201 protein-coding genes, 4 tRNA genes and 1 pseudogene (2 of these 206 running past the window's edge) are annotated in these 225,594 nt (G+C 66.7%); 143 read left to right on the forward strand and 63 right to left on the reverse strand.

All coding sequences use genetic code 11. From position 1 onward, the window contains the following. From ACVJ6E_RS08255 to ACVJ6E_RS08395, 29 genes are all read left to right on the forward strand, one after another. Positions 1-179: the 3' portion of a twin-arginine translocase TatA/TatE family subunit gene (locus ACVJ6E_RS08255; protein WP_120267838.1), read on the forward strand. Its footprint begins 61 nt before the window's first position; 179 of the gene's 240 nt are visible here — the last part of the coding sequence; the start codon falls outside the window, past its left edge; it ends in the stop codon at positions 177-179. A gap of 95 nt (positions 180-274) precedes the next feature. Next, positions 275-799 carry a Sec-independent protein translocase protein TatB gene (gene tatB, locus ACVJ6E_RS08260; RefSeq protein WP_120267839.1) on the forward strand — a complete coding sequence of 175 codons (525 nt, stop codon included), beginning with the start codon at positions 275-277 and terminating at the stop codon, positions 797-799. Further along, positions 796-1,578 (forward strand): twin-arginine translocase subunit TatC, encoded by a 783-nt coding sequence (gene tatC / locus ACVJ6E_RS08265; protein ID WP_120267840.1) that lies wholly within the window; start codon positions 796-798, stop codon positions 1,576-1,578. Before tatB ends, tatC begins: the two co-directional genes overlap by 4 nt. A gap of 60 nt (positions 1,579-1,638) precedes the next feature. Beyond that, a complete protein-coding gene (serS, locus tag ACVJ6E_RS08270) occupies positions 1,639-2,919 on the forward strand; it encodes a serine--tRNA ligase (protein WP_120267841.1) in 1,281 nt (426 codons plus the stop codon). Continuing rightward, on the forward strand, positions 2,919-3,680 hold the full coding sequence (gene surE, locus ACVJ6E_RS08275; protein ID WP_120267842.1) for a 5'/3'-nucleotidase SurE: 762 nt from the start codon (positions 2,919-2,921) through the stop codon (positions 3,678-3,680). Before serS ends, surE begins: the two co-directional genes overlap by 1 nt. 46 nt (positions 3,681-3,726) lie before the next feature. Continuing rightward, positions 3,727-4,449 (forward strand): protein-L-isoaspartate(D-aspartate) O-methyltransferase, encoded by a 723-nt coding sequence (locus ACVJ6E_RS08280; protein WP_371811385.1) that lies wholly within the window; start codon positions 3,727-3,729, stop codon positions 4,447-4,449. A gap of 213 nt (positions 4,450-4,662) precedes the next feature. Further along, positions 4,663-5,907: a murein hydrolase activator EnvC family protein gene (locus ACVJ6E_RS08285; protein WP_491676423.1), complete on the forward strand. Its 1,245-nt coding sequence runs from the start codon at positions 4,663-4,665 to the stop codon at positions 5,905-5,907. Between the two features lie 215 nt (positions 5,908-6,122). Continuing rightward, positions 6,123-6,199 (forward strand) — tRNA-Asp (locus ACVJ6E_RS08290). 43 nt (positions 6,200-6,242) lie between these two features. After that, a tRNA-Asp gene (locus ACVJ6E_RS08295) sits at positions 6,243-6,319 on the forward strand. Positions 6,320-6,542: 223 nt separating this feature from the next. Then, positions 6,543-7,409, forward strand: coding sequence for a penicillin-binding transpeptidase domain-containing protein (locus tag ACVJ6E_RS08300; RefSeq protein WP_158592634.1), 867 nt, complete (start codon positions 6,543-6,545; stop codon positions 7,407-7,409). 234 nt (positions 7,410-7,643) lie between these two features. Beyond that, positions 7,644-8,009, forward strand: a complete 366-nt coding sequence (locus ACVJ6E_RS08305) for an NADH-quinone oxidoreductase subunit A (protein WP_067215349.1) — start codon at positions 7,644-7,646, stop codon at positions 8,007-8,009. After that, the gene (locus ACVJ6E_RS08310) at positions 8,000-8,578 is read left to right on the forward strand and encodes a NuoB/complex I 20 kDa subunit family protein (protein ID WP_120267845.1); all 579 of its coding nucleotides are present in this window, start codon (positions 8,000-8,002) and stop codon (positions 8,576-8,578) included. Before ACVJ6E_RS08305 ends, ACVJ6E_RS08310 begins: the two co-directional genes overlap by 10 nt. 65 nt (positions 8,579-8,643) lie before the next feature. Then, positions 8,644-9,249, forward strand: a complete 606-nt coding sequence (locus ACVJ6E_RS08315; protein ID WP_120267846.1) for an NADH-quinone oxidoreductase subunit C — start codon at positions 8,644-8,646, stop codon at positions 9,247-9,249. A gap of 8 nt (positions 9,250-9,257) precedes the next feature. Continuing rightward, on the forward strand, positions 9,258-10,442 hold the full coding sequence (locus ACVJ6E_RS08320) for an NADH-quinone oxidoreductase subunit D (RefSeq protein WP_120267847.1): 1,185 nt from the start codon (positions 9,258-9,260) through the stop codon (positions 10,440-10,442). Beyond that, a complete protein-coding gene (locus tag ACVJ6E_RS08325) occupies positions 10,442-11,677 on the forward strand; it encodes an NADH-quinone oxidoreductase subunit E (RefSeq protein ID WP_120267848.1) in 1,236 nt (411 codons plus the stop codon). Before ACVJ6E_RS08320 ends, ACVJ6E_RS08325 begins: the two co-directional genes overlap by 1 nt. 15 nt (positions 11,678-11,692) lie before the next feature. After that, positions 11,693-12,997: an NADH-quinone oxidoreductase subunit NuoF gene (nuoF, locus tag ACVJ6E_RS08330; protein ID WP_067215338.1), complete on the forward strand. Its 1,305-nt coding sequence runs from the start codon at positions 11,693-11,695 to the stop codon at positions 12,995-12,997. An 87-nt stretch (positions 12,998-13,084) separates the two neighbouring features. Next, positions 13,085-15,184 (forward strand): NADH-quinone oxidoreductase subunit NuoG, encoded by a 2,100-nt coding sequence (nuoG, locus tag ACVJ6E_RS08335; protein ID WP_120267849.1) that lies wholly within the window; start codon positions 13,085-13,087, stop codon positions 15,182-15,184. A 12-nt stretch (positions 15,185-15,196) separates the two neighbouring features. Next, positions 15,197-16,255, forward strand: a complete 1,059-nt coding sequence (gene nuoH / locus ACVJ6E_RS08340) for an NADH-quinone oxidoreductase subunit NuoH (protein WP_185925221.1) — start codon at positions 15,197-15,199, stop codon at positions 16,253-16,255. A gap of 42 nt (positions 16,256-16,297) precedes the next feature. Continuing rightward, a complete protein-coding gene (locus ACVJ6E_RS08345) occupies positions 16,298-16,534 on the forward strand; it encodes an NADH dehydrogenase (protein WP_067215332.1) in 237 nt (78 codons plus the stop codon). 145 nt (positions 16,535-16,679) lie between these two features. Then, positions 16,680-17,168 carry an NADH-quinone oxidoreductase subunit NuoI gene (gene nuoI, locus ACVJ6E_RS08350; protein ID WP_067215330.1) on the forward strand — a complete coding sequence of 163 codons (489 nt, stop codon included), beginning with the start codon at positions 16,680-16,682 and terminating at the stop codon, positions 17,166-17,168. Between the two features lie 128 nt (positions 17,169-17,296). Next, complete coding sequence (locus ACVJ6E_RS08355) at positions 17,297-17,911, forward strand: NADH-quinone oxidoreductase subunit J (protein ID WP_067215328.1); 615 nt, start codon at positions 17,297-17,299, stop codon at positions 17,909-17,911. An 85-nt stretch (positions 17,912-17,996) separates the two neighbouring features. Continuing rightward, on the forward strand, positions 17,997-18,305 hold the full coding sequence (gene nuoK, locus ACVJ6E_RS08360) for an NADH-quinone oxidoreductase subunit NuoK (protein WP_067215325.1): 309 nt from the start codon (positions 17,997-17,999) through the stop codon (positions 18,303-18,305). A 7-nt stretch (positions 18,306-18,312) separates the two neighbouring features. Then, on the forward strand, positions 18,313-20,274 hold the full coding sequence (nuoL, locus tag ACVJ6E_RS08365) for an NADH-quinone oxidoreductase subunit L (RefSeq protein ID WP_120267851.1): 1,962 nt from the start codon (positions 18,313-18,315) through the stop codon (positions 20,272-20,274). Continuing rightward, a complete protein-coding gene (locus ACVJ6E_RS08370; RefSeq protein WP_120267852.1) occupies positions 20,274-21,785 on the forward strand; it encodes an NADH-quinone oxidoreductase subunit M in 1,512 nt (503 codons plus the stop codon). The genes nuoL and ACVJ6E_RS08370 overlap by 1 nt, the downstream gene beginning before the upstream one ends. A 22-nt stretch (positions 21,786-21,807) precedes the next feature. Next, positions 21,808-23,262, forward strand: a complete 1,455-nt coding sequence (gene nuoN / locus ACVJ6E_RS08375; RefSeq protein ID WP_120267853.1) for an NADH-quinone oxidoreductase subunit NuoN — start codon at positions 21,808-21,810, stop codon at positions 23,260-23,262. Then, the gene (locus ACVJ6E_RS08380) at positions 23,259-24,071 is read left to right on the forward strand and encodes a biotin--[acetyl-CoA-carboxylase] ligase (RefSeq protein WP_120267854.1); all 813 of its coding nucleotides are present in this window, start codon (positions 23,259-23,261) and stop codon (positions 24,069-24,071) included. Before nuoN ends, ACVJ6E_RS08380 begins: the two co-directional genes overlap by 4 nt. Before the next feature lie 168 nt (positions 24,072-24,239). Beyond that, entirely contained in the window at positions 24,240-25,937 is a 1,698-nt protein-coding gene (locus ACVJ6E_RS08385) for a ribonuclease J (protein WP_120267855.1), read from the forward strand. A gap of 106 nt (positions 25,938-26,043) precedes the next feature. After that, positions 26,044-26,448: a methylmalonyl-CoA epimerase gene (mce, locus tag ACVJ6E_RS08390; protein ID WP_120267856.1), complete on the forward strand. Its 405-nt coding sequence runs from the start codon at positions 26,044-26,046 to the stop codon at positions 26,446-26,448. A 38-nt stretch (positions 26,449-26,486) separates the two neighbouring features. Then, complete coding sequence (locus ACVJ6E_RS08395; RefSeq protein WP_120267857.1) at positions 26,487-26,756, forward strand: DUF1467 family protein; 270 nt, start codon at positions 26,487-26,489, stop codon at positions 26,754-26,756. On the opposite strand, the gene ACVJ6E_RS08400 is transcribed toward ACVJ6E_RS08395, so the two are convergent. Further along, positions 26,702-27,046: a hypothetical protein gene (locus ACVJ6E_RS08400; protein ID WP_120267858.1), complete on the reverse strand. Its 345-nt coding sequence runs from the start codon at positions 27,044-27,046 to the stop codon at positions 26,702-26,704. The two genes, ACVJ6E_RS08395 and ACVJ6E_RS08400, sit on opposite strands and share 55 nt — an antisense overlap. 313 nt (positions 27,047-27,359) lie before the next feature. Here ACVJ6E_RS08400 and ACVJ6E_RS08405 point away from each other — a divergent pair, with 313 nt between their 5' ends. The 5 genes from ACVJ6E_RS08405 to ACVJ6E_RS08425 all read left to right on the forward strand — a co-directional run bounded on the left by ACVJ6E_RS08405 (position 27,360) and on the right by ACVJ6E_RS08425 (position 34,315). Further along, positions 27,360-28,022 (forward strand): protein-L-isoaspartate O-methyltransferase family protein, encoded by a 663-nt coding sequence (locus ACVJ6E_RS08405; RefSeq protein WP_120267859.1) that lies wholly within the window; start codon positions 27,360-27,362, stop codon positions 28,020-28,022. A 399-nt stretch (positions 28,023-28,421) separates the two neighbouring features. After that, on the forward strand, positions 28,422-29,804 hold the full coding sequence (locus ACVJ6E_RS08410; RefSeq protein ID WP_371811384.1) for a TolC family outer membrane protein: 1,383 nt from the start codon (positions 28,422-28,424) through the stop codon (positions 29,802-29,804). 314 nt (positions 29,805-30,118) lie between these two features. Next, complete coding sequence (locus ACVJ6E_RS08415; protein ID WP_305792121.1) at positions 30,119-30,766, forward strand: DUF2497 domain-containing protein; 648 nt, start codon at positions 30,119-30,121, stop codon at positions 30,764-30,766. Between the two features lie 143 nt (positions 30,767-30,909). Further along, complete coding sequence (locus ACVJ6E_RS08420; RefSeq protein WP_120267862.1) at positions 30,910-33,753, forward strand: valine--tRNA ligase; 2,844 nt, start codon at positions 30,910-30,912, stop codon at positions 33,751-33,753. A 28-nt stretch (positions 33,754-33,781) separates the two neighbouring features. Beyond that, on the forward strand, positions 33,782-34,315 hold the full coding sequence (locus tag ACVJ6E_RS08425; protein WP_067215300.1) for a DUF2155 domain-containing protein: 534 nt from the start codon (positions 33,782-33,784) through the stop codon (positions 34,313-34,315). A gap of 31 nt (positions 34,316-34,346) precedes the next feature. Here the strand turns inward: ACVJ6E_RS08425 and ACVJ6E_RS08430 are convergent, their stop codons facing one another. Beyond that, entirely contained in the window at positions 34,347-35,381 is a 1,035-nt protein-coding gene (locus ACVJ6E_RS08430; RefSeq protein ID WP_208996672.1) for an alpha/beta fold hydrolase, read from the reverse strand. 132 nt (positions 35,382-35,513) lie between these two features. Beyond that, entirely contained in the window at positions 35,514-36,410 is an 897-nt protein-coding gene (locus ACVJ6E_RS08435; RefSeq protein WP_120267864.1) for an ATP-binding protein, read from the reverse strand. 254 nt (positions 36,411-36,664) lie between these two features. Between ACVJ6E_RS08435 and yajC the strand changes: the two genes are divergently transcribed. The 6 genes from yajC (at position 36,665) to ACVJ6E_RS08465 (ending at position 43,137) form a co-directional block, all read left to right on the forward strand. Continuing rightward, the gene (gene yajC, locus ACVJ6E_RS08440; RefSeq protein ID WP_120268354.1) at positions 36,665-37,000 is read left to right on the forward strand and encodes a preprotein translocase subunit YajC; all 336 of its coding nucleotides are present in this window, start codon (positions 36,665-36,667) and stop codon (positions 36,998-37,000) included. 77 nt (positions 37,001-37,077) lie between these two features. Further along, positions 37,078-38,688, forward strand: a complete 1,611-nt coding sequence (gene secD, locus ACVJ6E_RS08445; protein ID WP_120267865.1) for a protein translocase subunit SecD — start codon at positions 37,078-37,080, stop codon at positions 38,686-38,688. An 18-nt stretch (positions 38,689-38,706) separates the two neighbouring features. Then, entirely contained in the window at positions 38,707-39,678 is a 972-nt protein-coding gene (secF, locus tag ACVJ6E_RS08450) for a protein translocase subunit SecF (protein ID WP_120267866.1), read from the forward strand. 23 nt (positions 39,679-39,701) lie between these two features. After that, positions 39,702-40,100 carry an Mth938-like domain-containing protein gene (locus ACVJ6E_RS08455; RefSeq protein ID WP_120267867.1) on the forward strand — a complete coding sequence of 133 codons (399 nt, stop codon included), beginning with the start codon at positions 39,702-39,704 and terminating at the stop codon, positions 40,098-40,100. Positions 40,101-40,182: 82 nt separating this feature from the next. After that, positions 40,183-41,061 (forward strand): phytoene/squalene synthase family protein, encoded by an 879-nt coding sequence (locus ACVJ6E_RS08460; protein ID WP_120267868.1) that lies wholly within the window; start codon positions 40,183-40,185, stop codon positions 41,059-41,061. Positions 41,062-41,250: 189 nt separating this feature from the next. Next, positions 41,251-43,137, forward strand: a complete 1,887-nt coding sequence (locus ACVJ6E_RS08465; protein ID WP_147421825.1) for a mechanosensitive ion channel family protein — start codon at positions 41,251-41,253, stop codon at positions 43,135-43,137. Between the two features lie 102 nt (positions 43,138-43,239). Here ACVJ6E_RS08465 and trmFO read toward each other — a convergent pair. Further along, positions 43,240-44,653: pseudogene (gene trmFO, locus ACVJ6E_RS08470) on the reverse strand (methylenetetrahydrofolate--tRNA-(uracil(54)-C(5))-methyltransferase (FADH(2)-oxidizing) TrmFO). 141 nt (positions 44,654-44,794) lie between these two features. Here trmFO and ACVJ6E_RS08475 point away from each other — a divergent pair. From ACVJ6E_RS08475 to lpxB, 19 genes are all read left to right on the forward strand, one after another. Continuing rightward, positions 44,795-45,442 (forward strand): hypothetical protein, encoded by a 648-nt coding sequence (locus ACVJ6E_RS08475; protein ID WP_491676424.1) that lies wholly within the window; start codon positions 44,795-44,797, stop codon positions 45,440-45,442. Positions 45,443-46,046: 604 nt separating this feature from the next. Next, complete coding sequence (gene proS, locus ACVJ6E_RS08480; protein ID WP_120267870.1) at positions 46,047-47,375, forward strand: proline--tRNA ligase; 1,329 nt, start codon at positions 46,047-46,049, stop codon at positions 47,373-47,375. Positions 47,376-47,485: 110 nt separating this feature from the next. Continuing rightward, positions 47,486-48,784 carry a lipoprotein-releasing ABC transporter permease subunit gene (locus tag ACVJ6E_RS08485; protein ID WP_208996634.1) on the forward strand — a complete coding sequence of 433 codons (1,299 nt, stop codon included), beginning with the start codon at positions 47,486-47,488 and terminating at the stop codon, positions 48,782-48,784. Beyond that, positions 48,781-49,503, forward strand: a complete 723-nt coding sequence (locus tag ACVJ6E_RS08490; RefSeq protein ID WP_371811383.1) for an ABC transporter ATP-binding protein — start codon at positions 48,781-48,783, stop codon at positions 49,501-49,503. The genes ACVJ6E_RS08485 and ACVJ6E_RS08490 overlap by 4 nt, the downstream gene beginning before the upstream one ends. A gap of 1,319 nt (positions 49,504-50,822) precedes the next feature. After that, on the forward strand, positions 50,823-54,263 hold the full coding sequence (gene dnaE, locus ACVJ6E_RS08495; protein WP_120267872.1) for a DNA polymerase III subunit alpha: 3,441 nt from the start codon (positions 50,823-50,825) through the stop codon (positions 54,261-54,263). Positions 54,264-54,984: 721 nt separating this feature from the next. Further along, a complete protein-coding gene (rpsB, locus tag ACVJ6E_RS08500; protein ID WP_120267873.1) occupies positions 54,985-55,779 on the forward strand; it encodes a 30S ribosomal protein S2 in 795 nt (264 codons plus the stop codon). Positions 55,780-55,904: 125 nt separating this feature from the next. Beyond that, positions 55,905-56,828, forward strand: a complete 924-nt coding sequence (tsf, locus tag ACVJ6E_RS08505) for a translation elongation factor Ts (RefSeq protein WP_120267874.1) — start codon at positions 55,905-55,907, stop codon at positions 56,826-56,828. A 121-nt stretch (positions 56,829-56,949) separates the two neighbouring features. Continuing rightward, positions 56,950-57,669, forward strand: a complete 720-nt coding sequence (gene pyrH / locus ACVJ6E_RS08510; RefSeq protein ID WP_067215266.1) for a UMP kinase — start codon at positions 56,950-56,952, stop codon at positions 57,667-57,669. A gap of 194 nt (positions 57,670-57,863) precedes the next feature. Then, on the forward strand, positions 57,864-58,427 hold the full coding sequence (frr, locus tag ACVJ6E_RS08515) for a ribosome recycling factor (protein WP_067215265.1): 564 nt from the start codon (positions 57,864-57,866) through the stop codon (positions 58,425-58,427). A gap of 40 nt (positions 58,428-58,467) precedes the next feature. Then, complete coding sequence (locus ACVJ6E_RS08520) at positions 58,468-59,238, forward strand: isoprenyl transferase (protein WP_120267875.1); 771 nt, start codon at positions 58,468-58,470, stop codon at positions 59,236-59,238. Next, entirely contained in the window at positions 59,235-60,098 is an 864-nt protein-coding gene (locus tag ACVJ6E_RS08525) for a phosphatidate cytidylyltransferase (RefSeq protein WP_120267876.1), read from the forward strand. Before ACVJ6E_RS08520 ends, ACVJ6E_RS08525 begins: the two co-directional genes overlap by 4 nt. Positions 60,099-60,123: 25 nt before the next feature. Continuing rightward, positions 60,124-61,344, forward strand: coding sequence for a 1-deoxy-D-xylulose-5-phosphate reductoisomerase (dxr, locus tag ACVJ6E_RS08530; protein ID WP_120267877.1), 1,221 nt, complete (start codon positions 60,124-60,126; stop codon positions 61,342-61,344). Positions 61,345-61,404: 60 nt separating this feature from the next. Beyond that, on the forward strand, positions 61,405-62,541 hold the full coding sequence (rseP, locus tag ACVJ6E_RS08535; protein WP_120267878.1) for an RIP metalloprotease RseP: 1,137 nt from the start codon (positions 61,405-61,407) through the stop codon (positions 62,539-62,541). A 190-nt stretch (positions 62,542-62,731) separates the two neighbouring features. Continuing rightward, the gene (gene bamA / locus ACVJ6E_RS08540; protein WP_120267879.1) at positions 62,732-65,092 is read left to right on the forward strand and encodes an outer membrane protein assembly factor BamA; all 2,361 of its coding nucleotides are present in this window, start codon (positions 62,732-62,734) and stop codon (positions 65,090-65,092) included. Between the two features lie 70 nt (positions 65,093-65,162). After that, entirely contained in the window at positions 65,163-66,221 is a 1,059-nt protein-coding gene (gene lpxD / locus ACVJ6E_RS08545; protein WP_120267880.1) for a UDP-3-O-(3-hydroxymyristoyl)glucosamine N-acyltransferase, read from the forward strand. Between the two features lie 42 nt (positions 66,222-66,263). Further along, positions 66,264-66,728 (forward strand): 3-hydroxyacyl-ACP dehydratase FabZ, encoded by a 465-nt coding sequence (gene fabZ, locus ACVJ6E_RS08550; RefSeq protein WP_067215250.1) that lies wholly within the window; start codon positions 66,264-66,266, stop codon positions 66,726-66,728. Positions 66,729-66,735: 7 nt separating this feature from the next. Then, entirely contained in the window at positions 66,736-67,545 is an 810-nt protein-coding gene (gene lpxA, locus ACVJ6E_RS08555; RefSeq protein WP_120267881.1) for an acyl-ACP--UDP-N-acetylglucosamine O-acyltransferase, read from the forward strand. Positions 67,546-67,577: 32 nt separating this feature from the next. Further along, a complete protein-coding gene (locus ACVJ6E_RS08560) occupies positions 67,578-68,477 on the forward strand; it encodes a UDP-2,3-diacylglucosamine diphosphatase LpxI domain-containing protein (protein ID WP_120268357.1) in 900 nt (299 codons plus the stop codon). Beyond that, complete coding sequence (lpxB, locus tag ACVJ6E_RS08565) at positions 68,474-69,670, forward strand: lipid-A-disaccharide synthase (RefSeq protein WP_120267882.1); 1,197 nt, start codon at positions 68,474-68,476, stop codon at positions 69,668-69,670. The genes ACVJ6E_RS08560 and lpxB overlap by 4 nt, the downstream gene beginning before the upstream one ends. A gap of 689 nt (positions 69,671-70,359) precedes the next feature. On the opposite strand, the gene gltA is transcribed toward lpxB, so the two are convergent. After that, positions 70,360-71,652 carry a citrate synthase gene (gene gltA, locus ACVJ6E_RS08570; protein ID WP_120267883.1) on the reverse strand — a complete coding sequence of 431 codons (1,293 nt, stop codon included), beginning with the start codon at positions 71,650-71,652 and terminating at the stop codon, positions 70,360-70,362. Between the two features lie 253 nt (positions 71,653-71,905). Continuing rightward, positions 71,906-73,336, reverse strand: a complete 1,431-nt coding sequence (gene gltX, locus ACVJ6E_RS08575) for a glutamate--tRNA ligase (protein ID WP_120267884.1) — start codon at positions 73,334-73,336, stop codon at positions 71,906-71,908. Positions 73,337-73,548: 212 nt separating this feature from the next. Between gltX and ACVJ6E_RS08580 the strand changes: the two genes are divergently transcribed. Next, entirely contained in the window at positions 73,549-76,029 is a 2,481-nt protein-coding gene (locus ACVJ6E_RS08580) for a ComEC/Rec2 family competence protein (RefSeq protein ID WP_120267885.1), read from the forward strand. A 38-nt stretch (positions 76,030-76,067) separates the two neighbouring features. Here the strand turns inward: ACVJ6E_RS08580 and lexA are convergent, their stop codons facing one another. The 6 genes from lexA to ACVJ6E_RS08610 all read right to left on the reverse strand — a co-directional run bounded on the left by lexA (position 76,068) and on the right by ACVJ6E_RS08610 (position 82,485). Continuing rightward, complete coding sequence (gene lexA / locus ACVJ6E_RS08585) at positions 76,068-76,784, reverse strand: transcriptional repressor LexA (protein ID WP_120267886.1); 717 nt, start codon at positions 76,782-76,784, stop codon at positions 76,068-76,070. 174 nt (positions 76,785-76,958) lie between these two features. Beyond that, entirely contained in the window at positions 76,959-78,173 is a 1,215-nt protein-coding gene (locus tag ACVJ6E_RS08590; protein WP_120267887.1) for a molybdopterin molybdotransferase MoeA, read from the reverse strand. 32 nt (positions 78,174-78,205) lie between these two features. Further along, positions 78,206-78,727, reverse strand: a complete 522-nt coding sequence (moaC, locus tag ACVJ6E_RS08595; protein WP_120267888.1) for a cyclic pyranopterin monophosphate synthase MoaC — start codon at positions 78,725-78,727, stop codon at positions 78,206-78,208. 3 nt (positions 78,728-78,730) lie between these two features. Continuing rightward, on the reverse strand, positions 78,731-79,540 hold the full coding sequence (gene trpC / locus ACVJ6E_RS08600; protein ID WP_120267889.1) for an indole-3-glycerol phosphate synthase TrpC: 810 nt from the start codon (positions 79,538-79,540) through the stop codon (positions 78,731-78,733). Further along, positions 79,533-80,561 (reverse strand): anthranilate phosphoribosyltransferase, encoded by a 1,029-nt coding sequence (trpD, locus tag ACVJ6E_RS08605; RefSeq protein WP_120267890.1) that lies wholly within the window; start codon positions 80,559-80,561, stop codon positions 79,533-79,535. Before trpD ends, trpC begins: the two co-directional genes overlap by 8 nt. A gap of 34 nt (positions 80,562-80,595) precedes the next feature. After that, positions 80,596-82,485 (reverse strand): peptidylprolyl isomerase, encoded by a 1,890-nt coding sequence (locus ACVJ6E_RS08610; protein WP_120267891.1) that lies wholly within the window; start codon positions 82,483-82,485, stop codon positions 80,596-80,598. 248 nt (positions 82,486-82,733) lie between these two features. Between ACVJ6E_RS08610 and tpiA the strand changes: the two genes are divergently transcribed. The 11 genes from tpiA (at position 82,734) to ACVJ6E_RS08665 (ending at position 96,701) form a co-directional block, all read left to right on the forward strand. After that, entirely contained in the window at positions 82,734-83,492 is a 759-nt protein-coding gene (gene tpiA, locus ACVJ6E_RS08615) for a triose-phosphate isomerase (RefSeq protein ID WP_120267892.1), read from the forward strand. Positions 83,493-83,625: 133 nt separating this feature from the next. Continuing rightward, a complete protein-coding gene (gene secG / locus ACVJ6E_RS08620; protein WP_067215219.1) occupies positions 83,626-83,994 on the forward strand; it encodes a preprotein translocase subunit SecG in 369 nt (122 codons plus the stop codon). 120 nt (positions 83,995-84,114) lie between these two features. After that, a complete protein-coding gene (gene pyrG / locus ACVJ6E_RS08625; RefSeq protein WP_067215216.1) occupies positions 84,115-85,743 on the forward strand; it encodes a CTP synthase in 1,629 nt (542 codons plus the stop codon). A 63-nt stretch (positions 85,744-85,806) separates the two neighbouring features. Then, positions 85,807-86,673: a VOC family protein gene (locus ACVJ6E_RS08630; RefSeq protein WP_120267893.1), complete on the forward strand. Its 867-nt coding sequence runs from the start codon at positions 85,807-85,809 to the stop codon at positions 86,671-86,673. Positions 86,674-86,797: 124 nt separating this feature from the next. Further along, positions 86,798-87,943, forward strand: coding sequence for an efflux RND transporter periplasmic adaptor subunit (locus ACVJ6E_RS08635; protein ID WP_067215211.1), 1,146 nt, complete (start codon positions 86,798-86,800; stop codon positions 87,941-87,943). A gap of 5 nt (positions 87,944-87,948) precedes the next feature. Continuing rightward, complete coding sequence (locus ACVJ6E_RS08640; RefSeq protein WP_120267894.1) at positions 87,949-91,098, forward strand: multidrug efflux RND transporter permease subunit; 3,150 nt, start codon at positions 87,949-87,951, stop codon at positions 91,096-91,098. Positions 91,099-91,181: 83 nt separating this feature from the next. Continuing rightward, positions 91,182-91,257, forward strand: a tRNA-Lys gene (locus ACVJ6E_RS08645). Between the two features lie 153 nt (positions 91,258-91,410). Next, a complete protein-coding gene (locus tag ACVJ6E_RS08650; RefSeq protein ID WP_208996635.1) occupies positions 91,411-91,923 on the forward strand; it encodes a hypothetical protein in 513 nt (170 codons plus the stop codon). A gap of 426 nt (positions 91,924-92,349) precedes the next feature. Beyond that, positions 92,350-93,318, forward strand: a complete 969-nt coding sequence (locus tag ACVJ6E_RS08655) for a TAXI family TRAP transporter solute-binding subunit (RefSeq protein WP_120267896.1) — start codon at positions 92,350-92,352, stop codon at positions 93,316-93,318. Between the two features lie 111 nt (positions 93,319-93,429). Continuing rightward, positions 93,430-96,267 carry a TRAP transporter permease gene (locus ACVJ6E_RS08660; protein WP_120267897.1) on the forward strand — a complete coding sequence of 946 codons (2,838 nt, stop codon included), beginning with the start codon at positions 93,430-93,432 and terminating at the stop codon, positions 96,265-96,267. Then, positions 96,264-96,701: a universal stress protein gene (locus tag ACVJ6E_RS08665; RefSeq protein ID WP_120267898.1), complete on the forward strand. Its 438-nt coding sequence runs from the start codon at positions 96,264-96,266 to the stop codon at positions 96,699-96,701. The genes ACVJ6E_RS08660 and ACVJ6E_RS08665 overlap by 4 nt, the downstream gene beginning before the upstream one ends. Positions 96,702-96,781: 80 nt before the next feature. On the opposite strand, the gene ACVJ6E_RS08670 is transcribed toward ACVJ6E_RS08665, so the two are convergent. From ACVJ6E_RS08670 to ACVJ6E_RS08680, 3 genes are all read right to left on the reverse strand, one after another. Then, complete coding sequence (locus ACVJ6E_RS08670; protein ID WP_120267899.1) at positions 96,782-97,870, reverse strand: YeeE/YedE family protein; 1,089 nt, start codon at positions 97,868-97,870, stop codon at positions 96,782-96,784. A gap of 88 nt (positions 97,871-97,958) precedes the next feature. After that, on the reverse strand, positions 97,959-98,291 hold the full coding sequence (locus ACVJ6E_RS08675) for an ArsR/SmtB family transcription factor (protein ID WP_120267900.1): 333 nt from the start codon (positions 98,289-98,291) through the stop codon (positions 97,959-97,961). Between the two features lie 101 nt (positions 98,292-98,392). Further along, positions 98,393-98,794, reverse strand: coding sequence for a hypothetical protein (locus tag ACVJ6E_RS08680; RefSeq protein ID WP_491676425.1), 402 nt, complete (start codon positions 98,792-98,794; stop codon positions 98,393-98,395). A gap of 208 nt (positions 98,795-99,002) precedes the next feature. On the opposite strand from ACVJ6E_RS08680, the gene ACVJ6E_RS08685 reads away from it, so the two are divergent. From ACVJ6E_RS08685 to ACVJ6E_RS08730, 10 genes are all read left to right on the forward strand, one after another. After that, positions 99,003-99,743 (forward strand): cytochrome c biogenesis CcdA family protein, encoded by a 741-nt coding sequence (locus ACVJ6E_RS08685; RefSeq protein WP_120267901.1) that lies wholly within the window; start codon positions 99,003-99,005, stop codon positions 99,741-99,743. A 64-nt stretch (positions 99,744-99,807) separates the two neighbouring features. Further along, a complete protein-coding gene (gene soxX / locus ACVJ6E_RS08690; RefSeq protein WP_491676426.1) occupies positions 99,808-100,386 on the forward strand; it encodes a sulfur oxidation c-type cytochrome SoxX in 579 nt (192 codons plus the stop codon). A 56-nt stretch (positions 100,387-100,442) separates the two neighbouring features. Beyond that, positions 100,443-100,895, forward strand: coding sequence for a thiosulfate oxidation carrier protein SoxY (soxY, locus tag ACVJ6E_RS08695; protein WP_120268359.1), 453 nt, complete (start codon positions 100,443-100,445; stop codon positions 100,893-100,895). A gap of 52 nt (positions 100,896-100,947) precedes the next feature. Then, entirely contained in the window at positions 100,948-101,274 is a 327-nt protein-coding gene (gene soxZ / locus ACVJ6E_RS08700; RefSeq protein WP_120267903.1) for a thiosulfate oxidation carrier complex protein SoxZ, read from the forward strand. Between the two features lie 86 nt (positions 101,275-101,360). Continuing rightward, positions 101,361-102,215, forward strand: coding sequence for a sulfur oxidation c-type cytochrome SoxA (soxA, locus tag ACVJ6E_RS08705; protein ID WP_120267904.1), 855 nt, complete (start codon positions 101,361-101,363; stop codon positions 102,213-102,215). A gap of 144 nt (positions 102,216-102,359) precedes the next feature. Further along, entirely contained in the window at positions 102,360-104,054 is a 1,695-nt protein-coding gene (gene soxB / locus ACVJ6E_RS08710; protein WP_120267905.1) for a thiosulfohydrolase SoxB, read from the forward strand. 84 nt (positions 104,055-104,138) lie between these two features. Next, complete coding sequence (gene soxC / locus ACVJ6E_RS08715) at positions 104,139-105,428, forward strand: sulfite dehydrogenase (RefSeq protein WP_120267906.1); 1,290 nt, start codon at positions 104,139-104,141, stop codon at positions 105,426-105,428. Then, entirely contained in the window at positions 105,412-106,074 is a 663-nt protein-coding gene (locus tag ACVJ6E_RS08720) for a c-type cytochrome (RefSeq protein WP_120267907.1), read from the forward strand. The genes soxC and ACVJ6E_RS08720 overlap by 17 nt, the downstream gene beginning before the upstream one ends. Positions 106,075-106,142: 68 nt before the next feature. Next, the gene (locus ACVJ6E_RS08725) at positions 106,143-106,868 is read left to right on the forward strand and encodes a c-type cytochrome (protein ID WP_120267908.1); all 726 of its coding nucleotides are present in this window, start codon (positions 106,143-106,145) and stop codon (positions 106,866-106,868) included. Positions 106,869-106,942: 74 nt separating this feature from the next. After that, the gene (locus ACVJ6E_RS08730; RefSeq protein ID WP_120267909.1) at positions 106,943-108,220 is read left to right on the forward strand and encodes an NAD(P)/FAD-dependent oxidoreductase; all 1,278 of its coding nucleotides are present in this window, start codon (positions 106,943-106,945) and stop codon (positions 108,218-108,220) included. A gap of 78 nt (positions 108,221-108,298) precedes the next feature. Here the strand turns inward: ACVJ6E_RS08730 and ACVJ6E_RS08735 are convergent, their stop codons facing one another. Both ACVJ6E_RS08735 and ACVJ6E_RS08740 read right to left on the reverse strand, forming a co-directional pair. Then, the gene (locus tag ACVJ6E_RS08735; protein WP_208996636.1) at positions 108,299-109,279 is read right to left on the reverse strand and encodes a DMT family transporter; all 981 of its coding nucleotides are present in this window, start codon (positions 109,277-109,279) and stop codon (positions 108,299-108,301) included. A gap of 54 nt (positions 109,280-109,333) precedes the next feature. Then, the gene (locus tag ACVJ6E_RS08740) at positions 109,334-110,365 is read right to left on the reverse strand and encodes an SPOR domain-containing protein (RefSeq protein WP_120267910.1); all 1,032 of its coding nucleotides are present in this window, start codon (positions 110,363-110,365) and stop codon (positions 109,334-109,336) included. 270 nt (positions 110,366-110,635) lie between these two features. Here ACVJ6E_RS08740 and glmS point away from each other — a divergent pair, with 270 nt between their 5' ends. Then, entirely contained in the window at positions 110,636-112,462 is a 1,827-nt protein-coding gene (gene glmS / locus ACVJ6E_RS08745) for a glutamine--fructose-6-phosphate transaminase (isomerizing) (RefSeq protein ID WP_120267911.1), read from the forward strand. 89 nt (positions 112,463-112,551) lie between these two features. Here glmS and ACVJ6E_RS08750 read toward each other — a convergent pair whose 3' ends face one another. Together ACVJ6E_RS08750 and ACVJ6E_RS08755 are read right to left on the reverse strand one after the other, a co-directional pair. Next, on the reverse strand, positions 112,552-114,009 hold the full coding sequence (locus tag ACVJ6E_RS08750) for a peptidoglycan-binding domain-containing protein (protein WP_120267912.1): 1,458 nt from the start codon (positions 114,007-114,009) through the stop codon (positions 112,552-112,554). Between the two features lie 173 nt (positions 114,010-114,182). Continuing rightward, complete coding sequence (locus ACVJ6E_RS08755; protein ID WP_120267913.1) at positions 114,183-114,590, reverse strand: YbaN family protein; 408 nt, start codon at positions 114,588-114,590, stop codon at positions 114,183-114,185. A gap of 234 nt (positions 114,591-114,824) precedes the next feature. Here ACVJ6E_RS08755 and ACVJ6E_RS08760 point away from each other — a divergent pair, with 234 nt between their 5' ends. Next, positions 114,825-115,496 carry a DUF502 domain-containing protein gene (locus tag ACVJ6E_RS08760; protein ID WP_208996673.1) on the forward strand — a complete coding sequence of 224 codons (672 nt, stop codon included), beginning with the start codon at positions 114,825-114,827 and terminating at the stop codon, positions 115,494-115,496. A gap of 27 nt (positions 115,497-115,523) precedes the next feature. Here the strand turns inward: ACVJ6E_RS08760 and recG are convergent, their stop codons facing one another. Beyond that, positions 115,524-117,632 carry an ATP-dependent DNA helicase RecG gene (gene recG / locus ACVJ6E_RS08765; protein ID WP_120267915.1) on the reverse strand — a complete coding sequence of 703 codons (2,109 nt, stop codon included), beginning with the start codon at positions 117,630-117,632 and terminating at the stop codon, positions 115,524-115,526. 198 nt (positions 117,633-117,830) lie between these two features. Between recG and ACVJ6E_RS08770 the strand changes: the two genes are divergently transcribed. The 12 genes from ACVJ6E_RS08770 (at position 117,831) to ACVJ6E_RS08825 (ending at position 130,304) form a co-directional block, all read left to right on the forward strand. After that, on the forward strand, positions 117,831-118,127 hold the full coding sequence (locus ACVJ6E_RS08770) for an FAD assembly factor SdhE (protein WP_120267916.1): 297 nt from the start codon (positions 117,831-117,833) through the stop codon (positions 118,125-118,127). A 49-nt stretch (positions 118,128-118,176) separates the two neighbouring features. After that, positions 118,177-121,677, forward strand: coding sequence for a transcription-repair coupling factor (mfd, locus tag ACVJ6E_RS08775; RefSeq protein ID WP_491676427.1), 3,501 nt, complete (start codon positions 118,177-118,179; stop codon positions 121,675-121,677). An 87-nt stretch (positions 121,678-121,764) separates the two neighbouring features. Continuing rightward, positions 121,765-122,103 carry an FtsB family cell division protein gene (locus tag ACVJ6E_RS08780; RefSeq protein WP_208996637.1) on the forward strand — a complete coding sequence of 113 codons (339 nt, stop codon included), beginning with the start codon at positions 121,765-121,767 and terminating at the stop codon, positions 122,101-122,103. 195 nt (positions 122,104-122,298) lie between these two features. Beyond that, entirely contained in the window at positions 122,299-123,351 is a 1,053-nt protein-coding gene (gene pdhA, locus ACVJ6E_RS08785; RefSeq protein WP_120267918.1) for a pyruvate dehydrogenase (acetyl-transferring) E1 component subunit alpha, read from the forward strand. Between the two features lie 15 nt (positions 123,352-123,366). Then, the gene (locus ACVJ6E_RS08790) at positions 123,367-124,758 is read left to right on the forward strand and encodes a pyruvate dehydrogenase complex E1 component subunit beta (RefSeq protein WP_120267919.1); all 1,392 of its coding nucleotides are present in this window, start codon (positions 123,367-123,369) and stop codon (positions 124,756-124,758) included. Between the two features lie 15 nt (positions 124,759-124,773). Continuing rightward, a complete protein-coding gene (locus ACVJ6E_RS08795; RefSeq protein ID WP_120267920.1) occupies positions 124,774-126,147 on the forward strand; it encodes a pyruvate dehydrogenase complex dihydrolipoamide acetyltransferase in 1,374 nt (457 codons plus the stop codon). Positions 126,148-126,253: 106 nt separating this feature from the next. Further along, positions 126,254-127,702: a dihydrolipoyl dehydrogenase gene (gene lpdA, locus ACVJ6E_RS08800; protein ID WP_067333514.1), complete on the forward strand. Its 1,449-nt coding sequence runs from the start codon at positions 126,254-126,256 to the stop codon at positions 127,700-127,702. Positions 127,703-127,795: 93 nt separating this feature from the next. Further along, positions 127,796-128,044 carry a GlsB/YeaQ/YmgE family stress response membrane protein gene (locus ACVJ6E_RS08805; protein WP_120267921.1) on the forward strand — a complete coding sequence of 83 codons (249 nt, stop codon included), beginning with the start codon at positions 127,796-127,798 and terminating at the stop codon, positions 128,042-128,044. 31 nt (positions 128,045-128,075) lie between these two features. After that, positions 128,076-128,315: a GlsB/YeaQ/YmgE family stress response membrane protein gene (locus ACVJ6E_RS08810; protein ID WP_120267922.1), complete on the forward strand. Its 240-nt coding sequence runs from the start codon at positions 128,076-128,078 to the stop codon at positions 128,313-128,315. Beyond that, the gene (locus ACVJ6E_RS08815) at positions 128,312-128,746 is read left to right on the forward strand and encodes an acyl-CoA thioesterase (protein ID WP_120267923.1); all 435 of its coding nucleotides are present in this window, start codon (positions 128,312-128,314) and stop codon (positions 128,744-128,746) included. Before ACVJ6E_RS08810 ends, ACVJ6E_RS08815 begins: the two co-directional genes overlap by 4 nt. Before the next feature lie 54 nt (positions 128,747-128,800). Continuing rightward, the gene (gene lipA / locus ACVJ6E_RS08820; protein ID WP_120267924.1) at positions 128,801-129,784 is read left to right on the forward strand and encodes a lipoyl synthase; all 984 of its coding nucleotides are present in this window, start codon (positions 128,801-128,803) and stop codon (positions 129,782-129,784) included. Positions 129,785-129,845: 61 nt separating this feature from the next. After that, positions 129,846-130,304, forward strand: coding sequence for a type II toxin-antitoxin system RatA family toxin (locus ACVJ6E_RS08825; RefSeq protein ID WP_120267925.1), 459 nt, complete (start codon positions 129,846-129,848; stop codon positions 130,302-130,304). Positions 130,305-130,316: 12 nt separating this feature from the next. Here the strand turns inward: ACVJ6E_RS08825 and ACVJ6E_RS08830 are convergent, their stop codons facing one another. The 3 genes from ACVJ6E_RS08830 to ACVJ6E_RS08840 form a co-directional block, all read right to left on the reverse strand. Next, positions 130,317-130,769 carry a hypothetical protein gene (locus tag ACVJ6E_RS08830; protein ID WP_147421826.1) on the reverse strand — a complete coding sequence of 151 codons (453 nt, stop codon included), beginning with the start codon at positions 130,767-130,769 and terminating at the stop codon, positions 130,317-130,319. A gap of 82 nt (positions 130,770-130,851) precedes the next feature. Then, on the reverse strand, positions 130,852-131,376 hold the full coding sequence (locus ACVJ6E_RS08835) for a CinA family protein (RefSeq protein WP_199681019.1): 525 nt from the start codon (positions 131,374-131,376) through the stop codon (positions 130,852-130,854). After that, a complete protein-coding gene (locus tag ACVJ6E_RS08840) occupies positions 131,373-132,635 on the reverse strand; it encodes a bifunctional 2-C-methyl-D-erythritol 4-phosphate cytidylyltransferase/2-C-methyl-D-erythritol 2,4-cyclodiphosphate synthase (protein ID WP_120267927.1) in 1,263 nt (420 codons plus the stop codon). Before ACVJ6E_RS08840 ends, ACVJ6E_RS08835 begins: the two co-directional genes overlap by 4 nt. Positions 132,636-132,780: 145 nt before the next feature. Between ACVJ6E_RS08840 and dusB the strand changes: the two genes are divergently transcribed. The 9 genes from dusB (at position 132,781) to hflX (ending at position 144,342) form a co-directional block, all read left to right on the forward strand. Further along, the gene (gene dusB / locus ACVJ6E_RS08845; RefSeq protein WP_199681021.1) at positions 132,781-133,815 is read left to right on the forward strand and encodes a tRNA dihydrouridine synthase DusB; all 1,035 of its coding nucleotides are present in this window, start codon (positions 132,781-132,783) and stop codon (positions 133,813-133,815) included. After that, on the forward strand, positions 133,812-134,927 hold the full coding sequence (locus ACVJ6E_RS08850) for a two-component system sensor histidine kinase NtrB (protein ID WP_120267928.1): 1,116 nt from the start codon (positions 133,812-133,814) through the stop codon (positions 134,925-134,927). Before dusB ends, ACVJ6E_RS08850 begins: the two co-directional genes overlap by 4 nt. Before the next feature lie 17 nt (positions 134,928-134,944). After that, positions 134,945-136,381, forward strand: a complete 1,437-nt coding sequence (ntrC, locus tag ACVJ6E_RS08855) for a nitrogen regulation protein NR(I) (RefSeq protein ID WP_120267929.1) — start codon at positions 134,945-134,947, stop codon at positions 136,379-136,381. 170 nt (positions 136,382-136,551) lie between these two features. Beyond that, the gene (locus ACVJ6E_RS08860) at positions 136,552-138,777 is read left to right on the forward strand and encodes a sensor histidine kinase NtrY-like (RefSeq protein ID WP_491676428.1); all 2,226 of its coding nucleotides are present in this window, start codon (positions 136,552-136,554) and stop codon (positions 138,775-138,777) included. Then, entirely contained in the window at positions 138,767-140,134 is a 1,368-nt protein-coding gene (gene ntrX, locus ACVJ6E_RS08865) for a nitrogen assimilation response regulator NtrX (RefSeq protein WP_120267930.1), read from the forward strand. Before ACVJ6E_RS08860 ends, ntrX begins: the two co-directional genes overlap by 11 nt. A 57-nt stretch (positions 140,135-140,191) precedes the next feature. Next, entirely contained in the window at positions 140,192-141,568 is a 1,377-nt protein-coding gene (gene trkA / locus ACVJ6E_RS08870; RefSeq protein ID WP_120267931.1) for a Trk system potassium transporter TrkA, read from the forward strand. Between the two features lie 43 nt (positions 141,569-141,611). Further along, entirely contained in the window at positions 141,612-142,475 is an 864-nt protein-coding gene (gene dat / locus ACVJ6E_RS08875) for a D-amino-acid transaminase (RefSeq protein WP_120267932.1), read from the forward strand. A 208-nt stretch (positions 142,476-142,683) separates the two neighbouring features. Further along, positions 142,684-142,938, forward strand: coding sequence for an RNA chaperone Hfq (hfq, locus tag ACVJ6E_RS08880; RefSeq protein ID WP_067215116.1), 255 nt, complete (start codon positions 142,684-142,686; stop codon positions 142,936-142,938). After that, on the forward strand, positions 142,939-144,342 hold the full coding sequence (gene hflX / locus ACVJ6E_RS08885) for a GTPase HflX (RefSeq protein ID WP_120267933.1): 1,404 nt from the start codon (positions 142,939-142,941) through the stop codon (positions 144,340-144,342). It abuts the gene before it with no gap. A gap of 17 nt (positions 144,343-144,359) precedes the next feature. Here hflX and mazG read toward each other — a convergent pair whose 3' ends face one another. Next, on the reverse strand, positions 144,360-145,196 hold the full coding sequence (gene mazG / locus ACVJ6E_RS08890) for a nucleoside triphosphate pyrophosphohydrolase (protein ID WP_120268365.1): 837 nt from the start codon (positions 145,194-145,196) through the stop codon (positions 144,360-144,362). Between the two features lie 120 nt (positions 145,197-145,316). On the opposite strand from mazG, the gene arfB reads away from it, so the two are divergent. After that, positions 145,317-145,736, forward strand: coding sequence for an alternative ribosome rescue aminoacyl-tRNA hydrolase ArfB (arfB, locus tag ACVJ6E_RS08895; RefSeq protein WP_120267934.1), 420 nt, complete (start codon positions 145,317-145,319; stop codon positions 145,734-145,736). On the opposite strand, the gene ACVJ6E_RS08900 is transcribed toward arfB, so the two are convergent. After that, positions 145,737-146,567 carry a helix-turn-helix transcriptional regulator gene (locus tag ACVJ6E_RS08900; protein ID WP_120267935.1) on the reverse strand — a complete coding sequence of 277 codons (831 nt, stop codon included), beginning with the start codon at positions 146,565-146,567 and terminating at the stop codon, positions 145,737-145,739. Between the two features lie 131 nt (positions 146,568-146,698). Between ACVJ6E_RS08900 and ACVJ6E_RS08905 the strand changes: the two genes are divergently transcribed. The 3 genes from ACVJ6E_RS08905 to xylA all read left to right on the forward strand — a co-directional run bounded on the left by ACVJ6E_RS08905 (position 146,699) and on the right by xylA (position 150,016). Then, entirely contained in the window at positions 146,699-147,106 is a 408-nt protein-coding gene (locus ACVJ6E_RS08905; protein ID WP_120267936.1) for a hypothetical protein, read from the forward strand. Positions 147,107-147,248: 142 nt separating this feature from the next. After that, positions 147,249-148,712, forward strand: coding sequence for a xylulokinase (gene xylB, locus ACVJ6E_RS08910; RefSeq protein ID WP_120267937.1), 1,464 nt, complete (start codon positions 147,249-147,251; stop codon positions 148,710-148,712). Then, on the forward strand, positions 148,709-150,016 hold the full coding sequence (gene xylA, locus ACVJ6E_RS08915) for a xylose isomerase (RefSeq protein ID WP_120267938.1): 1,308 nt from the start codon (positions 148,709-148,711) through the stop codon (positions 150,014-150,016). The genes xylB and xylA overlap by 4 nt, the downstream gene beginning before the upstream one ends. Before the next feature lie 113 nt (positions 150,017-150,129). On the opposite strand, the gene ACVJ6E_RS08920 is transcribed toward xylA, so the two are convergent. After that, a complete protein-coding gene (locus ACVJ6E_RS08920) occupies positions 150,130-150,333 on the reverse strand; it encodes a hypothetical protein (protein WP_120267939.1) in 204 nt (67 codons plus the stop codon). Positions 150,334-150,508: 175 nt separating this feature from the next. Here ACVJ6E_RS08920 and ACVJ6E_RS08925 point away from each other — a divergent pair, with 175 nt between their 5' ends. Continuing rightward, entirely contained in the window at positions 150,509-151,405 is an 897-nt protein-coding gene (locus ACVJ6E_RS08925) for a LysR family transcriptional regulator (protein ID WP_120267940.1), read from the forward strand. 17 nt (positions 151,406-151,422) lie between these two features. Here ACVJ6E_RS08925 and ACVJ6E_RS08930 read toward each other — a convergent pair whose 3' ends face one another. After that, a complete protein-coding gene (locus tag ACVJ6E_RS08930; protein ID WP_120267941.1) occupies positions 151,423-153,858 on the reverse strand; it encodes an FAD-dependent oxidoreductase in 2,436 nt (811 codons plus the stop codon). A gap of 62 nt (positions 153,859-153,920) precedes the next feature. Next, on the reverse strand, positions 153,921-155,510 hold the full coding sequence (locus tag ACVJ6E_RS08935) for a trimethylamine methyltransferase family protein (RefSeq protein WP_120267942.1): 1,590 nt from the start codon (positions 155,508-155,510) through the stop codon (positions 153,921-153,923). Positions 155,511-156,045: 535 nt separating this feature from the next. Between ACVJ6E_RS08935 and ACVJ6E_RS08940 the strand changes: the two genes are divergently transcribed. The 5 genes from ACVJ6E_RS08940 to ACVJ6E_RS08960 all read left to right on the forward strand — a co-directional run bounded on the left by ACVJ6E_RS08940 (position 156,046) and on the right by ACVJ6E_RS08960 (position 163,487). After that, the gene (locus ACVJ6E_RS08940) at positions 156,046-157,737 is read left to right on the forward strand and encodes an ABC transporter substrate-binding protein (RefSeq protein WP_199681023.1); all 1,692 of its coding nucleotides are present in this window, start codon (positions 156,046-156,048) and stop codon (positions 157,735-157,737) included. A 121-nt stretch (positions 157,738-157,858) separates the two neighbouring features. Beyond that, complete coding sequence (locus ACVJ6E_RS08945) at positions 157,859-158,809, forward strand: ABC transporter permease (protein WP_120267943.1); 951 nt, start codon at positions 157,859-157,861, stop codon at positions 158,807-158,809. 18 nt (positions 158,810-158,827) lie between these two features. Next, positions 158,828-159,847, forward strand: a complete 1,020-nt coding sequence (locus ACVJ6E_RS08950) for an ABC transporter permease (protein ID WP_199681024.1) — start codon at positions 158,828-158,830, stop codon at positions 159,845-159,847. Between the two features lie 13 nt (positions 159,848-159,860). Then, positions 159,861-161,951 carry an ABC transporter ATP-binding protein gene (locus ACVJ6E_RS08955; RefSeq protein ID WP_120267944.1) on the forward strand — a complete coding sequence of 697 codons (2,091 nt, stop codon included), beginning with the start codon at positions 159,861-159,863 and terminating at the stop codon, positions 161,949-161,951. 264 nt (positions 161,952-162,215) lie between these two features. Next, positions 162,216-163,487: an adenylate/guanylate cyclase domain-containing protein gene (locus tag ACVJ6E_RS08960; RefSeq protein ID WP_120267945.1), complete on the forward strand. Its 1,272-nt coding sequence runs from the start codon at positions 162,216-162,218 to the stop codon at positions 163,485-163,487. Positions 163,488-164,265: 778 nt separating this feature from the next. Here ACVJ6E_RS08960 and gyrA read toward each other — a convergent pair. Next, a complete protein-coding gene (gyrA, locus tag ACVJ6E_RS08965; RefSeq protein ID WP_491676443.1) occupies positions 164,266-167,025 on the reverse strand; it encodes a DNA gyrase subunit A in 2,760 nt (919 codons plus the stop codon). 295 nt (positions 167,026-167,320) lie between these two features. Here gyrA and ACVJ6E_RS08970 point away from each other — a divergent pair, with 295 nt between their 5' ends. Then, positions 167,321-167,965: a MarC family protein gene (locus ACVJ6E_RS08970; RefSeq protein ID WP_120267947.1), complete on the forward strand. Its 645-nt coding sequence runs from the start codon at positions 167,321-167,323 to the stop codon at positions 167,963-167,965. 31 nt (positions 167,966-167,996) lie between these two features. Here ACVJ6E_RS08970 and ACVJ6E_RS08975 read toward each other — a convergent pair whose 3' ends face one another. From ACVJ6E_RS08975 to ACVJ6E_RS09010, 8 genes are all read right to left on the reverse strand, one after another. Then, positions 167,997-168,551, reverse strand: a complete 555-nt coding sequence (locus tag ACVJ6E_RS08975; protein ID WP_120267948.1) for a disulfide bond formation protein B — start codon at positions 168,549-168,551, stop codon at positions 167,997-167,999. Positions 168,552-168,562: 11 nt separating this feature from the next. Further along, the gene (locus tag ACVJ6E_RS08980; protein ID WP_158592635.1) at positions 168,563-168,721 is read right to left on the reverse strand and encodes a DUF5993 family protein; all 159 of its coding nucleotides are present in this window, start codon (positions 168,719-168,721) and stop codon (positions 168,563-168,565) included. 205 nt (positions 168,722-168,926) lie between these two features. Further along, entirely contained in the window at positions 168,927-169,277 is a 351-nt protein-coding gene (locus ACVJ6E_RS08985) for a hypothetical protein (RefSeq protein WP_120267949.1), read from the reverse strand. A gap of 79 nt (positions 169,278-169,356) precedes the next feature. Further along, a complete protein-coding gene (locus ACVJ6E_RS08990) occupies positions 169,357-169,710 on the reverse strand; it encodes a hypothetical protein (RefSeq protein ID WP_120267950.1) in 354 nt (117 codons plus the stop codon). Positions 169,711-170,106: 396 nt separating this feature from the next. Beyond that, on the reverse strand, positions 170,107-171,453 hold the full coding sequence (locus ACVJ6E_RS08995) for an FAD-dependent oxidoreductase (protein WP_120267951.1): 1,347 nt from the start codon (positions 171,451-171,453) through the stop codon (positions 170,107-170,109). A 260-nt stretch (positions 171,454-171,713) separates the two neighbouring features. Further along, positions 171,714-172,004, reverse strand: a complete 291-nt coding sequence (locus ACVJ6E_RS09000) for a hypothetical protein (protein ID WP_147421827.1) — start codon at positions 172,002-172,004, stop codon at positions 171,714-171,716. A gap of 221 nt (positions 172,005-172,225) precedes the next feature. After that, a complete protein-coding gene (locus ACVJ6E_RS09005) occupies positions 172,226-172,498 on the reverse strand; it encodes a hypothetical protein (RefSeq protein ID WP_147421828.1) in 273 nt (90 codons plus the stop codon). A gap of 125 nt (positions 172,499-172,623) precedes the next feature. Continuing rightward, complete coding sequence (locus ACVJ6E_RS09010; protein ID WP_199681026.1) at positions 172,624-173,133, reverse strand: GNAT family N-acetyltransferase; 510 nt, start codon at positions 173,131-173,133, stop codon at positions 172,624-172,626. A 293-nt stretch (positions 173,134-173,426) separates the two neighbouring features. Here ACVJ6E_RS09010 and ACVJ6E_RS09015 point away from each other — a divergent pair, with 293 nt between their 5' ends. The 6 genes from ACVJ6E_RS09015 (at position 173,427) to ACVJ6E_RS09040 (ending at position 177,014) form a co-directional block, all read left to right on the forward strand. After that, positions 173,427-173,975 (forward strand): bleomycin resistance protein, encoded by a 549-nt coding sequence (locus ACVJ6E_RS09015; RefSeq protein WP_120267954.1) that lies wholly within the window; start codon positions 173,427-173,429, stop codon positions 173,973-173,975. A 159-nt stretch (positions 173,976-174,134) separates the two neighbouring features. Further along, positions 174,135-174,644, forward strand: a complete 510-nt coding sequence (locus ACVJ6E_RS09020; RefSeq protein WP_491676429.1) for a PadR family transcriptional regulator — start codon at positions 174,135-174,137, stop codon at positions 174,642-174,644. Then, complete coding sequence (locus tag ACVJ6E_RS09025) at positions 174,638-175,267, forward strand: GyrI-like domain-containing protein (RefSeq protein WP_120267956.1); 630 nt, start codon at positions 174,638-174,640, stop codon at positions 175,265-175,267. The genes ACVJ6E_RS09020 and ACVJ6E_RS09025 overlap by 7 nt, the downstream gene beginning before the upstream one ends. 138 nt (positions 175,268-175,405) lie before the next feature. Then, on the forward strand, positions 175,406-175,912 hold the full coding sequence (coaD, locus tag ACVJ6E_RS09030) for a pantetheine-phosphate adenylyltransferase (RefSeq protein WP_120267957.1): 507 nt from the start codon (positions 175,406-175,408) through the stop codon (positions 175,910-175,912). A gap of 35 nt (positions 175,913-175,947) precedes the next feature. Beyond that, positions 175,948-176,490 carry a peptidylprolyl isomerase gene (locus ACVJ6E_RS09035; RefSeq protein WP_120267958.1) on the forward strand — a complete coding sequence of 181 codons (543 nt, stop codon included), beginning with the start codon at positions 175,948-175,950 and terminating at the stop codon, positions 176,488-176,490. An 86-nt stretch (positions 176,491-176,576) separates the two neighbouring features. Next, the gene (locus tag ACVJ6E_RS09040) at positions 176,577-177,014 is read left to right on the forward strand and encodes a peptidylprolyl isomerase (protein ID WP_120268369.1); all 438 of its coding nucleotides are present in this window, start codon (positions 176,577-176,579) and stop codon (positions 177,012-177,014) included. A 97-nt stretch (positions 177,015-177,111) separates the two neighbouring features. Here the strand turns inward: ACVJ6E_RS09040 and ACVJ6E_RS09045 are convergent, their stop codons facing one another. Beyond that, positions 177,112-177,684 (reverse strand): dihydrofolate reductase family protein, encoded by a 573-nt coding sequence (locus ACVJ6E_RS09045; protein WP_158592636.1) that lies wholly within the window; start codon positions 177,682-177,684, stop codon positions 177,112-177,114. Between the two features lie 191 nt (positions 177,685-177,875). On the opposite strand from ACVJ6E_RS09045, the gene ACVJ6E_RS09050 reads away from it, so the two are divergent. Continuing rightward, positions 177,876-178,487: a pyridoxamine 5'-phosphate oxidase family protein gene (locus ACVJ6E_RS09050; RefSeq protein WP_120267960.1), complete on the forward strand. Its 612-nt coding sequence runs from the start codon at positions 177,876-177,878 to the stop codon at positions 178,485-178,487. A 27-nt stretch (positions 178,488-178,514) separates the two neighbouring features. On the opposite strand, the gene ACVJ6E_RS09055 is transcribed toward ACVJ6E_RS09050, so the two are convergent. Beyond that, positions 178,515-179,513, reverse strand: coding sequence for an SLAC1 anion channel family protein (locus ACVJ6E_RS09055; RefSeq protein WP_208996639.1), 999 nt, complete (start codon positions 179,511-179,513; stop codon positions 178,515-178,517). Between the two features lie 185 nt (positions 179,514-179,698). Between ACVJ6E_RS09055 and glmU the strand changes: the two genes are divergently transcribed. Then, complete coding sequence (glmU, locus tag ACVJ6E_RS09060) at positions 179,699-181,060, forward strand: bifunctional UDP-N-acetylglucosamine diphosphorylase/glucosamine-1-phosphate N-acetyltransferase GlmU (protein ID WP_120267961.1); 1,362 nt, start codon at positions 179,699-179,701, stop codon at positions 181,058-181,060. Positions 181,061-182,148: 1,088 nt separating this feature from the next. Here glmU and ACVJ6E_RS09065 read toward each other — a convergent pair. The 3 genes from ACVJ6E_RS09065 to ACVJ6E_RS09075 form a co-directional block, all read right to left on the reverse strand. Beyond that, the gene (locus ACVJ6E_RS09065; RefSeq protein WP_067215056.1) at positions 182,149-182,298 is read right to left on the reverse strand and encodes a DUF1127 domain-containing protein; all 150 of its coding nucleotides are present in this window, start codon (positions 182,296-182,298) and stop codon (positions 182,149-182,151) included. Positions 182,299-182,601: 303 nt separating this feature from the next. Continuing rightward, positions 182,602-182,754 (reverse strand): DUF1127 domain-containing protein, encoded by a 153-nt coding sequence (locus tag ACVJ6E_RS09070; RefSeq protein ID WP_067333458.1) that lies wholly within the window; start codon positions 182,752-182,754, stop codon positions 182,602-182,604. A 317-nt stretch (positions 182,755-183,071) separates the two neighbouring features. Beyond that, positions 183,072-183,221 (reverse strand): DUF1127 domain-containing protein, encoded by a 150-nt coding sequence (locus ACVJ6E_RS09075; RefSeq protein WP_067215052.1) that lies wholly within the window; start codon positions 183,219-183,221, stop codon positions 183,072-183,074. 376 nt (positions 183,222-183,597) lie between these two features. On the opposite strand from ACVJ6E_RS09075, the gene queA reads away from it, so the two are divergent. Together queA and tgt are read left to right on the forward strand one after the other, a co-directional pair. Then, positions 183,598-184,695: a tRNA preQ1(34) S-adenosylmethionine ribosyltransferase-isomerase QueA gene (gene queA, locus ACVJ6E_RS09080; RefSeq protein ID WP_120267963.1), complete on the forward strand. Its 1,098-nt coding sequence runs from the start codon at positions 183,598-183,600 to the stop codon at positions 184,693-184,695. After that, on the forward strand, positions 184,692-185,837 hold the full coding sequence (gene tgt, locus ACVJ6E_RS09085; protein WP_067333455.1) for a tRNA guanosine(34) transglycosylase Tgt: 1,146 nt from the start codon (positions 184,692-184,694) through the stop codon (positions 185,835-185,837). The genes queA and tgt overlap by 4 nt, the downstream gene beginning before the upstream one ends. A gap of 49 nt (positions 185,838-185,886) precedes the next feature. On the opposite strand, the gene ACVJ6E_RS09090 is transcribed toward tgt, so the two are convergent. Then, positions 185,887-186,345: a DUF4864 domain-containing protein gene (locus tag ACVJ6E_RS09090; protein WP_120267964.1), complete on the reverse strand. Its 459-nt coding sequence runs from the start codon at positions 186,343-186,345 to the stop codon at positions 185,887-185,889. A gap of 243 nt (positions 186,346-186,588) precedes the next feature. On the opposite strand from ACVJ6E_RS09090, the gene ACVJ6E_RS09095 reads away from it, so the two are divergent. Then, on the forward strand, positions 186,589-186,897 hold the full coding sequence (locus ACVJ6E_RS09095; RefSeq protein WP_120267965.1) for a PilZ domain-containing protein: 309 nt from the start codon (positions 186,589-186,591) through the stop codon (positions 186,895-186,897). Here ACVJ6E_RS09095 and ACVJ6E_RS09100 read toward each other — a convergent pair. The 3 genes from ACVJ6E_RS09100 to ACVJ6E_RS09110 form a co-directional block, all read right to left on the reverse strand. Then, positions 186,894-188,090 (reverse strand): lytic murein transglycosylase, encoded by a 1,197-nt coding sequence (locus ACVJ6E_RS09100; RefSeq protein ID WP_120267966.1) that lies wholly within the window; start codon positions 188,088-188,090, stop codon positions 186,894-186,896. The two genes, ACVJ6E_RS09095 and ACVJ6E_RS09100, sit on opposite strands and share 4 nt — an antisense overlap. A gap of 87 nt (positions 188,091-188,177) precedes the next feature. After that, positions 188,178-190,337: a putative bifunctional diguanylate cyclase/phosphodiesterase gene (locus ACVJ6E_RS09105; protein WP_120267967.1), complete on the reverse strand. Its 2,160-nt coding sequence runs from the start codon at positions 190,335-190,337 to the stop codon at positions 188,178-188,180. Continuing rightward, positions 190,321-190,908, reverse strand: coding sequence for a hypothetical protein (locus ACVJ6E_RS09110; protein WP_120267968.1), 588 nt, complete (start codon positions 190,906-190,908; stop codon positions 190,321-190,323). The genes ACVJ6E_RS09105 and ACVJ6E_RS09110 overlap by 17 nt, the downstream gene beginning before the upstream one ends. 231 nt (positions 190,909-191,139) lie before the next feature. On the opposite strand from ACVJ6E_RS09110, the gene ACVJ6E_RS09115 reads away from it, so the two are divergent. Then, complete coding sequence (locus ACVJ6E_RS09115; protein WP_158592637.1) at positions 191,140-192,249, forward strand: fatty acid desaturase; 1,110 nt, start codon at positions 191,140-191,142, stop codon at positions 192,247-192,249. A gap of 13 nt (positions 192,250-192,262) precedes the next feature. On the opposite strand, the gene ACVJ6E_RS09120 is transcribed toward ACVJ6E_RS09115, so the two are convergent. After that, positions 192,263-193,045, reverse strand: coding sequence for a porin family protein (locus tag ACVJ6E_RS09120; protein ID WP_120267970.1), 783 nt, complete (start codon positions 193,043-193,045; stop codon positions 192,263-192,265). A gap of 295 nt (positions 193,046-193,340) precedes the next feature. Here ACVJ6E_RS09120 and ACVJ6E_RS09125 point away from each other — a divergent pair, with 295 nt between their 5' ends. The 7 genes from ACVJ6E_RS09125 to ACVJ6E_RS09155 all read left to right on the forward strand — a co-directional run bounded on the left by ACVJ6E_RS09125 (position 193,341) and on the right by ACVJ6E_RS09155 (position 198,919). Further along, positions 193,341-196,085: an HAD-IC family P-type ATPase gene (locus ACVJ6E_RS09125; RefSeq protein WP_120267971.1), complete on the forward strand. Its 2,745-nt coding sequence runs from the start codon at positions 193,341-193,343 to the stop codon at positions 196,083-196,085. Positions 196,086-196,166: 81 nt separating this feature from the next. After that, on the forward strand, positions 196,167-196,502 hold the full coding sequence (locus ACVJ6E_RS09130; protein WP_120267972.1) for a metalloregulator ArsR/SmtB family transcription factor: 336 nt from the start codon (positions 196,167-196,169) through the stop codon (positions 196,500-196,502). Then, the gene (locus tag ACVJ6E_RS09135; protein WP_120267973.1) at positions 196,499-196,909 is read left to right on the forward strand and encodes an SRPBCC family protein; all 411 of its coding nucleotides are present in this window, start codon (positions 196,499-196,501) and stop codon (positions 196,907-196,909) included. The genes ACVJ6E_RS09130 and ACVJ6E_RS09135 overlap by 4 nt, the downstream gene beginning before the upstream one ends. 50 nt (positions 196,910-196,959) lie before the next feature. After that, the gene (locus tag ACVJ6E_RS09140; protein ID WP_120267974.1) at positions 196,960-197,193 is read left to right on the forward strand and encodes a hypothetical protein; all 234 of its coding nucleotides are present in this window, start codon (positions 196,960-196,962) and stop codon (positions 197,191-197,193) included. Beyond that, positions 197,193-197,624 (forward strand): DUF1801 domain-containing protein, encoded by a 432-nt coding sequence (locus ACVJ6E_RS09145; RefSeq protein WP_120267975.1) that lies wholly within the window; start codon positions 197,193-197,195, stop codon positions 197,622-197,624. Before ACVJ6E_RS09140 ends, ACVJ6E_RS09145 begins: the two co-directional genes overlap by 1 nt. A gap of 16 nt (positions 197,625-197,640) precedes the next feature. Further along, positions 197,641-198,045 (forward strand): DUF1801 domain-containing protein, encoded by a 405-nt coding sequence (locus ACVJ6E_RS09150; protein ID WP_120267976.1) that lies wholly within the window; start codon positions 197,641-197,643, stop codon positions 198,043-198,045. A gap of 112 nt (positions 198,046-198,157) precedes the next feature. Beyond that, positions 198,158-198,919, forward strand: a complete 762-nt coding sequence (locus tag ACVJ6E_RS09155) for a glutaredoxin family protein (RefSeq protein ID WP_208996640.1) — start codon at positions 198,158-198,160, stop codon at positions 198,917-198,919. Positions 198,920-198,949: 30 nt separating this feature from the next. On the opposite strand, the gene ACVJ6E_RS09160 is transcribed toward ACVJ6E_RS09155, so the two are convergent. Next, positions 198,950-199,663, reverse strand: a complete 714-nt coding sequence (locus ACVJ6E_RS09160; RefSeq protein ID WP_199681031.1) for an alanyl-tRNA editing protein — start codon at positions 199,661-199,663, stop codon at positions 198,950-198,952. A 230-nt stretch (positions 199,664-199,893) separates the two neighbouring features. Continuing rightward, a tRNA-Ser gene (locus tag ACVJ6E_RS09165) sits at positions 199,894-199,983 on the reverse strand. A gap of 534 nt (positions 199,984-200,517) precedes the next feature. On the opposite strand from ACVJ6E_RS09165, the gene ACVJ6E_RS09170 reads away from it, so the two are divergent. From ACVJ6E_RS09170 to ACVJ6E_RS09210, 9 genes are all read left to right on the forward strand, one after another. Further along, positions 200,518-200,916, forward strand: coding sequence for a hypothetical protein (locus tag ACVJ6E_RS09170; protein ID WP_120267979.1), 399 nt, complete (start codon positions 200,518-200,520; stop codon positions 200,914-200,916). A gap of 446 nt (positions 200,917-201,362) precedes the next feature. Further along, entirely contained in the window at positions 201,363-202,550 is a 1,188-nt protein-coding gene (locus ACVJ6E_RS09175; protein ID WP_120267980.1) for a septal ring lytic transglycosylase RlpA family protein, read from the forward strand. A gap of 109 nt (positions 202,551-202,659) precedes the next feature. Further along, positions 202,660-203,868, forward strand: a complete 1,209-nt coding sequence (locus ACVJ6E_RS09180) for a D-alanyl-D-alanine carboxypeptidase family protein (protein ID WP_158592638.1) — start codon at positions 202,660-202,662, stop codon at positions 203,866-203,868. Then, positions 203,861-204,532: a dTMP kinase gene (gene tmk, locus ACVJ6E_RS09185; RefSeq protein WP_199681033.1), complete on the forward strand. Its 672-nt coding sequence runs from the start codon at positions 203,861-203,863 to the stop codon at positions 204,530-204,532. The genes ACVJ6E_RS09180 and tmk overlap by 8 nt, the downstream gene beginning before the upstream one ends. Beyond that, on the forward strand, positions 204,529-205,602 hold the full coding sequence (locus tag ACVJ6E_RS09190; RefSeq protein ID WP_120267983.1) for a DNA polymerase III subunit delta': 1,074 nt from the start codon (positions 204,529-204,531) through the stop codon (positions 205,600-205,602). The genes tmk and ACVJ6E_RS09190 overlap by 4 nt, the downstream gene beginning before the upstream one ends. A 75-nt stretch (positions 205,603-205,677) precedes the next feature. Continuing rightward, the gene (gene metG, locus ACVJ6E_RS09195; protein WP_120267984.1) at positions 205,678-207,243 is read left to right on the forward strand and encodes a methionine--tRNA ligase; all 1,566 of its coding nucleotides are present in this window, start codon (positions 205,678-205,680) and stop codon (positions 207,241-207,243) included. Continuing rightward, a complete protein-coding gene (locus tag ACVJ6E_RS09200) occupies positions 207,243-208,043 on the forward strand; it encodes a TatD family hydrolase (RefSeq protein ID WP_120267985.1) in 801 nt (266 codons plus the stop codon). Before metG ends, ACVJ6E_RS09200 begins: the two co-directional genes overlap by 1 nt. 5 nt (positions 208,044-208,048) lie before the next feature. After that, on the forward strand, positions 208,049-208,873 hold the full coding sequence (locus ACVJ6E_RS09205; RefSeq protein WP_120267986.1) for an MBL fold metallo-hydrolase: 825 nt from the start codon (positions 208,049-208,051) through the stop codon (positions 208,871-208,873). Beyond that, entirely contained in the window at positions 208,870-209,400 is a 531-nt protein-coding gene (locus tag ACVJ6E_RS09210; RefSeq protein WP_120267987.1) for a regulatory protein RecX, read from the forward strand. Before ACVJ6E_RS09205 ends, ACVJ6E_RS09210 begins: the two co-directional genes overlap by 4 nt. A 40-nt stretch (positions 209,401-209,440) precedes the next feature. Here ACVJ6E_RS09210 and ACVJ6E_RS09215 read toward each other — a convergent pair whose 3' ends face one another. The 14 genes from ACVJ6E_RS09215 to ACVJ6E_RS09280 form a co-directional block, all read right to left on the reverse strand. After that, positions 209,441-210,346, reverse strand: a complete 906-nt coding sequence (locus ACVJ6E_RS09215; protein WP_147421829.1) for a hypothetical protein — start codon at positions 210,344-210,346, stop codon at positions 209,441-209,443. Between the two features lie 84 nt (positions 210,347-210,430). Continuing rightward, entirely contained in the window at positions 210,431-212,392 is a 1,962-nt protein-coding gene (locus ACVJ6E_RS09220; RefSeq protein WP_158592639.1) for a diguanylate cyclase domain-containing protein, read from the reverse strand. Between the two features lie 387 nt (positions 212,393-212,779). Continuing rightward, a complete protein-coding gene (locus ACVJ6E_RS09225) occupies positions 212,780-213,322 on the reverse strand; it encodes a GNAT family N-acetyltransferase (RefSeq protein ID WP_120267990.1) in 543 nt (180 codons plus the stop codon). Positions 213,323-213,332: 10 nt separating this feature from the next. Beyond that, complete coding sequence (locus tag ACVJ6E_RS09230) at positions 213,333-213,890, reverse strand: helix-turn-helix domain-containing protein (protein ID WP_067214977.1); 558 nt, start codon at positions 213,888-213,890, stop codon at positions 213,333-213,335. 232 nt (positions 213,891-214,122) lie between these two features. Next, on the reverse strand, positions 214,123-215,190 hold the full coding sequence (locus ACVJ6E_RS09235) for a BMP family ABC transporter substrate-binding protein (RefSeq protein WP_120267991.1): 1,068 nt from the start codon (positions 215,188-215,190) through the stop codon (positions 214,123-214,125). A 108-nt stretch (positions 215,191-215,298) separates the two neighbouring features. Further along, complete coding sequence (locus ACVJ6E_RS09240) at positions 215,299-216,219, reverse strand: ABC transporter permease (protein ID WP_120267992.1); 921 nt, start codon at positions 216,217-216,219, stop codon at positions 215,299-215,301. Between the two features lies 1 nt (position 216,220). Beyond that, complete coding sequence (locus ACVJ6E_RS09245) at positions 216,221-217,300, reverse strand: ABC transporter permease (RefSeq protein ID WP_120267993.1); 1,080 nt, start codon at positions 217,298-217,300, stop codon at positions 216,221-216,223. After that, positions 217,290-218,870 (reverse strand): ABC transporter ATP-binding protein, encoded by a 1,581-nt coding sequence (locus tag ACVJ6E_RS09250; protein WP_120267994.1) that lies wholly within the window; start codon positions 218,868-218,870, stop codon positions 217,290-217,292. Before ACVJ6E_RS09250 ends, ACVJ6E_RS09245 begins: the two co-directional genes overlap by 11 nt. 19 nt (positions 218,871-218,889) lie before the next feature. Beyond that, positions 218,890-219,909 (reverse strand): xanthine dehydrogenase accessory protein XdhC, encoded by a 1,020-nt coding sequence (gene xdhC, locus ACVJ6E_RS09255; protein ID WP_120267995.1) that lies wholly within the window; start codon positions 219,907-219,909, stop codon positions 218,890-218,892. Next, a complete protein-coding gene (gene xdhB / locus ACVJ6E_RS09260; RefSeq protein ID WP_120267996.1) occupies positions 219,909-222,248 on the reverse strand; it encodes a xanthine dehydrogenase molybdopterin binding subunit in 2,340 nt (779 codons plus the stop codon). Before xdhB ends, xdhC begins: the two co-directional genes overlap by 1 nt. Next, positions 222,238-223,725 (reverse strand): xanthine dehydrogenase small subunit, encoded by a 1,488-nt coding sequence (gene xdhA, locus ACVJ6E_RS09265; protein WP_120267997.1) that lies wholly within the window; start codon positions 223,723-223,725, stop codon positions 222,238-222,240. The genes xdhB and xdhA overlap by 11 nt, the downstream gene beginning before the upstream one ends. Positions 223,726-223,728: 3 nt before the next feature. After that, complete coding sequence (uraH, locus tag ACVJ6E_RS09270; protein WP_120267998.1) at positions 223,729-224,082, reverse strand: hydroxyisourate hydrolase; 354 nt, start codon at positions 224,080-224,082, stop codon at positions 223,729-223,731. 120 nt (positions 224,083-224,202) lie between these two features. Continuing rightward, positions 224,203-225,144: a LysR family transcriptional regulator gene (locus ACVJ6E_RS09275; RefSeq protein ID WP_120267999.1), complete on the reverse strand. Its 942-nt coding sequence runs from the start codon at positions 225,142-225,144 to the stop codon at positions 224,203-224,205. Between the two features lie 9 nt (positions 225,145-225,153). Beyond that, positions 225,154-225,594, reverse strand: the end of a protein-coding gene (locus ACVJ6E_RS09280; RefSeq protein ID WP_120268000.1) for a quinone oxidoreductase family protein. It continues 537 nt past the right edge of the window; only the last 441 of its 978 coding nucleotides appear in the window; the start codon falls outside the window, past its right edge; its stop codon occupies positions 225,154-225,156.

Below are 225,594 nucleotides of genomic sequence, written 5' to 3' on the forward strand. Positions count from 1 at the left end.
GCGGCAAGATCTCCGAGCTCATGGGCGATGTCGCCAAGGGCATCAAGAGCTTCAAGAAGGGGCTCAACGAGGACGACGAGAGCGAGACGGACACCTCCGCCAGCCGCAAGACGATCGATCACAAGGCCGACGAGACCGTGGTCACCAGCAAGTCCGAGGACAAGTCCCAGGCGGGCTGAGCGCCGGACGAGCCGGACGCCTGCGCCATGCCGCCCCTTCGCGGGCGGCGTGCGGATGCGGACACTGACCCTTCGAACGCGGAAGACGGATCGACATGTTCGATATCGGCTGGACGGAACTGCTTGTTGTCGCGGTCGTCATGATCCTTGTCGTCGGGCCGAAGGACCTGCCGCGGATGCTGCGCACCTTCGGCCAGACGATCGGCAAGGTGCGGCGGATGGCGGGCGAGTTCCAGTCGACCTTCAACGAGGCGCTGCGCGAGGCCGAACAGCAGGCCGACATCGCCGACATGAAGAAGCAGGTCGAGAAGGCGGCGAATTTCGATCCGCTCGGCGACCTCAAGAAATCCATCGAGACGGACCGCAAACCGCCGAAGCCGGCCGAGGCCAAGCCCGCCGACACGGCGGCGGCCAAGCCGGCGGATGAGGCGGGCGGAAAAGGCACGACGCCGGCGGGAGCATCCGAGACGGGCACAGGGCCGGCCGCGCAGGCGACCCAGGCTGCGCCGGCGGGAGCTCCTGCGACGGGAACTCCGGCATCGAAGACCCCGGCGACGCCGGGTTCCGCAACGCCGGGCGAGAGCGGCACGGCCAACACGGCGAGTGACAGGACGGCATGAGCCAGGAAGACATCGACGCCTCGAAGGCGCCGCTCATCGAACACTTGATCGAACTGCGCAGCCGATTGCTGAAATCGGTGGTGGCGACGCTCCTTGCGTTCATCGTGTGCTTCTACTTCGCGCAGGACATCTACAACATCCTCGTCATCCCTTACGAGAATGCCGCCGGACACCCGGTGGAGATGATCTACACCGCGCCGCAGGAGCTGTTCTTCACCCAGCTGAAGCTCGCCTTTTTCGGCGCGCTGTTCATCGCCTTCCCGGTGATCGCCGGACAGCTCTACATGTTCGTGGCGCCGGGGCTCTACAAGCATGAGCGCGGGGCGTTCCTGCCGTTCCTGTTCGCGACGCCGGTGCTGTTCGCCCTCGGCGCCTCGCTGGTCTTCTTCCTGGTGATGCCGCTGGCCATGGGCTTCTTCCTGTCGATGGAACAGGACGGGACGGGCGGGACGGCCAAGATCCAGCTGATGGCGCGGGTGAGCGAGTATCTCGGCCTCATCATGACGCTGATCTTCGCCTTCGGCCTGGTGTTCCAGCTGCCGGTGCTTTTGACGCTGCTCGGCCGGGTCGGGCTGGTCACGGCCGAGGGGCTGCGGACGAAGCGCAAATACGCCATCGTCATCGCCTTCATCGCGGCGGCGGTGCTGACGCCGCCGGACCCGATCAGCCAGATCGGCCTTGCACTTCCCACACTGCTTCTCTACGAAGTGTCGATCATCTGCGTCAGGCTGGTCGAGAAGAAGCGGGCCGAGCGGGAGGCCGCCGAGGCGGAGACCTGATCCGGGCCGCGACCGACGATCCGCCATTCCGGCGCGCCGGCAGCAATCCCGGGGTTTCTCATGTTCGACATCAAGTGGATCCGCGACAATGCCGCGGCTTTCGACCGCGCCATGGACCGGCGCGGACTGGAGCCGCAGGCGGCGCGGCTGATCGCCATCGACGACCGGCGGCGGGCGCTCGTCGCCGAGCTGCAGCAGGCGCAGGAGCGCCGCAACGCCGCCTCGCGCGAGATCGGGAAGGCCAAGGCCTCGGGTGACGAGCAGGCCGCGCAGGCGGTGATCGACGAGGTCGCGAGCCTCAAGTCCCGTATCCAGCAGGGCGAGGAGCAGGAGCGGCAGATCGATGCCGAGCTGCAGGCCGCCCTGTCGGTGCTGCCCAACATGCCGCATGACGACGTGCCGGACGGCAAGGACGAGAGCGACAATGTCGAAGTGCGCCGCGTCGGCACGCCGCGCAGCCTCGACTTCACCCCGAAAGAGCATTTCGAGATCGCCGGCGCGCTGCCGGGCCTTGCCTTCGAGCGGGCCGCGCGCATTGCCGGCGCGCGCTTCGTCATGCTGCAGGGGCGTCTGGCCCGGCTGGAGCGGGCGCTCGGCCAGTTCATGATGGACCTGCAGACCGGCGAGCACGGCTACATGGAAGTGTCGCCGCCGCTCATGGTGCGCGACGAGGCGCTCTACGGCACCTCGCAGCTGCCGAAATTCGCCGAAGACCTGTTCAAGACCACCGACGGACGCTGGCTGATCCCGACCGCCGAGGTGCCGCTGACCAACATGGTGGCCGGCGAGACGCTGGACGAGGCGGAGCTGCCCTTGCGCGTGACGGCGCTGACCCCGTGCTTCCGCTCGGAAGCGGGGTCTGCCGGACGCGACGTGCGCGGCATGCTGCGCCAGCACCAGTTCTGGAAATGCGAGCTGGTGTCGGTGACGCATCCGGACGCATCGCTCGACGAGCTGGAGCGGATGACCGGCTGCGCCGAGGAAGTGCTGAAGCGGCTCGCCCTGCCGTACCGGGTGATGGCGCTGTCGACCGGCGACATGGGCTTCGGTGCGCGCAAGACCTACGACATCGAGGTCTGGCTGCCGGGGCAGAACGCCTATCGCGAGATTTCCAGCTGCTCCGTCTGCGGCGACTTCCAGGCGCGGCGCATGAACGCGCGCTTCCGCCCGCAGGGCGAGAAGGGCCTGAAGTTCGTCCACACGCTGAACGGCTCGGGCATTGCGGTCGGCCGCGCGCTGATTGCGGTCCTTGAAAACTACCAGAACGCGGACGGCAGCATCACGGTGCCCGAGGCGCTGAGGCCCTATATGGGCGGCATCGAGACGATCGAGGGGCTTTGATGCGCATCCTGCTGACGAATGACGACGGTATCCACGCAGCCGGCTTTGCCGCGCTGGAGCAGATCGCCCGGGAACTGAGCGACGATGTGTGGGTGGTGGCGCCCGAGACCGACCAGAGCGGCGTGGCCCACTCGCTGACCCTGCACGACCCGCTGCGCCTGCGCGACATGGGCGAGCGCCGCTACTCCGTGCGCGGCACGCCGACCGACTGCGTCATCATGGGCGTGCGCGAGATCCTGACCGACAAGCGGCCGGACCTGATCCTGTCGGGCGTCAACCGGGGCCAGAACGCGGCCGACGACGTGACCTATTCCGGCACCATCGCCGGCGCGATGGAAGGCACGCTGATGGGCATCCGCTCCATCGCGTTGTCCCAGGGCGTTGCCTGGTCGAAAGGTGCGCGGGCCGACTATTCCTGCGCGATCACCCATGCGCCGAAGCTGATCCAGCGCCTGCTGGATTTCAGCTTCCCGCCGGACACGCTGCTCAACCTCAACTTCCCTCCTTGCGCGCCGGACGAGGTCGAGGGCATCGAGGTGACGCGCCAGGGCAAGCGCAAGGTGAGCGAGCTGGGCGTCGATGCGCGCACCGACGGGCGCGGCGTGCCCTATTACTGGCTCGGCTTCCGCAATGCGGACGAGGATCCGCCGCGCGACACCGACCTGTCGGCGCTGGTGCACAACCGCATTTCGGTGACGCCGCTGAAGCTGGACTTGACGGCGCACGACCTGCTCGGCGAACTGAAAGACCTGCTGGGCTGACGATGCATTTTGCGTCTTCGGCCAGCGATGGCCGGGGGAGGGGCTGGTGAGCGAGAACGGCAAGGGCCGAGACGATAGCTGGCCGGCCGACGGCGAGGACATGCGCAGTGCCGCCGAACGGCAGGCCGAGGCCGACCGCGAGGCGACGGCTGCGCTGATCCTTCGGCTGCGCTCGCAAGGCATTCGCAACACACGGCTGCTCTCGGCGATCGAGCGGGTGCCGCGGCGCATGTTCCTGTCCGCCGCGCTGCAGAGGCATGCGGGCGAGGACACGGCGCTGCCCATCGAGTGCGGCCAGACCATCTCCCAGCCGAGCCTCGTCGTCAGGATGACCGACGCGCTGGACATCGGCCCCAAGCACAAGGTGCTGGAAGTGGGCACCGGCTCCGGGTTCCAGGCGGCCATCCTCGGCCTGACGGCGGGGGAGGTGCACAGCATCGAGCGTTACCGTACCCTTGTGGATCTGGCGCGCGAGCGGCTGGCGTCGCTGCGCATCACGAGCGTGCGCGTGCATCACGGCGACGGCCTGGAAGGCTTTGCCGAAAGCGCCCCCTACGACCGCATCATCGTCACCGCCGCCGCACCCGAGGTGCCCAAGGACCTGCTCGACCAACTGGCGGATGGCGGCAAGCTGATCATGCCGCGCGGGCCCAAAGGCAGCCTCCAGCAGCTGGTGCTGATGGAAAAGCAGGGCGGGCGCTTTTCGGAGAAGGTGCTGGCGGAGGTGCGATTCGTGCCGCTGGTCGAGGGAACGGCGAGCCGGTTGTAGCCTTGCGCCCGGCGCAAGGGGCAGATGCAGACCGGCCGGAGATTTTCGGCACGAAAACGCAAATTGGTTTACGGGCGGGCCGCGACTTTAAGTCTTTATCAACGTTACCGGCATTTAATCGACATCATGATTTCAGGTGTCTTCAGTCCGAGTAGCGCCATGACAATGCAGGTTCTTCGCCCTTCCTCCCGACTGCTTACGCAGACTGCCGTCGTGATCGTGCTCGCCGCGCTCGCAGGAGCCTGCAGCGGCGGCGTCGAGCGGTTCGAGGACCCCATCTTCACCGGCAATACTGACAATCAGCGTGCGATGCTTGGCGGGAAGTCCCAGCCGAGCTTCGACAGTGTCGCGGCCGGGCCGCGCCAGACGACGGGTGCCGTGCAGCGCTCGACGCTGCCGCCGCCGACCGCCGCCAACAGGCCCGTGTCGACCGGTTCCATCGGCAATGCGCGGACCAGCACGCCGCCTGCCTCCGGCACCTATGCCGGCGTGCCGGCAGCGGCGAGCGCTTCGGCGGCAGCTTCCGGCCAGGTGCGCACGGTGCGCGGATGGACCACGGCCGGGGCGACCCAGATCACCGCACGCCAGGGCGACACCGTCGCCGGCCTGTCGCGGCGCTACGGCATCCCGCAGCATGTGCTCGGCGAGATCAACGGCACCGACGCCAATGGCAGCTTCACGGCCGGCCAGCGCGTGACGATCCCGACCTATTCGCATGGCGCCCCCAACATCGCGTCCGCCGCGCCGTCGCAGCCGACGACGCGCCTGCCGGATGCTGGCGGCTCGCCGAGCGTGACCGGTTCGATCCCGGCCGGAGCCGGACTTGCCAGCGCGCCGCGGCCGCAGGCAAAGCCGGGTGCCCAGACGCGACTCGCTTCCCTGACCACGCCGCAGCCGGGCAGGGGTGTCGTCACCTCGCCCAAGAGCAAGCCCGCGGCCCTGTCCAGCCGCCCGAGCCAGCCCGCGACCCCGGTCGCGACGAGCCCGGCACGGCCCGCGATCGCCCGCGGCGAGACGGCGCCGACCGCACCGATCGCCGTGTCCCGCGACACCACTCCGGAGCCTGCGGCAACCGGAGACCGGCGCTTCCGCTGGCCGGCGCGCGGACGGATCATCTCCGAGTTCGGCCCCAAGCCGGGCGGCGCGCACAACGATGGAATCAACCTGGCCCTGCCGGAAGGCACCGAGATCAAGGCGGTCGAGGACGGCACGGTGATCTACTCGGGCAACGAGCTGAAGGGCTTCGGCAACCTGGTCCTGGTGCGCCACGACGACGGCTGGGTGTCCGCCTATGCCCATAACAGCTCGCTGCTGGTGAAGCGCGGCGATGCGGTGCAGCGTGGCCAGACCATCGCCAAGGCCGGCTCCAGCGGCTCGGTGAGCCAGCCGCAGCTTCATTTCGAGCTGCGCCGCGGCAACAAGCCGGTCGACCCGATGAAGTATCTCGCGAGCCTGTAAGGGGTTTCGCCTTCCGCGCGCCTTTCGGGCGGGCAGGAACCTTGCAGCGGACGCGCCCACCCGGCGCGTCCGTTTTCGTTTTCCACAAGCAACGGCGGCGGCAGGCAAAGTCTCTTTGCACAATCGTCACATGAGCGGCCGCTTGCGCTTGACTTGACGCGCGGCTCGCCGTACATCACCGCCACTCCCGGCGGCCAAGCGTCGCCATGAGGTGAGCGGGTGTAGCTCAGTTGGTTAGAGTGCCGGCCTGTCACGCCGGAGGTCGCGGGTTCGAGCCCCGTCACTCGCGCCACTCACCTTTACGGGAGCCTTTCGCAGCAATGCGAAGCGGGCGAGCGGGTGTAGCTCAGTTGGTTAGAGTGCCGGCCTGTCACGCCGGAGGTCGCGGGTTCGAGCCCCGTCACTCGCGCCACTCGCCCAAACTTCTTTCTCCTCGAGTTCAGACTTTCCAGACCGGACGCCGAGGCGACGGACGGGCCTTCGGGCCTCGTCTTCCGTTCGCCGCCGGCCGCGCCGTGCGTCTCCTGTGCAAAAGCCCTGCACCGACACATTGTCGCACCAATTGCATGGCGGGTTCTTCGCCTGCGTGCGGTTGCATGACCGGTCGGCGCGTTTCATCCGGGGAGGGGACATCGATGGCACGGATCACGGGCGGGGCGCTGGCGATTCTGGTTCTGGGGACATTGGCCCCAGGGGGCGCAGCGCCGGCGCAGGCGGGCGTGATGTGCACGATGGTGATCGAATCGGCGAGCCGCTCGGTACTCCTGGAGGAAGGCGACTGCACGCGCCGCGTGACACCGGCCTCCACCTTCAAGGTGCCGCTCGCGGCCATCGGCTATGAGGAAGGCGTGCTGAGCGGCCCGCATTCCCCGGTCTGGACCTGGGCCAAGGGCGAGGTCGACTGGGGCGGCGATCCCTGGCGCGGCGACGTCGACCCCATGCACTGGATGAAACATTCCGTCGTCTGGTATTCGCAGCGCATGGCCAGGAAGCTCGGCCGTCCGCTGCTGGAGCAGCGAACGAGCGCGCTCGGCTTCGGCAATGCCGACTTTTCCGGCGACCCGGGCGAGGACAACGGACTGGAGCGCGCCTGGATCGCGTCCTCCATGACGGTCTCTGCCCGCGAGCAGGCGCTGTTTCTGACAGGATTGCTCAATCGCACGCTGCCGCTGTCGGAAAGCGCGCAGGCGCAGGCCGAGGCCCTGCTGCCGGCGCTCGAGGCGGGCGAGGGCTGGACGCTGAGCGGAAAGACGGGCGGAGCGTATCCGCGCCTTGCGGACGGCAGTTTCGACCGCTCGCGCGGCTTCGGCTGGTTCGTCGGCTGGGCCGAGGCGAAAGGGAGCCGCGAGGGCCAGCGGCTCGTCTTCGTGCGGCTGGTGCAGGACGAGACGCGCCAGCGCGGCTCGCCGGGGCGGCGCGCCCGGGCGGCCTTCCTGGAGGAATGGCCCGCCATCGCAAAGCGCCTGCCCGCCGACGGTCCGCCGCTTTCGGGCAAAAACTGACGCAGGGGCCTTTCGCGCCTGCAAAAAACCGCTTTCGATTACACCGTCGTCGGACTTGCGTTGCGTTTGTGCGTGGGCTAAGCGTGCCCCATGGGCACTGGCGGGAGCGTGCCTCCACGCGCATCCGCCGCAATCGCCGGGAAAGAGGGACCGGCTGCGCTTTGCGCGGCCGGACGCGTTGCATGGGGCACAGGGCTCCGCAGCGGAAATGGCCCGGCGGAAGGACATTAGGACATGGAAGAGCTCCTGAGAGATTACGTTCCGATCCTCGTCTTCATCGGGGTATCGCTCGTCATCGGCCTCGCGCTTTTGATTTCGCCGTTCCTGCTCGCCTACAAGAATCCCGATTCGGAAAAGCTGTCGGCCTATGAGTGCGGCTTCAACGCCTTCGACGATGCGCGCATGAAGTTCGACATCCGCTTCTATCTGGTCGCGCTGCTGTTCATCATCTTCGATCTCGAAGTGGCCTTCCTGTTCCCCTGGGCGGTCGCGTTCGGCGACCTCGGCTGGTACGGCTTCTGGTCGATGATGGCCTTCCTCGGCGTTCTGACCGTCGGCTTCATCTACGAATGGAAGAAGGGGGCCCTGGAATGGGACTGACGTCGCAGCAGCCGCTCATCGCCCAGGCTCCGAAGGGCATCCTGGATCCGGCCACCGGCAAGCCGGTCGGCGCCAATGATCCGTTCTTCATGGAAATCAACGACGAGCTGGCCGACAAGGGCTTCGTCGTCACCGCGACCGACAATCTGATCCAGTGGGCGCGCACCGGTTCGCTCATGTGGATGACCTTCGGTCTCGCCTGCTGCGCGGTCGAGATGATGCAGATGTCGATGCCGCGTTACGACGCCGAGCGCTTCGGCTTCGCGCCGCGCGCCTCACCGCGCCAGTCGGACGTGATGATCGTCGCCGGCACGCTGACCAACAAGATGGCTCCGGCCCTGCGCAAGGTCTACGACCAGATGCCGGAGCCGCGCTACGTCATCTCCATGGGCTCTTGCGCCAATGGCGGCGGCTACTACCACTACTCCTATTCGGTGGTGCGCGGCTGCGACCGGGTCGTTCCGGTCGATATCTACGTTCCCGGCTGTCCCCCGACGGCCGAGGCGCTGCTTTACGGCGTTCTTCTGCTTCAGAAGAAGATCCGCCGCACCGGAACGATCGAACGCTGAACGCCGCCCGCGGCGTGCCGGCCCGGCCGGCACGCCTCACGCAAGCGACTAGACGGGTCAGGATCATGGACGAGACGCTCGCCGAGCTTGGCGAACACATTCAGGCGCATCTGGGCGATGCCCTCGACGGCTACAAGGTCGAGTACGGGGAGCTGACGCTTCTCGCGCGGGCCTCGGAAATCGTCCAGGTGGTGCGGTTCCTGCGCGACGACTCCAGCTGCCAGTTCGTCAACCTGACGGATCTGTGCGGCGTCGACTGGCCGAAGCGGGACAACCGCTTCGACGTGGTCTACCACTTCCTGTCGCCGAAGCAGAACCTGCGCATCCGCGTGAAGGTGGCCACCGACGAGGAAACGCCGGTTCCCTCCATCATCGACGTGTTCGCCGGTGCGGAGTGGTTCGAGCGCGAGACCTACGACATGTACGGCGTGCTGTTCTCCGGTCATCCGGACCTGCGCCGCATCCTGACCGACTACGGCTTCGACGGCTATCCGCTGCGCAAGGACTTCCCGCTGACGGGATATGTCGAGGTTCGCTACGACGACGAGAAGAAGCGGGTGGTCTATGAGCCGGTCCGGCTCAACCAGGAATTCCGTGACTTCGACTTCATGTCGCCTTGGGAGGGTGCGGAATACATCCTGCCCGGCGACGAAAAAGCCAAGACCAATTGAGGCAGCCGATGGCAGAGGCTCAGGTCCGCAACTTCAACATCAATTTCGGCCCGCAGCATCCGGCGGCGCACGGCGTGCTGCGCCTGGTGCTGGAGCTGGACGGCGAGGTGGTGACGCGTGTCGATCCGCATATCGGCCTGCTGCATCGCGGCACCGAAAAGCTGATCGAGCACAAGACCTACCTGCAGGCGGTGCCCTATTTCGACCGGCTCGACTATGTCGCGCCGATGAATCAGGAGCATGCCTTCGCGCTGGCGGTCGAGAAGATGCTCGGCATCACCGTGCCCAAGCGCGGCCAGCTGATCCGCGTGCTCTACTCGGAGATCGGCCGGATCCTGTCGCACCTGCTGAACGTGACGACGCAGGCGATGGACGTCGGCGCGCTGACCCCGCCGCTGTGGGGCTTCGAGCCGCGCGAAGAGCTGATGGTCTTCTACGAGCGGGCCTGCGGCGCGCGCATGCATGCCGCCTATGTGCGGCCGGGCGGCGTGCACCAGGACCTGCCGAAGGAACTGCTCGACGACATCTGGGACTTCTGCGATCCGTTCCTGCAGACGCTGGACGACATCGAGGGTCTCTTGACCGACAACCGCATCTTCAAGCAGCGCAACGTCGATATCGGCGTGGTGTCGCTGGAAGACGCCTGGGCGCGGGGCTTCTCCGGCGTCATGGTGCGCGGCTCGGGCGCTGCCTGGGACCTGCGCAAGTCGCAGCCCTATGAGTGCTATGCCGAACTCGATTTCGACATCCCGATCGGCAAGAACGGCGACTGCTACGACCGCTATCTCATCCGCATGGAAGAGATGCGCCAGTCGGTGCGCCTGATGAAGCAGTGCCTGGAGAAGCTGACGGTGGAGACGGGCCCGGTCTCGTCGATGGACGGCAAGGTGGTTCCGCCCAAGCGCGGCGAGATGAAGCGCTCGATGGAAGCGCTCATCCACCACTTCAAGCTCTACACCGAAGGTTATCGCGTGCCGGAAGGCGAGGTCTATGCGGCCGTCGAGGCGCCGAAGGGCGAATTCGGCGTCTATCTCGTCGCCGATGGCAGCAACAAGCCCTATCGCTGCAAGATCAAGGCCCCCGGCTTTGCCCATCTGCAGGCGATGGATTTCATGTGCCGTGGACATCAGCTGGCCGACGTGTCGGCGGTTCTCGGCTCCCTCGATATCGTGTTCGGAGAGGTGGACCGGTAATGGCCGTTCGTCGCCTTCACCCTGAGCAGCCCGAAAGCTTCGCCTTCACGGCGGCCAATCTGGACTGGGCAAACAAGGTCATCTCGCGCTACCCGGAAGGCCGCCAGGCCTCCGCGGTGATCCCGCTTCTGTGGCGGGCGCAGGAACAGCACGAGGGCTGGCTGCCCGAGCCGGCGATCCGCTATGTCGCCGAAATGCTCGGCATGCCGGATATCCGCGTGCTGGAGGTCGCGACCTTCTACACGATGTTCCAGCTGGCTCCGGTCGGCAAGAAGGCGCATATCCAGGTCTGCGGCACCACGCCCTGCCAGCTGCGCGGCTCGGAAGACCTGATCCGGGTCTGCAAGTCGAAGATCGCGGCCCATGCGCATGAGCTGTCGGCCGATGGCGACTTTTCGTGGGAAGAGGTCGAGTGCCTTGGCGCCTGCGTCAACGCGCCGATGGTGCAGATCTTCAAGGACACCTACGAGGACCTGACGCCGGAGAGCCTGGAAAAGCTCATCGACGACATTTCCGCCGGGCGCGAAGTGACCCCGGGCCCGCAGAACGGCCGTCGCTTCGGCGCGCCGGAAGGCGGTCCGACCACGCTGACCGGCCTGTCCGACAAGACCCGCGGCGGCGATCCGCTTCCCACAGTGGTCAACGGTGCGGAAGCGGCCTCGCATGCCTTTGCCGGCGCCTCGATCAATGCCGGTGGCAACGACTACAACGGCGTTCCGGGCGCGGCTGCGGCCGGTGCCGCCAAGACGGCGGCCCCCAAGGCCGAGGCCAAGCCGAAGGCCGCGAGCGCAGCTCCCGCTGCTGCCGCCAAGGCCGCTGCCGCCAAGGACGAGGCCGGCCCGGCGCCGACCGAGGCTGCAAAGCCGGCCGCTCCCAAGCGGACCAAGGAAAGCGCCCAGGCGAGCCTTGATCTTGCCGCGGCCGATACTTCGGCCGAGGAGAGCGAGCCCGAGCTGCTGACCGGCGCGCGCGGCGGCAAGGCGGACGACCTCAAGCGGATCAAGGGCGTCGGCCCGAAGCTCGAGGGCATCCTCAACGAGCTCGGCGTCTACCATTTCGACCAGATCGCCTCCTGGACCGACGAGAACAAGGCCTGGGTCGACACCCGGCTGAAGTTCAAGGGGCGTATCGATCGCGAAGACTGGATCGCACAGGCCAAGGTGCTGGCGTCCGGCGGCGAAACCGATTTCTCCAGGCGCGTCGACGGTGGCGACGTGCCCACGAGCAAGTCCTAAGGGAAGGGGATCGCGATGCTGCAGGATCAGGACCGGATCTTCACCAATATCTACGGCCTGCACGACTGGGGCCTGGATGGCGCGCGTCAGCGCGGCCATTGGGACGGCACCAAGGGCCTCATCGACAAGGGCCGCGACTGGATCATCAACGAGATGAAGACGTCGGGCCTGCGCGGGCGCGGCGGTGCGGGCTTCCCGACCGGCCTCAAGTGGTCGTTCATGCCGAAGGAGTCGGACGGTCGTCCGGCCTATCTCGTCGTGAATGCGGACGAGTCCGAGCCGGGCACCTGCAAGGACCGCGAGATACTGCGCCATGACCCGCACACGCTGGTCGAGGGCTGCCTGATCGCCGGTTACGCGATGGGCGCGATCGCTGCCTACATCTATGTGCGCGGCGAATTCATCCGCGAGCGCGAGCGCCTGCAGGCGGCCATCGACCAGGCCTATGAGGCCGGGCTGATCGGCAAGAACAACAAGAACGGCTACGACTTCGACATCTATGTCCACCACGGCGCCGGCGCCTATATCTGCGGCGAGGAAACCGCGCTGCTGGAGAGCCTGGAAGGCAAGAAGGGCCAGCCGCGGCTGAAGCCGCCGTTCCCGGCGAATGTCGGCCTCTACGGTTGCCCGACGACGGTGAACAACGTGGAGTCCATCGCTGTTGCCCCGACCATCCTGCGCCGGGGCGCTGCGTGGTTCTCGGGCCTCGGCAAGCCGAACAATGCGGGCACCAAGCTGTTCTGCGTTTCCGGCCACGTGAACCGTCCCTGCACGGTCGAGGAAGAGATGGGCATTCCCTTCCGCGAGCTGATCGACCGCCATTGCGGCGGCATCCGCGGCGGCTGGGACAACCTGCTCGCCGTGATCCCGGGCGGCTCGTCCGTGCCGTGCGTGACGGCGGAGAACATCATCGACTGTCCGATGGACTTCGACAGCCTGCGCGGGCTGGGCTCGGGCCTCGGCACGGCGGCGGTGATCGTGATGGATCGCTCCACCGATATCATCAAGGCCATTGCCCGCCTGTCGTACTTCTACAAGCACGAGAGCTGCGGACAGTGCACGCCGTGCCGCGAGGGCACGGGCTGGATGTGGCGCGTGATGGAGCGCATGGTGGCGGGCAACGCCTCCAAGGAAGAGATCGACATGCTCTTCGACGTCACCAAGCAGGTGGAAGGCCACACGATCTGCGCCCTCGGCGACGCGGCCGCATGGCCGATCCAGGGCCTGATCCGCAACTTCCGGCCGGTGATCGAGGAACGCATCGACCAGTACGTGGCCAAGAGCCGCAAGCCGGCGCAGTCGCTGGCAGCGGCACAGTAAGGCGGCCGCAGAGATGGTCGCAGGAAACAGGACGACACGTTCGCGCGCGAAAAGGGCGCTGCGGGCAAGCCGCGAGGGCAGCAAGGCATGAACAAGACGATCTTTGTCGACGGCAAGGAGATCGAGGTTCCGCAGGACTACACGCTGCTGCAGGCTTGCGAGGCGGCGGGGGCCGAGGTGCCGCGCTTCTGTTTCCACGACCGGCTGTCGATTGCCGGCAACTGCCGCATGTGCCTCGTCGAGGTGAAGGGCGGACCGCCGAAGCCGGTGGCCTCCTGCGCCATGAACGTGCGCGACCTGCGCCCGGGCCCGAACGGCGAGCCGCCGGAGGTCTTCACCAAGACCCCGATGGTCAAGAAGGCCCGCGAGGGCGTGATGGAGTTCCTGCTGATCAACCATCCGCTCGACTGCCCGATCTGCGATCAGGGCGGCGAGTGCGATCTGCAGGACCAGGCCATGGCCTATGGCGTCGACGCGTCCCGCTATGCGGAGAACAAGCGCGCCGTCGAGGACAAGTATATCGGCCCGCTGGTGAAGACGATCATGACGCGCTGCATCCACTGCACGCGCTGCGTCCGCTTCACCACGGAAGTCTGCGGCGTCGCCGACCTCGGCCTGATCGGCCGTGGCGAGGATGCCGAGATCACCTCCTATCTGGAGAACGCGCTGTCCTCCGAGATGCAGGGCAACGTCGTTGACCTGTGCCCGGTCGGTGCGCTGACCCACAAGCCCTATGCCTTCCAGGCCCGTCCGTGGGAGCTGAAGAAGACCGAGACCATCGACGTGATGGACGCGGTCGGCTCGGCGATCCGCGTCGACACCCGCGGCCGCGAGGTCATGCGCGTGCTGCCGCGTCTCAACGAGGCGGTCAACGAGGAGTGGATCTCCGACAAGACCCGCTACATCTGGGACGGCCTGAAGACCCAGCGCCTCGACCGCCCCTATGTGCGCGTCGATGGCAAGCTGCGCCCGGCCAGCTGGGGCGAGGCGTTCGCCGCCATCGCCTCCAAGGTCAAGGCGTCGAGCCCGGAGAAGCTGGCGGCGATCGCCGGCGATCTGGCGAGCGTTGAGGAAATGTTCGCGCTGAAGAGCCTGATGACGGCCCTCGGCTCGGCGAACATCGACTGCCGCCAGGACGGGGCCGCGCTCGATCCGGCGCTCGGCCGCTCCTCCTATCTGTTCAACGCGACCATCGAGGGGATCGAGGACGCGGATGCGGTGCTGATCATCGGCTCCAACCCGCGTCTCGAGGCTCCGGTGCTGAACGCGCGCATCCGCAAGCGCATGCGCATGGGCCCGCTTCCCGTTGGCGTCATCGGCCAGCAGGCCGACCTGACCTACCCGGCGACGTATCTGGGCGCTGGCGCCGAGACGCTGGCGGATCTTGCCGCCGGCAAGCACGGCTTCGCCGACGTTCTGAAGAACGCCGAGCGCCCGTTGATCATCGTCGGCCAGGGCGCGCTGTCGCGCGCCGATGGCGCGGCCGTCCTGTCGGCTGCTGCTGCGCTGGCCCGTTCGGTCGGTGCGGTCGGTTCCGACTGGAACGGCTTCTCGGTGCTGCACACTGCGGCCTCGCGCGTCGGCGGCCTCGACATCGGCTTCGTGCCGGGCGAGGGCGGCAAGGGCACGGCCGAGATCCAGCAGGCGGCAGGCGAGGGCGCGATGGACGTCGTGTTCCTGCTCGGCGCCGACGAGATGGACATGGGCGCCTTCGGCTCGGCCTTCGTGGTCTATGTCGGCACCCATGGCGACCGCGGCGCACACCGCGCCGACGTGATCCTGCCGGGTGCTGCCTATACCGAGAAGTCGGGCACCTGGGTCAACACCGAGGGCCGCGTGCAGCTCGGCGACCGGGCCGCATTCCCTCCGGGCGAGGCCCGCGAGGACTGGGCGATCCTGCGTGCGCTCTCCGCGCAGCTGGGATCGGCGCTGGCGTTCGACTCGCTTGAGGACCTGCGCAAGGCGCTCTATGCGGCGCATCCGCTGATGGCGCGCATCGATGCCATTGAGAACGACGGCGGCGAGGGCACCGCGAAGGCGGCCGACCTCGGCGGCAAGATGGCCGGCGAGGCGTTCCAGCCGGCGATCACCGACTTCTACCTGACCAATCCGATCGCGCGGGCCTCCGCGACGATGGCCGAGTGTTCGGCCCTCGCCAAGGCACGCGCGGCAGAGGCCGCGGAGTAAACGGGGGCAATGATGGCGGACTTCTGGGCGGATTATCTCTTCCCGCTGATCATCATGGTGGCACAGAGCGTGCTGCTGCTGGTCGCACTGCTGCTGATCGTGGCCTACATCCTGTACGCGGACCGCAAGGTCTGGGCGGCGGTGCAGATCCGTCGCGGCCCGAACGTCGTCGGGCCCTGGGGCCTGCTGCAGTCCTTTGCCGACCTTCTGAAATTCGTGCTGAAGGAGCCGGTGATCCCGGCCGGCGCCAACAAGGGCCTGTTCCTACTGGCGCCGCTGGTCACCGTGACGCTGGCGCTGACCGCCTGGGCGGTGGTTCCGGTCGCCGACGGGTGGGTGATCGCCGACATCAATGTCGGCATCCTGTTCATCCTCGCGATCTCCTCGCTCGGCGTCTACGGCATCATCATCGGCGGTTGGGCCTCGAACTCGAAGTATCCGTTCCTGTCTGCGCTGCGCTCGGCGGCGCAGATGGTCTCCTACGAGGTGTCCATCGGCTTCGTCATCGTGACGGTGCTCTTGTGCGTCGGCTCGCTGAACCTCACGGACATCGTCCTGGCGCAGAAGACCGGCCTTGCCAGCGCGCTTGGGCTTCCGTGGCTGGCCTTCCTGAACTGGTACTGGCTGCCGCTGTTCCCGATGTTCGTGATCTTCTTCATCTCGGCGCTGGCGGAGACCAACCGTCCTCCGTTCGATCTGGCCGAGGCCGAGTCCGAGCTGGTCGCCGGTTTCATGGTCGAGTACGGCTCCACGCCCTACATGATGTTCATGCTCGGCGAGTATGTGTCGATCGCGCTGATGTGTGCGCTGACGACCATCCTGTTCATGGGTGGCTGGCTGCCGCCGCTGGACGTCGCACCCTTCACCTGGGTCCCGGGCTTCGTCTGGTTCCTGCTGAAGTCGCTGCTGGTGTTCTTCATGTTCGCGATGGTCAAGGCGATGGTCCCGCGCTACCGGTACGACCAGCTGATGCGCCTCGGCTGGAAGGTGTTCCTGCCGCTGTCGCTGGCCATGGTGTTCGTCGTGGCGGCCGTGCTGATGGCCATGGGCTGGGCGCCGACCGGCGCGTAAGGGCCGGGCGGGCGAGAGCCGGGCACATAAGGAGAGGGCGGCATGTCGGTCTCGATTGCAGGACTGATCGGTGCCGCCATCGGCCTCTATGTGGGCTGGATCGACTACAAGATCGTCGTCGGCGTCCTGAGGGCGGCGGCGGAACGGCAAAAGAAGCAGAGCGGGCGTGAAAGCCTGCTCGGGCGATACATGGGCCAGCTCCAGATCCTGGTGATGGCCTTCTCGCTGGTCGGGTTTCCGGTGGTCGGGTACCTGGCAGGCAGTTCGCTCGCCGGTTAGGCGGGCGGGGAATTCCGGGTCGGCGGCCGACGGGCGGCATGCCGGTACAGTTCAAGGATTTGGCCGCTCGCGGTCCGCGCTCTTGTCGGGGCTTGCGGGACCGGCGGGCGGGCCAGAGGAAAACGTAACCACGGGGCTAGACGCCATGGCACTGCAACAGGCGGCAAAATCGCTTCTGCTGAAGGAGTTCGTCTCCGCCTTCTTCCTGGCGATGCGCTACTTCTTCAAGCCGAAGCCGACCATCAACTACCCCTTCGAGAAGGGGCCGGTGAGCCCGCGCTTCCGCGGCGAGCACGCGCTGCGCCGTTATCCGAACGGCGAGGAGCGCTGCATCGCGTGCAAGCTGTGCGAGGCGATCTGTCCGGCTCAGGCGATCACCATCGAGGCCGGCCCGCGCCGCAACGACGGCACGCGGCGCACGACCCGTTACGACATCGACATGGTCAAGTGCATCTACTGCGGCTTCTGCCAGGAGGCGTGCCCGGTGGACGCGATCGTCGAGGGCCCGAACTTCGAGTTCGCCACCGAGACGCGCGAGGAGCTGTACTACGACAAGGAAAAGCTGCTGGCGAACGGCGACCGTTGGGAGCGGGAGATCGCCAGCAACATCGCCATGGACGCGCCTTATCGCTGAGGCGGCGGGAGTGGACGGCGCGCGGCCCGTGGTCTAAGACGAGGCCGCTGCGCGCCGGAAGCGCCCAATTCATCTGGAGCCGCGACGCGGCTGCGACTTAAACGGGGACGACGGGGGCACACCGCGACATGGTCCTGCAAGCCATCTTCTTCTATCTCTTCGCCGCTGTTGCGGTCGCGTCGGCCTTCATGGTCATCGCGTCCCGCAATCCGGTGCACTCCGTCCTGTTCCTGATTCTCGCCTTCTTCAACGCCGCGGGCCTGTTCATCCTGCTTGGGGCGGAGTTCCTGGCGATGCTGCTCGTCGTCGTCTATGTCGGCGCGGTGATGGTGCTGTTCCTGTTCGTGGTGATGATGCTCGACGTCGACTTCGTCGAGATGCGCCAGGGCTTCCTGCAGTACATGCCGGTGGGCGGCCTGATCGGCCTGATCCTCCTGGTCGAGCTGCTGTTCGTGCTCGGCGCCTGGGTGATATCGCCAGAGATCGCCGGAACGACGGCCGCGCCCGCACCGCTGCCTGCGGACATGTCGAACATCCGCGCGCTCGGCGAGCTCGTCTACACCCGCTACATCCTGTTCTTTCAGACGGCCGGCCTCGTCCTGCTGGTGGCGATGATCGGCGCCATCGTGCTGACGCTGCGCCACAAGGAAGGCGTGCGGCGGCAGAACATCTCTGAGCAGGTCGGCCGCACGCGCGAAGCGTCGGTCGAGGTGCGCAAGGTCGAAACCGGCAAGGGTATCTGAGGATCCCGCCATTCACATGACAGGTGCGCGCCCGCCCGGGCCGCGCGCCGCAAGGTCTCACTCGGGGGAGCATCACGAGGCGCCCATGGAAATCGGTCTGTCACACTATCTGGCGGTCGCCGCGATTCTGTTCACCATCGGAATCTTCGGCATCTTCCTGAACCGCAAGAACGTGATCGTCATCCTGATGTCGGTGGAGCTCTTGCTGCTCTCCGTCAACATCAACCTGGTCGCCTTCTCGGCGTTCCTCGGCGATCTGGTCGGGCAGGTCTTCGCGCTTCTGGTGCTGACCGTCGCGGCTGCCGAGGCGGCCATCGGCCTTGCGATCCTGGTGGTGTTCTACCGCAACCGCGGCTCGATCGCGGTTGAAGACGTCAACATGATGAAGGGGTAAGGGCAGGATGTACCAGCTTATCGTCTTTCTGCCCCTGATCGGCTTCCTGATCGCCGGCCTCTTCGGCCGGGTGATCGGCGCCAAGGCGAGCGAATACGTCACCTCCGGCCTGCTGATCGTGGCGGCCATCCTGTCGTGGATCGGGTTCTTCTCCATCGGCTTCGGCGACACTGCCGTGGTCAAGGAGCCGGTGATGCGCTGGATCACGTCCGGCACGTTCGATGTCGAGTGGACGATCCGTGTCGACACGCTGACCGCCGTCATGCTGGTGGTGGTCAACTCCGTGTCCGCGCTCGTGCATGTCTACTCCATCGGCTACATGCACCACGATCCGCACCGGCCGCGCTTCTTTGCCTATCTGTCGCTGTTCACCTTCGCCATGCTGACGCTGGTGACCTCCGACAACCTGCTGCAGATGTTCTTCGGCTGGGAGGGCGTCGGTCTCGCCTCGTATCTGCTGATCGGCTTCTGGTACCAGAAGCCCTCGGCGAACGCCGCGGCGATGAAGGCCTTCGTGGTCAACCGCGTCGGCGACTTCGGCTTCATCCTCGGCATCTTCGGCATCTTCGTGCTGTTCGGCTCGGCCGACTACGACGCGATCTTCGCCAATGCCCAGGCCTTCGCGGAAGGCGAGCCGAAGGTCGTGCTCGACTTCCTCGGCTACCAGCTGACTCAGGACGCGGCGCTGACCGTGACCTGCCTGCTGCTTTTCATGGGCGCCATGGGCAAGTCGGCGCAGTTTCTGCTGCACACCTGGCTGCCGGACGCGATGGAAGGCCCGACGCCGGTCTCCGCGCTGATCCACGCCGCCACCATGGTGACCGCGGGCGTGTTCATGGTCGCGCGTCTGTCGCCGGTCTTCGAGCTGTCGCACACCGCGCTGACCGTGGTGACGTTCTTCGGCGCGACGACGGCGTTCTTTGCCGCGACCGTCGGCCTCGTCCAGAACGACATCAAGCGCGTCATCGCCTACTCGACCTGCTCGCAGCTCGGCTACATGTTCGTCGCGCTCGGCGTCGGCGGCTACTCAATCGCGATCTTCCACCTGTTCACGCACGCCTTCTTCAAGGCGCTCTTGTTCCTCGGCGCCGGCTCGGTGATCCATGCCGTGTCGAACGAGCAGGACATGCGCAAGATGGGCGGGCTGCGCAAGCATATCCCGCTGACCTACTGGATGATGGTGATCGGCACGCTGGCTCTGACCGGCTTCCCGCTGACCGCCGGCTTCTTCTCCAAGGACGGTGTGATCGAGGCGGCCTATGTCGGCCACAACGCCTTCGCCATGTACGGCTTCTGGCTGACCGTGGCGGCTGCCGGCCTGACCTCGTTCTACTCCTGGCGCCTTGCCTTCATGACCTTCCACGGCAAGCCGCGTGCCTCCGTCGACGTGATGAAGCATGTGCACGAGAGCCCGCTGGTGATGACCGTGCCCCTGATGATCCTGTCGGTCGGCGCGCTGTTCGCGGGTCTCGCTTTTGCCGGCGTGTTCATGGGCGAGGGCTACGAGGGCTTCTGGAAGGGGGCGCTGTTCACCTCCGAGGAGAACCATATCCTGCACGACATCCACGAGGTGCCGCTGTGGGTGAAGGCATCGCCCTTCGTGATGATGGTGCTCGGCTTCGCGTTCGCCTGGCTGTTCTACATCCGCTCGCCCGAGATCCCGCGCCGCCTGGCGGAGCGTCACGACGGCCTGTACCGCTTCCTGTTGAACAAGTGGTACTTCGACGAGCTGTATGACGCGATCTTCGTCCGGCCCGCCATGTGGCTCGGCCGCCAACTCTGGAAGAAGGGCGACGGGGCGACCATCGACCGGCTCGGACCGGACGGCATCGCCGCCCGCGTCCAGGACGTCAGCTCCTGGGCCGTGCGTCTGCAGACCGGATATCTCTATCACTACGCATTCGCCATGCTGATCGGCGTCGCCGCGCTGATCACCTGGTCCATGTTCTCCGTCGGGGGCGCTCACTGATGAGCAACTGGCCGCTTCTTTCGATCACGACCTTCCTTCCGCTGGTCGGCGTCTTCTTCATCCTGCTGGTCCGCGGCGAGGACGAGGGGGCGAAGGAGAACATGCGCCGCGTGGCGCTGATCACCACGGTGTTCACCTTCATCGTGTCGCTCTTCATCTGGGGCGGCTTCGATGCGGCAAATCCCGGCTTCCAGTTCCAGGAAAGCGGGGAGTGGCTGGGTGCGAACATGGGCTACCGGATGGGCGTCGACGGCATCTCCATGCTGTTCGTCATCCTGACCACGTTCCTGATGCCCTTCTGCATCCTCGCCAGCTGGCAGAGCGTGCAGCTGCGGGTGAAGGAATACATGATCGCCTTCCTGGTGCTGGAAACGCTGATGATCGGCGTGTTCTGCGCGCTGGACCTGGTCATGTTCTACGTGTTCTTCGAGGCCAGCCTGATCCCGATGTTCCTGATCATCGGCGTGTGGGGCGGCAAGCGGCGCGTCTATGCCAGCTACAAGTTCTTCCTCTACACGCTGCTCGGCTCGCTCCTGATGCTGATCGCGCTGATGGCGATGTACTGGAACGCGGGCACCACCGACATCCCGACACTGATGTCGCACGGCTTCCCTGAGAACATGCAGACCTGGCTGTGGCTGGCCTTCTTCGCCTCCTTCGCGGTGAAGATGCCGATGTGGCCGGTGCATACCTGGCTGCCGGATGCGCACGTCGAGGCGCCGACGGCCGGCTCGGTCATCCTGGCGGCGATCCTGCTGAAGATGGGCGGCTACGGCTTCCTGCGCTTCTCGCTGCCGATGTTCCCGCTGGCGAGCGAGATGTTCGCGCCGCTGATCTTCACCCTCTCGGTGGTGGCCATCGTCTACACCTCGCTGGTGGCGCTCGCCCAGGAAGACATCAAGAAGCTGATCGCCTACTCCTCGGTGGCGCACATGGGCTACGTGACCATGGGCATCTTCACCATGACGGAGCAGGGCGTGCAGGGTGCGCTGTTCCAGATGCTTTCGCACGGCATCGTCTCCGGCGCGCTGTTCCTGTGCGTCGGCGTGATCTATGACCGCATGCACACCCGCGACATCGCCGCCTATGGCGGTCTGGTGAACCGGATGCCGTTCTATGCGGTGGCCTTCCTGATCTTCACCATGGCCAATGTCGGCCTTCCGGGCACCAGCGGCTTCGTCGGCGAGTTCCTGACGCTGATGGGCGCGTTCCAGGTGAACACCTGGGTGGCCCTGATCGCGACCTCGGGCGTCATCCTGTCGGCCGCCTATGCGCTCTTCCTCTACCGGCGCGTCGTGTTCGGCGTGCTCGACAAGGAGAGCCTTAAGTCGATCACCGACCTGACGCTCCGCGAGAAGGTGATCCTGGTTCCGATGATCATCCTGACCATCCTGTTCGGCTTCTATCCGGCGCCGATCCTGGATGCCACAGCCGCCTCCGTGGGCGCGCTGGTCACGCAATACCAGGCCGCGATCGAGGCGGCCCAGTCGACCGCCATGCTGGCGCAGTAAGGTCCCGAGGACGAAAGACGCCATGAACGCCTATTCCCAACTCCCGGATCTCTCGCCCGCGCTGCCGGAGCTGTTTCTCGCCATCGGCGCGCTGGCGCTGCTGATGATCGGCGTGTTCGGCGGCCGCAAGATCACGCCCTACGTGACCGCGCTGTCGGTCGCGCTGCTGGCGGTGGCGGCGCTGCCGCTGCTGCTGCCCGCGCAGTTCGGTATCACCGAAACGCTGAGCTTCCACGGCGCCTTCGTGCTCGACGGCTTTGCCCGCTATCTCAAGCTGCTGACGCTGATCGGCTCTGGCTTCGCCATCGCCATGTCGGTCGCCTTCGCCCGCAACGAGAATTTCGAGCGGTTCGAGTATCCGGTGCTGATCGTGCTGTCGACGCTCGGCATGCTCCTGATGCTGTCGGCCAACGATCTGATCACGCTCTATCTCGGCCTCGAGCTGTCCTCTCTGGCGCTCTACGTCATCGCGGCGTTCAACCGCGACAGCGTGCGCTCCACCGAGGCGGGCCTGAAATATTTCGTCCTCGGCTCGGTGTCCTCCGGCATGCTGCTCTACGGCATGTCGCTGGTCTACGGCTTCACCGGCCAGACCGGCTTTGCGGCCATCGCCGCGGCGGTCACCGCGCAGGGCGGGTCTTCGCTCGGCCTGATCTTCGGCCTCGTGTTCATCCTCGCCGGCCTTGCCTTCAAGATCTCGGCCGTGCCGTTCCACATGTGGACGCCGGACGTCTATGAGGGCGCGCCGACCCCGGTGACGGCCTTCTTCGCCGCCGCGCCGAAGATCGCGGCCATGGGTCTGATGACCCGTGTCGTCATCGAGGCGTTCGAGCCGGTGACCCACGACTGGCAGCAGATCGTCGTGTTCATCTCCATCGCCTCGATGGCGCTTGGCGCCTTCGCCGCGATCGGACAGAAGAACATCAAGCGCCTGATGGCCTATTCGTCCATCGGCCACATGGGCTTTGCGCTGGTCGGCCTTGCCGCCGGCTCGAAGGCCGGTGTCGAAGGCGTCATGATCTACATGACCGCCTATCTGGCGATGACGCTGGGTGCCTTCGCCTGCATCCTGTCGATGCGCCGCAAGGACGGCATGGTCGAGGAGATCTCGGATCTCGCCGGTCTGTCGCGCACCAACCTGCCGATGGCGGTGCTGCTCGGCATCCTGATGTTCTCGCTGGCCGGCATTCCGCCCTTCGTCGGCTTCTTCGCCAAGTTCTACGTGTTCCTGGCGGCGGTCGAGGCGGGTCTCTATCCGCTGGCGGTGATCGGCATGCTGGCCTCGGTGGTCGGTGCCTACTATTACCTGCGCATCTGCAAGGTGATGTTCTTCGACGAGCCGGCACGCCAGTTCCTGCCGATGCCGGTGGAGCTGAAGTTCACCCTCGGCCTGTCCTCGGCCTTCGTGGTGTTCTTCGTGGTCTTCGCCGGGTCCATCGTCGAGATGGCCGGCACGGCAGCGGGGACGCTGTTCTGAGCACCTTCGCCTTCGACGGCCGGGTCCGCAAGGTTCCCGGCGTCGCTGGATACCGCGTTGCCGCCCACGCGGAACTGGGGTCGACCAACAGCGCCGCCCTTGCCGCGGCTGCCGAGGGAGATCCCGGCAATCTATGGATCGTCGCCGGCCGCCAGACCTCTGGGCGCGGTCGGCGCGCCCGCCCTTGGGTTTCCGAGCCGGGCAACCTATATACATCCTTGTTGACCATCGATCCGGTGCCGCCCGCCCGGATCGGACAGTTCCCGCTGATCGCCGCGCTTGCCCTTGCCGATGCCGTCGACACGATGACCGGCTCCTACGGACTTGTCCGGCTCAAGTGGCCGAACGACCTCCTGGTGGATGGCGCCAAGATTTCCGGCATCCTGCTGGAGGCCACCATGCTTGCCGATGGACGGCGGGCGGTGGTATGCGGCTTCGGGCTCAATCTTTCGCATCATCCGGAACTGCCGGATTACAAGGCGGCCGACCTTGCCGGGCTCGGCTATCAGATCAGCCCGGAGCAGGCCTTCACGGCGCTTGCCGCCAGCCTTGCGCGGCACATGCAGCGCTGGCGCGAGGCGCCGTTCTCGAGCTGTCTCGACGACTGGCGCAGCCGCGCCGTCGGCATCGGTGCGCCGATCCGGGTGCGGCTGGAGAACCGCGAACTGAACGGGATTTTCGCCGGGCTCGACCCGGAGGGACGGCTGGTGCTGGAGACCGGCGACACGAGGCAGACCATCGCCGCGGGCGATGTCTTCTTCGATGGCGCGGCCCTGGGGACACCTGCTGCCGGCCATACGGCCGGCTGACGACGAGATTGCAGGCGGGCATGTCGCGGATGCCCTGCCGGTGACCACAAACGCGACGCGAGGCTGTCCGCATGCGGCGGACGGCCCATATTGGCATTCGAGACGACCGGCCCGGGACGGGATCCGCAAGGATCGCTGCCGCCTGGTCGGTCCATACAGGAGCATTCAATGGCCACCAGAAAAAGAGCCGGCGGCAAGGGCACGGGCGAGAACGAGCTCGTGTTCGTCGCGCTCGGCGGCCTCGGCGAGATCGGCATGAACATGGCGCTCTACGGCTACGGCCCGGAGCATGATCGCCGCTGGCTGATGGTCGATTGCGGCGTGACCTTCGCCGGGCCGGACCTTCCCGGCGTCGACATCGTCGTTCCCGACATCCGTTTCATCGAGGAAGAGCTAGACCGGCTCGACGGCATCGTCATCACCCACGCGCACGAGGACCATTACGGCGCCATCGTGCATCTGTGGCCGCGGCTCAAGGCGCCGCTCTACATGACGCCGTTCACGGCGGCGCTGCTGGAGGCCAAGGCCGCCGGCGAGCCGGGCGTCGGCAAGATCCCGGTCACCGTGGTGGAGCAGGGCGCCCGCGTCGAGATCGGCCCGTTCGAGGTCGAGTTCGTCGCCATGTCGCATTCGATCCCCGAGCCGTGTGCGCTGGCGATCCGCAGCCCGGCCGGCACGGTGCTGCATTCGGGCGACTGGAAGATCGACCCGACGCCGGGCATCGGCAAGCCGATCGACACCCAGCGTCTGGCCGAGATCGGCGACGAGGGCGTCCTCGCCCTGATCTGCGACAGCACCAATGCCCCGCGCGAGGGCTCCAGCCCCAGCGAGGCGGACGTTTCCACCGGGCTCGCCAAGGTCATCCGCAAGGCCAAGCGCCGCGTCGCGGTGACCACCTTCGCCTCCAACGTGGCACGTATCCGCTCGGTCGCTCTGGCCGCGCAGGAGGCCGAGCGCGATGTGGTGGTGATGGGCCGTTCCATGCAGCGGACCATCGAGGTCGCCCGCGAGCTCGGCTATCTCGACGACCTTCCCGCGTTCCTGTCCGAGGATGCCTATGGCTACCTGCCGCCGGAGCGCGTGGTGCTGCTGCTGACCGGCAGCCAGGGCGAGGAGAGGGCGGCGCTGGCGCGCATCGCGTCCGGCGACCACCGGAATGTCGCGCTGTCGAAGGGCGACATGGTGATCTTTTCCTCCCGCACGATCCCCGGCAACGAGAAGGCGGTCGGCAGCATCATCAACAAGCTGGCCGAGTCCGAAGTCGAGATCGTCACTGACCGCGACGCACTCGTGCATGTGTCGGGCCACCCGCGCCAGGACGAGCTGGTGCAGCTTTACGAGCTGGTGAAGCCGAAGGCGCTGATTCCCGCCCATGGCGAGGCGATGCACCTGAAGGCGCATCGCGACCTTGCGGTGCGCCACGGCATCAAGGACACGCTGATCGCCCGCAATGGCGACGTTGTGCGGCTGGGGACGGGCAAGTTGACGGTGGTCGACGAGGTGCCGACCGGCATCACCGTCAAGGACGGGCTGCTCTACGGCGATCTGGAGGAGATGGGCGTCAACGAGCGGCGCAAGCTCTCCTTCGCCGGCGCGGTGACCGTGTGCGTCGTCATCGACGCCAAGGGAGCGCTGATCGGAGAGCCGATGGCGTCGCTGTTCGGCCTGCCGGAAACCGACCGCGAGGGCGACGACCTGGAGGACATCGTCATCGACGAGGTGATCTCCGCGCTGGAAAGCATTCCCAAGAACCGGCGCAAGGACGACGACGTCGTCGCCGAGGCGGCCCGCCGCGCGGCGCGTGCGGCCGTGCGCGATTGCTGGGGCAAGAAGCCTCTGACCGAGGCGCTGGTCCAGCGCGTGTGACCAATTGACGGGTGGCGGGCGCGCCCGCCATGCGTCATGACTGTTGCGTCATGACGGGCGGGCCGGGCGCTGCGGCCCGGCCGTCGTCTCTTGTGGAGGGAAGCTGATGATCGGACGCCTGAACCATGTGGCCATCGCCGTGCCGGACCTTGAGGCCGCGACGGCGACCTATCGCGATACGCTGGGGGCGCGGGTTTCGCAGCCGCAGCCCGAGCCGGACCATGGCGTCACCGTCGTCTTCATCGAACTGCCCAACACCAAGATCGAGCTGCTGGAAGCGCTCGGCGAGAATTCGCCGATCAATGCCTTCCTGGAGCGCAATCCCTCCGGCGGCATCCATCATGTCTGTTACGAGGTGGAGGATATTCTCGCCGCCCGCGACCGGCTGGTGGAAAAGGGGGCGAGGGTGCTGGGAACGGGCGAGCCGAAGATCGGCGCGCACGGCAAGCCGGTGCTGTTCCTGCACCCGAAGGATTTCAACGGCACCCTGGTGGAGCTGGAGCAGGTCTGACGACCTGCGTGCAACGTTCTCGTTAAAAAGGCAAAGCGGTGTCTCTGGTCTCCTCGCTCGCGATCTATTTCGTCATCTGGTGGATCATCCTCTTCGCGATCCTGCCGATCGGCGTGGTAACGCAGGAAGAAGGCGGGGAGGTGGTTCCGGGCACCGAATCCAGCGCGCCCCAGCGGCCGCAGCTGCTGAAGAAGGCCTTGATCACCACCGTGGTGGCGGCGGTGGTCTTTGCCGGGGTCTATTGGCTGAAGGTCTATTCCGGGCTGACCCTCGACGACCTGCCCCTGAAGCCGCCCAGCAGCCGCTGACGGCGGCGGGGACGCAGGCGCGACAGGCGCTTGCCCGTCCGCCCCTCCTTCGCAGATCCGTCCAGGGCGATGGCGATCGCCAGCTCCTGCTCGCAGTCGGAGATGAATTGCGCCTTCTGCTCTCCGGTGAGGAGAGACAGGTCGTCGCAACCGAACCGGCGCCCGGCAAGTCCGCGCGCCAGCGGCATCTGGTCGTAGCGTCCCAGCTTCATCAGGAGCTGGTCGAAGCGCCAGTCGACAGACCAGCCCGACTGGGCGGGCGTCTTGTCATTCGGATCGCCAAACAGCATTACGCACTCCCTCGGCGGGCTGGTGCCGCAACGACGCGTCGCCGGTGACGTTGTTTCACCGGGATCTTGCGTGGTTGCATCGGAAACAGCCTGCCATACTGTCCACCCCCGTTGCCATCCTCGAATGCACGCCGTGATTGCATCGTTATCTCGCAGTGCGGGCCTTGCAAGCTCTTGCGCGTGCGTGCGGCTTGTCAGGCGGGCCGGACCCCGGTAAGGAACCGGATGAGGGTTTGCAGGTCCGCTCCGGCGGGCCGGCGCGAGGCCGGGCCGGATGCTGCCGGACCGGCGCAAGAATGCAAAGAGGCGTGCAATGGGCGATTACGAGCAGGTCCGCACCCACATGGTGGACAACCAGCTGCGGACCAACGACGTCACGGACCTGAGGGTGCTGGACGCGATGGAAAGCGTGCCGCGCGAGCGGTTCGTGCCGACCTCCAAGCGCTGCATCGCCTATAGCGACCAGGACATCCTTGTGGCCGGCGGCGAGACCAGCCGCTACCTGATGAAGCCGCATGTCTTCGGCAAGCTGGTGCAGCTGGCCTCCGTCAAGCCGGGCGAGGTGGTTCTGTGCGTGGGCTGCGGCACCGGCTACAGCGTGGCGGTGTTCGCGCGGCTGGCCGGATCGGTCGTCGGCATCGAGTCGGATGCGCAGATCGCTGCGGCCGCTTCCGAACTGCTGGTGGAACTCGGCATCGAGAACGCGGCCGTGATCGAGGGCGATCTCGCCAAGGGCGGGGCGTCGGAAGGTCCCTATGACGTGATCTTCGTCGATGGCGCCGTCGAGGAGCTGCCGTCGACGCTGACCGCGCAGCTCAAGGACGGCGGCCGGCTGGTCGTCGTACGCGGCCTTGGCGGGGCAGGTCAGGCCGAGCTCTACGTGCGCTCGGGCGATGCGGTTTCCGGGCGCTTCGCGTTCAACGCGGCGGCGCATCTGCTGCCAGGCTTCGAGCGCCCGAAGGAATTCGTCTTCTGACGGTTTTCCAAGGTTTTTTGCAAGGTTCAGGGCCGCGCCGGACGAGTGTCTGCGCGGCCCTTTTCATGTTCCGCGACGTGACTTTCGGACACAGGTGTTGCCGAGAGGTCGCAGCCCCTCCCGAATGCGAGCGCCGTTACCTTTGAAAGGTTGTGTCGCGACCGGTGGGGGATAACAGTACGCATGCCGTGGACTGTCCGACGGAGGGCGGGCAACCGGCATGGCGCAGCGGCCAAGACTGCAGCGCTTTCCGAGGATCAAAAAGCGGCGGGCGCCCCTGGGGCGGACCGGAAAACCGCAGATCCGCACAGGAAGGATCATGGGTCACAGGGACCCGCGTCAAACAGAAGTCGGCCGCCGGTGATTCTGCCGTCGCGGCTGCTCCGGAGTTGTACAGGGGTGTTCAAGGTGAAGCGGACGGGTTCATGGCTCTTTGCGACCGCGCTTGCGGTGGCGGTCGCTGGCGTGCCCGCGACGGGACGCGCGCAGTCTATCGACCAGGCGCTGGCGCAGGCCTATTCCGACAATCCCACGCTGAACGCGGCCCGCGCGGCGCTGCGCTCGGTGAATGAGTCGGTGCCGCAGGCTCTGTCGGGCTGGCGCCCGCAGATCTTCGGCCGCATCGATGTGGGCTCGCAATATTCCAGGACCGATCCGGGTCGTTCGAACTACGGCAACACGGCCTCGGTCGGCCTGTCGCTGTCGCAGGCGCTCTTCCGCGGCTTCCGCACGGTGAACTCGGTTCGCCAGGCCGAGGCCGTGGTTCGGGCCGAGCGCGAGAGCCTGCGGGCGACCGAGCAGTCGGTGATGCTGGATGCCGCGACCGCCTATATGGACGTGATCAGCACCACGGCCATCGTCTCGCTGCGGCGCAGCAGCCTCGCCTTCCTTTCGGAGCAGGTGCGCGCCGCGCAGGACCGCTTCGAGGTGGGCGAGGGCACGCGGACCGACGTCTCGCAGGCACGGGCGCGCTACTCGGAGGCCCAGTCGGACCTCAACCTGGCGATGGCCAACGTGAACACCGCGCGGGCCATCTATCGCCAGGTGGTGGGGGCGGATCCGAAGTCCCTGTCCGCACGCACCTCGATCTATGGCCGCATGCCGCGCTCGCTGGATGAGGCGCTGAACCTCAGCGCGGCCAACCATCCGTCGATTCTTGCCGCACAGCATCTCGTCGATGCCGGCACGTTCGGCGTCAAGACCATCGAGGGCGAACTGCTGCCGACCGTCACCGTCGAGGCCGACCTGCAGCGCCAGTGGCGCCCGCCGTCCTCGCGGAACACCGACACGGTGGACAGCGCCAGCATCTTCGGCCGCGTGTCGATCCCGCTCTATCAGGGCGGCGCGGTGTCGTCCCGCGTGCGTCAGGCGAAGGAAGAACTCGGCCAGACCCAGATCCAGCTCGACGTGGCGCGCGACCAGATCCGCGCCAATGTCGTCTCCGCCTGGGGCCAGTACCAGGCGGCGCTGGCCTCGATCCAGGCTGGCGAGGATGCCGTTTCCGCCAACCAGCTGGCGCTGGAAGGCGTCATCGAGGAACAGCGCGTTGGCCAGCGCACCACGCTGGACGTGCTCAACGCCCAGTTCGACCTGGTCAACAGCCGCGTCAGCCTGATCAGCGCGCAGCGCAACCGCACGGTTGCCGCCTACACCCTGATTTCGGCAATCGGACGCCTGACCTCCGACCAGATCGGACTTGCCGTGGCCCGCTACGACGAGACCGCGCATTACAAGAAGGTGCGCAACAGCTGGTACGGTCTGAAGACGCCGGACGGCCGCTGAGCGCAGGCAGACGGGCGCTGTCCGTTCGGCCTCGACTGCAACTTGAAAGGCCGCTCCTGAGGGTTCAGGGGCGGTTTTTCGTGCAAAACAGCCCGAATCGGGGAATTGTTGGCCCGTTCGGGTCGGCTTGGGTCATGGCGGCGCGGTGGTGCGTTTCCCCCAGCGGCTTAACACGTTATAGTTTTCCGTGATCGACTCGGTAGTTCCGCCAAGGGCTGCAGACGGTCAGAAGCTTTCCGGCCTCGACGCCGGACGCAGAGTTTTCGAGTGCGGGGATCGGTATGGCTAACGCCAGTCAAGCTCAAGAACCTTCAATGGAAGAAATCCTGGCGTCCATCCGCCGGATCATCTCCGATGAAGATACGCCCGCAGGCGGAAAGGCGGCAGCCGAGCCGGAGGAGGCGATGCCTGCTGCCGGCGAGGAGATGTCCCAGGACGATCTCGACAAGCTGTTCGATTCCGCCGGCGACGACGACATCGAGGTCGAGATCGAGGAGCCTGTGTCCGCGAAGGTCGAGATGGAGGCCGAGGCCGACATCGACGTCGATACCGACGACGTGCTGGAGCTGACCGAGGACCAGGCCGTCGAGGCCGATGACGAGATCGACGCCTTCGACATGGTCGAGGGACTGGGAACCGATGAAGACGAAGCGGGCGACGTCGCCTTCGTCGATCAGGAGCCCGATCCGGCACCGGCGCCCAAGGCCGCCCCGCGCGCGGCCCCCCGTGCTTCGGCTGCGCCGGAGGGCGACGACCTGTTGTCGCCGGATGCCAACCAGGCGGTTCAGGCGGCCTTCCACAATCTTGCCGGAACCATCCTGTCCAACAACGCGCGCACGCTGGAGGATCTCGTCAAGGAGATGCTTCGGCCGATGCTGAAGGGCTGGCTCGACGAGAACCTGCCTCCGCTGGTCGAGCGGCTCGTACGCCAGGAGATCGAGCGGGTATCGCGCGGGCGTTGACGCCGCGTCCCTGACCGCTCGAAACGCCGCCCACCGGGCGGCGTTTTCGTTTCCGGTGGCGCACCTGCCGCCGCGCGATGGTTGACTTGGCGCCGCGCCAGCGAGTAACCACGCGATCAGTTCTCAAATCCCCGGGAAAACCGATGCTCGACAAGACCTACGACGCTGCCACAGTCGAACCCAGGATCGCCAAGACCTGGGACGAGGCGGATGCCTTCAAGGCGGGAGCCGGCGCCGAGCCGGGCGCAGCGTCCTATTCGATCGTCATCCCGCCGCCCAACGTGACGGGCTCCCTGCACATGGGCCACGCGCTCAACAACACGCTGCAGGACATTCTCATCCGCTTCGAGCGCATGCGCGGGCGCGACGTGCTGTGGCAGCCGGGCATGGACCATGCCGGCATCGCCACGCAGATGGTCGTCGAGCGCCAGCTGGCCGAGCGCCAGGAGCCGGGCCGCCGCGACATGGGCCGCGAGGCCTTCGTCGAGCGCGTGTGGGACTGGAAGGCCGAATCCGGCGGCATGATCATCAACCAGCTCAAGCGACTGGGGGCCTCGTGCGACTGGTCGCGCGAGCGTTTCACCATGGACGAGGGCCTGTCCCGCGCCGTGCTGGAGGTTTTCGTCGGTCTCTACAGCGAGGGGCTGATCTACAAGGACAAGCGGCTGGTCAACTGGGACCCGAAGCTGCTGACCGCGATCTCGGACCTCGAGGTCGAGCAGATCGAGATCAAGGGCAATCTCTGGCACTTCCGTTATCCGCTGGAAGGCGGCGAGACGTTCCAGGCGCCGGTCGCCTGGGACGAGGATGGCAACCCGACCGAGTTCGAGACGCGCGACTACATCACTGTTGCCACGACCCGGCCCGAGACCATGCTCGGCGACACGGCGGTTGCCGTGAACCCGGAGGACCCGCGCTACAAGGGCCTGATCGGCAAGCATGTGGTGCTGCCGCTGGTCGGCCGCCGCATTCCCATCGTCGCCGACGACTATGCCGATCCGGATGCCGGCTCGGGTGCGGTCAAGATTACCCCGGCGCATGATTTCAACGACTTCGAGGTCGGCCGTCGCCACGACCTGCCGATGATCTCCGTCCTGGATCGCGAGGCGAAGGTCCGCCTTGCCGAGAACCCGGAGTTCCTGGAGGGCGTCGCGCAAAGCGCCGAGCTGTCCGAGACGATCTCGGCCTACGAGGGCTGCGACCGCTTCGACGTGCGCAAGCGTCTGGTTGCGCGGATGGAGGAGCTTGGCCTGCTCGACCAGATCGAGCCGCACACGCACATGGTCCCGCATGGCGACCGCGGCGGCGTGCCGATCGAGCCGCTCCTGACCGACCAGTGGTATGTCGATGCCAAGACGCTGGCCCAGCCGGCGATCGCCAGCGTGCGCGAGGGGCGGACCAACTTCGTCCCGCGCAACTGGGACAAGACCTATTACGAGTGGATGGAGAACATCCAGCCCTGGTGCATCTCGCGCCAGCTGTGGTGGGGGCACCGCATCCCGGCCTGGTACGGCCCGGACGGCAAGATCTTCGTCGAGCGCAGCGAGGACGAGGCGATGGCGGCCGCGCGCAGCCATTACGCCCGCGATGTCGAGGTGATCGACATGGAAGCGGCGCTTGCCCGCTGGGATGCCGGCGGGGAGGGCGCGGTTGCGCTCTACCGCGACGAGGACGTGCTCGACACCTGGTTCTCCTCGGCGCTGTGGCCGTTCTCCACGCTCGGCTGGCCGGACAAGACCCCGGAACTGGCCAACTACTACCCGACGAGCGTGCTGATCACCGGCTTCGACATCATCTTCTTCTGGGTCGCCCGGATGATGATGCTCGGCGATCACTACATGAAGACCGAGCCCTTCCACACGGTCTACATCCATGCCCTGGTCCGCGACGAGAAGGGCCAGAAGATGTCTAAGTCGAAGGGCAACGTCATCGACCCGCTCGCCCTGATCGACGAGTACGGTGCCGATGCGCTGCGCTTCACGCTGGCAGCGATGGCAGCCCAGGGCCGCGACATCAAGCTGGCGACGGGCCGCGTTGCCGGCTACCGCAACTTCGTCACCAAGCTGTGGAACGCTGCCCGCTTCGTGGAGATGAACGGCGGCAAGCGTCCCGCCGGCTTCGATCCGGTCGCGGTGCGCGAGACGGTCAACCGCTGGATCGTCACCGAAACCGGGCGCTGCATCGCCGAGGTGACCGAGGCGCTCGAGGGCTTCCGCTTCAACGAGGCGGCGGGCGCGGCCTATCGCTTCGTCTGGAACACCTATTGCGACTGGTATCTGGAACTGGCCAAGCCGATCTTCGGCGAGGGCAGCGAGGAGGCCCGCGAGGAAACCCGCGCCACGGCCGCCTGGGTTCTCGACGAGGTCCTCAAGGTCCTGCACCCGTTCATGCCGTTCATGACCGAGGAGCTGTGGGCGCGTGCCGTCGAGGGCGACGCTGAGGCTACCCGCGAGCGGCTGCTCGTCCACACCCGCTGGCCGGTTTCCGCCGGCGGCGACCAGTCCTCGGCCTCCGAGATCAACTGGCTGGTGGATCTGATCACCTCGATCCGCTCGGTGCGGGCGGAGATGAACGTGCCGGCCGGCGCCCGCGTGCCGCTGGTCGTTACCGGTGCCAACGAGGTCACCCGCCAGCGGCTTGCCACCCACGAGGCGGCGATCCTGCGGCTGGCGCGGGCCGAGAGCGTTTCGCTTGCCGATGCCCCGCCGCGCGGTTCGGTGCAGATTGTCAGTGGAGAGGCGGTTTTCTGCCTTCCTCTTGCCGATTTCATCGATCTTGGTGCCGAGGCGGCCCGGCTTGCCAAGGAAGAAGCCAGGCTGGACGGCGAGATCGCCCGGATCGACAAGAAGCTCGGCAATCCGGCTTTCGTCGCCAAGGCGCCGGAAGAGATCGTTGTCGCGGAACAGGAAAAGCGGGCGGAACTCGTCGAGTTGCGCGACAAGGTGGTCGATGCGCGCAAGCGTCTTGCCGATCTGTCGCATGCGTGATCCGGCAAGCTGAGCGAGGGAAGTGCGGATGAAGCTGGCTGCGGAGTTGCGAAGCTTCCTGCCCGGTGTGGCGGGCGCGGCGATGGTGCTGATGACGGGCCTGTCGCCGGCCCTTGCCGAAAAGATCGAGAACCCGGTCGCCGTGTTCTCGGGCCTCGACAAGATCACCGGCCGCATCATCAGCTTCGATGTCTATATCGGCGAGACGGTGCAGTTCGGCGCGCTGCAGGTGACCCCGCGCGAGTGCAACACCCGGCCCGAGACCGAGGCGCCGCAGACGACGGCCTTCGTCGAGGTGGACGAGATCACGCTGAACAACGAGGTTCGGCGGATCTTTACCGGGTGGATGTTTGCGGCGAGCCCGGGCCTGCATGCGGTCGAGCACGCCGTCTATGACGTGTGGCTGACCGACTGCAAGCAGTCCTCCACCGTTGCCCCGCCGCCCAACTACAGCGGCCCGCCGATCTCGGCGGAGGCGGCGGCCGGCGAGGATCCGTTGGCCGGCACCAAGCCGGAGCTTGGCCCCGAACAGGTGCTTCCGCGGCTCAAGCCACCGATGTGAGGGAAGGGCGCTGACGAAGGCCTCAGGGGCTTCAGCTTGCGCCTTTCACCGTCTTTTCGATCCAGTCACCGATGAGGGGAATGGCGCCGTCAGCATAGGCTTTTCGGCCGAGCAGAAGGAAGGCGCCCTTGGTGTACCAGGGCATCTGGTCGGCAAGCTGGTAGCCGAAAAGGCTTGCCTTAAGCAGCCCGTGCGTCGCGCCGGGCAGCACCTCCACGCGGTGGTGCGGCGAGGGGGGAAGCAGCCGCCTGTAGTCGCCCGCATTCGCCTGCGGGTCGACATTGAGGTCCTCATTTCCCCACACGGCCAGGAACGGTGCATCCACTTGCGCGATGGCGTCGCTCGCGTCCGCATGGCGGTTGCGCCGGATGAAGGCGATGCGCTCCACCGTCATGCCCATCGCCCTTGCGGCCTCGGCCTCGGGTAGTGTGCCGGCGGTGAGGGCGGAGAACATCTCTTCCTCCCTGCGTTCGGTCTCGATCAGCTGCCCGGCGATCTGCTCCGGCGTCCGCCCTTCGGCCTCCAGCCGGCGCGCGGTGAAATAGTCGCCCTGCCGCTGCCAGCTGACCGCCCCGCCCACCAGCACGAAGAATGCCGGTTTGGGGCCTTCTTGCGCGGCCAAGGCCGGCAGCACCCATCCTGCCTGCGAGAAGCCGAGAAAGCCGATGCGCCCGCGCGCCTGTGGCAGCGTCTGCGCAACCGCCGCCCACGCGGCGCGCGCTTCCTCGCTGCGGTCCTGCATCGACTGGCCCAGCCAGTCGCCTGTGCTGGCGCCGATGCCCGGCTTGTCCCAGGTGTAGACGGCGATGCCACGATCGAGCAGCGCGTTGATCAGGGGGAGATAGCCGCCGTTCGACCAGCGGTCCTGCGGCCCGTCGCCATGCACCAGCAGGGCCACCGCCTGCGGGCGCTCTCCCGCGCCGTCCGGCAGGACCAGGGTGCCGGACAGCGTTGCGCCGGCACTCGTGAACGTCAGCTCCCGCTGGCTGCGCCCGTCCAGATCGAAGTCCGAAAGGCCCGAAACGAGGGCGAGGCCAGCGGCAACGAGGGCGAGAAGGGCGAGCATCGCGACCACGATGCGCCTGCGGTTCGTTCTTGCCGGCTTTTGCATCCCGTCCCCATTGGTTCCGCCGTCCGTGTCGGGCAGGTGGGGACGGGATGACTTCTGTTCAACCTGCGGTTTTGCGCAAGGCTGCCGTCAGGCGAGGCTGCGGCCCAGCCGGCCGGCCAGGTCCTGGATGAACTGGAAGGCGACGCGGCCCGAGCGGCTGCCGCGGGTGGTCGACCATTCCAGCGCCTCGGCGCGCAAGGTCGCCGGGTCGTAGTCGAGGCCGTAATGCGTCACGTAGCCGTCGATCATCGCCAGGAACTCGTCCTGGCTGCACTTGTGGAAGCCGAGCCACAGGCCGAAACGGTCGGAGAGGGAGACCTTTTCCTCCACCGCCTCGCCCGGATTGATCGCTGTCGAGCGCTCGTTCTCGATCATGTCGCGCGGCAACAGGTGGCGGCGGTTGGAGGTGGCGTAGAACAGCACCGCGTCGGGCCGGCCCTCGATGCCGCCGTCGAGCGCTGCCTTCAGCGACTTGTAGGAGGCATCGCCGCTGTCGAAGCTGAGATCGTCGCAATAGACGATGGTGCGGTGGCCGCCAGCCTTCACCAGCTTCATCAGGGCCGGCAGGCTCTCGATGTCCTCGCGGTGGATCTCGATCAGTTTCAGCCGCTCGGGCACGCCGCGGCGCGCCAGCTCGGCGTTGACATGGGCGTGGGTCGCCTTGACCAGCGACGACTTGCCCATGCCGCGCGCGCCCCACAGCAGGACGTTGTTGGCGGCAAAGCCGCTGGCGAAGCGCATCGTGTTGTCGACGAGCTGGTCGCGCGCCCGGTCGACGCCCTGCAGCAGGCCGATATCCACCCGGTTCACCTTCTCCACCGGCTCGAGCGAGCCCGTGTCGGCCTGCCAGACGAAGGCGTCTGCGGCGGTGAAGTCCGGGGCGGGGCGGGCCGGCGGCACCGCGCGGGAGATCAGCTCGATCAACGTGTCGAGGCGGCTGGCCAGTTGGTCGACCTGGGTCTTGTACTGCTGTGCGGGATCCATATCTGTGCCGTGGGTCTTTTGTGATGGGGGCCGCCGGGTCAAGATGACCGGCAGCAGAAGTGCGGGAGGATTTCCTAGCACGGTCGAAGGCCGCGCCAAAGCCGGGAAAACACCGGCGGAAGCTGGCCGCGAACCGCTCGGTTCGTCTTGCAAAGACCGGCGCGACTTGTATAGTCCGCGCGACTTTCATTCAGGAGCCGGCCTCGTGGAGTAATCGCGAAAACGCGATACACGGGCGGCTAAGGGAGATGTACATGCTGATTTCGCCCGCCTATGCGCAGGGAGCCGGCGGCGCCGGCTCGACCGATATTCTGATGTCGCTGCTGCCGTTCGTTCTGATCTTCGTGATCATGTATTTCCTGATCATCCGTCCGCAGCGCCAGCGCATGAAGCAGCACCAGGAGATGGTCTCGAACCTGCGCCGCGGCGACACGGTCGTGACTGCCGGCGGGCTGATCGGCAAGGTCTCCAAGGTGGTGGACGACGGCGAAGTGCAGCTGGAACTCGCCGAAGGGCTCAAGGTGCGCGCCGTGCGCAGCATGATCACGGAAGTCCGGTCCAAGTCCGAGCCCGTCAAGGACAACGGCTGACCTTTCGGGTCTAACCTTTTCCCAGTTCGGCGGGGCGTCATCGGGCGGCCCGCCGTAACACCAGAAACGGCAACGTCATGCTCTATTTCGCACGCTGGAAGGTCACGCTGATCGTCCTCGTCATTCTCGCCGGGGCGCTCACAACCCTGCCGAACTTCCTGTCGCCTGCGGCCTTGCGCGCGTTGCCGGACTGGTTGCCCTCCCGCCAGATCGTCCTGGGTCTGGACCTTCAGGGCGGCGCCTATCTCCTCTACGAGGTGGACCGCGCCGATTATGTCCAGAAGCGGCTGAAGACGCTGGAAGGGGACATCCGCCAGAAGCTGCGCGACGAGCCGCGCATCGGCTATACGGGCCTCGGCGTGCAGGGCAACGGCGTGCAGGTGCGCATCCGCGACACCGCTCGGCTGGCCGATGCCCGCACCCGGCTGAGCGAGCTGACCAACCCGCTGGTGACCAACCTGTTCGGCGGCCAGACCGTCAACGAGTTCGCCATCGACGTGGCCGACGACGGCCTGGTGCGCTTCACCTATACCGAGGACGGGCTGACGCAGCGCATCAGCACCATCGTGCAGCAGTCGATCGAGGTGATTCGACTGCGCCTCGACGAGTTCGGAACGACGGAGCCGAGCATCCAGCGCCAGGGCGAGGACCGCATCCTCGTGGAAGCGCCGGGCGAGGGCGATCCCCAGCGCCTGAAGGAGCTGATCGGCCAGACCGCGCAGCTGACCTTCCACATGGTCGACCAGTCGATGTCGCCGGAGCAGGCGCTGCAGAGCCGCCCGCCGGTCGGGACCGTCGTCATGTACTCGATGGACGATCCGCCGTTCCCGTATCTCCTCGAGGAAGCCCCGCTTCTGTCGGGCGAGGACCTGGTGGACGCGCAGGTGACCTTCGATTCGCGCAACAACGAGCCGGTGGTCAATTTCCGCTTCAACACCTCTGGCGCGCGCACCTTCTCGGTCGCCACGCAGCGCAATGTCGGCCGGCCCTTCGCCATCGTGCTCGACAACGAGGTGATCTCGGCGCCGGTCATCCGCGAGCCGATCACCGGCGGTTCGGGCCAGATTTCCGGCAACTTCACCGTCGAGAGCGCCAACGACCTCGCCGTCCTGCTGCGGGCCGGCGCGCTGCCGGCCAAGCTGTCGGTGGTGGAGGAACGCTCCATCGGTCCGGGCCTCGGCCAGGATTCGGTCGATGCCGGCCGCATCGCCGCGCTCATCGGCGGCGCGCTGGTGATCGTCTTCATGATCCTCGCCTATGGCCGGTTCGGCGTCATCGCCGACATCGCGCTGGTGACGAACATCGTGATGATCTTCGGCGCCCTGACCACGCTGCAGGCGACGCTGACGCTGCCCGGCATCGCCGGCATCGTGCTGACCATCGGCATGGCGGTCGACGCCAACGTGCTCATCTTCGAGCGTATCCGTGAGGAATTGCGGGCCGGCCGGTCCGCCATCAGCGCCATCGACGCGGGCTATTCGCGGGCGCTGGGGACCATCCTCGACGCCAACATCACGACGCTCATTGCGGCGCTCATCCTCTTCCAGCTCGGCTCCGGCCCGATCCGCGGCTTCGCCGTGACGCTGGCCATCGGCATCTTCACGACGGTCTTCTCGGCCTTCACGGTGTCGCGCCTGCTCGTGTCCTTGTGGGTGCGCTGGAAGCGCCCGAGCAAACTGACGCTCTGAGCGCCGGGAGAAAAGACCATGCTCTTGAAGATTGTCCCGGAAAACACCCACATCGCCTTCATGCGGTTCAGGACGGTGTCCTATCCGCTGTCGGCGGTCATGTTCCTCGCCTCGATCGCGCTGTTCTTCTCGGTCGGCCTGAACTTCGGCATCGACTTCCGCGGCGGCACCGTTTTCGAGATGAAGACGATGGAATCGCCCGCCGACATCGCCTCGATCCGCACCCAGCTCGGCACGCTCAACCTCGGCGACGTCCAGGTGCAGCAGTTCGGCGGCCCGGATGAGGTCCTGGTGCGCGTACAGCAGCCGGAAGGCGGCGAGATGGCGCAGCAGGCGGTCGTGTCGCTGGTGCGCGAGAGCTTCGCCGAGAGCGTCGAGTTCCGCCGAGTCGAGGTCGTCGGCCCGCGCGTGTCCGGCGAACTCGCCCAGGCCGGCCTGATCGCCGTCGTCGCCTCGCTGCTCGTCATCCTGTTCTACATCTGGTTCCGCTTCGAGTGGCATTTCGCCGTCGGCGCGATCCTGACGACGATCAACGACATCGTCGTCACGATAGGATTGTTCGTGGTGCTGCAGCTCGACTTCTCGCTGTCGAGCATCGCGGCCATCCTGACGATCATCGGCTATTCGCTGAACGACACGGTCGTCGTCTACGACCGGGTGCGCGAGAACCTGCGCAAGTACAAGAAGCAGCCGCTGCCCGAGCTCCTCGACCGCTCGATCAACGAGATGCTGTCGCGTACCGTGATGACCTCGCTGACCACGCTGCTGGCGCTCGCTGCGCTGTACTTCTTCGGCGGCGAGGTGATCCGCTCGTTCACGCTGGCGATGATCTTCGGCGTCGTGATCGGCACCTATTCGTCGGTCTTCCTGGCCGCGCCGTTCCTGATCCTGCTGAACCTGCGTCCGACGAGCGTCGCGGGCGAGGGCGGGGATACGCCGGACGGCGGCGAGGGCAAGGCCTCGGCGGGCGGCTCCGCCGCCTCCGCCTGACCGCAGGCGAGGGAGTTCCGCACATGGCCGGCCGTGGACAGGGCATCGTCATTCGCGACGCGCATTTTCCCGGCCGGGCTCCCATCGAGGCCTATGGCAATGGCGGCTTCCGCTTTGCCGGCATGTCGCATCGCGGCTCGATCCTGTGCGTTCCCAGCGGCATATACGGCTTTGCCGACCTGCCGCCGAAGCAGCTCGACCGGCAGGCGCTGGAGCGCGTCTTCCAGGAGGTCGCGGATATCGAGGTGCTGCTGGTCGGCACCGGGGCGGATCTCGTGCCGCTGACCGCCGACCTGCGCGCGGCCGTGCGGGAAGCCGGCATCATGGCCGATCCGATGTCCACCGGCGCGGCAGTCAGGACCTACAATGTGCTTCTTTCCGAGGACCGGGCGGTCGCCGCGGTCCTGCTTGCGGTCGACTGACCGGCTCCGGCCGGCTGCCGTTCTGCTCTCTTCTGCCGGTTCCGGCCTCCCCATTTCCCGTTCGCGCGCTAGGTGTCCCTGAATGTGGGCCAAGGATGGCACGGGGGACGGCCATTGCCTCTCTCTCGTGCGCAAGTTCGACTTCGACCGTTACCTGTCGCTGCTCTACACCGGTGGAGCGTCGCGGGACGGGCTTGCCGCGCTCTATGCGTTCAACATGGAGATCGCGCGGGCGCGTGAGATCGTCTCCGATCCCATGCCCGGCGAGATCCGCTTCCAGTGGTGGCGGGACACGCTGGAGGCGCCGGCGGGCGCCGATGTCGACCAGCATCCGGTCGCGGGCGCCATCCGGCAGACCATTGCCGCCAATTCCCTGCCGCTCGCACCCTTCATCAACCTGATCGATGCGCGGGTCTTCGATCTCTACGACGATCCGATGCCGACGCTCGGCGATCTGGAAGGCTATGCGGGGGAAACCTCGTCGGTGCTGATCCAGCTGGCCGCGATGATCCTGTGCCAGGGGCGCGATCCGGGCACGGCGGAGGCGGCCGGCCATGCGGGCGTCGCCTATGCCATCACCGGCCTTTTGCGCGCGCTGCCCTGGCATGCCCGCCGCCGCCAGCTCTACCTGCCGGGGGACCTGCTCGACGCGCATGGCGTCGACCGCGAGCGCGTGTTCGCGGGCGAGGCGACACCGGAGCTCAAGGCGGCCGTCGCCGATCTGGTCGCCATCGCCCGCCAGCATCTCGGCGCCCTGCGCGAGCGCATTGCCGAGCTGCCGCGCGAGGCGATCCCCGCCTTCCTGCCGGTGTGTCTGGCCGAGCCGCTGCTGTCGCGTATCGAGCGGCGCGGCGAGGATCCGCTCAACTCGGTGGTCGATCTGTCGCCGCTGGCCAAGCACTGGATCCTGTGGCGCTCGTGGCGCCGCGCGTGCAAGGGCAGTCGCACCTCCATCGGCTAGGGCTGGTCGGCGCCCGGCGCCCTTAACATCGACTTCAGCTTTCTCCTCCAGGCTCTCCGCCGGGTTCGGAAATCGGCGGCAGCCGGCTTGGGCGGGGACAATATTTTGCGAAGCGGTACAGACGGATGTCGGTCGGCATGCGGACGCCGGTTTGCCTGGCTTGGCGCCCTGGCGCTTCTGCTGGTCGTCGTGGGGCCGCTTGCCGGTCCTGCAGGGGCACAGGATGCCGGGCTTCAAGCCCCGGCCCAGCAGGCCCCGCTGCAGCAGCAGGGCGCTCCGAGCGAGGCCGGCGAGAGCTCCTCCCTGGAGGTGGAGAGCGAGATCAGGAGCCGCATTCCCGATCTTCAGCGCCTGTTCCGCGACTATCCCATCGCCCCGCCGGACACATCCAGCCCGCGCGCTGCGCTGGAGAGTTTCCTCCTGCTCATGCACGAGGCCAGCCGGCTCTGGATCGAAGTGCGCGACGATTTCCAGGGCAGCGGCAACTTCTTCCTCTCCGAACAGCAGCACCGGCAGCTCGCCGTCGTGCGGATGTTCATCGACAAGGCGGGCGAGGTCTTCGACCTTTCGGATATCCCGCAGACGGCGCGTGCGAGCACCGCCGTGGAAATCACGCTCCAGTTCCAGGAGATCCTGGACCGCATCTATCTGCCCGATCTCGACAACGTTCCGGGAGAGGCGGCGGGCACTTTCCTGGATGCACAGGAGGCCGCCAACCTGCCGGCCCGCTGGACGCTGCCCGGCACGGATCTCGTCATCGCCCAGGTGGGGACCGAGAAGGGCGAGGTCCGCTACCTTGTCTCCCGCCAGACGGTTGCCCGGATCCCCGAGGACTACGAGGCGGTCAAGCTGTTTCCCTCGCGCTCGGATTCCGGCGAGGACCTTTATGCCTATTACATTTACACGCCCGGCACTCTCGTAGCGCCGCGCTGGTACGATCTCATTCTTGCCGGGCCGGACTGGCTTCGCGGCCAGTTCGGCAACCAGGCTGTCTGGCAGTGGATCGCGCTGGCGCTGCTTGTTGCCGTAGCCGTTTCCGTTCCGCTCGGGCTGCAGCGCTGGAACCGCTGGCGGGCGGTGCCTCTCTCCGACGTGCGCCGCCGCCTGCGGCGGATGCAGCATCCGCTCTGCCTGTTCCTGACGGCGCTCGCCTTCCGGTATCTGGCCGAGGTCCAGGTGAACATCACCGGTGATCCGATGATCGTCGTCGGCGCCGTCTGCGAGGCGTTGCAGTGGGCGAGCGTTGCCTGGTTCGCCTATCAGTCCGTCGATCTGCTGGCGAGCTGGGTGATGAAGAACCCGGCCGTGCCGGCCGCAAGCCTCGATTCCAGCCTGCTGCTCTCGGCCTTCCGGCTGGTCGGCTTCGCGCTCGCCGTCGTACTGCTCGGCTATGGCGCCACCCGGATCGGCATTCCGGTCTACGGCGTTATCGCCGGCCTCGGCGTTGGCGGCCTGGCCGTTGCGCTTGCCGCCCAGCCGACGCTGGAAAACCTCATCGGCGGCGTCATCCTCTACGCCGACCGGATGGTGCGGGTGGGGGAATATTGCGAGTTCGAGGGGCTTGCCGGCACCGTCGAGGCCATCGGCATCCGCTCCACGCGCATTCGCGCGCTCGACCGCACGCTGATCACGGTCTCGAACTCCGATCTCGCCAGGCGCAAGATCGTCAACTTCAGCCGGCGGGACCGTCTGCTGTTCCGCCACACGCTCGGCCTGCGCTACGAGACCGAATCCACGGCGATGCTTGCCGTGATCGATGCGATCCGCAGCTACCTGATGGGGCATCCGAGGGTCATGGACCAGGTGGCGCTGCGGGTCTCGTTCGTGGGCTTCGGCGCCTATTCGCTCGATATCGAGCTGTTCACCTACATCTCGACGGCCGACCGGGTCGAGTTCCTCACGATCCAGGAAGAGCTTCTGGTTGAGATCGGCACCATCGTGCGGGCGCACGGCTCCGATTTCGCATTCCCCTCGACGACGACCTATTTCGGCCGCGACGGCGGGCTGCCCAAGGCCGAGGCGCGTTCGGGCGATCCGGCGGCGCAGGACAGCATGCAGGCCGCCCCGGCGGCCTGAGCGGTCGCCGGTCTGGTACTACATGCGTCGTCTTTTGCGCGCCGCTTCCGCTTACTCGGCGGCGTCGCGCGGCATGCCTTGTTTGTGCGCGGCCGCTTTCGCCTACTCGGCGGCGTCGCGCACGGGTACGGTGCCGGCAATCCAGCGGCCGAAGTCCTCGCGCGCGCGGCGGGTCATCGCCAGCTTCTTCGCCTTGGTCTTGTCCTTGCCCTTCAGCCGGCGGCCGTCCTCGTCGGTCTTCGGCGCCTCGATGGGCGGGAACAGGCCGAAATTCACGTTCATCGGCTGGAACGAGCGCGGGCCCGGCTCCTCGCGCAGGATGTGGCCGCCGGTGATGTGGTCGATCAGGGCGCCCATCGCCGTGGTCGCCGGCGGCGGGGTGCAGGCCTCGCCGAGCCGTTCGGCGGCTGCAAACAGGCCCGCCATGCAGCCGACGCTCGCCGATTCCACATAGCCCTCGCAGCCCGTCACCTGGCCGGCAAAGCGCAGCGCCGGCCGCGCCTTCAGCCGCAGCGTGCCGTCCAGCAGCTTCGGCGAGTTGAGGAACGTGTTGCGGTGCAGGCCGCCGAGCCGCGCGAAGACGGCGTTTTCCAGCCCCGGAATCATCCGGAACACCTCGAGCTGGGCCCCGTGCTTCAGCTTGGTCTGGAAACCGACCATGTTGTAGAGCGTGCCGAGCGCGTTGTCCTGGCGCAGCTGGACGACCGCGTAGGGCTTTTGATCCGGCTTGTGGGCCATTGGTCAGGCCCATCGGCTTCATCGGCCCGTGGCGCAGGGTCTCGCGGCCGCGCTCGGCCATCACCTCGATGGGCAGGCAGCCGTCGAAATAGGGCGTGTTCTCCTCCCACTCCTTGAACTCCGCCTTGGGGGCGGCGATCAGGGCGTCGATGAAGGCCTCGTACTGCGCCTTGTCCATCGGGCAGTTGATGTAGTCCTTGCCCGATCCGCCGGGGCCGGGCTTGTCGTAGCGCGACTGGAACCAGCAGGTGTCGAGGTCGACGCTGTCGAAATGCAGGATCGGTGCGATGGCGTCGAAGAAGGCGAGGGCGTCCTCGCCGGTCGCCTCCAGGATCGCCTGCGACAGGGCAGGCGAGGTCAGCGGTCCGGTGGCGATGATGACGCTGTCCCAGTCCGCGGGCGGCAGGCCGGCGATCTCCTCGCGCTGGATGGTGATCAGGGGATGGGCCTCCAGCGCGGCGGTGACGGCGGCGGCAAAGCCGTCGCGGTCGACCGCGAGCGCCCCGCCCGCCGGCACCTGATGCGCATCGGCGCTGGCCATGATCAGCGAGCCGGCGGCGCGCAGCTCGGCATGCAGCAGGCCGACGGCGTTGTAGTCCGCATCGTCCGAGCGGAACGAGTTGGAACAGACCAGCTCGGCAAGGTCCTGCGTCTTGTGCGCATCGGTGCCGCGCACCGGGCGCATCTCGTGCAGCACCACCGGCACGCCGCGCCGGGCAAGCTGCCAGGCTGCCTCCGAACCGGCAAGGCCACCGCCGATGACATGAACTGGCTGCATCACGCTTCACTCTCCGCGCTGTCGTTTCCCGCCGCAAATGCCGGCCGGGCGTGTCCGTTTCAAGGCGCTGACTTAGCGCGTCCCCTTCCATCAGGCAAACGCAGGAAGGATAACAGAGGGGACAACGGTCAGGGGAGCGCAATGATTCGGGATGCGGACGCGAAACGGCGGGGCATGGCGCCGCGCGGCAAGGTGCTGCTGGCGCTCGCCGGCCTGCTGCTGGCCGGCTGTGCCGGACAGGCCTCCGGCAATATCGGCGGCTGGTACTCGGCACGCGGGGCCGTCGCCCCGTCGGGCACCCGCATCTATGTCTGCCATGCCTTCGGCTGCGCGCGGAAGACGCCGTTCGATTTCTCGCCCGCCCATATGCGCCGGTTCAAGGCGATCCTGGCCAAGGGGCGCAAGTCGCCCGCGGCCGAGCGCGCCGCCATTGCCGAGGCCATCGCCTGGTCGGAACGGACCATCGGCCCGGTCGTCGGCTCGGACAAGGATGTCGGCGGCTACGATCTGCACAATGCCGGCGTGCCGGGGCAGATGGACTGCATCGACGAGGCGACCAACACGACCAGCGTGCTGAGCGTGTTGGCCCGCGCCGGCTATCTCGCTCACCATCAGGTGGCGAGTCCGGTGGCGCGCGGCTTCTTCCTCGACGGCCGTTATCCGCATGCAACCGCGGTGGTGCGCGAGACCAGGGGCGGTGCGGCCTTCGCGGTCGATTCCTGGCCGGAGGCAAACGGCATCAAGCCGGTGGTCATGCCGCTCGATGCCTGGTTCGCCGAGCGCAGCTGACGCCGCCCTCCCGATTTTCCGCAGGGCACCGGGACCAGTTTCCGCAAAGGGACCTTGCAAGATCTGCAGGCAGTCGCTTTCGCTTTTTTCCAGGCGAAAGCGACCTCCAGCTTGCGTGTCGTGAGTAAGGCGCAAGCATGTTTTGAGGTCAAACAGGTTCGGAAAAGAAAAAAAGCAAGGCACTAGGCCTTGCTTTTCAGGTTTCGCGTATCGCACCTTCGTTCGCCAAAGGCAAAAAAGATCTGTTTCGGCGGGCAGCAGTCAGTTACGACGCGCCAGAAGGCTCTTCCTCCCAAGACTCAGACCGCGATGTCTGTTTTTTGGCAAAGTAAGCCTTACGGCTTCTTGCCTTCTTATGAGGACGGACCATAACGCATCGTTATCCTCTTGTCACCATTTTGTGCAAGAGCAGCCCAATTTTTTTGCGGGGTGGGGGTTGAAGTCGCGCGGCTGAAAACGGGTCGCGCGATTTTCGCGGTTTCGCGCCATCTTCCGCGCCGGCGGGACTTGTGTTTTCCGGGCGCATGCGCTTTCACTGCGCAAACTTCAGGCGTTGCACTCGCGCGCCGTTCCTGCCAGCCAAAGAAGTCCGAGAAGCACGCCGATGCGCCTGTCCCGCACCTTTCTTCCCATTCTCAAGGAAACGCCGAAGGAGGCGGAGATCGTCTCGCACCGGCTGATGCTGCGCGCGGGTCTGATCCGTCAGGAAGCGGCCGGCATCTACGCCTGGCTGCCGTTCGGCCTGCGGGTCCTGCGCAAGATCGAGCAGATCGTGCGCGAGGAGCAGAACCGGGCCGGTGCCCAGGAACTCCTGATGCCGACGATCCAACCGGCCGACCTGTGGCGCGAAAGCGGGCGCTATGATGCCTATGGCAAGGAGATGCTGCGCATCGCCGACCGGCACGAGCGCGAGATGCTGTACGGGCCGACCAACGAGGAGATGATTACCGACATCTTCCGGGCCTCGGTGCGCTCCTACAAAGACCTGCCGATGAACCTCTACCACATCCAGTGGAAGTTCCGCGACGAGGTGCGCCCGCGCTTCGGCATCATGCGCGGCCGCGAGTTCCTGATGAAGGACGCCTATTCCTTCGATCTGGACAAGGAAGGCGCGCGCCATGCCTACAACCGCATGTTCGTCGCCTATCTGCGCACCTTCGCCCGCATGGGCCTGCAGGCGATCCCGATGCGCGCCGATACCGGCCCCATCGGCGGCGACATGAGCCACGAGTTCATCATCCTGGCCTCCACCGGCGAGAGCGAGGTGTTCTGCGACAAGGCGATCCTCGACCTGCCGATTCCGGGCGAGGACACCGACTTCGACAGCGATCTGAGCCCGGTCATCGATGCCTGGACCACGCCCTATGCGGCGACCGACGAGATGCACGACGCCAGCGCCTACGAGGCGATCGCGGAAGATGCGCGCATGTCGGCGCGGGGCATCGAGGTCGGCCACATCTTCTATTTCGGCACCAAGTATTCCGAGCCGATGGGCGCCAAGGTCGCCGGGCCCGACGGTGTCGAGGTGCCGGTGCACATGGGCTCCTACGGCGTCGGCGTGTCGCGTCTGCTGGGCGCGATCATCGAGGCGCATCACGACGAGGCGGGAATCAAGTGGCCGGCCTCGGTCGCCCCGTATCATGTGGGTCTGATCAACCTGAAGCCGGGCGATGCGGAGTCCGATGCGGCCTGCGCCGATCTGGAGCGCCAGCTGACGGCCGCCGGCATCGAGGTGCTTGTGGATGACGTCGACACCCGGGCGGGTGCGAAGTTCGCGACAATGGACCTCATCGGCCTGCCGTGGCAGCTTATTGTCGGACCGCGCGGCCTCAAGGAAGGCGTGGTCGAGCTCAAGAACCGGGCAAGCGGCGAGCGCAGCACGGTTTCGCCACAGGAGGCTGTCACTCGTCTCGTCGGCGAGCTGGCGTCCTGACCAGGGGCCGGCCCTGCGGGGCCGGCATCCCCTCAGGTGGCGGGCGCTCCGCCGCCGGACGAGACTGCCCGGGCAAGACCGCTCGGTTGTGACTGGCACAGGGAATCGGAATGAACGCAGCCGCAAAGCCTGGGGCCGGGTCGGCGAAGTCCGTCGACACGCCGGCCTTCGCCCGGTTCGAATGGATGCTGGCAGGGCGGTATCTCCGCTCGCGGCGCCGCGAGACGTTCATTTCTGTTATCGCCGGTTTCTCCTTTCTCGGCATCATGCTGGGCGTTGCGACGCTGATCATCGTCATGGCGGTGATGAACGGCTTCCGCGGCGAGCTCCTGTCCAAGATCCTCGGCATCAACGGTCATCTGCTGGTGCAGCCCATCGGCAGCGAGCTCGACGACTATGATGCGGTCGCCGCCCGGATCGAGAATCTCGAGGGCGTCACCTTCACGCTGCCCTTCGTCGAGGGGCAGGCGCTGATTTCCGGTCCTTCGGGCGCGTTCGGCGCCTTGGTGCGCGGCGTGCGCGAGGCCGACATGGTCAAGCTGCCACTGGTCGCCAGCACGGTCAGCGTCGGCACGCTGGAAGGCTTCGACACGGCGGGCGGCCTTGCCATCGGCACGCGCATGGCCCGCCAGCTCGGCGTCACCGTTGGCGACACCGTCACTCTGGTCGTGCCGCGCGGCAATGTCACCGCGCTCGGCGTCACCCCGCGGGTGAAAGGCTATCCGGTGCGCGCGATCTTCGAGATCGGCATGTCGGAATACGACGGCACCATCGCCTTCATGCCGCTGGAGGAAGCGCAGCTCTTCTTCAACCAGGAGGGCATCGTCACCGGTATCGAGGTCTTCACCGACGATCCCGACAGCGTCGGGCCGATGCGGACCGCCGTCGAGGAGGGGGCGGGACGGCCCGCCTTCGTCAGCGACTGGCGCGCGCGCAACATGACTTTCTTCTCCGCGCTCGAGGTCGAGCGCAACGTGATGTTCCTGATCCTCACGCTGATCGTGCTGGTGGCGGCGCTCAACATCATATCCGGCATGACCATGCTGGTGAAGGACAAGGGCCGCGATATCGCCATCCTGCGCACGATGGGCGCGACGCGCGGCACCATCCTGCGCGTGTTCCTGATCACCGGCGCCAGCATCGGCATCGTCGGCACGCTGGCCGGCTTCCTGCTCGGCTTCGTCGTCTGCCTGAATGTCGAGAGCATCCGCCAGGGCATTTCCTGGCTGACCAGCACCGAGCTGTTTTCGCCCGAGCTCTATTTCCTCAGCCGCCTGCCGGCCGACATGGACACGGGCGAGACCTTCACCGTCGTGGTGATGGCGATGGTGCTGTCGCTGCTGGCGACCCTCTATCCCGCCTGGCGGGCTGCCAGGCTCGACCCGGTCGAGGCGCTGAGATACGAATGACCATGGCTCCCGAACAGGAACAGGCCCAGATCGACGCACTCGGCGACCTGCCGCTGGTGCTTGCCGGCATCAACCGCAGCTTTCGCGAGGGCGAGGGCCAGCTGGATATTCTGATCGACGCCAACCTTGCGCTTCATCCGGGCGAACTCGTTGCGCTGGTCGCGCCGTCGGGCGCCGGCAAGTCGACCCTGCTGCACATCGCCGGGCTGCTGGAGCGGCCCGACAGCGGCGAGGTCTATGTCGGCGGGCGGCCCTGCGGCAGCATGGAAGACGCCGACCGCACGCGCATGCGCCGCACCGAGCTCGGCTTCGTCTACCAGTTCCACCACCTGCTGCCCGAGTTTACGGCGCTGGAAAACCTCGTCATCCCGCAGTTGATCCGCGGGCTCGACAAGCGCGAGGCCGAGGAGCGGGCGAGCCAGCTGCTCGACTACATGCGCCTCGGCAACCGGGCGAGCCATCGCCCGTCCGAGCTTTCGGGCGGCGAGCAGCAGCGCGTTGCCATTGCCCGCGCCGTCGCCAATGCGCCGCGCGTTCTGCTGGCCGACGAGCCGACCGGCAACCTCGATCCGGGCACCTCCAGCTATGTGTTCGATGCGCTGGTGGCGCTGGTGCGCGCCTCCGGCCTTGCCGCGCTGATCGCCACCCACAACATGGAGCTGGCGGGCCGCATGGACCGCCGCATCACCCTGCGCGACCAGCAGATCATCGAACTCTGACGCCCGTTACCCAGATCCCTCCGCGGTCACCCCGTCCCCTCGGCCGTCACTCCGGCCAAGCGAAGCGCGTGCCGGGGTCCATTCGTTTCCAGAGCGGTGGTGAGGACACGTCGACGCGCACCCACACTCGGCCTGTCGTCCCGGTTTCGGCAAAGCCGAAGACCGGGACCCAGTAACCCCAGATCGTGCGACCCGAGCCTCTCCCGCGCCTATCCCGGTTGCATCCGGCACTCGCCTCTCTTTCATCCTCCCGGACGCACAGCCTTTCCTTTCGTCATCCCGGGCAAGGCGAAGCCGCGACCCGGGACCGGCGAGCCGAGGGCCCGTCGAAGGCACTCCCGAACAACACGGTTCTGGCTCCCTGATCCCGGCTCGGTGCTGACGCGCCGTCCGGGAAGACGCCAGGCAGATGCATCCCGCCTCATGCCCGCCGAGGGTGCCAATGGGTCCGGTTCTGCGCTTCGCTTGCCCGGGATGACAACCTGAGAGAGAGGCGCGACCCCGCATCCCCTCTGCCGTCAACCGGATCCCTCTGCCGTCACCCCGGACGAGCATCGCGAGATCCGGGGCCTATTGGCTTCCAGAGCGGCGGCGATGATACCGAAACCTCTCCTTCGTCATCCCGCACGCACGGACTCTCCTTTCGTCATCCCGGACGGCGCGTCAGCGCCGAGCCGGGATCGGAGAGCCGAGGGTGTATGAGGTGCGCTCCGGAACCATGCCACGAGCGTCGTGGCTCGCCGGTCCCGGATCGTCGGCCTTCGGCCTCGTCCGGGAAGACGCCAGGAGAGGCATCCCGCCTCATGCCGGCCGAGTTTGTCCCGCGCCCTCACTCTCGATCCTGCACCCGGTTTAACCGTGCGCTAACCATGAGTCGTGCCGCCAGAATGACGGGGGTTGCGAAAAGAACAAAACGTGAACATACTCGAATTATCGAGAGTTCACCGAGAGTTCCTGGGCAAGGGAGGCTACCATGTTCGATGAGTTCCGCGACAGTTTTCAGGATCTGGCCGCATTGGCGGCGCTGACCCTGTTCGGCACCACGATGCTGCTCTGGAGCAGCGCTATTGCCGAGCTGCTGACCGCCTGACCATCTGACAGGCTTGCCGTCCGCCGGCGGTTCTCGCCGGTCCCGTCAATTGGCGGTGCATGGCGTGCCCATATCTGGGGATCGGCGGGCAGGGCGGGTCGACATCGGGGAGCGGACGGGAAACACTGTCCGCTCGACCACAGGCGGCCGCCTTTCCCGATCGCGCAACAGCCCTGATCGCGTGCGCGCCGCCTGTCATTTTCGGCAGGCAGCAACGGCGGGCAAAAAGATGAGCGATCCCGGCTTCGTCCATCTCAGGGTCCATTCGGCCTATTCGCTTCTGGAAGGCGCGCTGCCGATCGGCAAGCTCGTCGGGCTTGCCAGTGGCGACGGCCAGCCGGCGCTCGCCATTACCGACACCTCCAATCTCTTCGGCGCGCTGGAATTCTCCGACAAGGCCTGGGGCGCCGGCATCCAGCCGATCACCGGCGTGCAGCTTGCCGTCGATTTCGGCGATGGCGGTGTGCGCAAGGGGCGGGGCACCGAACATCTCGGCGACGTGGTTTTGCTGGCCGCGACGGACGAGGGCTACGGCAACCTGATGGACGTGGTCAGCCGCGCCTATCTCGACACCGACCCGTCCATGCGCGCCCACATCCCGATCTCGCGGCTGGAGGATCGCTCGGCCGGCGTCATCCTGCTCACCGGCGGCGTCGGCGGGCCGGTCGGCCAGGCGCTGGTCGCCGGCGAGCCGGACAAGGCGCGTGCGCGGCTGGAGCGGCTGGCGGCAGCCTTCGGCGACCGCCTTTATGTGGAGCTGCAGCGCCACGACATGCCGGAGGAGATCGCCAGCGAGGCCGAAACCATCCGGCTGGCCTATGATCTCGGCCTGCCGCTGGTCGCTACCAACGAGCCGTTCTTCGCCACCGCCGACGATTACGAGGCGCATGACGCGCTGATCGCGATTTCCGAAGGCCGGGTGATCATCGAGGACGATCGCCGCCGGCTGACGCCGGAGCATCGCTTTAAGACGCGCGCGGAAATGATTGAACTGTTTGCGGATTTGCCGGAGGCAACCGCCAACACGGTGGAGATTGCCCGGCGCTGCCATGCCCGGCCGATGAAGCGCTCGCCGATCCTGCCGCAGTTCGCCGGCGCCTCCGCCGATCCGGAAGCCGCCTTCATCGCCGAGGTCGAGGAGCTGCGCCGCCAGGCGCGCGAAGGCCTGACCGGCCGCCTCGAGGCGCATGGCCTTGCCGACGGTGTCAGCGAGCAGGACTACTGGGACCGGCTCGACTATGAGCTCGGCGTCATCGAGCGCATGCGCTTTCCCGGCTACTTCCTGATCGTTGCCGACTTCATCAAATGGGCGAAGGCGCAGGATATCCCGGTCGGGCCGGGCCGTGGTTCTGGTGCGGGCTCTCTGGTCGCTTGGTCGCTGACCATTACCGACCTTGATCCAATGCGTTACGCGCTTCTGTTCGAGAGATTTCTTAATCCCGAGCGCGTGTCGATGCCGGACTTCGACATCGACTTCTGCCAGAACCGGCGCGAAGAGGTCATCCGCTACGTGCAGCGCAAGTACGGGCGCGAGCAGGTGGCGCAGATCATCACCTTCGGTACGCTGCAGGCGCGCGCGGTGCTGCGCGACGTCGGCCGCGTGCTGCAGATGCCCTACGGCCAGGTCGACCGCCTGTCGAAGATGGTGCCGGCGGTGCCGGGCCAGCCCATCACGCTGGAACAGGCGATCCGCGACGAGCCGCGCCTGCAGGAGGCGCAGCGCGAGGAGGAGACGGTGGCGCGGCTGCTCGCCATGGCGCAGAAGCTTGAGGGCCTCTACCGCCACGCCTCGACCCACGCCGCCGGCGTCGTCATCGGCGACCGGCCGCTGGAGCAGCTGGTGCCGCTCTACCGCGACCCGCGCTCCGACATGCCGGTCGCCCAGTTCAACATGAAGTGGGTCGAGCAGGCCGGCCTGGTGAAGTTCGACTTCCTCGGCCTGAAGACGCTGACGGTGATCGACACGGCGGTGAAGCTGATCGCCGACAAGGGCATCACCGTCGACATGGCGGGCCTGCCGATGGACGACCCGGCCACCTACCGGCTGCTTGCGGCCGGCGAGACGGTCGGCGTGTTCCAGCTGGAAAGCCAGGGCATGCGCCGGGCCATCGCCGGCATGAAGCCGGACCGGTTCGAGGACATCATCGCGCTGGTGGCGCTGTACCGTCCCGGCCCGATGGACAACATCCCGGTCTACAATGCGGTCAAGCATGGCGAGCAGGAGCCGGACTATCTGCATCCGCTGCTCGAGCCGATCCTGAAAGAGACGAACGGCATCATCGTCTACCAGGAGCAGGTGATGCAGATCGCCCAGGTGCTCTCGGGCTACTCGCTCGGCGAAGCCGACCTGCTGCGCCGCGCCATGGGCAAGAAGATCGCCTCGGAGATGGAGGTGCAGCGCGCCCGCTTCGTCGAGGGCGCGGTTGAGCGCGGCGTCGACAAGGGGCAGGCGGGTACGATCTTCGACCTCGTCGCCAAGTTCGCGAACTACGGCTTCAACAAGTCGCACGCCGCCGCCTATGCGCTCGTCTCCTACCAGACGGCCTGGCTGAAGGCGAACCACCCGGTCGAGTTCATGGCCGCGTCGATGACGCTCGATCTCGGCAACACGGACAAGCTCAGCGATTTCTGCGTCGAGGCGCGGCGCATGGGCATCAAGGTGCTGCCGCCCTCGATCAACCGTTCCGGCGTGCATTTCACCGTCGAGGGCGAGAAGATCCGCTACGCCATGGGCGCGATCAAGGGCGTGGGCGAGGGGGTGATGGAGCACATCATCGCCATGCGCGAGGAACGCCCGTTCTCGAGCCTCGGCAATTTCTCCTCGCGGGTGAACGCGCGCCAGCTCAACAAGCGGACGCTGGAAAGCCTCGTCAATGCCGGCGCCTTCGACGAGCTGGAACCCAACCGCGCGCGGCTCGTTGCCGGCCTCGACCGCATCATCGGCGTTGCCCAGCGGACCGACGAGGAAAAGAGCAGCGGCCAGAACGACATGTTCGGCGGCGGCGAGGAGGGCGAGGAGGTGCATCTGCCCGACGCGCAGGCCTGGCTGCCGGAGGAGCAATTGCAGCGCGAGCAGGCGGCCATCGGCTTTTATCTCTCCGCCCATCCGCTCGATGCCTATCGCCCGCTTCTGGAGCGCATGCGCGTGCAGATGTGGAGCGAGTTCTCGCAGGCGGTGAAGCAGGGCGCCTCCGCCGGCCGTCTCGCCGGCACGGTGCTGGCGCGCCAGGAGCGCAAGACCCGCTCGGGCAACCGCATGGGCATCGTCCGCCTGTCCGATCCTTCCGGCCAGTTCGAGGCACTGCTGTTTTCCGAGGCGCTGGCGCAGTTCCGCGATGCGCTGGAGCCGGGCGTCTCGGTGGTGCTTCTGGTCGGGGCGGACATGCGCGACGACGAGCCGAGCCTGCGAATCCAGTCGGTGCGCCCGCTGGAGGAGGAGGCCTCGCGCGTGCAGAAGAGCCTGACCGTCTTCCTGCGCAACGAGCAGGCTGTGTCGCGCCTGTCGCGGCACCTGGGCGACCGGGGCGACGGCGAGGTCAGCGTCGTGGTGCTGTGCGGCGACGGCAACCGCGAGGTCGAGGTCAAGCTGCCGGGCGGGTATCGCCTGACGCCGCAGATGGCCGGCGCGGTCAAGACCATCCCCGGCGTCGTCGAGGTGCAGCTGGCCTGATCCGGCCGGGCAGGGGGTGTGACGTCCGAAAGGGCGCGCGCGCCCTCATCCCCTCGGCCGGGGAGACCGGCAGCCGCCTCGCATCCCCTCGGCCGTCACCCCGGACGAGCATCGCGAGATCCGGGGCCTATTGGCTGCCAGAGCGGTAGCGAGGGTGCTCCGACTCGCGCTCACGCCCCGCCTGTCGTCCCGGTTTCGGCGTAGCCGAAGACCGGGATCCAGTAACCACGAGCGGTCGCGACTGAATCCTCGACGTTGCTGCAGCAAGGCCGGAGGCTGCCGCCTTCGTGCCACTACACGCCCAGGCGGATACTGGATACCTGCCTTCGCAGGTATGACAGCCCGAGACAATGGCGCGCCCTCGAGATGCGAACGGCTCTCTCCTCCGCACCTGCTGCCCGCCAGCCCTTCTCCTTCGTCATCCCGGGCAAGCATTGCGCGACCCGGGACCGGAGAGCCGAAGGCCTTTGGGATGCGCGCCCGCCGCGACTCACGCGCCTTCGCGACAGCACCACACCCTCCCGCCAACCGCATCTTTCTGCGGCAGGCGAGGCAAAAGGCGGGCCGGCAGGGCTTGTCTTGTTGCGCGCGTGTCAGTATAAGGCGCGCATTCCACACGCAGGGTCGGTTTTCGTCACGGACGGGGTCCATCCGGTGTCGGTGCTTGAGCACTGCCACACCCTGCGGAGGTACAACCGGAAAATCAAGGAGTTGCAAGGCCATGGCCCTGCCCGATTTCACGATGCGCCAGCTGCTGGAAGCCGGTGTCCACTTCGGCCACCAGAAGCACCGCTGGAACCCCAAGATGGGGAACTACATTTTCGGCGTGCGCAACAACATCCACATCCTGGATCTCGCCCAGACCGTGCCGCTGCTGCACCAGGCGCTGAAGACCGTGTCCGACACGGTTGCCGCCGGCGGTCGCGTGCTGCTGGTCGGCACCAAGCGTCAGGCCCAGGAGTCGGTTGCCGACGCGGCCCGCCGTTCGGCCCAGTACCATGTCAACGCCCGCTGGCTCGGCGGCATGCTGACCAACTGGAAGACCATCTCCCAGTCGATCCAGCGTCTGCGCAAGCTTGAAGAGACCCTCGGCAACCCGAGCGGCCTCACCAAGAAGGAGCGCCTGTTCATGGACCGCGAGCGCGAGAAGCTCGAGCGGAACCTGGGCGGCATCAAGGACATGGGTGGCCTGCCGGACCTGATCTTCGTGATCGACACCAACCGCGAGGCCATCGCCATCCAGGAAGCCAAGCGTCTTGGCATCCCGGTCGCCGCGATCGTCGACAGCAACTGCGATCCGGACGGCATCGACTACCCGGTTCCGGGCAATGACGACGCCGGTCGTGCGATCACCCTGTACTGCGACCTGATCGCACGCGCTGCCATCGACGGCATTTCCCGTGCCCAGGGCGGCATGGGCATCGACGTCGGCGCGGCCGAGGAGGCTCCGGTGGAGCCGGCTCTGGAAGCTGCCGAGGCGGCTCCCGCGGAAGCGTCCGCAGAAGCTCAGGCCTGACGGGATAGACCCGGGCCGGCGGAAACCATCCGCCGGCTGCCGCCTTTCCGGCGGCGCCTGTCATCATTCTTAAGTATGGCCTCGGCTACAGCTGCCGGGGTGACAACCCGTCAACGAGGCAATCTATGAGCATTACCGCTGCGATGGTGAAGGAGCTCCGCGAGAAGACCGGCGCGGGCATGATGGACTGCAAGGCAGCCCTCACCGAGAACAACGGCGACATGGAAGCGGCCATCGACTGGCTGCGGACCAAGGGTCTGGCCAAGGCCGCCAAGAAGGCCGGCCGCGTGGCCGCCGAGGGTCTGGTCGGCGTCGCCGCCGAAGGCACCAAGGCCGCTGTCGTCGAGCTGAACTCCGAGACCGACTTCGTCGCCCGTAACGATGCGTTCCAGGCGCTGGTCTCCGGCACCGCCAAGGCGGCCCTGTCGGTCGGCGGCGATGTCGAGGCTCTCGGCAACGCGACCTTCCCGGGCTCGTCCAAGTCCGTCTCCGATTCGATCAAGGACGCCATCGCGACCATCGGCGAGAACATGTCGCTGCGCCGCGCCGCCGTCCTGTCGGTTTCGGCCGGCGTCGTTGCGACCTATGTCCACAGCGCGATCGCCGACAACCTCGGCAAGATCGGCGTGCTGGTGGCGCTCGAGTCGGAGGCTGATGCCGCCGAGCTCGCCGCGTTCGGCCGCAAGGTCGCCATGCACGTTGCAGCGACCAACCCGCTGTCGCTGAGCGTCGAGGACCTCGATCCGGAGGTCGTGGAGCGCGAGCGTCAGATCTTCGCCGAGCAGGCGCGTGAGTCGGGCAAGCCGGAGAACATCATCGAGAAGATGGTCGAGGGCCGTCTGCGCAAGTTCTACGAGGAAGTCACCCTCGTGAAGCAGGCCTTCGTGATCGATCCGGACAAGACCGTCGAGCAGGCCGTCGAGGCGTGCGGCAAGGAGCTGGGCAAGCCGGTGAAGCTGGTCGGCTTCGTGCGCTATGCGCTCGGCGAAGGCATCGAGAAAGAAGAGACCGATTTCGCCGCGGAAGTCGCGGCGGCCGTCGGCAACTAAGTCCAGAGGGGCGCCGGTCATTCCGGCGCCCTTCTTCTATGCGCGCAAGCCGGTCCGTCCGATCGGCTTGCGTTTTCGTGTCTAGTGAAGACACACTGCCCTGATCACGACGAGAAGAACAATGACGGGAAAACTCCGCTGGCGACGCGTGCTGGTCAAGCTCTCGGGCGAGGCACTGATGGGCTCGCAGGACTTCGGCATCGACCCTGAGACGGTCGGCCGGGTGGCAAAGGAAATTGCCGAGGCGGTGTCGCTCGGCGCCCAGGTCGGCGTCGTCGTCGGCGGCGGCAACATCTTTCGCGGCGTGGCCATCGCCGCCAAGGGCGGCAACCGGGTCACCGGCGACCACATGGGCATGCTGGCCACGGTCATGAACTCGCTGACGCTGGCCGACGCCCTGCGGCGCCTCGGCGTTCCGGCGCGCGTTCTGTCCGCCGTGCCGGTGCCCTCGATCTGCGAGACCTTCACCCAGCGCGGCGCCGAGCGCTACATGGAAGACGGCGACGTGATCGTCTTCGCCGGCGGCACGGGCAATCCGTTCTTCACCACCGACAGCGGCGCGGCACTGCGCGCGGCCGAGATGCGCTGCGATGCCTTCCTGAAGGGCACCAGCGTCGACGGCGTCTATTCCGACGACCCCAAGAAGGTGCCGGACGCCGAGCGCTACGACACGCTCACGCCCGGCGAGGTGCTCGGCCGCGACCTCAAGGTGATGGACGCGACCGCCATCGCGCTGGCCCGCGACAATGCCATTCCGGTCATCGTGTTCTCGATTCGCACGCCCGGCGCGCTGGTCGACGTGATGAACGGCTCCGGCCGCTACACGGTCATCGCCGACTAGCAGGACCGGCGGCGCCGCATCGCGGCAGCCCGAAGCACGCCCTGTGAGGGCCCGCAGGCGGTTGCGCCTGCGGGCCCTTCTTGCAAAAGCGCGTGCAGGGCCTTGCCTTTGTGGCCACCGTCATGGAAATAAGACGCGACGGTTTCGCGCCCCGAGGATTTGTCCGGGGCGTTGCTTCGACAAGAGAGGACAAGATGGCGGACCAGGGTATCGATTTTGGCGACCTCGAGCGTCGTATGAACGGCGCCATCGGCGTGCTGAAGACGGATCTCGCCGGCCTTCGCACCGGCCGCGCCTCTGCCAACATGATGGATCCGATCACGGTGAACGCCTACGGGTCCGAAATGCCGATCAACCAGGTGGCGACGGTGAGCGTGCCCGAGCCGCGCATGATCTCCGTGCAGGTGTGGGACAAGTCGATGGTCGGCGCCGTTGAGCGCGCCATCCGCGAATCCAACCTCGGCCTGAACCCGGTGGTCGACGGCACGACGCTGCGTCTGCCGATCCCGGAGCTCAACGAGGAGCGCCGCAAGGACCTCATCAAGATCGCGCACAAGTATGCCGAGCAGTCCAAGGTCGCCGTGCGCCATGTGCGCCGCGATGGCATGGACACGCTGAAGAAGCTGGAAAAGGACGGCTCGATCAGCGAGGACGACAGCCGCGTTCACGCCGACAAGGTCCAGAAGATGACCGACGAGATGATCGCGGAAATCGATTCCATGCTGGCGAAAAAGGAACAAGAAATCTCCCAGATCTGACCCCAGGATCCGGTTCGATCCAAGTGGCGGGGAGCATGAGATGACGGTGACGGCTGGCCTTGACGTGTCCGCCCCGGCCGAAGCCGGGGAGCGGATCGTTGTGCCGCGGCATGTCGCCGTGATCATGGACGGAAACGGTCGCTGGGCGGTCTCTCGCGGACTGCCCCGCACCGAAGGGCATCGGGCCGGCGTCTCGGCCCTGCGGCGCACCGTCAAGCACGCCGCCCGGCGCGGCGTCGAGGTGCTGACGATCTTCTCCTTTTCCTCGGAGAACTGGAGCCGGCCGGCCGCCGAGGTCGGCTTCCTGATGGCGCTTCTGGAGCGCTTCGTGCGGCGCGACCTTGCCGAGATCCACCGCGAGAACGTGCGGGTGCGGATGATCGGCGAGCGCAGCGGCCTGTCGTCCTCGATCCTGTCGCTGATCGAGGAGGGCGAGCAGCTCACCCGCGACAATACCGGCATGGTCCTCGTCGTCGCCTTCAACTACGGCGCCCGCAACGAGATGGTGCGCGCCATGCGCGCCCTGGCCTCGGATGTTGCTGCCGGCCTCATAGCGCCCGGCGACATCGACGAGGCGGCAGTGTCCGCGCGGCTCGATACGGCCAGCCTGCCGGATCCCGATCTCGTCATCCGCACCAGCGGCGAGCAGCGGCTGTCCAACTTCCTGTTGTGGCAGTCCGCCTACAGCGAATTCTACTTTCCCGACCTGCACTGGCCGGACTTCGACGAGGCGGCCTTCGACCGCGCGCTCGAAGCCTATTCGGCCCGCGAGCGCAGGTTCGGAGGCCTTTCGGCGAAAGCCGCCAGATGACCGGCGGGGCCGCGGGGGGAGGCAGGCCCAAGGCGAGCGAGCTGAAGCTGCGGGTGATTTCGGCCCTGCTGCTGGCTCCGGCCGTGCTTGCGATCGTCTGGCTTGGCGGCTGGTTCTTTGCCGCCGGCGCCGCACTCTGCTCCATGATCCTCCTGCAGGAGTGGACGGTCATCGTCCGGGCGACGCGCCAGCGTGCGGCCATTGTCGTTGCCGTCGTCGGCATCGCCCTGATGCTGGTCGCATCGGCGCTCTCGCTGACCCCGCTGGCGCTGGGACTTGCCTTCGCCTTTGCCGCGCTGCTCTGGGTGTGGGGACAGGTGTCGGGCGAGGCGCCCGTCGGCTGGATGGGCACCGGCGTGCTCTATGCCGGCCTTACCGGCGTTGCGCTCATCGCCTTCCGGCTGGGGTCGGAAGGTTTCGTGATGATCCTGTTCTTGTTTGCCGTCGTATGGGCAACCGACATCCTGGCCTATTTCGTCGGCCGGCGGCTCGGCGGACCGAAGCTGTGGCCGCGCGTGTCGCCGAAGAAGACCTGGAGCGGTGCGCTCGGCGGGCTGGCTGCCGCACTTGTCGTCGGCGCCGCGATGGGTGCCCTGGTCGGGCGCGTGCCGGTGTCGCTCTGGATCGTCTCGGCCGGCGTCCTGTCGGTCTTCTCCCAGGCCGGCGACCTGCTGGAATCGGCGCTGAAGCGTCATTTCGGCGTGAAGGATTCCGGCCATATCATTCCCGGCCATGGCGGTGTCATGGACCGGGTCGACGGCCTGACGGGCGCCGGCGTGGTCGGCTACCTGGTGGCGGCCGTCCTCGCCGGCTCGCTGGTCGATCCGGTCGGTGCGGTGATCGCCCTGCAAGGGTATTGAGATCTTGAAGATGCAAGTGGGAAGCATGGAGACCGCGACGGGCGGGCAGGGGGCAGGCGTGGGCGCGGGCACGGACCCGCTGCGCCTGACCGTGCTCGGCGCGACCGGCTCCATCGGCGGCTCGACGCTCGATCTCGTCTCCCGCAATCGCGAGCGTTTCCATGTGGTCGCGCTCACCGCCAACGACCGGGCGGAAGAGCTGGCGCGTGCCGCCATCGAGGTCGGCGCCGAGCACGCGGTGGTCGCAGATCCGGCCGCCTACCCGCGGCTGAAGGACGCGCTCGCCGGCACCGGCATCACCGCCGCGGCCGGACCGCAGGCGGTGCGCGAGGCCTCCTCGCGCCCGGCGGACATGGTGATCGCGGCCATCGTCGGGGCGGCGGGGCTGGAGCCGACCATCGCGGCGGCTGCGCGCGGCACCACCATCGGCCTTGCCAACAAGGAATGCCTTGTGTGCGCCGGCGATCTTTTCATGGCGGCGGCGCGGGCGGCATCGGCCACGATCCTGCCGGTCGATTCCGAACACAATGCCGTGTTCCAGGTGCTGGAGCGCGGCAATATCGATCAGGTGGAAAAGCTGACGCTGACCGCGTCCGGCGGCCCGTTCCGCACCCTGTCGCTGGAGGAGATGCGCCATGTGTCGCCCGAGGCGGCGCTGCGCCATCCCAACTGGAGCATGGGCGCGCGCATTTCCATCGACAGCGCCACTATGATGAACAAGGGCTTCGAGATCATCGAGGCCTTCCATCTGTTTCCGCTGGGGCCGGACCAGCTCGACGTGCTGGTCCATCCGCAATCCGTCGTCCATGGCATGGTGCAGTATCGCGACGGTTCGCTGCTCGCCCAGCTCGGCGCGCCGGACATGCGAACGCCCATCGCGCACTGTCTTGCCTGGCCGCGCCGCATGGCAACGCCGGCACAACGCCTTGATCTCGCCGCATTGGCAACGCTCAGCTTCGAGGCACCGGACCCGGTGCGGTTCCCGGCCCTGCGCATCGCCCGCGAGGCGATGATCGCGGGCACGGCCGCGACGGCCGCTCTCAATGCTGCAGACGAAATTGCCGTCAGGGCCTTTCTGGATCGCGGGATCGGATTTCTCGGGATCGCGGCGACGGTGGAGAGGGTGCTGGAGCGCATGGCCGCGTCCGGCGATCTCGTTGAGCCGGGCTGCGTCGACGACGTGTTGCGCATCGACGGCATCGCTCGTGCAATGGCACGCGAGGCGATCCTCGCACAGGCGGGCTGAGCCCCGCGAACGGCTTGTTAATATGCAGGGACGAAACTGCCGGTCCGGCAAGGAGATGACATGGAACTGATCGGATCGCTGTTTGGGTCTTTCGCAGGCTATGCCCTGCCGTTCCTGTTCGTGCTCACCGTGGTCGTGTTCTTCCACGAGCTCGGCCACTTCCTGGTGGCGCGCTGGTGCGGCGTGCGGGTGCAGGCCTTTTCGGTCGGATTCGGGCCGGAGCTGTTCGGCCGCAACGACCGCCACGGCACGCGCTGGAAGCTTTCGGCCATTCCGCTCGGCGGCTATGTCAAGTTCGCGGGCGACGAGAACGAGGCCAGCGTTCCCGATCAGGAGGCGCTTTCCCGCATGAGCGCGGAAGAGCGCGCTGGCGCCTTCCAGACCAAGCCGGTCTCGCGCCGCGCGGCCATCGTCGCGGCGGGTCCCATCGCCAATTTCATTCTCGCCATCGTCATCTTCGCGCTGCTGTTCGGCCTGTTCGGACGGCAGGAGATCTCGCCGCGCGTCGACACGATCCAGCCCGACAGCGCGGCCCAGGCCGCCGGCCTGATGGCGGGCGACATGGTGCTGGCCATCGACGGGCAGCCGATCCAGACCTTTTCCGACATGCAGCGCATCGTCAGCGTCAGCGCCGATCAGCCGCTCTCCATGCTGGTGGATCGCGGCGGCCAGCAGCTGACCATAGAGGTGACGCCGCAGCGGCGCGAGATCACCGACCCGTTCGGCAACGTCCAGTCGGTCGGCCTGCTCGGCGTCAGCCGCAGCGCCAGCAAGGAAGACGTGGTGACGCGCACCTTCGGTCCGGTGGAGGCCGTCGTGGAGGGCAGCCGCGAGACCTGGTTCGTGGTCACGCGCACCGCCGGCTATCTCGCCGGCATCGTCACGGGCCGCGAATCCGCCGACCAGCTCGGCGGGCCGATCCGCGTGGCGCAGATTTCCGGGCAGGTCGCGACGCTCGGTTTCGGCGCTTTGCTCAACCTGACGGCCGTGCTGTCGGTCAGCATCGGCCTCTTGAACCTGCTTCCCATCCCCATGCTCGACGGCGGACACCTGCTGTTCTACGCCGCCGAGGCCTTGCGGGGTAAGCCGCTCAGCGAGCGGGCGCAGGAATACGGTTTCCGCATCGGGATCGCCATCGTGCTCTTCCTGATGGTGTTCGCGACTTGGAACGACGTGCTTCACCTGACATCCCTGTAGCGGGGCGGGGAAGAAGCGTGTCGAAGGTGCAACGATCCGGCGGGAAACGGGTTTTGGCGAGTTTGGGCGGTTGCGTCCGGTCCAAAAGCCTGTAAAACGACTGACGGATATAGAGAATCTCGACTGCCATGTCCGTTGCCACGGGCGACATATCAAGGGCTTGGCGGAAAAGCGAAGGCGAAACGTCCTTATGCAGCGTGTGCAGAACCTGACGAGAACGATCCTGGTGGCGGCCGTGATGAGCGGTGTCGCGCCGATCATGCCGTGGAGCTTTGCCGGCCTGGGTGCCGATCAGGCGTCCGCTGCGGTGGTCAGCCGGATTGTCGTCCGCGGCAACACCCGTATCGAGGCCTCGACCGTCGAGAGCTACCTGACGATCCGCCCTGGCCGCGCTTTCGGGCCGGCTGAGATCGACGAGTCGCTCAAGACCCTTTACGCGACCGGCCTGTTCGAGGACGTGGCGATCAACCAGCAGGGCGGGTCCCTGGTGGTGACCGTGACCGAGAACCCGATGGTCAACCGCATTTCGTTCGAGGGCAATCGCCGTCTCGACGACAAGACGCTGGCCGGCGTCGTGCGGACCGAGGAGCGGTCGATGCTGACCCGCGCCAAGGTTCAGTCCGACGTCCAGAACGTGCTCGAGGCCTATCGGCGCTCCGGTCGCTATCGTGCGACCGTCGAGCCCAAGATCATCAGCCGTTCGAGCAACCGCGTCGATCTCGTGTTCGAGATCAACGAGGGCGACCGTACCGGCATCGAGCGCATCACCTTCATCGGCAACACCAAGTTCAGCGACGGCCGTCTTGCCGACGTGATCCGCACCCGCGAGAGCGGTCTGCTGAGCTTCCTGCGCACCACCGATTCCTTCGATCCCGACCGTCTCGACGCGGATCAGGAGCTGCTGCGCCAGTTCTACTACCGTCACGGCTATGCGGACTTCCGCATCGTGTCGGCCGTTGCCGACCTCGACCGCGAGGAGAACGTCTTCTACGTCACCTTCACGGTGGAAGAGGGCGAGCAGTACACCTATGGCGACATCGACCTGCAGACCACGCTGACCGATGTCGATCCGGAGGAGCTGCGCCGCAAGATCCGCACCAGCGCCGGCGACACCTATTCCTCGCTCGAGGTCGAGAAGACCCTCGAGGACATGACGCTCGACGTCTCGCGCCAGGGCTATGCCTTCGCGCAGATCCGTCCGCGCGCCACCCGCGATTACGAGAATCGCACGATCTCGCTGACCTACTTCATCGAGGAAGGCCCGCGCGTCTATGTCGAGCGGATCAACATCCGCGGCAACGACCGCACCCGCGAATATGTCATTCGCCGCGAGTTCGACATCGCCGAGGGCGATGCCTTCAACCGCGTGCTGCTCGACAAGGCCGAGCGCCGGCTGAAGGACCTGCAGTTCTTCAAGGACGTCCGCATCACCACCTCGCGCGGCAGCTCGCCGGACCGCATCGTGGTCAATGTGGACATCGAGGAGCAGCCGACCGGCGAGATCGGCTTCGGCGTCGGTTACTCGACCGCCGATGGCGTCATTGGCGACATCACGCTGCAGGAGCGCAACTTCCTCGGTCGCGGCCAGTTCGTCCGCGCCAAGGTCGGTGCCGGCGCCTCGAACCAGGTTTACGAGTTCGCGTTCACCGAGCCGTATTTCCTCGGCCGCCGCATCTCGCTGTCGCTCGACGTCTATCGCCGCAATTTCGAGGCGAACGACTACCGCAGCTATGACAGCAAGACGACCGGCGGCTCCATTGCCTTCGGCCTGCCGCTGCGCGACGACGAGCTGCGCCTGAACCTGATCTACCGGATCTTCGACGAGGACCTGTCGTGGAAGCGCCCGCAGGACCTCTCCGGCGGTCTGCAGTCCTCGCTGGGCCGCAACCTGACGTCGTCCATCGGCTACTCTCTGGTCTATGACACCCGTGACAGCAAGCGCGATCCGCGCGATGGCCTGTACATCGCGTTCAGCCAGGAGTTCGCAGGCGTCGGCGGCGACAGCCGCTACCTGTCGACCACGATCGATGCCCGCGCCTACAAGGAGCTCCTGCCGGAGTGGGGTGTCATCGGTATCCTGCGCACCGGCGGTGGTTACCTGAACGGTCTCGGCGACGAGCTGCGCTCGTCCGAGCAGTTCCAGCACAGCGACACCTGGCTGCGCGGCTTCGAGATGCAGGGCATCGGCCCGCGCGACTCGCGCACCGGCGATTCCCTGGGCGGCCGCTGGTATGTCCACGCCAATGCGGAAGCGGAGTTCCCGATCCTCGGTCTGCCGCGCGAGCTCGGCCTGTCCGGCGCGGTCTTCACGGATTTCGGTGCCCTGTGGGATTCGGACTCGGCGATCAACAACTGCGTCGTCGCCGGCTGCGGCCCCGCTACGGCTGCCACCGTCCAGTCGAACGGCTTCGCGCCGCGCCTCTCGGCCGGTTTCGGCATCAAGTGGGCCTCGCCCTTCGGTCCGATCCGCGCCGACTTCGCCTGGCCGATCATCAAGGAAACCGGCGACCGGACCCAGTTCTTCCGCATCGGTGGCGGCACGCGCTTCTGATCCGGCGGACACTTCACGAATTAACGACCGGCCGCCGACATTCGGCGGCCGGATTCATTATGGGAAGACGATGAGCGACCCCTGTTTCTTTGCCCCGTTCGAGCCCGTAGCCCTTGCGACCGTGGCCGAATGGGTGACGGGAGACCTGCCGCGCGGCGGCGGGGAGGTGCAGGTGTCCGGCGTCGCGCCGCTCGAGGATGCCTCGACTGGCGATATCGTCTTCTTCGACAATCCCAAGTATCTGCCGGTTCTCGCCACCACCGCGGCGACCGCCTGCATCGTTGCCCGCAAGCATGCGGACAAGGTGCCGGACGGCGTCGTGCCGGTCGTGGCCGACCAGCCCTACAAGGCCTGGGCCCAGCTGCTCGCGCGTCTCTATCCCGCTTCCATGCGTCCCGTCGCACTCGACGGCACGGCCTCGGGCGTCTCGCCGCATGCGCGCATCGATGCCTCGGCCCGGCTTGAGGCCGGCGTCATTGTGGAGGCCGGTGCGGTCGTCGGGCCGGATGCGGAGATCGGCAGCGGTACGCGCATCCAGTCCAATGCGGTGATCGGTGCGGGGGTGCGCATCGGGCGCGACTGCACGGTCGGCGCCAATGCGGTGCTGCAGCACACCCTGGTCGGCGACCGGGTGATCCTGCATCCGGGCGTGTGCACGGGGCAGGACGGTTTTGGCTTCGCGATGGGGCCGGGCGGCCACCTCAAGGTGCCGCAGATCGGCCGCGTGATCATCCAGAACGATGTGGAGATCGGCGCCAACACGACGGTCGATCGCGGGGCCAACCGCGACACGATCATCGGCGAGGGCACCAAGATCGACAACCAGGTCCAGATCGGCCACAACGTGGTGATCGGACGTCACTGTGTGATCGTCTCGCAGGTCGGCATTTCCGGTAGCGCGACGCTCGAGGATTACGTCGCTCTCGGCGGCCAGACCGGCGTTCGCGGCCATGTCACCATCGGCATGGGCGCACAGATTGCCGCCGTCAGCGTGGTCGAGGCGGACGTGCCGGCCGGCGCGCGCTATGGCGGTGTTCCGGCCAAGCCGGTGAAGGTATGGTTCCGCGAGATCATGACGCTGGCGAAGCTTGCCGAGCGTGGAGCCGGTTCCGCGCGGGACAAGGACTGAGATTTTGAACCGGACTGGTTTTGGTTGCCTGGGGACAGAAGAATGAGCGAAGGCGAAAAGAAAGAACTGGGTAGCGCCGATATCATGCGGATCCTGGAGCTGTTGCCCCACCGCTACCCCTTCCTGATGGTGGACCGTATCGTCGACATGGATGGGGACAACTCCGCCGTCGGCATCAAGAACGTGACGGCCAACGAGCCGCATTTCATGGGGCATTTCCCCAACCAACCGGTCATGCCGGGCGTCCTCATCATCGAGGGCATGGCCCAGACGGCGGGCGCGCTCTGCGTCTATTCGCGCGGCCAGTCGGACACGCCGAAGCTCGTCTACTTCATGACAATCGACAAGGTGAAGTTCCGCAAGCCGGTGCTGCCGGGCGATCAGCTTCGCTATCAGATGACCAAGATCCGCAACCGCACGAACATCTGGAAGTTCGAAGGCATTGCGACGGTCGACGGCGTCAAGGTCGCCGAGGCCGAGATCAGCGCCATGCTGGTCGACCACTGAGGCACGCATGATGGCAGCTCACTCCGCAATCCACCCTTCCGCGGTCATCGAGGACGGCGCCAGGCTCGGCGAGGGCGTGTCCATCGGGCCGTTCTGCCATGTCGGGCCGCAGGCCGTGCTGGGCGACGGCGTCGTGCTGAAGTCACATGTGGTTGTTGCAGGCCGCACGAGCGTCGGGGCGCGGACGCAGATCTTTCCCTTCGCCTCCGTCGGGCACCAGGCGCAGGATCTCAAGTATCGCGGCGAGGAAGCGACGCTCACCGTCGGCACCGACTGCATCATCCGCGAGGGCGTGACGCTCAATCCGGGGACGGAGGGCGGCGGCCTGGAGACGGTGATCGGCAATCGCTGCGCCTTTCTCGCCAACTCGCATGTCGGCCATGATTCCCGTCTCGGCGACGGCGTGATCCTGTCGAACAACGTGATGATCGCCGGCCATGTCACCGTCGGCAACAATGTCATTTTCGGCGGCGGCGCGGCGGCGATCCAGTTCACCCGCGTCGGCGACCATGCCTTTGTCGGCGGTCTTGCGGGCCTTGAGAACGACCTCATTCCCTTCGGCATGGTGATGGGCAACCGCGCCCGGCTGATGGGCTTGAACCTTGTCGGGCTCAAGCGGCATGGGTTCTCCCGCGAGGACATCCACGCCCTGCGCAATGCCTACAAGGACCTGTTCGAGAGCTCCGAAGGCACGCTGCGCCAGCGCGCGGAAAAGGTGGCGGCCGCCTACGAGAGCGTTGCCCTTGTCCGCCGCGTCACGGATTTCATCCTGGTCGAAACCGACCGCCGCTTCTGCACGCCGGCCCAGGACGGGTGATCCGCCTGTCGGCGCCGGCCGGGGACGGGGCCATGAACGACGCATCCGACACAGCCACGACGAACGGTAGCGACGGCGCTGTCGCGGTCATCTGCGGCGGCGGCAAGCTGCCGGCAGAGGTGCTGCGCGCGGCCAGCGACCGCGGTCGCCGCGTCGTCGCCATCGCCATCAAGGGCGAGGCGGATCCATCCGTCGAGGCTTTCTCTCCCGTGCATCTCGGCTGGGGCCAGATCGGCAAGCTTGCCAGCCATCTGGAGCGCGAAAAGGTGCGCGATCTGGTGATGATCGGCAGCATCACCCGCCGGCCGGAGCTGCGCGAAATCGTCAGCGATCTCGGCACCATGCGCCGGTTGCCGAAGATCATCGCCTCGCTTGCCGGCGGCGACGATTCCCTGCTCAAGAAGGTCATCCGCTTTTTCGAGGCCGAGGGCTTCCGGGTCGTCGGGGCCCATGAGGTTGCGCCGCAGCTTCTGGCCCAGCCCGGCTGCATGGCCGGCACCCCGCCGAAGGGCGAGGTGCTCGCCGATCTGGAGCTGGGCGCGGCCACCGTCGCCGAGCTCGGCCGCCTCGACATCGGCCAGGCCGCTGTCTGCTTCCACGGCCGCATCATTGCCGTCGAGGGGGCAGAGGGCACCGATTCCATGCTCGAGCGCTGCCGCGAGCTGCGCGAGCGCGGCCGGGTGCGCGGCAAGGGCGGTGTGCTGGTGAAATGCGCCAAGCCCGGCCAGGACCTTCGCGTCGACCTGCCGACCATCGGTCCGGGCACCGTGCAGCGCGTGCGGGACGCCGGACTTTCCGGCATCGCCATCGAGGCGGGGCGGGTGCTGATTGCCGAGCGGGCCGAGACCGTCGCGCTCGCCGCGCGCTCGGGCGTCTTTCTCTTCGGCATTTCCGGCAAGACGGCCGAGGCGCAGGCGGAGACCGCGCGATGACCGAAGGTGCTGTTCGCCCGCTGCGGGTCTATGTGGTGGCGGGCGAGGAGTCCGGCGACCAGCTGGCCGCGCCGATGATGGCGGCCATTGCCGCGCAGGCCGGCCGGCCGGTCGAGTTCATGGGCGTCGGCGGCGAGCGCATGGAAGCGCAGGGGCTAAAGAGCCTCTTTCCCATCGAGGATATCGCGGTGATGGGCCTTTCCGCCGTTCTGGCGCGACTGCCCTCCATCGTCCGCCGGGTCTACCAGACCGTCGACGATGTGGTCGCCGCGGCGCCCGATGTCCTGATCATCGTCGACAGTCCCGATTTCACGCATAACGTTGCCAAGCGGGTGCGCAAGCGCGCGCCCTCCATTCCCATCGTCGATTACGTCTCGCCGTCGGTCTGGGCCTGGCGGCCGGGCCGCGCGCGCCGCATGGCCGCCTATGTCGACCGGCTGCTGGCGATCCTGCCCTTCGAACCCGGCGTGCACGAAAAGCTCGGCGGCCCGCCGACCAGCTATGTCGGCCACTCGCTGATCGAGCGGGTCGGCGACTTCCGTCCCGCCGCCGGCGAGAGGAGGGCGCTGGACGAGGGGCGGCCGGTGCTGCTGATGCTGCCGGGCAGCCGGCGCAGCGAGGTCACCCGGCTGCTGCAGGACTTCCGCGGCGCGGTCGAGATCCTGCGGCAGGCGCATCCGGATCTCGAGGTGGTGCTGCCGGCGGTGCCGCGCTTGAGGCAGATGATCGAGGAACAGCTTGCCGACTGGCCGCATCCGCCGCAGGTGGTGACGGGCGAGGCGACCAAGCTCGCTGCCTTCCGCCGGGCGCATGCCGCTCTCGCCGCCTCGGGCACCGTCTCGCTGGAGCTGGCGATCTCGGGCGTGCCGCTGGTCGTTGCCTACAAGCTCGACTGGTTCTTTCGCCGGCTCAAGGACATCCACCGCATCGTGCCGGTCGCCCGCGTCAGCTCCATGGTCCTGCCCAACATCATCATCGGCGAGAATGTCGTGCCGGAGTTCCTGGACGACGACGCCAATCCGCGCGCGCTCGCCGATGCGGTCGCCCCGCTGCTGGCCGACACTCCGGCCCGAAAGCGGCAAGTCGATGCCTTCGCCCGGCTCGATGCGGTGATGCGGCTGGAGGGGAACGAGAGCCAGGCGGGCGCCGCCGCGCGCATCGTTCTGGAAGAGGTTCGCGGCCGGACTGCCTAGATGGGCGGACAACCGGCGTTTGGCGTGAATTGAGACGCCAGATGCAAATTTGCGCTGAAATTTTGCAAAATCCGTCTCGAAAATATTGCAGTATTTTCAATCTCTTGGATGAATTTTGCGACGGCCTGCGCAAACCGCGTGGGCCCGTCTCCGGCCACTTATCCCCGCTGCCGCCGTCAGCGCCGCGTGCTCTTGTCCCCGTTTGCCGCACTGGCGTGCGGAACGTGCGCCGCCCGCCCCACACCCGCTAAGGGCACCTCTGGGTCCCGGCTCTCCGGCTTCGCCTGCACCCGGGATGACAGCCGGAGAGACTGGCAGCGACCTCGCATCCCCTCTGCCGTCACCCCGGGCAAGCGCAGCGCGACCCGGGGCCTATTGGCTTCCAGAGCGGCGGTGAAAATCACCCGGACCTTTCCTCTCGTCATCCCGCACGAAGCGTAAGCGGAGATGCGGGATCGGAGAGCCGAGGGCGTATGAGTTGCGCTCCAGAACCATGCCACGACCGCCGTGCCTCTCCGGTCCCGGATCATCGGCCTTCGGCCTCGTCCGGGAAGACGCAAGGAGAGGCTGCAGCAAAACAACGCCCGCTAAGCGCACCTCCGCCTCCTGCCTCGCCCCCGCAGGTCGCCCCAAACGCAAAAAGGCCGCCCGGAGGCGGCCTTTTCTCAGCTTGGATGTGTCGATCCCGCTCAGCGACGCTGGGAGACCGGCAGATAGTCGCGCTGCGCGGCGCCGGTGTAGAGCTGGCGCGGGCGGCCGATCTTCTGGGACGGATCCTCGACCATCTCCTTCCACTGGGCGATCCAGCCGACGGTCCGCGCGAGGGCGAACAGCACGGTGAACATGGTGGTCGGGAAGCCGAGCGCACGCAGGGTGATGCCGGAGTAGAAGTCGATGTTCGGGTAGAGCTTCTTCTCGATGAAGTAGTCGTCGTTGAGAGCGATCTTCTCCAGCTCCATGGCGACGTCGAGAAGCGGATCGTCCCGGATGCCGAGCTCGGCCAGCACTTCATGCGTGGTCTTCTGCATGATGCGGGCGCGCGGGTCGTAGTTCTTGTAGACCCGGTGGCCGAAGCCCATCAGACGGAACGGATCGTTCTTGTCCTTGGCGCGGGCGATGTATTCCGGGATCCGGTCGACCGAGCCGATCTCCGACAGCATGTTGAGCGCTGCCTCGTTGGCGCCGCCATGCGCCGGGCCCCACAGGCAGGCGATGCCGGCCGCGATGCAGGCGAACGGGTTGGCGCCCGAGGAACCGGCGAGACGCACGGTCGAGGTCGAGGCGTTCTGCTCGTGGTCGGCATGGAGGATGAAGATCCGGTCCATGGCGCGGGCGAGAACGGGGTTGACCTTGTATTCCTCGCAAGGCACCGCGAAGCACATGTGCAGGAAGTTCGACGCGTAGTCGAGGTCGTTGCGCGGATAAACGAAGGGCTGGCCGACGTGATACTTGTAGGCCATGGCCGCAAGCGTCGGCATCTTCGCGATCATGCGCAGGCTCGCCACCATGCGCTGGTGCGGGTCCGAGATGTCGGTCGAGTCGTGGTAGAAGGCGGAGAGCGCGCCGACGGTGCCGACCATGATCGCCATCGGGTGGGCGTCGCGGCGGAAGCCGGTGAAGAAGCGGCTCATCTGCTCGTGGATCATCGTGTGATAGGTCACGCGATGCACGAAGTCGTCCTTCTGGGCCTTGGTCGGCAGCTCGCCGTAGAGCAGCAGGTAGCAGCTCTCCAGGAAGTCACCGTGCTCGGCCAGCTGCTCGATCGGATAGCCGCGATACAGCAGGGTACCCTCGTCGCCATCGATATAGGTGATGGCGGATTCGCACGAGGCGGTCGAGGTGAAGCCGGGGTCGTAGGTGAAACAGCCGGTCTGCGCATAGAGCGAGGCAATGTCGACCACATCGGGTCCGATGGACCCCGGACGCACCTTCAAGTCCCAGGACTTGTCACCCATCGTCAGCTTGGCAGTGTTGTCGCTCATTCAGGCTACCCCCTTGTATGAAGCGCGCCGCAGGATCGTCCGGGCCGGCTTCCAGGAGAGGCTGGGGCGTGCCGGACACACGGCGGGAGGAAAGGTCGAATGTTGCGTATCCCATTTGTCCGCTCCCCGCAAGCGCACCTCCCTAACGCTTTCGTCACAGGGTGACGGGGGATTCATGTGAACTGCGGGCGGCGGCCGGGGATCGGGCCGCCGCCTTGATTGGTACCTTTGGCCGGGCGGGCCCGGCCTTGCCTCAGCCGGCGGCCTGATCGGCGATACGGGCGAGCGATTCCTCGCGGCCGAGCACGGCCAGAACGTCGAAGATGCCGGGCGAGGTGCCCCGGCCGGTCAGCGCCGCGCGCAGCGGCTGCGCCGCCTTGCCGAGCTTGAGATCGGTCTCCTCGGCATAGGCGCGCACGGCCTCCTCGGTCGCTTCCGCGCTCCAGGTTTCGAGCGCGGAAAGGCGTGCGTGCAGGTCGGCGAGCACCTTGCGCGCGTCGTCCGCCTCCAGCAGCTTTTCCGCCTTCTCGTCCATCGCGAGCGGGCGCTGCACCCACAGGTACTCGGCGCTGTCGGCCAGCTCCACCAGGGTCTTGGCACGCTCCTTCAGCCCCGGCAGGGCGGCGCGGAACATCTCGACATGCGCCGGATCCTGGAGCCAGCCGCGCAGGCCTTCGGCGTTCTCCGCATGGGGCAGGAAGCTGGTGAAGTCGGCCAGCAACTCGTCCGTACCGGCCGCACGCATATAGTGGCCGTTGAGGTTCTCCAGCTTCTTGAAGTCGAAGCGTGAGGGCGACTTGCCGATGGCGTCGAGATCGAACCAGCCGGTCATCTCCTGCGTCGAGAAGATCTCGTCGTCGCCATGGCTCCAGCCGAGGCGCGCCAGATAGTTGCGCATGGCGGCTGGCAGATAGCCCATGGCCCGGTAGGCCTCGACGCCGAGCGCGCCGTGGCGCTTCGACAGCTTGGCGCCGTCCGGACCGTGGATCAGCGGGATATGGGCCATCACCGGCACGTCCCAGCCGAGCGCCTGATAGATCAGCGTCTGGCGGGCGGCATTGGTCAGGTGATCGTCGCCGCGCACGATGTGGGTGACGCCCATGTCGTGGTCGTCGACGACGACGGCCAGCATGTAGGTCGGCGTGCCGTCGGAGCGCAGCAGGACGAGATCGTCCAGATCCTTGTTCGGGAAGACGACGCGGCCCTGCACCTTGTCCTCGATCACCGTCTCGCCGTCGACCGGCGCCTTGAGGCGGATCGCCGGCTTGACGCCGGCCGGGGCCTCGGACGGATCGCGGTCGCGCCAGCGCCCGTCATAGCGCGGCGGCAGGCCGTTGGCGCGCTGCTCCTCGCGCATCGCCGTCAGCTCTTCCGGCGTCGCGTAGCAGCGATAGGCCATGCCCTTCTCGATCAGGCTCTCGGCCACCTCGCGGTGGCGCGCGGCGCGGGCGAACTGCGAGATCGCCTCGCCCTCCCAGTCGAGACCGAGCCAGGTCAGCCCGTCGAGGATCGCGGAGATGGCCGCATCGGTGCTGCGCTCGCGGTCGGTGTCCTCGATCCGCAGCAGCATCTTGCCGCCAAAACGCCGGGCATAAAGCCAGTTGAACAGCGCCGTGCGGGCGCCGCCGATATGCAGGTAGCCGGTCGGGGAGGGCGCAAAGCGCGTGACGACGGGAGAGCTCATTCAAAAGGCCTCGTGATCGGTGGCGGCACCAGCGCAGAGCGTCCGGCGTGCCTTCGGGAATATCCGGTGCCGTTTCGCGTCTTGCGCGAACCCGGGTTGCAATGCAACGCTTCGGTCCTGGCACGGTCGGCGACCGTGTAACACAGCGGCGCCGCGCCACCAATGCCCGAGCGAGGGGCACGCGCGCGCCGGCGAGGGGAAGGGGCGGCCAGGTGTCCCGGGCGGGCGAGGACGACGACGACAGGCGGGCGCTGCCGGATGCGGCGCCAAGGGCGGTGCCGGCAGCGGCGCCGGGGCGAACGGGCAGCGGCAGCGGGGAACGCCGCTGGCTTGCGCTCGCCCCCTTGCCGCTTGCCGATCTGCTTGCCCGTCGTCGGCGAGCCCGCGCAGGATGGCACGAAACGCAAGGGGCGGGGACAAGGTTTGCAGCTGCCTGTGCCGAAAGCCTTGCGCAGGGGCGCGGGCTCGCCTTCGCCGCGCTCGCCTTCACCTTCGGCATCGCTGTCTATTTCCGCCTGCCGTCCGAGCCGTTGGTCCCCGTTCTCGCGCTTGCCGCCATTCTTGCCTGGGCCGGCTGGTTTTTCGCGGCGCGCCGCGGCGTGCGGGGCCTTGTGTTGCTGGCTCTGGCGCTGGTGCTGTCGGGACTTTTCGCCGGGGCATTGCGCACCGCACTTGTTGCCGCCCCGGTGATCGATCGGGCGCGGAGCGTGACACTGACCGGCTTTGCGGAGGAGGTCGAGCGCACCGACCGCGGCACGCGGTTGCTGCTGCGCGTTGCGGGGATAGAGCGGCTGCAAGCGTCAGCAATACCCTACCGGGTCCGCGTGTCGCTGCGCGGCGACCCCGAAGGCGAGAGGATCTCTGTCGGCGAGGCTGTACGGCTGCGCGCGAGGCTGATGCCGCCGTCGGCTGCCGTGATGCCCGGCGGCTACGACTTCGCCTTTCGTGCCTTCTTCGACGGCATCGGCGCCACCGGTTTTGCCTTCGGCGCGCCGAGCCGTATCGATCTGGGGCCGGCACCGCTGTCGCTACGGCTGAAAGCGGGGATCGCCGGTCTGCGTCAGGCGATTGCCGCCCGGATCATCGCCGCGCTTGGCGAGACGACGGCTGCCGCGCTTGCCATTGCGCTGATCACCGGCGACCGCTCTCGGATCCCAGAGCAGGTGACGGAGGCGCTGAGGACCGCCGGTTTGGCCCATATCCTGGCGATTTCCGGCCTGCATATGGCGCTGTTCGCCGGCTCGGTGTTCTTTGTCGTGCGGGCGCTTCTGGCGCTGTCCCCGCATCTGGTGCATGAGCGGCGGATCGATGCCTGGGCCGCCGTTGCGGCGATGTCGGCCGCCGTCTTCTATCTCGGCATTTCCGGTGCCTCCATCGCAACGCAGCGCGCCTTCCTGATGATCGTTCTGGTGTTTTCGGGGCGCATCTTCTCGCGGCGGGCCCTGACGCTGCGCAATGTCGCGATTGCCGTCCTGCTGATCCTTGCGATGCTGCCGGAAGCGCTGCTCGATCCCGGTTTCCAGATGTCCTTCGCCGCCGTGATTGCCCTGATCGCCGCCTATGAGGAAATAACCCGGCGGCGCGCAGCGCGCGAGCGCCAGGGGCCGATGGCGCCGCCGGGTCGTGGGGGGCTGCTGCAGGCCGCGACATCGGGCGCTGCGGGCTGGTTCTGGGGGCTTCTCTTGACCTCGCTGATCGCGGGCCTGGCGACAGGTGCCATCGGCGCCTATCACTTCCACCGAATCTCGCCGCTCGGTACGCTCGGCAATCTGCTGGCAATGCCGGTGGTGACACTCGTGGTCATGCCGTTCGCGGTGCTGGCGCTGGCCCTGCTGCCCTTCGGGCTGGAGGCCTTGCCGCTCGCGGCGATGGGCGCTGGCATCGATCTCGTGGTGGCGATGGCGAGTTGGGTCAGCAACCTGACGCCGGAGGACGGGGTGATCGGCGCGCCCTCGCTTGGCGGAACGCTACTGGTGGTGGCGGCAGGGCTTGTCGCCTGCCTCGCGCCGCGGGGATATCGCCCAGTCGCCCTGCTGCCGCTCGCCGCCTCCGTCCTGCTTTATGCCCTGCACCGGCAGCCGGACATGCTGATCTCGGCCACCGGCACGACCATTGCCGTGCGCGATGCGGTCGGGGCCTTGCGCGTTTCATCGCGCCCGAGCGGGTTCCTGCCGGAGGTCTGGTTGCGGGCGGAAGGCATCAGTGTGCAGCACCACGGGAACCGGCGTATCGCGGCCGGCGACCTTCGCTGCGACAAGCTGGCCTGTCTGGTGCGCGCGCATGGTCCGCCGGGGGCGGGTGCCGGGCACGGTGCCTCCGCAAATGCACCGCCGGGACTGGTGGCAGGGCCGGGACCGGAGCCCGTTGCAGCGGGGCAAGGCCCGCCTGCACTGCTGGTCTCGCTGGTGCGCGACAGCGCCGCCTTCGAAGAGGATTGCCGCAAGGCCGACATCATCGTCTCGGCGCTGATTGCCCCGCCCGATTGCCGGGCAAGGCAGGTGTTCGATGGGGCGCGACTTGCCCGGGACGGTGCTGTCGCGCTCTATTTCAGTGCGCCAGGCGCCTCGGCCGCATCTCGATCAACGCCCGCACTGCCGCCGTCGACCGCGCCGCCCTCATCGATGGCAGGTGGCACGCTCGCCGTCACAGTACGTCCGAGCTACGGGTCTCGCAGGCCCTGGACGCCGAGATAGCTTGCCGGCGAAAACCCGTCAGGCGTATGCCATAGCCGTCAGTAGCGGCGGAACAGCGAGACGAGCTTGCCCTGGATGCGCACGCGTCCTGGACCGAAGATGCGGGTTTCGTAGGCCGGGTTTGCGGCCTCCAGCGCAACGGACGCGCCCTTCTTGCGCAGGCGCTTCAACGTCGCTTCCTCGTCGTCGATCAGGGCGACGACGATGTCGCCGCTGTCGGCGCTGTCGGAACGGCGGATCACCACGGTGTCGCCGTCGAGAATGCCGGCCTCGATCATGGAATCGCCGCGGACTTCCAGTGCGTAGTGCTCGCCGTTGCCGAGCAGGTCGGCAGGCATGGCGATGGTGTGGCTGTGGGACTGGATCGCCTCGATCGGTACGCCGGCGGCGATGCGGCCCATGACCGGGATCTCGACGCTGTCATTGGCCGCGGGCGGTGGGGCAGGGGCCGTTTCCACCGGCGGCGTCTTGCCGAGAGATCCTTCGATGACGGAGGGCGAGAAGCCCAGGCCGCGCTGCGAGGCAAGGCCGAGCGCAACCGATTCCGGCAGCTTGACGATCTCCAGCGCCCGGGCGCGGTTCGGCAGGCGGCGAATGAACCCGCGCTCTTCCAGCGCGGTGATCAGCCGGTGGATGCCGGACTTGGACCGCAGATCGAGCGCGTCCTTCATCTCGTCGAACGAGGGAGGAACACCGGTTTCCTTCAGCCGTTCGTGGATGAACAGGAGCAATTCGTGCTGCTTGCGCGTCAACATGCGCTTGGGTCCCCCGCTCTGGCTCGCAAGGCCTGGCCGATATCGGCCGGCTGCTGCCGATCGCTGCCTGCGACTCAGGTTATGTACAAATCATGAACATAGTCTAACCGTTCCTGCCTTGTTCCACAATGCCCATAGGGAACGAAACGGGAAGCGGTAGGGCGCGGGGGCGGCTCAGCCCTGCGGCAGGCGCAGGACCGGCACCGGCGTGCCGGCGGGCAGGGGGGGCGCATGGGGCGGGCGCACCACCAGCGCATCGGCGCGGGTGAGCGTTGCCAGCATGGAGGAGTCCTGCCGCTCGAACGGGGCGACACGCTCCGTGCCGTCGTCCTGGCGCAGGATGCGCGCCCGCAGATAGTCCTCGCGCTGGTCGTTGTCGCCGATATCGGCGGTCAGCGGCAGCAGTTCGGCATCGCGCCGGCGCGGCGGGCGGCCAAGCAGGGCGTCGATCAGCGGACGCAGGAAAAGCACGCCGCAGACGAGGCTTGAGACCGGATTGCCCGGCAGGCCGAGTACGCGCATGCCCTCGATGCGGCCGGCCATCAGCGGCTTGCCCGGCCGCATGGCGATGCGCCAGAAGCCGAGTTCCATGCCGGAGGCGGCAAGCACTTCCTGCACCAGGTCGTGGTCGCCGACGGAGGCCCCGCCAAGCGTAACAAGGATTTCGGCCCCGGCGGCTCGCGCCTCGGCGATCTTCTCCGCGATATGCTCGCGCCGGTCGGAGGCGATGCCGAGCTGCAGCGGCTCGCCGCCGCAATCCTCGACCAGGGCGGCAATGCCGGCATGGTTGGAAGCGATGATCTGATCCGGCCCCGGCTGCTCGCCCGGCTCGACCAGTTCGTCGCCGGTGGCGAGGATCGCCACCTTCGGCCGACGGCGCAGCTCCAGCACGGGATGGTTCATGGCCGCCGCCAGCGCAAGGCGGCGATAGTCGAGCCGCGTTCCGGCGGTGAGCAGCACCTCGCCAACCTTGAAATCAAGCCCGGCGGGCCGCACGAACTTGCCCGACGGCGCGCTTTCCAGCGCGGTGACGCGCTCGCCGTCGCGTGTCGCGTTTTCCTGGATCAGGATTGTGTCGCTGCCTTCGGGAAGCGGAGCGCCGGTGAAGATGCGCACGGTCTCGCCCGCCCCGATGGCGCCGGTGAAGGCGCGGCCCGCGGGGGCTTCGCCGATCAGCTTGAGCACGGCCGGAACGGTGGCGATATCGGCCGCGCGCACGGCATAGCCGTCCATGGCGGAGGCGGCAAAGGGCGGCTGGGTGCGGGTCGCGGCAAGGTCGGCGGCGAGGATGCGGCCGTTGGCGCGGGCGAGCGGCACGGTCTCGGACCCGACAGGCTCGACGCCGCCGAGAAGTCGCGACAGGGCTTCGTCGACCGAGATCAGCGCCATGTCAGCCGTGCCTCATGTCCGTTGGCCTCGTGTCAGGCGGGGGTCGTTTCGCTCGCCGCGGTCCAGTCGCCGGACTTGCCGCCGGACTTGGCGACGACGCGGATGCCCTCGATGGTCATGCCGCGGTCAACGGCCTTGGCCATGTCGTAGATCGTCAGGCAGGTGACCGAGCAGGCGGTCAGCGCCTCCATCTCGACGCCGGTCTGGCCCGAAACGCGGGCCATCGCGGTGACGCGCAGGCCTGGAAGCGCCTCGTCCGGCACGATGTCGACGGCGACCTTGGACAGCAGCAGGGGATGGCAGAGCGGCACCAGCTCGTGGGTGCGCTTGGCAGCCATGATGCCGGCGATGCGGGCGGTGGCGATGACGTCGCCCTTCTTCGCCGAACCGGACAGGATCAGCGCCAGCGTTTCCGGCTTCATGCGCACATGGCCTTCGGCCTGCGCTTCGCGGGAGGTGACCGCCTTGGTCGAGACGTCGACCATGTTGGCCGCGCCGCTCTCGTCCAGATGGGTCAAGCGTGGGGACGCGTCTCCAGAAGGGGTGCCGGCCATATCCTACTCCGCCGCAAGTCCGGGGCGCGCCAGCAGCGCGCGCGTCGCACCGGCCACATCGTCCTGGCGCATCAGGCTCTCGCCGATCAGGAAGGTTGAGATGCCGCAGCGCTCCATCCGGGCAAGGTCCTGCGGGGTGAAGAGGCCCGATTCGCCGACGACCAGGCGGTCGTCCGGGATCATCCCGGCCAGGTCCTCGCTGGTTTCCAGCCGCGTCTCGAAGGTCTTCAGGTTGCGGTTGTTGATGCCGATCATCGGCGAGGAGAGCCGCAGCGCCCGCTCCAGTTCGTCCGCATCGTGCACCTCGACCAGCACGTCCATGCCGAGACCGAAGGCGGTCGCCTCCAGGTCGGCGGCCAGCGCATCGTCGACGGCGGCCATGATGATCAGGATGCAGTCCGCGTTCCACGCCCGGGCCTCGAACACCTGATAGGTGTCGTAGAGGAAATCCTTGCGCAGGGCCGGCAGCGAGGTGGCGGCGCGGGCCGCGACCAGGAACTCCGGCGCGCCCTGGAAGGACGGGGTGTCGGTCAGCACGGAAAGGCAGGCCGCACCGCCCGCCTCATAGGCGCGGGCCAGCGCCGGCGGGTCGAAATCGGCACGGATCAGCCCCTTGGAGGGGCTCGCCTTCTTGACCTCGGCGATCAGGCCGAACTCGCCGGCCTCCTTGCGGGCGCGCAGCGCATTCAGGAAGCCGCGCGGCGCGTCGGCTCCGGCGGCGCGTCGCTCGATCTCGGCCTGCGGCACCGCGGCCTTGGCAGCGGCGATCTCCTGGCGCTTGTAGGCGCCGATCTTTTCCAGGATGTCAGCCATCGCCGCGCACCTCGTTCGACACTTCGACGAGGCGCGACAGGCGCGCCAGCGCATTGCCGCTGTCGATGGCGCCCGCGGCCATCGCGACGCCCTCGGCAAGGGTCGGAGCACGGCCGGCGACCATCAGCGTCGCGCCGGCATTCATCAGGACGGTATCGCGATAGGCGGACTTCTCGCCTTCCAGCACGGCCTTGAGCGCGACGGCGTTTTCCGGCGCCTCGCCGCCCTTCAGGTCGGCGGGCTCGTGGAACGCGAGGCCGACATCCTGCGGCGAGATCTCGAACAGGCGGATCTCGCCGTTTTCCAGCGCGGCGACGCGGGTCGGGCCGGTCGTGGTGATCTCGTCGAGACCGTCGGAGCCGTGCACCACCCAGGCCGATTCGGAGCCGAGGGCGGCCAGCACATGGGCGATCGGCTCCACCCATTGCGGGGCGAAGACGCCGACCATCTGGCGCTTGACGCCGGCCGGGTTGGACAGCGGGCCCAGCAGGTTGAAGATCGTGCGGGTGCCGAGCTCGGTACGGGCCGGGCCGACATGCTTCATCGCCGAATGGTGGTTCGGCGCGAACATGAAGCCGAGGCCCGCCTCGCGGATGCAGCGGGAGATGTGGGCCGGGCTGATGTCGATGTCGACGCCGAGCGCGGCCAGCACGTCGGCAGCGCCCGACTTCGACGACAGCGAGCGGTTGCCGTGCTTGGCGACATGGACGCCGCAGCCGGCGACCACGAAGGCCGAGCAGGTGGAGATGTTGTAGCTGCCCGAGGCATCGCCGCCGGTGCCCACCACGTCGACCGCATCGGCGGGGGCGGAGACCGGGACCATCTTGGAGCGCATGGTCGCGACGGCGCCGGCGATCTCGTCGACGGTCTCGCCGCGCACCCGCAGCGCCATCAGGAAGCCGCCGATCTGCGCCGGGGTCGCTGCGCCCGACATGATGATGTCGAAGGCGGACTGCGCCTCGGCGCGCGACAGGGCGTGTCCATCGGCCGCCTTGGCGATCAGGGTCTTGAGGTTGCTCAAATCGACGTCCTCCGGAAAGGGACCCGGGGCGGCATCAGCTGCCGCCCTGGCCGAGCACCCGGTTGATGTTGGCCTGGTTCACGCTGACGCCGAGCCGCGCCTCGCGTTCGCCGACATACTGGCCGATGACCGAGTTCTGCAGCGCGTCGGCCAGCCGCTGGTCGAGCGCGGCGATCTCGCCGGCCTCGCGGAAGAAGGCCGGGGCAGTGGCGCCGGTCACGCGGAAGACGAGACGGCGGTCGCCCTCGCGGGCGGCGGTGCCGAGCGTGCCGACGGGGCCGGAGAACACGGCCGGAATGGCGGCGGCGGGCAGGGGGCCGTTGGCGCCGTTGCGCTTGATGCCGCTGGCCGAGGCGACCGTCAGGCCGCGCTCGGTGGCGACATCCTGCAGCGACTTGCCGCCGCGGACCTCTTCGACGATGGACGCGGCCAGATCGTCGAGACGCGCCTTGCGCTGCTCGGCGGTCCAGGCGTCGACCACCTGCTGGCGCACTTCGTCCAGCGTGCGGTCGCGGGCCGGCACGACTTCGCGCACCTCGAACCAGAGGAACCCGTCGCGGCCGAGCTGCAGCATGTCGGCCTCGATACCGACATCGCTCTCGAACACGTCGGAGATCAGGTCGTTCACCTCCGGCAGCGAAACTGCGTTGCCTGCTTCGTCCTTGCCGGCGCTGTCGAAGGCGGCCGGCGTGTCGAGGGTCAGGGAGAACCGCTCGGCGACCTCCTGCAGCGTCGCACCGCCGGCGCGCGCGTCCTCGATCTCGTCATGCAAGTCCAGCACCTCGCGCTGCGCCTGGCGCAGGGCGATTTCCTTGCGCAGCTCCGGCGCGACCTCTTCCAGCGGCGACTGGTGCGCCGGGGTGATCTCGGCGATCTTGAGCAGCACGGACGTCAGGCGACCCTCGACGATGTCGGAGGTCTGGCCCTCGGCGAGCGAGAACGCCGCCTCGGCGATGGTCGGGTCGAGCAGATCGGTGCGGGCCATGTTGCCCAGCTCGACCTGCGCTTCCGTCAGGCCGCGCTCGGCGAGGATGTCGTCGAAGGTCTTGCCTTCGGAAAGGGCTGTGCGGGCCGCCTCGACCGCGGCAGCATCGCCCAGCGGGATCTGCAGGATACGGCGGCGCTCCGGCTCGCCGAAACGGTCGCCGGAGGCTTCATATTCCTGGCGCACGTCGTCTTCGCTGACCTCGTCCGGGCGTGCCAGGCGCTCGGGCGTCAGCGACAGCAGCGCGACCTTGCGGTACTCGGGCGCGCGGAACGTGTCCTGGTTGGCCTCGAAATAGGTGGTCAGCTCGCTGTCCGTCGGAGCGGGAATCTCGCCGGCCTGATCGGCGCCGAATTCCACGTAGTCGACGCTGCGCTCCTCGTTGGCGTGCTGGTTGAAGGCCTCCAGCATCGCCGCCGGGGTCGCAAGGCCGCCGCTGATCGCGTCGGCGATCTGCCGGCGCTCCTCGAGCAGGCGCCGCTCGGCAACGAAGGCATCTTCGGTCAGGCCGTTGGCCATCAGCACGCGGGCGAGCAGGGCGCGGTCGAAGCCGCCGCCCGGCGCCTGGAAGGCCGGAGCCTCCTGAATCAGGCGGACCAGCTCCTGGTCGGAAACGCCGAGATTGTACTGGTCGGCGGTCTCGTTCAGCGCAGCTTCCGCGATCAGGCGACCGAGCACCTGCGCGGGAATGCCGAGCGACGCGCCCTCGACGGTGGACAGCGGCCGGCCGATGTTGCGGCCGATCGTGTCGAGCTCGCGCCGATAGGCATTGTCGAACTCGACGATCGAGATCTTGCGGTCGCCCACCGTCGCGACCTGGTCGCCCCCGACATTGAGAAGATCGCCCGAAATGCCCCAGATCGCGAAGCTGATCACGAGAAGACCGATCAGGAGTTTGGAAATCCATGACTTTGCGCCGCTGCGCAGAGTGTCGAGCATTGCAGGTTCCGTCGTTTCTGGGGCGTTACCGGGGCAACAGGATACGGCCCGGACCTTGGGTAAGATCCGAGCGAGAGCGGCCGGATCATAGAGACGCGGGCCCGGCGGAGCAAGGCACTGGCAAAGGGTTGGGCGGCAGCTTGCGCCGTATCGTCTTGAACGGGGCGCAAATTCTGGTAGCACCGGCGCTGAACCTGCCTTTCGCGCAGACGCCAACCGCCGACCGAATGCCAGCCGAGGATGCCGACATGACCGAGAAGAACACGCCGCTGATCGCCGGAAACTGGAAGATGAACGGGCTGGCGACCGCACTCGGCGAGCTGCGCGCGATGGCGGAGGCGGCGGCCGGCGGTCTGGCCGCTTCGGTCGATCTGGCGATCTGCCCACCCGCGACGCTGGTCGCGGCGGCGGCGGCTGCCGCCGGCGACAGCGGCCTCAGCATCGGCGGACAGGACTGCCACACCGCCGCGAGCGGCGCCCATACCGGCGACATTTCGGCCGAGATGCTGGCCGATTCCGGGGCGCGCTGGGTCATCGTCGGCCATTCCGAGCGCCGGGCCGACCACGGCGAGAGCGACGCGCTGGTTCGGGCCAAGGCGGAAGCGGCTTGGCGCGCGGGCCTCATCGCCATCGTCTGCGTCGGCGAGACGGAAGCCGAGCGCAAGGCCGGCAAGGCCCTCGAGGTCGTCGGCGCACAGCTTGCCGGCTCGGTGCCGGACGAGGCCGACGGCGCGCGGCTGGTCGTCGCCTACGAGCCGGTCTGGGCCATCGGCACGGGCCTGACGCCGACGGTGGATGACGTTGCCGAGATGCATTCCTATATGCGCAAGGAACTGCAGGGACGGTTCGGGCCTTCGGCCGCGTCGATCCGGCTGCTTTATGGCGGCTCGGTGAAGCCGGGCAATGCGGGCGAGCTGCTGTCGGTGGACAATGTCGACGGCGCGCTGGTCGGCGGGGCCAGCCTGAAGGCCTCGGATTTCCTTGCGATCGCAAAGGCCGCCGGTTGATCTGCCGGCTCAGTTTCCGTCATGCGGCCAGCAGGTGGCAGCCATGAGCGGGAGCAGGGCCGATCAAGGGTGGAAACCGTGACGGCATTGGTGTAGAACCCGCTGCAATCCGAACACGAAAGACTGGTTGTCGATGGAAACCGTTGTCATCGTTATTCATCTGATGGTCGTGCTGGCGCTCGTCCTGGTGGTTCTCCTGCAGCGCTCCGAGGGCGGTGCCCTCGGCATCGGCGGCGGCGGAGGCGGGATGATGTCCAGCCGCGGCAGCGGCAATGTGCTGACCCGCGCCACCGGCATCCTCGCTGCGGTCTTCTTCGCGACCTCGCTGGGTCTTGCGCTTCTGGCCAAGAACAGCGATCGCCCGGCCTCGATCCTTGATACCGTGCCGGGCACGCAGACCGCGCCGGCAGGCGAGGGAACGTCGGGCTCCGGCAACGGCATTCTCGACCAGTTGCGTCCGCCCGAGACGCCCGCCGGACCGCAGGTTCCGGCGGCGCAGTAAGCCCAGGGCGGCAGGCGTCTTCATCCAATGCCCCGCGATACCCGTCGCGGGGCATTTTCTTGTGTGTTAACTCCGTGTCGGGCGTTCGAATCAGCGCCCGCAGCGATATGGTATTTGTCCATGGCGCGATACATCTTCATCACCGGCGGCGTGGTTTCTTCCCTTGGCAAGGGACTCGCCTCCGCGGCTCTCGGAGCCCTCCTGCAGGCGCGTGGATACCGGGTCCGGCTTCGCAAGCTCGACCCCTATCTCAACGTCGACCCGGGGACCATGAGCCCCTACCAGCACGGCGAGTGCTTCGTCACCGACGACGGTGCCGAAACCGACCTCGACCTTGGCCACTACGAGCGGTTCACCGGTCGTCCGGCCAACAAGATGGACAACATCACCACCGGCCGGATCTATCAGGACATCATCGCCAAGGAGCGCCGCGGCGACTATCTCGGCGGCACGGTCCAGGTGATTCCGCACGTCACCGACGCGATCAAGGCCTTCGTGCTGGACGGCAACGACGACTACGATTTCGTGCTGTGCGAGATCGGCGGCACTGTCGGCGACATCGAGGGCCTGCCGTTCTTCGAGGCGATCCGCCAGCTCGGCAACGAGCTGCCGCGCGGGCATGCGGTCTATATTCACCTGACCCTGATGCCGTTCATCGCAACGGCCGGCGAGCTGAAGACCAAGCCGACCCAGCACTCGGTCAAGGAGCTGCGCTCCATCGGCATCCAGCCGGACATCCTGATGGTCCGCTGCGACCGCAAGATTCCGGACAGCGAGCGGCGCAAGCTGTCGCTGTTCTGCAATGTGCGCGAAGGCGCCGTCATCCCGGCCTACGACGTCAAGTCGATCTACGACGTGCCGATCGCCTATCACAAGGAAGGCCTGGACGACGAGGTGCTGGCGGCGTTCGGCATCACCGGCGCGCCGGCGCTCGACCTGTCCCGCTGGACCGGCATTTCCGAGACGCTCGCCAACCCGGAAGGCGAGGTGACCATCGCCATCATCGGCAAGTACACGGTCCTCAAGGATGCGTACAAGTCGCTGATCGAGGCCCTGGTGCATGGCGGCATCGCCAACAATGTGCGCGTCAACATCGAGTGGATCGAGTCGGAGATCTTCGAGAAGGAAGACCCGACCCCGTGGCTGGAAAGCGTGCACGGCATTCTGGTGCCGGGCGGCTTCGGCGAGCGCGGTGCGGAAGGCAAGATCGCAGCGGCCCGCTTCGCTCGGCTGCACAAGGTGCCGTATTTCGGCATCTGCTTCGGCATGCAGATGGCGGTCATCGAGGCCGCACGCAATCTCGCGGGCATCGCGGACGCCAATTCGACCGAGTTCGGCGAAGCGGCCGAGCCGGTTGTCGGCCTGATGACCGAATGGTCGAAGGGCAACCAGATCGAGGTCCGGCGTGCGGACGGCGAGCTCGGCGGCACCATGCGTCTCGGCGCCTATCCGGCGCGGCTGCAGAAGGGCTCGCGCATCTCCGACATCTACGGTTCGGAGATGATTTCCGAGCGCCACCGCCACCGCTACGAGGTGAACATCTCCTACCGCGAACGGCTGGAGCAGGCGGGCCTTCGCTTTGCCGGTACCTCGCCGGACGGCCTTCTGCCGGAGACGGTGGAGATCGACGACCACCCCTGGTTCATCGGCGTGCAGTACCATCCGGAACTGAAGTCGCGCCCGTTCGAGCCGCATCCGCTCTTCGCGTCCTTCGTGGCCGCGGCAATCGAGCAGAGCCGTCTGGTCTGATCGGGACCGGGCCGGCCGTTCCGCACGGGACGGGCCGGACGCATTGGGGCAGGGGAGAGAACTATGACCGCACGCGGTTTCGATCACGTGGTCTGGACGGTGCGCGATCTCGCTGCCGCCGCCCGTTTCATGGAGCAGGCGGGCTTTCGCGTCACGCCGCGCGCCCGTCATCCCTGGGGGACGGAAAACCATCTGGTCCAGCTCGACGGGTTCTTCATCGAGATCCTCGGGATCGGCGACGAGACGCTGATCCCGGAAGCGTCGGGCAACAGCTTCTCCTTCGGCGCCTTCAACCGCGATTTCGTGAAGTCGCGCGAGGGCGTCTCGATGCTGGTGATGGAAAGCCGGGATCCGGCCTCGGACCGTGCCGATTTCGAGCAGGCCGGCCTTCACGTCTACGAGCCGTTCTCCTTCGGCCGCGAGGCGAAGCTGCCCGACGGCGGCATTCGCAAGGTCGGCTTCGACCTGACCTTCGTGCGTAACGACAGCGATCCCGCGCACGGCTTCTTCACCTGCCTCAACCGCTATCCGGAGAACTTCTGGTCGGCCGAGTACCAGGTCCATCCAAATGGCACGACCGCGCTCGAATCGGTGGTGATCGTCTGCGACGAACCGGCCGAGCAGCACATCTTCTACGCCGCCTTCACCGGGCGCCGGGAGATGAGGGCGACCAGCCTCGGGATCACCATCGAGACGCCGCGCGGCCGGCTGCACCTGATGCCCCCGGCGGCCTTCGCCTCGCTCTACGGCATCGAGGCGCCGCAGATCGCTCCGGGCGGTTCGGCGATCGCCGCGCTCGGCCTGCGGACTCGCGACCGCGCTCATGTTGCGCAGATGTTGCGCGAGGCCTCGCTGGAGGCTGTCGAGGCCCCCGAAGGACTGGTTCTCCCGGCCGGGGACCACTTCGGATTGGCGCTTGTCTTTGATTGAATTGCCTGCGTAACCTTTCCGAACTTGCAAAAAATCCGGCTTTGCTGGGGAGGTGTCATCGCCTCTTCTCGTTGGTCGGTTAGACGGGTGCCCTGTTTCCAGGACCCGGGGGGAGGTTACAATCATGGCCCAACTGCGTTCGTTCCTGCGCGTGAGCCTCGTTCCTGGTCTTGCCGTCGCGCTGGCCGCCTGCAATCCGTCGCAGGAGAGCTCGACCCAGGAAGCCCCGCCGCCCTCCGTCACCGTCGCCGCAGCCGTTTCCAAGGATGTGCGCCAGTCCGCGCGATTCGTCGGGCGCGTGCAGGCCGTCGACGACGTGAACCTGATCGCCCGCGTCTCAGGCTTCCTCAGCTCGAAGAATGTGGACGACGGCGCCACCGTCCAGGACGGCCAGCTGCTCTTCACCATCGAGCGCGCGCCGTACGAGGCGGCCCTTGCTTCCGCCAAGGCGGATGCGGCCCGCGCGGCCGCCGATGCGGCGCTGAAGGCCTCGGACCTGGAGCGCGACAAGGACCTGCTCGACAAGGGGCATGTCTCCCAGGCCAAGTATCAGGCGACGCTGGCCGCCAAGGAGCAGGCTGATGCGTCGGTCGCAGCCGCCAATGCCGCGATCACCCAGGCCGAACTCAACCTCGGCTACACCGACATCACGGCGCCCTTCGCCGGCCAGATCGGCAAGACCAACTTCAGCGTCGGCGACGTGGTCGGTCCTTCGACCGGAGCCATTGCGCGTCTGGTTCGCACCGATCCGATGTATGTGAATTTCGCGATCAGCGAGAAGGACTATCTCGACGCGGTGCGCGGCGCCAATCCGGCCGATGCGGTCGGCGACAAGCGCCAGCTGCCGGGCATCCATGTGATTCTGCCGAACGGCCAGCGCTACGAGCAGGACGGCGAGATCGTCTTCATCGACAATGTCGTCGATCCGAAGACCGGGACCATCGCCGTGCGTGGCCGCTTCCGCAATCCGAACCGCCTGCTGGTCGCCGGCACCTTCGTCGAGGCGGTGATCGAGGCGCCGGTGTCGATGAAGGAAATCGTCATTCCGCAATCGGCGGTGCAGCGGGACCAGCGCGGGCCCTTCGTTCTGGTGGTCGGCAGCAACGAGACGGTCGAACAGCGCTATGTCGAGCTCGGCCCGCAGGTCGACACGGACTTCACCGTCAAGAAAGGCCTGCAGGAGGGTGAGCGGGTGATCACGCTCGGCCTGCAGAAGGTCCGGCCGGGCGTCCCGGTCAACGCCGCGCTCGCCGCCGGCTCGGCGGAGTAACGCCGATGTTCTCGCGGATCTTCATCAACCGGCCGAAATTCGCGCTGGTCATCTCGATCGTCATCACGATCGCCGGCGCGCTTGGCTACATGTCGCTGCCGGTCGAGCAGTTCCCCAACATCACCCCGCCGGTGGTCAACGTCTCCGCCAGCTATACGGGCGCCAGCGCGCAGGTGCTGGAAGAGACCGTCGCCGCGCCCATCGAGGCCGAGGTGAACGGCGTCGACAACATGCTCTACATGTCGTCGAACAGCTCCGACAACGGCAGCTACTCGCTGAACATCGTCTTCGATGTCGGCACGGATCCGGACATCGCTGCGGTCAACGTGCAGAACCGCGTCTCGCAGGCAACCAGCGTGCTGCCGGCCGACGTCACCCGCAGCGGCGTGACCGTGCAGAAGGCCAGCACCAACATGCTGCTGGTCGTGACGCTGTATTCGCCCAACCGCACCTATGACGAGCTGTTTCTCGCCAACTACGCCTCGATCAACCTCAAGGATTCGCTTGCCCGCGTGAAGGGCGTGGGCAAGGCCGACGTGCTGACCGACTTTGCCTATGGCATGCGGATCTGGCTCGATCCGAACCGGCTCGCTGCCCTGTCGATGACGCCGTCGGACTTCATCGCGGCGATCCAGGACCAGAACCTCCAGGTCGCGGCCGGCCAGATCGGCGCGCCGCCGGCGCCCGACGGGCAGCAGTTCCAGTACACCGTGCGGGCGCAGGGGCGCCTGTCGACGGTCGAGGAGTTCCGCAACATCGTGCTGCGGACCGGCGACGACGGGGCCCTGGTGCGCATCGGCGATGTGGCCCGGGTCGAGCTCGGGTCGCAGTTCTACGCGGCGAGCGGACGCTATGACGGCAATCCGGCGACCGTGCTTGCGGTCTACCAGGCGCCGGGCGCCAACGCGCTTGCCGTCGCCGAGGGCGTCAGGGCGCGGCTGGAGGAACTGTCCAAGGCCTTCCCGGAGGATGTCGCCTACGACATTCCCTTCGACACGACCGAATTCGTCGAGCGCTCGCTCGACGATGTGGTCATGACCTTGATGATGACCTTCGCGCTCGTGGTCGCGGTGGTCTTCGTGTTCCTCGGCAACTGGCGGGCGACGATCATCCCGACCGTCGCCATTCCCGTCTCGCTGATCGGCACATTCGCGGTGCTGCTGCTGGCGGGTATGTCCCTCAACACGATCAGCCTGTTCGCGCTGGTGCTGGCCATCGGCATCGTCGTCGACGACGCCATCATCGTGGTGGAGAATGTCGAGCGCATCATCGCGGAAGAGGGCCTGTCGGCCAAGGAAGCGACCGAGAAGGCGATGGCGCAGATCACCACGCCGGTGATCGCGACCACCCTGGTGCTGCTCGCCGTGTTCGTGCCGACGATCTTCATGCCCGGCATCACCGGACGGCTCTATTCGCAGTTCGCCGTGACGATCTCGGTCTCGGTGGTGATTTCCTCGATCAACGCGCTGACCCTGTCACCGGCCCTGTGCGGCCTGGTGCTGAAGGCGCGCTCCGGCCCGCCGCGCGGGCTGCTGGCAGTCTTCGAAAAGGGAATCGGCCACGCCCGCGACGGCTATGTCGGCGTCGTGTCGCGCCTGCTTCCCCGATCGTTCCTCGGTCTTGTCGGCGTTGCCGGTGCCATTGCGCTGATCGTGGTGATGAGCGGCCGCCTGCCGCAGGGCTTCCTGCCGCTGGAGGACCAGGGCTACCTGATGGTCGATGTGCAGCTGCCGGACGGTGCTGCGCTGCCGCGCACCACGGAGATCACCGACCGGATGGAGGAGATGCTGGAAGGTGTCGACGGCATCCAGCACATCATCATGGTCAACGGCTTCTCGATCCTCAATTCGGGCCTTTCGCCGAATGCGGGTATGGTCATCGTCAAGCTGAAGCCCTGGGGCGAGCGCACGACGCCTGAGCTGAGCGCCGACGGGATCCTCGCCAGGCTCTGGGCGACGTTCGCGACGATTCCAGGGGCCAATATCATCGCTTTTAACGCGCCGCCGATTCCCGGGCTCGGCACCACCGCCGGCGTCGAGATGAAAGTCCAGCAGACCGGCGGCGGCACGCCGCAGGACCTGTCCTCGGCGGTCGGCTCGCTCGTCTACACCGCTAACCAGCAGCCCTCCATCGCCCAGGCCTATTCCACCTTCCGGGCGAACGTGCCGCAGCTCTTCGTCAATCTCGACCGCGAGCGGGCGAAGCTGCTCGGCATCAGAATCTCGGATGTCTTCCAGACGCTTCAGGCCTATCTCGGCGGATACTACGTCAACGATTTCAACCTGTTCGGCCGTGTTTATCGCGTGATGATTCAGGCGGAGGGCGCGCTTCGCGACCGGGCCGACGATATCGCGCAACTGCATGTGCGCAACGAGACGGGAGAGATGGTCCCGCTGCGCTCGATCGTCAGCGTTGAGAACGTGCTCGGTCCGCAGATTCTCAACCGCTACAACATGTTCCGCTCCGCCTCCGTCAATGCAGCTCCCAAAGCCGGCATGTCCACCGGCGACACGATCACGGAAATGGAGCGGGGCGCGGCCGAAGCGCTGCCGTCCGGCTACACCTACGAATGGACCGGCTCGGCGCTGCAGCAGCAGGGGGCAGGGGCCGTGGTGGTCATCGTGCTGATGCTGTCGATCCTCTTCGCCTATCTCTTCCTGGTTGCCCAGTACGAGAGCTGGTCGATGCCGCTGGCGATTCTGATGTCGGTGACGGTGGCGCTGCTTGGCGCCTTCGCCGCGGTGGCGGCCACGGGAAGCGACGTCAATCTCTACACCCAGATCGGCATGATCATGCTTGTCGGCCTTGGTGCCAAGAACGCCATCCTGATCGTCGAGTTCGCGATGGAGGAGCGGGAAAAGGGCAAGTCGATCATTGCCGCGGCTCGCGAGGCTGCGCATCTGCGGTTCCGTGCGGTGATGATGACGGCGCTGGCCTTCCTGTTGGGCGTCGTTCCGCTGGTCACCGCGAGCGGCGCCGGTGCGGCCAGCCAGAAGGCCATCGGATTCGCCGTGTTCGGCGGCATGCTGTTCGCCACGACCTTGGGCGTTGTGCTGATCCCCGTGCTCTATGTGGTCATGCAGATCCTGCGCGAACGGCTCAAGGGGATCTATGCCGGGGCCGATGCCGCGAGGGACGAGACCAAGCCTGCGTGAGCGGCAAGGCGAGGGCGGTTATCCACCCTCGCCAATTCGCCTCTTGTCACGCCGGGCGCACATTGTTACAGGAACGCGCGTGTGAGCCTGTAGCTCAGTTGGTAGAGCAACTGACTTTTAATCAGTAGGTCCAGGGTTCGAGCCCCTGCGGGCTCACCAAAATCTTCCGCAGCGCGGCGGCCTCGAGAAACGGTCGAGACCGCCAAACGCGCGGGGGAATTCTGGTGGGCACCATTGCCGCCGGTCTTGCTGTGCCGCCTCGGCATTTCCTCTCTTTCCAAGCGCCTTGCCGCCATCTGACTCGGATCCGACATGCTGGATGCGGGGCTTGTTGAGCGTTTGCTCATCGGCTCGATTGGAAAACCCTTCCTTCATGATGTAGAGTTACGCTTGGGAATGACGGGAGCGATGTCCCGGCGCCGGCCTTGTCCGGACCGGCCACGCGCATCGTCTATCGACCATCCTGCCGATGCTGTGTACAACTGTTGGCAGGGGCAAGTGATCATCACAACGACGGAACGGACGCACGAGACGATGTCTGACACCTCCGGCGGAAACAGCACGGCAGAGTATGAGTTCCTGAGGGGGCACATCGCTGCGACCATGGCACTCATCCATGGGCTGATCGCGCAAGGTGCGCTCGACCGTCAGGCGCTCGACGACTACTTTACCGATTACCTCAGCCGTCTGCCGCACACGCGCGAAACGCTTGCCTTGCGTCTGGTCATAGATCAGTGGCGCCAGGGCCTTCGCGAGGGGCAGGACGAGGCGCAGCTGCGTCGCAATTTCCTCGAAGTGATCTCCGGCGGCAAAAGCGGCGACTGAAGTCTTGCCGCACTAGTGCCGCCGCGGCCGATGCGCGGACGCGCCGATTGTCTGCAAGATATCGCAAGAATGTCCTGCAATCTTCCAGACGGCCTCTCTCCATTTTTTCCAGAACCTCTACAGGGGGTTGGAAGACCGTCCACTTTCGGTCTAACCTGACTTTCCGCATTTTCGCGGGAAGGCTGTGGCAGTCCTGTCCAGCTCACGCGCCAGAAGCGAGGAGAGGAGGCGGTTGTTCGTGCGAAGGCAGCTTTCGAGACTGCCGGCAGGCGGCGCGATCCCATGCAGGATCGAGCCCTGTGCGCGAATGCCGGTCCCGTGTAACGGGCCCACGATCTTCCTGAACCGCTTCGAAACGGGAGGCCCGTCCTGACGGCTTTTCCCTGCGTGTCGCACGAAACCGCTGCCTATCACGGGAGGCACCATATGAAACTCTTCAAGTCATTGACCCTTGGTACGATGCTCGCCGGCGCCATGGCGCTGTCCGGCACGGCCCAGGCCGAGACCTTCATCACCATCGGCACCGGCGGCCAGACCGGCGTCTACTACCAGGTCGGTGGCGCTATCTGCCGCTTGGTCAACCGTGGTTCGGCCGAGCACGACATCAAGTGCACGCACACGACCGGCGGCTCGGTATCCAACATCAACGGCATCCGCGCTGGCGACCTCGACATGGGCGTCGCCCAGTCGGACTGGCAGTACCACGCCTATAACGGCACGGCCCCCGACACGTTCCCGGATGGCAAGTTCGAGGAGCTGCGCGCGGTCTTCTCCGTGCATCCGGAGCCGTTCACCGTGGTGGCGCGCGCCGATTCCGGCATCAAGACCTTCGACGACCTGAAGGGCAAGCGCGTCAACATGGGCGATCCGGGCTCGGGCGCCCGCGCCACCTTCGAGGTGGTGATGGACAAGATGGGCTGGAGCGCCTCGGACTTCTCGCTCGCCGCCGAGCTGAAGTCGGCCGAGCAGTCGGCCGCGCTGTGCGACAACAAGATCGACGCCATCGTTTTCACCGTCGGCCACCCGGCGGGAACGATCAAGGAGGCCACCACCTCCTGCGACTCGCGCCTGATCAACGTCGACAATGACGTCATCCGCAAGCTCGTCGACGACAACCCGTTCTACTCCATGGCGACCATTCCGGCCGGCATGTATGCGGGCACCGACGAGGACACCACGACCTTCGGCGTGGGCGCGACCTTCGTCTCCTCGACGAAGACCTCGCCGGACGTCATCTACGCGGTGACCAAGGCGGTGTTCGAGAACTTCGGTCGCTTCAAGCAGATGCATCCCGCCTTCGAGAACCTGAAGGAAGAGGACATGATCAAGAACAACCTCTCGGCACCGCTGCACGAGGGGGCAGAGCGCTACTACAAGGAGCGCGGCTGGATGTAATCCAGGTTCCGGGCCGGCGCGGTTCCTTCGCGCCGGCCCATTTTCTTCCGGATTGCGCTCGGGCAACTCCGCCTGATGCGTCAAGGTAAAGGTCGAACCTGTGGGGGGCTCATGAGCGAAGGCACGAACAAGGGACAACTGAGCGCGTCCGAGCTTGAGGACCTGGTTGCCTCGACCGATACGGGCGGACGCAATCCGGCCAACCGGCAGGTGGCGATGCTGATTGCCGGCGTCGCGCTGGCCTGGTCGCTGTTCCAGATCTGGATTGCCTCGCCGCTGCCCTACAGTCTGGGCATCGGCGTGTTCTCGAGCCGCGAGGCGCGGCCGATCCATCTCGCCTTCGCGCTGTTCCTCGCCTATCTCGTCTTTCCCGCCTTTCGCAATTCTCCGCGGCGCTCCGTGCCGATCGCCGACTGGGCGCTGGCCATCGGCGCCACGGCCTGTGCGCTGTATCTCTTCGTTTTCGACACCGCGCTGATCAAGAGCCTGATGGGCTCGCGGCTCGCCGACCGCCCGAACAATCCGAACAGCACCGACGTCGTCGTCGCCGTGCTGGGCATCCTGTTCCTGCTGGAGGCGACGCGCCGCGCTCTCGGTCCGCCCCTGATGATCGTCGCGATCGTTTTCCTCGGCTACACGTTCCTGGGGCCCTATGCGCCCGGTCTGCTTGCCTGGAAGGGCGCGAGCTTCAACGCTGTCGCCTTCCACCAGTGGCTGTCGACGGAGGGCGTCTTCGGCATCGCGCTCGGCGTTTCCACCGATCTCGTCTTCCTGTTCGTGCTGTTCGGCGCCTTGCTCGACAAGGCGGGAGCGGGCAACTACTTCATCAAGGTGGCGTTCTCGCTGATGGGCCATTTCAGCGGCGGTCCGGCAAAGGCTGCGGTCGTCGCTTCCGGCATGACAGGCCTCATTTCCGGCTCGTCCATCGCCAATGTGGTGACCACCGGCACCTTCACGATCCCCATGATGCGCCGTGTCGGCTTCTCGCCGGAAAAGGCCGGCGCCGTCGAGGTGGCTTCGTCGGTCAACGGCCAGATCATGCCGCCGGTGATGGGCGCCGCCGCCTTCCTTATGGTCGAGTATATCGGCATCTCGTATTTCGAGGTGGTCAAGCACGCCTTCATCCCGGCGATCATCTCCTACATCGCTCTGGTCTACATCGTGCACCTGGAAGCGATGCGGAAGGGCATGGAGGGGCTGCCGCGGGCGAGCGAGCCCAAGCCGCTGAAATGGGCGTTGATCTCCTTCGGCGTGACGATTTCGGTGATGCTGGCGATCGCGGGAGGCATCTACTACCTGTTCGCCGCCTTCGAGGCGCTCGGCAGTTCGCAGAACCGTCTGTTCGCGATTCTGATCGTCCTCGGGCTCATTGCCTGCGTTCTGGCCCTGCTGCGTTCGCGGGCCGGCGAGGACACGCGCATGCGCGTCCTGTCGACCGGGGCGCTGGTGATCGGCGTTGCCGCCATCGCGTCCTTCGGCCTGTTCTTCTTCATGGACGTGCTGTCGCGACTGGCCGGCGATGCGACCCAATGGGCGGTCGCGGTGCTCCTCCTGGCCGTCTATGTGGGGCTCGTGCGGTATTGTGCGCAGTTTCCCGACCTGGAGATGGACGATCCGAACGTGCCGGTGGTGCGGCTGCCGGAGCCGGGGCCGACGGTCAAGTCTGGCCTGCACTTCCTGCTGCCGGTCTTCGTGCTGATCTGGTGCCTGATGGTGGAGCGGCTGTCGCCGTCGCTCTCGGCGTTCTGGGCGGCGATGCTGATGATCTTCATCCTGCTCACCCAGCGCCCGCTCTTCGCCTATTTCCGCAAGGAGCCGACGGAAGGAACGGTGGCGCGCGGCTGGTCGGAGCTGATCGACGGCATGATTGCCGGCGCGCGGAACATGATCGGCATCGGCATCGCCACGGCGGCGGCGGGCATCATCGTCGGTGCGGTGTCGCAGACGGGCGTCGGCGCGGTGCTGGCGGCGCTGGTGGAGTTCCTCAGCCAGGGGCAGATCCTGCTGATCCTGATCTTTACCGCGATCCTCAGCCTGATCCTGGGCATGGGCCTGCCGACGACGGCGAACTACATCGTCGTTTCCTCGCTGCTGGCGCCGGTTATCGTCGCGCTGGGGCAGCAGAACGGGCTGATCGTGCCGCTGGTGGCGGTGCATCTGTTCGTGTTCTATTTCGGCATCATGGCGGATGTGACGCCGCCGGTGGGGCTTGCCTCATTCGCGGCGGCGGCGGTCTCGGGCGGCGATCCAATCCGCACCGGTTTCGTGGCGTTCTTCTATTCGCTGCGCACCGCGCTGCTGCCGTTCCTGTTCATCTTCAACACCGACATCCTGCTGATCGACGTGACGCCGCTGGAGGGCGTCATCGTCTTCATCGTTGCAACCGCCGCGATCCTGATATTCACGGCCGGAGCGCAGGGGTATTTCATCGTCCGCTCGCGGCTTTGGGAATCGGCGGTGCTGATCCTGGTGGCGTTCACGCTGTTCCGTCCCGGCTTCTGGATGGATCTCACCGTCGCGCCCTATGAATCGGTCAATCCGACGAGCCTTGTCGAGACGCTCGAGCGGGCAGCGCCAGGCACGGAGCTGCGTGCGACCGTGGCGGGCATGAACGATGTCGGCGACCCGATCACTCTGACGATGATGATCCCGGTCGGCGATCAGCCGACAGGGATCGACCGGCTCGATGCCTTCGGGCTGCAGGTGCTGGAGCAGGACGGCAAGCTGATCGTCGACGGTGCGACCTACGATTCGCCCGCCCAGCAGGCCGGCTTCGACTTCGATCAGGTGTTCCAGACGCTCGACATGCCCAATAACCAGCCGCCGCGCGAGCTGTTCTACATCCCGGCGCTGCTGCTGCTGGGCCTGGTCTATATGCTTCAGCGCGGCCGCAAGCGGCATCAGATGGAAGACAAGCGGCAGAAGGCCGGCAAGGAGGCGACCGCATGAGCTCGATATTCAAGCACATTCTTGCCTGTATCGATCTCGGCGACGTGCCGACTTCGGCCAAGGTAATCACCGCGGCGATGGAGACGGTGGGGGCGGACGACACGCTGCATGTCTTCACCGCCGTGCCGGATTTCGGCCGCAGCATCGTCGGCTCGTTCTTCCCGGACGACTACGAGAAGTCGGCGATCCAGAAGACGCGCGACGCGCTGCACGGCTTCATCGATACGCATGTGCCTAAAGGCACGCGGGTGCAGGCGGTGATCGGCCACGGAAACATCTACGAGGAGATCCTCGTTGCCGCTGACAAGGTGGGGGCCGACCTCATCGTCATCGGATCGCACCGGCCGGAACTGAAGGACTATCTGCTGGGTCCGAATGCGGCACGCGTGGTTCGCCACGCGCAGGTGTCGGTGCTGGTCGTGCGCGAGCGCTGAGGCGCGGCCAAGGCGAACGCACGGAGTAGGAAGGCATAGGGCGGTGCGCGGTCACGCGTGCCGCCTCGCCACATTAGGCGTCAGGTGCCGTGCGAGCCGCGCTGGCCGAACAGGCCCATGATGCTGCCCTCGATCAGCCAGGCGAGGCCGAGGCGGGCGCCGATTGCGATGGAAATCAGCACCAGGGGCGCGGAGAGGGCCAGCACCGAAGCGGCGGTGATGCCCTGACCGATGGTGCAGCCGAAGGCGAGAATGCCGCCGGTTCCCATCAGGAACGCGCCGACCATGTGGCGCCGCAGTTCGCGCACATCGTCGCATGCCTCCCAGCGGAATTCGCGCTTGAACAGGGCGCCGGCAAGCGCGCCGAAGGTGACACCGAAAACCGAGCCGATGCCGAAGGTTAGCGTCGCGCCGCTGTAGGTCATCACGTAAACCAGCGCGTCGCCTAGCGGACGCACGAAGGTGAAGGATTCCAGTTTCTGCGGCTCGAACGGATTGCTGCCGAGCAGGCCGGTGGCGAGCCATCCGCCGGTGACCGCAAGGCCGACGGCGATGCCGCTGACGACCAGACGCGTTTCGGACCGGAAGGTGCCATCGCGCAGGGCCCAGGCCGCCAGGAGGCCGGCGACGACGAGCCCCAGCGCCGCGCCCGTCTCGATGCCGAGCATCGTGTCGAGGATATCATCCAGCGCCGTGCCGCCCAGCGAGGCCAGCGACAGCGTGAACGGATCGATCAGGATCTGTCGCAGCACGCCGGTGACCCCGCGCATCGCCATGTAGGCGGAGACCGCCATGACGAGAAACGTCACGACGGAGCGCAGGTCGCCGCCACCGATGCGGGCGAGGGTGCCGAACCCGCAGGTGCCGACGAGCGCCATGCCGATGCCGAACATCAAGCCGCCGGCAATCGCGCCGAGCCAGGGGAGGGTGGAGGGAAGGTAGATCGAGCGTGCCGGATCGATATGACCGAAGGCGATGGCGATCTGGGTCAGCGCCAGCGCGACGGCTATTGCCAGCGCCCAGCTGCGCAGCCGGCGCAAGTCGCCGCCGAGAAACGCGTCCTCGAGCGCGCCCATGGTGCAGAACCGGCCCACACGCGCAGCAAGGCCCAGCACCACGCCGCCAGCAAAGCCGCACAGCGCCATGACCAAGGATGTCTGCATCTCCATCGGCCGCGCCTCCCCTTCGCGTACGACTGGATTTATCGATTGCTTTCCCCCGGCGGCCCGTCGCCCGCCGAAGGCCGTTCGGCCCGGATCAGTCCCGGCAGAAGACGGTGTAGACCGCCTCGATGATCTGGCGGGCATCGTCGTTTGCCAGACGGTAGTAGACGGTCTTTCCCTCGCGCCGGGTGGTCACCAGCTTGTCCATTCTCAGCCGCGCAAGCTGCTGGGAAACGGTCGGCTGACGCAGCGAGAGCAGGGCCTCCAGCTCCGTGACGGATTTTTCCCCCTCCGCCAGGATGCACAGGATGAGCAAGCGGCTCTCGTGAGCGATCGCCTTCAGGAAGTCGCTCGCGGTCTTCGCGCGATCAACGATCCTGTCGAGATCGTCCGAACACTCGAGGTCCTTGATTCCCGGAAGTGCCAAATGCGTGTCCCTTGTCGTCGGCCCGCTCGCGCGTGGCGCGGGCGGAAAAGTTGTGCTGCTCAGTATACAGGGCTCGGGTGCGTATCGCATCCGCTCGCAGGTCAGCCGGCGGCTGGCCGCTCCTGCGTATCGTGTGCGGACGGTCGCAACTCCTCGATCATCCGGCCGAGAAGGCCCCAGAAGAAGTCTTCTCCCGGATAGCCGCGAATGCGGCCGATCTCGCGTCCGTCCTCGATCAACGCGAAGCTCGGTGTGAACCGCTCGCCCTTCATCCACGCCAGATCATCGGGCATCGGTTCGTGGATGTCGACGCGACGAAGTGGCGCCTGCCGGCCTTCCTCGGTCTTCGGGTAGATCGGCCCGATCTCCGCGTGCCAGCGGGCGCACCATTCGCAGCCCTTCTGCTCGAACATGACGAGTTCGGCCGCGCGCGCCTGCGGAGCGGCGAAAACGGCAAGGGCCGTCACCAGCATCAGGGTCAGTTTCATGGCCGGCCAGCGCATCGTCATTCTTCCTGCTCGCCAAAAGGTGAGGGGACACGTCTATCCCGCGAGCCTATACCAAAACAAGTGGATCATATGCGAAAAGGGGAATACGAGTTGAGGCAAGGGGTCACATTGCCGTGTAGCGTGTATCCGTTATGCCGGGCGATATCAGTTCGCCGCTCACCTCGGCGTCCCACCCGGTCCCAGACAGCAAGCAGGTAGGCTCATGTTTCAGGACGTCACAGTCATCGGCGCGTTTTTCGCAGGCCTCCTCTCCTTCGTCTCTCCCTGCGTGCTGCCGCTGGTTCCGCCCTATCTCGGCTTTCTCGCCGGCGTCTCCCTCGACGAGCTGACGGGCGAGGGCGAGGAGGAAAAGGCGGATCCGCGCAAGGTGTTCTTTGCATCGCTTGCTTTCGTCCTGGGCTTCTCGACGGTCTTCGTGGCGATGGGGGCCAGCGCCTCCTTCATCGGCCAGTTCGTTACGCAACACATCCAGGTGCTGGGCTATGTCGCGGGCGCGGCGATCATCGTGATGGGCCTTCACTTCCTAGGCGTCTTCCGCATCGGCCTGCTGTACCGGGAGGCGCGGGTGCATGTGGAGCGAAAGCCCGCCGGCTTGCTCGGCGCCTATGTGATCGGCCTTGCCTTCGCCTTCGGCTGGACGCCCTGCGTCGGGCCGATCCTGGCGGCGATCCTGTTCGTTGCCGGCACCGAGGAATCCGTATTGCAGGGAGCCGTCCTGCTCGGGTCCTATGCCTTGGGGATCGGCGTGCCGTTCCTGATTGCGGGCCTGTTTGCCGGCCCGTTCATGCGGTTCATGCGCCGCTTCCGCAAGCATATGGTGACGGTGGAGCGGGTGATGGGCGTGTTCATGATCGTCACCGGCGTTGCCTTCATGACCGGCCAGATGGCCCGTTTTTCCTTCTGGCTGCTCGAAACGTTTCCCGCTCTTGCCGTCATCGGCTAAGCTGGTGCCGCATCCTGGGGGGAATGCGGTCGCATCAATGTATTCTCATAAATGAATATGTGAATTGATTGCCTTTCCCGATGGTGCTACGGTTTCATCAGGTCGGTTGAATCGACCGCCAAGAAGACAAGGCCGGGAACGCGGCCTGACGCTGGCGCAAGCCGGTCAGAGGGAAGGAAAACAGCCCATGAGCCTCTTTCGTAGGGGTATGACGGCCGCGTGCGTCCTGCTTGCAGGCGTTGCAGCGGCTGCTGCCGAAGACATCGTGTCCTACGAAGTTGTCGACGGAACCATTCCGAAATCGCTGACAGGCGTTCCCGGTGATCCGGCCGCCGGCCGCAAGGCGGTGATTGACCGCCGGCTCGGCAATTGCGTCGCCTGCCATACGGCGACGGAACTGTCCGACCAGCAATTCCACGGCGAGGTCGGCCCGCCGCTCGACGGCGTGGCCGATCGCTGGGACGAAGCTACCCTGCGCATGATCATCGTCAACCCGAAGATGGTCTATGAGGGCACCGTGATGCCGGCCTTTTATCGCAATGACGGTTTCCACCGGGTGGCGGAAAAATTCGCCGGAAAGACCATCATGACCGCGCAGCAGGTCGAGGATGTGGTCGCCTATCTGATGACGCTCAAGGATTGAGCCGCGGACGCCGGACGGGCTGCCGCGACCAGTCGATCTTTCGCGAGGAACTCAAGATGAACATGACACGACGCCAGGCGCTGGCCCTGGGTGCGGGAGCCGCCGTTCTCGGAATGACCGGGCTGCCGCGCTTCGCATCGGCGGAAGACGCCAAGGTGCAGGCGGCTATCGACGCCTTTGCCGGCGGTGCCTCCATCGAGACGGGCACCGTTTCGCTGTCCGCGCCGGAGATCGCCGAGAACGGCAACACCGTGCCGATCGGCGTTTCCGTCGACAGCCCGATGACCGAGGCCGACCACGTGACCTCCGTCATGCTGCTGGCGGCCGGCAACCCGCAGCCGGGCGTGGCGACGTTCCACTTCACGTCCATGTCGGGTTCGGCGGATGCCACCACCCGCATGCGGCTTGCCAAGACGCAGGACGTGATCGCGCTGGCCAAGACGTCTACGGGCAAGGTCTTCATGGACCGCAAGACCGTCAAGGTGACGATCGGCGGCTGCGGCGGCTAAGCCCGCCGGCCTGCGTCCATTCTTCTACATTCATCGCCAGCAGGAGCGCGAGATGTCCAGTTCCAAGCCCCGCGTCAAGGTGCCGAAGACGGCGTCCAAGGACGAGGTCATCCAGATCAAGACCCTCATTTCCCACAAGATGGAGTCCGGCCAGCGCAAGGACGACCAGGGGAATGTCATTCCGCGGTCGATCATCAACAAATTCACCTGCGAGTTCAACGGGAAGACCGTCTTCTCCTGCGATCTCGAGCCTGCGATCTCGGCCAATCCTTACCTGGAATTCAGCGCCAAGGTGCCGGAGACGGGCACGTTCAAGTTCACCTGGGTGGACGATGACGGCTCGGTCTATTCCAGCGAATCCAAGATCACCGTCGAGTAAGGCGGCCCCTGCCGGCGATGGGGGTCGCCGGTGGACATTCGAACGGCAGAAGGCGGGTTGGCAGCTCGCATCACAGGGGGAGGCATATGAAGAAACTTGCGGGCACACTTATCGCCGGCACGGCCGCTATCGCGGTCCTGGCGACGGGAGCCGCGATCGGTGACGAGACCGAGATGCCGAGCATCGACGGTACGACCATCGTCACGCGGGTGGCGCCGCCCGAGGGACACCCCCTGAGCGAGGTGATCTCCGGCTTCGAGTTCAGGACCAAGGAAACCCAGGACCTCGAGCTCGACGACTTCAACAACCCCGGCTTCCTGATGGTCGAGCAGGGCGAGGCGCTCTGGTCGACGGTCGAGGGCAGCGCAGGCAAGTCCTGCGAAAGCTGCCATGGCGATGCCTCCGAAAGCATGAAGGGCGTGCGCGCCTCCATGCCGAAGTGGAGCGAGGCTGCCGGCAAGCCGATGGCGCTGGAGCAGTATGTCAACGCCTGTCGGACCGAGCGCATGGGCGCGGATGCCTGGAAATGGGAATCCGACCAGATGCTGGGCATGACGGCTTATGTCGGCCTGCAGTCCCGCGGCATGCCTGTCGCGCTCGACCTCAAGGCGGGCGACATGCAGAGCTGGTGGGACAAGGGCAAGGAGATCTACTACACCCGCAGCGGTCAGTTGGATCTCGCCTGCGCCAGTTGCCACGAAAGCAACTACGGCAACTATATCCGCGCCGACCACCTCAGCCAGGGGCAGTCCAACGGCTTCCCGACCTACCGGCTGAAGTGGCAGAAGATGGGCTCGCTGCATCGTCGTCTCAAGGGCTGCATGGCGGATGTCCGTGCCGAGCCTTACGACGTGGGGTCGGACGAGTTTGTCGCGCTGGAGACCTATCTCGCCTGGCGCGGGACGGGCCTTTCGGTCGAGACGCCCGCGGTGCGCAACTAGGCGCAACCCGGATCCGGGGCGGCGCGTGCCGCCCCGATCAGTGCCGAAAACAGACATGTACCGTTCGCGCCCCTGCGGCGCAACGGCTCCGCTTTGCCCGCAGCCGGGCGACAGCGGCGAACGACCCGGAGTGGATGAGCGAGCATGATTTCGCGGCGTGAGTTCCTGATGGCGGCGGTGGCCGCCGGTGCCCTGACCAGCGGTTCCGGCTTCGGCCAGTGGGCGCGGCTGGCGGCCCAGCAGAGCCTGAGCCAGGACGACCTCCTATCGTTCCGGCCGCTCGGCAATGTCACCCTCGTGCATCTGACGGACATCCATGCCCAGCTGATGCCGGTCTATTTCCGCGAGCCGTCGACCAATCTGGGCGTCGGCGAGGTGAAGGGCCTGCCGCCGCATGTGACCGGCGAGGATTTCCTAAAGCTCTACAACCTGCAGCCGGGCTCTCCGGAAGCCTATGCGCTGAGTTCGGTCGACTTCGATTCCCTGTCGCGTGCCTATGGCCGGATGGGCGGTGTCGACCGTATCGCCACCGTGCTGAAGTCGATCCGCGCCGAGCGCGAAGACCGGATGCTGTTCCTCGACGGCGGCGACACCTGGCAGGGCAGCTATACCTCGCTGAAGACCGGCGGCATGGACATGATCGAGGTCATGAACGCGCTGGCGCCGGACGCCATGACCGGCCATTGGGAGTTCACCTATGGCGCGGAGCGCGTCAAGGAACTGGTCGAGGGACTTCCCTATGCCTTCCTCGGCAGCAATATCCGCGACACCGAATGGGACGAGGCGGTCTTCGAGCCCTATCGCATCTTCGAGCGCGGCGGGATCAAGGTCGCCGTAATCGGCCAGGCCTTCCCCTACACGCCGGTCGCCAATCCGCGCTGGATGATGCCCGACTGGTCGTTCGGCATTCGCGAGGAGGAGGTTCAGGCCAATATCGACGCGGTGCGCGCGGAAGGCGCGGAGCTCGTCGTCCTGCTGTCGCATAACGGCTTCGACGTCGACCGCAAGCTGGCGAGCCGGGTCACCGGCCTCGACGTGATCCTCACCGGCCACACGCATGATGCGCTGCCCGAGCCGGTGAAGGTGGGCAAGACGCTCCTGGTCGCCACCGGTTCCAACGGCAAGTTCGTCTCGCGCCTCGATCTCGATGTGCAGGGCGGCGAGGTGAAGGACTTCCGCTACCGGCTGATCCCGATCTTCTCGGACGTCATCGCGCCGGACGCGGAGATGGCGGCGCTGGTGGAAAAGGTCCGCGCACCCTATGCGGACGAGCTGGCGCGCGAACTGGCGACGACCGAAACGCTGCTCTACCGGCGCGGCAACTTCAACGGCACGTTCGACGATCTCATCTGCGATGCCTTGCTGGAGCAGCGCGAGGCGCAGATCGCCCTGTCGCCGGGCTTCCGGTGGGGCACGTCGGTGCCGGCCGGCAAGCCGATCACCGTCGAGGACCTGCACAACGCAACCTCGATGACCTATCCGGCGGCCTACCGCTCTGAGATGACCGGCGCGATGCTGAAGGACATTCTCGAGGACGTGGCCGACAATCTCTTCAATGCCGATCCCTACTACCAGCAGGGCGGCGACATGGTGCGCGTCGGCGGCATGGCTTATTCGATCGATCCCACCAAGGAGATCGGCAGCCGGATTTCCGACATGACGATCATCGCCGACGGCTCAGCCGTCGAGGCCGGCAAGAGCTATATGGTGACCGGCTGGGCCAGCGTGAACGAGGGGACGGAAGGCCCCGCGATCTGGGATGTGGTCGAGGCCCATCTGAAGGATCGCGGCACGGTCACGCTGGAGCCGAACCGCGCCGTGCGCGTCACCGGAATCTGAGAGAACGAATACGGGGCACAGTTCCGCCCTTAATGTTCAATCATATGAAATCGCGTATCTGAAAAGATGCCTGCGGAGGACGAGATGAAAAAAACACCAGGACCTGAGGGCGCGCTGGCAAGCCCGGGCCGCCGGTCGCTTCTGAAGGCGGGCCTTGCCGCCGGCGGGCTGGTCGCGACAGGCGGTCTTGCCCGGGCCTCGGAGGTCAATCCCGACAACCTGCCGCCGAATGTCGCCGACTGGAGCCGCTATCTGGGCGCGGGCGTGGATGCGGCTCCCTACGGCATGCCTTCCGAGCATGAGGCGCATGTCGTGCGTCGCAGCGTCGAATGGCTGACGGCCTCGCGCGAGAGTTCGGTGAACTTCACGCCGCTGCACGAGCTGGACGGCATCATCACTCCGAACGGCCTGTGCTTCGAGCGTCATCACGGCGGCGTGGCCGATGTCAATCCGACCGACTACCGGCTGATGATCAACGGTCTGGTCGATACGCCGCTGGTCTTCACGCTCGACGACCTGAAGCGCTTCCCGCGCGAGAACCGGCTGTACTTCCTGGAATGCGCTGCCAATTCCGGCATGGAGTGGCGCGGTGCCCAGCTGAACGGCTGCCAGTTCACCCACGGCATGGTCCATTGCGTCATGTATACGGGCGTGCCGCTGAAATACCTGCTGGAAGAGGCGGGGGTGAAGACCAACGGCCGCTGGATCATGCCGGAGGGCGGAGATTCCGCCGGTATGAACCGCTCGATCCCGATGGAAAAGGCGCTCGACGACTGCATGGTCGCGTTCAAGATGAACGGCGAGGCGCTGCGCCCCGAACAGGGCTATCCCGCACGCCTGGTGGTGCCGGGCTGGGAAGGCAACATGTGGGTCAAGTGGCTGCGCCGCATCGAGGTGGGCGACGAGCCGTGGCATGCTCGCGAGGAGACGTCGAAATACACGGACCTGCTGGAAAGCGGCAAGGCGCGGCGCTTTACCTGGGTGATGGACACCAAGTCGGTGATCACCAATCCGAGCCCCCAGGCGCCGATCCTGCACGGCCGCGGCCAGACGGTCCTGACGGGCCTTGCCTGGTCGGGCAACGGACGGATCACCCGGGTGGATGTGACCACCGACGGCGGGCGCAACTGGCACCAGGCACGGATCGACGGGCCGAGCCTGCCGAAGGCGCTGCATCGCTTCTACTACGAGTTCGATTGGGACGGGTCGCCGCTGCTGCTGCAGTCGCGCGCCTATGACGATGCAGGCTTCGTACAGCCGACCAAGGACGAACTGCGCGCGGCGCGCGGAACCAACTCCATCTATCACAACAATGGTATCCAGACCTGGGAGGTCAAGGCCAACGGGAGCGTTGAAAATGTCGAGATCTCTTAAGTCCGCCGCTCTGATCCTGTCGCTTGTTCTTGCGGGAGCGATGCCTGCGAGCGCCGGGAAGCTCGGCCTTGGAACGCCGGCCACTCCCGAAGAGGTCGCCGGCTGGGACATCGACGTGCGCCCGGACGGGCAGGGGCTGCCGGAGGGACGGGGAACCGTTGCCGAGGGCGAGGCCATCTTCTCCGAGCAATGCGCGGTCTGCCATGGCGATTTCGGCGAGGGAGCGGGCCGTTGGCCGGTTCTGGCTGGCGGCAACGGGTCGCTGTCGTCGCACGATCCGGTGAAGACGATCGGTTCCTACTGGCCGTATCTGTCGACCGTCTACGACTACATCTACCGGGCCATGCCCTTCGGGAATGCGCAGAGCCTTTCGCCCGACGAAACCTATGCTATCGTTGCGTATCTTCTCTATCTGAACGACGTCGTGACGGATGAGGAGTTCGAGCTCTCGAAGGAGAATTTCAGCTCGATCAAGATGCCCAACGAGGATGGGTTCATCGACGATACGCGTTCGGAAGAGCCGATGAAGGCGACAGCCGAGCTGTGCATGACGGATTGCAAGACGGATGTGAAGGTCACCAAGCGGGCCCGCATCATCGACGTGACACCGGAGGACGAAGAGGCCGCCGGCATGTCCGTCGACTAGACGGTCTGCCCGGGCGGCGGGCCACGCGTATTTCTCGTCACCTTGGGAGGGGGAGTGCGAGAATGGGAATGAGCGGCGTTCGGCTGTGCATGCTCGGCATTGCGCTGGCGGTTGCCTGGGCGGGGAGCCAGCTTTTGGCGCAGGCCCGAGACGAGTTGGTGGTGCAGGGAAGCAAGCTGTTCCGCCAATGCCAGTCCTGCCATCAGGTCGGGCCGAAGGCCCGGCACGCGGTCGGCCCCTATCTCAACAATATCTTCGGTCGCCGGGCCGGCACCCTCGAAGGGTTCCGCTATTCCGACGCCATGGAACAGGCCGGACAGGGCGGTCTCGTCTGGGACGAGGGCGCCCTGTCCCGTTTCATCGCCGATCCGTCCGGCGTGGTGAAGGGGACGCGGATGAAGTTCCGCGGCCTCAAGGACGAGGCCGACCGGAAGGCGCTCGTTGCTTTCATCCGGCAGCATTCGCCGGGCCCCTCCAACATTCCCGAAACGCCGCCGACCGCGCCTGTTCATGCTTCGGCAGGCGATCCCGACCTGCCCGAGCACATCCTGTCGATCGCGGGCGATCCCGCCTATGGCGAATACCTGTCCAGCGAGTGCGTGACCTGCCACCAGGCGAGCGGCGAGGACAAGGGCATTCCCTCCATCACCGGCTGGCCGGTGCGCCGCTTCGTGACGGTCCTGCATTCCTACAGGTCGAAGCACCGGGAAAACCCGGTGATGCGCTCCGTGGCCGCGAGCCTGACGGACGAGGAAATCGCCTCGCTTGCGGTCTATTTCGAAACGCTTGAGTGAGGAGCAAGGACGAGGGTAACTTTGGGTTGAAAATTCAAGGGAAGCCCGCAAAGCGGGAACGGGAGGAGCAAGACATGGGGATCACACGGCGAGGGTTTGCGAAAGGGACTGCGGCGATTGCCGGTGCGGGGCTGCTGACGGGAATAGGGCGTGCGGCCTATGGCCAGGCGCGGCCCAAGGTCGTGGTGATCGGCGGCGGCGCCGGCGGCGCGACGACAGCCCGCTATCTGGCGAAGGACAGCAAGGGGGCCATCGATGTCACTCTGATCGAGCCGACCAAAGCCTATTACACCTGCTTCTTCTCCAATCTCTATCTCGGCGGCTTCCGTTCGCTTGAGTCCATCGGCCACACCTACGACAAGCTGGCCTCCGACTTCGGCGTGAATGTCGTTCATGACTGGGCCGTCGGTATCGACCGCGACGCGAAGACCGTGTCGCTCGCCGGCGGGGGCACCGTTCCCTACGACAAGCTGGTGGTCGCGCCGGGTATCGACCTCATCTACGACAGCGTGCCGGGCTATTCGCTGGAAGCCGCTTCGCTGATGCCTCACGCCTGGAAGGCGGGAACCCAGACCGCGCTCTTGAAGAACAAGATCGCGGCGATGCGCGAGGGGGGAACCTTCGCCATGGTGGCACCGCCCAATCCCTATCGCTGTCCGCCCGGGCCGTATGAGCGCATCTCCATGGTTGCGCACCTGCTCAAGACTTCCAATCCGACGGCAAAGATCGTGGTGATCGATCCCAAGGAGGCGTTCTCCAAGCAGGCGCTGTTCATGGAGGGCTGGGAGAAGCACTATCCCGGCATGGTGGAGTGGCTGCCCGCGTCCATCCATGGCGGCATCGAGAGCGTCAATCCGGAAACGGGCGAGATCGTCACCGGCCTCGATACGATCAAGGCGGATGTGGCCAACGTCATTCCGGCGCAAAAGGCCGGACGGATTGCCGAGGCGGCGGGTCTAACCAACGAGAATGGTTTCTGCGCCATCGAACCGGCGACGCTGCAGAGCAAGGTGGACCCGAACATCCATGTGATCGGCGATGCCTGCATCGCCGGCGACATGCCCAAGTCCGCCTTCTCCGCCAACAGCCAGGCGAAGGTCGCGGCCATGGCGATCCGGGCGGACCTGACCGGATCGAGCAAGTTCCCGCCGCGGTTCTCCAACACGTGCTGGAGCCTCATTGCGACCGACGACGGCGTGAAGGTGGGCGCGAGATACGAAGCCGGCGAAGACAAGATCGCCTCGGTCGACAGCTTCATCAGCCAGACCGGCGAGGATGCGGCTTTGAGGAAAACGACCTACGAGGAATCGGTCGGCTGGTACGAGGGTATCACCGCCGACATGTTCGGCTGAGCCTCGAGTGCTTGCAGTCAGGGAAGCTTCAGCCGCCGGGCCGAAAGCCCGGCGGCTTTTTCGTTTCAGTCCAGCCGGTTATTCGGCGCCGGGAAGCCGTTTATGCGGCAACAGGCGCAGGGTCGATGCGGGGAGCAAGGCGGCGATCTTCCGCCACAACGCGGCGGGCGCGGTTGCGAGCAGAAGACCGGCCATCACCAAAAGAAAGCCGGCAAAATGATAGCCGTGCAGCTCCTCTCCAAGGAAGATCACGGCCATGAGCACACCGTAGGGGGGCAGCAGGTACATGAACAGTCCAGCGGTCGAGGGGCCGACCACCGCGATGCCATGCTGGAAACAGTAGAAGGCCAGCACGGAGGAGATGGAGGCGAGGCCGAAAATTGACAGCCAGGCGTCGAAAGAGGCGGGGAAATGCCCGGTGTCGGCGATCTCGACCAGCGTGAAGGGAGCAAGCGTCACGACGCCTGCGAAAGCCAGGGCCGCGAACAGCGACATCGTCGGGATGGAGGAGAGCGTGCTGCGCTTCAGCAGCACCGAATAGATCGCCCAGCTCAGGGCTGCGATGGCGAAGATCACATCGCCCGCATTGAAGCGGAGGGCGAACAGCTGGGCCAGAGATCCCTTCACCACGATGGCGACGACGCCGAGGATGGCGAGGACAATGCCGATGGCTTCGCGCCGACCGATGGCGCGACCGCGAAACAGCCACTCCAGCACCAGGATCAGAATCGGTGACGAGGTGTAGATCAGCGTTCCGTTGGTGGCGCTGGTGTAGCGTAGCGCGAAATAGACGCCGGCACCGCAAAACCACATCCCGAGCAGGCCCATCAGGCCGATCAGGTCCCAGTTCCTGACGATGTCGCGGCCATGTGTCTTGAGGCCGGGCCATGCGAAGGGCAGGAGGATCAAAAGGGCGACGAGCCAGCGAAGGAAGGCGAGCGTCCACGGCTCCACCGTATCGGCGGCGGCGCGGCCGATGACGATGTTGGACGCGAAGAACAGCGGCATGACGAGAAGCAGGGCAAAAGCCCGCTGCCGGACATTCGTGGGATCAAACATGGAAAGCCTGAGCTGGGGAGGGGCAGCCGCTCGAAACGCGCCGCAGGCACGTCTCTAGCGTTGCTCGGCGCGGTCCTGTGGGAACGGCACGGGCCGGCAACTGATACCCTCGTCAGCGATGTGGACGCAAGTCGCCGCTGCATCGGCGGCGTTGGGGTAGGGACCGACATAAAGCCTTACGCCCTTGCCGTCCTCTTCGGGCACGATCCGGCTGACCAGCTGCGCCGGCAGATCCTTGCGCGCCGCGCGCAGGCCCGTCCAGGCTTCCTCGGCCGCGCTCTGCGAGGCATGCAGGCCGAGATCTATGCCGAAATCCGTGCGCTGGATCCGGTCTCCGCTGTCGGAGGCGATGTGACCGGCCGCGTTCCGCACCGAAAGACCGGGTTCCTCGGCGGCGGGAGCCTGTTCTTCGGGAGCGGGAATGGATGCGGTGGTAACCGCTTCGCCGGGTACCGGCAAGGCGACGATGCGAACCGGCTCGCGCAAGGTTTCGGGCAGCGCCGCTTCAATCAGATTTTTGGATTCAGCATCCTTATTTGCCGGCAAAGCATCCGCGACGGGGGCGGAGGGCTGCGGCTCGGCCAGCCGTGCGTTTGGTGCCGGCACTGTCTCGACCGGCGTTGCCGCTCCGGCGCGGGCGTCGACCGCCGCATCCATGTCCTGGCGGAAGTTGCGGGAGGACGTGTTCGTCTCCGCATCCTCCCTGCGCTCGGCAAGGATTTCGCCGCGTTCGTGCATGATGGACATGGCGCGGCGCAACGCGGCGACCTCGCGGCGCAGCGTCTCGAGTTCGGCCTGCATCAGGCGGCGTGCTTGTGCGCTCTCGACACCACCGTCCGACGGGTAGACCTCGATCTCGCCGGGCTTGCGCGGGGTGATCGAGGCGGTCCGCCCGACCTCACCTGGCGGGGGCAACAACGTCGCGCCGGCATGGCGGCCGTCAAAGGGCGATTCCTGTGCGAGGAAAACCGATGCAGCGCCAACAACGGCAAAAAGCATCGCGCCGCCGCCCCACAGGGCAACCGATCGCGTGTCGCCGGATATCCGAACCGGCCTTTTTCCCTTGCTCGCCTTCAGCGGTTTCACGCCGCGTATCCTGCGCCTGCCTCGTCTCTCACCAGAGAACGCCGAACATGGTTAACAAGGCCTGAAGTTTCTGTCGACACAAAGGCTTTTGGGCAACTTTGCCCAGATCGCGTGGCAGGTGTTTTGTCTTTGTTTGCAAATCCGTGTCACGAATTGAAACAGGTTTTGATTGTGCGGAAAGAGGCTGCGTTCGCTAAGGGTGTGGCCAGACACCACGGGCGCGATGCCAAAACGGCGCGCACCTGCAGCGGCCTTTGGAGACACTCACATATGTGCGGAATCGTCGGTATCTTGGGAAAGCAGCCGGTCGCAAGCCTGCTTGTCGATGCGCTGAAGCGGCTGGAATATCGTGGCTACGATTCGGCCGGCGTTGCAACGCTCGATGACGGCCGGCTGCTCCGCTGCCGTGCGCCCGGCAAGCTGCGCAACCTTCAGGAAAAGCTGGAGCGCGCACCGCTCGCCGGCCTTGCCGGCATCGGCCACACCCGGTGGGCGACGCACGGCGCGGCGACCGAGGCCAATGCCCATCCGCATTCGGCGCCGGGCGTGACAGTCGTTCATAACGGCATCATCGAGAATTATCTGGAGCTGCGCGGCGAACTGCAGGCGGATGGCGCGCAACTTTCCAGCGACACGGATACGGAAGTCGTCGCGCATATGGTCTCGCGGGAGCTTGCCCGCGGCGCCAGCCCGCGCGATGCAGTGGCCGTGACGCTGCCCAAGCTCAAGGGAGCATTCGCGCTGGCGTTTCTCTTCGAGGGGCAGGGCGACCTGCTGATCGGCGCAAGGCGCGGATCGCCGCTCGCCGTCGGCTATGGCGAGGGCGAGATGTTCCTCGGCTCGGACGCCATCGCACTGTCGCCCTTTACCGACCGCATCTCGTATCTGGAGGAAGGCGACTGGGTGGTCCTCACCCGTCACAGCTGCGAGATCATGGATGCCTCGAATACGCCGGTCGAGCGGCCGGTGATCGCCTCGCAGGCCGTCTCCCTCACCATCGACAAGGGCAACTATCGCCACTTCATGGCCAAGGAGATCCACGAGCAGCCGGAGGTCATCGGCCATACGCTGTCGCGCTATCTCGACCTGTCGAAGATGCAGACGACCTTTGCCAACGGCACGTCGATCGACTTCGCACCGCTCGACCGTCTGATCATCTCCGCTTGCGGGACCGCCTATTACGCGGGCCTCGTGGCGAAGTACTGGTTCGAGCGCTACGCAAGGCTGCCCGTCGACATCGACGTGGCGTCCGAGTTCCGCTACCGCGAAATGCCGATCCGCAAGGGCGACATGGCGCTGTTCATCTCGCAGTCCGGCGAGACGGCGGACACGCTGGCGGGCCTTCGCTACTGCAAGTCGCAGGGCATCAAGGTCGCGGCGGTGGTCAACGTGCCGGAATCGACCATCGCCCGCGAGGCGGATCTCGTGTTTCCGACGATTGCGGGTCGCGAGATCGGCGTTGCCTCGACCAAGGCCTTCACCTGCCAGCTCGCTGTCCTTGCCTCGCTCGCGGTGCATGCGGGTGTGCAGCGCGGTCATCTGTCCGCCGACGAGGCCGCCGGGTTGGTCCGCGCCCTTGCCGAGGTGCCGGGCACGGTCAATCGCGCGCTGTCGCTCGAGGCCGAGGTGGAAGCGCTGGCGCAGCCGCTGTCGCGGGCCCGCGACGTGCTCTATCTGGGGCGCGGCACCAGCTTCCCGCTTGCCATGGAAGGTGCGCTCAAGCTCAAGGAAATCTCGTATATCCACGCGGAAGGCTATCCGGCCGGAGAGCTGAAGCATGGCCCGATCGCGCTGATCGACGAGGATGTTCCGGTCATCGTCATCGCACCGTTCGACCAGGTGTTCGAGAAGACCGTCTCGAACATGGAGGAAGTTGCGGCACGCGGCGGCAAGGTGGTGCTGATCACCGACGAGAAGGGAGCTGCGGCCTGCGGGGCGCCGACTTGGCGCACGGTCGTGGTGCCGGATGTGCCGGAGTTCATCGCGCCGATCGTCTTCGCCCTGCCGGTGCAGTTGCTGGCCTATCACACCGCCGTCTTCATGGGCACGGACGTGGACCAGCCGCGCAATCTCGCGAAATCCGTGACGGTGGAATAAGCGGCAATCGTTCGTATTTTCGATCTGAAGCGAAAAGGCCGCCCGGAGATCCTCCGGGCGGCCTTGTCTTTGCGGGCGTGGAGGGGCGATCAGTTCGCCGGCTTCTGCTCGTCCGTTGCAGCCTCGTCGTCGTTTGCGGCAGGGCAGAGCATGCCCAGCGCCCCGACGGTGACGCAGGAGCGGCACCAGGTGATGCCCTGACGCTCCTGCTGCTCCAGCAGTTCCTCCTCGCTCATGCCTTCCGGCGCCGGGATGCAGCTGCGGCCGCAGGGCTCCAGGCTTTCGTCCTCCGCGCTGAGCAGGCTGTAGAGCCGGCCGCTGGCGCAAAGGGCGGGGGCCGCGGCAAACGGGCCGGCCGAGGGAACCTCACCGGCATCGCCGGTCTCGGTGCCGCCCGCATCCGTATCCTCGCCGGTGCCCGTGTCGGGTTCGGTTCCGCCGCTTCCGTTCTCACCGGCCGGGTTGCAGGCGGCAAAGAGCTTGGCCAGCGTCTCGGGGTCGGTATACGGAGCTTCCTCGGTGCCAAGATCGCTGTCCTCACGGAAGCTGGCCCAGGCATCGCGGGTGCGGCGGCCGGTCAGGCCGTCGACCGGGCCGGCATCGTAACCGGCCGAGTTCAGGCAGGCCTGGATCCAGGAGATGTTCTCCTGCGGGGTCGGTGCCGGACGCTCCGGTGCGCAGCCTACGCCGAAGGGGCGATAGCCCTGCGCGCAGACGCAGCGGTTCTGGTTCGAGGAATAGACGAACGGGAACGTGCAGGCCTGGCTGTCGCGGCGCACGCATTCGCCGCGGTCGACCACATAGCCGCTCGGGCAGATGCAGCCGCCTGCGGACCGCGAATACTGCCAGGGAGCGACGCAGGCCGGCGGGGTGACGATCGGCGGGACCGGAACCGGCAGGATGCAGCGGCGCTCGCGGGCGGAGTAGATGTAGGGCAGACGGCAGACCGGCGGGCGGTCCGGCATTACGCAACGGTCGCCGCGGCGCACTTCCGGCGGGCGGCAGACAACCGGGGGCAGCACGCAGCGGCCTGCGCGCATGACACGCGGCGGACGGCACACCTCGGGACGCTCCGGCATGACGCAGCGATTGCCGCGGCGGACCTGCGGCGGCGGGCAGACGATGGGCGGCATGATGCAGCGGCCGTTCTGCATGACCCGCGGAGGTGCGCAGATCACCGGGGCCGGCAGCACGCACCGACCGTTGCGCATGACCCTCGGCGGCAGGCAGACGGCGGGACGCTCAGGCATCTCGCAGCGCCCCCCGCGCATGACGCGCGGCGGCGGGCAGAGGACCGGCCGGTCGGGACGGACGCAGCGTCCGTTCTGCATCACCCGCGGCGGGGCGCACAGGATCGGCCGTTCGGGCAGGACGATGGGCCTGTCGCGACCAAGGTCCAGCGGCTGGGCAGCAGCCTGGGTCTGCAGCAGGGCGAAAAACGCCAGCGTCATCGCCATCAGCAACCAGACGGCGCCCCTCACGCTTGCGGCCAGGAGTGGCGGGTCGGCGCAGGTCGCGCCCGCAAAGGCATGTGATCTCTTGGTCATTGCCAAATCCTCGCATTCTCTGGTTTGACCGTCGGCCAGTCCTGGCGGGATCGGATGACGGGATGAGGCAAGTCTGCGCGCGCGGTTGTCCTCTCGCCGTGATCGGCATCACATGGTGCGACGCCTTGTCACACGATGGTAAACCACTGGTGAGGAAGAGGCATCAGGCTTCTTCAGTCCGGCTCCGAGCCGGACGGGCGCGAGGCGACATAGGTCGCGCATCCCATCATGAAGACGCCGACGAAGACCGCCAGCTGCAGCGTCGGCTTGGCCGACAGCAGAAAGACCGCATAGCCGAAGGCCATGCCGCTGAGTGCGGCGATCTTGGCACGCGGGCGGATCGCCCGTTCATCGCGCCAGGCGCGGATACCGGGGCCGAACTGCGGATGCTCCAGCAGCCAGGCCTCGAGCGCCGGCGAGGAGCGGGCAAAACAGGCGGTGGCGCCGATGAAGAAGATGGTGGAAGGGAGCAAGGGCAGGAACGCGCCGACGATGCCGATCACCACCAGCGTTGCACCGAGCAGCCGGTAACCGAGACGCAGGGCCCAGGTCGTGCCGGGCGTGGGTGCATTCTGGTCCATGAAAGCGGTTTGTCTCCATGGCGACTTGCTCAATCGCTCAGGCTGACTATCAAATGTTCGGGCAGGGGGCTAGTTCGGCGGTGCAACATCGCGATATGCGAGGGTGGGCAGCGCACGAGAGCGGAACGGCCATAGCCGCACCGCCGTATGGCAGGACGTGAAGCGATCATGAGCGGAAGCAGCAATCCCGAAGAGCTGGAGCCAATCTCCGCGCCGGTGGCACGGCCAAGGGCAATGACCCGTTTGCGGAACTATTTCCTGACCGGGCTGATCATTGCCGGCCCGCTCGGTATCACGGCCTATCTGACCTGGTCGATCATCCAGTGGGTGGACGGCTGGATCAAGCCGCTCATCCCGCATGTCTACAATCCGGACACCTATCTTCCGATCCCTGTTCCCGGCGTCGGCCTGATCGTCGCGTTCCTGGCGCTCGTCGTCATCGGCTTCCTGACGGCGAACATCGCCGGGAAGACGTTGCTGTCCTATGGCGAATTGCTGCTGGGCCGAATGCCGGTGGTGCGCAATCTTTACAGCGGCCTGAAGCAGATCTTCGAAACCGTGCTGGCGGAGCGCTCCAACAGTTTCAAGAAGGCCGCGATCATCCAGTATCCGCGCCCGGGCCTGTGGGCGATCGTGTTCATCGCCACGGATGCGCGCGGCGAGGTTGCCCATCGCCTCGATGCGGAAGGGGCGGATGTGACGGCGGTCTTCCTGCCGACCACCCCCAACCCCACCTCCGGCTTTCTGCTCTACGTGCCCAAGAGCGAGATTATCGAGCTGGACATGACGGTCGAGGAAGCGGCGAAGCTGGTGATCTCGGCCGGCCTGGTCAGCCCGGAGTACGAGGCGTTGGCGCCGAGCCTGCCAAAGATGAGCGAGCCGCAACCGGCGGTCACCGACGCCTAAGATTGGCCTATCTTCCGTTACGGAAGTTTAGCCCGCGCGGAGCAGGCGGACCGCCTCGTCACGGCCGAAGAGATAGAGCAGCATACGCAGATGCGGACCGCGCTTGCCGTCCAGCGCCGGCTCGGTCTCCAGCACCAGCCGGGCATCGTCGCGTGCGGTTTCCAACAGGTCGCCTTGCGTGCCTGCATCGGCAATGCGGAAGCCCGGCGTTCCGGACTGGCGGGTGCCGAGGATTTCGCCCTCGCCACGCAGCCGCAGGTCCTCCTCGGCGATCAGGAAGCCGTCGTTGGTCTCGCGCATGATCGACAGTCGCGCACGGGCCGTCTCGCCGATCGGTGTCTTGTAGAGCAGAAGGCAGGTCGAGGCTTCCTTGCCGCGACCGACCCGGCCGCGCAGCTGGTGCAGCTGCGACAGGCCGAACCGTTCGGCGTGCTCGATGACGATGATGGACGCTTCCGGCACGTCGACGCCGACCTCGATCACGGTGGTGGCAACGAGAAGCTGGACCGGACCGTCCTTGAAGGCACGCATGGCGGCGTCTTTCTCGTCGCTGCTTTGGCGCCCGTGCACCAGCGCGACGCGCGGTCCCAGGAGCTGAGTCAGGACCGCATGGCGCTCCTCGGCTGCAGCAAGGTCGGATTTCTCGGATTCCTCGACGAGCGGGCACACCCAATACGCCTTCTTGCCCTCCTGGAGCGCGACGCGCAGGCGCTCGACCACCTCGTCCATCCGGTCGAGCGGCACGGCAACTGTCGTGATTGGCTGGCGGCCGGCGGGCTTCTCCGTCAGGCGAGAGACTTCCATGTCGCCGAAATAGGTGAGCACCAGCGTGCGCGGGATGGGCGTTGCCGTCATCACCAGCATGTCGACGCCCTGTCCCTTGGAGGCGAGCATCAGGCGCTGGTGAACGCCGAAGCGGTGCTGCTCGTCGACGATGGCAAGTCCGAGATTGGCAAAGGCAATGTCCGACTGGAAGAGCGCATGGGTGCCGACCAGCAGGTCGATCTCTCCGGCCTCCAGCGCTGCCCGCGTCTCGCGCTTGTGCCGGGCACCGTCCCGCCCGGTGAGGATGGCAAGGCGAATGCCGGCGGCCGCGCAGAGCGGGGCAAGAGAGGCGTGATGCTGGCGGGCAAGGATCTCGGTCGGCGCCATCAATACGGTCTGCGCGCCCGACTCGATGGCCGCCGCAGCCGCCAGCAGGCCGACCACGGTCTTGCCGGCGCCGACATCACCCTGCAGCAGGCGCAACATTCGAATCGGCGAGGCAAGGTCCTCCTCGATTTCGGTGACCGCTTGCGCCTGTCCATTGGTGAGAGAGTAGGGAAGGGCGGCCAGGATCCTCGCCTTCAAAACCCCTTCGAACTTGCGGCCGATGCCCCGTGTCTGGCGCAGGGAACGGCGCACGAGGGCCAGCGCCAGCTGGTTGGCGAGAAACTCGTCGTAGCTGAGGCGCGCAAGGGCCGTGCTGTCCTCACCCTGCTCGGCGAGCCGTGCCTCGTCGGGCCGATGCAGCGCGGTCAGCGCCTCGCGGAACGAAGGCCAGTTCGCCCGCTTGCCATGGGCCGCGTCCAGCCATTCGGGCAGGTCCGGTACACGCTCGAGCCCGGCCGCGATAGCCTTTTGCAGCACCTTGCCCGACAGGCCCTGCGTCAGCGGGTAGACGGGCTCGACCAGCGGCAGTGTGTCTGCCTCTTCCGCCGGCACCACATGGTCGGGGTGGACCATCTGCGGGCGGCCATTGAACCACTCGACCCGGCCGGAGACGATGAGATCGGCGCCCACCGGCATGGACTTCTCCAGCCAGCTGGAATTGGCATGGAAGAACACGAAGGCGATCTCGCCGCTGTCGTCGTGGCCGAAGATGCGGTAGGGCGCGCGGCTGGCGCGGGGAGGCGCCTGATGGCGGTCGATCCGCACTTCGAGCGTAACGATGGCCCCCTCCGGTGCGCGGGCGATGCCGGGGCGCAGGCGGCGGTCGATGATGCCGCTCGGCATGTGCATCAGCAGGTCGATGACATGCGGCTCGCGTTCCGGATCCGTTCCAAGCAGGCTGGCAAGCCGCACGGCCAACCTGGAGCCGACGCCCGGCAGGGAAGAAACAGGAGCAAACAGCGGGTCGAGGATCGAAGGGCGCATGGACGGAAGGCGGGCCGGTCTTCTGGCTGGTTGACATGCTGCCAAGGGTGCGGTCGCTGGAACCGGCGGCAGCCCCACGCATTGAGTTTCACGCGGGGACCGCTATAACCCGCGCACGATCAGGGTTCTGTCAAGGCCGCACCCATACGGCCGGGCAGAGGCGTCCCCAGGGATGCAGGCGAAGGCAAAGGAAACGGCATGGCAGACCGCACGGTCACCTCCGAAAGCGAACGCGACGACGACAGCGCGCGGCGCAAGCGCATTCTCTATCGCTGCCAGCATCGCGGCATGAAGGAGATGGACATTCTCCTCGGCGGATATGTGGGCGAGAACATCGCCACGATGAGCGAGGCGGATCTTGCCACGCTGGAAGTGCTGATGGACGTTTCCGACCAGGAACTGTTCGCCTGGATGATCGGACGCAAGCCGGTGCCGGCCGAGCACGATACCGGTCTTTACCGCGCCATCGCCGCCTATCGCAGCAAGAACAGCTAAACCTTCCGTCAGCCGCATGGGGCGTGGCTGGCCGGGTCAGGAACGAATCGTGGTCGACAAACTCTCCCTCAAGACAGGCAATGCCGTCATTACGGGCGTGCCGGACGGCGCGGAAGCCTATGTGCTGGCGGCTCTCGTCAAGGATGCAGGACCGGGCCTGGCCCTCGTCTTCGTGGCGCGCGATGCCAGCCATGCCCGCAGCGTGCAGGATGCGCTCGCTTATTTCGCGCCCGATTGCGATGTGCTCGACCTGCCGGCCTGGGATTGTCTTCCCTATGACCGGGTATCGCCGACATCCGCGCTGGTCGCCCGGCGCCTGACCTCGCTGAGCCGGCTTGCCGGCGGGGGCGGGGCCTTCGAGCGGCCGACCATTCTGCTGACCACCGCCAATGCCGCCTTGCAGCGCGTGCCGGTGCCCGATTTCGCTCGCAGTCAGAGCTGGAGCGCCCGTCCGGGCAACCGGGTCGATCTCGGCGGGTTGGTGTCGTGGCTGGAGACCAACGGCTTCGTGCGCTCCTCGACCGTGCAGGATACGGGCGAGTACGCCGTGCGCGGCGGTATCGTCGACGTCTTCGCGCCGGGAATGGAAGCGCCCGTCCGTCTCGACTTCTTCGGCGACACGCTGGAGTCGCTGCGTACCTTCGATACCGAGACCCAGCGCACGACGCGGCAGATCAAGCATCTCGATCTTGTCGCGATGAGCGAGGTCGTGCTGACGGAAGAGGCGATCTCCCGTTTCCGCAAGGGCTATGTGGCGGGCTTCGGCGCGACGGACCGGGACGACATCCTCTACCAGTCGATCAGCGAAGGCCGGCGCTATGCCGGCATGGAGCATTGGCTGCCGCTGTTCCACGAGCGGCTCGCGACCTTGTTCGACTATTGCGCGGGCGTGCCTTTCGTCCTGTCGTCGTCCATCGACGACGTGGTGCGCGAACGTCAGGATCAGATCTCCGAGCACTATCAGGCGCGTGTCGATGCGCTGGGCAAGGCAGGCGGCTCCGGCTCGGTGCCGTACAAGCCGCTGGCGCCGGACGCGCTCTACCTGACGGGGGAGGAATGGGCGACCTCCCTTGCCGATGGCGCGAGCCTGCGCCTGTCGGCCTTCGACGTGCCGCCCGGAACGGGGCAGCAGGTGCTGGAGCTCGGCGGCCGGCAGGGCCGCAGCTTTGCGGCCGAACGCTCGGCCGGCGATGTCAACGTCTTCGACGCGCTGGCGGCGCATGCCAGCGCTCGCCGCAAGGCAGGCGACCGCATCGTCATCGCCTGCTGGAGCGAGGGATCGCGCGAGCGTCTGTCGCATGTGCTGGCCGACCACGGGCTTGATCGTGCCGCGCCCGTTGCGACCGACCGTGATGCGCTGGGCCTGCCCAAGGGCATGGCTGCGCTCGCCGTGCTCGGCATCGAGCAGGGCTTCGAGGTCGACGGCCTGACCGTCATCTGCGAGCAGGACATCCTTGGCGATCGCCTGGTGCGCCAGCGCCGCCGCAAGGCATCGGGCGCCAATGTCCTGACCGAAGCGGCAAGCCTTGCCCAGAACGATCTTGTGGTCCACGTCGACCACGGCATCGGCCGCTTCATCGGCCTGCGCACCATCGAGGCGGCCGGCGCGCCGCACGATTGTCTCGAGCTGCAATATGCCGGCGGCGACAAGCTGTTCCTGCCGGTCGAGAACATCGAGCTTCTGACCCGCTACGGATCGGAAGACACCGAGGCGCAGCTCGACAAGCTGGGCGGCGGGGCCTGGCAGGCCCGCAAGGCCCGGATGAAGAAGCGGATCCTCGAGACCGCCGACGGGTTGATCAAGACCGCTGCTGCCCGGGCGCTGCGCACGGCGCCTCCCATCGTTCCGCCGGAAGGCGTCTACGACGAGTTTGCGACGCGCTTCCCCTATGACGAGACCGAGGACCAGCTCAACGCCATCGATGCGGTGTTCGAGGATCTCGCGTCGGGCCGCCCGATGGACCGGCTGGTCTGCGGCGACGTCGGTTTCGGAAAGACCGAGGTCGCCCTGCGCGCTGCCTTCATCGCCGCGATGACGGGGCGCCAGGTTGCGCTGGTCGTGCCGACGACACTGCTGGCCCGCCAGCACTTCAAGACGTTCTCCGAGCGCTTCCAGGGCCTGCCGATCAATGTTGCGCATGCCTCGCGCCTTGTACCGGCGAAGGACCTCGCCGCGACCAAGAAGGGCCTCGCCGACGGTTCGGTCGATATCGTTGTGGGCACCCACGCCCTGCTCGGCAAGGGCGTTACCTTCCGCGATCTCGGCCTCCTGATCATCGACGAGGAGCAGCATTTCGGCGTGAAGCACAAGGAGAAGCTCAAGGAGCTGAAATCCGAGGTGCATGTGCTGACCCTGTCGGCAACGCCGATCCCGCGCACCCTGCAGCTGGCGCTGACCGGCGTGCGGGAATTGTCGCTGATCGCGACGCCGCCGGTGGACCGGCTTGCCGTGCGCACGTTCATCTCGCCGTTCGATCCGGTGGTGGTGCGCGAGGCGCTGCTGCGCGAGCGCTATCGCGGCGGCCAGAGCTTCTATGTCTGCCCGCGCGTCTCGGATCTCGCCGACCAGAAGGCTTTCCTCGAGCAGAGTGTGCCGGAGGTGAAGGTCGCGGTGGCGCATGGCCAGATGGCGCCGGGAGAGCTGGAAGACGTCATGAACGCCTTCTACGAGGGCAAGTACGACGTGCTGCTGTCGACGACCATCGTGGAGTCGGGCCTCGATATTCCGACTGCCAACACGCTGATCGTCCACCGGGCGGACATGTTCGGCCTTGCCCAGCTCTACCAGCTGCGCGGGCGTGTCGGCCGCTCGAAGACGCGGGCCTATGCGCTGTTCACGGTGCCGGCCAACAAGTCGCTGACGACCACCGCCGACCGCCGTCTCAAGGTGCTGCAGTCGCTCGACAGCCTCGGTGCCGGCTTCCAGCTCGCCAGCCACGATCTCGACATTCGCGGTGCGGGCAACCTGCTCGGCGAGGAGCAGTCGGGACACATCAAGGAAGTCGGTTTCGAACTCTACCAGCAGATGCTGGAGGAGGCGGTGGCGCAGCTGCGCACCGGCGACGACACGGAAGCGGAAGAGACCTGGTCTCCGCAGATCCAGGTCGGCACGCCGGTTCTCATTCCGGAGAGCTATGTCGCCGACCTGCCGCTGCGCCTGTCGCTCTATCGGCGTCTGGCGGACCTTTCGGCGCCGGAAGATATCGATGCGTTCGGCGCCGAGCTCATCGACCGTTTCGGTCCGCTGCCGGAAGAGGTGGAGCACCTGTTGAAGATCGTCTTCATCAAGGGGCTGTGCCGCCGGGCCAATGTGGAGAAGATCGACGCCGGACCGAAGGGCGTGGTCATCGCCTTCCGCAACAGCTCCTTCGCCAATCCGGCCGGCCTGGTGTCCTATATCGCCGAGCAGGGTGTGCTGGCGAAGATCCGCCCCGATCAGAAGGTGGTTCTGGTGCGCGACTGGGACAGCGCCGAGCAGCGGCTCAAGGGCAGTGCCGCCGTCCTGCTCAAGCTGGTGCGCCTTGCTGAGGCCGAAACTGCTGCCGCCTGAGCCTTTCGCTCGGGCGGCAACCAACCATTAAGGCTGTTGGCCGATAGTGGTCCCGTCGAACTGTTCGTATCGAGTCGGGTCGCTTCCGTGCCGTTCAATTCCACCCGTTACCGCCGCCGCACCCTTCGCCAGCGCCTCACGGTGCCCGCGATTGCCGTGGGGCTTGTCGCCTACTTCGCCTTTCACGCGCTGAACGGCGAACTCGGTCTCGTGGGCAAAGCCCGGATCGAGCACCGCTACGCCGAGCTGGAAAAAGAGCTTGCCGTGGTGCGGGGGGAGCGCGAAGAATTGCTGAGGCGCGTGATGTTGCTGCGCCCCGAGAGCCTCGATCCGGACATGATCGACGAGCGCGCGCGCGCGAGCCTCAATCTGGTGAACCCGCAGGAGCTCGCAATCCTGCGGCCGAGCCATGCCTCGGCAAAATAACCTAAATCTAGTTCATAATGTATATTGAACCAGATTTCTGTTAAAATTCGAAAAATCCATACATATCAGTTATTTGATCTGTTTTTCGGCTCGGTAACTTCCGGCTTTCATTGACTTTTCGCCTCGCGTACCTTCCGCTAGATTGTTGAAGGGGAAACGCCGTCCCGCAAGGGGCGCAAAACCGAGACGAGGGACATGGCTGGAACGTCTGGCAAGGCCTCCGGTGCACGCTCGAAGAGCGCTGCCCGGTCGAAGGGAGGGGCGGCCAAATCGTCGCCCGCGATCGTAGAGTTCACCAAGGAGCAGGAACTGGGTGCCTATCGGCACATGCTGCTCATTCGCCGCTTTGAGGAAAAGGCCGGCCAGCTTTATGGCATGGGCCTGATCGGCGGCTTCTGTCACCTTTATATCGGCCAGGAAGCGGTCGTCGTCGGCATGCGCATGGCATCCAAGGACGGCGACCAGATGATCACCGGCTATCGTGATCACGGCCATATGCTCGCCATGGACATGGACCCGAAGGGCGTCATGGCCGAGCTGACCGGGCGTCGGGGCGGCTATTCCAAGGGGAAGGGCGGCTCCATGCACATGTTCTCCAAGGAAAAGCAGTTCTACGGCGGCCACGGCATCGTCGGCGCCCAGGTCTCGCTCGGCACCGGCCTTGGCTTCGCCAACCGCTACCGTGAGAACGGTGCGGTCGCGATGACCTTCTTCGGCGACGGCGCCTCCAACCAGGGCCAGGTCTACGAGAGCTTCAACATGGCGCAGCTTTGGAAGCTGCCCGTGGTCTATGTCATCGAGAACAATAAGTACGGCATGGGCACCAGCATCGAGCGTGCCTCCGCGACGACGGACCTGTCCCAGCGCGGCGCCTCGTTCGGCATTCCCGGCGAGCAGGTCGACGGCATGGACGTGCGCGCCGTCATGGCGGCCAGCGAGAAGGCGCTCGAGCATTGCCGCTCGGGCAAGGGGCCGTACATCCTCGAAATGATCACCTATCGCTATCGCGGCCACTCCATGTCCGACCCGGCCAAGTACCGGTCGAAGGAGGAGGTCCAGAAGATGCGCACCGAGCACGATCCGATCGAGCAGGTCCGCAAGCGTCTTCTGGAGAACGGGTGGGCGAGCGAGGACGACCTCAAGGCCATCGACAAGGAGGTGCGCGAGATCGTGGCGGAGTCCGCCGAGTTCGCGCAGACGGATCCGGAGCCGGATGTGTCCGAGCTCTACACCGACATTCTTCTTTGATCGCGGGAGCGTACGATGCCGATTGAGATTCTGATGCCGGCCCTCTCCCCGACGATGGAAGAGGGCACCCTGGCCAAATGGGTGAAGAAGGAAGGCGACAGCGTCGCCGCCGGCGATGTGATCGCCGAAATCGAGACCGACAAGGCGACCATGGAAGTCGAGGCGGTCGACGAGGGCGTGCTCGGCAAGATCCTCGTTGCCGAGGGGACCGAGAACGTCAAGGTCAACACGCCGATCGCCATGCTGCTGGGCGAGGACGAGGACGCATCCGCCCTCGACGCCGCGCCGAAGACCGCTGCAGCGCCTGCGCCGCAGGAAAAGGAAGCCGAGGCTCCGGCTGAGAAGCCGGCTCCGGTTGCCGCAGCGCCCGTTGCTCCGGCCCCTGACGACGTGAGCGATCCGGATGTGCCGGAAGGCACGCCGATGGTGAAGACCACCGTCCGCGAAGCGCTGCGCGATGCGATGGCGGAAGAGATGCGCCGCGACGGCGACGTCTTCCTGATGGGCGAGGAAGTCGCCGAGTACCAGGGAGCCTACAAGATCTCGCAAGGCTTGCTCGAGGAGTTCGGTGCCAAGCGCGTCATCGACACCCCGATTACCGAGCACGGCTTCACGGGTCTTGGCGTGGGTGCAGCGATGGCCGGCCTCAAGCCGATCGTCGAGTTCATGACCTTCAACTTCGCCATGCAGGCGATCGACCAGATCATCAACTCCGCCGCCAAGACGCTCTACATGTCCGGCGGCCAGATGGGCGCGCCGATCGTGTTCCGCGGCGCCAACGGTGCGGCGGCCCGCGTCGCAGCCCAGCACAGCCAGGACTATGCGGCCTGGTACGCCCACGTTCCGGGCCTCAAGGTCGTGCAGCCCTGGTCGGCGGCCGATGCCAAGGGTCTGCTCAAGGCCGCGATCCGCGACCCGAACCCGGTCGTCTTCCTCGAGAACGAGATCCTCTACGGCCAGACCTTCGAGATCCCGGATGTCGAGGACTTCGTCCTGCCGATCGGCAAGGCCAAGGTCGAGCGCAAGGGCAGCGATGTGACCATCGTCTCTTGGGGCATCGGCATGACCTACGTCATGAAGGCAGTCGAGGAACTGGCGGCTGCGGGCATTTCCGCGGAAGTGGTCAACCTGCGCTCGATCCGTCCGCTCGACATCGACACGGTCATCGCGTCGGTGAAGAAGACCGGCCGTCTGGTCACGGTCGAGGAAGCCTACCCGATGTGCTCGGTTTCCGCGGAAATCGGCTATCAGGTCCAGGAGAAGGCGTTCGACTGGCTCGACGCGCCGATCCTGCGGGTCACCGGCAAGGATGTGCCGATGCCCTATGCGGCCAACCTCGAAAAGCTGGCTCTGCCTTCGGTGAAGGAAGTCATCGACGCGGTCAAAGCCGTCACCTACACGGCCTGAGGCGGGGAAGAGACGATGCCAATCAAGATTTTGATGCCGGCCCTCTCGCCGACGATGGAAGAGGGCAATCTCGCCAGGTGGCTGGTCAAGGAGGGCGACACCGTCTCCTCCGGCGACGTCATCGCGGAAATCGAGACCGACAAGGCGACCATGGAAGTCGAGGCGGTCGACGAGGGCACGGTGGGCAAGATCCTCGTTGCGGAAGGCACCGAGGGTGTGAAGGTCAACGAGGTCATCGCGCTGCTGCTGGAAGAGGGGGAGGATGCCTCCTCCCTCGACGGCGCCGCGAAGGCCGACGCCGCGCCGGCCAAGGCGGAGGCTCCGGCAAAGTCCGAGGCCCCGGCCAAGTCGGAGCCGTCCGCTCCGGCAGCCGCCCAGCAGGCGGCTACCGCCAAGGCGCCGCCGGCGCCAGCCAGCGACAAGGGTGAGCGCATCTTTGCCTCGCCGCTCGCGCGCCGGCTTGCGGCGCAGGATGGTCTCGATCTTGCCGCGATCTCCGGCTCCGGTCCGCATGGCCGCATCGTCAAGCGCGATGTGGACGAAGCGCTGAAGTCCGGTACCGGCCGCAAGGGTGCGGATACACCGAAGGCCGCTGCGGCCGAAAAGCCCGCTGCTGCCGAGGCTCCCAAGGCCGCCGCGCCGTCCGGCATGGCGGATTCCCAGGTGCTCAAGCTCTTCGAGGAGGGCAGCTACGAGGTCGTGCCGCATGACAACATGCGCAAGACCATCGCCAAGCGCCTGACGGAGTCCAAGCAGACCGTGCCGCATTTCTACCTGACGGTGGATTGCGAGCTCGACGCGCTGCTGGCCCTTCGTGCCCAGCTCAACGACGCGGCGCCGAAGGACAAGGACGGCAAGCCGGCCTACAAGCTCTCGGTCAACGACATGGTCATCAAGGCCCATGCGCTGGCGCTGAAGGCGGTGCCGGCGGCCAATGCCAGCTGGACCGACGGTGGCATGCTGGTCCACAAGCACGCCGATGTCGGCGTTGCCGTGGCCATCGAGGGGGGGCTGATCACCCCGATCATCCGCCGGGCCGACGAGAAGACCTTGTCCGCGATCTCCAACGAGATGAAGGACCTGGCTGGCCGTGCCCGCAGCCGCAAGCTGCAGCCGCAGGAATACCAGGGCGGCACCACCTCCGTGTCAAATCTCGGCATGTTCGGGATCAAGGACTTCGCTGCCGTGATCAATCCGCCGCACGCGACCATTCTCGCGGTCGGTGCGGGAGAGCAGCGCGCCGTGGTCAAGAACGGCGCCCTGGCAATTGCCACCGTCATGTCGGTGACCCTGTCGACCGACCACCGCGCGGTCGACGGCGCCCTCGGCGCGGAATTGATGTCTGCGTTCCGGCAGTTCATCGAAAACCCGATGAGCATGCTGGTGTGATCGGACGGCCGGCGCCCTGCTGTGGCGCCGGCCGTCTTGCCATCTATTCCGTTTCCGCCGGGTGCAGCCTTCCGGCGCGCCCGCCGTCCTATCTGGAGGACTTTTCATGAGCGGTACGTCCTACGACGTCATCATCATCGGCTCGGGCCCGGGAGGCTATGTCACGGCCATCCGTGCGGCGCAGCTCGGACTCAAGACCGCGATCGTCGAGCGCGAGCATCTTGGCGGCATCTGCCTCAACTGGGGCTGCATTCCCACCAAGGCGCTGCTCCGGTCCGCGGAGATCCTCGATCACGCCAACCACGCCAAGAGCTACGGCCTCAAGCTCGAGGGCAAGATGACCGCCGACGTCAAGGACGTGGTCGCCCGCTCGCGCGGCGTCTCGGCCCGTCTCAATGGCGGCGTCGCCTTCCTGATGAAGAAGAACAAGATCGACGTGATCTGGGGCGAGGCGAAGCTGACCAAGCCCGGCGAGATCAGCGTCGGCAAGTCGACGAAGCCGGTGGTCGAGCCGCAGAACCCGGTGCCGAAGGGCGTCAAGGGCGAGGGCACCTACACCGCCAAGCACATCATCGTCGCGACCGGCGCGCGTCCCCGCGCCCTGCCGGGCATCGAGCCGGACGGCAAGCTGATCTGGACCTATTTCGAGGCGATGAAGCCGGACGTCATGCCCAAGTCGCTGGTCGTCATGGGCTCGGGCGCCATCGGCATCGAGTTTGCGTCCTTCTACCGCTCGATGGGCGCCGAGGTGACCGTTGTAGAAGTGATGCCGCAGGTCATGCCGGTCGAAGACGCCGAGATCTCCGCCTTCGCCCGCAAGCAGCTGGAAAAGCGCGGCCTCAAGATCCTCACCGAGGCCAAGGTCGCCAAGGTGGAGAAGGGCGCGAATTCCGTCACAGCTCATGTTGAGACCAAGGACGGCAAGGTCGAGAAGATCACCGCCGACCGCCTGATCTCCGCCGTCGGCGTCCAGGGCAATATCGAGGGCCTCGGCCTCGAGGCGCTCGGCGTCAAGACCGACCGCGGCTGCATCGTCATCGACGGCTACGGCAAGACCAACGTGCCGGGCATCTACGCCATCGGCGACGTCGCCGGCCCGCCGATGCTGGCTCACAAGGCCGAGCACGAGGGCGTCATCTGCATCGAGAAGATCGCCGGCGTGCCGGGCGTCCATCCGATGGAGAAGGGCCGCATTCCGGGCTGCACCTACTGCAATCCGCAGGTCGCCTCCGTCGGCCTCACCGAAGCCAAGGCCAAAGAGCAGGGCCGCGACATCCGTGTCGGCCGCTACAGCTTTGCCGCAAACGGCAAGGCGATCGCGCTTGGCGAGGACCAGGGCATGATCAAGACGATCTTCGACAAGAAGACCGGCGAGCTGATTGGCGCCCACATGGTCGGCGCGGAAGTGACCGAGCTGATCCAGGGCTTCGTGGTCGCCATGAACCTGGAGACCACCGAGGAAGAGCTGATGCACACGATCTTCCCGCATCCGACCCTGTCGGAAATGATGAAGGAAAGCGTGCTCGACGCCTATGGCCGGGTGCTCAACGCCTGAGGACAGGCCCTGGCCCGAACTTGAGTTGCACGGTGAAGCGTCTACCCTCGGCAGGCGCTTCACCGCACCTTCCTGCAAACGGGGGCTTTCGACATGGACGTCAAGAACATCCTCATCTGGTGCGTCATCGGTCTCATTGCCGGCTGGCTTGCCAGCCTGGTGATCGGCGGCGGTGGCCTTGTGCGCTATCTGATCACCGGCCTGATCGGTGCTTTCGTCGGCGGCTTTCTGTTCAACATGGCCGGCATCAGCATCAATGTCGGCAATGCCTTCGTGAACCAGATCATCGTCGCGGCTATAGGCGCCGTGGTGGTGGTGCTGATCGCGCGGGTAATCGCCTGATCTCTCGGGCCGGCTTTCAGGTGAGGACATAATGGGCATCATCCTCTGGATCGTGATCGGGTTGATCGCCGGCGCCGTCGCGTACCGCGTGCTCGACAGCCGCGGCGGCTTTTTCGGCAGCCTGATCGTCGGCCTGATCGGTGCGCTGGTCGGTGGCAAGCTCGCCGAAATCTTCAAGCTGAACGTGTCGGGCGCATTCATCGACCAGCTGGTCCTGGCGACCGTGGGCGCGATCCTGCTTCTGTTCGTCTGGCGGAAGATCCGGAGTTGAACGAGTTAGCCCCAATCGAGGCCTACCCGCTGCGCGCGAGCGACAAGCTGCGTTACAGCGACACGGACCGGCAGGGACACGTCAACAACGCGGTCTACTCGACGTTTCTGGAGACCGGCCGGGTGGAGCTCCTGTTCCATGTGGCCGGGGAGCTGGCAGAACCGGGCGCGGCCTTTGTGATCGCCCGGCTGGAGCTTGACTTCCTTGCCGAAGGCCTGTGGCCCGGCATGGTGGAGATCGGCACCGCGGTGGCGAACATCGGGCGCAGTTCCATAACCCTGGAACAGGTGATCTGCCAGGACGGGCGGCATCTGGCGAAGGCGCGCAGCGTGATCGTGCAGATGAACGAGAGCACACGACGCTCCCAGCCTCTGGGGGAGGCTGCCGTTGCGCAGTTGAAGAGCTACATGAGACCTGCTGCGGCGGTATAGCAGACCGGCGCGGAACCGCTTGACCTTTCACCCCAACAGCGACACTTAGGTGCCATGGTTACACTCCTCGACACGGTTACCCAGGGCAGCTCGCAGGCCGAGCGGCCCCGCCATCCGGAAAAGGCCCACCGGCCCGACAACCCGATCCAGCGCAAGCCTGCCTGGATCCGGGTCAAGGCGCCGACGTCTCCCGTCTACCGGGAAACGCAGCAGGTGGTGCGCTCCAACAATCTCGTGACCGTCTGCGAGGAAGCGGGCTGTCCGAATATCGGCGAGTGCTGGTCGAAGAAGCATGCCAGCTTCATGATCCTCGGCGACACCTGCACCCGCGCCTGCGCCTTCTGCAACGTGCGCACGGGCATGCCCGGTCCGGTCGACCCGAAGGAACCGACCGGCGTTGCCGAGGCCGTCGCGACGATGGGCCTGCAGCATGTCGTCATCACCTCGGTGGACCGCGACGACCTTGCCGACGGTGGTGCCGGCCATTTCGCCGAAGTGATCCAGGCGATCCGCGAGCGCGCGCCCTCGACCACCATCGAGGTGCTGACGCCCGATTTCTTGCGCAAGCCCGGCGCCCTGGAAACGGTGGTTCGCGCGCGGCCCGACGTCTTCAACCACAATCTGGAGACGGTGCCGTCCAAGTATCTGACCGTGCGCCCCGGCGCGCGCTATTTCCACTCCATCCGCCTGCTTCAGCAGGTGAAGGAGATCGACCCGAGCATGTTCACCAAGTCGGGCATCATGGTCGGTCTCGGCGAGGAGCGGAACGAGGTGCTGCAGCTGATGGACGATCTGCGCACCGCAGAGGTCGACTTCCTGACAATCGGCCAGTATCTGCAGCCGAGCTCCAAGCACCACGCGGTGGCGCGCTTCGTGACGCCGGACGAGTTCACGGCATTCGAGAAGATCGCCTATGCCAAGGGCTTCCTGAAGGTTTCGGCCAGCCCGCTGACCCGTTCGTCGCATCATGCGGGCGAGGACTTCGCGGACCTGAAGCGTGCGCGCGCCGCCAAGCTGGGCCGGGCCGCTTCCGTCTGATATTCCGGCCCGGCCGTGTGCCGGGCCGTCGACACGAGAAAGACGCAGGACCGAACGTCACATGCCGTCATTCCAGACCGTCCACAAGGTGGCGCACAGCAGCGAGGACATGTTCGCTCTGGTCGCCGATGTGGAGAAGTATCCCGAATTCGTACCGCTTTGCGAGAAGCTGCAGGTGAGGGGGCGCAAGGATCTCGGCGAGGGGCGCGAGGTTCTGGTGGCCGACATGACAGTCGCCTACAAGCTGTTCCGCGAGACCTTCACCAGCCGCGTCACGCTGGAACCTGCCGCGGGCCGGATTCTTGTCGAATATCTCGACGGCCCGTTCCGGCATCTTGAAAATGTATGGACGTTCAAGCCGCTCGGCGAGGATGCCTGCGAGGTCGGTTTCGACATTACCTACGAGTTTAAGAGCCGCACGCTCAGCGCGTTGATGTCGGCGATGTTCGACCGGGCGTTCCGCAAGTTCTCGGACGCGTTCGAGGCGCGGGCCGACGTGGTCTACGGCGCTTCGGGCTGACCTCGAAGCGCCTCAGCGTGCGTGATAGGACGATGAGGCGGCGCCGGAGTTTCCGACCTTGGAAAAGATCTGGCGGATGTAGATGAAGCGCATGCGGCGGTTCACCGCCTCGTCGCTCGCACGCATCACCTCCGCATTCGTGCCGGTGACGCCGATATCGGCGAGCTTGACCTGCTTGCTCGGGTCCTGGCAGATCCGGTACCAGCCCTTGCCCTGGTTCATTTCCAAACCGACGTCGCGGCCTTCTTCTGCCTCGTAGTTCATCCAGGCGACTGTTGCCGCACGGGCAAAGTAGGCCCGTCCGCAGAGCGAGATCTCGTGGAGATTGTCTCCGGCGCGGGTGAACACCTTGTGGCTGCCATAGAAAGATCCGTCGGAGTGCCGGGAGATCATGTGGATATCGCCGGCAAGAGCGCTCGCGGGGAGTGCTGCTGCGAGTAAAATGGTCAGGCAGGTTTTACGCATGTAACATGTCCCTGTTTGCAAAGGACTTTGGGTGCATGCCCCAGAAAAAACAATTAACTGGCGAGAAACTTTGCCGAACTGGTCACTCGTTCGTTGTGCGAGCCGCTAAAACTTTAGCGATGGTCTGTGACAGGGCCGCCAGCGCGCGCTCCACGGTCGCAAGGCGCACGCCGCTTCGCCCGATGTCGCCGAACCGCAATTCCTTATGGTGCGTGGAAAGGCCCTTTGCCGCCAGCGCCATATGAACGAGGCCGACCGGCTTTTCCGCCGAACCACCGCCCGGTCCGGCAATGCCGGTGACGGCGACGGTCACATCGGCGCGCGATGCGGCGAGCGCGCCTTCCGCCATCGCGATGGCGACTTCGCGGCTGACTGCGCCGACGCGGGCGATCAGATCGGCCGGAACGCCCAGCATGTCGCTTTTCGCTTCGTTCGAATAGGTCACGAACCCGCGCTCGACCGCCGAGGACGAGCCGGCAATCTCCGTCAGCGCCCCGGCGATCAGTCCGCCGGTGCAGGATTCGGCCGTGGCCAGCATCAGCCCTGCTTCGCTCGCCTCGCGGATCACCCGGGCGGCGCTGTCCTCGATGCGGGCAAGATCGGTCACGCTCTGGCTCCTTGCGCGGGCAACTCGTCGTCTTCGGCCGGCAGGCGGACCGTGGCGGTCGCCAGTGCCGCGATGCCTTCCTCGCGGCCCGTGAAGCCGAGCCGTTCGGAGGTCGTCGCCTTCACCGATACCCGGTGCAGGGGCGTGCCGCAAATCTCGGCGATGCGGGCGCGCATGGTTTCGCGGTGGGGGCCGATCTTCGGGCGCTCGCAGACGATCGTCACGTCGAGATGGGAGATGCGGCCGCCGCGCTGGCGCAGCCGATCCACCGCATAGGCAAGGAACTGATCGGAGGGCGCACCGCGCCACTGCGGATCGCTCGGCGGGAAGTGATGGCCGATGTCGCCGTCGCAGATGGTCGCCAGGACCGCGTCGGTGAGTGCGTGCAGCACCACGTCCGCGTCGGAGTGCCCCTTCAGCGCGCGGTCGTGGAGAATGGTGATGCCGCCGAGAATGACCCCGCGGCCCGCTTCGAAGGCGTGCACGTCGTAGGCGGTGGCGACACGCGTTTCCATGTCCATGCGCTGCTCCCTGGTGGCGCTTTCGCTGTCGAGGCGGCGCAGGTCCTCCGCCGTCGTGATCTTGATATTGCCGGTTTCGCCGGGCGTCAGCACGACCGTGTGGCCGGCCCATTCGGCAACGGCCGCGTCATCGGTGAAGGAGGCAAGCCCTTCGCTCGCCGCCCGCTCATGCGCGGCCAGAATGTCGCTATAGCGGAAGGCCTGCGGCGTCTGCGCGGCATAAAGTCCGCTGCGCTCCACCGTCCCGAGGATCGCGCCGCTTTCGCCATCCGCGCGCTTGAGCGTGTCGGAGACCGGGATCGCCGCAATCGCAGCGCGGTGGCCGGTCACAATCGCGTCGATGGACGCTGCTATGACCTTTGCCGAGACGAAGGGGCGGGCCCCGTCGTGGATAAGAACGATGTCGGGGCCGAAGTCTTCCAGCGCCCGCAATCCGTTCAGCACCGTTTGCTGGCGCGTCTCGCCGCCGGTGGCCGGCGGTCGCAGGCGCGGATCTGCAAGACCGGCGACGCAGTCGGCATAATGGGTGCCGTCGTCTTCGCCGATAAGCACCACGACGCAGGATACTCGCTCGCAGGCGAGGGCGGCCTCGATTGTGCGTCGCAGCACGGGCGTGACGCCGATCTTGCGATACTGCTTGGGCAGGCCGCCGCCCGCGCGCAGGCCCTTGCCTGCCGCGACGATCAGCATGGCCACCCGATCGGCGGCGCCCGGCGGGAAACTGGCAGGCGGGGTCATCGTCATGTCCGGTCGTCAATGCGGATGCGGCGGTTTTGCCGGTTTCGCTGCGCATCCACAAGGCTTATGTCGGGGCCGTGAATTTCGCACTTGCAGCGTAAACGGCATTGTCTATTCTGTAGGCACACAGGAAAGTGCACATCATATGAGCATTCATCAGGGCGGCGCAGGCTGCCGCGGCATCAGGATCGGGACTGTCGAGAGCGCCAATTGCGTGTTCCTCGCCCCCATGTCCGGCGTCACCGATGTGGCTTTCCGGCGTTTGGCGCATCGCTTTGGCGCTGGGCTCGTGGTCTCCGAAATGGTGGCGTGCGAGCAGCTGGCCGAGGGCCATCCGGAAACCCGTCTTCGCAGCGAGGGAATCGCCGGCGCGCCGCATGTGGTGCAGCTTGCCGGCCGCGAGGCCCGCTGGATGGCGGAGGGCGCGCGTCTGGCGGAGGCGGCCGGAGCCGATGTCATCGATATCAACATGGGCTGCCCGGCCAAGAAGGTGACGTCCGGTTATTCCGGGTCGGCGCTCATGCGCGATCTCGACCATGCCCTGACGCTGGTAAAGGCGACCGTCGGCGCGGTGTCCGTGCCGGTGACGCTGAAGATGCGCCTTGGCTGGGATCACGATTCGCTCAACGCGCCAGAGCTTGCCGCGCGAGCCGAGGCGGCCGGCGTTGCGATGATCACCGTCCATGGCCGCACCCGTTGCCAGTTCTACAAGGGGCAGGCGGACTGGGATGCGATCCGGGCGGTGCGCGAGCGCATTGCCGTTCCCTTGGTCGCCAATGGCGATTGCTCCTCGGCGGACGATGCACGCGAGATGATGACCCGTTCCGGCGCCGATGCGGTGATGGTCGGGCGCGCGGCCTATGGCCGGCCCTGGCTGCCGGGGGCAATCGCCGCCGAGCTGGACGGCCTGCCCAGCCCTCAGGTTCCGTCCGGTGCCGAGCTCGGCAAGCTGGTGTGCGAGCATATCGAGATGATGCAAGAGCTCTACGGCCCGCAGAAGGGGCTGCGGCTCGCCCGCAAGCATATCGCCTGGTATCTGGACGCAGGCGCGCCCGATGCGCCCGGAGCCCTGCGCCAGAAGATCCTGACCTCGGAAGATGCCGGCTTTGTCGCTGCCAGCCTCATGGCCTGTTTTTCGGGCATGCCGGAGACCGGAACCAGCCTGGAGGCCGCCGCATGAGAGGCGCACGCGAAGCCGCTGCCGGTCCCATCCCCGGCACCAACGGCCAGATCCTCGATGCCCTGCCGCATCCGCTGATCCTGGTCGACCCGCAAGGGCGCATCGTCGAGGCCAACATGGCGGCGGAAAGCTTCTTCCGCGCCAGCGCGCAGGTGCTGCGCCGGCATCCGGTGTCCCATTTTGTGCCCTTCGGCAGTCCGCTCCTGATGCTGATCTCGCAGGTCAGGGAGCGCGGTGCGCCAGTCAACGAATACAAGGTGGACATCAGCTCGCCCCGCATCGGCGCGGAGAAGATCGTCGACATCATCGCCGCGCCGGTAACCGACCGGCCGGGGGCCGTTGTCCTGATGCTGCAGGAACGGGGCATGGCGGAAAAGATCGACCGCCAGCTGACGTCCCGCGGGGCGGCGCGCACGGTCTCGGGTCTTGCCACGATGCTGGCGCACGAGATCAAGAACCCGCTGTCCGGCATTCGCGGCGCGGCGCAGCTGCTGGAGGCCTCGGCCGCCGAGGACGACCGTCCGCTCACGCGGCTGATCATGGATGAGACCGACCGGATCGTGAAGCTGGTCGACCGGATGGAGGTGTTCTCCGACGAGCGGCCCGTGGAGCGCGAGCCGGTCAACATCCATGTGGTGCTCGACCATGTGCAGCGCCTCGCCAATTCCGGCTTTGCGCGCAACATCCCGATCAATGTCGAATACGACCCGTCGCTGCCGCTGGTCCTGGCCAATCGCGACCAGCTGGTGCAGGTGTTCCTCAATCTGGTGAAGAACGCCAGCGAGGCGGTGGCGGGCGAACCGGCGGGCGAGATCACGCTGACCACGGCCTATCGCCCCGGCATCCGTTTGTCGGTGCCGGGCTCGCGGGAGCGGGTGAGCCTGCCGCTCGAATTCTGCGTGCGAGACAATGGTCCGGGCGTTCCCGAGGACCTGCTGCCGCATCTCTTCGACCCCTTCGTGACGACCAAGGCCAACGGCTCCGGCCTGGGGCTTGCCCTGGTCGCCAAGATCATCGGCGACCATGGCGGCGTCATCGAATGTGACAGCCAGCCCGGCCGAACCGTTTTCCGAATCCTGATGCCCGCCTACGCGACGCAGGACGAAATCTGACATCTGGGACACCGACCATGCCGACCGGGACCATCCTCGTTGCCGATGACGACGCCGCAATCCGCACGGTGCTGAACCAGGCGCTGTCACGCGCTGGCTACACCGTCCGGCTCACCTCCAATGCAACCACGCTCTGGCGCTGGGTCAGCTCCGGCGACGGCGATCTCGTCGTCACCGACGTGATGATGCCGGACGAAAACGCATTCGACGTCCTGCCGCGCATCAAGAAGCTGCGGCCGGACCTGCCGGTCATCGTCATGAGCGCGCAGAACACGTTCATGACGGCGATCCGGGCGTCGGAGAAGGGGGCTTATGAGTATCTGCCCAAGCCCTTCGACCTGAAGGAGCTGACCAGCATCGTGGGTCGGGCTCTTTCGGAGCCGCGCCGGATCAAGATGGACGAGCCGGAGGAGGCGGGCGAGAACATCCCGCTGGTCGGGCGCTCGCCGGCCATGCAGGAAATCTACCGGGTGCTCGCCCGTCTGATGCAGACCGACCTGTCGGTGATGATCAACGGCGAGTCGGGAACCGGCAAGGAGCTCGTCGCCCGCGCCCTGCACGACTACGGCAAGCGCCGCAACGGCCCCTTCGTTGCCATCAACATGGCGGCAATCCCGCGCGACCTGATCGAGGCCGAGCTGTTCGGTCACGAGAAGGGCGCCTTCACCGGCGCGCAGCAGCGCTCTGCCGGCCGCTTCGAGCAGGCCGACGGCGGCACGCTGTTCCTCGACGAAATCGGCGACATGCCGATGGAGGCGCAGACGCGGCTCCTGCGCGTCCTGCAACAGGGCGAATACACCACCGTCGGCGGGCGCGTGCCGATCCGCACGGACGTGCGCATCGTCGCGGCCACCAACAAGGACCTGCGTCAGCTGATCAATCAGGGCCTCTTCCGCGAGGACCTTTATTACCGGCTGAACGTGGTGCCGATCCGGCTCCCGCCGCTGCGCGAACGCATCGAGGACATTCCGGATCTGGTGCGGCACTTCTTCACGCTGGCCGAGAAGGAGGGGCTTCCGGCCAAGCAGATCGAGACGGCCGCCATCGACCGGCTGCGCCGCTATCGCTGGCCAGGCAACGTGCGCGAACTGGAAAACCTCGTCCGGCGGCTTTCGGCGCTTTATCCGCAGGATGTAATCTCCGCGGCGTTGATCGATCAGGAACTCAGCCAGCCTGCGCCCAGCGTCGAGGAAGAGGAGAACGCCCAGATTGATCTCTCCGGATCGGTCGAGCGCTATCTCAACACCTACTTTCAGGCCTTTGGCGACGCGCTGCCGCCTCCCGGGCTCTATCACCGCATCCTGCGCGAGGTTGAGTATCCGTTGATCGGTGCGGCGCTTGCCGCAACGCGCGGCAACCAGATCAAGGCGGCGGAGCTGCTCGGCGTGAACCGCAACACGCTGCGCAAGAAAATCCGCGATCTCGACGTCCAGGTGATCCGGTCCAACCGCTGACGCTGCCTTCACGCGGCGGCATCTCTGTCGTAATTTGGCAACATTGTGTGGTAAGGGTGCCGCATTCCCAGCAACGGACCCGCCTGGGCCGATTCTAGCGACGGTTGCCGACTGTGCTTGCCGAGAGAACCAGCGGAGCAGATTCCCCATCCGACAGCGGTCGGAGCGGATTGCGCGTGCGCCGCATCGGCCTCGTGCTCGTCATCGTCTCGCTGATCTCCATCACGCTGACCTTTTTCGTGCTGATGGGCGTGACGCCGATCGCGCCGGACGGTCCCGTCGCGCAGGTCGCGATGGTGATCAACGGCGTGCTGGTGGCCATCCTGCTGCTGCTGATCGGGCTCGAGTTCGCAGCGCTTCTGCAGGCTCGGCGACGAGGGCGCGCGGCCGCCCGCCTGCACGGGCGCATCGTCACGCTGTTCAGCGTCGTGGCGGCGGTGCCGGCCGTTCTTGTCGCAATTCTCGCGACCATCACCCTCGACCGCGGCCTCGACCGCTGGTTCGAGGACCGCACGCGGCTGATCATCGACAATGCGCTCACCGTGGCGCAGGCCTACCTGCAGGAACACGCCCGTGTGCTGCGGGGCGACCTCATCGCGATGGCCAGCGACATCGACCGGGCCAAGGCGGTCTACGACTTCGAGCCGACCCGCTTCGACAGTTTCTTCCAGACGCAGACCACCTTGCGCGCGCTCGGCGGCGCCTATCTGATGAAGCCGGACGGCACGGTGATTACCCGCGCTGTCGTCAATCCGGACGTGGAGGTAATCCTGCCGCCGGTGGAGGCGTTCGGGCAGGCGGCGGCGGGCGAGCCGGTGCTGATCGCGCCGGGCGTATCCAACCTCGTCGGCGGCGTGATGAAGCTCTCCGCCTATGAGGACATGTACCTCTATGTCACCCGTGCGATGGACAAGCGCGTGGTCGACTACATGCGTCTGGCCGAGGATGGGGCCAGTCAGTACGGTCGCATGGAGCAGAGCCGGTTCGGCGTGCAGGTGGCCTTCGCGCTCGTCTATACCGGCGTCACCCTGGTGCTGTTGCTGTCCTCGATCTGGATCGGCTTCGGCTTTGCCAACATGCTGGTGGCGCCGATCCGCCGGCTCATCGGCGCTGCCGACCAGGTTTCCAAGGGCAATCTCTATGTCCAGGTGGAGACCGACAAGTCGGCTGGGGACCTGGCCAATCTTGGTGCCACCTTCAACAACATGACGGCGCAGCTGCGCGGTCAGCGCGATGCGTTGCTGGCGGCCAACGACCAGATCGACCGCCGCCGCCGCTTTACCGAGGCCGTGCTTTCGGGCGTCACCGCCGGCGTCATCGGCATCGACGATACCGGGCGTATCACGCTGGTGAACCGATCGGCGCTGTCTCTGCTCGATGTCAGCGAAAGCGCGCTGCTGGACGAACCTTTGGGGCGCGTGGTTCCGGAGCTTGCCTCGGTGGTGGAGGACGTGCTGGCGCGCGCCGACGACCGGATGACCGAGACGCAGGTCTCGCTGCACCGGCATGGACGCGAGCGCAGCGTGAACGTACGCGTGACCAGCGAGCAGTCGACCCGCAGCGAGCACGGTTTCGTGGTCACGCTGGACGACATCACCGATCTCGTCACCGCCCAGCGCACCTCGGCCTGGGCCGACGTTGCGCGCCGTATCGCGCATGAGATCAAGAACCCGTTGACGCCGATCCAGCTGTCGGCGGAGCGTATCCGCCGGCGCTACGGCAAGACGATCGTCGACGACGACCGCACCGTGTTCGACCAGTGCATCGACACGATCATCCGCCAGGTTGGCGACATCGGGCGGATGGTCGACGAGTTCTCGTCCTTCGCGCGCATGCCCAAGCCGACGATGAGCACCAGCGACCTGCGCACCACGGTGCGCGAGGCAGCCTTCCTGCAGAGCGTCGCCAATCCGGACATCTCGATCCGCACCGACCTGCCGGAGGTGGCCGTGAAGGCGCGGTTCGACCAGAGGCTGGTTGGGCAGGCGCTGACCAACGTCATCAAGAACGCGACGGAATCCGTACTGGCGGTGCCGGCCGACAGCGGCAGCAAGGGACGGATCGACGTCACGGTGCACCAGGACGGCGAGACCATCGCCATCGAGGTGGTGGACAATGGCATCGGTCTGCCGGTGGAGAACCGTCAGCGGCTGCTGGAGCCGTACATGACGACGCGGGACAAGGGCACCGGCCTTGGTCTCGCAATCGTCAAGAAGATCATGGAAGAGCATGGCGGCGGCATCGAGCTTCTCGATGCGCCGGTGCGAGACGAGAGCATTGGAGGCGGACGAGGGGCCATGGTCCGCCTTACGATGGTACGAAACACGGCGGATCTTCCGCCAGACGCAGGCGAGGCGTCCGTGACCCCGGAGACGGTTGCTACAGATGGCGTATGATATCCTGATCGTTGACGACGAGGCCGACATTCGCGACCTCATCGCCGGCATCCTCGACGACGAGGGCTACAAGACGCGCACGGCCGGCGACAGCGATAGCGCGCTCGCCGCAATCCAGGAGCGTCGACCGTCCATGGTCGTGCTGGACATCTGGCTCCAGGGCAGTCGTCTGGACGGGCTGGAGCTGCTGGATGCCATCAAGGCGCAGGACCCCGACCTGCCGGTGGTGATCATTTCCGGTCACGGCAATGTCGAGACGGCGGTGTCGGCCATCAAGCGCGGCGCCTACGACTATATCGAGAAGCCGTTCAAGGCCGACCGGCTGGTGCTGATCACCGAGCGCGCGCTGGAGGCCACTTCGCTCAAGCGCGAGATCAAGCAGCTGCGCCAGCGCAGCGGCGATGCGCCGGAGCTGCTGGGCGCCAGCAGCGCGATGAACAACCTGCGCCACATGATCGAGCGTGTCGCCCCGACCAACAGCCGGGTGCTGATCATCGGTCCCTCGGGCGCCGGCAAGGAGCTGACCGCCCGCACGATCCACGCCATGTCGCAGCGCGCGCGCAATCCCTTCGTGGTGATCAACGCGGCGACGATCACGCCCGAACGCATGGAAGAGGAGCTCTTCGGCATCGAGGATTCCGACGGGCGGATCCGCAAGGTCGGCGCGATGGAAGAGGCCCATGGCGGCACGCTCTACATCGATGAAGTCGCCGACATGCCCTACGAGACCCAGGGCAAGATCCTGCGCGTGCTTGTCGACCAGACCTTCACCCGCGTCGGCGGTGTCGGCAAGGTCAGCGTCGATATCCGGATCCTGTCCTCGAGCGCGCGCAACCTGGAGGGCGAGATCTCCGAGGCGCGCTTCCGCGAGGACCTGTTCCACCGGCTGGGCGTGGTGCCGCTGCAGGTGCCGCCGTTGGCCGAGCGGCGCGACGACATTCCCGACCTGGTCCATTTCTTCATGGAGCAGATTTCGGCCGCATCCGGCCTGCCGATCCGCAAGATCGGCGAGGATGCGATGGCGGTGCTGCAGGCCCATGACTGGCCGGGCAACGTGCGCCAGCTGCGCAACAACGTCGAACGGCTGATGATCCTGACCCGCGGCGATTCGGAAGCCGTGATCACCGCCGACCTGCTTCCGGGCGAGATCGGCGCGGACGTGCCGAGCCTGCCGACCAATGGCGGCGGCGAGCACCTGATGGCGCTGCCGCTTCGGGATGCGCGCGAGATGTTCGAGCGGGATTACCTGCAGGCCCAGATAAAGCGGTTCGGCGGCAACGTGTCGCGTACGGCGGAGTTCGTCGGCATGGAACGTTCCGCCCTGCACCGGAAGCTGAAGTCGCTTGGTCTTTCATAGCCGTTGCGACGTGGTAGGTTCCGGATTGACCGGACACCTTGAAGGGACTTCGATCCGATGAGAGTGGTGATTTGCGGCGCCGGCCAGGTGGGCTACGGCATTGCCGAGAAGCTTGCGGCCGAACAGAACGATGTCTCAGTCATCGATTCCTCGCCGCGGCTGATCAACGCGATCCGCGACACGCTCGACGTGCGCGGGTTCGTCGGCCATGGCGCGCATCCGGATGTGCTGGCGCAGGCCGGTGCGGACCAGGCCGACATGCTGATCGCCGTCACCCTGTACGACGAGGTCAACATGGTCGCCTGCCAGGTGGCCCATTCCCTGTTCAAGGTGCCGACCAAGGTGGCGCGTGTGCGTGCCCAGAGCTATCTGAAGCCGCATTGGAGCGACCTCTTCTCCCGGGACAACATGCCCATCGACGTCATCATCTCGCCGGAGATCGAGGTGGGCGAGATGGTGCTGCGCCGCCTTGCGCTGCCCGGGGCGGTGGAGACCGTGCGCTTTGCCGACGACCAGGTGGTTGTGGTCGGCCTGATCTGCCGGGAGGATTGCCCGGTGGTGAACACGCCGCTGCGCCAGCTCACCGAGCTGTTTCCCGATCTCGGCGCTGTGGTCACCGGCGTGTTTCGCGGCAACCATCTCTTCGTTCCCAAGAGTTCCGACACGCTGTTCGTCGGCGATCTGGTCTATGTGGTCGCGCGGCGCGACCAGGTGCGGCGGACGCTGGCGATCTTCGGTCACGAGGAGCCGGAGGCGACCCGCGTCGTCATCGCCGGCGGCGGCAATATCGGCCATTATGTCGCGCGCACGTTGGAACAGCGCCAGTCGGCGGCCAAGGTCAAGATCATCGAGCATTCGCGCGAGCGTGCGCTCAGCATCGCCGACACCTTGAAGCGCGCCGTGATCCTGCACGGCAGCGCGCTGGACCAGACCATCCTCAAGGAAGCCGACATTCAGGACGCAGACACCTTGATCGCGCTGACCAACGAGGACGAGGTCAACATCCTGTCCTGCGTGATGGCCAAGAAGCTCGGCTGCAAGCGCAACCTGTCGCTTCTCAACAATCCGAGCTATCCGACCTTCGCCCATGCGCTCGGCATTGACGCCTTCGTCAATCCAAGGCAAGTGACGATCTCCAAGATCCTGCAGCATGTGCGGCGCGGCCGTATCCGCGGTGTCCATGCCCTGCAGAACGGCGCGGCCGAGGTCATCGAGGCCGAAGCGCTGGAAACCTCGCCGCTCGTCGGCAAGCCCTTGCGGGAGGTCGATCTGCCCGACGGCATTCGCGTCGGCGCTGTCTTCCGCGACGGGACCGTGATTACGCCGGACGGCTCCACCGTGATCCGCGCCCATGACCGCTGTGTGCTGTTTGCCATTGCGGAGCGGGTGCGGCAGGTGGAGCAGATGTTCCGCGTCAGCCTGGAATTCTTCTGACACGCGGCCGGGCTGCCGCGTTCCGCAATCGACTGGAGGAAGCATGAGCCGCATCGCATATGTGAACGGGCGCTATGTCCGGCACGCGGAGGCCGCCATTCATATCGAGGACCGGGGCTACCAGTTCGCCGATGGCGTTTACGAGGTTTGCGAGATCTGGCACGGCCATCTCGTCGACGAGCGGCGCCATCTCGACCGCCTGGAGCGTTCGCTCGGCGAACTGTCGATCCGCATGCCGATGGGCCGTGCCGCCCTGTCGCAGGTTCTGCACGAGGTCGTTCGCCGCAACAAGGTGCGCGACGGGCTCGTCTACATGCAGGTGACCCGCGGCGTGTCGCGCCGCGACCACGTCTTTCCGCCCGCATACGTCGAGCCGGCGCTCGTGGTGACGGCCCGTTCCTCCCAGCCGGCAGCCGCTGCCGCCCTGGCCGAAAAGGGCGTTTCGGTGATCTCCGTGCCGGAGAACCGCTGGGAGCGCGTCGACATCAAGACCGTCGGCCTTCTGCCCAACGTGCTGGCCAAGCAGAAGGCGAAGGAAGCGGGCGCCAAGGAAGCCTGGTTCGTCGACCGTGACGGGATGGTGACCGAGGGTGGTTCGACCAATGCCTGGATCGTCACCAAGGACAATTGCCTGGTAACGCGGCCGGCGGTGAGCGGCATCCTGAAGGGCATTACCCGTCAGGTCGTCCTCGACATGATCGAGCGCAACGGCCTCACTTTCGAGGAGCGTGCCTTCAGCCTGGAAGAGGCGAAGCAGGCCAAGGAAGCCTTCATGACCGCCGCGACGACGGTGGTGATGCCGGTGGTGCAGATCGACGGCCAGTCCATCGGCAATGGCCATCCCGGAGAGTTGACGCGGGAACTGCGACGCATGTTCCATGAGACCGCCGAAGTCAGTGCGGTGTGACTTGAGGCAGGCTGTGGCATATAAACGGGCAGAAATGGCAACGAGGATGCGCTAAACTGGCGTCGTGCGTCCGAGGGTCTTCCTCCGGGCTCTTGACGCCGGGTCTGCCGGGCGCAATGCTGCGGGCAGCAGAACTGCATGGTGACAGATTTTGTTTCCGGCTGGGCGCACCAATAAACGACAATGCGAATGCAGGAAAAAATAAAACATGGCTGACCGCGCTCAAAACCTTCAAGATACTTTCCTCAACCATGTACGCAAGCAGAAGACCCCGCTGACGATCTTTTTGATCAATGGCGTGAAGTTGCAAGGCGTCGTGACCTGGTTCGACAACTTCTGCGTTCTTCTGCGCCGTGACGGACACTCGCAGCTTGTCTACAAGCACGCGATCTCCACCGTGATGCCGAATGCTCCGGTGCAGCTGTTCGAGCCGGACGAGACCGGCGAAAAGACGGCGGGCTGATTGAAGAACCAACCCCGCTCGAATCGGAAGGACAAACCCGCGCAGGAACCGGACAATCCGTTCGAGGGCCCGCGCGGGGCCGCTGGCGCACGAGCCGCCGTCATCGTTCCGGTGCTGACCGGCCGGCAGCGCGGCGAAAGTGCCGCTCAGCTTCGCCGCTCGCCCGAGGCGCGGCTTGAAGAGGCCATCGGCCTTGCCGCCGCCATCGATCTAGAGATCGTTTCCAGCGGCATCGCCACGGTCGCAACGCCCAAGCCCGGAACGCTGTTCGGCAGCGGCAAGGTCGAGGAACTCGCCGCCATCGTGAAGGCGGAGGAGATTGAACTCGTCGTCGTCGATCATCCGCTGACGCCGATCCAGCAGCGCAATCTGGAAAAGGCGCTGCATTGCAAGGTGCTCGACCGCACCGGCCTCATCCTGGAAATCTTCGGCGACCGCGCCAGCACGGCGGAGGGCACGCTTCAGGTGGAGCTTGCCCACCTGAAGTGGCAGAAAAGCCGGCTCGTGCGCTCGTGGACCCACCTTGAGCGACAGCGCGGCGGTCTCGGCTTCGTCGGCGGTCCCGGCGAAACCCAGATCGAGGCCGACCGGCGCCTCATCCAGGAGCGGATCAACCGGCTGGAAAAGGATCTCGAGCAGGTCACGCGCACCCGCGAGCTGCACCGCGCCAAGCGCAAGAAGGTGCCGCAGCCCGTCGTGGCGCTGGTCGGCTACACCAATGCCGGCAAGTCGACGCTGTTCAACCGCCTGACCCAGGCCGAAGTCTTCGCCAAGGATCTCCTGTTCGCGACGCTCGACCCGACGCTGCGGCGGGTGACGCTGCCGCACGGGCGCGACGTCATCCTGTCGGATACGGTGGGCTTCATCTCCGACCTGCCGACGCACCTCATCGCCGCGTTTCGCGCGACGCTGGAGGAGGTGACGGAGGCCGATCTCATCCTGCATGTGCGCGACATCTCGCACGAGGACACCGAGGCCCAGGCAGCGGACGTGGCCGCAACGCTCGACGCGCTGGGGCTCGAACAGGCGCAGAGCAGTCGCCTGATCGAGGTCTGGAACAAGGTCGACAAGCTCTCCGACGAACACCGGCAGACGCTGCTTGCCGCCAATCGCATCGACGAGGGACCCGTTGCCGTCTCGGCCGTCACAGGCGAGGGCGTTGCGGATCTTCTGGCGCGGGTGGAATTGCGGCTCGCCGAGGACAGTCTCGTCTACGAGCTGCGGTTGGCGCCGGAGGACGGCGAGGGGCTTGCCTGGCTCTATCGCAACACGGACGTGCTGCGGCGGACGGACGGCGAGGAGGGCATCTCCTTGCGCGTGCGTGTCGGCGAGCGGCGCAAGGGCGAGTTCACCACCCGCTATCGCGGTGTGTTCACCGAGATAGACGAGGGCTCGGCGGACTGAACGGCGCTCCGGCGGGCTCAGGCGTCGTTCGACTTCGCCGCCTGCCAGACCGCTTCCATCTCGTCGAGGCTCATGTCGGCGAGCGTACGGCCTTCGCCTTCAGCCGCATCTTCGATGGCTGCGAACCGCCGCCGGAACTTGCGGTTGGTGCGCTTCAGCGCTTCCTCCGGGTCGATGTCCAGATGCCGCGCCAGGTTCGCCACGGCGAAGATCAGGTCGCCGATCTCGCCGGCGATACGCTCGCGGTCGGGTGTCTTGCCGTCCTCTGCCGCGATCTCGGTGGCCAGTTCCTCGGTCTCCTCGCGGATCTTGTCGAGCACGGGCCCGGCGCTGCCCCAGTCGAAGCCGACGCGCGCTGCGCGCCGCTGCAGCTTTTCCGCTTCGGTCAGGGCAGGTAAGATCGGCGGCACGTCGTCGAGGAACCGTCGGCGCTCTTCGCCAAGGCCTGCCGCGGCCCGGGCGCTGGCGCGCTCCAGCTTCTCCTGCTGCTTGATCTTCTCCCACATGCCCTTGGCGATGCCGGCGGAGCGGGCATTGTCGTCGCCGAAGACGTGCGGATGCCGGCGGATCATCTTGGTGGTGATCGCCTCCACCACGTCGGGAAAGGCGAAAGCCCCCTGTTCCTCGGAAAGGCGGGCGTGATAGACCACCTGCAGGAGCAGATCGCCCAGTTCCTCGCGCAGGTCGACCATGTCGCCGCGCTGGATCGCGTCGGCGACCTCGTAGGCTTCCTCGATCGTGTAAGGGGCGATCGTTGCGAAGTCCTGCTCCAGATCCCAGGGGCAGCCGGTCCCGGGCGTGCGCAGGGCGGCCATGATCTCGATCAGTCGCTGGATGTCGCGGTCCGGTGTCACGCTGGCGCCCCTCATATCTGGTCCTGGCGACCGACATAGCATTGCACCGGGGGCGATCCAAGCGCATGCCCCACGGCGACAGACAAACGGAACGGGACGGCGATGGCATCAGTGGCGGACATGGATCTGGAGGTTGCGCCGGGGGTGAGCATCCCGGCTGCGGACCTGTCGGAGAGCTTCGTGCGCGCTTCGGGACCTGGCGGGCAGAACGTCAACAAGGTGGCGACGGCCGTTCAGCTCCGCTTCCAGCTTTCCGAGAACCGGACGCTCGCCGAGGACGTCAAGCAGCGGCTTGCCCGCCTTGCCGGCAGCCGGCTGACGCTGGCCGGCGAGATCCTCATCCAGGCCGACCGGTTCCGCACCCAGGAGCGCAACCGCCTGGATGCGCTGGAGCGTCTTGCCGCCCTGGTGCGCAAGGCGCTGGAGCGGCCGAAACCGCGCAAGGCGACGCGGCCGACAAAGGCCTCGAAGGAGCGCCGGCTCGCCGCCAAGAAGCAGCGCGGGGCGATCAAGCGGATGCGCTCCGGCCCCGACGACTGATCAGCCGGCCGGGGACTTCTCGGCAAGGCCTGCGCTGAGGTCCGCCATCGCCGCCGCGGTCGCCTCGTTGGCTGGAAAGAAGCACTCGATGGTCAGTTCCGACAGGAAGATGTCGAGCGCGGTGCCGAACACCGTGGTCGTGCTCAGGAACGAAAGGACGGTATCGCCGGCCAGAAGTTCCAGCGGAACGGCGATGCCCGCATGCCTGTCTCGTCCGGCCACCGGCTGCGCTTTCGCCGAAGCCGGCACGGGATAGCCGCCCAGTTCCTCCACCAGAGCTGCGATCTGCGTGTCTCCCGACAGATCGGCCTGCCGTCCCAGCCGCTCCAGCAGATGGGCCCGCCATTCGCGGTAGTTGCGGATGCGCGGGGCAAGGCCCTCGGGATGCAGGCTCACCTTCAGCACGTTGACCGGAGGCTCCAGCAGGTGCGGGGCGATGCCCGTCAGCAGCGCCAGCGCCGGGGCATTGGCGCGCACCAGGTTCCAGTTGCGGTCGACGGCCAGCGCCGGGTGAGGGGAGTGGCCATCGAGGATGCGCCCGACCACCTCCATCGCGGCAGCAAGGTCGGGATGGTCCGGCGCGCGCTCCTGCGTCTGCGGCGAAAAACCGGCCGCGACCAGCAGGGTGTTGCGTTCGCGCGGCGGCAGGGCGAGCTGGTCTGTCAGCCTCAGCACCATCTCCCGGCTCGGCTGCGCCTTGCCGCATTCCAGGAAGCTGAGATGGCGCTGCGACAGGCCGGCCTCGGCGGCCAGTGCCAGCTGGCTGAGGCGCCGGCGGCTGCGCCACTGGCGCAGAAGCTCGGGAAAGCTGGCGGAGAGTGTCGTGATCATGGGCCTGATCCTGCCCGCGATCTTTTCTGTCTTCAATGACCTGTGAGGTAATCGCCTCGATGACCTCGTGGGTGTTCTCTCCTGTCATCCAGTCCGGCATCCGGCCGGTCTGCCAACCAAGGAGAGTTCCCATGTTGCAGATCTTCGACCGCCTTTCCCTGCGCGGCCTTCTCGGTCTCGATGCCGTCACCTGCCTTGCCATGGGCTGCCTGCTGCTTGTCGCCGCTAGCCTTCTGGCGCCGCCGCTCGGTCTTCCTCAGGATCTCCTGTTCTACGCGGGGCTTGTGCTGCTGCCGATCGCTGCCTTCATGCTGGCGGTTGCGGTCCCGCCCGCTCCGCCGGCCGCGGGCGTTTTCGTTGTCGTTGCGGGCAACTGGCTGTGGGTGGCGGCAAGCCTTGCGCTGCCGCTCTTCGGCCTCGTTTCGCCGACCGGGCTCGGCTACGCCTTTCTCGGCATCCAGGCCGGCGCGGTGGCGGTGCTGGCCCTCGCAGAGCAGCGGGCCATGGCGCGCATGTCGGCATCGACCGCTGCTGCGTGACCTTCCTCGTTCGGCCTGGCATCCCGGCGGCGCGATCCCCTCGCGCCGCCGCTTTTCATCGTGCCTCTTTATTTCCTCGCACCATGGTATATTTTGGTATCGAAAATAATATGAACAGCCGCAATGCGGTGCGGGAGGACGCGTGTATCTGGGAATCGACATCGGCACGTCCGGGGTCAAGACCGTGCTCATGGACGAGACGGATGCGATCCTTGCTTCCGCCTCCAGTTCGCTGACCGTTTCCCGGCCGCATCCCGGCTGGTCGGAGCAGGACCCGCATGCCTGGTGGGAGGCGGTGGTCGCAACGCTCGACGAGCTCTCCCGCAGCCATCCGTCCGAAATGTCGGCCGTTGCTGGCATCGGCCTGTCCGGCCAGATGCACGGCGCCACCCTGCTGGACGCGGCGCACGAGGTGTTGCGGCCGGCGATCCTGTGGAACGACGGACGCTCGGAAGCCGAGTGCATGGCGCTGGACGCGCGGGCAGACTTTCGCGGCATCGGCGGCAACCTGGTCATGCCGGGCTTCACCGCGCCGAAGCTCGAATGGGTCGCCCGCCACGAACCTGATATCTTTGCCAGAACCGCCTTGGTGCTGCTGCCGAAGGATTACGTCCGCCTGCGCCTGACCGGCACGGCTGCCTCGGACATGTCGGATGCCGCCGGCACCTTGTGGCTCGACGTTGCCCGGCGCGACTGGTCGGACGAGCTGCTCGCTGCAACCGGCCTCACGCGCGCCAACATGCCGGCGCTTGCCGAAGGGACCGATGCCACCGGGTCGGTCCTGCCGGAGCTCTCGTCCCGCTGGGGCTTTGCGCGTCCGCCGGTGGTGGCGGGCGGTGCCGGCGACAATGCCGCCAGCGCCTGCGGCATCGGCGCAGTGCGTCCGGGCGAGGCGTTCCTGTCGCTCGGCACGTCCGGCGTGCTCTTCGTCGCCACCGACCGTTTCCGGCCCAACACCGCCGGCGCCGTCCATGCCTTCTGTCACGCGCTGCCCGACACATGGCACCAGATGGGGGTGATCCTGTCGGCGACCGACAGCCTCAACTGGCTGGCGCGGGTTTCGGGCTGCGATGTCGCGACACTGGAGGCGGAGGCCGCCGCGCGCCAGCGCTCCCGGCGCGACGGGCCGCCGGTGCTGTTCCTGCCGTATCTGTCCGGCGAGCGCACGCCCCACAACGACGCCTCGGCGCGCGGCAGCTTCGTCGGCCTGTCGCAGGCGCATGATCGGGCCGATCTCGCACTCGCCGTGCTGGAGGGCGTCGCCTATGCCTTCCGCGACTGCCTCGACGTGCTGTCGGCCGCCGGCACCCGCGTGGAGCGCGCCACCGCCATCGGCGGCGGTGCCCGCTCGCGCAACTGGCTGGAGATCCTGGCGACGGTTCTGGGCATCGAGATCGACGTGCCCGGCAACGGGGATTTCGGTGCGGCCTTCGGTGCGGCACGGCTCGGCCGCGCGGCGGCCACCGGCGCGAGCGGCGCCGACCGTTTCGCACCGCCGCCAACGGCACATTCCATCGGCCCTGACGCGGGGCAGCGCGCCTTCCACGAGGAAGGGCTCGCCCGCTACCGGGCGCTTTATCCGGCACTGAAAGAGGTTCTGCGATGACAGCGTTTTTCGACGGCATTCCCGCCATTCGCTACGAAGGGCCGGAGAGCGAAAATCCCTTTGCCTATCGCTGGTACGACGCCGACCGGCTGGTGCTGGGCAAGCGGATGGAGGATCATCTGCGCTTCGCCGTTGCCTATTGGCACAGCTTCTGCTGGCCGGGCGGCGATCCCTTCGGCGGGCAGACCTTCGAGCGGCCCTGGTTCGGCGAGACGATGGAGATGGCGCGCCTGAAGGCCGATGTCGCCTTCGAGATGTTCGACCTGCTCGGCGTGCCGTTCTTCTGCTTCCACGACCGGGATGCGGTGCCGGAGGGCGCGACGCTCGCCGAGAGCAACCGCAACCTGCAGGAGATCGCCGAGGTCTTCGCCCGCAAGATGGAGACCTCGAAGACGCGTCTTCTGTGGGGCACGGCCAATCTCTTCTCGCACCGCCGTTACATGGCGGGCGCGGCGACCAATCCGGACCCGGACGTCTTCGCCTATGCGGCGGGCCAGGTGAAGGCCTGCATGGACGTGACCCATCAGCTCGGCGGCCAGAACTACGTGCTGTGGGGCGGGCGCGAGGGCTACGAGACGCTGCTCAACACGGACCTGCGCCATGAGCTCGACCAGATGGGCCGCTTCCTGTCGATGGTGGTCGACTACAAGCACAAGATCGGCTTTCCCGGCACGATCCTGATCGAGCCGAAGCCGCAGGAGCCGACCAAACACCAGTACGATTACGACGTCGCCACGGTCTACGGCTTCCTCAAGGCCTACGGCCTGGAGAAGGAGGTGAAGGTGAACATCGAGGTCGGCCACGCGGTGCTTGCCGGCCATTCCTTCGAGCACGAGGTGGCGCTCGCCTCCGCGCTCGGGATTCTCGGGTCCATCGACATGAACCGGAACGATTACCAGTCCGGCTGGGATACCGACCAGTTCCCGATGAACGTGCCGGAAGTGGCGCTGGCGCTCTACTACATCCTGAAGGCTGGCGGCCTGACCACCGGTGGCCTCAACTTCGATGCGAAGCTCCGCCGCCAGTCGCTGGACGCGGCCGACCTGATCCACGGCCATATCGGCGGCATGGACACCTGCGCGCGCGGACTTTTGGCTGCGGCCGAGCTCATGGAAAAGGGCGAGCTGTCGGATGCGGTGGTCAAGCGCTATGCCGGATGGCAGGCGCCGGAGGCGGCCGCCATGCTGAAGGGCGAGCGCACGCTGGAAGAGGTCGCGGCGCGTGTCGAGCGCGAGGGCATCGATCCGCGTCCCGTGTCGGGCCGCCAGGAATATCTGGAGAACCTGGTCAACCGCCGCCTCTGAGCAGCGGTTCCTCGTCACGCCTGCACGAAAAACGAAAACCGCCGAAGCGTGAGCTTCGGCGGTTTGTCGTTACAGCGGATCGATGCGGTCGGTGGGCCGGCGGGGAGACGTGCTCAGCGACCGTTCAGTCCGAGGCGGGCAGCGTTCGAGGCACCGGGCTCGCCGGCGCGGAACGACTGGAAACGGGCCTGCTTCGCCGCGTCGCCCGACATGCCGAGATCGGCAAGGGTGCGCGGGTCGGTGTCGGCGACCGACAGCGCATGGATGCGCGTCGCAATGCCGAAGGTGTTGCCGAGTACCCGGGTCAGGTAGGACATGGGCGCTCTCCATATGCTTGAGTTGCGTGTGCCGTTGCGGTTCGGACGGTTCGCACGAGGCGAACTGTCCTGCCGCTCTAACCGGGGATATGGTCGCATTCGCGCTATCAGGCAAACCAAAAGAACTCATGTATATGATCAATTTCATTGAACTAAAGCGCCAGGAGGGCAAGCCATGGATCTGGTGCCGGGAAAAGGCACGCCGCTGATCGAGACGGACCTGTACAGGACCTTCCTCGTCATCGCGGAAACGGGAAGCTTTTCAAAGGCTTCCGAGGTGATCGGGCGTACGCCGTCGGCCGTCTCCATGCAGGTGAAGAAGCTGGAGACGCTGCTCGGTACTGCGGTTTTCGCAAGGGAGGGACGCAGTGTCCGCATGACTGCGGAGGGCGAGGCGCTGCTCGGTTACGCGCGCCGCATCCTGCTGCTCAACGAGGAGGCGGTTGCGATGTTCCGCTCGCCCTCCATCGAGGGCGAGGTGCGCTTCGGTGCGCCCTCGGATTTCGGCACGCGATTCCTGCCCAACATCCTGACGCGCTTCGCCCGTTCGCATCCGGCGGTCAATGTCGACGTGCATCTCGACGGCAGCCCGCCGCTGCTGCAGAAGCTGAAGGACGGCCAGCTCGACCTGATCCTCTACACGGCCCGGCCCGACAGCGATCTCGCCCGCGGCGGGGAGATCGTCTACACCGAGCCGCTGGCTTGGGCCGGGCTGGAAGGGGGCGTTGCCTATAGCCGCAACCCGCTGCCGCTGGCGCTGTCGGTGTCCGGCTGCCCCTGGCGCAAGGCCGCGCGCATCGCGCTCGACAAGGCCGAGCATCCCTACCGCATCGCCTATCAGAGCTTTCACAGCGCGGGACAGGAAGCGGCCCTGCTGGCCGACCTTGCCGTCGCACCGTTCCCGACCAGCGTCATCACGCCGCCGCTGCAGAAGCTCGACGCGCGCCACGGCCTGCCGGAAATCGGCGATTACCACCTGATCCTCAAGGAAGCGGGCAATGCCGGCAAGGCGAGCGACGCCTTCGCCAGCCATGTGATCGCCTGCTTCCGGGAGATGAACCCCGGAAGCTGACGCGCCGTGCCGCTCGGCTACATGCGCATGCGTTCGGCGCGCGGGTCGAACAGCGGCTCGGTGATGATGCGGGCCTTCACCCGCTCGCCGATGATCTCGATCTCGAAAGCGCCGTCCGCGCCCAGCGCCGCCAGCTCCTTCGGCAGGTAGCCCTGCGCCAGCGAGGCGTCGACGAAGTGGCCGTAGCCGCCCGAGGTGATCCAGCCGACGACCTTTCCGTCGTGCCAGATCGGCTCGTCGCCGATCACGTCGGCATCGCCCGCCTCGACGACGAAGCTGACCCGGCGCAGCGTGCCGCCGGTTTCCTTCTCCCGCATGGCGGCCTCGCGGCCGATGAAATCGCCCTTGTTCAGCGCGACGAACCGGCCGAGATCGGCCTCATAGGGCCCGTAGATCGGGCGGAACTCGCGGAACCAGGTGCCGAAGTTCTTTTCTAGCCGCAGGCAGAGCAGGGCGCGCATGCCGAAGTCGCGCAGGCCGAGATCGGCGCCCGCTTCCTTCAACGTGTCGTAGACCCGGCGTTCGTAATGGGGTGCCATCCAGATCTCGTAGCCGAGGTCGCCGGTATAGCTGATGCGGCTGACATGGCAGGGGGCCGAGGCGACGTCCATCGCCCGGCTGGCCATGAAGGGGAAGGCGGCGTTCGACACGTCGTCGCCGGTGACGCGCGCCAGCAGGTCGCGTGCCTTGGGGCCGGCGATCGACAGGCCGACCCAGCCGAGATTGATCGGCGTCACGCGTACCGAGCCGTCCTGCGGCAGGTGCCGCTCGAACCAGCGCATGTGATAGATCTCGGCCTGCGACGAGCCCCACATCAGGAAGCGGTCGTCGGCAATGCGGGCGATGGTGAAGTCGCCGATCAGCTTGCCGGTCTCGTTGAGCATCGGCGTCAGCACCATCTTGCCGAGGGCTGGCATGCGGTTGGTCATCAGCTTGTCGAGGAAGGCCTCGGCGCCGGGACCTGCGATCTCGTACTTGGCGAAATTGGCGATCTCCGTGATGCCGACGCCGTTGCGCACCGCCTGGCACTCGGCCTTGACGTGTGCGAAGTCGTTGGACCGGCGGAAGGAGACGATGTCGCGGGGCTCGGTGCCCTCGGGTGCGAACCAGAGCGGCGTTTCCAGCGCCCAGCTGTCGCCCATCACGGCGCCTTGCGCGCGCATGCGGTCGTAGAGCGGCGTCGTCTGGTGCGGCCGGGCGGCCGGCAGTTCCTCGTTGGGATAGCGGATGCGGAAGCGGCGGGAATAGTTCTCGCGCACCTTGGCGTTGGTATAGGCGAGGGTGGCCCAGGGCCCGAAGCGGGCAACGTCCATGCCCCAGATGTCGAAACCGGGATCGCCGTCGACCATCCAGTTGGAGAGGGCAAGGCCGACGCCGCCGCCCTGGCTGAAGCCGGCCATCACCGCACAGGCGCACCAGAAATTGGTGAGGCCGCGCACCGGGCCGACCAGCGGATTGCCGTCGGGGGCGAAGGTGAAGGGACCGTTGACGAACTGCTTGATGCCGGTGTGCTTGAGCGCGGGGAAGTGCTCGAAGCCGATCTCCAGCGAGGGGGCGATGCGCTCCAGGTTCGGCGCCAGCAGCTCCTGGCCGAAGTCCCAGGGCGTCTGGCGCGGGCTCCAGGGCGTCGCAGCGCGCTCATAGGTGCCGAGCAGCATGCCGCCGCGCTCCTGCCGGGTATAGATCTCGCCGGAAAAGTCGATGGCGTGGACCATCTCCTTGCCGGTCGAGGCGACGATCTCGGCGATTTCCGGCATGTCTTCGGTCAGCAGGTAGTGGTGCTCCATGGCAAGGACCGGGAGTTCCAGCCCGACCATGCGGCCGACCTCGCGCGCCCAAAGGCCGCCGGCATTGACCACGTGTTCTGCCTCCACCGTGCCTTGCTCGGTGACGACGAGCCAGGTGCCGTCCGGCTTCTGGGCCAGCTCGACGACGCGGTTGCGCAGCGAGATCTCGGCACCGGCCTTGCGCGCCGCCTTGGCATAGGCGTGGGTGGTGCCGGAGGGGTCGAGATGGCCCTCGATCGGGTCCCACATGGCGCCGACGAAGTGCCGCTCGTCGATCAGCGGCAGCAGCTCCTTGGCCTCTTTGGCCGAGATGATCTCCGTTTCCATGCCGAGATAGCGGCCGCGGGCATGAGCCATCTTCAGCCAGTCGAGCCGCTCGGGCGTGTCGGCCAGCTGCAGGCCGCCGGTCAGGTGCAGCCCGCAGGACTGGCCGGAAATCTCTTCGATCTCCTTGTAGAGCGAGACGGTATAGGCCTGCAGCTTGGCGACGTTCGGGTCGCCGTTCAGGGTGTGGAAGCCGCCGGCGGCATGCCAGGTCGAGCCGGAGGTGAGCTCCGAGCGCTCGATCAGCAGCACGTCGGTCCAGCCCCTCCGGGTCAGGTGATAAAGGACGCTGCAGCCGACGACGCCGCCGCCGATCACCACCACGCGAGCCTGGGATTTCATTCGTCTGCTTCCCCGCTTGTCTGGAAAGGGATGGGAGCGTCGGCGGCAATCGGCCGCCGACGTCAGAAGTCGGTGGGGGCGCCGCCTTCGGCCTTTCGCCGGGCGACGAAGGCTGCCAGCTCCTCGGCGATGGCCGGATCGAGCGGCGGCGCCTCGTATTCGGCGAGCGCTTTCTTGTAGAGCACCTGCGCCTTGTCGTAGGCGGTCGGCGAGCCCGCATCGCGCCAGGTCTCGAAGTTCCGCCAGTCGGAGATGATAGGCGGATAGAACGCGGTCTTGTAGCGGGCCTGCGTGTGGGCGGTGCCGAAGAAGTGGCCGCCGGGCCCGACATCGCGGATCGCCTCGACCGCGAGCGCGTCCGGCGAGGTGTCGAGCGGCTGCAGGAAGGCGTCCATCATCTGCAGCAGATCGATGTCGATGACGAATTTCTCGAAGCCGGCCGTCAGCCCGCCTTCCAGCCAGCCGGCGGCGTGCTTGATGTAGTTGGCGCCGCCCATCAGCGCGCCCCAGAGCGAGAACACGGTTTCCCAGGCAGCCTGGGCGTCGGGCGAATTCGCCGCGCACACGGCCGAGGAGCGGTAGGGCAGCTTGTAGCGGCGGGCGAGCTGGCCGCCGACAAGGGCCGCCTGCATGTATTCCGGCGTGCCGAAGGCGGGGGCGCCGGACTTCATGTCGACATTGGAGGTGAAGCCGCCATAGACCACCGGCGCGCCGGGGCGCACGATCTGGGCAAAGGCGAGGCCGGCCAGCGCCTCGGCGTTCTGTTGCACCAGGGCGCCCGCGACCGTGACCGGTGCCATCGCACCGGCCAGCGTGAACGGGGTGAGCACGATCGGCTGCCCGCGCCGCGACATCTCGAGAATACCCTGGAGCATCGGTGTGTCGAGACGCAGCGGAGACGAAGAGTTGATAATCGATATGACAGAAGGCGTTCTTTCGAATTCCTCATGTGTCAGTCCAAGTGCGATCCGGGCGATCTCCATACCGTCGAGATTTCGCTCGCGGCCGAGCGAGTAGATGTGGAACGCCTTGTCGGTCAGCGTCACGAAGTCTGAGATGCAGTCGAGATGGCGGACCGACGCGTGGATGTCGACCGGCTCGACCGGGTAGCCGCCGTTCAGGTCGATGACATTGAAGACCTGGCTGAGGCGGAGGAAGTCGCGATAGTCCTGCTGGCTGCCGGGCCGCCGGCCGCGCTGCGCGTCGGCGCAGTTGGGGGCGCTGGCGACGCCGCTCCAGATGACGCTGTCGCCGCCGACCTTCAGGTTCCGCTCCGGGTTCCTCGCGTGAAGGATGAACGCCTCCGGCGCGCTCGCCAGCGCCTCCAGAACCAGGCCGCGATCCATCCTGATTCGGTCGGATGAGGGGGATACGTCGGCGCCGGCGGCCTTCAAAAGGGCCTTTGCCTCGCTATTGATAAAATCGACACCGATATTTTCCAGGACGTCGAGCGAGGCGGAATGGATCGCCTCAAGTTGATCTTCGGACACCGCCTGGACCGGTGCGAAGGGATTGCGGCGGGCCCGGAACGGCTTCTGTTCGATGGCGTCCGGATGTCCCTGGACGTCCCGGCGGCCCCTGCGTCCGCGGCGCCGGCCGGCGCCCTCGTCGTCGGCGGCCGGGGCGGCCTCAACTTCGTCGATCTCGACCATGCGAACCCGGCTCCCCGCTGCGGTTGCGGACGTCTAGTTTCGTATCCGTCTCAGTAAAATGCAGCCATCTCCGAAAACGACAAGCAGAGCGCCGGTTGTTTCGGAAGCGTTCGCGTTTCAATACGCGCGATGTGACAGAAGCCTAGCGCCGGCAACGAGGGAAAGGCGATATCGATTATGCGACTATCTGTTGTCGGATACCGACACGTTCGATCCGGACCTCAAAAAAATGGACGCAGGGCTTTGCCAAGCCACCATGATTGCATGCTAGGTTGACGCGGTTGGATCCGTGGCGGCGGCAATGCCGGACGCTGCGGCATCGGAAAAGAGCATCGGTACGCGCGTCCGGCGAGGGGCCGGAACCGCGGCCGGCCGACAAGGAGGATCTCGAGGGCAGGTCCGCAGTCGCACCCCGCCGGCGCGCCAGCGCCAACGCGGGACCGGCAAGGCCACGAACACCATGCGCGGCGGGCTTCCGGCCCGCAGCGGCGATGAAAAGAGCAAACACAGCAATCGGTTGGAGGGGAGACAGGGCATGTCGACCAACGAGACGTCAAGCAAGATGCATCCGAAAGTCAGGGAAGCACAGGAACAGATGGACAGCGGCCGGTTGAGCCGCCGCGAGTTCGTCCGCTACGCCGCGCTTCTGGGCGTGGGCGCCGGCGCGGCCTATGCGATGGCCGGCCTGCCGAGCCCGGCGGTCGCCCAGGATGCAGCCAACCTGCCGTTCCCGGCGGACGACCCGAACGCCAAGGCCGGCGGCATCCTGAAGGTGGCGATGCAGGTCCAGAAGATCGACGATCCGGCGACCTTCTCGTGGACCCAGGCCTCCAACCAGACGCGCCACATGCTGGAATACCTGGCGATGACCGGCCCGGACAACGTGACCCGGCCGATGCTGGCCGAGCGCTGGGAAGCCTCCGAGGATTTGAAGACCTGGACCTTCTACCTGCGCAAGGGCGTGAAGTGGCACAACGGCGACGATTTCACCGCCGAGGACGTCAAGTTCAACTTCGAGCGCTGGACCAACCCGGATCTCGGCTCGTCGAATATCGGCCTGTCGTCGGTCTCGGCGATGGTCGAGGATAAGGACGGCAAGAAGAGCCTCATCGACGGTGCCATCGAGATCGTCGACGATCACACGATCCGCTTCAACCTGACCAAGCCGGTGCTGTCCTTCCCCGAGGATATGTACAACTACCCGACCGCCATCGTGCATCGCGGCTTCAAGCCGCCGCTCGACAACGCGATCAACGGCACGGGCGCCTACACGATCACCGAGAACGTGGTCGGCGACCGCTGCATCCTGAAGCGCGTCACCGAGGCCGGCGGCCAGCCCTTCGAATATTGGGGCGGCACGGTGTTTCTCGACGAGATCCACTACTACAATTTCGATGCCGACAACCAGCTGACCGCCTTTGCCGGCCAGAGCGTCGATGCGATCTACGACTTCGGCGTCGAGCAGATGGAACTGGCCAAGGCCATCGACGGCAACATCATCGCCGCCCGCACCGCGCAGTGCCTGTGCTGCCGCATGCGCGTCGATGCCGAACCGTTCACGGACGAGCGCGTGCGCAAGGCCGTGACCATGGCCATCGACAATGCCGCGATCAAGCCGCTGGTCTACCCGGAAGGCGGCGATGTGGGCGAGAACCACCACGTGGCCCCGGTGCATCCGGACTACCAGGCGCTGGCGCCGCTGACCCGCGACGTGGAGGGCGCCAAGGCGCTGCTCGCCGAGGCCGGCCATCCGGACGGCATCACGCTGACCATCGATGTCGGCAACACGGACGGCCCGTGGCACCAGACGGCCGCCGAGGCCATGCGCGACCAGCTCAAGGACGCGGGCATCACGCTGAACATCAACGTCATTCCGGCCTCCAAGTACTGGGAGATCTGGACCAAGACGCCGTTCGGCGCGACCGCCTGGACGCACCGTCCGCTCGGCACGATGGTGATGTCGCTCGGCTACCGCACGGGCGTGCCGTGGAACGAGTCCGGCTTCGCCTCGCCCGAGTTCGACGCGGCGCTCGACGAGGCCGAGGCGACGCTCGACGTGGAGGCCCGCAAGGGGCTGCTCGCCAAGGCTTCGCAGATCCTGCAGGACGCCTCGGTGATGGTCATGCCGATCTGGCGGCCGGTCTACTGCATGGCCTCCAAGTCGGTGAACGGCTATCCGGGCCACCCGACCCAGTACCACCAGTTCAACAAGGTCTGGATGAGCTGATACGGACAACGGATTGCCGCGCCTGGGTTTTTCGGGCGCGGCGGTCCTTTGCCGAGGTCAGGGGGAGGGCCCGCATGCCGCGCTTGCGGCATGATCGATGGGCCGACACGGTGGGCGCCACATGCTGAAACTGATCCTGAGACGCCTGGTTCAGATGGTTCTGATCATGGCGGTCTCCTCGCTGTTGCTGTTCGCGATCTTCGACACGCCGGAGTTCAAGAAACGGCTGGCGGTGCAGGAGCTGGGCGGCTTTGCCGTCTCGGCCCTGACCGAGGAGAGCTACAAGAGCTGGCTCGCCGCACGCGGCCTCGACGTGCCGTTCTACCAGCGCTACGCCAACTGGGTCGGGAACATCCTGAGCGGCGATCTCGGCTTTTCCTACGAGAAGAACCGTCCGGTCGGCCCCTTGCTGGCGGACCGGCTGGCCAATACCGGCATCCTGGCCTTTTTCGTCTTCGCGCTGATGATCCCGTTGTCGCTGATCCTGGGTATTCTCGCGGGGATGAAGGAGGGATCGCTGCAGGACCGGACGATCTCGTTCGTATCGGTCTTCACGACCAGCATCCCGGAGATCGCCAGCGCCATCCTGCTGACCATCATCTTCGCCCTCGGCCTCGGCTGGCTGCCGGTGAAATCGGCGATGATCGGCGGGTTCAACTTCCGCGAACTGATCCTGCCGGTGCTGACGCTGGTGATCTACGACTTCGGCTATGTGGCCCGGATGACCCGCGCCTCGATGGCCGAGGTGATGACCTCGCAATACATCCGCACCGCGATCCTGAAGGGCCTGCCGTACCGCCGGGTGGTGATGCGCCATGCGCTGCGCAACGCGCTGATCGCGCCCTTCACGCTGATCGTGCTGCAGCTCAACTGGCTGCTGTCGGGCGTCGTCGTGGTGGAGGTCTTCTTCGAATACGACGGCTTCGGAAAGCTGCTGCTGGAAGCGGCGCTGTTTCCCGATGTGGAGGTGGTGCAGGCCTGCACGCTGGTCGCCGTCGCCGTCGCCGTGCTGTCGCAGATCATCTCCGACATCGGCTACACCTTCCTGAACCCACGCATCCGTTTTGCGTAAGGACCGGAGACGCACTCAATGGCAGTGACCGAGATCCCGTCCGGCCCCTCCGCCCTCGACCGCCTGTCGCGGCCGAAGCCCGTCATCGCGCTGTTTCTGCTGATGTGGCTGCCGCTGATGGCCTATGTGATGTTCGGCCAGGCGATCGGAGGCGAGGCGCGGGCCGTGCTGTTGCCGGCGATCCCGGCAACGCTGATGCTCTACGTGCTCGGCATCCGCGCCTTCCGCGAAAGCCGGGTCGCCGTGATCGGCATTACGCTGGTGTTCTTCTGGCTGCTGATGGCGGTCAGCGCGCCGTACCTGCCCCTGATGGACCCGAACAAGCCGATCGCCCCGTTCACGACGCCCTTCACCGAGCGGAACGGCCTGTTCTTCTGGCTCGGCACCGACTTCAAGGGCCGGGACATGCTGTCGCGCATGATCTGGGGCTGCCAGCGGGTGCTGGTCTGGGGCGTCACGGCGACCATGGTTGCCTATGTGTTCGGCGCCATGTTCGGCCTGATCTCCGGCTACCTGGCCGGCTGGTGGGACGAGATCATTTCGTTCGTCGCCAACGTGCTGCTGTCGTTCCCGGTGATGGTGCTGTTCATCGTCATCCTGAACTATCTCGGCCCGTCGGGCTTCAACATCGTGGTGGCGGTGACCTTCGCCTCGGCGCCGGCGATCATGCGCATCGTCCGGGGATTGGCGCTCGACATCAAGACGCGCGACTACGTCTACGCGGCGCAGACCCGCGGCGAGCATCCGCTCTACATCATGATCTTCGAGCTGCTGCCGAACGTGCGCGGGCCGATCATCGTCGATGCCTGCCTGCGGCTCGGCTACACGACGGTGGCGATCACCACGCTGACCTTCCTGGGGCTGGGCCTGCAGCCGCCCGACCCGGACTGGGGATTGATGATCCGCGAGAGCGCCAAGACGGCGATGCTGTGGAAGTTCTCCTACATGCTGCTCGTGCCGGCGCTGGCCGTTTCGAGCCTGATCCTTGGCTTCAACCTGATGGCCGACGGCCTTCGGGAAATGAGCCTGCGCGACTGAGGAGGGGGACACAATGAGCGATCACGCCGCCGAAGAGGTTCCCGTTCTCGAATGCCGGAACCTTTGCATCTCCTACTACACGCGCGCCGGCGAGATCCCGGCCGTGGTCGACTTCAACCTGAAGCTCATGCCGGGCGAGGCGCACGGCATCGTCGGCGAGAGCGGCTGCGGCAAGTCGACCGTGGCGCTGGCCATCATGCAGTACATGGGCAAGAACGGCGCGATCGTCGGCGGGGAAATCCTGTTCGAAGGCCGCGACATGCGGCAGATGAGCGAGGAGGAGCTGCGGCAGATCCGCGGCTCGCGCATCGCCATGGTCTACCAGGAGCCGATGGCCTCGCTGAACCCCTCGATGACCATCGGCGCGCAGCTGGCCGAGGTGCCGATCTACCATGACGGGTTGAGTGAGCGCGAGGCGCTGGCGCGCGCCGAGGAGATGCTGGCCAAGGTGCGCCTGCCGGACCCCAAGCGTATCCTGGCGTCCTACCCGCACCAGATTTCCGGCGGCCAGCAGCAGCGCGTGGTGATCGCCATGGCGCTGCTGTCGAACCCCAAGCTGTTGCTGCTCGACGAGCCGACGACGGCGCTGGACGTGACGGTGGAGGCGGGCATCGTCGAGCTGATCAACGAGATCGCCGAGGAGTTCGGCACCTCGATGATCTACATCTCGCACAATCTCGGGCTGATCCTGGAGACCTGCGACCGGCTGACCGTGATGTATTCCGGCGAGGCGGTGGAGGTCGGGGACATTCATGACGTCTTCGACGAGATGCGCCATCCCTACACGCGGGGACTGTTCGGCTCGATCCCGTTGCCCGGCGCCGACAAGAACGCCCATCCGCTGGTGGCAATCCCGGGCCAGCTGCCGCTGCCGCACGAGCGCCCCGAGGGGTGCAACTTCGGGCCGCGCTGCACCTTCTTCCGCGACGGGCTGTGCAATGTCGGCCGGCTGCCGATGCGCGCCGTTCCGGGCGACGACGACCACAAGGTGCGCTGCGAACGCTTCCAGGAGATCGACTGGAACCGCGACCTGCCGAAGGGCGAGGCGAAGCCGCCGGTCGAGGCGGGCGAGGTGGTGCTCTCGGTCGAGGACATGACCAAGCACTATCTGATCGAGGATGGCGGGCTGTTCGTGATGGGCGGCAGCGAGCGGGTGGTGAAGGCCAACGAGAAGCTGAGCTTCACCGCGCGCGAGGCCGAGACGGTGGCCATCGTCGGCGAGAGCGGCTGCGGCAAGTCGACCTTCGCCAAGGTGCTGATGGGGCTGGAGGACGCGACCGACGGCAAGGTGATGCTGGGGGATGTCGAGCTCGGCGATCTGCCGGTGGAACGGCGCAAGGCCGAGACGATCTCGAAGCTGCAGATGGTCTTCCAGAACCCGTTCGACACGCTGAATCCGTCGCATTCCGTCGGCAGCCAGATCGCGCGCGTGATCCGCAAGTTCGGGGTCGCCAGCAAGGACGAGGAGGTGGAGGAGATCGTCTTCCGGCTGCTCGACACGGTGAAGCTGCCGCGCGATTTCGCCAAGCGCAAGCCGCGCCAGCTCTCCGGCGGGCAGAAGCAGCGGGTGGGCATCGCCCGCGCCTTCGCCGGCAATCCGAAGGTGGTGATCGCCGACGAGCCGGTGTCGGCGCTGGACGTTTCGGTGCAGGCGGCGGTGACCGAGCTGTTGATGGACATCCAGCGCGAGAACCGCACGACGATGCTGTTCATCAGCCACGACCTGTCGGTGGTGCGCTACCTCGCCGACCGGGTGGTGGTGATGTATCTCGGCCGGATCATGGAGCAGGGCACCACCGAGGATATCTTCGCGCCGCCCTATCATCCCTATACCGAGGCGCTGCTGGCGGCGGTGCCCATCGCCGATACGCGGATCGAGAAGCGGCACATCGTCCTGAAGGGGGAAATCCCGTCGCCGACCAACCCGCCGCCGGGCTGTCCGTTCTCCACCCGCTGCCCCTACATGATGCCGGGCACTTGCGATGTCGAGCTGCCGCCGCTGCGCAGCTTCGGCGATGGACACAGGATCCTGTGCCATCTCGATCCGGCCGAACTGAGCGCGATGGAACCGGTGATAAAGCCGAAGGTCGAGGCGGCCGAATAGGCCTTGAGAATTTCGAGACGGATTTTGCAAAATTCCGTCTCGAAATTGCGAAATTTTGATTTCGGCCGTCTCAATTTCCCGAAATCGCCGCTGCTGCCGGGCGGCGTGCCCTGGGCGCATTTGTCCCCGTCCGTCCGGCACACTTATCCCCGCCGGGCGCCGCGCCGCATCGTTCGACTTGTCCCCGGTGCGGCCGCCTTGAGGTAAAGTGCGGTCGTGACGTGCTGTCCGGGGGGGCCGGACGAAGAGGCGGGAAAGACGGGGATGGCCGGGATCGATCCGTTTCCAAGGTCCTATGCGAAGGGGGTGCGGCTGCGCCGGCGCTCGCAGCGCGAGGCGCAAGGGGCGCCGATCCAGACGCTGGCGGATGTGGAGGCCTGGCTGCTCGGCGAGGCGCTGGCGGTCGGCGACGTGCTGGATTTCTTCGAGGCGTTCTGCTGGCGCATGGCGGCGGCGCTGCCGTCCTTCGAGCGGGCGAGCCTGCATGTGGGCACGCTGCACCCGCAGATCTACGGCTTTGCCTGGAACTGGGAGGCGGGCGACGGGATCTGCGACGAGATCCAGGTGGCCGAGGATATCCTGGCGACGGATGCCTATCGGCGAAGCCCGATCTTTGCGGTGATCGAGCGCGGCGAGGCCTTCGACCGGACGATCGACGAGGACACCTCGGCGCACTACCCCTTGCTGCGGGAACTCGGGCAACTCGGCTACAGCCATTACATGGCGCTGCCGCTGACGGCTGCCGGCGGAACCGGGTCCGGCAGCCAGCACAACCTGGTGTCGCTGGCAACGCGCCAGCCGGGCGGCTTCACGGCGGCCGAGCGGGCGGGCATCGACCGGCTGCTTTCGATCCTGGCTCTGCATGTCGCCCGGCATATCGACCGGCGGATCTCGGCGAACCTGCTCGACGCCTATCTGGGGCCGGCGGCGGGAGGCAAGGTGCTGCAAGGCAGCATCCGGCGGGGCGTCGGCGAGGAAATCGACGCGGTGATCTGGATGTCTGACCTGCGCGGCTTTACCGACCTGTCGGCGCGGCTGCCGGGACCGGCGATGACGACGCTGCTCAACGCCTATTTCGAGCGGTTGGCCGGGTCGGTGATCGCGGAAGGCGGCGAGATCCTGAAATTCATGGGCGACGGGGTCTTGGCCGTGTTTCCGCAAGGCGAGGGGGCAGCACACGCGGCCCTGCGCGCGGCGCGGGCGGCCCTTGCCGGAATCGCGGCGCTGAACGCGGCGCCGCCCGAGGCGGTTGCGGGCGCTCGGGAGGTGTGGGCGCCGCTGCGCACCGGCATCGCGCTGCACGAGGGCACGGTGTTCTTCGGCAATGTCGGTTCGGCCGGGCGGCTCGATTTCACGGTGATCGGCCCTGCGGTGAACGCGGCAAGCCGCATCGAGGCGCTGACCAAGGAACTCGGCCGGGAGATCCTGATCTCGCAGGCGGCCGCGCGCGGGCTCGACGTGGCGCTGGACGACCTCGGCGAGCATCGCCTTCGCGGCGTCACCGAGCCGGTGCATCTGTTCAGCCCCAAGGGGTGATGGGGGCGTTCTCTCGGGATGACGGCGGTGGGCTGACGACCGAGGTTTGGGTGACGACCGAGGGGATGCGAGGGCGTGCCTCCCTCTCGGAGGTCATCCCGGGCAAGCGGAGCGCGACCCGGGATCCATTGGCACCCTCGGCAGGAGTGAGGCAGGAGGCGCCCGTTCCATTGTCCGCTGTCATACCTGCGCAGGCAGGTATCCAGTATCCGCCGGGGTGGATGGTGGCGCGAAGGCGGCCGCCACCGACGTTCCGGCGGCAGCGCTCAGGCTCGGGCAGAGCCGTACGGGGTTACTGGATCCCGGTCTTCGGCGTTGCCGAAACCGGGATGACATCCTGCGGGTGGGGCGGACGATGTGCAGCGCCGAGCCTGGACCGGAGAGGCACGGCGGGTGTGGGGTTGTTCCAGAGTGCCTTCGCGAGGCCCTCGGCTCGCCGGTCCCGGGTCGCGGCTGCGCCTTGCCCGGGATGACGAACCGAGAGGGCGGTGCGCGAGAGCGAGCGCCGTCCGGGAGGACGAGGTTTCGGGGGCCTCGCCACCGCTCTGGGAATGATTGGTGCCCTCAGCAGGTCTATGGCAGACCGTCGTGCTGCTTTTGCAGTCGTGTAGGGCGCGCGCTCGGCGTGACGTCGCAGCCGCTCTGGGAACGAATGGGCCCCGGCTCTGCGCTGCGCTTGGCCGGGGTGACAGCCGAGGGGATGGGAGGGGAGCGCGCAAAAAAGGGCCGCAGGAGAGTCCTGCGGCCCGTGATGGTGTCGTGAGACGGTGAGGCGGGATCAGGCGTCGTCGCCCGGAGCCCCGTCCTCGCCAGTCTCGCCATCGCCAGTCTCGCCGTCGCCGGCATCGCCCGACGTGTCGGAGCCGGACGCCGGGGTCTCGCCGCCGGCCTCGTCGAGCATCGCCTCTTCGGCGTCCTCCTCGTCGGAGACGCGGCCGACCGAGACGACTTCCTCGCCTTCGGCGGTGTTGAAGACGATGACGCCCTGGGTGGCGCGGCCGGCGATGCGGATGCCGTCGACCGGGCAACGGATCAGCTGGCCGCCATTGGTGACGAGCATGATCTGGTCGCTGTCTTCCACCGGGAAGGAGGCGACGAGCGGGCCGTTGCGCTTGGTCACCGCCATGGCGGTGATGCCCTTGCCGCCGCGGCCCGTCACCCGGTACTCGAAGGACGACGAGCGCTTGCCGTAGCCGTTTTCCGAGATGGTGAGGATCACCTGCTCATGCGCGCTCATAGCCACGTAGCGCTCCTGCGGCAGGTCGCCCGCCGGCACGCCCTCGTCCTCGCCGCCAGCTTCGCCGTTCGCCTCGTCGGCCTCGCCGCGCATCAGGCGGCGCAGGCGCAGATAGGCGCTGCGCTCGTCCGCCGTGCAGTCGAAGTGACGCAGGATCGACATGGAGATGACGCGGTCGTTGTCGGCGAGGTTGATGCCGCGCACGCCGACCGAGTTGCGGCCCGCGAAGACGCGCACATCGGTGACGGCAAAGCGGATGCACTGGCCGAGCGCCGTGGTCAGCATGACGTCGTCATGCTCGGTGCAGGTGAAGACGCCGACGATGCCGTCGCCGTCGTCCAGCTTCATCGCGATCTTGCCGTTCTTGTTGATCTGCGTGAAGTCGGAGAGCTTGTTGCGGCGGACGGTGCCACGCGTGGTGGCGAACATCACGTCGAGATTGCCCCAGCTCTCCTCGTCCTCCGGCAGCGGCATGATCGAGGTGATCTGCTCGCCCTGCTCGAGCGGAAGCATGTTGACCAGCGCCTTGCCGCGCGAGGTCGGGCCGCCGAGCGGCAGGCGCCAGACCTTCAGCTTGTAGGCGATGCCGCGCGAGGAGAAGAACAGCACCGGCGTGTGCGTGTTGGCCACGAACAGGCGGGTGACGAAATCCTCGTCCTTGGTCGACATGCCCGAGCGGCCCTTGCCGCCGCGCCGCTGCGCCCGGTAGGTGTCGAGCGGAACGCGCTTGATGTAGCCGGCATGGCTGACCGTGACGACCATCTCCTCGCGCTGGATGAGATCCTCGTCCTCAAGGTCCGCGCCGCCGTCCATGATCTCGGTCCGGCGGGGCGTTGCGAACTCCTCGCGGATGTCCGTCAGCTCCTGGCGGATGATGTCGAGGATGCGCGAGCGCGAGCGCAGGATGTCGAGATAGTCGCGGATCTCCTCGCCGATCTTGTTGAGCTCGTCGGCGATCTCGTCGCGGCCAAGGGCGGTGAGGCGCTGCAGGCGCAGGTCGAGAATGGCGCGGGCCTGCTCCTCGGACAGCTTGTAGGTGCCGTCTTCGTTGACCATGTGGCGAGGATCGTCGATCAGGCGGATCAAGGGCTCCACGTCGCGGGCCGGCCAGTTGCGCTCCATCAGCTGGGCGCGGGCGGTGGCCGGGTCCGGCGCGGTGCGGATCAGCGCGATGACCTCGTCGATATTGGCAACCGCGATGGCGAGACCGACGAGGACATGGGCGCGGTCGCGCGCCTTCTTCAGCAGGAAGCGGGTGCGCCGGCCGATCACCTCCTCACGGAAGGCGATGAAGGCGGTCAGCATGTCCTTCAGGCCGAGCTGCTCCGGCCGGCCGCCGTTCAGCGCCACCATGTTGGCGCCGAAGGTCGATTGCAGCGCCGAGTAGCGGTAGAGCTGGTTCAGCACCACGTCGCCGACCGCATCGCGCTTCAGCTCGACGACCACGCGCATGCCGGTACGGTCCGACTCGTCGCGGATGTCGGAAATGCCCTCGATGCGCTTTTCGCGCACATGTTCGGCGATCTTCTCGATCATCGACGCCTTGTTCACCTGATACGGGATCTCGGTGATGACGATGGCGTAGCGATCCTTGCGGATCTCCTCGATCTCGGCGCGGCCGCGCATGACGATGGAGCCGCGCGCGGTCTCATAGGCAGAGCGGATGCCGGAGCGGCCGAGGATGATGCCGCCGGTCGGGAAGTCGGGACCGGGCACGATCTCCATCAGCTCGGCCGTGGTCATCGCCGGATTTTCCATCAGGGCGATGGAGGCGTCGATGACCTCGCCGAGATTGTGCGGCGGGATGTTGGTCGCCATGCCGACGGCGATGCCGCCGGCGCCGTTGACCAGAAGGTTCGGGAACTTTGCCGGCAAAACGACCGGCTCGCTCTCCGAATTGTCGTAGTTGTCCTGGAAGTTGACGGTCTCCTTGTCGATGTCGTCAAGGAGGCGCGCCGAGACCTTCTGCAACCGGCACTCGGTGTAACGCATGGCCGCTGCGGGATCGCCGTCGACCGAGCCGAAGTTGCCCTGGCCGTCGATCAGCGGCAGGCGGAGCGAGAAGTTCTGCGCCATGCGCACGAGCGCGTCGTAGATCGCGCTGTCGCCATGGGGGTGATATTTACCCATCACGTCACCGACCACGCGGGCCGACTTGCGGTAGGGCTTGTTCCACTCGTAGCCGTTCTCATGCATCGAGTAGAGGATGCGCCGGTGCACCGGCTTCAGTCCGTCTCGCACGTCCGGCAGGGCGCGGCTGACGATCACGCTCATCGCGTAATCGAGGTAGCTGCGCTTCATCTCGTCGGTGATGGAAACGGGCCGGATATCGGACGGCAGGCCACCCGAAGGTGCGTTCGTGTCCCGATCGGTCAAGGGATCTCTCACACTTGTTGAATCTGTCCCGATCTTATAGCCGATTCCGCGATTTCAGCCAAATCGCCCAGGGGTTTTTGCGCCGCGAAAAGACGAGCGAAAACAGCGTCTTGTCACTTTCCCAAGGGAAAGTTCGGGAAGGGGGTGCCGCCCGGGTGCCCCCACGCCGTATTTTGCTTGATATAACGGGGCCGGACGAGTCGAGCGGGGGGCTTGCGCAATGCTTGCGGACTATCTCATCAACGCCTTCGCGACACTGTTCGTGACCATCGATCCGGTGGGCCTGGCGCCCATGTTCCTGGCGGTCACGGCAGGCGCCACGGCCGCCACGCGCCGGCGCATCGCGGTGCGCGCGACGCTGATCGGCGGGGCCATCCTGTTCCTCTTCCTGGTCGCCGGACGCGGGGTTCTGGGCGTGCTCGGCATCTCCGTGCCGGCCTTCCAGATCGCCGGCGGCTTGCTGCTCCTGATCATCGCCATCGAGATGGTGTTCGAGAAGCGCAACCGGCGCAAATCGGAGACCGCCGAAAAGGCGCTGTCGCAGCATGCGGCGCATCAGGAAGAGCTGCATGACGTGGCCGTGTTTCCGCTGGCGATCCCGCTGATCGCGGGACCTGCGGCGATCTCGGCGGTGATCCTCCTGTCCTCTCAGGCGGCCGACACGGTGTCCTATCTGGGCCTGGCGCTGGTCATCCTGGTGATCATCGGCGCGTGCTTCGTCTCGTTCCTGCTGGCCGACCGCATCGAGCGGATGATGGGCGAGACCGCCGCCGTGGTGGTCACGCGGCTGCTCGGCGTGCTGCTGGCGGCGCTGTCGATCCAGTTCATCGCGGACGGCATCCGCGCGATGATCGCCGCCAGCTAGGCGCGCTCAGCCCGTCGGGGCCTGCTACGGCCTATTGCAGCAGGCGGTAGACGGTCGGATCGTCCGGGCAGGCGGCAAACCCGCATTCGGCAAGCGTGCTCACCGCATTGAGCCCGGCCATCGCCAGCACCAGCAGGACGGCAACCAGCGACAGCCCGGTCAGGCGGACGGGGTTGCCGCCGGCACGCGGCTCCTCGCCGGGCGCGCGCAGGATCAAGAGCGCCGCACAGGCGGCAACGGCGACAACGAAGACGACGAAGGCCCAGGTGTAGAAGTGCAGGCCGAGGAACGGCGCACCATAGCCCGCATCGCCCGGCTGGATGTGCAGCAGCACCTGGCGCATGGCAAAGCCCGCGCCGGCAAGCCCGGCAAGGATCGTCACGCCGTAATGGGCGGGCCGGGGGCCGCGTGCCACGTTCAGCACCGGACCGATGGCCAGCAGCAGGAAACCGGCGCGCTGCAGCAGGCAGAGCGGGCAGGGCAGCTCGCCATTGGCGAACTGGTCGAAGAAGGCGACGGCGAGCACGGCCGAGATGGCGATGAGGGCAAGCGCGTTGAGCGTCGTCTCGAGGGATCTGGAGATCATGGTGCGCCCCTTCAGAACGACAGCGGCAGCGGATCGGTCGCGTGGTGCAGGTAGACCAGCACCGCCGCGAGGAAGCTTGCCGCGGTCAACAGCCCCGCAAGGCGCATGGGGCCGAAGGCGGCGGCGGCGAGGGCCGCAAACAGCAGGGCGAAGAGAGCGGCGAGAAACATCGGGCGAAGCCTTTGCGGATCCGGTTGCGGAGCGTTGCGCCAAGGCTATGCGATTCTGAGGTTATCACGGAGCCGTGATTGTTGCCGAGAGGGGCGGGGCGAGGACCGTCACGTCAATTTGGCCCCTGAAACGGCAAAGGCGACGCCTGCGCGGTGCAGGGCGTCGCCTTTTGCAGTGTCGGGTTGCCGGTGTGCGGCGCCCGGATCAGGAGCTGGACGGAACGCGCTCCAGAACCGAGGTGTTGGCGGCCGGCTGGCGGGTCTCGACGGTGGTGAACTGCACCTGACGCATGCCCTTGTTGCCGCTCAGCGCCGAGGCGCAGGTCGTCGACCAGTTGCCCCAGGTCTGACCCTGGCACTCGGCGGGCAGCGCGGAGGCGCCGCGATCGGTCTTGGGAGCCGCCATCTCGGTCACCGCGGCACCGGCCGTGGCCGTCTGGACGGTGTGGGCGATGCTTGCGATGCCGCCGAACACGGCCAGAGCTGCAACGGCGGCAATCGCCAGGTCCCGGATGCGATGGGCGTGCTGCTCGCCATGGTCATGAATGAAGGTCATTGTCGTCACGTCCCTGCTGGTTACCGTTTTTCGATGACCCCACATTGGGGCATAACCGGCAAGGAAACCGTGACGCGTATCACGATCCGGAGGGTTGTACCGGCAGCGCCTGGTTGCCCGTCGCCGGCTCGGCGATCACCGGATTCTTCTGCGGCGGGGTGCCGGAGAAACAATCGGGATCCTCCTCTCGGAAGATGATGCCGCCGCAGACCGCCTCGACGGTTCGTGCGATGACGCGCTCATCCTTGCCTGACGAGATAACGCGTTCATGCGCAGAAGGTTGCATGTTGGCAGCGGATTCCGCCGCGGCGTCGACATCCGAGGCGGCCAATCCAGCCCCGAGCGTGGCGACAAGCAGCACGACGCCAGCGCCCCACAGGGCGATCGGAGTCGATAGCTGATGAATTTTGTGAATCGTCATCATGATGGGCATATGTAGTATCCCGAAGGGATTGGCAAGCCTTTGCCGGTTCAGCATTCCGTGAACGGCCTGTGCCGTTTTTGTGAACGATTGCAGAAGCTTGTGTCTGAGCCGGCCATGCTTTCGCATGCCAGCCATGCGCACTGAGCATGGCTGGTTCGGCGCTTTCGGCCGCTCCGCGGTTGCGAGGCGATCCTGCGTTCTGTCCGCGAGCGCCCCTGGTGCCGCTCCGGCCGGGGCCGGGCGCGGCGCAGGTGCCCTGCGGGCCCTGTTCGAGAGGTGGGAAACGAGGAGGGGCCGGGCAAGGCGAATGGCCGCGAAAACGCCGCCGCGCGCGCAAATGTGAAAGACCGGTGAAATGTCGGTGATCGGGCGCGGGCAGGCGCGGCGAGGAACCGCGCGGCCGGGTCACCCGCGCTCCGACAGGCCGCGGACGACCGACCGCGCCGACAGCACCGCGCCATGCACCGTGCCGAAATGGGCGGCCGAGGCAGCCTCTCCCGCAAACCAGAGCTGCCCGTCCCAATCCGCGCCGGCGAGCGCCCGCCGCGTCGCGGGGCTGGTTCCGACCGCGTTGAAACTGTAGCTGCCGAGCGCGTGCCGATCCTGCCCCCAGCGGGTGATCTGCGCGGCTTGCGGCGCGGGAAAGCGCGCCCCGAACATCGCCCGCAGGCTGCCCAGCGCGGCGGCCACGGTGTCGCGGTCGCTCATCCGCTCGATCTCGGCCGCCGGATCGGCGGCATTGAAGCCCAGGAGGACGGGGGCGCGGAACGTTCGCGCCAGCGACAGCCACTCGCCCCAATAGCCCGCGCGCGGGCCGAGCCAGCCGATCCAGTCCACATCGCCGGGCCAGCGAACCCGGTCGAACCGCAGCCAGCACTTGTTCAAGAGCCCGTTTCCCAGGCCCTCGATCGCTGCCTGCCGATCCCGCGCCAGCGGTTCGGCAAACCGCACGCTGCCCGAGCGCAGCACGCCAAGCGGCAGCGTGCAGACGATGCGCTCCGCCGCGATCCGGCTGCCGTCGGCGAGGCGCACGGAGCCAGGCGCGATCTCTCTCACTTCGGCGGACAGGCGAATGTCCAGCCCCCGCGCCAGATGCCCGGCGATCCGGTCGAAGCCTTCGGGAAACAGCCCGTCCGCCCCGTCGAACTCCTCGCCGTCCTGCCCGTGCCAGGCCGACAGGAGCCGCGCCGGGCTGCCATATTCCTGTTCCAGCGTGGTGTTCACCAGATAGGCTACCAACCGCCGCATCGGCGCATCGGCGTCTTGCCAGTCGGCGGAGGCCTCCAGCGCCCGCGTCACCGAAACATCGTCCGGCAGCCGCTCGGCCGACGCCAGCGCGCGGCGCAGGATGCGCTCGGCCGGTCGCAGGTCCGGGGCGATCTCCGCCCCGTCCGGGCCGAGCAGAAGCGAGGCGTCGTTGCTGGTCGCCACCACCCGCGCGCCGGCCTCGCGCGCCAGAGCGGTCAGCGGGTTGCCGCGCTGGCCGTGGACCCAGCTTGCCCCAAGATCCATCGGCAGATCCGGCCAGAGGCGCGAGGTGAAGACACGCCCGCCGATCCGCGCGCGTGCCTCCAGAACCGTGACCGCATGTCCGGCCTCCTGCAGGGCCCGCGCCGCCGCCAGCCCGGCCATGCCCGCACCGAGGACGAGGACGCGCTGCGGCGCCCGCGCGCGCAGGCCGCCGCCGGTCCCAAACGCCGCGACGGCTCCCAGTGCGAAAAGGAACCGACGTCTGCTCGGCGAATTGCTCATGGTCGGCCCTCCCGCATGCCGCTGCCGGATCGCGCCCCGTTCCCCCAGGGGACCGGGTGTTGCCGGGAGCATTGCACCGGGATGCAGGGCTCAGAAAGGGCAAAGATGGCGGACGATGCCGGACGCACCAGGAAGGGGAGATGGAAGCGGAATGGAGGGGGGAGGAAAGACCGGGAAACGCAGGCCCCGAACGACGTGGCGGCGGGCCGGGGGACCCGCCGCCATGCTCTTCGAGAGTGTCCGAGGTCAGTGTTTCAGGGTCACTCCGAAACGCGGGTGCGCGCGAGAACGGTGGTGTTGCCGTCCCGGGAGGCGATGGTGCGCCATGTCGGGCCGGAGGCAGGATCGATGCTGCGCGCGAGATCCGCGCAACCCTGTGCCGTGTCCTGCATGGTGCCGGCGGCACAGGCGACCTGCACCGTGCGCGCCATGCGGTCGCCCTTCTTCGCGGTGTTGATCTGATCCGCGGTGCCGAATGTCAGACTGCCGACGGCAATGGATATGGCAATGGCGGCGAGGCCGCCAAGGCCCAAAGCTGCAATGCCACGCATGTCCTGCGCCTCCTTGTGCTTATGAGCAACAGTCTAGCAGAAAAGTGGCGCGACTTAAATAAATTCGCAGTGAGTGACTTTACGGCAACAATTGCAAAACACTGGCGCCGGCAGGGAAACGACGTGGCTACGGGCTGAGAGGGTTCGAAGCCGCGGGGCTTTGGCTCGGTTCTGTTTGCAGACCCAGTAGATGCCCCGCTGAGGACGGCTCTTGAGCGCGATCAATCCTCAAGGATCAGAAAGTCGCCAACCTTCATGACCTGCTTCAAACCCAGACGGCTTGCAGACCGCACATCAAGATGCAGAGGCTCGAATTCATTGTTTAGCCGCGGCCTGTATATCTCGCAGGGAATTTCATACTCGCCATCCGAAGAGACGAATTTAGCTTCTATTATCGTCTTGAAATCCATTTCACCAACGTCATCCACGTCCACGCTAAAAAGATTGTTTCCGTTCCTGTCGTCGCTCAAGGCGTTGAAGTAGATTATTTTCATCTTCATTTTGTTTGTCTGTAAAATCAGAGTTTCGGTGCTGAATGCGTTGCCAGGCAATATTAATAATTGAATCAGCGTTGCACAATCGGCCTTGTGCCGAGACGATAACAGCTTGCGCGAGCTGGCTACCGCATCACGAAGCGGCGCCAGGTCGCGCCGCCTTTGTGGATCAGGCCTTCGTCGGTCATGCCGAGCTTGCGGGCGACCTTGATCGAGCCTGCGTTGTTGGGATCGATTTCCGCGACGACCCGGTCGAGCGCCAGCGTGTCCATCGCATGGTCAAGGACGGGCCGTGCCGCCTCGGTCGCATAGCCCTTGCCCCAGGTCTCGCGCAGGAGGCGCCAGCCGATCTCGATCTCCGGCCCGATGCCGCCGCACGGGATCAGCAGGATCCAGCCGATGAAATGCTCCGGCATGTCATGCGAAAACACCGACCAGTAGCCGAGGCCCGGCCCGTAGTCGGCCTGCATCCGCCCGCGCACGAAAGCCTCGTGGCCGGCGGGATCGGCCCATGGTTGGGGCACGAACTTGGTAACCTCGGGATCGCGGTCCATGGCCAGGCAGGCGTCCAGATCGGCGAGGGTGCGCGGCCGTATCGTGAGGCGGGCGGTGCGAAACGTCGGCAGGATCGGCAAGGTCTCGTCTCGCTGTCCGGTTGGGCTCCCGCCGTTTTAGCGGCGGAGGCGCCACGTGCAAGGAGGGGGCGCCCTCACTGGCCGTCACAGGCTGCTACTCCCAGCTGACAGGGGCGAGGCTGCGCGCTACTGTCGGGGTCGGCCGGAGGCAGCCGGCAGCCCGCACCCCGTCGTGACCATGGCGGGGCATGGCGAATGCCTCCGAAGCGATGCGTCCTGACCGTTCCACCGTCGGGCGAAGGCGTCGGTAATGCGGGTGCTGACGAGGACTTCGCCGTGACGAGGAAACGGACATGCGCGACCATCGCCATTCGAAGCTCATGGCCAAGGCCATGCGCGAGGCTCTTGCCGAGAAAAACCTGACCATCACCCACAGCGAAGCGCTGGAAATCGTCGCCCGCCAGTTCGGCCTGGCCAACTGGAACGTGCTGGCCGCGAAGATCGGGGAGGGCGAGGCGGCCGAGGCGCGGGAGACGATCCGCCTCGACCAGGCAGTGCCTATCGTGCGGATCTTCGATGTTGCCAAGGCGAGCGAGTTCTATATCGGCTTTCTGGGCTTTTCCCTCGACTGGGAGCACCGCTACGGCGAGAACTTCCCGCTCTATATGCAGATCTCGCGCTCCGGACTGCGGCTGCACCTGTCGGAACATGCCGGCGATGCGACGCCCGGCGGAAACATGTGCGTCTACATGACCGGCATCCGCGATCTGCACCGGGAGCTGCAGGCCAAGGACTATCGCTACATGAAGCCGGGGCTGGAGGACCAGGACGGGCGGCTGGAGCTGCAGGTGACCGACCCGTTCGGCAACCGCATCCGCTTCATGGAACTGGCGGAGAGCTGAGGGACAAGATCCTGCCGACAAAACGTGATCCAAGAGGAGCGTCTCCCGCTCCTTGTCGCATCGATCTCGGTGGACAGCCCGACATAGGGTGGGTGCTTGACATCTAGCGCCATGATATTCTAGCGCTAGAATATGCCAGTCGATCTTACAGATGCTGAATTGCTGCTACTCGGGCTCGTCGCCGAGATGCCGCGCCATGGATACGAGCTTGAACGGATCATAGAGGCACGGGGGATGCGCGAGTGGACGCAAGTCGGCTTCTCGTCGATCTATTTCGTACTCGGCAAGCTGGAGAAAGCAGGGCTCGTAGCGGCCGAGGTGCCGAGGGGCGCCAAGGCGCGAAAGACGTTCCGCATTACGCCATTCGGCCACGAGGTTCTGTGCGAACAGACCATCGCGGCCCTTGGCGCCTATCGTCCGACATTCTCGTCGCTCCTGCTCGGAATGGTGCACTGGCCGGTGCTGTCGCGCGATGCGGCCTTGAACGCCCTGGAGGCACGCCTGGCGTCGGTTGTCACGGAACTGGAGCGGCTCGAGCGGGTGCGCCGACAAAGGCAGCCCATGCCCGATCATGTCGAGGTTCTCTTCGACTTTTCGGCCAGCCAACTGAACGCCGAGCGCAGCTGGATCGACACCACGCTGGACTATATGAGGAACAAGCCATGGTAGACGAAGCACTGATCGATTTAACGCAGGATCGGGCCACGTTACGCCGGGTCTATGCGCCGCCGGCCGGCGACTTCAGCAGGGTCGATGTGCCCAGGCTTCCCTTCGCGACCCTGGATGGGGAAGGCCCACCCGAACAGACTTCCATCGAAGCCGCGGTGAAGGTTCTCTACACGGCAATCTACGCCATCCGGCGCGAAGCGCGGAAGCGAATGGGCAAGTCCTTTGTCGAGCCGCCGGTGGAAATCCTCTACTGGGCGGACGATATGCGTGACTTGGCAGCGGGCAATCGTGAGAAGTGGCAGTGGCGTGTGCAGATCACTTTGCCGGTTTGGGCCGATGCGCAGAAACTGAAGGACTCGGCTGCCGAGGCGCGCCACGAACTGGGCGATGAACCTGCTGTTCGATGGGAGGTCCTGGCCGAAGGCGAGTGCGTGCAGGTCCTGCATGTTGGTGAGACGGACGACCTTCCGGAGATTCTGGCGGGGCTCTACGGCGACCACCTGCCAGAGCAAGGACTGGAAGCGGATGGCCCCTATCACGAGATCTATCTCGATGATTGGAGCCGCGTTGCTCCGCAGCGGCGCAAGATCATCCTCCGGCTGCCGGTGCGTCCGACGCAGTAGCGGAAAGACCAGTGGAAGCCTATCCGTGAGGACAGGCACCGATAGCTTGGCGGCGGCGAGCGCCGGAGGCAGCCGGCCCCGCCCACCCCGCCCTTCGTCCCGCTTGCCTGACGGCGGCTCGCCCTGTAAATCGGCGGCATGACACGCACCGCGCTCTATCCCGGCTCGTTCGACCCCGTCACCAACGGTCACGTCGACATTCTGCGCCACGCGCTCGACCTTGCCGACAAGGTCGTCGTCGCCATCGGCGTCCACCCCGGCAAGTCGCCGATGTTCAGCTTCGAGGAGCGGGTGGAGATGATCGCCCGCGTCGCGCGCGATGCCTTCGGCGCGGCCGATGCGGGGCGCATCGAAGTGATTTCCTTCGACGACCTGGTCATCGAGACGGCCCGGCGCAACGGCGCCGCCTTCCTGGTGCGGGGCCTGCGCGACGGCACCGACCTCGACTACGAAATGCAGATGGCGGGCATGAACCGGTCGCTGGCGCCCGAAGTGCAGACGGTGTTCCTGCCGGCCTCTCCGGAAGTCCGCCACATCACCGCCACGCTGGTCAGGCAGATCGCCAAGATGGGCGGCGACGTCCGTCATTTCGTTCCGGCTCATGTCGCGGAACGCCTCGCCGAGCGGCTGGCGGCTCCGCGCTGAGAGTTCCAACCCCCGTTGCGGGAGACTTTCCTTCCATGGCACGCCTGCTTTCGTTCTTTTCCGCACTCGTCCTTGCCGCTGTCATCGGCCTGTCGCCCGCCGGCGCCCAGTCGAACGATCCTGAAAACACGCTGCTGCTCGACCTGAAGGACGGGCAGGTGGTGATCCGCCTGCGGCCCGACCTTGCGCCGAACCACGTCGCGCGCATCAAGGAGCTGGCGAGCAAGGGTTTCTATGACGGCATCGTCTTTCACCGGGTGATCGACGGCTTCATGGCCCAGACGGGCGATCCGACCGGCACCGGCATGGGCGGTTCCGACCTGCCGGACCTGAAGGCGGAATTCTCGTCCGAACCGTTCCGCCGCGGCACGCTCGGCATGGCCCGCTCGCAGAGCCCGGACAGCGCCAATTCGCAGTTCTTCATCATGTTCGCCGACGGCGACTGGCTGAACGGCCAGTACACGGTCTTCGGCGAGGTGGTCGAGGGCATGGAGCACGTCGACAACATCAAGCGCGGCGAGCCGGTGCAGAACCCGGACAAGATCGTGCGCATGCGCGTTGCCGCCGACGCCAACTGACGTTACGAACACCGCACACAGATTCCACGAACATACGAAGGAGACCGAGGGTGGCCGAATACAAGGATGCAGAAAACACGCTGGTGATGGAAACCACCCAGGGCCAGGTCGTCATCAACATGCGCCCGGACCTTGCGCCGAACCACGTCGCGCGCATCAAGGAACTGGCGCGCGAGGGCTTTTATGACGGCATCGTCTTCCACCGCGTGATCGAGGGCTTCATGGCCCAGACCGGCTGCCCGCGCGGCACCGGCACCGGCGGTTCGGGCAAGAAGCTGCGCGCCGAGTTCAACGCCGAGCCGCATGTGCGCGGCACCTGCTCGATGGCCCGCGCCCAGGACCCGAATTCCGGCGACAGCCAGTTCTTCATCTGCTTCACCGACGCCCGCTTCCTCGACCGCCAGTACACGGTCTGGGGCGAGGTGATCGAGGGCATGGAGAATGTCGACAAGATCAAGCGCGGCGAGCCGGTGCAGAACCCGGACAAGATCGTCTCGATGAAGGTCGCGGCCGACATCGCGTAACGCGCGCCCGCGCATCGACGCGCGGACACGGCGAACAGGAAGGGGCAGGGGCCATGCGGCGCCTGCCCCTTTTTCGTTGCGATGGCGCGAGCATTTTTCAGGCCGCGGCCGCGTACTCCATCCAGACGATACCGTCGTTCAACGGCCGGACCTCGCGAAGCCGCAGGCGAACCCCGGCGCCTTGCGGAAACAGCGTCTTTCCCCGGCCGAGCGCCACCGGATAGACCATCAGGCGGTAACCGTCGACGAGACCGGCGGGGATCAGCGCGTGCAGCAGCGCGGCGCTGCCATAGACGAGAAGGTCACCGTCGCAGCGCGCCTTGAGCGCGGCGACCTGCCGGACCGCGTCGCCTTGCAGGATGCGGGTCTGCGCCCAGGCGCCCGAGGCCAACGTGCCGGAGAGGACATGCTTGGGGAGGGTGTTGATGCGCGCGGCGAAGCCGGTGTCGTCGGTGACCTGCGGCCAGACTGCGGCGAAGGCTTCATAGGTTCGGCGGCCGAGCAGCAGGGCGCTGGCCGCGAACAGTTCCTCATGCTTCAGCCGGTCGCCCTCGGGTCCGCGCGAGAACGGCCCGGTCCAGTCGCCAAGGCCGCTTGCCTCCATGCCGACAGGGTCCTCGATGATGCCGTCAAGCGAGATGTACTGGGTGACGATGATCTTGCAAGACACCGGGTGCTCCTGTCCTTGAGGGCGGTGCGTGCCGCCGGGAAGCGTCGAGTGTGCGGGCGCCGGCCGCCATCCGGCAATAACCTGCAAGGTCATCGCCCGGCGAAGTGCGCCCGCTCTTCCGCCTGCACCTTCCCGCTGCTAGCTTGCGCGCGGACCGGGCCGGCCGGGGAGCAGAAGGAGCGGAGAGGCGCATGACGACGATCACCACGGTGGAGCAGCTCGAGACGCTCTACGGCACGCCGGGGGCGGCCTCCAAGGTCAAGGAAATCGGCTGGATCAGCGACGAATATGCCGCCCTGATCAAGGCTTCGCCCTTCGTGGCGCTGGCGACCGCGGGGCCGGAGGGGCTGGACTGCTCGCCGCGCGGCGACCGGGGCGAGGTGGTGCGCATCCTGGATGCGAAGCGCGTGGCGCTGCCCGACCGGCGCGGCAACGACCGTATCGATTCGCTGCGCAACATCGTGCGCGATCCGCGCGTGGCGCTGCTCTTCCTCATTCCCGGCAGCGGCACGACGCTGCGCATCAACGGAAGGGCGACGATCAGCGCCGATCCGCAGCTGCTGGAGGACTTTGCCGTGGACGGCAAGGCGCCGCGCAGCGTGATCCTGATCGAGGTGGAGACGATCTATTTCCAGTGCGCCCGGGCCATCGTGCGCGCGCGCCTGTGGGACGCCGAGGCGCAGGAGGCGGCGAACGGCCTGCCGACGCCGGGCGCGATCCTGTCCGCCCTGAGCGAGGCCAAGGTGGGCGGCGAGGCGTACGACCGCGAATGGCCGGAGCGGGCGCGCAAGTCGCTGTGGTGAGGTGAGGCGCAGGCCTCACCCTCGTTCTCATCCTTCCGGACGGCAGATCTCGTTGCGGCGCATCGCGGCGAAGGTCTTGGCGACCAGCATCGCGATCACCGCGCACAGCACGCCATAGGCGATGAAGGACAGGGTGCGCTGGAAGGCGGCGCCGGTGCTTTCGGCAAACAGGGCCGAGGCGATGGTGAAGGCCGCCACGGGGAAGGAATAGGCCCACCAGGCCATGGAGAAGGGCAGCCGCAAGAGGCGCCCGACCTGGGTCAGCATCACCAGCACGAACATCAGCGCGCTGTAATACAGAACGCGGGCGAAGGCATCGACCACGCCGCCGTTCAGCAGCATCCACGCGACGAAGCCGACCGAGGGCGGCGCGATCAGGATGACCAGCGTCGGCAGCAGGCGCTCGGCGATCGGGTTGTGGAAGATCAGCCGGTTGAACACCAGCGTCAGGAAGATCACCCAGAACAGCATGCCGACGGAAAAGAAGAACCACGAGACCTCGAGGTAGCCGAGCTCGACGCCGGCGGCCGGCACCAGGACGTTGCCGACGGCGGGAATGAACCAGGCCGGCGTCAGATGCGCCTGTTCGAAGGTGCGGTGGCTGATCCAGGCGGAGACGACGCCGAGGATGATGACGAGATGCACGGCCGTGGCGACGATCCATACGGCCTCGACCAGGCCGGGGGCGCGCGGCAGCAGCCCCGAGCAGACCAGCAGCACGCCGATGGTGATCGCCGGGAAGAAGGCGATGCGCACGGGATTGTTCCACTCGGCCTTCATCGCCTCGGTGTGGCGCAGCGCCTTGGCGATATAGATCGCGGCGATGACGCAGAAGGTGGCGGCGGTGGCGAGCGTCAGCACCAGGCTGGCAGTGCCGGACGCCCCGAAAAGCGCGACCTCCATGCGGCGGGTGGCCAGCGACAGGCCGGCAAGGCCCATCACCACTGCGAAGAAGGTGATCGGGAAATGCCGCAGCCAGGGTTCGTCTGTCGTCCCGGCCTGTGCCGCCGCCGTCATCGTGCTCATGGCTTCCCCCGCCCGAATGCCTGAAAACTCATTCGGATACCTGAATATCCGTCCGCACCGGCTTTCGCCAACATCCGTTCTCGTGTTTCCTGCGACAAAGTGCCGAGCAGGCCGGCGCAACGACTTGACGGACGGGCGCCGGCTCCCGATGACTGGCCCGCCGGAATTCATGCGAGAGGTTTCCCATGCCGTCCACGTCCCGCCTTGCCATCGTCCTGGCCGCCGGCCTCGGCACCCGGATGAAGTCCGACCGGCCCAAGGTGATGCACCAGGTCGCCGGGCTGTCGCTGGTCGGTCATGTGCTGAAGGCGGTCGAGGCGGCCGAAATCGGCCGGGTGGCCGTGGTGGTGGGGGCCGACATGCCCGAGCTGGTCGCCGAGGTCGCGCGCCGGGCACCGCAGGCGCAGTGCCATGTGCAACAGGACCGGCTGGGCACCGCCCATGCAGCGCGCGCCGCCGAGCCGGCCTGGCGCGACCTGCCCGACCAGGTGCTGGTGCTGTTCGGCGACACGCCGCTGGTCTCGCCGCAGACGTTGGCGCGGGTCTGCGCAAGGCTGGAGGAGGGCGCCGACGTGGTGGTGCTCGGCTTCGAGGCCGAGAACCCGACCGGCTACGGCCGGCTGCTGACGGAAGGCGGCCGGCTGCTGGCGATCCGCGAGGAGCGGGACGCGAGCGAGGCCGAGCGGTCGGTGCGCTTCTGCAATTCCGGCATCATGGGCTTTCGCGGTACGCGCTTTGCCGGGATCATCCAGCGGATCGGCAATGCCAATGCCAAGGGCGAATACTATCTGACCGACGCGGTGGAAATCGCCGCCGGGCTGGGCCTTTCCGTCGTCACCGAGCGGGCCGACGAGTGGGAGGTGCAGGGCATCAACACGCGGGTGCAGCTGGCCCGGGTCGAGGCCGACTACCAGCGCCAGGCGCGGATCGCCGCGATGGAGAACGGCGCGACGCTGGTTGCGCCGGAGACCGTGCATTTTTCCCATGACACGCGGCTCGGGCGCGATGTGGTGGTGGAGCCGAACGTGGTCTTCGGCCCCGGCGTGGAGGTCGGCGACGGGGTGACGATCCGCGCTTTCTCGCATCTGGAGGAGGCGCGCGTCGCCGACGGGGCGACGCTCGGGCCTTACGCGCGGCTGCGGCCCGGCGCGGAGATCGGCGCCGGCGCGCATATCGGCAATTTCGTCGAGATCAAGAACGCGCGGGTCGAGACGGGGGCCAAGGTCAACCACCTCAGCTATATCGGCGATGCGCGGGTGGGCGCGGGCGCCAATATTGGCGCAGGCACCATCACCTGCAATTACGACGGCTTCCTCAAGCACCACACGGATATCGGCGCGGGCGCGTTCGTCGGGTCGAACTCGACCCTGGTGGCCCCGGTCACCATTGGCGACGGGGCGTATCTGGCCGCCGGCGGTGTCGTCACCGAGAACGTGCCGGCCGATGCGCTGTCGCTCGGTCGGGCGCGGCAGGTGGTCAAGGAAGGGCGCGGCGCGCAGCTGAAGGAGCGCTTTGCCCGCGCCAAGGCCGAGAAGAAGGGCGCTTAGGGGCTTCAGGTTTTCAAGGAAGCGCGGGGACGGCCCGGCTGATGCGCTGGATCCCGGATCTGCCCGTGCGGCTGCGCCGCAGGGCGTCCGGGATGACCTCGGAGGAGATGCAAGGTCATGCCTCCGCCGTCCACCCCACCCACCCCACCGAGGTCACCCCGGGCAAGCGTAGCGCGACCCGGGGTCTATTGGTTTCCAGAGCGGACGTGAGGAGGGCGGCACTCGTTCCACCCTCCGCTGTCACGCCTGCGCAGGCAGGCGTCCAGTATCCGCCGGGGCTGATGGCAGCGCGAAGCTAGCCACCACCGGCGTTCCTGCGGCAGCGCTGAGGCCTCGCCCAAACCGTTCGGGGGTACTGGTTCCCGGTCTTCGGCTTCGCCGAAACCGGGACGACAGCCTTTGGGTGATGCGGACGACGTGCTTTCCTCGCCGAGTTGCGAAAGATCGTCGTCGTCTTCACTGGCGGACTGAGAGACCACCTCAACGATCTGAGTTGATGACGAACAGAGAGGGAGGCTGGCGCTTTGAAAGTCCGCGACTGCCGGGGTTGCCAATGGATCCCGGCTCTGCGCTGCGCTCGGCCGGGATGACGTCCTGGGAGGGTGGCTGGTCTGCGCCCACGACAGCGTCCGCGCGAAAGGCACAATCTCGCATCCCCACCGAGGTCACCCCGGACCTCCGGCTTCGCCTTGCCCGGGAAGACGCAGGGAGAGGTCCGCGCAAGGGAGCTCGCGCCGGAGCGGCAGTGCGTGCGGAGAAATGTCGGGGGAAAGGCCAAGTCCAAAAACGAACGCCCACCGGTGGGAGGAGGATCCGGTGGGCGTCGTTTTGGAGGGCCGGTGAGGGAGGAGGAACACCGGCCTGAACGGGAGCGAAGCGTGGGAGGAGGATCGCTTGGCTCCGTTGCCCCTGATATGGGTGAGTCTCGCGTCTATTTAAAGAGACGATCTTGCATATCAGCCCCGCTTTTTGTGCAGAGCAGCATAAAAATTTGAAAACATATATATTTCAGATACTTGAAATGAAAACGCCGCCCCGAATGGGACGGCGTTTTCGGCTGCGGTGCCCCCGCGATGCGGAGCGGGCTCTTAGCGGTGGTGGCTGCGGGCGATGTAGTCGATATCGCCGCGGCCGATGCCCAGGTCGCTGAGCTCGCGATTGGAGAGGCGGGACAGCTCGTCATAGGTGCGACGGTACTGCTGCCAGGAATTGTACTTGCGGATGAGCGTGTTGATCATTGTCGTGTCCTTGAATGTGAAACTGGGGGTGATCAAACCGGACGGGCTGCCGGCCGGACGCTGCGCATCCTTGCGCTGGTCCGTTGGTGCCTCTGTCCGGCGATCTGGTGTTCTCGTTGGTGGGCGGCGTCCGCCGCTCCGCTCCCTGGCGGTCCCCGTCTTGCGAGGGCCGCGTCCGCCCGCCGGTAGGGAGGAGGAAACCGGCGGGCGGCGCTTTTGCCTAACGGGTCCGGGAGGAGATGACCCGTCGGTGCACGATCTGGGGCGCGTGGGAGGAGGATCGCGCCCCGGTCCGTGATGGGGTTAGCCGATCACCGCACGGCGAGCGACAGCCGGGATCTCGCCACGCGAGATGCCGAGATCGTCGAGCTCGCGCGGGGTCAGGCGGGACAGCTCCGTGACAGTGCTGTTGTAGGCACGCCAATTGCGGTACTTGCGAGCGAGGGTCGTGAACATTTCAAACTCCGTGATGTTCTTCTTATTGCTCCCGAAGCGGCCGCTCTTCGCTCATCATGCTGCGCTGCGTCATCGTTCGGTGGCACTCATATGGAGTGCTTCGCGCCGTTTGTGAGGCGCTATTTTCGCATGCCCGCCTTGCGGCTTTCGCCGGGGTTGCCCGGTCTTGCGGCATGCACGCAAAAAATGCGAACGCCCGCCGGTGGGAGGAGGTACCGGCGGGCGTCGCAATGTCCGAACGGGATTGGGAGGAGGATATCCCGTCGGCAACACGTCAGGAGATAGGGGAGGAGGTCTATCTCCTTGAACGTGAACTGTTAACGGCTGGCGCGACGGGCGACGAAACGAATGTCGCCGCGGGCGATGCCGAGATCGTTGAGCTCGCGGGTCGAGAGCCGCGACAGCTCGGAAACGGTGGTCTGGTACGTACGCCAGCTGCGGTACTTGCGGGCGAGAGAGTCGAACATGGCATCCTCATATGCACGATCTGTGCGGGAGTTGGCTGGGCGGGTCATCCCGTGTCAGCGCTCCGATCCGATGACCAAGAGATAGTTTTTTCAGCCGTCGAAAAAAAGAGACGATTGTGCACGGCAGCCATGCAAATTGTGCATCGCAAAATAGTTGCGGTCGCATCTGCCTTGCGACAAGGGCGCTCCGAATCCCGACCTTCTCACAACGCACCGGGCGGCGTCCGGTTCCCGGCACGGCAAGACCTGTTGAATCGCTCCTGCTTCGCCCCGCATGAGAGGCCGGGAAGGGGCGCGCGGTTGACCGCGCCGCGGGGGAGGGATAAGAGCCGAAACCCTGTATCAACACCATCTTTCACCGGGTTCAGCCAAGGCCATGCGCGTCGACGATTTCGACTTCGAGCTGCCGCCGGAGCGCATTGCGCTGCGTCCGGCCCGACCGCGCGATGCCGCGCGCATGCTGGTGGTGCGCCCGAACGGCGAACCGGTGCTGGATGATCGCGGCGTGCGCGACCTGCCCATGCTGCTGGAGCCGGGCGATGCTCTGGTCTTCAACGATACGCGGGTGATCCCGGCGCAGCTGGAAGGCACCCGCACGCGCGGCGAGGCAGTGGCGCGCATCGGCGCGACGCTGCACCTGCGCGCAGGCGACGACCGCTGGTGGGCCTTCGTGCGCCCGGCCAAGAAGCTGGTCGTCGGCGACCGCGTGCAATTCGGCGTGCAGTCCGGGGGGGAGGGCAAGGCCTGCCTGCTCGGCACGCTGGACGCTACGGTCGCTGAAAAGCGCGACACGGGCGAGATTCTGTTCGTCTTCGACCTATCCGGCCCGATGCTGGACGAGGCGATCGCCACCGTCGGCCATATCCCGCTGCCGCCCTATATCGCGGCCAAGCGCGGCGAGGACGAGCAGGACCGGCAGGACTACCAGACGATCTTCGCGGAAAAGGACGGGGCCGTTGCCGCGCCGACCGCAGGCCTTCACTTCACCGACGAGTTGCTGGCGGCGCTGGACGCGCGTGGCATCGAGCGGCACCGGGTGACGCTGCATGTGGGGGCGGGCACGTTCCTTCCCGTCAAGGCGGACGACACCGACGAGCACCGCATGCATGCCGAGTGGGGCGAGGTAAGCGCGGAGACGGTCGCCGCCCTGCGCGCCGTGCGGGCCCGCGGCAACAAGGTCGTCGCCATCGGCACCACCTCGCTGCGCATCCTGGAAAGCGCGGCGCAGGGCGAGGAGGGGCTGGCGCCCTTTGCCGGCGAGACCTCGATCTTCATCACGCCGGGCTACCGGTTCCGCGCCATCGACGCGTTGATGACCAATTTCCACCTGCCGCGCTCGACCCTGTTCATGCTGGTGTCGGCGCTGTCGGGCCTCGACACGATGCGCGCGGCCTATGCCCATGCCATCGCGACCGGCTATCGCTTTTATTCCTATGGCGATGGCTCGCTTCTCTTCCCCAAGGATCCTGCATGACCGCGCCCTTTTCCTTCCGCCTCCTCGCGACCGACGGCATGGCCCGGCGCGGCGAGATCGTCACGCCGCACGGGCGGGTGGCAACGCCGGCCTTCATGCCGGTGGGGACGCAGGCGACGGTGAAGGCGATGTATCCGGGACAGGTGCGGGAGCTGGGCGCCGACGTGGTGCTGGGCAACACCTATCACCTGATGCTGCGGCCGGGCGCCGAGCGCATCGCCCGGCTCGGCGGGCTCCATACCTTCATGAACTGGCCGCACACGATCCTCACCGATTCCGGCGGCTTCCAGGTGATGTCACTGGCACAGCTGCGCAAGCTGACCGAGGAGGGCGTCACCTTCCAGAGCCATATCGACGGTTCGCGCCATGTGATGACACCGGAGCGCTCGGTCGAGATCCAGCAGCTGCTGGGCTCCGACATCCAGATGCAGCTCGACGAGTGCATTGCGCTGCCGGCGCCGCGCGAGGATGTGGAGCGGGCCATGCGCCTGTCGCTCCGCTGGGCCGAGCGTTCGCGCGCGCAGTTCGAGAAGATGGGCGGGCCGGGGCGCGGTCAGGCGCTCTACGGCATCGTGCAGGGCGGCGACGTGCCGGACCTGCGCATTGCCTCGGCGCAGGCGCTGGGGGAGATGCCGTTCGAGGGCTATTCCGTCGGCGGGCTGGCGGTCGGCGAGCCGCAGGACGTGATGCTGGCGATGCTGGAAGTGACGACACCGGCAATGCCGGTCGACAAGCCGCGCTACCTGATGGGCGTCGGCACGCCGGAAGACATCCTGGAGAGCGTTGCGCGCGGCATCGACCAGTTCGACTGCGTGATGCCGACGCGGGCCGGCCGCCATGGCCTTGCCTATACGCGCTACGGCAAGGTGAACCTGAAGAACGCCCGCCATGCGGACGATCCGCGCCCGCTGGACGAGGCCTCGGACTGCCCTGCTGCGCGGGACTATTCGCGCGCCTATCTTCACCACCTTGTGAAGGCGGGCGAGGGGCTGGCCGCGATGCTGCTGACCTGGACCAATCTCGCCTACTACCAGACCTTGATGCGCGAGATGCGTGCGGCGATCGAGGAAGGCCGGTTCGAGGACTTCCGGGCGAAGACGCGCGAGGATTGGGCCCGCGGCGACCTGGCGCCGCTCGACTAGCAAAGAGGCGACCTGGCGCCGCTGGACTGAGAATTCGGCAACCCGGGCCTCAGGCCGAGGCGCCGGGGCTCCTGGTCAGCACGCAGCCGGCGATCTTCCAGCTTCCGTCGGCCTGCTGCTCGAACGTGTAGAGCGCCAGCCAGTCGGTGCCGCCGCTGTCGGTGAGGAACACCTCCTGCACCGGACCGCGCGAGGTCTCGCGAAAGCGGCCGAACGTCACCGATCGGGGGGCGACGACCGGCGCATATCCGCGCTTCACCATCTGCATGAAGCGGTCCGGCGAGGGGAACATCTGCCGGATCGCCGGGGCTGCGTAGCCATAGGCCGCCGAGGCATCGCCCGCGCGCATCGCGGCGATCTGGCCCTCGACCAGGGCACGCAAGGCGGCGGGGTCATCGGCACGGGCCGGCGCGGCGGAAACTGCAAGCGCGAGCGCGAGCAGCACGGCACATATCCAGGACAGGAACGACAGGTTCGGCGTGAAGCGGGGCAGGGCGGCAAGCGGCATGACGGCCTCCGGCTGGTTGGCCTTCCGCCGCGCCGGCGGAGGGCGGGACAGGCGGGTCTTGCAGGATCTGGCCCTGCCAACACCGCCATTTCCTGACCTTACGCAAGGAAAGGCCTGCCGGATGCCATAGGGTCTGGAGGGGGTATCTTTACGTACCATTCACACCCGGGCAGCTAACAATCGTCAAACGATTGCCCGACTGCCGGAAATTGCTGCCGGCCTACCCGAGAGTCGACGACCGAGATGCGCCACAAGCCGAATGTACGCGGCGAGATCCGCTCAGCCCCTCGCGCGTCCTGCATGATCCCGGCGATCATTGTCGACCGGGGCGTGTCGGTTTCCTGCCTGGTCGAGGATCTCAGCATCACCGGCTGCCGCGTGCGCATGAAGGGCCACTCGGCGCTCAGCAAGCGGTTCATCTTCGAGTTTCCCAAGCGCGCCATCAAGGTCGAGGCCGAGCTCGTCTGGATGAACGGCGACGAGGCCGGCATCCGCTTCCTGCACAAGAAGCCGGGCGAAGCGGCGACCACCTCCCGGGTGGAGGTCGGCTAGAACCGCGAAAGGAGGGCAGGCGTCGGCCAGCCGTCCGCGGGGATACCGAGGCGCAGCTGTTCGGCCCGCACCGCCGCGCGGGTGCCGGCGCCCAGGATGCCGTCGATCTTGCCGACGTCGTGGCCCCTTGCGGCAAGCTTTTCCTGCAGTTGCCGCATCTGTGCGTCCGACAGGCCGGGCTCCGGATTGCCCGGATCGTAGCGGGACGCGCCGGCGAGCCGCGTTGCCAGATAGGCGGCGGTCGTCGTGTAGATGAACGACTGGTTCCATTCCAGATAGACGCGGAAATTCGGGTAGGCGAGGAAAGCCGGCCCCTTGTAGCCCTGCGGCATCAGCAGGGCGGCGGGCAGGTTTGCCGAGGGCAGGCGGCCCTCGCGGGCGGTGACGCCGACCTTGGCCCATTCGCCGACGGTGGTGTCGAAGTTGAGGCCGGTCTTTTCCCAGGGAAGGCTGGCGGGCAGCTTCACCTCGGTCAGCCAGGGCTCGCCGGCGCGCCAGCCGAGGCTCTTGATGAAGCCGGCGGCGGTGAGGATCGTGTCCGGCGCGCTGTTCTTCAGGTCGACATGGTTGTCGCCGTCGCCGTCCTTGCCGAAGCGGATGATGTCCTCGGGCAGCATCTGCACCTGGCCGATCTCGCCGGCCCAGGCGCCGGTGGTGCGGGCCGGATCGAGGTCGCCATGGGCGACCATCTCGATGGCGGCAATAAGCTGCGGGCGGAAGAGCTGCGGCCGCCGGCAGTCATGGGCGAGCGTCGCCAGCGCGTTCACCGTGTTGAAGTCGCCCTGGACGGCGCCGAAATCCGTCTCCAGCGCCCAGAAGGCTGTGATCACCGGCGCGGGCACGCCGTAGTCGGCCTCGGCGCGGGCGAAGGTCCTGGCGAACTTCTTCATGTTGCCAGCGCCGTGCTTCAGCCGGTAGCCGCTGACCGAGCGCTTGGAGAAGGTGAGGAAATCCTGCTTGAAGACGCCTTGCGCGCGGTCGCGCGAGAGCACCGTCCTGTCGATTTGCGCGCCGCCCAGCGTCTTGCGGATCGCCGCATCCGGCAGTCCCTTGGCGCGGGCCTCGTCGGCGACACCGTTCAGGAAGGCGCCGAAGTCGCCGCCGCAGGGCGTGTTGGCCATGGCGGGCGCGGCGGAAAGCAGCGCCGCGGCGCAGGCGGCGGCAAGGGAGAGACGGGGAAGGCGGCAGATCATCGGCGGGCCCTTTCGGCTGGTCGAGTCGCCCAGTGATCTTGCGGGAACTGCCCGCGCACAAACAAGTGCGCGGCGGCAAAAATCCGCTCAGCCCGTGCGGGAGCTGGCCTGTTGCTCGAGGAGATATTCGGCCGCCTCGTCGAAAGGGATGGGCCGGCAGAACAGGAAACCCTGGCCGAATTGGCAGCCGCGCTGGTGCAGGTAGCGGGCCTGGGCGCGGGTCTCGATCCCTTCCGCCACCACCACCGCGCCGAGGCCGGAGGCAATCGCCAGGAAGCCTTCGATGATCACCTCGGCCGAGCGGTCGCGGCCGATGCCGTGGACGAATTCGCGGTCGATCTTGAGCTCGTGGATGGTGAACTCGCGCAGGTGCTTGAACGAACCGTAGCCGGTGCCGAAATCGTCCATCGAGATGCGGATGCCGAGGGCGGCGAGCATGTCGACATTGTCGCGGATGGTCTCGGCCGCGCGGGCGATGAACACGTCCTCGGTGATCTCCAGCGTGATCAGCCGGGCGAGCGGCTGGTTGTCCATCACCAACCGGCGCAACTCGTCCATGCCGCTGCGGGTTGCGAGCATGGATTCCTCAAGGTTGAGCGACACGCCGCCGCTTTCGAGACCGAGTTCGGCAAAGCGCTTGAGATCGGCCATCGCCTTGCGCGCCATCTGCATGCTGAAGTCGGCCTGCAGGCCGAAACTGTCGATCCGGGACAGGAACTGGTCGGGCGTCAACAGCCCGCGCACGGGATGGCGCCAGCGGGCCAGAGCCTCGAAGCCGGCATGGGCATTGTCAATGAGCGAGACCTTTGGCTGATAATGCAGCTCGAACTCGCCCTCGCGCAGGGCCCGCTCGACCTCCTCCTTTTCCTCCAGCCCGTAGCGCTGGGGCGCCATCTGCGGCGAATAGACCGCGTAGGAGGGCCGCTTTTCCTGCTTGGCGACATACATCGCCCGGTCGGCCGCGGCCATCAGCGCCTGCGGTCCTCCCGGCACCGACTGGCTGCCGGCAACGCCGATGCTGGCGCCGACCCTCAGTTCGCGCGGGCCGTTGCGCACGGGGTTGACCGTCGCCTCGAGCACGCGCTTGGCGAATTGCTCCGGATCGCGGCTGCCTTCCCGGGACACGATGACGATGGCGAACTCGTCGCCGCCGAGGCGGGCGACCATGTCGCCGGGGCGCACCAGGTTGCGATAGCGCTGCGCCAGCACCTTCAGCACCGTGTCGCCGGCCTCATGGCCGTAGGCATCGTTGATCGGCTTGAAACTGTCGAGGTCGACCAGGAGGAAGATCAGCTCGCCGTCAGGGCCGGCCGCTTGTGACGCCTTGTCGAGATAGGCATCGAAGGCCTTGCGGTTGGCAACGCCGGTCAGACCGTCATGGGCGGCGATGAATTCCAGCTCCGCCTGTTTCTGCTCGCGCTCCTGCGCCAGCTCGCGGTTGCTGACCAGCGCGCGCTGCAGTTCCTGCACGGCGCCCGCAATGCTGCCGATCGCATCGCGCCGGGCCGTGTGGGGGACGGGTGTCGCCAGGTCCCCTTGCAACAGCGCCCGGATGGTCCGCACGAGACCGGTCACCGGCCGGATGATCGCGCGCGAAGCGGCGATGCTGACCGCAACGGCGACCAGCGCGGCCAGAACCGACAGGCCGACGAAATTGCGGATCAGCCGGTCGGAGGTGGCCGCAGCCTCCTCGGTCGCCTTGCGAAACTGTTCCGATGCCGTGCGGCCGAGAGACTGGGCGTGGGCCTCCACCTCGGCATAGGTCTTGTGGCCGCCGCGGGTGGCGACGGCGCCGAGCGTCGCGTTGCGCAGGATCAGGAGCACCGCCTGCGAGGTGTTCTGGCGATAGGTCTCGAAGGAGGACTTCAGCTTGCCGACGTCCTCCAACCCCGCTTTCTCCAGGGTTGCGATGTCGGCTGCCGCCCGCTCCAGGCCATAGTTGATGGAGCGCAGCGTGCCCTCCAGCTCGGCCCCGCGCACGCCGATCTCGCTCCACATGGACAGCTTGTAGAGACTGGCCTCGACGCTCGCCAGATGGTGGGGCACCTCGTAGGCGCGGTCGAGCACCGCCTCCAGCCGCGACAGGTTGGAGACGACCGCCCCGCGCTGGATGGTCAGCGCCTGCCAGGCGAGCAACGCCATGGCCGTCAGTGCCACCAGGCTGACCAGTGGCGCAGCCATGATCTTGGCCGTGACCGGCCAGTTGGAAAACCGCAGGCGCCCGATCAGGCTATCCGGTCGGTGCATCTTCGAATGCCCCTGCGCACAGGATCCGCTCGCCGTCGCCGAGCATGAAGCATGTGTGATATCCCACCGCCGAGCGGGCGGTCCTGGGATGGGGGAAAAGAAGCAGGAACACCTTGTCTCCCGTGCCGCGAGCCGAGGCTTCGGCGAGCTGGGTCCAGAACCGGCCTTCGATATCGGTGATGTTGGACACGTCTATGCCGATCAGCTCCGGGTGGCCGGTGTCGAACCAGCTGACGCCGTCGGTGGTCACGCCCCACAGATGCAGGCCGTTGGCAGGACGCTTCCAGGGAGCGGACAGGAAATCCTTCAAGGCGGTCTCAAGACCGGCTTCGTCGATATGGCGACGGGCGAGATCCGCCAGCTCCACCACGTCGCCGCGCACCAGATCCAGATCGGCTCCCGCAGCACGCCCGGCAAGGGCGGTGGCCGCGTCGAGCGTCGTTTTCTGCTGGGGATCGTTGTCGGCCGATGCTGCCGCTGGCAGCAGGGCGAAAGCCGTCAGAAACGCCGCTGCGACCGTGGTGCGCACGGCCTTGCGGACAGCAGCAGGGGCGCCCAGGGATTCTGGCATTTTCATCTCCGGTCTCCCCCAAACAGAAACGGATACCCCTGAGTCGTGAAAGGGCTTTTAAGAGAGTTCTTCCAATTTTCACGAAACGGGACCGATTGCGGCCGGTCGAAGGATCTTGCAAAGTCAGCGTCAGTTTTCCTGATGGCAGGAATGTGGCAGATTCCGTTTGACTGTTCGTTCGTCAGGCGGCTTGCTGCGAATGACTTCCAAAGGCCTTTCCATTCCGGTCCCATGAGCAGCATCGAGACATCGGTTTTTCCCGGCGACACGCCCTCCAACGGCAACGGCCCCATCTCGCCGCAGTCGCGCCGCCACCTGCAGATGCGGAAGGATATCCTGCGCGCTCATCCGCAGTTGCGCGCCCTGTCCGGGCCCGACTGGCGCACGGCGCTGTTCGTGCCGGTGCTGCTGGCGCTGCACTGGGGCATCGCCTGGGCCGTCTCGGACAGCAACCTGCTAGTCGTGTTTCTCGCGGCCTTCTTCCTCGGCCAGTTCGTCATCCATGCGGCCGGTGCGCTGGTGCACGAGACCGCGCACCGGCTGATCTTTCGCGGCGAAAAGGCGAAGCTTGCCTTCGACCTGGGGCTGGAGACGATCCTCGGCTCCTTCGGCAAGCAGCTGACCTACCAGCACGAGCACCTGTCGAGCCACCACCCCTACATGGGCGACTACGAGCGCGACTACGAGCACGAGGACCTGTGCGCCTTCAAGGCGCGGGAAATGCTGGTGGAGGGGCGGCCGCGCCTGCAGCGGGTGCTGACGGTGGCAACGCTGGTCGTGCACCTTTTGCCGTTCGGCTTTATCATCTCGGACGAAATCTTTCCGCGGCTCTACGAACGGCTGACGGGCCGGGTGTCGCGCGACCGCCAGCGCCATATCGGCTCCACCCGCGCGCCCGCGTGGCAGCGGCGGCTGTTCATCGGCTGGTCCATCTGCGTCAACCTGGTGCTGCTGGCCGCCTTCGGCTGGCTGGGCTGGCTCTATCACAACTGGGCGCTGTCGATCTTCCTCGGCAAATGCGGCATCTCCAACCTCGGCCAGTCCCTGAGCGAGCATCCGGGCGACGACGAGGAGGTGCCGACGCGCTCCACCTATGGCTGGGTCAACCGGCTGTTCTTCAACACCGGCTATCACAACGAGCACCACACGTTTCCCAACGTGCCCTGGACGCGGCTGCCGGAGCTGACCAAGACGGCGCCCGAGGCCTTCACGGCGCGCTCGGACCGCTCCTATCTCGGCTGCTGGTGGGACCATGTGCGGCGCGACTTCGCCACGTCCCGGCGCAACCCGCTGCAGAGCGAGGCGCAGGAGCTGCGCTGCCCGCGCGCCGGCACCTCCTGACGTTGCGCCTTTTTCAGAAGCGGTAGGTGACGCCGGCGAGCGGGCCGCTCATGTCGATGTCGAGCCGCATACCGCCCCGGTCGTAGTCCAGGCCCATGTGGCGGTAGCCGGCGGAGACGAACACGTTGTCGGTGACGCGGTAGTTGAGCGTGCCGACCGCCTGCCATGTCAGCTGCGAACCGGCGCCGAAGCCGCCGAAATCGGCATACCCGATCACCGACCAGTCGGGCGCGAATTGCCATCGCGCCCGCGCGGCCACCACCGGATCGAGCCAGGTGTCGCTCTGGCTGGCGGCAAGGCCCGCCGCCTGGATGTTGACGCTGGCATCCAGATACCAAAGGCGCGCGCCGGCCATCAGATCGAGCGTGAATTCCGGCCGATCGACCACCGAATAACCTCCGGTGAGCGTTGCCGAAAGCTGGCGGACCTGACCGTGCACATCGAAGCCGAAGGGGGCGAAGGGCAGGGCGATACGGTCCTGTTCGCTGACGGCCGACCACGTGAAATCGCCGAAAACCACGAAGCGGTCGTAGCGGGCGGTGCCGCTCAGGAAGAAGGCGCCGTCGAGATTTTCGAGAATGTCGCTGAAGGGACGGTCGAAGGAGGCCGTCGGCAGGGCGGGACGCGGGCGGATGTTGCCGGACAGCGAGGGGGCCCAGGCGTAGGGGGTGATCTGGAACCGCCAGCCCTCCTGGGCCTGGGCACCGGCCGCCGGAAGCAGGCCCGCGCCGAGGGCAAGGGCGGCCGCTGCCGACAGCAGGCGCGACGAGGCTGGGTGGTCCGTTGAGGCGGTCATGGGCCTTTCCCTTGTGATCTGGAGAGCCATCGGCCTGCCGACATGCGCGCAGGTTCGGGCCGATACCCGTTCTCCGCGAGCTTCGGCCGGCAGGGCGGCCGCGTCAATTCGCAATCCGGGCGGCAATTGACTTATCCTCGGCGGCAGCGGCGCATCGCGGGAACCGGTCGGACGCGGGGGCGGATACAATCCTAGGTGTTTCCCTGACTAGGCCGGTGATGAAGGGTATCCCACATTGTCGGCGCGCCTGCAGGCTCCTTGCGAGCCTCCCTCAGCGATCAGGAATAGACACTTCATGACCCGGACACACGAGCGCGACATCAGCGAAGCCCATGCGCGCGAGGGCGTGCGCGTCCTGGCCGCGCTGGAGGCCCTGCCGACGGGCCTTTCCGACCGGGAGGCGGCCGACCGGCTGGCGAAATACGGAGAGAACCGGCTTCCTGAAGCGCCCCGGCGCGGGGCGCTGGTACGCCTGCTAAGCCAGTTCCACAATGTGCTGATCTATGTGCTGATCGGGGCGGCGGCGGTGACCGCGCTGCTCGGCCATTATGTCGACACCGGCGTCATCGCGGCGGTGGTGGTCGTCAATGCGGTGATCGGCTTCATCCAGGAAGGGCGGGCCGAACAGGCGATGGACGCGATCCGCGACATGCTGGCGCCGCACAGTTCGGTTCTGCGCGGCGGGCGGCGCAAGGGCATCGCCAGTGCCGAGATCGTGCCCGGCGACATCGTGCTGCTGGAGGCGGGCGAACGGGTGCCGGCGGACCTGCGGCTGCTGGAGACGGCGGGCCTGCGGATCGACGAGGCGCTGCTGACGGGCGAATCCGTGCCGTCGGAGAAGGAAACGCGGGCCGTGGCGGGCGAGGCGCCGCTGGGAGACCGGCACGGCATGGCCTATAGCGGCACGCTGGTCACCGCAGGCACCGGGCGAGGGGTGGCCGTGGCCACCGGCCCGGACACGCAGATCGGCCGCATCAGCGGGTTGCTGTCCTCGGTGGAGACGCTGACGACGCCGCTGATCCGCCAGCTCGACAGCTTCGCCCGCTGGCTGACGCTGCTGATCCTGCTGATCGCCGGCCTGCTGCTCGCCTGGGGCTACTATGTGGTGCACATGCCCTTCGGCGAGCTGTTCATGGCGGTCGTCGGCCTGTCGGTCGCCGCGATCCCCGAAGGCCTGCCGGCGGTGCTGACGATCACGCTGGCGGTCGGCGTGCAGGCCATGGCCCGGCGCCATGCCATCGTCCGCCGGCTGCCGGCGATCGAGACGCTCGGCTCGGTCTCGGTGATCTGTTCCGACAAGACCGGCACGCTGACCCGCAACGAAATGCTGGCGGCGACCGTCGCCACCTCCCGCCACCTGTTCGCGGTGACCGGCGAGGGCTACTCGCCGAACGGCACGCTGCGGCTCGACGACCAGGAGATCGGAGCCGGGGAACACGCCGTCCTGATGGAGATCGCGCGGGCCGCGGCGCTGTGCAACGACGCCGCGCTGCATCCCCATGACGAGGGCTGGCGCACCGAGGGCGACCCGATGGAAGGCGCGCTGGTGGCGCTGGCGGCCAAGATCTCCGGCGACGGGCACGAGCCCTTCGCCGCTCACCAGAGGCTCGCCGAAATCCCCTTCGACGCGGCCCATCGCTACATGGCGGTGCGCCATCGCGGCCCGGACGGACGGGCGGAGCTCCACGTCAAGGGCGCGCCCGAACAGGTGCTGGCCATGTGCGCGGGGCAGCGCAACCTGCAAGGGGGAACCGAGCCGCTGGACAAGGACTTCTGGACCCGCGAGATGGACGCGATCGCGGAGAAGGGCCAGCGGGTGCTGGCGCTCGCCACCGTCGACGAAGACCCGCAAACGGGCGGCGACCAAGGAGGCGACCTCGGCGTGCTGCGCAAGGAGGACCTGGCCGGCCGGCTCGTCATTCTGGGCCTGGTCGGGCTGATCGACCCGCCCCGGCCGGAGGCGGTCGCCGCCGTCGCCGAGTGCCACGGCGCGGGCATCCGGGTGAAGATGATCACCGGCGACCATGCCGGCACGGCAGCGGCCATCGGCCGGCAGATCGGCCTGACGAACCCGAACCGGGTGCTGACCGGCAACGATCTCGATGCGATGGACGACGCGGAGCTTTCGGCGCAGGTGGTGGAGACCGACATTTTCGCCCGCACCAGCCCCGAGCACAAGCTGCGGCTGGTCACCGCGCTGCAGGCACGCGGCCTGACCGTCGCGATGACCGGCGACGGCGTCAACGATGCACCGGCCCTGAAACGCGCTGATGCGGGCATCGCCATGGGCCGCAAGGGCAGCGAGGCGGCGAAGGAGGCGGCCGACCTGGTGCTGGCCGACGACAATTTCGCCTCCATCGCGGCGGCCGTGCGCGAGGGACGGACCGTCTACGACAACATCAAGAAGGTGCTGAGCTGGACGCTGCCGACGAGCGGCGGCGAGTCGCTGACCGTCGCCCTGGCGCTGCTGCTGGGCATGGCGCTGCCGATCACGGCGGTGCAGATCCTGTGGGTCAACCTGATCACCGCCGTCACGCTGGGTCTTGCGCTAGCCTTCGAGCCGACGGAAGACGACACGATGCGCCGCCGGCCGCGCCCGCGCCACCAGCCGATCCTCGGCGGCGAGCTGCTGTGGCATATCCTGCTGGTCTCGGGCCTGTTCCTGGCGGCGGTCTTCGGCATCTACTTCTACGCGACCGACCGGGGCCACGCGCCGGAGCTGGCCCGCACCATGGCGCTGAACACGCTGGTGGTGCTGGAGATCTTCCACCTGTTCTTCATCCGCAACATCTACGGCACCTCGCTGACCTGGAAGGCAGTGAAGGGCACGCCGATGATCTGGGCCTGCGTGGTCGTGATCACGCTGGCGCAGTTCGCCATCACCTACCTGCCGCCGCTGCAGGCGGTATTCGGCACGACGGCGGTGCCGTTCTTCGACGGCGTGCTGATCGTGGCGGTGGGGGCGGTGTTCTTCGCGCTGATCGAGATCGAGAAGCAGCTGCGGCTGGTGTTCCGCCGACCCGAGGCGCAACCGGGCTGAGAACCGCGCGGACGACGGGACTTGACGGACGCATAATCGGATGGTTATGAATTAAACCCATAGCCAGGGGGTTATGGGTTTATGACGGACGCTCAAGACATATCGCAGGACATCCTGTTCCGCTCGCTCGCCGACCCGACGCGCAGGGCGATCTTCGAACGCCTTTGCCGCGAGGGCGAGCAGACCGTCGGCGCGCTGACCGCGCAGGCCGGGGTCTCCCAGCCCGCCGTTTCCAAGCATCTTTCCGTTCTGAAGCAGGCCGGGCTGGTGCGGGACCGGCAGTCGGGGCGCCAGACCCACTACAGCGCCGATGCATCCGCCCTTGCCCCGCTGGCCGACTGGACCCGGCGCATGACCGGCTTCTGGGAAGCCCGGTTCGACGCCCTGGAAGACCTGCTGGGAAGGATGGATCAGTGACGCAGACGCAGGACGATACGCTGTCGGTGGTGGTGGAACGCCACATCTCCCATCCGCCGGAAAAGATCTGGCGCGCGCTGACCGAACCGCATCTCATCGAGGAATGGCTGATGAAGGGGGACTTCCGCCCGGCCATCGGCCACCGTTTCGGCTTTCGCGCCGACTGGGGGGCGGTCGACTGCGAAGTGCTGGATATCGAGCCGCCGCACCTGCTCGCCTATAGCTGGGGCGATCACGATCTGAAAAGCATCGTCACCTGGACGCTGACCCCCACCGGCAGCGGGACGCAGCTGCGGCTGGAACAGACCGGCTTCCGCCGCGACCAGCCGCGCTATTTGGGCGGGGCGACCGCCGGCTGGCCGCGCTTCCTCGACAAGCTGGAAGAGGTCGTTCAGCGGCTGCAGTGACGGTCTGAAGTCTCGCCCCTATCCTTGCCTCTAGACCGGAGCACCATGCCATGACCCGCAACGGATGGATCCGGCAGCTGCATCGCTGGCTGTCGCTCGCCTTTACTCTGGCCGTGCTGGCCAATATCGCGACGAACCTGGCCGGTACGCCCTCTGTCTGGGTGGGCGTTCTGGCGCTGGTGCCCTTGATCCCGCTGATGCTGACGGGGCTCTGGCTGTTCGCCCTGCCGTGGGTGAGCCGCCGGACTGCGGGCGAAAACGCGCACTGGCGAGAGCAGGCGTGATGGCCGCCGGAAAGCGCGAGACGTCCAAGGAACCGGTCTTGCTGACCGGCGGCAATCCGCAGATCCCCAAGGGCGAGGGCGACGAACCCGTGCAGGCCTATATCGCGGCAATGCCCGGCTGGAAAAGCGAGGTCGGCCGGCAGCTCGACGCGCTCATCGAGCGCACCGTGCCGGACGTGCGCAAGGCGGTGAAATGGAACTCGCCGCTCTATGGCGTGGAGGGGCAGGGCTGGTTCCTGGGCGTCCACTGCTTCACCAGATACATCAAGCTCGCCTTCTTCCGCGGTGCGGAGCTCGATCCGCTGCCGCCGGTCGCCTCCAAGGACGAGAACACCCGCTACGTCCACCTGAACGAGGGCGAGGAACTGGACGAGGCGCAGCTGGCGAGCTGGATAGCGCAGGCGGCGAAGCTGCCCGGCTGGACACCATGAGAGACGAGATACTGCGATGACGAAGAGCGAGACGATGGCGCCGGATGAGGCTTCTGCGCTGATCGATGCGCGGATCCGCGAACTGGGCGACTGGCGCGGGGAGATGCTGGCGCGGGCGCGGGCGCTGATCCTCAAGGCCGAGCCGGACACGGTGGAGGAATGGAAGTGGCGCGGCGTGCCCGTGTGGTCGCGTGCCGGCATCCTGTGCACCGGCGAAACCTACAAGGACAAGGTCAAGCTGACCTTTCCCAAGGGGGCCGCGCTGGAGGATCCCGCCGGACTGTTCAACGCCAGCCTCGACGGCAATGCCCGCCGTGCCATCGATCTCCACGAGGGCGAGGAACTGGACGAGGCGGCGTTCATGGCCCTGATCAAGGCGGCAGCCGGGCTGAACGCGCAGAAGAAGCCCGCCAAGCGCTGAGGCGGAGCGCGGCCGCTCACCGATCTGTCGCGGAACCACTTTCCGCCCAGCCCGTTGGGTAAGGGAGGGCGGGCGTTCGCCTTGCCCGCCGACACCAAGGGGAGACCGCGCCATGACAGCCGCTGAGGAGCACAAACGCGCCACGCTCTACCGGATGGTGATGCCGGACCACATCTGCCCTTACGGGCTGAAGTCCAAGGACCTTCTGGAGCGGCACGGCTTCACCGTCGAGGACCATCATCTCGCCTCGCGCGAGGAGACCGACCGGTTCAAGCGCGAGCACGAGGTGGACACGACGCCGCAGACCTTCATCGACGGACAGCGGATCGGCGGGCACGAGGAGCTGCGCCGCTATTTCGGCGAGAGCGTTCCGGATGAGGACGCGACCAGCTATCGCCCGGTGATCGCGATCTTCGCCATGGCGCTGCTGATGGCGCTGGCCGCCAGCTGGGCGGCCTTCGGCTCGGTCCTGACGTTGCGCGCCTTCGAGTGGTTCGTCGCGATCAGCATGTGCATTCTCGCCATTCAGAAGCTGCAGGACGTGGAGAGCTTCTCGACCATGTTCCTGAACTACGACCTGCTGGCCCGCCGCTGGGTGCGCTACGGCCGGGTCTATCCCTTCGGCGAGGCGCTGGCCGGCGTGCTGATGATCGCCGGCGCGCTGCTGTGGATCGCAGCGCCGGTGGCGCTGTTCATCGGCACGGTCGGCGCGGTCTCGGTGTTCAAGGCGGTCTATATCGACCGGCGGGAGCTGAAATGCGCCTGCGTCGGCGGAGCGAGCAACGTGCCGCTCGGTTTCGTTTCGCTGACCGAGAACCTGATGATGATCGCCATGGGCCTGTGGATGCCGCTCAAGGCGCTGTGGCTGGGCTGAGGGAGCGGTGCAGGCCGTGCGCGCTAGTCGCTAGAAACCGATCTTCACGCGCCGGTTCTGCCGGCCCTTGTTGTCGACCCTGAGCACGCGCACGGGCCGGGCGAGCCCGGTCGAGGCCAGATGCGTGCCGCCGCAGCCCTGCCGGTCGATCTCGCCGATCTCCACGATCCGGACGTTGCCGTCGTCCTGGCGGGGCGGCGAGACGGCCTTGCTGCGAAACAGTCCGGGAACGGCGTTGGCCTCGTCCCACGGCATCAGGAAGGCCCGCACGGGAAGATCGGCCCGGATCACCTCGTTGATGGGATCAGCCAGCTCGCGCAGCCTGGCCGCATCCGAGCCCGGAAGATCGAAATCCAGCCGGAACGTCTCGTCGTCCGACAGCTGGGCGCCGGTCAGCAGCGCGCCGTTGAACTCGCGGAAGACGACGCTGTTGGCGATATGGGCGAGGGTGTGCAGCTCGCACATGAGACGACGGAATTCCGGCTCCACCTGGACCTGCAAAGGGCCGTCCGGCTCATCCTCGGTGTCGAGCGCGTGCCACCATCCCCGTTCGTCGGGCGTGACGGCGGTGATCGCCGCCTCGCCGCGAGACCAGCGGAGCGTGGCGCGGTCCGCAAGCTGCCCGCCGCCGCCGGGAAAGACGATGCACTGGTCGAGAAGCACAGCGCCCGCGCGGGCATCGAGTGCCGAGGTTTCCAGGACGAGCAAACTCGCGTCCGTCTGATAAAGGGGCTGCGATCTCACGCGTCCGTCTCCGTGGATGGTGCTTAGGGACTTATATCGGATGAGGAATGGGATGGCAGCTTGTTGCGCGGCAGGGGGCGTGCCCGCATTTCTCTCGCCGTGCCCGCATTTGTGCCCGCTTTTGACGGGGATTGGATGGGTGCGGCTGGAAATGATTGGGCGTGACAGTGCGCAACACCCAGAAGAGGCAAGGCTTTTGGGGTGGTCTGGGGCTTATGGAAAAAGGGTGATGGCGGAAGAGGTGGGATTCGAACCCACGGTACGGTCTCCCGTACGGCGGTTTTCAAGACCGCTGCCTTAAACCACTCGGCCACTCTTCCGTTGCGCTTCGTTTCGCCCTCGCGGGCCGGCTTGTCAAGCGGCGAGGCGAGGGCGGTGCCGGACGTTTCTTCATGTGAAAGAGCGCGGTGCGAAGTCGCGCGCCCAAGGGGCTGCCGGTCGCCGTCCGCTGCTGCGCCTTGCACGGACAGCGGTCAGGGCGGGGGCCGGTGCGCGGCCGGGGCCGGGTGCCGGGGCCTTGTGGAAACAGGCCGGGCGGGCTTTTTGGGGGAGAAATAGAAAAGCCGCCGATCCGGAAGGTCGAGGCAGGGACCGGATCGGCGGCTGCGCCGTTGTTCGGCGTCCGGCGCGGGGGCACGCGCCATGGGTCCGTTGTAGTCCGGCGCTCCCGGTGAGGATGTGACCCGTATCACAAATGGTCGCATCGCCCTTTTTCGGTGGCAGAAAGGGGCGGCCGGGGCGCGCAAAGCCCGGTGCAGCTGATCCGGCGGGCGGACAGGCGCGTAACTCCTTGCATAGTGACAAGCGGGCCCGACGGGGCCGCTTTCCCCCAAGGTTCGACCGGGAGACAAGCAATGCAGCTACGCAAGGCAGGCGCGCTCGCCGCGCTGATCGCAAGTGTCGCCGTCGTCGCAACGCCGGCGCTGGCCAGCGCGCAGCTTTCCGAAAAGGAAATCCGCAAGACGGTCGCCGGCAAGCGCATCTATCTGAAGGTGCCGCTCGGCGGCGAGTTTCCTCTCTATTATCAGACCAACGGCAAGGTCAGCGGATCGGGCGATGCGGTCGGGCTCGGCCGCTTCATGAAGCCGAAGGATCAGGGGCGCTGGTGGGTGCGCGGCAACCGGCTCTGCCAGAAGTGGCAGGCCTGGTACGACGGCAAGCAGTTCTGCTTCACCCTGTCCAAGGGCGACGGCAACACGCTCTTCTGGCGCCGCGACGACGGCATGACCGGGCGCGCCCGCATCGGCCAGTAATCGGCTCCAATCAAGGAAATACGGTTCGGGGAGGGCGCGACCACGTCCTCCCCGACGTCATTCTGCGACCCTTTCGCCACAGGTTGTTGAAAAACGTGCGCTGCGACATGCGTGCACGTCGACCGCGTCTTCACCTTGCAGTAAGAGACGGCATGGTACACGTGTCGTGATGCGCCATTGGGGGGCAGCATCGCAACGAGACGGGTCCGACCGGCAGGGCACGCAAGGCAGGCGAACGAGACAGACTCCCCCGGACATGCAGTCCTGAAACGGGCGTCGCTCCACCTAACCTTGTAAGTCCACTGCACATGGCGGCAAAGGACCCCGCGCGGTCGGCCGCCTGGCAGCAGGATGTCGACCGAAGGAGCGGCAAGGCGGACAGAAGGTTCGTCCCAGCCGGAACCCCGGGCGAAAACCGCCGGTCAGGTATCGAGTAGGGCGGCAGAATGAACGATGGCAAGGCCCCGGCAGCAGAACGCCGGCACCTGAGCACAGACCCCAATTCCTCCCGCAGCAGCGTGGCGCCGGATTCCGGTCGCCTGCTTTCCTCGCGCAGTCTCGGCATTCTGGCGGTTTCCTCGCTGTGCCTCGCGCTGGCCGCCTGCGGTTCTGCCCCGAAGGGCAAGAAGGTCAAGTTCAGCGAAGAAAAGTACGGCGTCGCGGCCAGCCCGCGCGTCGTTTCGGGCAACCAGGCCGTGCCCAAGGGCGGCGGCCGCTACATGGTCGGCAAGCCCTACAAGGTGGCCGGCAAGTGGTACCACCCGAAGGACAATCCGAATTACACCTCCGTCGGTCTCGCTTCCTGGTACGGGCCGACCTTCCACGGCCGGATGACCGCCAATGGCGAGGTCTTCGACCGTAACGCGCCGACGGCAGCGCACACCACGATGCCGCTTCCCTCCTATGCGCGCGTGACCAATCTGAAGAACGGCCGCTCGATGATTGTTCGCGTCAACGATCGCGGGCCCTTCCACGGCAACCGCACCATCGACCTGTCCGAAAAGGTCGCGACCATGCTCGACTTCAAGAGCGCGGGCGTGGCCAAGGTGAAGGTGGAATATGTGGGCAAGGCCCGCATGGACGGGCAGGACCAGAGCTTCCTGATGGCCTCCTATCGTGGCCCGGGCTCCGTCGAGCCGGGCGCCACCATGCCGGGCACGATGCTGGCCCAGGCCGATATTCCGGCCGCAAGCCCGGCGCCGGTCTCCGGCCCCGCGCCGCTGCCGCGCAACCGTCCGTACGGGCCGGTTCTCGCGGGCTCGGGCGGCTTCGGCCAGATGGTCACCGCCGCGTTCGACCCGGCGGTCGCGTTCGAATCCGGCGCGGCATCGGTGCAGGTCGCCTCGCTCAACACGTTCGAGAGTAATGTTCCGGCAAGCGCCGGGCAGGACAGCACGGCGTCCACGCCGGTCATGAGCTATGGCGGAGACGCGCAGCCGGCGGTGCCGGCGGTCGCGACCGAGCCGGTTCTGGCGCCGGGGCCGGCCTATCTCGGCCAGCCGAGCACGTTCTCCCGCGGGTCCGCGATCTCGTCCTACCGGGCCACGGCCCGTATCGAGGGTGCCTATGCCGCCTTCGACGCGATCGACCAGGGCCTGTCGCCGCGTGAGCTCGCCGCCCGCCAGTCGGACTGAAATAGCTCAAGGCACAGGTAGGCTTGACCCGCTCGAGCCTGTATGTTTTCGCCATGGCGCGAACATCGGGCCGGGACGGGGAGTGCAGGGAATGACGGCTGTTGCCGCAATGCGGAGACGGAATCGCCCAGGTGCGCTGCGGCAGCACCTGGCGCGTGTTCTCGCGTCCGGGCTGCTGGCGTTCGGCCTGGCCCTTGCCGTACCTCCAGGGGCTGCCCGCGCACAAGACGCGAGCCCGCCTGACAACACCTCCGCGCTGCTCCTCGACATCACCACCGGCACGCTGCTGTCCAGCCGCAATCCGACCGTGCGCTATCAGCCCGGCTCCTCGGCAAAGCTGATGACGGCGGCGGTCGTCCTCGATGCGCTGGCGGCCGGCGAACTGACCGAGGAAACGGTCTTCACCGTGAGCGAGCATGCCTGGCGCAGCGGCGGCGCGCCGGCCCGCGTCACCACCATGTTTGCCCGACTGGGCAGCGAGGTGCCGGTGATCGACCTGCTGCGCGGCCTGATCATCCAGAATGCCAATGATGCGGCCATCGTGCTGGCGGAAGGAATCGCCGGCAGCGAGGAAGCCTTCGCCGCGCGGATGAACGACAAGGCCGCCGAAATCGGCCTGACCGGGAGCCTGTTCGCCAATCCGACCGGCTACGAGACGGCCGAGTCCTATGTGACCGCGCGGGACATGGCCCGGCTGGCGGACTATGTGCTGACCCGCCACAGCGACCGCTATGCCTTGTTCAGCGCGCCCGATTTCACCTGGAACGGCATTTTCCAGCGCAACAAGAACCCGTTGATCGGCGAGGTCGCGGGTGTCGACGGGCTGGTGGCAGGCTTTGCCGAAGGGGCGGGCTACAACGCGGTCGCCTCGGCCGAGCGCAGCGGCCGGCGGCTGATCGGCATCGTTGCCGGATATCCCGATGCCGACAGGCGCGAGGAGGCGCTGCGCCGTCTGTTCGACAGTCTGGAGAAGGACTTCGAGGATGTGGTGCTGTTTTCCGCTGGCGACACGGTGACCGAGGCGCGCGTCTTCGGCGGCACGGTGGGGGCAGTGCCGCTGGTGGTGCGCGAGGATGTCGAGATCCTGCTGCCGCGCGGCGACCGCCGGGCCTATCGGCTGCGCGCGATCTATCGCGGCCCGCTGCCCGCGCCGGTGCAGGCGGGCACGGAGGTCGGCGAGCTGCGGGTGCTGAGGGACAGCGATATCGTCTACCGCGCGCCGCTGCTGACCGGTGGCGCGTCCGAGGCCGGCACGGTGACGAGCCGGGCCTCCGATGTGGTCAAGGAAACCCTGTTCGGATGGTGGCTCGATGAATGAGCCTGGCGAGCGCGGGCATTTCGTCACCTTCGAGGGCGGCGAGGGGGCCGGCAAGTCGACCCAGATCGACCGGCTGCGCAGGCGGCTGGAAGGAGCGGGCGTCAAGGTGGTGGTGACGCGCGAGCCGGGCGGCTCTCCGGGCGCGGAAACCATCCGCCGGCTGCTGCTCGGCGGCCGGGTCAAGGATCTCGGCCCGGAGATGGAGGCGATGATGTTCGCCGCGGCCCGCGCCGACCATGTCGACGCCACCATCGAGCCGGCACTGTCGCGCGGCGACTGGGTGCTGTGCGACCGCTTTGCCGATTCCACCCGCGTCTACCAGGGAGAATCCGGCGTCGACACGGCATTCCTGGACCGGCTCGAAGCTCTGGCCGTCGCCGGCTGCCGGCCGGACCTGACGGTGCTGATCGACGTGCCGGCCGAGGTCGGCATGGCCCGGGTGATGACGCGCAGCGCCACTGGCAGCGCGCCCCAGCCGGATCGTTTCGAGACGGAAGGGGCGAGGGTGCATGACCGCCGCCGGCAGCTTTTCCTGGAGCTGGCCGCCAACGAGCCGGAGCGGTTCCTGGTGATCGACGGAACACGGACGCAGGACGAGGTGGAACAGGAGATCTGGCGGGCGGTCTCCGCGCGCCTGCTGCAGGGCGAGGGCGCACGCACATGAACGACCTGGCCGATCCGCTGCTGACGGAAGCCGATGCCATCGAGGACGTGCCGCTGCCGCGCGAGCGCGACAGCTTGATCGGCCACCGCGAGGCGGAAGCGGAGCTGCTGTCGGCCTACCGCTCCCGCCGCATGCATCACGCATGGATCCTCGCCGGGCCCAAGGGCATCGGCAAGGCGACGCTGGCCTTCCGTTTCGCCCGCTTCGCGCTGGCGCATCCCGATCCGGCCAGCCCGGCCGTCGCCGAGGCGCCGGACTGTGCGATCCCTGCCGGGCATCCGGACTTTCGCAAGATCGCGGCGGGCGCCCATCCGGGGCTGCTGCACCTGCGGCGGCCGTACGATCCCAAGCGCAAGGCCAAGGACAAGATCAAGCAGGACCTGACGGTGGACGAGATCCGCCGCACGGTGCCGTTCTTCGGATCTACGGGCTCGGAAGGCTCCTGGCGGATCTGTATCGTCGATGCGGCCGATGACATGAATGTCAATGCGGCCAATGCCTTGCTGAAGGTTCTTGAAGAACCACCTAAGCGGTCTCTGTTTCTGGTTCTGTCCCATGCCCCGGGCCGGCTGCTGCCGACGATCCGCTCGCGCTGCCGCATGCTCCACATGCGCGCGCTGTCGCGCGAGGAGGTGTTGGCGGGGCTCGGCGAACTCGGCGTCGCCGATCCGGCAGACCGGATCGCGGGCAGGGCGGCGGATCTGGCGCAGGGCAGCCTGCGCAAGGCGATCAAGCTGGCGGCGGGCGATTCCATCGAACTGGCCGACAGTTTCGCGAAGCTGATGGCCGGCCTTCCGCGGCTGGATGCGGCGGCGGCGCACGACCTTGCCGACCAGGTGTCGCGCACCGGTGCGGACGATGCCTGGAGCCTGTTTCAGGACCTTGTGGCCGACCACCTGCATACCCGGCTCGGCGAGGCAGGGCAGGGCGGGCTCCAGCGCCTTGTCAGGCTGAGCGAGGTATGGGAAAAGACCAGCCGCGCCGCGCGCGAGGCGGATGCCTATAATCTCGACAGGAAGCAGATCGTGCTCAACACCTTGCGCGATCTTGCCGAAACCGCGCGGGCTTGACGCCCGCCGCCTCGCACTCGACTTCTGGAACGCCCATTCGGGCCGCCACCTGTAATCCGGATCCTCTGACAGGCCATGACCGATCGATCGCCCTTCTTCGTCACCACTGCCATCTCGTATCCCAACGGCGCGCCGCATATCGGCCACGCCTACGAGAGCATGGCGACGGATGCCATCGCGCGCTTCCAGCGCCTCGACGGCCGCGACGTGTTCTTCCTCACCGGCACCGACGAGCACGGCCAGAAGATGCTGCAGACCGCGCGTGCGGAAGGCATCCCGGTCGAGGAGCTGGCGGAACGCAACGCCACCCGTTTCCGCGACATGGCGGCGGCGCTCGGCTGTTCCAACGACGATTTCATCCGCACCACCGAGCCGCGCCACCACGAGGCGAGCCGGGAGATCTGGCGCCGCATGGCGGCCAATGGCGACATCTACAAGGACAGCTATTCCGGCTGGTACTCGGTGCGCGACGAGGCCTATTACCAGGAAGGCGAGACGGAGCTGCGCGCCGACGGCGTGCGCTACGGCCCGCAGGGCTCGCCGGTCGAATGGGTCGAGGAGGAGAGCTACTTCTTCCGCCTGTCGGCCTATCAGGACCGCCTGCTCGCCCATTACGAGGCCAATCCGGACTTCATCGGCCCGGACGAGCGCCGCAATGAGGTGGTCAGCTTCGTCAGCCGCGGCCTGAAGGACCTGTCGATCTCGCGCACCACCTTCGACTGGGGCGTGCGCGTGCCCGATGACGAGCGGCACGTGATGTATGTGTGGGTCGACGCGCTGACCAACTACATCACCGCCGCCGGCTTTCCCGACGAGAGCAACCCGCGCTGGCGCTACTGGCCGGCGAACCTGCACGTCATCGGCAAGGACATCGTGCGCTTCCACGCCGTCTACTGGCCGGCCTTCCTGATGTCGGCGGGGATCGAGCTGCCGAAGCGGGTCTTCGCGCACGGCTTCCTGTTCAACAAGGGCGAGAAGATGTCGAAGTCGGTCGGCAACGTGATCGACCCGTTCGCGCTGATCGACCATTACGGCCTCGACCAGGTGCGCTACTTCTTCCTGCGCGAAGTGCCCTTCGGCCAGGACGGCAACTACAGCCACGAGGCCATCGTCAACCGCATCAATGCGGATCTGGCGAACGATCTCGGCAACCTGGCGCAGCGCTCGCTGTCGATGATCGGCAAGAACTGCGAGGCGCGCCTGCCGGAGCCGGGCGCCTTCACGGCCGAGGACGAGGCCATTCTCGGCCAGGCCGATGCGATGCTTGCCGGTGCGCGCGAGGCTATGTCGCGCCAGGCGATCCATCAGGCGCTGTCGGTGGTGTGGGCCTGCGTCGCCGAGGCCAACCGCTATTTCGCCTCGCAGGAGCCCTGGGCGCTGAAGAAGAGCGACCCGGTGCGCATGGCGACGGTGCTCTACGTCACTGCGGAAGTGATCCGCCAGGTCGCGATCCTGGCGCAGCCGGTCATTCCGACGAGTGCGGGCAAGCTGCTCGACCTCTTGGCGGTGCCGGCGGATGCGCGCAGCTTCGACCGGCTGGGAGCTGGCGGGCGGCTTGCCGCCGGCGCGGAGCTGCCCAAGCCCGAGGGCGTCTTCCCGCGCTATGTCGAGGCCGAGGCGCCGGCCGGCGGAGCCGCGTGATGCTGGTCGACAGCCATTGCCATCTGGACTTCCCGGACTTCGACGCCGAGCGCGATGAGATCATCGCCCGCGCCGGCGAGGCCGGGGTCCGCCTGATGGTGACGATCTCGACACGGGTGGCACGGTTCGACACGATCCGCGCACTCGCGGAGCGCTACGACAACGTGTTCTGCTCGGTCGGCACCCATCCCCACAATGCGGGGGAGGAGGCCGAGATGGCCGTGACGACCGACGATCTGGTGCGCCTGTCGGCACACGAGAAGGTCGTCGCCATCGGCGAGGCGGGGCTCGACTATTTCTACGACAAGGCGCCGCGCGAGGCGCAGGCCGCGGGGCTGCGCCGGCATATCGCCGCCGCGCGCCAGACCGGGTTGCCGCTGGTGATCCATTCGCGCGACGCGGACGACGACATGGCCGCGATCCTGCGTGAGGAGACGGAGAAGGGGGCCTTTCCGGCCCTGCTGCACTGTTTCTCCTCCGGGCGCGACCTGGCGCTGACCGGCATCGAGCTGGGGCTCTATGTCTCGTTCTCCGGCATCCTCACCTTCAAGCGCTCCGAGGAGCTGCGGGCGATCGCCGCCGAGCTGCCGGCCGACCGGCTGCTGGTGGAAACGGATGCGCCCTATCTGGCGCCCCAGCCCTGGCGCGGCAAGCGCAACGAGCCGGCCTATGTGGCGCATACCAACAAGGTGCTGGCGGAGACGAAGGGCATGAGCGAGGCCGAGATGGCCCGCCAGACCACCGCCAATTTCTTCCGCCTGTTCTCGCGGGTGCCGCGGCACCTGCAGCAGGAAGGCTGAGAGCGATGACGGACGGGGCCCGGCTCGATTTCACCATTCTGGGCTGCGGCTCGTCCGCCGGCGTGCCGCGCGTCGGCAATATCTGGGGCGACTGCGACCCGAACGAGCCGCGCAACCGGCGCATGCGCTGCGCTATGCTGGTGGAGCGCAAGGGACCGAACGGCACCACGAGCGTGCTGGTGGATGCCGGGCCGGACCTGCGCCAGCAGCTGCTGGATGCCCGCGTCACGGACCTGGATGCGGTGCTGCTGACCCATTCCCATGCCGACCACCTGCACGGCATCGACGACCTGCGGCCGCTGGCGATCACCCATCGCAAGCTGATCCCGGTCCATATGGATGCGGTCACCTCGCACCGGGCGCACGATCTGTTCTATTACGGCTTCGCAACGCCGCAGGGGTCGAGCTATCCGCCGATCCTGCGTGACATCCGCATCACCGCGGGCACGCCGGGCGTGATCGAGGGGGCAGGCGGGCCGATCCCGTTCCTGCCGCTGGAGGTCGAGCACGGCGATATCGCGGCGCTCGGATTCCGCTTCGGGAATGTCGCGTATCTCCCTGATGTGAAAGACATTCCGGATGCCGTCCGGCCGGGCTTCGAAGGACTCGACACCTGGGTGATCGACGCGCTGCGGCGCACGCCGCATCCCTCGCACTTCTCGCTGTCGGAGGCGCTGGAGTGGATCGCCCGCATGCGCCCGCGCAAGGCGATCCTGACCAATATGCACGTCGATCTCGACTACCGCACGCTGGAAGCGGAGCTGCCCGAGGGTGTGATCCCGGCCTATGACGGCCTGCGGTTTTCGGCAAGCCTCGACGCCGAAACATGACCCGCGCCGCCCGTCCGCCGACCGAGGAGCGGCTGATGAAGGCGGCGCTCCACTATCTCGACCGCTACGGCTCCAGCCGCGAAAACCTCAAGCGGGTGCTCGAGCGCAAGGTGATGCGCGCGGCGCGCGAACTCGAGCCCGGTGATTTCGACGCGATGATCGAGGCTGTCGTGGCGCGCTGCGCCGCGTCCGGCCTCGTCAACGACCGGCTCTTTGCAGAATCCCGTATTGCCTCCGAACGGCGCAAGGGCCGCTCGGCCCGGCGGATCGGCGCGGTGCTGGCGGCCAAGGGCATCGAGCAGGAGCTTGCCGAAGAGCTGATGGCGCAGGAGGAAAGCGACGATCTCACCGCCGCCTGCATTGCCGCCCGCAAGCGCCGCTTCGGCCCCTGGCGACGGGGCGAGGCCGATCCCGACCGGCTGCGCAAGGAGATGGCCGCGCTCTGCCGGCAGGGCTTTTCGTTGTCGGTGGCGCGCAAGGTCGTGGATGCGCGGGACATTGCCGAGCTGGAAGAAGACCAGGGGTAGATCGGGGAGGGGGCTCGGGCGCCCGTTCGTCACTCCGTTTTCAGCCCCGGCCGCAGGCCTGCAGCAGACTGCCGATTGCCTTCGAAGACCCCTTGAGCGTGAAGCTGCGCAAGTGCTCCAGCGAGCCGCCGAGGTGAAGCTCGACGAAACTTCCCTGCATGAGCGCCGCGAAGAACGGCTGGCCCGGGGCAAGCGTCGGCGATTGCAGAACGCGCGCCGCCTCCTCGATCATGAAGGGCACCGCCGTCGGCTGGCCGCTATCCACCTCGATTTCAATCTCGATCCGGCCCTGAGGTTTTGAAAGATCGCGGGCATGGTCGGCGACCGAGCCGTTTTCTTCCCACATCCAGGTCGGACCATACTGGATGCGCAGCGAGCCGTCGTCGCAAACAAGGCGCAGGCTGTCTCCTTGCGAGGTTGCCAGCGTCGCCGAGGGCGAGGGGCCTTCGGTGAAGTACCAGCGGTCGCGCGGCTCCTCCTGCAACATTTCGACCGTCTCACCGCTCAGCGCATAGCGCTGGAAACAGGTCTCCGCGCCGGCACGGCCGCAGGACCCGCCATGCAGGACCGCAAGGAAGGTGCCTTCGGTGGGGCGGTCGAAGCGCAGCTCGTAGGCGAGGAACTCACCGACCATTGCGTGCGATCCATCGGCGCGGCCGAGATAGATCTTCTGGGTGCAGCCGGCCGAGCCGCAGAACATCATCTGCGTTCCGTTGCAGGAGAGCTGGCCGTAGTCGACCAGAATGTCCTGCGTCGCATCGCCGTTGATGTTCACTGGAGCCGCGAAACCGGCAAGGAATTCCATGCCGTCCGGGCAGCTCTCCGCAAGACCGGCGCGTTCCTGCTGCAGGACCGTCTGAAGGTCGGCAGCGGCCGGAAATGGAGCGAAAGCCGGCAGGCAGACGAGGGCAAAGGAGCGGGCGAGCCGGGGAAACGGAAAAGGCATTTTCAAAAACTCCGAGGATCAACAGCGGGCAGGGTAGCGGCCTGCGGACGCGCGGGGCAAGCCCGGCGCATCCGGGCCGGCGGCCTAGCCTTCCTGTGGAATCGCGACCGGGAGCTCGTCGAAGACGGCGATGCGGCCGCGGCCCTCCGCCTTGGCAAGGTACAGCGCCTTGTCGGCCCGCCGCATGTGGTCGTCGGCTGTGATGTTGCCGCAGGTGATGAGCGCCACGCCGACGCTGGCGCCGATGACGATGCTCTGGCCGTCGACCTGATACGGCGCGCAGACGGCCGCGACGAGCCGCTCGGCGAGAGCCTTTGCCGCTTCCGGCTGAGACGCGCCATGCTGCAGGATGGCGAATTCGTCGCCGCCGATGCGGGCCACAAGATCGACCTCGCGCACGCAGCCGGACAGGCGCGCTGCCACCTGCCGCAGGACCTCGTCTCCGGCAGGATGGCCGAGCGTGTCGTTGACCTGCTTGAAGAAATCGAGGTCGAGCGCGAGGAGGGCGCTTGCCACCCCGCGACCTGCAGCGGCCGCCGCCAGCTCCAGCCGGTCGCGCAGCAGAACCCGGTTGCCCAGCCCGGTCAGGGCATCGTGCATCGCCATATAGGCGATCTGGGCCTCGTCCTGCTTGCGTGCGTCGATATCCTCCAGAACGCCGGCCCATTGGACGACATTGCCCGCATCGTCGAGGACCGGTCCGCCGCGGTCGCGCACCCAGAGCCAGCGGCCATCCGCGACCCGCAGGCGGAACTCGATGTCGAAATAGTCGATGGTGCCGCTCTTCTTCTGGCTGATGGCAAGAGCCACGCGCTCCCGGTCGTCGGGGTGAACCTGATCGATCCAGGAGACGCCGAGCGCCTCGCTGTCCGGCATTCCGGTCAGCTTCTCCCAGCCCTCGACAGACAAGAGGTCGCCATCCGCGGACCAGCTCCAGAACACCAGGGCGCCGGCATTGGCCACCGTGTGAAGCCGGCGCTCGTTCTCGCGACGGGCAGCTTCCGCCGCCTCGAAACTGAGCCGCAGCACTTCGAATTCGCGGATTCTGGAGGGCGGAATTGCCTCGGGTGTGCGGGCGCGATCGCCATCGCCGCTGGCAATGGCCAGGCTGCGCAGGGCCAGGGCCTGTACCGGCCGGCGGATCAGCTGGCCGATATGGATCGCCAGAACGGTGGCAAGGGTCGTTGCCAGCGCCGATCCGAGCAGCAGGCCCGTCAGAGGCGTCTGCCAGCGGGCATTGAACACCTCGAGCGGCTCGGCGACGACCGCGGTCCAGCCCGGGGTCATCTCGATCCGCTGGTGTGCCATGATCGTGTTGAGGCCCTCGGTCGTCTTCGCCTCGAACAGACCGCCTTCAGCGGCTACTGCCTGCAACCTGTCCCAGTCCGGCGCCATCATGCCGACGGAGTTCTCCGGATCGCGGGAGCGCGCAAGGATGCGGCCATTGCCGTCCGTGACGGCGATGAGGATGCCGCTGGTGACGTGCTCGCTGCCCGGACGCAGGGTCCGCAGCAACTGCAAGGAAGACAGGGAGAGGACGAAGACACGCGGCGGCATGTCGGCCTCGGCCACCGGCAGCGCCAGATGGATGCGATGCTCCTTCGCGCCCGCGCCGAGGACGAGGTTCGAGACCAGCGGCACGTTGCGCTCGAAGGACTGCCGCGCGATGGCCAGCACAGCGTCATCGGCCGGAGTGTCCGGCTGGCTGCGGGCGAAGTCGACAACCTGGATCACGCCCTCCAGGCCTATGCCTTCGTGGCGGCTGCTTCGCAGAAGCAGCTGATTGTTCGACGTGCTGGGCGACCACAGTGTCGCGAAGGCGCGCAGCACCGTGAAGCGGCTGTCGATCTCTGCCTCGATGGCATTGCGAATGGTCAGCGCGGTTTCGCTCAGGCGTGCGGTCGCAGTGTGTCTATAGGCCGCGCCAGTACGCCAGGCCGCATATCCGGAGATCATGAGGATGGGCAGAAGGCAAACCAGCACCAGCATGACCAGATGCGTGTTGATGCCCGCGCGCCCCGATACGACCTGCTTGTTCAACGGCAATGCATCAGATCCCCCGCAAGACTGATCATTTCCAATGTACATAACTACAAGCGACGATGGATGTCTCGCCGCAGGCACTGACATCGTGACAATTTTAGCGATTTTGCTCCCGTGACCGGCATTCGTGCCACACTGTGCGGGATCGGCGGAAGACGCGAGGTCCGTGCAAGATTTCAGGCTAGCATAAAAGTTCCATAATATATCTTATGCGAATTAGCGATGTGGTGACCGGGAACGGGTCGAAGGCCGATTGACGATGCTGATCTGGTGCCTCCCCGGTTGTTCGCGTCGATGGCGAAGGATGTAGCTCCTCCGGCTTCCCCCTCCATGTTCGGTGCTCTTTGGGATGCTGCGTTGAAGCGCTCCGACATTGCGGTGCCGGTTCGGTCAGGTCGCTGCAGCATCCTGGATACGGCGGTACATGTAGGTCGTGCCGTGTTTCGCCCGTCCGTCCGGGTCGAAGGCGAAGTCCGGGATGATGCCCGCAACCTCGAACTCGACCGAGGCATAGAGCGGCTCGGCGGCATCGCCGGTGCGGGTGTCGAGCGTGACGAGCGTCTTGCCCAGTTCGCGCGCCCGGGCAAGCGCACGATCCATCAGCGCTCGTCCGATGCCCAGGCGCCGTGCCTGCGGATGGACGACCATCTTGGCGATCTCGCAGCGGTGCGGCTGGTTGGGCGGCATCGCCGTGAGAAGCTGCACAGTGCCGACAATCTCGCCGTCATGCCATGCGCCGAACAGGCTGCGGTGCCCCGCCTCCACCTGCGGACGCACATCGTTCAACCAGAACCGCTCTGCATCCGCCTGTGACAGCGGCGCCATGAAGCTGATCGCGGCACCGCCGGCGACGCTGTCGATGAGAATGCGGGACAGCGCGGCAAGGTTCGCCTCGATGGCCGAACCGTCGAGCTGGAGAATATGCGGTTCCATTCGAGGATCCTCAGGCCAGAGCGATGAGATAGCGCGCGCCATGCTCTGCGGTCTCGAAGACCGTGGTCCCGAACAGCCGATAGCGCAGGCAGTCGCCCGGGTACAGGTCTCGGCGCTCCCCATCGACTGTGAGGGTCAGCCTTCCCGCGATCATCACAAGATGATGCTCGTGGCCCGGGACCGCCGGACGGTCGTAGGAGATGCGCTGATCGGGCGCGATCTCGCATTCGATGATTTCGAGCTTCAGTCCGCTGCTGGGCGGCGAAACGGACCGACGGGTGAAGCCGCTTTCGGGATCCGACCAGATGCTCTGGTCGGCGCGGCGAAGAAGCGGCGGAAACTCCGGCTCCAGCGGCGCGAGAAGCTGGGAAAGCGGCAGGCCGAAGGCCGACGCCATGCGGCCGAGCGTTTCGGCCGTCGGGCTGACCTCCCCGTTCTCGATGCGCGAGAGCGTTGCGCGGCTCACGCCGCTGTTTTCCGCCAATTCCTGCAGGGTGAGCCCGCGATCCGCCCTCAGGGAGCGCAAATGGTCGGCAAGTGCCGTGTTGTGTCGGTCAATCCTGTCCATATGAGGGATATAATCCCATATATGGGATAATGCAACAGTGTTCACCACGCGTAAGTGCCGTGATCGGACCTCCCTGCCCTTTGCTGCGATCCCGATCCGCGGCGCCCCGCCATTTTTTTGCCGCCGAATGCCTTTCGCGAAACCCGGAAGAGCGGATGGGCCAAAAGAAACGGGCCGGGAGATCGCTCTCCCGGCCCGCTGCATCCCGCCGGTGGCGGAAACGCGTTGCTGGTCAGTTCGGCAGCTTGTCGTCGATGCCCTTCACGTACCAGTTCATGCCGAGCAGCGTGCCGTCATCGATGATGATGCCTGCGCCGACGGCCTCGCTGCCGTCCTGCTTGAAGATCGGGCCGGTGAAGGGATGGAATTCACCCGAACGGATCTTCTCGGCGGTCGCGGCGGCTTCCTTGGCCACGTCCTCGGGAACGTTGGTGTAGGGAGCCATCACGACCATGTCCTTGTCGAAGCCGCCCCACACGTCCTCGCTCTTCCAGGTGCCGTCGAGCACGGCCTGGACGCGGCGGATGTAATAGGCGCTCCAATCGTCCACGATCGCGGTGAGCTGGGCCTTCGGCGCGAAGGCGATCATGTCGGACGCCTGGCCGAAGCCGACCGCGCCGCGCTCCTCGGCAACCTGCAGCGGTGCCGGGCTGTCGGTGTGCTGGGAGATCACGTCGGCGCCCTGGTCGAGCAGCGCCTTGGCGGCGTCGGCTTCCTTGCCCGGGTCATACCAGGAGTTCACCCACACGACCTTGACCTTGAAGTCCGGATTGACCGACTGCGCGCCCAGCATGAAGGAGTTGATGCCGCGCACCACTTCCGGGATCGGCACGGAGGCGACATAGCCGGCGGTGCCGGTCTTGGACATCTTCGCCGCCATCTGGCCGATGACGTAGCGGCCCTCGTAGAAGCGGGCGGAGTAGGTGGAGAGGTTCTCGGAACGCTTGTAGCCGGTGGCGTGCTCGAACTTCACGTCCGGGAACTTCTCGGCGACCTTCAGCGTCGGGTTCATGAAGCCGAAGGACGTTGTGAAGATGAGCCCTGCCCCGTCGCGTGCCAGACGCTCGATGGCGCGCTCCGCATCCGGGCCTTCCGAGACGTTCTCGATGTAGACGGTCTCGATCTTGTCGCCGAACTCCTTCTCGATGGCGAGACGGCCCTGGTTGTGCTGGTAGGACCAGCCGTGGTCACCGATCGGACCGACATAGATGAAACCGACCTTCAGCTTGTCGGCCGCCTCGGCGCCGATAACGCTGAAGCCGAGCAGCGCGGCGGCCGCCAACCCCATAATTTTCTTCATTTCCTGCTCCTGTGTCCCCTGTTTCAGCCCCCGCCGGAGTTTCGCCGGCTTTCAAGATGGCAGGCGTCGGATGGGGGCTGCCCCGTCCCGCGCCCGCTGGTCAGCGCATCACCGGTCCGGCACGAACGGCTTGCCCAGGCACGCCGGCGTGTTGATACGGGTCAGGATACGGTTTCGCGAAATGATCACAAGCACTGCAATGGTCGCAGCATAGGGCAAGGCGGCCAGCAGCTGCGAGGGAACGCCGACGCCATGCGCCTGGGCGTGGAACTGCAGGATGCCGACCGCGCCGAAGAGATAGGCGCCGGCGAGGACCCGCAAGGGCCGCCAGGTGGCGAAGACGACGAGCGCCAGCGCGATCCAGCCGCGCCCTGCGGTCATGCCCTCGACCCATTGCGGGGTGTAAGCCAGCGACAGGTAGCCGCCGGCCAGGCCGGCGCAGGCGCCGCCGAACAGCACGGCCAGATAGCGCACCTTGCGCACTGAAACGCCGAGCGCGTGGGCCGAGCCGTGATTGTCGCCGACCGCGCGGATGACCAGACCGGCGCGGGTGCGGAACAGGACGTAGGAGACGGCCGCGACCAGCGCCAGCGACACATAGACCAGGAGATCCTGGGCAAACAGAACCCGCCCGATCACCGGCAGGTCGCTGAGCACCGGGATCTCGATCGCCTGAAGTTTCACGCCCGGCCGGCCGACGAACGCCTCGCCGATCATGCCGGCAAGCCCGAGGCCGAGCAGCGTCAAGGCCAGGCCGGTGGCGACCTGGTTGGCAACGAGATGGATCGTCAGGAACCCGAAGAGCAGCGCCAGAACCATGCCGGCAAGCATGGCGCACAGCACGCCGACATATGGGGATCCGGTCGCCTGTGCGGCGGCAAAGCCCATCACCGCGCCGAGGATCATCATGCCTTCGACGCCGAGATTGAGAACGCCCGAGCGTTCCACAACCAGCTCGCCGATGGCGGCCAGCAGCAGCGGTGTTGCCGCGGTGATGACGGTCAGGAGGATCGCTTCGAAAGCACCCATGTCAGGCCCCCTTCCCCGTTGCAGCAGGTCCGCCGAGCCGGATCCGGTAGAGGATCAGCGTGTCGCAGGCAAGCACGTAGAACAGAAGCATGCCCTGGAATACGCGGGTGGTCTTGTCGGAGATGCCGAGCGCCACCTGTGCCGCCTCGCCGCCGAGATAGGACAGCGCGAGAAGCAGGCCGGAGAACAGGATGCCGACGGGGTTCAGCCGGCCGAGAAAGGCGACGATGATCGCCGTGAAGCCGTAGCCGGGCGAAATCACCGGGGTCAGCTGGTTGATCGAGCCGGAGACCTCGCTGATGCCGGCGAGCCCGGCGAGCCCGCCCGACAACAGGAAGGCGAACCACACCATCCTGTTCTGCGAAAAGCCGGCAAAGCGCCCTGCCCGCGGTGCCTGGCCGAGGACGCGGATCTCGAAGCCCTTGAGCGACTTCATCAGCACCACGGCAAGAGCGGCCACCGCAATCAGCGCAAAGATGGCTCCCACATGCATGCGCCCGTCGGCCAGCGCCGGCAGCGATGCCGCATCGGAAAAGAGACGGCTTTCAGGGAAGTTGTAGCCATCCGGATCGCGCCAGGGCCCGCGCACCAGCCAGTCGAGCAGCAGCTGGGCGATATAGACGAGCATCAGGCTGGTCAGGATCTCGTTGGTGCCGAAACGCACCTTCAGGAAGGCCGGGATCGCGGCCCAGGCCATGCCGCCGGCAATGCCCATCAACAGCATCAGGGGCAGCGTCAAAGGGGTCTGGAAATCGGGAAACAGGATCGGCAGGACGGAGCCGGCGAGGGCCCCGGCCGTGAACTGCCCTTCACCGCCGATGTTCCATGTGTTGGACAGGTAGCAGACCGCAAGGCCGACGCCGATCAGGATCAGGGGCGTTGCCTTGACCACCAGCTCCTGCAGCGACCAGGAGGCGGTCAGGGGCTCGATGAAAAAGACGTAGAGCGCCTCGGCCGGGTTCTCCCCCAGGGCCGCGAACAGGATGGCGCCGCTGACGAGCGTCAGGGCGAGCGCGATCACCGGCGACAGCAGCGCCATCGCGGTCGAATGCTCGGCGCGTTTTTCCAGCTCAAGCCGCATGGGTCGCGCCTCCCTGCCCTTCGTCCATCCCGCCCATCAGCAGGCCGATGCGCTCTCGGGTCATGGCCTCCGCTGGCTCGGCGTCCGACATCCGGCCGCGCGAGATCACGGCGATGCGGTCGGCGATCTCGAAGATCTCGTCGAGGTCCTGGCTGATCACCACCACGGCCGAGCCCTGCCGGCTGAGGTCGATCAGCTCCTGCCGGATGAGAGCGGCGGCGCCGGCATCGACGCCCCAGGTCGGCTGGTTCACCACCAGAACGCCAGGGCGGCGGTCGAGCTCGCGGCCGATCACGAATTTCTGCAGGTTGCCGCCGGACAGGGCGCGTGCCTCGGCATCGTCATGAGACATGCGGACGTCGAAATTGCTCTTCAGCCGCTGCTCGAGCTGGGCTGCCTTGGCGCGGTCGACGAAACCGCCGCGCACCAGTCCATCGCCGGTGGAATGGCGCGTCAGAACGATGTTCTCCGACAGCCGCAGGCCCGGCACGGCACCGTGGCCGAGCCGCTCCTCCGGGACGAAGGCAGCGCCTGCCCGCCGCCGGGCGGTGATGCTGCTGCGCCCGGCCGATTGGCCGTCGATCTGGATGGCGTCGGGGGCCGACAGCCGCTCGCCCGACACGAGGTCGAAGAGCTCTCCCTGGCCGTTGCCGGCAATGCCGGCGATCGCCACGACCTCGCCGCCGCGCACCTTCAGATCGACATTGTCGATGGCAACGGAAAAGGGGCCGTCCGCCGGGGCGGAAAGCCCGCGCAGCTCCAGCCGGACCGCGCCGGCCTCGGGCCTCGGACCGCGGTCGAGATCGTGCACCGCGCTGCCGACCATCATCCGTGCCAGCGAGGCGGCGGTCTCCTGCGCCGGGTCGCATTCGGAGATGACCTTGCCGTGGCGCATGACGGTGGCGTGGTGGCAGATGCGCTTCACCTCCTCCAGGCGGTGGGAGATGTAGAGGATCGCGCAACCTTCCGAGGTGAGCCGCTCGAGGGTGAGGAACAGCTGGTCGGCCTCCTGCGGCGTCAGCACCGAGGTCGGCTCGTCCATGATGATCAGCCTCGGCTCCTGCAGCAGGCAGCGGACGATCTCGATGCGCTGGCGAAGGCCAACGGGGAGATCGGCAACGATGGCCTCGGGATCGAGGGTCAGACCGTAGTCGCGCGAGACCTCGCGGATGCGCGCCGACAACTCGCGCATGCCGGTGTCCTTGGGCAGGGCGAGTGCGATGTTCTCGGCGACCGTCAGCGCCTCGAACAGCGAGAAATGCTGGAAGACCATGCCGATGCCGAGCTGCCGGGCCTCGGCGGGGGTGGAAATGGTCACCTCCCTGCCCTGCCAGTGCAGGGTGCCGCCATTGGGCTCGAGCGCGCCATAGAGGATCTTCACGAGGGTCGATTTGCCGGCACCGTTTTCACCGAGCAGGGCATGGATCTCCCCGGCGCGCAGTGTCAGGGACACGGTGTCGTTGGCGAGAACCTCGCCGAAACGCTTGCTGATGCCGCGAGCCTCGAGCAGGATTTCTCCCTGTCTCTCGCGGCCTGACGCGGGCGGATCTGTCGGTGTCGTGGATGTCATCGCTTCCCCCGCCGCGTTATCATACGAGCCTCATTCCCCCTGCAAGCCTGCTGCCACGTTTGTTGTGGAAAGCTCCTGCCTGTTCGCGGCGAAGCATGAGTTCGGCCGCCACGGAAATGGCGATGGCCGCCGGCTCCTTGGATGCGATTCCGGAGATGCCGATGGGGCAGCGGAAGCACGCCAGCGCCTCCTCGCCGTGACCGGCCGCCCGCAGCCGCGAGACCATGCGCGCCGCCTTGGTCGCGCTGCCGATCATGCCGACGCCGCCGATGCCGGGCGCCCGCAAGGCGGCATCGGCGATCGCAAGGTCTAGCGCGTGGTCATGTGTCATGATCAGCACTTCCGCCGGAGGCTCGGCGCCACCGGCCGACGCCCGGAACAGTGCGGTCGGATCAACAAGATGGCGCGCCTCGACGCTGCGAGGCGCATGGGCGGGAAAGGCATTTGCGCGGCTGTCGACCCAGGTGATGCGGAACGGCAGGCTGGCCAACGCCAGAACGATGGCGCGTCCGACATGGCCGGCACCGAACAGGACGAGACGCGTCTCGCCGGCGGTGAACCGCTCTTCCAGCAGGCCGGCCGAGAGCGCGAGTGGCGCATCCACGGTGTCTTCGCCGGCGACGATCTCGCGCGGGCCCACCTCTCCTTGCGCGCCGATCGCCGCGCGGGTCGCAAAGCCGCCGCGCTCGGCAAGAGATGCAAGGCAGCGCGCTTCGTCGAGCCTGGCGGCCGTAAAGCTCTCCATCGCCAGCGTCACGCGGCCCCCGCAGCACTGACCGAGATCGGGACCGAGCGTGAAGGTCCGCAGCTTCAACATATCGGCCGAGGCCTTGTCCGCAGCCTGCGCGGCCGCCGAGGCGATGGCCTCGTATTCCAGCGTGCCGCCGCCGATGGTGCCGTGGAACGATCCGTCCGGTGCCACCACCATGCGCGCCCCGACCTCACGCGGTGCCGAGCCTTGCAGCGCCAGAACGCTGACCATGGCGCAACGGCCATGACGCTCCAGCAGATCGCGAACGGCGCTCCAGGGATTGCGCATCAGCCGGCCCTGCTCCGCTTCATGGAAAGGACGGCTTTCAGGATCGCTTCCGGCGTTGCCGGGGCATCGAGATCCGGGATCGCGCCGGGATTGAGGCTGGCGAGCGCGTCATGGATGGCGCTGAAGACGGAAATCGCCAGCATGACCGGCGGCTCGCCGACCGCCTTGGAGCGGTAGACCGTGGGAGAAGGATTGCCGGGCGAGGCGTAGAGCGCCACCCGGAAGTCCTCCGGCACGTCGGAGGCGGTCGGGATCTTGTAGGTGGAGGGAGCGTGGGTACGCAGGCGGCCCCGGTCGTCCCAGACCAGTTCCTCGGTGGTCAGCCAGCCCATGCCCTGCACGAAGCCGCCCTCGATCTGGCCGATATCGATGGCCGGATTGAGCGAGTGGCCGACGTCGTGGAGGATGTCGACACGGTCGACCCGCATTTCGCCGGTCATTGTATCGACGGTCACCTCCGAACAGGCCGCGCCATAGGCGAAGTAGAAGAACGGCCGTCCCGAGGCGCTGGGGCGATCCCAGGTGATGTTGGGCGTGGCGTAGAAGCCCGCTGCCGACAGCTGGATGCGCGCCATATGCGCCTCTCGGGCGAGTTCGCCGAGCGTCATGGTCCGCTCGCCGAGCTGCACGCGGTTGCCGGCGAAGGAAATCTCGTCCGGCTCGACCTGATAGCGCTCGGCAGCGAAGGCAACGAGGCGGCCGCGAATGGTCTCGGCGGCGATCTTGGCGGCCATGCCGTTGAGATCCGTGCCGGAGGAGGCCGCCGTCGGCCCGGTGTTGGGCACCTTGCCGGTATGGGTCGCGGTGATCTTCACCTTGTCGAGCGACACGCCGAATTCCTCGGCGACGATCTGGGCCACCTTCTGGAACAGGCCCTGCCCCATCTCGGTGCCGCCGTGGTTCAGATGGATAGAGCCGTCGGTGTAGAGATGCACCAGGGCACCGGCCTGGTTCAGATGCTTGAGCGTGAAGGAGATGCCGAACTTCACCGGCGTCAGCGCCAGGCCCTTCTTCAGGATCGGGCTGGACGCGTTGAAGGCGGCGATCTCTTCCCGGCGCCGGCGATAGTCCGAGCTGTCCTCCAGCTCCTCGACGATGGCGTGCAGCGTCGCGTGCTCTTCCACCTTCATGCCGTAGGGCGTGACGTCCCGCCCCTCGCGGTAGAAGTTGCGCTTGCGCAGGTCCAGCGGATCGACCCCGAGGCGGATCGCCAGGGCGTCCATCATCCGCTCGGCGGCCAGCATGCCCTGCGGCCCGCCGAAGCCGCGAAAGGCGGTGTTGGAGCAGGTATGGGTCTTGAGCCGGCGCGAATGGATCATCGCATCGGGATAGTAGTAGCTGGAATCGGCGTGGAACATCGACCGGTCGACCACGCCCAGCGACAGGTCGGCGGAGTAACCGCAGCGGGCAAAGAGCCGCATGTCGACCACCCGCAACAGGCCTTCGGAATCGTGGCCGAGCTTCCAGTCGACGCGGAAGTCGTGCCGCTTGCCGGTCATGATCATGTCGTCGTCGCGGTCGAGCCGCAGCTTGCACGGACGTCCGGTCGCACGCGCGGCAACGGCCGCGATCGCCGCCCAGTGGTTTGCCTGGGACTCCTTGCCGCCGAAGCCGCCGCCCATGCGGCGCACTTCCACCGTCACCGCCGCGTCCGGCACGGAGAGCACGCGGGCGATGATGTGCTGCGTCTCGCTCGGGTGCTGCGAGGAGGTGTGGACGAACATGTCGCCGTCCTCTCCGGGCACGGCCAGCGACACCTGGCCTTCGAGATAGAAATGCTCCTGCCCGCCGATGCGAAGCGAGCCCTCCATCAGATGGCTGGCGGTCGCGAGCCCCGTCTCAGGCGAGCCCTTGCGGAACTGGTAGTCGGGCAGCACCGTCTCGTCCCCCGCCAGCGCGTCCTCGACGGTCAGCAGCGGCGGCAGGTCCTCCACCTCGATGCGGGCCTTGCGGGCGGCGTGGCGCGCAGCCTCGCGCGTCGTCGCAACGACGGCAAAGAGCGGCTGGCCCCAGAACAGGATCTCCTCCTCCGCGAACATCGGCTCGTCGCCGAGTGCGGGAGACACGTCGTTCTTGCCCGGCACGTCGGACGGGCCGATCACCGCGACGACGCCGGGATGAGCGCGCACCGGATCGAGATCCAGCGAAAGGATCCTGCCTCTTGTCGCATCACGTGCCCAACCGGGCACCACATGCAGCGTGCCGGCCGGCTCGCGGATATCGTCTACATAGACCGCGCTGCCGCTGACATGGCGGATGGCGCTGTCATGCGGCAGGGACTGGCCGACGTTGGCGAGCGCCGCGGCCGCGGGAGCTTCGCGTGTCCCGTCAGGCTGCATGGTTGACCTCCCCGCTCCGCAATCCGCTCACCCTCGTGCGTTCGTCCGGTGTCCCGCCGATTTCCACCAGGGCCTTGGCGAGCAAGGCGCGTGCCACCTCCTTGCGATAGGTGTCGCTGGCGCGCATGTCGGAAATCGGCGCGAAATCGTCCGCCAGCGCCTTCAGTGCCGCTGCCCAGGTGGACGGGCGGTCGGGCCGTGCGCCGATCAGGGCAAGTTCAGCGATCTCCGCGCGCCGCGGCGTTGCCGCCATGCCGCCATAGGCAAGCCGCGCCTCGGTGATCGTGCCGTCAGCCAGCGTCACCCGCAGGGCGCAGAGAACGGAGGTGATGTCCTGGTCGAAGCGCTTGGAGATCTTGAAGCAGCGGAAGGCGTGGTTCGGATCGAGCCGGGGTACGTAAAGTCCGGTGACGATCTCCCCCGGCGCGCGGTCCTGCTTGCCGTAGTCGATGAAAAAGGCTTCCAGCGGCAGCGTACGCGAGGCCTCGCCCCGCCGCAGCTCGATGGTCGCGCCGAGGGCGATGAGCGCCGGCGGGCTGTCGCCGATGGGCGAGCCGTTGGCGATGTTGCCGCATACCGTGCCGGAGGCGCGCACCTGCCGCGAGCCGATGCGCCGCCAGAGTTCGCCGAGGTCGGGATCGATCCGCGCCATGTAGGGATGGGCGGCCGCGAAGGTGGTCCCCGCCCCCATCAGAACGCCGCCGGGCGTTTCCTCGATACGGTCGAGATCGCGCACCCGGCCGAGCCAGATGACCTGCGGCAGCTCGCGCAGCTGCTTGGTGACCCAAAGGCCGACATCTGTCGCCCCGGCGACCAGCGTTGCCTGCGGGTGGCGCTCGGTAAGCTCGGCGAGCGCGTCCAGCGACGCGGGAGCTGCGAAGAAACCGCCTTCCTCCTGAGCGATGAAGACGTCGCGTGTGTCCTGCTCCATCGCCTGCAGCGCCGCGATGCTCTCGTCCGCGCGCCGCGAGAAGGTGTCGTCGATCTCGTTGAAACACGCCTCCAGCGCCGCATCGACGATGGGGCGGTATCCCGTGCAGCGGCACAGGTTGCCGGCGAGCCAGTCGGTCACCGTCTTGCGCGTCGCCGGCTTTTCCGGCGCGTGGTAGAGCGTGAAGAGGCTCATCACGAAGCCCGGAGTGCAGAAGCCGCATTGCGAGCCGTGATGATCGACCATCGCCTGCTGGATGGGGTGAAGCTGTCCGTCCTCGGCAAGGTCTTCCACCGTGACCAGTTCGGCGCCGTCGAGCATGCCGAGAAACTGGATGCAGGAATTGACCGGCTGGTAGACGAGCCGCCCGTCCACAAGGCGTCCGACCGCGACCGTGCACGCTCCGCAGTCGCCCTCCCCGCAGCCTTCCTTGGTGCCGACAAGACCGCGACGCAGGCGCAGATAGTCGAGCACCGTCTCGGTCGGCCGCACATCGGCGAGCTCGACGACACGGCCATTTTGCAGGAAACGGACGACCTCACGCATTCCTCAACTCCCGCGATAGGTGGAATAGCCGAAGGGCGAGAGCAGCAGCGGCACGTGATAATGGCTGGCCTCGTCGGCGATCCCGAAGCGCAGCGGAATGATATCAAGAAATGGCGGATCCGGCAGATCGGCACCCGAGGCGGCGAGATAGGCGCCTGCCTCGAACCGCAATTCGTAGACGCCCGCGCGGAAGGCCTCGCCCTCCAGCAGCGGCGCGTCGACCCGGCCGTCGGAATTGGTCACGGCGGAGCGGATGTGCCGGAATGCGCCGGCCTCCTCGCGCCAGAGCGACAGCGTCAGACCTGCCGCCGGCTTGCCAAGCGCAGTGTCCAGTACATGCGTGGTCAGTCGTCCCATGGTCCCCCTTCCATGCGTGCTGTTGCGCGGTCGCTTGCTGCCTCCAAATGATCACGCATTGTGCATGCCTTGAAAGGGTGCAGCAGCTTGATCGCCGCGACCAGAAGATATTTTCGCCCTCTATGATGCCGAATTGGCATCGATCATGGCAAGGCGCGCTCGCAATGCGTCCATAGAATGTTCGAAGAACGCGCGTGCCGCGTGACCGAGGCTTCGGTGCGCCGAGGTCAGAATGGTGAAACGGTCCCGCTTCAGGGGTTGGTCCGCCAGCGGCAGGAAGACCAGAGATCCGTCGACCAGCTCCTGTTCCAGGCCAAGCGTGGTGAGAAAGGCGACCGTGTTATCGCTGCGGGTGAGCTCCCGCATCAGTTTCAGCGAGTTCGCCTCCACGAAGGCGCCGGGCGGAAAACCGCCATCAGACAGCGCGATGTCCAGACGTTTCCTGAGCGACAGGTCGCTGGAGGGAAAGCAGAACGGATGCGACAGGCAGTCGCTGAGCGACACGCGTGCCAGCTGCGTCAACGGATGGCCGGGCCGCACCACGGCCCCGATCTCCAGATCCCGGTGGAAGGCGACGGCAAGGCGCGGGTCTTCGGGCGGCTCGAAGGCGAAGCCGACATCCGCCTCGCCGGCAATGATCGCCTCCACCACCTGCTCGGATCCGGTCAGCACAGTGTGCAGGTGGATGCCGGGATAGTGGCGGCGAAAGGCGGCGACCACGTCGGGCAGCAGGCTTTCGGTGACGCTCTCGACGCTGGCGATGCGCACGGTGCCCCGCTGCATGCCGGTCAGGGCATCGAGATCGCCGAGCGTTGCTTCCAGGTCGGCGAAGGTCCGCAAGACATGCGCCCGCAGGATCTCTCCCGCGGGCGTCAACTGCACCCCGCGCGCCAGCCGGTCGAACAGCGTGTGGCCGAGCGACTGCTCCAGCCACAGGATCTGCCGGTTGACGGCACTCGAGGCGACGTTCAGTTCGCGTGCCGCAGAGCGGATCGACCCGGACCTGGCGACGGCTGCGAAATACCGCAGCGCCGGACCGTAGAGGGAGCGGGATCGATCCATGGCTCGCGGTCAGGGTACGAGGACGGTGGTTCCGGTGGTCTTGCGCCCCTGCAGGTCCTCATGCGCCTTCACGGCATCGGCGAGCTTGTACTCCTGGTTCACCGCGATCTTGACGTCGCCCGAGCGCACCACGTCGAAGAGATCGTTTGCGGTCTCCTCCAGGTCGGCGCGCGAGGCGATGTAGGTGAAGAGCGTCGGACGGGTGGCGAAGAGCGAGCCCTTCGGTCCGAGCAGGCCGAGATTGAAATCGGTGATCGGGCCGGACGACTGGCCGAACGACACCCACATGCCGAGAGGACGCAGGCAGTCGAGCGAACCGGGATAGGTGTCCTTGCCGACCGAATCGTAGACCACGTCACACAGCTTGCCGCCGGTGATCTCGCGCACGCGCTCGACGAAGTTCTCGGTCCGGTAGTTGATGACGTGGGTGTAGCCGTTGGCCCTGGCGAG

The sequence above is a fragment of the Stappia sp. G46H5W genome, from assembly GCF_058448995.1.

What these genes read in the sequence shown, in the direction of transcription:
- ACVJ6E_RS08420 (WP_120267862.1), top strand. Translation starts at nt 30,910, where the DNA reads ATGCTCGACAAGACCTACGACGCTGCCACAGTCGAACCCAGGATCGCC.
- ACVJ6E_RS08935 (WP_120267942.1), bottom strand. Translation starts at nt 155,510, where the DNA reads ATGGTCGAGATCGACGAAGTTGAGGCCGCCCCGGCCGCCGACGACGAG.
- ACVJ6E_RS08425 (WP_067215300.1), top strand. Translation starts at nt 33,782, where the DNA reads ATGAAGCTGGCTGCGGAGTTGCGAAGCTTCCTGCCCGGTGTGGCGGGC.
- ACVJ6E_RS08805 (WP_120267921.1), top strand. Translation starts at nt 127,796, where the DNA reads ATGGACGTCAAGAACATCCTCATCTGGTGCGTCATCGGTCTCATTGCC.
- hfq (WP_067215116.1), top strand. Translation starts at nt 142,684, where the DNA reads ATGGCTGACCGCGCTCAAAACCTTCAAGATACTTTCCTCAACCATGTA.
- ACVJ6E_RS08810 (WP_120267922.1), top strand. Translation starts at nt 128,076, where the DNA reads ATGGGCATCATCCTCTGGATCGTGATCGGGTTGATCGCCGGCGCCGTC.
- ACVJ6E_RS09200 (WP_120267985.1), top strand. Translation starts at nt 207,243, where the DNA reads ATGCTGGTCGACAGCCATTGCCATCTGGACTTCCCGGACTTCGACGCC.
- ACVJ6E_RS08920 (WP_120267939.1), bottom strand. Translation starts at nt 150,333, where the DNA reads ATGTCCTACCTGACCCGGGTACTCGGCAACACCTTCGGCATTGCGACG.
- ACVJ6E_RS08325 (WP_120267848.1), top strand. Translation starts at nt 10,442, where the DNA reads ATGGCCGTTCGTCGCCTTCACCCTGAGCAGCCCGAAAGCTTCGCCTTC.
- dusB (WP_199681021.1), top strand. Translation starts at nt 132,781, where the DNA reads ATGAGCATTCATCAGGGCGGCGCAGGCTGCCGCGGCATCAGGATCGGG.
- ACVJ6E_RS08735 (WP_208996636.1), bottom strand. Translation starts at nt 109,279, where the DNA reads ATGTTTGATCCCACGAATGTCCGGCAGCGGGCTTTTGCCCTGCTTCTC.
- surE (WP_120267842.1), top strand. Translation starts at nt 2,919, where the DNA reads ATGCGCATCCTGCTGACGAATGACGACGGTATCCACGCAGCCGGCTTT.
- ACVJ6E_RS08925 (WP_120267940.1), top strand. Translation starts at nt 150,509, where the DNA reads ATGGATCTGGTGCCGGGAAAAGGCACGCCGCTGATCGAGACGGACCTG.
- queA (WP_120267963.1), top strand. Translation starts at nt 183,598, where the DNA reads ATGCGCGTCGACGATTTCGACTTCGAGCTGCCGCCGGAGCGCATTGCG.
- gyrA (WP_491676443.1), bottom strand. Translation starts at nt 167,025, where the DNA reads ATGAAGCGCAGCTACCTCGATTACGCGATGAGCGTGATCGTCAGCCGC.
- ACVJ6E_RS08670 (WP_120267899.1), bottom strand. Translation starts at nt 97,870, where the DNA reads ATGGAGATGCAGACATCCTTGGTCATGGCGCTGTGCGGCTTTGCTGGC.
- ACVJ6E_RS08825 (WP_120267925.1), top strand. Translation starts at nt 129,846, where the DNA reads ATGCCGTCATTCCAGACCGTCCACAAGGTGGCGCACAGCAGCGAGGAC.
- uraH (WP_120267998.1), bottom strand. Translation starts at nt 224,082, where the DNA reads ATGGGACGACTGACCACGCATGTACTGGACACTGCGCTTGGCAAGCCG.
- ACVJ6E_RS08905 (WP_120267936.1), top strand. Translation starts at nt 146,699, where the DNA reads ATGTTGCAGATCTTCGACCGCCTTTCCCTGCGCGGCCTTCTCGGTCTC.
- ACVJ6E_RS09110 (WP_120267968.1), bottom strand. Translation starts at nt 190,908, where the DNA reads ATGCCAGAATCCCTGGGCGCCCCTGCTGCTGTCCGCAAGGCCGTGCGC.
- nuoK (WP_067215325.1), top strand. Translation starts at nt 17,997, where the DNA reads ATGGAAATCGGTCTGTCACACTATCTGGCGGTCGCCGCGATTCTGTTC.
- soxY (WP_120268359.1), top strand. Translation starts at nt 100,443, where the DNA reads ATGAACATGACACGACGCCAGGCGCTGGCCCTGGGTGCGGGAGCCGCC.
- ACVJ6E_RS08315 (WP_120267846.1), top strand. Translation starts at nt 8,644, where the DNA reads ATGGACGAGACGCTCGCCGAGCTTGGCGAACACATTCAGGCGCATCTG.
- fabZ (WP_067215250.1), top strand. Translation starts at nt 66,264, where the DNA reads ATGAGCGAAGGCGAAAAGAAAGAACTGGGTAGCGCCGATATCATGCGG.
- ACVJ6E_RS09125 (WP_120267971.1), top strand. Translation starts at nt 193,341, where the DNA reads ATGACCCGGACACACGAGCGCGACATCAGCGAAGCCCATGCGCGCGAG.
- tsf (WP_120267874.1), top strand. Translation starts at nt 55,905, where the DNA reads ATGAGCATTACCGCTGCGATGGTGAAGGAGCTCCGCGAGAAGACCGGC.
- ACVJ6E_RS08980 (WP_158592635.1), bottom strand. Translation starts at nt 168,721, where the DNA reads ATGTTTCTCGCCGCTCTCTTCGCCCTGCTGTTTGCGGCCCTCGCCGCC.
- ACVJ6E_RS08430 (WP_208996672.1), bottom strand. Translation starts at nt 35,381, where the DNA reads ATGCTCGCCCTTCTCGCCCTCGTTGCCGCTGGCCTCGCCCTCGTTTCG.
- ACVJ6E_RS08300 (WP_158592634.1), top strand. Translation starts at nt 6,543, where the DNA reads ATGGCACGGATCACGGGCGGGGCGCTGGCGATTCTGGTTCTGGGGACA.
- ACVJ6E_RS09025 (WP_120267956.1), top strand. Translation starts at nt 174,638, where the DNA reads ATGGTAGACGAAGCACTGATCGATTTAACGCAGGATCGGGCCACGTTA.
- recG (WP_120267915.1), bottom strand. Translation starts at nt 117,632, where the DNA reads ATGCGCCCTTCGATCCTCGACCCGCTGTTTGCTCCTGTTTCTTCCCTG.
- tatB (WP_120267839.1), top strand. Translation starts at nt 275, where the DNA reads ATGTTCGATATCGGCTGGACGGAACTGCTTGTTGTCGCGGTCGTCATG.
- ACVJ6E_RS08755 (WP_120267913.1), bottom strand. Translation starts at nt 114,590, where the DNA reads ATGGACCAGAATGCACCCACGCCCGGCACGACCTGGGCCCTGCGTCTC.
- ACVJ6E_RS09120 (WP_120267970.1), bottom strand. Translation starts at nt 193,045, where the DNA reads ATGACCGCCTCAACGGACCACCCAGCCTCGTCGCGCCTGCTGTCGGCA.
- ACVJ6E_RS08975 (WP_120267948.1), bottom strand. Translation starts at nt 168,551, where the DNA reads ATGATCTCCAGATCCCTCGAGACGACGCTCAACGCGCTTGCCCTCATC.
- ACVJ6E_RS08460 (WP_120267868.1), top strand. Translation starts at nt 40,183, where the DNA reads ATGTGGGCCAAGGATGGCACGGGGGACGGCCATTGCCTCTCTCTCGTG.
- ACVJ6E_RS08355 (WP_067215328.1), top strand. Translation starts at nt 17,297, where the DNA reads ATGGTCCTGCAAGCCATCTTCTTCTATCTCTTCGCCGCTGTTGCGGTC.
- ACVJ6E_RS09050 (WP_120267960.1), top strand. Translation starts at nt 177,876, where the DNA reads ATGACGACGATCACCACGGTGGAGCAGCTCGAGACGCTCTACGGCACG.
- ACVJ6E_RS09170 (WP_120267979.1), top strand. Translation starts at nt 200,518, where the DNA reads ATGCAGCTACGCAAGGCAGGCGCGCTCGCCGCGCTGATCGCAAGTGTC.
- ACVJ6E_RS09190 (WP_120267983.1), top strand. Translation starts at nt 204,529, where the DNA reads ATGAACGACCTGGCCGATCCGCTGCTGACGGAAGCCGATGCCATCGAG.
- ACVJ6E_RS09075 (WP_067215052.1), bottom strand. Translation starts at nt 183,221, where the DNA reads ATGTTCGACTCTCTCGCCCGCAAGTACCGCAGCTGGCGTACGTACCAG.
- rseP (WP_120267878.1), top strand. Translation starts at nt 61,405, where the DNA reads ATGGAACTGATCGGATCGCTGTTTGGGTCTTTCGCAGGCTATGCCCTG.
- ACVJ6E_RS09095 (WP_120267965.1), top strand. Translation starts at nt 186,589, where the DNA reads ATGCGCCACAAGCCGAATGTACGCGGCGAGATCCGCTCAGCCCCTCGC.
- ACVJ6E_RS08455 (WP_120267867.1), top strand. Translation starts at nt 39,702, where the DNA reads ATGGCCGGCCGTGGACAGGGCATCGTCATTCGCGACGCGCATTTTCCC.
- ntrC (WP_120267929.1), top strand. Translation starts at nt 134,945, where the DNA reads ATGCCGACCGGGACCATCCTCGTTGCCGATGACGACGCCGCAATCCGC.
- secG (WP_067215219.1), top strand. Translation starts at nt 83,626, where the DNA reads ATGGAAACCGTTGTCATCGTTATTCATCTGATGGTCGTGCTGGCGCTC.
- ACVJ6E_RS08770 (WP_120267916.1), top strand. Translation starts at nt 117,831, where the DNA reads ATGGCAGACCGCACGGTCACCTCCGAAAGCGAACGCGACGACGACAGC.
- ACVJ6E_RS09150 (WP_120267976.1), top strand. Translation starts at nt 197,641, where the DNA reads ATGACGAAGAGCGAGACGATGGCGCCGGATGAGGCTTCTGCGCTGATC.
- ACVJ6E_RS09065 (WP_067215056.1), bottom strand. Translation starts at nt 182,298, where the DNA reads ATGATCAACACGCTCATCCGCAAGTACAATTCCTGGCAGCAGTACCGT.
- xdhC (WP_120267995.1), bottom strand. Translation starts at nt 219,909, where the DNA reads ATGCGCAATCCCTGGAGCGCCGTTCGCGATCTGCTGGAGCGTCATGGC.
- coaD (WP_120267957.1), top strand. Translation starts at nt 175,406, where the DNA reads ATGACACGCACCGCGCTCTATCCCGGCTCGTTCGACCCCGTCACCAAC.
- ACVJ6E_RS09005 (WP_147421828.1), bottom strand. Translation starts at nt 172,498, where the DNA reads ATGAAAATAATCTACTTCAACGCCTTGAGCGACGACAGGAACGGAAAC.
- ACVJ6E_RS08475 (WP_491676424.1), top strand. Translation starts at nt 44,795, where the DNA reads ATGATTCGGGATGCGGACGCGAAACGGCGGGGCATGGCGCCGCGCGGC.
- ACVJ6E_RS08725 (WP_120267908.1), top strand. Translation starts at nt 106,143, where the DNA reads ATGAGCGGCGTTCGGCTGTGCATGCTCGGCATTGCGCTGGCGGTTGCC.
- ACVJ6E_RS09140 (WP_120267974.1), top strand. Translation starts at nt 196,960, where the DNA reads ATGACCCGCAACGGATGGATCCGGCAGCTGCATCGCTGGCTGTCGCTC.
- nuoG (WP_120267849.1), top strand. Translation starts at nt 13,085, where the DNA reads ATGAACAAGACGATCTTTGTCGACGGCAAGGAGATCGAGGTTCCGCAG.
- ACVJ6E_RS08610 (WP_120267891.1), bottom strand. Translation starts at nt 82,485, where the DNA reads ATGCTCGACACTCTGCGCAGCGGCGCAAAGTCATGGATTTCCAAACTC.
- trpC (WP_120267889.1), bottom strand. Translation starts at nt 79,540, where the DNA reads ATGGCTGACATCCTGGAAAAGATCGGCGCCTACAAGCGCCAGGAGATC.
- ACVJ6E_RS09225 (WP_120267990.1), bottom strand. Translation starts at nt 213,322, where the DNA reads ATGGAACCGCATATTCTCCAGCTCGACGGTTCGGCCATCGAGGCGAAC.
- ACVJ6E_RS08400 (WP_120267858.1), bottom strand. Translation starts at nt 27,046, where the DNA reads ATGCTGTTTGGCGATCCGAATGACAAGACGCCCGCCCAGTCGGGCTGG.
- ACVJ6E_RS08720 (WP_120267907.1), top strand. Translation starts at nt 105,412, where the DNA reads ATGTCGAGATCTCTTAAGTCCGCCGCTCTGATCCTGTCGCTTGTTCTT.
- ACVJ6E_RS09090 (WP_120267964.1), bottom strand. Translation starts at nt 186,345, where the DNA reads ATGCCGCTTGCCGCCCTGCCCCGCTTCACGCCGAACCTGTCGTTCCTG.
- lexA (WP_120267886.1), bottom strand. Translation starts at nt 76,784, where the DNA reads ATGTTGACGCGCAAGCAGCACGAATTGCTCCTGTTCATCCACGAACGG.
- dat (WP_120267932.1), top strand. Translation starts at nt 141,612, where the DNA reads ATGAGCCGCATCGCATATGTGAACGGGCGCTATGTCCGGCACGCGGAG.
- ACVJ6E_RS08840 (WP_120267927.1), bottom strand. Translation starts at nt 132,635, where the DNA reads ATGACCCCGCCTGCCAGTTTCCCGCCGGGCGCCGCCGATCGGGTGGCC.
- ACVJ6E_RS09035 (WP_120267958.1), top strand. Translation starts at nt 175,948, where the DNA reads ATGGCACGCCTGCTTTCGTTCTTTTCCGCACTCGTCCTTGCCGCTGTC.
- nuoH (WP_185925221.1), top strand. Translation starts at nt 15,197, where the DNA reads ATGGCGGACTTCTGGGCGGATTATCTCTTCCCGCTGATCATCATGGTG.
- ACVJ6E_RS08685 (WP_120267901.1), top strand. Translation starts at nt 99,003, where the DNA reads ATGTTTCAGGACGTCACAGTCATCGGCGCGTTTTTCGCAGGCCTCCTC.
- ntrX (WP_120267930.1), top strand. Translation starts at nt 138,767, where the DNA reads ATGGCGTATGATATCCTGATCGTTGACGACGAGGCCGACATTCGCGAC.
- ACVJ6E_RS08795 (WP_120267920.1), top strand. Translation starts at nt 124,774, where the DNA reads ATGCCAATCAAGATTTTGATGCCGGCCCTCTCGCCGACGATGGAAGAG.
- tmk (WP_199681033.1), top strand. Translation starts at nt 203,861, where the DNA reads ATGAATGAGCCTGGCGAGCGCGGGCATTTCGTCACCTTCGAGGGCGGC.
- ACVJ6E_RS09155 (WP_208996640.1), top strand. Translation starts at nt 198,158, where the DNA reads ATGACAGCCGCTGAGGAGCACAAACGCGCCACGCTCTACCGGATGGTG.
- dnaE (WP_120267872.1), top strand. Translation starts at nt 50,823, where the DNA reads ATGAGCGATCCCGGCTTCGTCCATCTCAGGGTCCATTCGGCCTATTCG.
- ACVJ6E_RS09275 (WP_120267999.1), bottom strand. Translation starts at nt 225,144, where the DNA reads ATGGATCGATCCCGCTCCCTCTACGGTCCGGCGCTGCGGTATTTCGCA.
- tpiA (WP_120267892.1), top strand. Translation starts at nt 82,734, where the DNA reads ATGACCGAGAAGAACACGCCGCTGATCGCCGGAAACTGGAAGATGAAC.
- ACVJ6E_RS09215 (WP_147421829.1), bottom strand. Translation starts at nt 210,346, where the DNA reads ATGCCTTTTCCGTTTCCCCGGCTCGCCCGCTCCTTTGCCCTCGTCTGC.
- ACVJ6E_RS08520 (WP_120267875.1), top strand. Translation starts at nt 58,468, where the DNA reads ATGACGGTGACGGCTGGCCTTGACGTGTCCGCCCCGGCCGAAGCCGGG.
- ACVJ6E_RS09235 (WP_120267991.1), bottom strand. Translation starts at nt 215,190, where the DNA reads ATGAAGAAAATTATGGGGTTGGCGGCCGCCGCGCTGCTCGGCTTCAGC.
- ACVJ6E_RS08415 (WP_305792121.1), top strand. Translation starts at nt 30,119, where the DNA reads ATGGAAGAAATCCTGGCGTCCATCCGCCGGATCATCTCCGATGAAGAT.
- rpsB (WP_120267873.1), top strand. Translation starts at nt 54,985, where the DNA reads ATGGCCCTGCCCGATTTCACGATGCGCCAGCTGCTGGAAGCCGGTGTC.
- ACVJ6E_RS09180 (WP_158592638.1), top strand. Translation starts at nt 202,660, where the DNA reads ATGCGGAGACGGAATCGCCCAGGTGCGCTGCGGCAGCACCTGGCGCGT.
- gltX (WP_120267884.1), bottom strand. Translation starts at nt 73,336, where the DNA reads ATGAGCTCTCCCGTCGTCACGCGCTTTGCGCCCTCCCCGACCGGCTAC.
- ACVJ6E_RS08385 (WP_120267855.1), top strand. Translation starts at nt 24,240, where the DNA reads ATGGCCACCAGAAAAAGAGCCGGCGGCAAGGGCACGGGCGAGAACGAG.
- lipA (WP_120267924.1), top strand. Translation starts at nt 128,801, where the DNA reads ATGGTTACACTCCTCGACACGGTTACCCAGGGCAGCTCGCAGGCCGAG.
- ACVJ6E_RS09115 (WP_158592637.1), top strand. Translation starts at nt 191,140, where the DNA reads ATGAGCAGCATCGAGACATCGGTTTTTCCCGGCGACACGCCCTCCAAC.
- pyrG (WP_067215216.1), top strand. Translation starts at nt 84,115, where the DNA reads ATGGCGCGATACATCTTCATCACCGGCGGCGTGGTTTCTTCCCTTGGC.
- ACVJ6E_RS08310 (WP_120267845.1), top strand. Translation starts at nt 8,000, where the DNA reads ATGGGACTGACGTCGCAGCAGCCGCTCATCGCCCAGGCTCCGAAGGGC.
- ACVJ6E_RS08405 (WP_120267859.1), top strand. Translation starts at nt 27,360, where the DNA reads ATGGGCGATTACGAGCAGGTCCGCACCCACATGGTGGACAACCAGCTG.
- proS (WP_120267870.1), top strand. Translation starts at nt 46,047, where the DNA reads ATGCGCCTGTCCCGCACCTTTCTTCCCATTCTCAAGGAAACGCCGAAG.
- ACVJ6E_RS08970 (WP_120267947.1), top strand. Translation starts at nt 167,321, where the DNA reads ATGCTTGCGGACTATCTCATCAACGCCTTCGCGACACTGTTCGTGACC.
- ACVJ6E_RS08590 (WP_120267887.1), bottom strand. Translation starts at nt 78,173, where the DNA reads ATGGCGCTGATCTCGGTCGACGAAGCCCTGTCGCGACTTCTCGGCGGC.
- lpxB (WP_120267882.1), top strand. Translation starts at nt 68,474, where the DNA reads ATGACCGAAGGTGCTGTTCGCCCGCTGCGGGTCTATGTGGTGGCGGGC.
- ACVJ6E_RS08320 (WP_120267847.1), top strand. Translation starts at nt 9,258, where the DNA reads ATGGCAGAGGCTCAGGTCCGCAACTTCAACATCAATTTCGGCCCGCAG.
- ACVJ6E_RS08830 (WP_147421826.1), bottom strand. Translation starts at nt 130,769, where the DNA reads ATGCGTAAAACCTGCCTGACCATTTTACTCGCAGCAGCACTCCCCGCG.
- ACVJ6E_RS08790 (WP_120267919.1), top strand. Translation starts at nt 123,367, where the DNA reads ATGCCGATTGAGATTCTGATGCCGGCCCTCTCCCCGACGATGGAAGAG.
- soxB (WP_120267905.1), top strand. Translation starts at nt 102,360, where the DNA reads ATGATTTCGCGGCGTGAGTTCCTGATGGCGGCGGTGGCCGCCGGTGCC.
- ACVJ6E_RS08525 (WP_120267876.1), top strand. Translation starts at nt 59,235, where the DNA reads ATGACCGGCGGGGCCGCGGGGGGAGGCAGGCCCAAGGCGAGCGAGCTG.
- ACVJ6E_RS09240 (WP_120267992.1), bottom strand. Translation starts at nt 216,219, where the DNA reads ATGGGTGCTTTCGAAGCGATCCTCCTGACCGTCATCACCGCGGCAACA.
- glmS (WP_120267911.1), top strand. Translation starts at nt 110,636, where the DNA reads ATGTGCGGAATCGTCGGTATCTTGGGAAAGCAGCCGGTCGCAAGCCTG.
- ACVJ6E_RS09015 (WP_120267954.1), top strand. Translation starts at nt 173,427, where the DNA reads ATGCGCGACCATCGCCATTCGAAGCTCATGGCCAAGGCCATGCGCGAG.
- ACVJ6E_RS09145 (WP_120267975.1), top strand. Translation starts at nt 197,193, where the DNA reads ATGGCCGCCGGAAAGCGCGAGACGTCCAAGGAACCGGTCTTGCTGACC.
- moaC (WP_120267888.1), bottom strand. Translation starts at nt 78,727, where the DNA reads ATGGCCGGCACCCCTTCTGGAGACGCGTCCCCACGCTTGACCCATCTG.
- ACVJ6E_RS09100 (WP_120267966.1), bottom strand. Translation starts at nt 188,090, where the DNA reads ATGATCTGCCGCCTTCCCCGTCTCTCCCTTGCCGCCGCCTGCGCCGCG.
- secF (WP_120267866.1), top strand. Translation starts at nt 38,707, where the DNA reads ATGCTCTTGAAGATTGTCCCGGAAAACACCCACATCGCCTTCATGCGG.
- nuoN (WP_120267853.1), top strand. Translation starts at nt 21,808, where the DNA reads ATGAACGCCTATTCCCAACTCCCGGATCTCTCGCCCGCGCTGCCGGAG.
- ACVJ6E_RS08635 (WP_067215211.1), top strand. Translation starts at nt 86,798, where the DNA reads ATGGCCCAACTGCGTTCGTTCCTGCGCGTGAGCCTCGTTCCTGGTCTT.
- ACVJ6E_RS09175 (WP_120267980.1), top strand. Translation starts at nt 201,363, where the DNA reads ATGAACGATGGCAAGGCCCCGGCAGCAGAACGCCGGCACCTGAGCACA.
- ACVJ6E_RS08650 (WP_208996635.1), top strand. Translation starts at nt 91,411, where the DNA reads ATGCTGGATGCGGGGCTTGTTGAGCGTTTGCTCATCGGCTCGATTGGA.
- nuoI (WP_067215330.1), top strand. Translation starts at nt 16,680, where the DNA reads ATGGCACTGCAACAGGCGGCAAAATCGCTTCTGCTGAAGGAGTTCGTC.
- ACVJ6E_RS08985 (WP_120267949.1), bottom strand. Translation starts at nt 169,277, where the DNA reads ATGACCTTCATTCATGACCATGGCGAGCAGCACGCCCATCGCATCCGG.
- ACVJ6E_RS08760 (WP_208996673.1), top strand. Translation starts at nt 114,825, where the DNA reads ATGACCCGTTTGCGGAACTATTTCCTGACCGGGCTGATCATTGCCGGC.
- ACVJ6E_RS09250 (WP_120267994.1), bottom strand. Translation starts at nt 218,870, where the DNA reads ATGACATCCACGACACCGACAGATCCGCCCGCGTCAGGCCGCGAGAGA.
- ACVJ6E_RS08995 (WP_120267951.1), bottom strand. Translation starts at nt 171,453, where the DNA reads ATGAGCAATTCGCCGAGCAGACGTCGGTTCCTTTTCGCACTGGGAGCC.
- ACVJ6E_RS09105 (WP_120267967.1), bottom strand. Translation starts at nt 190,337, where the DNA reads ATGCACCGACCGGATAGCCTGATCGGGCGCCTGCGGTTTTCCAACTGG.
- xylA (WP_120267938.1), top strand. Translation starts at nt 148,709, where the DNA reads ATGACAGCGTTTTTCGACGGCATTCCCGCCATTCGCTACGAAGGGCCG.
- ACVJ6E_RS09070 (WP_067333458.1), bottom strand. Translation starts at nt 182,754, where the DNA reads ATGTTCACGACCCTCGCTCGCAAGTACCGCAATTGGCGTGCCTACAAC.
- ACVJ6E_RS08490 (WP_371811383.1), top strand. Translation starts at nt 48,781, where the DNA reads ATGACCATGGCTCCCGAACAGGAACAGGCCCAGATCGACGCACTCGGC.
- ACVJ6E_RS08990 (WP_120267950.1), bottom strand. Translation starts at nt 169,710, where the DNA reads ATGCCCATCATGATGACGATTCACAAAATTCATCAGCTATCGACTCCG.
- arfB (WP_120267934.1), top strand. Translation starts at nt 145,317, where the DNA reads ATGGATCTGGAGGTTGCGCCGGGGGTGAGCATCCCGGCTGCGGACCTG.
- ACVJ6E_RS09055 (WP_208996639.1), bottom strand. Translation starts at nt 179,513, where the DNA reads ATGAGCACGATGACGGCGGCGGCACAGGCCGGGACGACAGACGAACCC.
- lpxA (WP_120267881.1), top strand. Translation starts at nt 66,736, where the DNA reads ATGATGGCAGCTCACTCCGCAATCCACCCTTCCGCGGTCATCGAGGAC.
- pyrH (WP_067215266.1), top strand. Translation starts at nt 56,950, where the DNA reads ATGACGGGAAAACTCCGCTGGCGACGCGTGCTGGTCAAGCTCTCGGGC.
- lpxD (WP_120267880.1), top strand. Translation starts at nt 65,163, where the DNA reads ATGAGCGACCCCTGTTTCTTTGCCCCGTTCGAGCCCGTAGCCCTTGCG.
- ACVJ6E_RS08435 (WP_120267864.1), bottom strand. Translation starts at nt 36,410, where the DNA reads ATGGATCCCGCACAGCAGTACAAGACCCAGGTCGACCAACTGGCCAGC.
- gltA (WP_120267883.1), bottom strand. Translation starts at nt 71,652, where the DNA reads ATGAGCGACAACACTGCCAAGCTGACGATGGGTGACAAGTCCTGGGAC.
- tatC (WP_120267840.1), top strand. Translation starts at nt 796, where the DNA reads ATGAGCCAGGAAGACATCGACGCCTCGAAGGCGCCGCTCATCGAACAC.
- dxr (WP_120267877.1), top strand. Translation starts at nt 60,124, where the DNA reads ATGGAGACCGCGACGGGCGGGCAGGGGGCAGGCGTGGGCGCGGGCACG.
- ACVJ6E_RS08730 (WP_120267909.1), top strand. Translation starts at nt 106,943, where the DNA reads ATGGGGATCACACGGCGAGGGTTTGCGAAAGGGACTGCGGCGATTGCC.
- ACVJ6E_RS08485 (WP_208996634.1), top strand. Translation starts at nt 47,486, where the DNA reads ATGAACGCAGCCGCAAAGCCTGGGGCCGGGTCGGCGAAGTCCGTCGAC.
- ACVJ6E_RS09000 (WP_147421827.1), bottom strand. Translation starts at nt 172,004, where the DNA reads ATGCGTGGCATTGCAGCTTTGGGCCTTGGCGGCCTCGCCGCCATTGCC.
- ACVJ6E_RS08680 (WP_491676425.1), bottom strand. Translation starts at nt 98,794, where the DNA reads ATGCGCTGGCCGGCCATGAAACTGACCCTGATGCTGGTGACGGCCCTT.
- ACVJ6E_RS08930 (WP_120267941.1), bottom strand. Translation starts at nt 153,858, where the DNA reads ATGAAATCCCAGGCTCGCGTGGTGGTGATCGGCGGCGGCGTCGTCGGC.
- ACVJ6E_RS08900 (WP_120267935.1), bottom strand. Translation starts at nt 146,567, where the DNA reads ATGATCACGACACTCTCCGCCAGCTTTCCCGAGCTTCTGCGCCAGTGG.
- ACVJ6E_RS08660 (WP_120267897.1), top strand. Translation starts at nt 93,430, where the DNA reads ATGAGCGAAGGCACGAACAAGGGACAACTGAGCGCGTCCGAGCTTGAG.
- ACVJ6E_RS09210 (WP_120267987.1), top strand. Translation starts at nt 208,870, where the DNA reads ATGACCCGCGCCGCCCGTCCGCCGACCGAGGAGCGGCTGATGAAGGCG.
- ACVJ6E_RS09245 (WP_120267993.1), bottom strand. Translation starts at nt 217,300, where the DNA reads ATGCGGCTTGAGCTGGAAAAACGCGCCGAGCATTCGACCGCGATGGCG.
- ACVJ6E_RS08640 (WP_120267894.1), top strand. Translation starts at nt 87,949, where the DNA reads ATGTTCTCGCGGATCTTCATCAACCGGCCGAAATTCGCGCTGGTCATC.
- frr (WP_067215265.1), top strand. Translation starts at nt 57,864, where the DNA reads ATGGCGGACCAGGGTATCGATTTTGGCGACCTCGAGCGTCGTATGAAC.
- nuoF (WP_067215338.1), top strand. Translation starts at nt 11,693, where the DNA reads ATGCTGCAGGATCAGGACCGGATCTTCACCAATATCTACGGCCTGCAC.
- tgt (WP_067333455.1), top strand. Translation starts at nt 184,692, where the DNA reads ATGACCGCGCCCTTTTCCTTCCGCCTCCTCGCGACCGACGGCATGGCC.
- soxA (WP_120267904.1), top strand. Translation starts at nt 101,361, where the DNA reads ATGAAGAAACTTGCGGGCACACTTATCGCCGGCACGGCCGCTATCGCG.
- ACVJ6E_RS08950 (WP_199681024.1), top strand. Translation starts at nt 158,828, where the DNA reads ATGGCAGTGACCGAGATCCCGTCCGGCCCCTCCGCCCTCGACCGCCTG.
- ACVJ6E_RS08850 (WP_120267928.1), top strand. Translation starts at nt 133,812, where the DNA reads ATGAGAGGCGCACGCGAAGCCGCTGCCGGTCCCATCCCCGGCACCAAC.
- ACVJ6E_RS08665 (WP_120267898.1), top strand. Translation starts at nt 96,264, where the DNA reads ATGAGCTCGATATTCAAGCACATTCTTGCCTGTATCGATCTCGGCGAC.
- soxZ (WP_120267903.1), top strand. Translation starts at nt 100,948, where the DNA reads ATGTCCAGTTCCAAGCCCCGCGTCAAGGTGCCGAAGACGGCGTCCAAG.
- trkA (WP_120267931.1), top strand. Translation starts at nt 140,192, where the DNA reads ATGAGAGTGGTGATTTGCGGCGCCGGCCAGGTGGGCTACGGCATTGCC.
- ACVJ6E_RS09130 (WP_120267972.1), top strand. Translation starts at nt 196,167, where the DNA reads ATGACGGACGCTCAAGACATATCGCAGGACATCCTGTTCCGCTCGCTC.
- metG (WP_120267984.1), top strand. Translation starts at nt 205,678, where the DNA reads ATGACCGATCGATCGCCCTTCTTCGTCACCACTGCCATCTCGTATCCC.
- bamA (WP_120267879.1), top strand. Translation starts at nt 62,732, where the DNA reads ATGCAGCGTGTGCAGAACCTGACGAGAACGATCCTGGTGGCGGCCGTG.
- ACVJ6E_RS08560 (WP_120268357.1), top strand. Translation starts at nt 67,578, where the DNA reads ATGAACGACGCATCCGACACAGCCACGACGAACGGTAGCGACGGCGCT.
- glmU (WP_120267961.1), top strand. Translation starts at nt 179,699, where the DNA reads ATGCCGTCCACGTCCCGCCTTGCCATCGTCCTGGCCGCCGGCCTCGGC.
- ACVJ6E_RS08630 (WP_120267893.1), top strand. Translation starts at nt 85,807, where the DNA reads ATGACCGCACGCGGTTTCGATCACGTGGTCTGGACGGTGCGCGATCTC.
- ACVJ6E_RS08955 (WP_120267944.1), top strand. Translation starts at nt 159,861, where the DNA reads ATGAGCGATCACGCCGCCGAAGAGGTTCCCGTTCTCGAATGCCGGAAC.
- xdhA (WP_120267997.1), bottom strand. Translation starts at nt 223,725, where the DNA reads ATGCGTGAGGTCGTCCGTTTCCTGCAAAATGGCCGTGTCGTCGAGCTC.
- ACVJ6E_RS09040 (WP_120268369.1), top strand. Translation starts at nt 176,577, where the DNA reads ATGGAAACCACCCAGGGCCAGGTCGTCATCAACATGCGCCCGGACCTT.
- ACVJ6E_RS08960 (WP_120267945.1), top strand. Translation starts at nt 162,216, where the DNA reads ATGGCCGGGATCGATCCGTTTCCAAGGTCCTATGCGAAGGGGGTGCGG.
- ACVJ6E_RS08945 (WP_120267943.1), top strand. Translation starts at nt 157,859, where the DNA reads ATGCTGAAACTGATCCTGAGACGCCTGGTTCAGATGGTTCTGATCATG.
- nuoL (WP_120267851.1), top strand. Translation starts at nt 18,313, where the DNA reads ATGTACCAGCTTATCGTCTTTCTGCCCCTGATCGGCTTCCTGATCGCC.
- secD (WP_120267865.1), top strand. Translation starts at nt 37,078, where the DNA reads ATGCTCTATTTCGCACGCTGGAAGGTCACGCTGATCGTCCTCGTCATT.
- ACVJ6E_RS08305 (WP_067215349.1), top strand. Translation starts at nt 7,644, where the DNA reads ATGGAAGAGCTCCTGAGAGATTACGTTCCGATCCTCGTCTTCATCGGG.
- ACVJ6E_RS08750 (WP_120267912.1), bottom strand. Translation starts at nt 114,009, where the DNA reads ATGACCAAGAGATCACATGCCTTTGCGGGCGCGACCTGCGCCGACCCG.
- ACVJ6E_RS09205 (WP_120267986.1), top strand. Translation starts at nt 208,049, where the DNA reads ATGACGGACGGGGCCCGGCTCGATTTCACCATTCTGGGCTGCGGCTCG.
- ACVJ6E_RS08345 (WP_067215332.1), top strand. Translation starts at nt 16,298, where the DNA reads ATGTCGGTCTCGATTGCAGGACTGATCGGTGCCGCCATCGGCCTCTAT.
- pdhA (WP_120267918.1), top strand. Translation starts at nt 122,299, where the DNA reads ATGGCTGGAACGTCTGGCAAGGCCTCCGGTGCACGCTCGAAGAGCGCT.
- serS (WP_120267841.1), top strand. Translation starts at nt 1,639, where the DNA reads ATGTTCGACATCAAGTGGATCCGCGACAATGCCGCGGCTTTCGACCGC.
- lpdA (WP_067333514.1), top strand. Translation starts at nt 126,254, where the DNA reads ATGAGCGGTACGTCCTACGACGTCATCATCATCGGCTCGGGCCCGGGA.
- yajC (WP_120268354.1), top strand. Translation starts at nt 36,665, where the DNA reads ATGCTGATTTCGCCCGCCTATGCGCAGGGAGCCGGCGGCGCCGGCTCG.
- soxC (WP_120267906.1), top strand. Translation starts at nt 104,139, where the DNA reads ATGAAAAAAACACCAGGACCTGAGGGCGCGCTGGCAAGCCCGGGCCGC.
- ACVJ6E_RS09230 (WP_067214977.1), bottom strand. Translation starts at nt 213,890, where the DNA reads ATGGACAGGATTGACCGACACAACACGGCACTTGCCGACCATTTGCGC.
- ACVJ6E_RS08370 (WP_120267852.1), top strand. Translation starts at nt 20,274, where the DNA reads ATGAGCAACTGGCCGCTTCTTTCGATCACGACCTTCCTTCCGCTGGTC.
- ACVJ6E_RS08655 (WP_120267896.1), top strand. Translation starts at nt 92,350, where the DNA reads ATGAAACTCTTCAAGTCATTGACCCTTGGTACGATGCTCGCCGGCGCC.
- ACVJ6E_RS08940 (WP_199681023.1), top strand. Translation starts at nt 156,046, where the DNA reads ATGTCGACCAACGAGACGTCAAGCAAGATGCATCCGAAAGTCAGGGAA.
- mce (WP_120267856.1), top strand. Translation starts at nt 26,044, where the DNA reads ATGATCGGACGCCTGAACCATGTGGCCATCGCCGTGCCGGACCTTGAG.
- xdhB (WP_120267996.1), bottom strand. Translation starts at nt 222,248, where the DNA reads ATGCAGCCTGACGGGACACGCGAAGCTCCCGCGGCCGCGGCGCTCGCC.